This window comes from Bartonella sp. LB28NMGDW, from assembly GCF_042194435.1.
Classification (GTDB): domain Bacteria; phylum Pseudomonadota; class Alphaproteobacteria; order Rhizobiales; family Rhizobiaceae; genus Bartonella; species Bartonella grahamii.
The window spans coordinates 1-230,686 of sequence record NZ_JBHIMX010000001.1 but is presented as its reverse complement, the minus strand read 5'-3'; the positions used below and the strand labels follow the sequence as shown (position 1 = coordinate 230,686).

Sequence of the window (230,686 nt, the reverse complement as noted above, 5' to 3'; positions counted from 1 at the left end):
ACAACGTCATAAAACACAAAACTTTCCAGCAATAGATTGGAGAGAATTGCCGATTTTTTATCAGACACTTTGCGAAACAACAACCATAATACAACTAGCTTTACGTCTACTTATCCTTACAGATGTTTGCACAAATTCTTTGCATCATATTTATAAAGATCAAATTGACGATAAGATATGGACAATTAGTGGCTCGATAATATGAAAGGTTTACGTGATACTACAAAAATTTCGTGTCCTTTTATCATCAGAAGCAATAAAAATTCTAGAACGACCGCGTTTGCTATTTTGCAATATTTCTTTTTTCTGCAATCGGTTGTGGTTTTCTTACAGCAAGTTGTATGGCTCAATATGTAATGTGTAAGAAAACCATTCTGATCGATTGAATATAAGAGGGCTTGAGATGAAGGAATGTTTGAGGGCATTAAACAAGCGAAAGATGAATTATCATTATAAATTAAGAGATTATTTTTATAGTATAGATGATTAGCTTCAATTTAATAAACCAATTTCACGCATTTTCATTAAAATTGTGTGATTAATTTTACCTGTTACAGGAAGATCAAACATTTTTTGAAATTGTTTTAAGGCTTCTATCGTCTTTTGATCTTCTATTCCTGTGACAATAACCTCTTCATTCCCAAAAATATGTAAAGCTTTTTGCACTTGTATAATATCTTCGACAGAAGGCTCTGAAATAGCTTCTTTTAAGTGCGTCATATTTTTTGTTTCTATTTCGCTCTGCTTAATTAATATCGCAATTTCATCTGTTGCGGGATTAGATAGAACATTCTTTTGCATTCTCTGAGCAGCTTGTTGTTTCCATAAAGTGATGGCACGGCGTGTTTTAGGTCCTTCCAGTCCATCTAAAGGTCCATCATAAAGTCCTAATTTTGCTAGTTCTTTTTGCTTTTCCAGCATGCTTGCTGATTGAGGAGGTAAAGGTGAATTTGTATGGTGATGACTTGGAGAATGTAGAGAAGTTACACGAGAGAGTTCTTGTGATTTTGCTTCTTTTTCCAATAAAGTAGAGCTCTTTCCTATACTTTGAACGGAGGAAAATTTCATTTGAGTTAAAATATTTTGATGCGTTGTCATTTGCGAAAATAAAGCATTAAATGAAATAAATAAAAAACTAATGCTAAAAAGAAGAGATCCAACAAAAAATAAAGTATTTTTTCGTGTATAGAAATAAAGAGTTTTTGCTATCCAAAAAATAAAATGAAAAATTATAAGAAGAAGTGTTATAACAATACTACTAGAGTATTTACGGTGTTTTACAGTTTTTTTTCGGGTCGTCTTTCGTTTTTTTGTCATCATTTTTATTTTCAGTTGCGTTTATGTTTCACAAAGAAACGAATGCAAATTAGTTCTTACTTTTCGCTAGAGAGAAATGCATTTACATTATTGTTTTTTCCTTTCAAACTCCTAGAATAAGCAGCTTCATTCTATGAATGTATAAGTTGATCAATCAACAAGAGCTCTTATCAATTTTCATTAATTTCAGATTTTACAAATCTTTCAATATGTATAAAGAGAACATCGAATGATTAACGTTCAAGAGCATTTTAGTGTTTGCAAACTGCATTATCACATATAATCATCTCAATAATAATATCACGTTATTCTTCATTTTTGGCGCAGGTGTTTGCCTATCATTTAAAAACAAGTTAGAGACTATTTTTCTATAACGTTAAAAAGATAAGAGTCATTATATTCTTTACAATTTACATATATAGGGTTACTTTTCTGTAAACGGTTTGGTGAGAATACTGGTCTCTTAAGGTTATTATATTTTAGTGGAGCTACTTTTGTATCAATTAAATTGATGTTTACAATGTTATAGAAAAACTTGTCTTGAGATATTGAGATGGAGTTATAAGAGATGAAGGTATTGTTTGATCTTTTGATCGACATATTGATCATGTTGGTGATGTTCTAGTAAAAGTTTTATAGATAATATAAATATTTTATCACTACTAGAGTCAGAATAACAGAGTCTGACTCTTTTTAGCCTTTTCAACTAAGCTAAGATGATGAACTATTATTTAAAATAAGTATGTACACAATATGGAAAAGAAATTGGACTCTGTGTTTAATCCTTATCTCATTGCTACACTTTCTTGTGGAATAAAAGGTTATAAATGTGGGGGGTACATTTCTTAACTCTTATGCACGATCATGGTTATATCTCTCACTTTTTATCATGGTATGTTCATTAATATGATCAGCCTGTAAGTGTATAATTGGGATGTTAAATTTTTACTGAATAGACAATGTATCCCATTTTATACAGCGGCATTGTGCCATATTTATAAAAAAGCCAATGATATAGATCCAATAAATGAATACTCAATTTTATAAAAAACAAATTTTATAAATTGTTTATAAAGAAACAGTGTATAAAATGCTTCTTTTATTGTATTTACCACTGCGGTACATTGATTGCCCATGATACGTTTTTTAATCAAATTATCATTTTTTTTATTTTTTATTTTTGTCATTATTTCATTTTTTGTAGCAGATCCAAACAGTAACCATTCTTCTAGCCCCAAAAATAATGAGACAACAACGAGCGATGTGATTATTGCTTTTAAGAAAGCTTTAAATGACCTAGGAGCATTTTGTGACCGTAATATAGAAACCTGCAAAGTAGGAAAATCATTTTTAAGTTCACTTGGTGAACGCGCATATTACGGTGCGAGAGCTGCTTATGAATATTTAGGCAACATATTAGGGAACAACAATAATATCAGAGATTTCCCCTAATGTTTCTTGCAAAATCGCAATACAAGAGTTCTTATAAAGCCATACAATGTTATCTTGAAATAAGGATTTTTAACGTTCTTTGTGTTATTTATGTTAGGAAGAATAAATATTTATTTTTTATAAGTGTATTTAAGAATGATTATTCAAACGAAACAGGACTAAAATAATGGCGGAAACAATCGGTAATATCATAGAGAACTTTTCGCTTTTGGATAATTGGGAAGATCGTTATCGTTATGTCATTGAGCTTGGTCATGAATTGCCACCTTTTCCGGAAAGCGCTAGAAACGATGCTCACAAAGTTCCTGGTTGTGTTAGCCAAGTGTGGCTTTTATCTTCACGTAATAACTCAGAAGATCCAATATTGACGTTTCAAGGTGATTCCGATGCTCATATTGTGCGTGGACTTATTTACATACTTCTTGCTTTTTATTCAGGCAAAAAAGCTTCTGAAATTCGCAATTCTGATGCTCAAGAGCTCTTTGAAAAACTTGGTTTAAATGAAAATCTTACACCACAACGATCAAATGGTCTGAAATCAATGATTAAACGGATTCGTAACGAAAGCTATATATAATCCCCTTGGTAGAAATTATTATATATACAAAAGCTTCACACAAAACATGTATACTAAAATCAAATTTATACACAAAACCATTATTTTCGCAAAATAAGATTATTTAGTTTTTTTCCGTTTACTTTTGCGTCCAAGACCCATTTCTTTGGCCAAAGCTGATCGTGTTTTTGCATAATTAGGCGCCACCATAGGATAAGAACTATCTAACTGCCATTTTTCACGATATTCCTCTGGCAACATTCCATAATGTGTCATGAGATGACGCTTTAGAGATTTAAATTTCTTTCCATCTTCAAGGCAAATGAGATAATCAGGAAATACTGAACGCTTTGGATTAACGGCAGGCCTTTGTTTTTCAACTTCGACTTCTGTTAACTCTAGATTTCCTGCTTTACGAAAAGCAGCATGGACATCAGCAATTAAACTTGGCACTTCAGTCGGTCGAATAGAATTATTACTCACGTAGGCAGCAACAATATCAGCAACCAATGTAATAACTAAATTGCTTTCAGTCTCTAAGACTGCACGATGTTCCATTCTTGTTTCCTTTAATTTAAAATTGAGTAATTCAAAATCGAGATATAGTGCATATACTCATGATATAAAGATCTCATGCACAAGAGTTTCATATTGTACAAAAATCTTTTTTGTCAATTCAATTATTCTATAAAATTGCCAAAACACAAAAAAATCAAATAAATACCTCTTTTTTGTCATAATATAAAATAAGAAAAACGAAATTATTACATGCTAAAATATATTTTTACCCTATAACATATCATACATAATATACAATACATTACAAATATAAAAAAATATAGGATAAAATTTATTTATTTTTTTTGAGAATGTAAAAATAAAATTACTAATTATAAAAATATAATATATAAATTAGTATTTTTTATTTTGAATATTTATAATTGAGTAATTTTATTTTTAATAAATTTTAAATTTATTTTTATTATTTATACTTATTAAATTTAATAATAAATAACAATCTATATTATAAATAAGACACAGTGGAATTACTTATAATATAAAACTATTCATTAAAACGACATATAATATTTTTATGTTTTATACACAAACGAAAACACTTTAAATATACTTATTGCTTTCTATAAAGTTATAAGATTATACTGTTTCAAAAAAAATCAATTCTTTTTCTCATAGTTTAATTGTCTTACCAGTCACTTTCGTTATAAAAATGGTATTATATCCCTAGAAAACAATAGCTGTGATATGTAATGGACAGAAAGATATTAGTTTTAAAAATTATCATGGCGCTATTTTTACAAGTGAATAGAACTTATAGATTTTTACACTTGCATCAATAATTGTGATTCTAACATATAAACGAAGCTGTTAACATATTTTAATATAGGATTGTGTATGACCCGCACTTTTGCAATTCCTCCCAAAGCATCTAGAATCACTCATAAGGAAATATATCATGGTATTTTTCGTGATGATCCCTATCATTGGTTACGTGCGTCTAACTGGCAAGATGTTTTTAAAGATCCTAACTGTCTTGATCCAAATATTCGACATTATCTTGAAAAAGAAAATGCTTATCAATCAGCTCAAATGGCTGATACAAAACCATTACGAGATTTGCTTTTTACCGAAATGAAAAACAGGATCCACGAGAATGATAGTTCTGTTCCTATAAAACATGGTCCTTTTGCTTACGGATTCTCTTATGTTACCGGAGGCCAACAACCACATTATTTTCGGACACCAAGGAATGGCGGAGAAAAAAACGTGTACCTTAATGGTGATGTCTTGGCAGAAGGCAAAGAATATTTCAAATTTGGTTCAGTTCAAGAATCTCCTGACCATATACATGTGGTATGGACCTATGATGACAAAGGATCAGAATTCTATACAGCTAAAATTCGTAATTTTGAGACATTGTCTGACTGTATGGACACAATTACTGATACATCTGGTCAAATTGTATGGGATGCTAAATCTGAAGGTTTTTTCTATACTAAAATGGATAAAAATCACCGACCTTCAGAGCTCTATTATCACCGATTAAACACTGATCAATCACAAGATAAGCTTATTTTTCGCGAAGACAATCCAAGTTTTTTCTTAGATGTAAGCGGCTCTAAGCTTAACGATATTATTTATATTAATATTCATGATCATGAAACATCAGAGATCTGGTTGATTCCTGCTGAGGCGCCTTTTACTAATCCCCAATGTGTACGGAAACGACAAAAAGGTATTGAATATTCACTTACAGCAGGTGGTGATGTCTTCTATATTCTGACCAATCTAGATAATGCAAAAGATTTCAAAATTATGGTAGCGCCATATACATCCCCACAATCAGAAAATTGGTCTGAGTTTGTCCCACATCAGCTTGGGTGCCTAATCTTATCCCATGATGCTTATCAAGATTTTCTTGTCTGGATCGAACGGTTTGAGGGGCTTCCACGTATAAAGGTAATGGAACGTACCACTAAACAAGTTAATTCCATTGCGTTTACTGAAGAGGCTTATTCTTTAGGTCTACAAGGGGTTTCAGAATATAACAGTCCAACTATTCGTTTTTCCTATTCGTCTATGACAACACCTGATCAAGTGTTTGATTATGAGATGAAAAATCGTAAACGAATGCTTTTAAAAACGCAAATAATTCCCTCTGGGCATAATAAAGATGCATATGTAACACGACGTATTACAGCAATAGCAGACGATGGTGAGAAGATTCCTATTTCACTTTTTTATCACAAAAACACTCCTCTTGATGGTGGTGCGCCTTGTCTGCTTTACGGTTATGGTGCTTATGGGATCTCTATTCCTGCCAGTTTCAATAGTAATATACTTTCTCTAGTAAACAGAGGTTTTATTTACGCGATTGCTCATATTCGCGGAGGAAAAGAAAAGGGAGTAGAATGGTATGAGAAAGGAAAACATCTCTTTAAGCACAATACATTTACAGATTTTATTGCTTGTGGGCGTTACCTCGTAAACAATAAATTCACTTCTCACGACCGGCTTATTGCTCATGGTGGTTCAGCAGGGGGGATGTTGATGGGAGCCATTGCCAATATAGCTCCACAGGATTTTGCTGGAATCGTAGCGAATGTGCCTTTTGTTGATGTCTTAGCGACAATGTTAGATGCTTCATTGCCACTCACACCTCCAGAATGGGCCGAATGGGGGAATCCTCTTGAATCAGAAGAAGATTATAAGCTTATTGCTTCCTATTCGCCCTACGATAATGTCAAAGCTCAAAACTATCCCCCTATACTTGTGATGGCAGGATTAACAGATCCTCGTGTAACTTACTGGGAGCCTGCAAAATGGGTGGCAAAATTACGAGACTTAAAAACAGACGATAATGCAATTTTATTACGTATTAATATGGATTCAGGGCACGCTGGTGCAGCTGGACGTTTTTCAAAGCTAGAAGAAATTGCCTATATCTATGCATATATTCTAAAGATAACAGGGAAAGACTGTTGCTAATCCATAATATCTTTGTTTGAAAGTCCCTCATAATTTATTGGTTTATAGGGACTTTCATACACTAAAAAATTATCTAGATAGCTTAAAGTTCACATTCTTCATAAAGTTTCAAAACATAGTCCCAATTAATTAAATGGTCTACAAAGGATTCGAGGTACTTCGGTCGAGTATTGCGGTAATCAATGTAATAGGAATGTTCCCACACATCGACACCTAAAATAGGCCGAGCATTGTGAATTAAGGGATTTTCGCCATTAGGCGTTTTCATAATTTCAAGCTTGCCATCTTTAACAGCAACCCACGCCCATCCAGAACCAAATTGGGCACTAGCAGCAGCAATAAAATCAGCGCGGAATTTGTCGTAACCACCTAGATCAGCGTCAATAGCTTTTGCTAACTTTTCAGGAAGTTTTTGGCCACCACCATCTTTTTTCATCCAAAGCCAAAAGTGGTTATGATTGTAATATTGTGCTGCATTATTAAACAAACCAATATTTTTTCCAAAACTTTTTTTAACAATATCTTCAAGGCTTTCATTTTCTAAGCCTAACTCTTTCACAAAATTATTGGTGTTGTTAAGATAAGCGAGGTGATGCTTATCATGATGATATTCAAGCGTTTCGCGTGACATATAAGGTGAAAGGGCATCGTAATCATAAGGCAACGGGGGCAATTCAAAAGCCATTTAAAAATCTCCTCGATTCTAATTGTTAAGCTTATTTCATAAGCCTAATTTGCCATTTACCGAATTTAAAAGCAAATGTTGAATACCTATTTGTATGAAATTAATTTTAATGTCTCTCTTCTTGTAAAAGGAGCTTTTAGGAAATGCATGCTCATTAATCAAAAGGTCCTCGGTCTATATAAAGATTGTTTCTGAAGATTTTTTACATCTGTAAACTGATAAAAATATCATTATCTTTTGAATAAAAAGTAAATGGAAATAGCAGTTATCCCTTGTTCTTATATCTTTATTTTTTTAATGCCAGATAAAATATTTTTAATTTTTGCAAAACTCTTCTAACCTATTGGTATGTCATAGTGTTTGCAATAGAATATTAAGTGTTATTTTTGGGAGATATTTTTCAATGTGCTTGATTTCATTTTATGGCACCATCCGTGAATAATATAATGTAAAAACCGGTGGATATTACCATCTTTACGCTTAATGAAAGAGCACAGCAGCACTATCACACACTTTACCGGTTCCCAATGGTGACAGCTTTTATCTTAATGAAGCAAGATGAGATTTGAATATATCAAGAAAAGCAAATCATATGCTAATTTATTAGATACATGAGTAAACTACAAGATTTTCATTTTCTGTTCCTAGGACATCAATACAAAGAGCAAAATAATTGGTGGATAAATGGTTTCTATTTGTGTTAAAAGCACAACCGTATATCAGTTTCTGCTACGAATTTGTATTGATGCAATGCCATACAAGACTCAGGCACTTTATGATAAAAAAGTAAGGTCTTTGATTTTCAGATATTGCGTCCAATCACAGGAATCGCTATAAGGTGCAAGAGTTGCTATAAAGCATGTTTTTTTGGGGTATAGCCAAGCGGTAAGGCACCGGTTTTTGGTACCGGCATTCCCTGGTTCGAATCCAGGTACCCCAGCCAATTCTAGTGAAATTAGTTAATCAAATTTCGGCTTGAGAGTGGATCAATCCCCTTAACCGTCTGTTGCTATTCATAGCAAGTCTGGTAAGCTGAAAAATACCCATTTGTAGCGGATTAGCTCTAAATATGGAAAGGCTTTCTTTTACTATAGCTATCGCTTAAAGAGCTCTTTTAAAAGCTTCTTTTTTATAAGAGGGAGGGGAAATGGTTTATCCGCACTTGCTTTAGAAAAACTATTTGGCTGGATTTTGTGCTCTGTAGCAACACCAGCGCGCAATTTTTCGTATTTCACCATCTTCATTACGTCGAACAGCGTAGCAATAATGCTGATTAGGAAACACATACCGCTGCATGTCACGTACCATACCAGCAGCATGTCCATAGGGTGCTACACAATCAATAAACCATACGTATTTTCCATTCTGCCAATTGGCATCGGATAAAAATTCTCCCTTTTCAAGCATAGATTGATGATTTTTTTCATCTAAAAAAGCCCAAGTGATAAAGGCACAAAATTCTCCACGTTCATTTTTATAGAGTTTATATTGCCCAGTCTGTAAGGCGGGTCCTATGTTGCGTTCAATATCCCAAATTCGCCAGCGGCGGTATAAGGGAGATGTAAGCATTAAAACAATCATGGCACCCAAAGCCGTAAGAGGATCTATGAGTGATGGTGATGAATTTTCATTTACAGACATTATCTTTCCTTTAGAGATTGTTCTAAAACTTTGGTAATAGGTTCAAAGAAATAGGAAATGAGACGCCGTTTTGAGGTAATGACATCCGTTGTCACAGTCATGCCAGGGATAAATTTAAGATGTTTGTTATTCAAAGTGATGTGATCTTGGTCAATTTTGATTAAAACAGCGTAGACACCATTAATTTCTTTATTATAGCGCGCTGTAGCGCCTACATTAACGACTGTACCGTGGATAACACCGAAACGTTCAGGTGGAAAGGCAGAAAACTTGATGTAAGCACGTTGGCCCTTTTCTAAAAAACCAATATCTCGATTATCAAAAAACGTTTCAACAATGAGACCACCTGCATCAGGGACAATACGCATAAGCGTTTTACCAGCTTCTACAAAGCCGCCCAAAGTATGGATACTTAAATCATCGATACGTCCATCAACAGGCGCATAGAGTGATAAGTGGTCAAGATGGTATTGAGTGCTATCAAGCTTTGCTTTTAATCCTTGAAGATTCAGTTCTGTTTCACGCGAAAGTTGGCGATAGCGGGCGATTTCATCGGAAATGAGACTTTTCCGTTGTTGGCGGAGGGTGTTTATTTCGGCGGCATTTTCTTCCAAACGTCTTTGATTGGTTAAAATTTCATGCTCGACATTTTTAAAGTCATGTAAACGCTCTAAATAAACCGCTTGGCTAATGACTTTTGTTTCCATTAGGCTTTTTGCAGCCTTTAATTTCCCTTGGCTTAATTGACGATCATCTTCCAACCTATCTAATTGCGCATGTTGTGTTGCACCGCTGCGCTCGACGCGGTCCGCTTGTGCTTTTAGCGCTCTTAATTTATCTTGGAGAGATTGAAGGGTAGCGCTAATGAGTTTTTCCCCTTCTATTCTTGCAGTCTGATTGCCAGAAGGAGGAGCTGGCAGATAGGCAAGCCCTTTGGTCACAAAATCTTTATCCAAAGGATCACTTTCATGCAAAGCTGTTAAAATAGCTGTTGCGATTTGTGCTTGAAGGGTTTGTTGCGCGATATCTGCTTGAACACGTGCGCACTCATTGAGGGCTTCACGAGGATCTAATTGAATAAGGAGATCACCTTGATGAACAAATTGCCCTTCTTTTACAAGGATTTTCTCAATGCGTCCTGTATTTTGCGCTTGGACCAGCTGAACGTAAGCGGTGGGAATAACACTTCCTTGCCCCCGTGCAACAATCTCTGTTTTTGCGATAAAGCTGCCGATCACAATAAAGAGAAATAAAGCAATTAAAACAGCAACAACCATATGAAGCGTTGGTGACAAAGGGCGCAAATAGGGAGCTTTATCTGCCATTTTTTGCCTCCAAATCAGTAAAGTTTAAGACGGTTGCATGCTGAGGAAAGAGGTCACTTTTGTGGGTAATAACAAGAACAATACGTTCTTGCGAAAGTTTATATAAATGCTCAACAATTTGTGCACTGACAGTGTCATCCAATGCGGAAGTAGGTTCATCCAAAATAAGAAGGCTTGGGTTTATCAGAAAGAAACAAGCCAAAGCCAAGCGTTGGCGCTGACCACCTGATAAAAAACCACCTTGCTCTCCTACTTGAGTATTAAGTCCTAAAGGCAACTGAGCAATCAAATCGTGGCAAGCACTAACATATAGTGCAGCGTCGATTTCATCTTTAGTGGCATCTGGTTTAGCAAGAAGCATATTCTCAAGAATGGTTCCGGAAAAAAGGCAAGGATTTTGAGGAAAATACGCGATTGTTTCACGCACGCTACGGACATCAAAATTCTGTAAAGGTTGGGCGTTAATCAATATCTTTCCGCTTGTTGGGGGATAGAGTCCACAAAGGAGCTTCGCCAAGGTTGTTTTTCCGCACCCTGAAGGACCAAGTAACATAATTGGTTGCCCAGGTTGTAAACAGACATCAAGATGATTGATAATGGACTTATCTCCATAAGAAAAACAGAGATCGTTGGCTTCAAGATGAGGAGGAGCGCTGAGTTGAAGAGGCGGCTTTTCTTCTTCCCATTCTGAAGGGGAGTTAAGAATATCGCCCAAACGAAGACGAGAGATTTTCAAATGCTGCCATTCTTCCCATAGGGATGCAAGGCTTAAGATAGGACCAGAAACATTTCCAGCGAGGAGATGAAAGGCAATAAGTTGCCCTAGCGTAATCTGGTTTTGAAGAACTGCCTGAGCACCAAAAAAGATAATAAAAATAGTGAAAAGATCACCAAAAATATGGCTCATGGCTCCATTGAGAAGATGCAATTTACTGGTTGTAAGGCTTTGATCTAAACTACGGGCTAGAGTTTCTTGCATGCGTATCGTATGAGCAGATTCTTTTACATGCGCTTTTATGGCTTCAAGATTGGTAAAACTTTCAATGAGGCGCGATTTATGGACAGCTTGCAGAGTGAAAGCACGGCGTAATTGGCGGCGCAAGAAGGGACCGACTAGCGCTAAAGAACCCATTTGTAAAGGTAAAATGATAAGGACAATGAAGGTCAGTTTCGGACTAATGGAAAAGAGTGCAGCAATATAAATAATGGCAAACAGAACATTTAGCACAGTTGTGGCGATGGTTCCTGTTAAAAAACCGCGAATTGTATCAACTTCTCCAATACGTGAAAACAATTCTCCCACTTGCCAACGGCGTAAAGTGGGCAAGGAGAGACTTAAAAGATGGGTGTAAATGCGCCGTCCAAATTCTAGCGTAAGCCGATTGGCTAAATAGGCACCTAAGTAGCCTGATAGAGTGCTAAGAGCTGTGCTAAACAGCATGATAGCAACCATCAAGACAACGATAGCATAGAGACTTTCAATACGCTGAAAAGGGAGAATACGGTCGATAATCGCTTGAAAAATAAAAGGATTCACCAAGCCCAGCAAACGCAAAACAACAGCAACGCAACTGAGTTCGATGACATAATAGATATATTTCTTTGTTGTTCTTGTAAACCAAGAGAATGATACAGGTTTTTCTTGTGAATGGCTCATTTGAATTTATGATTTTGTTTAAGAGAAAGAGCGATGGATGTCGCATATTTAAACAGTATTGTAAATAGTATTATATTTATACAAAATATATATTTTGTGTTAATATAATATAAACATAATGTATTTATTGTTTATACAGTATTTTTATTGTTATTTATACAAATTATATTTGACATTTTCTAAAATGAACAATAATGAATTTTCAACTGTATCGTTGTGATACAGTTATTTTTAATAATAAAAGGAGGATTTAAATGGGTAGTTCAAGCTCATCAAATGATTCAAGTAGTAACTCACATCCAAAAAGTTGGCTTTTTCCAGAAGATGATTATAGTACAGACGCTTATGCCCAAGCAGCAGGTACAGGAGGCATTGTAGGAGCAATATTAGGAGGTGGTGCTGGTGCAGCTGGAGGTTCTATTGCTGGACCAGGAGGTGCAGTTGCTGGCTTACTCGGTGGAGCAGTAAGCGGCGGAATAGGAGGAGCTGGTGATTCAAGTAGTAACTCACATCCAAAAAGTTGGCTTTTTCCAGAAGAAGATGATTGTAGCGCAGGCGCTCATGCCCAAGCAGCAGGTGCAGGTGGCATCGTAGGAGAATTAATAGGAGGTATTGCTGGTGCAGTTGGAGGTCTTTTTTCTGGACCGGGAGGTGTCGTTAATAGCTTTGTCAATGGAGCAATAGGAGGTGGACTAGCAGGAGCTGGTGACGCTGTGGTAGATAAATACAATGCATGCTATACGGCACCAAGTTGTGAAACAAGCGATTATGTTGAAGCAGCTGTCATACACGGAGGCATAGGAGCAGCAAGTGGTGCAGTAATTGGTTTAGCAGCTGAAGGTGTTGGCGTTTTACCTGGAGCATTGGTAGGCGGATTAGGAGGAGCTGCTGACGGTTTTATAGATAAGTACAATGAATGCCATCCGAATCCAAGTTGTGAAGTAAGCGATTATGTCGAATCAGCAGCCATAAAGGGAGGCGCAGGAGCATTAATTGGTTTATTAGGTGGTCCGGAAACAGCAGTAGCAGGCGGATTTGGAGGAGCTATTAACGGTTTTAAAGATAAGTACAATCAATGTCATCCGTAAAGTAGAGGGAGGCTGTTTCTAATTTATTTAGAAAATAGCTAGTAAGATATTTCTGAGATCAGTGATATTGTAAACATACTTTAAAGCTATGGCTAAACTGATTTCAGGGATATTTTTGTGTGTGATAATAGATATTTTATTTTGGATTTTTTTGTTATGAATACTTTTACTCGCTCCTTAGTAACAGCAATTGGATTTGGATTTTGCATGTTTTTTTACAATAGATTTAAAGGTGAGAACTGGAGTATAAAAAGGACAATATTATCAACAATTATGTTTTTTATATTATATTATTCTGGAAATTTATTAGTTAAATATATGGGAATTTTATAAAAATTATTTATATATAGAATTATAATTATTTGAATTATACTCTATTGCTCTCTCTCTTAAATCATTCATAAAGTAGATGAAATTTCAGTCTGGATTTTTTGTTATGCATACTTTTACTGGCTCCTTATTGGCAACGTTTATATATGGATTTTTAATGTTTTCTTACAATAGATTTAAAGGTAAGAACTGTAGTATAAAAATGGAAATATTATCAACAATTAGGTTTTTTATATTATATTATGCTGCAAATTTATTAATTGAATATATGGGAATTTTAAAATAACATAAAATAAAGTTATTATCAGTATTTTATTATTTATTATAATTTATGTATTTTTACAAATTATAGTTTATTTTTTGCTAAATAGCATGCTCATCACATGATTCAATTAGTAACTCACATCCAAAAAGTTTGCTTTTTCCAGAAGAAGATGATTGTAGCGCAGGCGCTCATGCCCAAGCAGCAGGTGCAGGCGGCATCATAGGAGAAGTAATAGGAGGTATTGCTGGTGCAGTAGCTGGTCTACCTAGAGTAGTAGGAGGCGGATTATTAGGAGCTGCTATCGGTTTGATAGATAAGTACAATCAATGCTATCCGTAAAGTGGAAGAACACTGTTTCTAATTTATTTAGAAAATAACGATAAAGATATTTCTGAGATCAGTGATATTGTAAACATACTTTAAAGCTATGGTAATTGATTTCAGGAATATTTTTGTTTAAGACAATAGATATTTTATTTTGGATTTTTTTGTTATGAATAATTTTACTGGCGCCTTATTGGTAACGTTTATATATGGATTTTCAATTTTTTTTTACAATAGATCTAAAGGTAAGAACTGGAGTATAAAAAGGAAAATATTATCAACAATTACGTTTTTTATATTATATTATTTTGGAATTTTATTAGTTAAATATATAGGAATTTTAAAATAATATAGAATTACGTTATTATCATTATTTTATTATTTATTATAATTTATATATTTTTACAAATTATATTTGATTTTTTGCTAAATAGCATGCTTATCAAATGATTAAAGTAGTAACTCACATCCAAACAGTTGGCTTTTCCAGAAGAAGATGATTGTAGCGCAGGTTCTTATGCTCAACAGTAGGCACAGACGGTCTCGTGGGAGCCCCCCGTAATTAGGAGGAGGGGCTTGGGTGCAGTAGCTGGTCTACCTAGAGCAGTAGGAGGCGGATTAGGAGGAACTGCTAACGGTTTGATAGATAAGTACAATCAATGTCATCCGTAAAGTGGAGGGACACTGTTTCTAATTTATTTAGAAAATAGCTAGTAAGATATTTCTGAGATCAGGGATATTTTTGTTTATGATAATAGATATTTTATTTTGGATTCTTTGTTATGTATACTTTTATTAGTTCCTTAGTGACAGCAATTGCATTTGGATTTTTCATGTTTTTTTTCAATAGATTTAAAGGTGAGAACTGGAGTATAAAAAGAATAATATTATCAACAATTATATTTTTTATAATATATTATTCTGGAAGTTTATTAGTTAAATATATGGGAATTTTAAAATAATATAAAATCAATTTGTTATATTATTTTAAAATATAATTATAAGGTGTTATTTGTAGAGTTATTTATAAAAAATAAGTTATTATTTTTATATAATATTTATCTTTAAAAAATTTTTACTGATTACATTGGGATAGATACTTTAAATCAGTATTGTCATCAAGAGTTCTGTTTTTTATTTCCTATTTTTGAATCTTTTTAATTATTTAAAGAATGAGTTGTTTTGAGATTATTGTCTTTTGTATAAGCATTGTCAGTTTATAGTTTTTGAAAAGTGATTGTTTGCTTATGTATCATGATTTATTGAAAAATAAGCAATTTTTGTGAAATAAAGTGTCTTCTCTCTCGCTCTTGATCGTTATTCATCGTCTTGAGAAAGAGGAAGTGACGCGATTTCTGTATCAAGGGCATCCATAAAATCGATAATAAAAGCAGCATTTGTCCCCAAATCTCTTGGCAAATAACGAGAAGCAGAACGCATATCAACAAAAGTGGTATCCCCTTCATCAGTTAAGCGTATCACGATATCCGAAATAAACCCAAGGTAAAAAGTTTTTGCTCTCGTTTCAATATAAAGCGCATTTTCTTCACCTTTAAACTCTCGTTGAGCCACAACAGGCCAATCATAGTCTGCTAAAACATTAAGAACAGATTCGCGAATACGGTCAGGTGAACCATCATAACGGCGCCCCGATAGTTCTGGCCATTGTGACATCTGTAATGTTTCTTGTTCAGTCAAAACACTTTTGAGCGGTAAAGCATCGCTGGGACGTATTGTGCGAAAAAAAGCCGGCGGGCTTTGTGTATCGGTAGAAATATCGTAAAGAGCCGGTAAGGTAAACCAAAGTCCAAAAAATAACATCAGTGGTGTAGCCGTTATTACCGAATAAATGATCCCTTTTAAAGCTTTCATTCCCCCTAGGGCTCCATAGACCCATAAGCTGTAAAGTGCTTTTAAAGCAAGAAAAAGAGAAATAATCACACAGCCGGTAGAGATTCCGATCAAAATTATGAAGTCGGTTACGTTAATGACGGAAAAACGTTGTAAAATGACTGAAAATAATAAAATAAAGAACGCTAATCCACCAAATCGAGGGGACCATACTGCTGCTCTTGAAACGAACCGAACATATCTCTTCTTCATGAAGTTTTTTCCCCTCAATTGTAAACTATAAGCCAAGTTTTTTCAGAGTGCCTATCTTACAAAAAGCTTCTGCTTATAAGAGAAAAATAAAGCACTTATTTTTGAGGTCAAGGATGCATAATGTCTTATAAGTTTCCAGCGATTATTTTCGCACTTCATGGAAGGTAATCAGTATTTCTTCTATAGTTTATCATGTCATTGATGCGAACTTTATGGAAACGTTTGTAAATAAAAAGAAATAAATTCAAATAGCAAGCTTACAGTCGTTAACAGCATATTTTTCTAGAACTTTACTCTTGATTTTTCTCTTCTGATTGCGGGGAGTTTTTTCTGTCAGATAATGCGTATCAAATAGGATATGATGATGTGCAATAGAGATTTCATTCTACCTCAATAAAAAATTGAGGGATCTACAATCAGACAAACTTGAATTCGAGTATTCGATTAATAGAGAAAAAAGATAACCATTTTTATATGCTTTGTTGATTTTGTATAGAAAGTAAGGTGTTGTACAAATGAGAGGTTAGTCCGTTTTTATTCATAAAATATGCGGCAGGTCGCAGATGAAAGGAAAGCTTCACTTTCCTTTTTTGCAAGTGAAGAAGGGGCAAAAATACGTAAAATGACAAAACCTTCATTCAAATTTTTAGCAACCAAAACTGAATTAGCATTTATTTTAGGTTTTGATTTTTTGAGTTCTATTATTTGTATTGGTTTTCCAATAATAAGATCGAGTGTAGCATCAGGGGCTGTTCGGTCATTAAGGCTATAGAAAATAATTCCTTTGTGTGTGTAAGCAGCGAGTGACCAAAATTGTCGTGTTTTCAAAGCTTTTAAATGAACAGGTCCATTTTCAAGATTAAATCTGCAGACTTTAAGAAGAAAGAGTGGATCAGCAGATTGTTGAATAGGATTATCGGGAGTAAAAGCAACAAATTGATAAGGGGCGCCGGATTTTTTAAGTGCTGTCCATATATTATTTTGTGCCCAATAGGGGATGAGAAAGAGAACGCAAATATGAACGATAATAGCGCCAATGATTGCAAGAAGTGCGATATAAATGAATCTAGTCACAATTTATTTGTCCTGATGGAATTTGTTCTATTGATGGCATTGTAAGCTTTTGTAATGCCGTTGCAGAGATGATTGGGGTATCGTATAAGGTAAGAATAAGCCCGAATTCTTTTTGACTAACTGTTGCAAGCCAATTGCCGGCTTGCGGTGTAGGTGAAATATTGATGCGCAATGAGCCATCATGCTCATAAGTAATAGCGTTCGTGTGGAGTTCAAAAGGTATTTCTTTGGATGAAGTATAGGGCTTTAGGGATTTGTCAGCTGTATAAAGGGTAAAAAGACGGGTTTCAGGAATGGTGCCTTTGAGCAAATAATCACAGCGAGGGTGGAGTGGACGCCCTTGGTTATCTTGCCAAATCTGGAATTGTATACCTTCAGTACGTCCGAGTGAAACAATGCCTTGTTTAGCGGTGCGGGCGCGGGTATAGGGATCCATATTGGCGGTTCCCATTTGTGGATAAGCACTCCATTTTCCAATTCTAAAGAGTCCAAAATGATGAAAGGAATTGAGCACATAATCGACACTCAATTTTCCACATAAAATAGAAAAAGCGAAGATAAAAAAGAAAATGGTGATATTAAAAAACATCAGTGAATATCTTGAATTCAAAATGTTGAATCTCCAGTTGTTTTCATCTTCAAAGAAATTGCAGATGGTTTTTTCAGATCTTTGTTAATCAATCGCACAATATTCAATGTTTCAGGAGAAAGCGTAGAGGGTGTTGGGGGAAAAAATTCAGAATCTACATGGGAGGAAAGTATTGGGGGATGATAAGGAAGAAGAGAATCTTTAACACCATAGAGTTGTTTGAGCATAATATTTTGGTGTGCAGCAAGCATGATGCGTTGCCATATCATGGCAGGGACTCCACCCCCAAAAGCACGATTCATCGGTGAAAAGTTATCATTTCCCATCCATACCGCTCCAGTATAATTACCAGTAAAGCCAACAAACCAAGCATCACGATAGGATTGTGATGTTCCAGTTTTCCCAGCGACAAGAGTCATAGGCAGAGCAGCACGCTTACCAGACCCTCGTGTTGTGACACCCACCATCATTTGGTTCATATAAGCTGTTGATTGTTCACTCAGAACTCGGTGTAATTTTTTTCCGTTATGTTCGAGATCCCACACGACACGACCATCAATTGTTTTGATTTGTGTAAACCCATGACGATTACCAGCTATCCCGCCATTCGCAAAGACATTAAAGCCTGTAGCTTGATCCATGGGGGTCATGTTGGAAGTGCCAAGAACCATCGTTTTGTGTGATAAAATATGCGCGTTAATCCCCATATTCTTGATGAGATCTATGATGGGTTGGGTATCGCGGTGAAGATATTGATAGGTGAGATACACAGGGACTGTATTAATGGAAAAAGCTAAAGCTGTTGCTAAATCAATTTTCCCCAAATAACGACCAGAATTATTTTTTGGTGTCCACCCCCCCCAATTGATGGGAGCATCTAGAACGATTGTTGAGGGAGACAGTCCGTGTTCCAGTGCGGTTGCGTAAACATAGGGTTTGAATGAAGAACCAGTTTGCCGTCCGCCTTGTGTTGCTCTGTTAAATTGACTCTTTTTATAATCTAGTCCTCCAACAATTGCGCATACGGCACCGTTATTATCGAGTATAACAGTGGCAGCTTGTGTTACGCGATATTGTTGACCATATTGATGTAAATGATATGCAATTGATTCTTCTGCTGCTTTTTGAATATTCGGATCAAGGGTCGTTTGAATAATTAAACTATGGCTTGGAAGTTGATTACGCATTTTTTTGACTTCCTCGAATGCCCAATCAAGAAAATAATCAGCCTGATTATTTTCTATTTGGGGAAGTGCCCTAGCAGGGTGGCGATGCGCATTGATAATCTGGCTCTTCGTCATAAAGCCACTATTAACAAGATTAGAAAGGACTACATTGGCACGTGTTTGAGCCGCAAAGAGATGACTATGAGGAGCATATTTTGTTGGAGCTTTAAAGAGTCCTGCTAACATAGCAGATTCACTTAAGGATATATGACGTATGTTTTTTCCAAAATAAAATTTTGCCGCTGCGGCAATACCAAAATTATTTCCTCCCATATAGGCCCGGTCAAGATAAAGTTGTAAAATCTGTTTTTTGCTAAAATTTGCTTCTAGCCAAAGAGCAAGATAAGCTTCTTTGATTTTACGTGTTATGGTTCTCTCGTTTGTTAAGAATAAATTTTTAGCCAATTGTTGTGTGAGAGTTGAGCCACCTTGCACCACACCGTTAGCTTGCATATTTTGTGAAATTGCCCGTGTAAGTCCTTGAAAATCAATACCCCAATGATCAAAAAAACGACGGTCTTCTGTAGCAAGAACCGCTTTAATGACAGTGTCAGGCATTTCTTCAACGGGGACAGAGATCGCTGGCAATGCACCACGGTGCCCAATGGAATTTCCATAGCGATCTAGAAAAAGAATGGAAAAGTTTTTAGGAGAAGACCAATCTGTTTTGGTCAGTTCAAAAATAGAAATGCCTAAAATAGTGAAAAGAGTAAATCCCATCAACCCTAATGTCAGTATTTCATCGAGAACTTCAACGATAAAACGTTTCCATCCTTGAAGATGAAAATTTTGTGAGACGATTTTTGCCTTTTTCCAGAAAAAACTGTTAGCAGAACGAATGTGATAAAGCGCTGTGTCTAATCGTGCGTCTAATTCAATGAGAGCAGGACTGTGAAATGGCTTACGATGTTGCCTTTTCTTTTTTTTAAAAAAATCAAACATTTAAAGAGAGCCTATGGCAAAGAAATACAACCAAACAAATCTACAATAATTATATGGAGTAGAAGTATTTTTTTGCTATAGTGCTAACAGAGAAAGAGTTTATTTTAGAATTATTCATTTTTCGTAAGATAGTGTATTAAGATTTTATTATTTTATTGAATAAATTTTATTCTCATTATTAAAAATATTTTATTTTGAGTTTTTAAAAATTTGGAATAATATTAATGTGTTCTTCTGTAAGATAGAGGATAAATTATTTCCATTTGTGATTTTTAAGTCGACCCAAAAAAAACATTATTTCTTTTATTCTTTATCAAGGAAAAGAAGAGATGGGTTATTGAAATATTTATGATGAAAAAAAAATTCTTGTTTGTAATAATAGCAGCTTTTTTAGGAGCAGATTCTGTTCTAGCTTCTGGGTGTGCTGAAGTAGGTAAGAAGGTTGCCGCGCAAGAGAGCGGGGTTCTCGTCCGTTCAAAATCGGTAGTTCAGGACGGAAAGGACATGTGTGCAATTGTAGTTGTTGTACCAGCCCGTAATGGTGAAAAGTTACGTCGTGTTGAGTTTTTTGTTCCTGCTGATTAGTCTTTGGCAGATGGTGTTGTGATGCGTATCTTAATCGTTGAAGATGATCGGAATCTTCACCATCAATTAGTAGAAGCTGTAAGACGTGCAGGATATGTCTCCGATAGTGCTTTCGATGGTGAAGAGGCTTATTTTTTAGGTAGCACAGAGTCTTACGACGCGGTGATACTTGATATAGGTTTACCGTATATTGATGGTATTCGTGTTGTTGAAAAATGGCGTCAAGAAGGGCACTCCATGCCTGTTTTAATGCTAACAGCGCGAGACCGTTGGTCTGATAAGGTGCACGGTATTGATGCTGGGGCTGACGATTATGTTGTGAAGCCATTTCATTTGGAGGAAGTGATGGCGCGTTTACGGGCATTAATTCGTCGCGCTACGGGACATGCGACAAGTGCATTATGTTGCGGAAATGTTTTGTTGGATACGAAGACGTCTCGTGTTTTTGTGGATGGTCAGTTGATTAAACTAACATCTTATGAATTCAGACTACTTTCGTATCTCATGCATCATTGTGATAGGGTCATTTCAAGAACAGAGCTTACTGAACATCTTTATGATCAGGATTTTGATAAGGACTCGAATACGGTGGAAGTCTTTGTAGGTCGGTTACGGAAAAAGCTTGGAGTGGATTTGATTGAAACTATTCGAGGAATGGGGTATCGCGTGAGAACGCTAGGTGATTAATGAATACTTTCGAAGAGAATAATTGGTGTAGGAGGTTCTTTTTTGTAATTACTCGATCTCTCAGTTTACGTGTTATGGTCTTATCAACATTATGGGTTGTTATTTCTCTTTTATCGATTTCTGCAGTAAGTATTTTATTTTATAAACGTTCAACTGAACAAAGCCTAGAGCGTATTCTTTCTGCTCAACTCTACAGTCTTATTGCAACAGTGACGGTGTCATCGGAAGGTACTTTGAGAGGAGGGGCTGGGATTGATGATATTCGTTATTCTGATCCAACAACAGGATGGTATTGGGAAGTTGTTGCGATATCCCATAATTTAAAAGGAAGATTGACATCCCCCTCATTGGGAACAGGCGAGATATTTACACCAAGTGATGTTGATATACCTTTTGACAATAAGTTCTTTCGCTCTTATCGGATAAAGGGGAACAATGGTCAAAAGCTACAAGTGATTGAGAGTGATGTTGTTCTTGATAATGAAAATCATATTGCACGTTTTCGGCTTGTTGGGAATATCGATGAAGCTCATGCCCAGGTAAAGGAATTTAAGCGAACTTTGCAAATTTTTCTTTGGAGTTTTGGTATCGGGAGTGTCCTTATTAATATTGCTATTATTTTCTTTAGTTTTCAACCGTTGAAGCTTATTCGACGCGCATTGAATGATATTCGCGAAGGAAAAGTTCACTATGTGAATACGGATTTAGTAAGCGAAGTAATGCCGCTTGTACAAGAGATGAATGCTCTCATTAATAATAATCAGCGTATTATTGAGCGATTTCGCACACAGGTTGGTAATCTTGCTCATTCATTGAAAACGCCTCTATCCGTGATTATGAATGAGATAGATAAGATGCGCGGAGAAAAGGCTTGTTTGTTGAGAGAGCAAACGCAAATAATGCAAGCTCAAATCAATCATTATCTTCAGCGTGCGCGGATTGCAGCACAATGCGATAGTATTGTCTATCATACGTCTGTTCGCAGTGTGCTTGAACGTTTAGTGCGGGTTATGAAAAAGCTTAATCCTGAAAAACAAATTCAATTTATTATGGATGTTGATGATATTGTTTTTTCTGGAGAGAAGGAAGATTTAGAAGAAATTATAGGGAATTTGATTGAAAATGCTACTCAGTGGTCTCGAGCAAAGGTTTTGATCTCTTGTTGTTTAGAAGAAAATGTTGAAGAAACAGAATATTTTAGTATCTTTGTAGAAGATGATGGCCCTGGTTTAACAGAAGACAAAATGGAGGAAGCATTAAAAAGAGGGCGGCGGTTTAATGAAAGTAAACTAGGGGCAGGTTTAGGGCTAGCAATTGTTTCAGATATGGTCAGTGAATATGGTGGCAAGCTCTTTTTATCACGTTCTGATTTGGGTGGGTTGTATGCAAAAGTTTTATTACCTAAGATGGGAGAATAACATATTTTCGCCTTAAGCAAGAAATGTCTATAAAGTTTGTAAAGCAGTATTTTCAGATAATACATAAAGAGTAGGGAAACATTGTTTTTAGTTTCTTTGCTTAATTGATATATATGATAGATATTTATAATATTTTCCATGAAAAAATGAATTTTTATCAGTTCACATCATTTTTCTCATGAAGAGGGTAAAATGTAAGCGAGTCATTCTCTGTTTGTATTGGAAAAAAATGATATGCTCTTATTAATTTTTGCAGCATTTTTTCTGACTTTTCTGGCAAGTATTCTTTTTCTTTCACTACGTTTTGATGATGAGATAAAGAAAGAATGGAAAGTTCAAACCGCGGATGGTTATAGAAGTCATAAGCATACGATTGAGTTTAACAAGCTTTATATGCATTATAAAAAAAGAAATATTCTTAAGGCTTTAAGTATTTTATTTGTTCTTCTTATGACATGGAATATTTATGGTCTGACAGGCAGTCCAGAAGTGAAAAGTTATTTTTTTAGCGAATTAATGGATAAGGATCCTAAAACTCTTAGTAAGCAAGAAAAGCTTATTCGTTTACAAGTGCTTTTTTTCCGTGCACCTCATGATGGCAAGCTAGCAGATGCGTTAGCGGTAGGGTATCTCGAAGAAAGCCTTTTTCAAGAGGCTGTGAATACTTATTTAGACGCACTTCGTTTGAATGGAGAAACAGCTCCAAGGCTTGTAGGATATGGTTTAGCATTGGTTGGTTATGAAGGGGGAGTGATAACGCAAGAAGCACAAAATGCTTTTCAAAAAGCAGCAGATTTAGCGCCAACAGATTTTTATCCACGTTTGTTGTTGGCCGATGCATTGCATCAAGCAGGAAAAACTGCGCAGGCAGTGCAATTTTTACAAAGCTTTCTTGATACAATGCCTGAAAATTTTTCAGGACAATCACGTGTTAAAAAAATGATGATTCAGTTACGTGATTTATCGCGTGAGCATACAGAGAAAAGAAATCTTGCACCTATGTAGAAGATGTGCAAAGCTCTTAAGAAATAAAATATTGATACTTAATTATAACGTATTTAAACTTTTTTCGCAGAGTGTCTATGAACAGTCAATCTTTAAAGAGTTCTGCCTCATGGAAGGTTATTTTAGAGCAGCGAAAAAAAAGGCGCTTACTGATCATATTATTATGTTGTTTGGTTATGACAATTGCAGCAAGTCTCATAGTGTATGCAATGCGTCATGCGGTCAGTTTTTTTAGAATGCCCTCTGAAATTACAAGAGAAGATATTTTAACGGAGCGCCCTTTGCGTTTGGGTGGCTTTGTTGAAAAGGGAACCGTTCAATATGTTGGAGAGAGAGGCGTTATTTTTTTTGTAACGGATAACAAAAAACATGAAAAAGTAGTTTTCAACGGTGCCTTACCGGATCTTTTTCGTGAAGGTCAGGGAGTGATTGTAGAAGGGCATTTTGATAAACAGGGTTTTTTTATAGGGATGCGTATTTTAGCAAAACATGATGAAACTTATATGCCTAAAGAAACAGCTGATCGTTTGAAAAAATATTACAGTATGGAGAAATAATTCGATTGTGCTTGTCGAACTGGGTCATATTTTTTTAGCTGCAGCATTTTCAGTAAGCTTATTAGGGGCGTTCTTACCTGCTTTAGGTGTTTGGTGGAGAGAGCGTTTGTTAATGCAAACAGCTGTTCCTCTAGCATATATCACTTTTACATTACTACTTTTATCTTTTTTAGTGATAATTTATGCTTATGTCGTATCTGATTTTTCTGTTTTGAACGTTGTTGAAAATTCTCATTCAGAAAAACCGATGCTCTATAAAATTATAGGTGTTTGGAGCAACCACGAAGGCTCTATGTTGTTATGGGTTTTAAGTCTTGCTTTTTTTAGTGCATTGATGGCCTTTTTTAGCCAACATTTTCCAGAAGATTTTAAGACGCTTGTTTTAATTTGCCAAAGTTGGATTACAAGTGCTTTTCTTTTATTTATTCTTTTTGTATCCAACCCATTTTTACGTGTGAATCCACCAGCATTACAGGGAAATGGTCTCAATCCTCTTTTACAAGATATCGCATTAGCAATTCATCCACCGCTACTTTATTTAGGTTATGTCGGTTTTTCACTTTGTTTTTCTTTTGCCGTTGCGGCATTGATTGTGGGACATGTTGATAGAATTTGGGCGCGTGGGATTCGTCCATGGCTTTTACTTTCTTGGTGTTTTTTGACATTGGGTATTATGGTTGGCTCCTATTGGGCTTATTATGAGCTAGGATGGGGGGGCTATTGGTTTTGGGATCCTGTTGAAAATGTTTCGTTTATGCCTTGGCTTTCAGGAACGGCTCTTTTACATTCTGCTCTTGTTCTCGAAAAACGAGAAATATTGAAAAGTTGGACTTTGTTTTTAGCGCTGCTTACTTTTTCCCTTTCTCTGATGGGAACTTTTCTTGTGCGTTCGGGGCTTTTAGTTTCTGTTCATAGTTTTGCTGTTGATCCAGCACGGGGGCAAGCAATTCTTGCACTTTTATTGTTTTTTACAGGAGCGGCTTTTCTTCTTTTTGCTTTGCGCACCCCTATTTTAAAAACAGGAAATTTTTTTCAACCAATTTCACGTGAAGGGTTTATTGTTTTAAATAACTTGTTACTAACAACAATAACAGCAACAGTATTGATTGGTACGCTTTATCCTTATTTTATTGAGATATTAACAGGACAAAAAATTTCTGTAGGGGCTGCTTTTTTTAACCTTACCTGTGGACCGCTAATGGTTTTGCTGTTGTTGTTTGTTCCGTTTGGGACAATGATGGCATGGAAACGCGGTGATTTTCTTGCAGTTTTTGAACGGTTATGGTTTGTTTTTGTATTGGTTGGTATCGTCTGTTTTATAATATTTTATGCGACATCTGTGCGTGATATTTTTGCCGTTTTAGGGATTGGGCTTTCAGCGTTTGTTTTTTTAGGCAGTTTAGCGGATCTATGGGGAAAGAGTGGATATGGCAAGAGAGCTTTTTCAGTACGCGTTAAGAGATTTCTTGGATTGCCATGGTCTACTTTTGGTGCAGCAATAGCACATATGGGATTAGGTGTTACATTATTTGGTATTGTTTGTGTGGCAAGTTTTGGGCAAGAACGTATTTTAATCATGAACGTAGGGGATAGGGTGACGATAGCGGATAAAACGCTTCATTTTGATGCAGTGTATGATGATGTTGGTTCGAATTATTCGGCAATGGAGTTTTATTTTAAAATATATGAAAATAAAAACATTGTGGGTCATGTAACAGCCTCAAAGCGATTTTACTCGAGCCAAAATACATCAACAACAGAAGTTGGTCTGAAAAATCATGGCTTATCGCAGCTATATATTGTACCAGGACATATCGATAATCGGGGTCTTGTTGTGCATGTATGGTGGAAGCCTTATGTAATATGTATTTGGTTAGGGGCATTCATGATGGCTATGGGGGGATGTCTTTCTCTTCTGGGGTATTGGTTTCGCATTGGTATGTACAATAGGGTAATGCCTGCTTTAAATTTTTGGAAAAGACATTGAGATGAAAAAAATTCTTTGGATTGTATTTTTTTTAATTGCAACGTTTCCTTTTCAATTAGCAATAGCAGTAGAGCCGGATGAGATTTTAAAGGATAAGATTCTTGAAGCGCGAGCACGCCATATTTCATCGCATTTACGTTGTCCGGTTTGTCAAAATCAATCAATTGATGATTCAGATGCTGCTTTAGCACGTGATTTACGGCTTTTAATTCGGGAAAGGCTAAAAATGGGCTATAGTAATCAGCAAGTCACTGACTTTCTTGTTGAGCGATATGGTGAATTTATTCTCTTGAAGCCACCATTGAATAAAATAACTTGGTTTTTATGGTTTTCGCCTTTGATCATTATCATCATTGGCGCAAGTATCATATTTTTCCACTTCAAACGGAACAATCATGAGAAAATAATGAGTTATGTGAATGAAGAAGAACAGCCAAAAATGCCATTGCATTAAAAAAGATGTTATATAAAAGAAAAAAATCAGATCATCTGCAATGAGCATACAATCTTATTGTAATTATATTAGGGAATACTGAAACCTTACAAAACTTTAATAATTTAGACAGAAAATGGTAAGGTCTGGTGTTTTATAAGTGATCGAAATTGGAATAAAGGTATGATTGAATAGGAGCATAGAGTAAATGGTTAAAAAGGCTTTCTTTAAAACATTTGTCGCAGTGAGTTTTTCTGCGATATTGGAAAGTGCACTGTTTTTTAGTGGATGTACATCAAGCTTGTGGATAACAAAGGCTCATGCAAGTTCTGTATTTACTTCGTTAATACAACAACAGGGATTTGCCGATATTGTTGCTCAAGTGAAACCAGCCGTTGTAGCAGTACAAGTAAAGAGCAATAAAAAGAAAGAAGATAGGTTCTTTAGCAACTTTTTTAGTGGTCCAGGACTTGATCAATTACCAGACCAGCATCCTTTAAAAAGATTTTTTAAAGAGTTTTATGATTTTGATAAACCTAAAAATAAATTTCCCCACCAATCGCAAAGACTCCGTCCTGTTGCTTTTGGATCGGGTTTTTTTATTTCGTCTGATGGGTACATCGTGACCAATGATCATGTGATTTCTGATGGAACAAGTTATACTGTTGTTCTTGATGATGGTACAGAATTGAATGCAAAGCTCATTGGGAAAGACCCCAAAACCGACCTTGCCGTATTAAAAGTGAGTGATAAAAGAAAATTTTCCTATGTTGATTTTGGTGATGATTCAAAGCTTCGTGTTGGGGATTGGGTTGTTGCCATTGGGAACCCATTTGGCCTTGGTGGAACTGTGACAGCAGGTATTGTTTCTGCACGTGGACGTGATATTGGCACTGGTGTGTACGATGATTTTATTCAGATTGATGCTGCTGTTAATAGAGGAAACTCTGGTGGTCCAACGTTTGATCTTAATGGAAAGGTTGTTGGGGTTAATACAGCAATTTTTTCTCCTTCTGGAGGAAATGTTGGGATTGCTTTTGCTATTCCGGCAGCGACTGTAAAACAGGTTGTACAACAACTTATTGAAAAAGGTTCAGTTCAACGTGGTTGGTTAGGTGTTCAGATTCAGCCGGTAACAAAGGAGATTTCCGATTCAATAGGTTTGAAAGAAGCCAAAGGTGCTTTGGTTACTGATCCGTTAAAAGGACCGGCAGAAAAGGCTGGTATTAAAGCGGGTGATGTAATTATTTCAGTGAATAATGAAAAGGTTGCTGATACGCGTGAGCTGGCGAAACGTATTGCAAATATTAAACCAGGAGAAACGGTAACTATAGGGATTTGGAGATCAGGTAAGGAGGAGAGTATCAAGGTTAAGCTCGCTTCAATGTCTGAAGATGAAAGTAAGAAAGAGGCTTCAAAATATTCAAATGAACGGGGTGATTTAGATGAAACATTGGAAGATTATGGTCTGATTGTTATACCCTCTGATGATGGTGTAGGGGTTGTCGTAACGGAGGTCGATACCGATTCAGATGCTGCAGATAAAGGGATACGCCCTGGTGATATCATTGTGACAGTAAATAATAAACCGGTTAAACGAGTCTCTGATATTGTTAGCACAATAAAAAATGCTCAGCAGTTAGGACGAAAGGCTATACTCTTACAAGTGCGAACAAATGATCAAAATCGTTTTGTTGCTCTTCCAATTTTGAAAAAATAAGGCTTTAGTTGTAGGACAAATGTTTATTAAATATTTGTCCTACAACATAATAAAGTAATGGAGATACGTTTTATGAAGATACTCGTTATTGAAGATGATCATGAGACGGGGCATTATCTCGAAAAGGCTTTTTTGGAAGTAGGGCATTCCGTTGATGTTGCTTATGATGGGGATACGGGATACGCTTTAGCGACCACGGAAAATTATGACGTTATGGTTGTTGATCGAATGCTTTTGCATCGTGATGGTCTTTCTATTATTGCTGAATTGCGCGCTAAAGGCAATGAAACACCGGTTCTTATTCTGTCTGCTTTAGGGCAAGTCAATGATCGTGTAACGGGGTTGCGTGCAGGGGGAGATGATTATTTGACAAAGCCTTATGCTTTTTCTGAACTTCTTGCGCGTGTTGAAGTTTTACAACGGCGGAAAAATCCTAAAGAAGCAGAAACTGTTTATTGTGTAGGTAATCTTGAGCTTGATCGGCTAGCACATACGGTAAAACGGGGTGATAGAAACATCCTATTGCAACCACGAGAGTTTCGTTTACTTGAATATTTGATGCGCTATGCGGGGCAGGTTGTTACACGCACTATGCTTTTGGAAAATGTTTGGGATTACCATTTTGATCCACAAACGAATGTCATTGATGTCCATATCTCCCGTTTGAGAGCCAAAATTGAAAAAGATTTTGATGTTCCCCTTCTCCATACCGTGCGTGGAGCTGGGTATATGCTGAAAGCACCAGATAACAAAGCATGAGTCGTTTGATTAATATAATGCGCACGACGGCGCTAAGGCTTTCAGCACTTTACATTTTATTGTTTGGATTGGTGGCAACAGGGCTTTCTATTTATATGACGGCATTTTCTGCTTCATTGTTAACAGAGCAAACTGAACAGGCTTTACATGAAGAATTAAAGTATATTGAAAATGCTTATAATTATGGAGGATTATCCTTATTAATGCGCACTATTGATTATCGTTCAAGACAACCAGGAGCATTTCTTTATCTTGTCACGGATTCTATGGGGCGTATTTTAGCAGGAAATGTAGCACGTATTGAATTAGGTCTTTTGAATCAGAGTGGTTTTATTTCTACCTCTTTTTTATACTCCCGTTTTGGAGAACATGGCAAAACAAGTGAACATCGCGCTTTGGCGGTTATTGTTGATTTACCTAATGCTATGAAGATTCTTATAGGACGCGATTTGGATGAGCCAGAACGTTTTGCAGTGGTTATTCGTAAAGCTGTGGTCATTGCACTTGCTGCAATGGTTGGAGGCGCTTTACTCATATGGTTTTTTGTTGGCAGGAGAGCTTTACAAAGGATTGATCATGTAACGGCTGCATCACAGCGCTTGATGGATGGTGATTTCAGTGGGCGTTTACCTGTCTCTGGAGTAGGGGATGAGTTTGATCGATTGTCAGCTAATCTTAATGTTATGTTAGACCGCATTGAAGAGTTAAATATTGGTTTACGTCAAGTATCAGATAACATTGCTCATGATCTGAAAACGCCGTTAACGCGTCTTAGAAATCGCGCTGAAGAGGCGCTTTCAGGAAATAAGACAAAGCTTGAATATCGTCAGGTCCTTGATAGGGTTATTGCAGAATCAGATCAACTTATTTGTACGTTCAATGCGATTTTAATGATTTCACGTATTGAGGCCAGCAGTGCGATTGAGCATCTTGAAATGATGAATATGAAACTGATCCTTGAAGATGCTGTTGAGATTTACGAACCTTTTGCTGAAGAGTCAGGTGTTTTACTTCGGTTGGGGAATATATTTGATAAAGAGCTTAAGTTGAATCGTGAGCTTGTTGCACAATCAATTTTTAACCTTATAGATAATGCCATTAAATATGCGTCTAAAGGTGAAAGGAAAGCGGAGGTTTGCTTATCAATGGAATATCGTGATGAACATTTATTAGTTGTTGTGAGCGATAATGGACCAGGAATAGCAGAGGATAAACGTGAAAAAGTGACAGAACGATTTGTTCGTCTTGAAGAAAGCCGCACACAACCTGGGTTTGGGATTGGTTTAAGTATAGCAAAAGCAGTTATGAAGCTTCACGGGGGTGAGTTGTTGCTTGAAAATGCAAATCCAGGGCTTAGGGCTGTTTTGTTATTTCCTTAAAGATATTTTTCTTCACTTTTCTCTTTTCATACGTAACAACTATTTTAAAAGTATAAAGCAATAGAAAGGAAGGCAAAATGCTTTTCAAGGGAGCGCAGACGAAACAAGCTTTTTTAAAAACACAGCTTCTCCCTTTATGCCCTCTCGATAAAAGTGGTTCCCAATGGTTAAAAGACATGGAAGAACAAGCAAGGGAAGAAGGTTTAGAATCTCTTATTTCCCTTATCTTAGAGAGTGGAACGCAGATTGATTTTATCAGTTCAGTTATGACCTTATCTCCTTTTTTGCGTGAGGTTTTAATTGCCAATCCATCATATCTTAGTGCTTTATTAAATGTTGATATAGAAACAAGGCTGAGCGAAATTATAGATGATATTACGGCTATTGATAAGGATGAATCTATAAATGAAACTTCATTAATGGCTGCTTTAAGGCGCAAAAAAAGAGAAGCGCATGTTCTCATTGCTTTAGCTGATTTGAGTGGTGTTTTTACTTACGAAGTTTCATGTGCTTGGTTGACACGTTTGGGCGAAGCAGCATTAAGTGTAGCGCTGCGTTTTCTATTAAGAGAAGCGCATGATCATGGTAAGATCAATTTATTAAGCCGTGAGAATCCAGAAAAAGACTGTGGTTTAATTATTTTAGGGATGGGAAAATTAGGAGCAGGGGAACTTAATTATTCTTCTGATATTGATCTTATTGTTTTCATTGATGAAACATCACCTCATATTGGTAATCTTTCTGAAAGTGTTGACGTATTTTCTAAAATGGTACGCCGATTAATCCGTATCATTCAAGAACGCACTGCGGAAGGATATGTTTTTCGTCTTGATTTTCGGCTTCGTCCAGATCCAGGATCAACCCCTTTGGCCTTACCAGTAAGGACTGCCTTGCGGTATTACGAAGGGCGTGGACAAAATTGGGAACGAGCAGCCATGATTAAAGCACGTCCAGTTGCTGGCGATAAGAGGGCAGGTTTTAACTTTCTTAAAGAGCTTTTTCCCTATGTGTGGCGGAAATATTTAGATTACGCTGCTATTGCTGATATTCATTCGATCAAACGTCAAATTCATGCGCATAAAAATTACGGTCAAATTGCAGCTTATGGGCATAATATAAAGTTAGGTCGTGGTGGTATTCGTGAGATTGAGTTTTTTGTTCAGACACAACAGCTTATTGCCGGTGGGCGTTTTCCTCAATTACGTGGACGTCAGACAGTTGCAATGTTAGCAGAACTTCACACGCTTGGTTGGATTAGTGAGAAAACAAGAAATAGTCTTATAAAAAGTTATGCTTTTCTTCGAAATGTGGAACATCGGATTCAGATGCTTTTCGATGAACAAACACACCTTCTTCCAAATGATATTGCTCAATTCACGAGTGTTGCCTATTTAATGGGTTATCAAGACAGTAACAGTTTTATCCGTGATTTATTAAAAACACTTCAGGTTGTTGAAAAACATTATGCAGCACTGTTTGAGAATGAGCAAGAACTTGGTTTAGAAATTGGTAATTTAGTTTTTACAGGTGAAGAAGATGATCCGGAGACATTAATAACGTTAAGCCGTTTAGGCTTTGAAAGAGCAAGTGATATTTGTCGTATTATGCGCACTCTCCATTGTGGTCGTTATAAAGCAACGCAATCAGCCGAAGCACGCGAGAGATTAACGGAATTAACACCAGCTCTTTTGAAAGCTTTTGGTGGGACAAAACGAGCTGATGAGGCGATGTTGCGTTTTGATAGTTTTTTACAGGGCTTACCTTCAGGAATTCAGCTTTTTAGTCTTTTACAGTCTAATCCCTCTCTTTTGGATATGCTTGTCCTTATTATGGGTGCTGCTCCACGTCTTGCAGAAATTATTACACGCAGATCCCATGTTTTTGATGGAATGTTAGATCCGAATATTCTTTCAGAATTACCAACAAAAGCGTATTTAGAAAAACGGCTTGAATATTTTCTTGAAAATATTCTTTCTTATGAGGAAATTCTCGACCATTTAAGAATTTTTGCAGATGAACAACGTTTTTTAATTGGTATTCGAATTTTGAATGGTGCAATTACAGGAGAAAGAGCGGGTTTTGCTTTTACTGCGCTTGCTGATCTTATGATTACAAAAACATTTGCTGCCGTTCAAGAGGAATTTTCTCGTCTTCATGGTAGTATTAAAGGGGGGCGTGTTGGCATATTGGGTATGGGGAAGCTTGGAAGTCGCGAATTAACAGCAGATTCCGATGTTGACCTCGTTTTGCTTTATGAACACGATGATGATGCAGAAATATCTGATGGAGAAAAGCCTCTTTATATCTCTCAATATTATACGCGTTTAGCACAGCGCCTCATTTCTGCTTTATCCACTCTTACAAGCCAAGGTGTTCTTTATGTCGTTGATTTAAGGTTACGGCCGTTAGGCAATAAAGGACCTGTTGCTGTTTCTTTTCCATTTTTTAAAAAGTATTATCGCCAAGAAGCATGGATATGGGAATATCTTGCTTTAACAAGGGCTCGAGGCATTGCAGGAGATCCTGATTTTTTACAAAAGCTAGAAAATGAAGTGTGTGCAATTATTGCTATTTCTCGTGATAAGAAGGAAGTTGCAAAAGAAGTATGTGAAATGCGTTCCTTGATTGCAAAAGAAAAGCCGCCAAAAAATCAATGGGATTTAAAAACGATGTCTGGTGGCATTATGGATTTGGAGTTTATTGCTCAATTTTCTCTTATTACGCATGTCATTGAGTTTCAAATTGGAGCAACAACAGCTGATATTTTAGATCACTTACCAGACAGTTTTCTTAATCAGTCATGTATTGCTGATTTACATTATGCCTATCATCTTTATACAAATTTGAGTCAAATTATACGGCTTTGCTTAAATGATTCTCTTGATCCCAATGATATGCCACCTGGATTAAGTGACCTTTTGTTAAATAGTGTTGGGGAACCTGATTTGCTTCGTGTTGAAAAACTAATTGCAGAAACTGGGCAATTGGTCTGTTCAGTTTTTACAAAAATCATGAAACATTAAAATAATTTTATAAGAATAATAAAAATTATTAATTCCGTTTTTATATATTAATTTTTGTCTTTTATTTCATTACACACTTGAGAGGGTTAGAGTGAAGTTCTCTACTGGTTTCTCAAGTGTGATGAAAAAAAATTTCTGTTAGATGTGTCATTCTTTATACAAAAAGCGATGAGTGACGAGTTTAGTGAATGATATTCTTTATGAGCCTTATCTCATGTGTATGATAAAAGCATATGGGTCATTTATTAAGCAGCGGTATATCAGATACATTTATGAATTAAGGGATATTCAACACAAAAATATATGCAAGAGTGTTTTTATCGTACATATTTATATAAAAACTTATAGAGATTATGTCTCATTACACTAATAATACCAAAATATTAAAATCAATATGATAAAAATCTTTATTGATTACATATCTCATTTTTTCAAAAAATTGATATTATAATTATTTGTATAATCATGATTAATATGAAGCTATAAAAGCTAATATGTAATAATTAATGGAAATATAAAGCATATTTAAATTTTTTTATAATATTATTTATTAAAACTAATTTTATTTTTTTATAACTGTGTCATTTTTGCTATAGATTTTAAAAAAAAACTGTGAAACTATTTACTATTATTTATGTATCACATTAGCTTTTAGGGGAGCAATTATGATTACAAAGTATTTAGTCTCAACATCTATCTTTTCTTTAATTTCAATTTCTGTAGTACAGGCGGCGGATATGGTTACTCCTGAACAGCCCGTTCCTGTTATTGCAGCTCCTGCTTTTTCTTGGACAGGATTTTATCTTGGAGGACAGATTGGTAGCTTTTCAGGTAAAACAACTGCAAGTTATTTAAAAGATGAGACGGGGATATGGAATCCAATTGGAAAGGAGGATTTACCTAAACTTTCTGGTTTTATAGGGGGAGTTTATGCAGGTTCCAATATTGATATCGATAATGGTTTTATTATAGGTATTGATACGGATATTATGTGGTCTGATAAAAAGGGTACAAAAGATATTAATCGACCCAAAAAAAGTCAAACTGAAGAAGATTCTTCAGAAGAAGCAAATCTAACAAGAGATTCTCATGAGGAGGATTCGACAATACCTATTGAAGCTGTACGTCATACTTTAAAACAAAAATGGGCTGGTGCTACGCGGGTGAGAGTTGGTTTTGCGATTGAGCGTGTAATGCCTTATGTTTCTGGAGGGATTGCTTATACGCAACTTCAGAATATTTTTGGGTTAGTTGCTGACAGCAACAACAGAGCAGTTAATTTTTCTGATTGGTTGCATGATGAAAAAAAGACCATGATTGGTTATACCCTCGGAGGTGGTGTTGATTTTGCAATGGCTGATAATGTTATTGTGCGTGCAGAATACCGTTATTCAGATTTTGGTAAGAAGAAGTTCGTGCATGATAAATTTGAAATGGGCTACAAGACAAACGATTTCCGCGTGGGTGTAGCTTATAAATTTTAGTTTTTGCCGAATTAAAAATTCAAAAGTCTCATTTTAGAATGAGGCTTTTATTTTTTAGATATGTGCAGTGAAATATCCTTCACTCAAAAGAGTTACTATTTTATTCGAACAATACGTTTATTTATAAATATAATTTACTTTTTCATGTTGAGTGAGAGACCCAAGTATCATAAGATTTTCTCATTTTAAACCTATACCATGTTGAACCAGTGAAAACCATGTCTTTTGCACGTCAAAAGGAGGGAGAGCCGTGAGATAAAAAACATGAAAGAAAGAATAAAAATACTCCTTATGAACCTTCTCAAGTGCCAAAGGCTGTCGCTGCATTGGGACTTGGCAAAGTGTGAGATTTTGATACTAGCTGGCTTTTTCATAAACGTAAAGATGGTGCTGCTAAATGGACTTATCATTACATTATTCATAGGTGCTGTGGGAAATGGATTTGGGTGCTTTAAAAGATGCTTTTTTAAAACAAACACATGAATTGGCAACTTAATTGCGTTTTGTTTTATTTGAAATACCTCTCATACAATCGACGTTTCTGTTTTTCATTGTCGTAAGATATTTATTTAATAACAAAAAATCGTTAAAGCACGTAAAACTACATCCGCAATAAAACTTAATAATAATAATTTATATTAATAAAATATCTATAAAGATTATTATAAAGTGATTTATAGGAAAAAATAGATAGCAAATTATGAATTTATCGAGACATAAAAAACATTATTAACTATGCCTATTATAGAAATAGAATCTATTATTTTTATAAATCTTTTAAATGTACGATAATAAATGTCGAATGAAATAGTAGGGGATTATTTCAAATATATTTACGATAAATCTGTATTGACGATAAATCAATCAACATCATTTGTTCATGAACTACAAGTATGTTTGGTTATTGAAATTATATACTTTAGTTATTGATTTTCAGGTATAGAATCTGAATGAGGTTCTCTATTATTCTATAGAAGATACATCACTGTAGTGGTATAAGGATTTTGCGCATTAGATGCTTTTGGAGGAGTGTATGATAAAATTCAAGGCATGATTTGTGTGTAGAACTTTGTGAAGTCAATCACATGCACAATTAGCAGGTGGAATCTGTGCGACAAGAATCTGGATTATTTATAGATCAGGTGTGGTAGAAGTTTTCGTCCTTTAGGACGGGAAGGAAATAGACCGATGAGCTTGTAAAGCCAGTCATATAAGAGGGGTAGCAGATAGAATTCTCTGAGAGAAATTAATTTATCGACAGAGAAAGTGAAACTTTGTCTTTTAAGGAGAAAAAGGGAAATAAGAATTATGATTTCCAAAGGGATATGAAATAAAAATATTTTCGTTTTTGGTTGTTTTGGCAACTATGAAGGTGTTTAAAGATTAATTGTTTCAATACATGCAATCTCGTTTTGAGGGTTGATAATGCTATAACGTTGCAATTGGCAGTACCATTGATTTTGTAAGTGTTCAATGGAAAATAAATTAAAGCCTGCGGGTGGTTTTTTATCACCAAAAGCTTGTGATGCGGAAGGAACACCAACAATAGGAATTTTTTTAATTGGTCCTTCAATGTAATTCAATGTGGGTAAATGAGTATGTCCGTGAAGAATAAGTTCGCAACCGTGATATTTGATAACGTCTAGAAAACGTTTTATATCTCGTAGTTTTTTATGCCAAGATGTTGCCTTGGGAAAGGGGGGATGGTGAATCATGACGACACGAAAAAGGTTACGCTGTGCTGCTTCCTTTAAAAAGAGCGGTAAAGTTTGCGCTTGCATTTTACCAAAATAACCAGAAGCTTGAAAAGGTGGTGTCGCGATGGCTGAAGAAGTTGCTATGATGGCGACATTTTTGCGAATGCGCATATAAGGAAAAAGAAAGGCGCTTTTTTGAGGGACATCACCTGTGATCCAAGGTTTAAAAAGAGTACATGCTTTTTGGAAAGCACCGCGGACATAGGCGTCATGATTTCCAAATGTCAAGGAAATATCTTGAGGTTGTCCTAAGTTAAGTAGCCAACGATGTGCTTGTTCAAATTCCTTATCTAGAGCAAGATTAACAAGATCACCAGAGATCACAAGATGATCAGGTTTTTTTTTGTTCAAGACATCTATTAAAGTTTCTAGGACATTTGTTACCATTTGACTCTTACGTTTTCTTTGCCAATTCAGATAACCGGTAAGACGCTTTCCAGAAAGTTCAAAAAGGGAAGGTTGCGGGAGAGGGGAAAGATGTACATCCGATATATGGGCAAGATAAAACATAAAAGCTCGTAGAGTATTAAAAATGATTTAGATAATAAGCATAAGATAAGTTGATACTTAAAGGCAAGAAGGATTGTAAAATGAAAAATAGCTTGTTGAAAATATGAGAAAATTCTTTTAAGAATTAACGCTGTATTGTATTTTTTATGAAAAGAACAACATAATACAACATATCATTCTTGGTAGCCGATATGTTTTTTCTATGATGGGATAGACTTTAAAATGATGGTCATAAAGTTTTAAGACTTTTAAACAGCTTTCATACGACCACACATTATCATAAAAAATCTAATTATTCAGTATAAAATGCAAAAGAATGTATTGTATTTATCAGGAATTTTTACGGTTTTTGGCTGCCATGTATTGCTTTTAACGGGAGATTTTTTCACGCAAAACAGAACGATTCAAGAAGAAGATCCCAAATAAAATATCATTGTGTTGTACATTCATATATTTGTTTTGAAGAGATATTTCCCAGTGCGCTTGATCGCATTTCACGAAAGTTCTCAATTCTATGAAAAGTCTCGTTTATAAGGCTTATTATGCGCCACCATTTTACATTTATACAAGGTGCAAAGTAAAACCATCATACTATTCCCTCCCAATTTTGTGAAAATCCTTGCTTTAAGAGGATTCATAAGAGGTACTTTACTCTTTTCTTCAATGGTGTTTATTCATACAGATCTCTTTTAATGATGTGCAAGCGAGTGATTTTAATTAATTTAATATAGAAAGTATTACAAAAAAGAAAAACCCTACAGGGAATAATAACTCAATATGACAATAATGATAAATTATCATTATAGATCAATGTTTTTATCTAATTGTAAAAGACAAGAAAATACACAAAAAAATAAGCTGAATTTTAAGACTATTATATGAAATTTCAGATTTTTCAACGGCTTTCACGATACCACATGCTGCTCAACAGTAAAAGGCAAGCAAGCAGCGCCAAGAAACCAGAAAATATCGAAAAATAAAAGGTATTAATTAAACGGGTTTCTGTCGCTTCTTTCAGAACAATTGAATGTGCTGGGGAAGAAGACGGGTTTATTTTTGATTGAATCAGCTTGAATGGAGGAAGATGAATGTTTTCTTTTCCCTCAGGGTGTAACCGTCCGATGTAACCACCGGTGTGCTTAATAATGGGAGCTAGTTTTTCTTGTGTTGAAATTAAGTCAAACAATTCAAGATTATCGAGTATCCCTACAGAAGAAAGTATTGTTAAATCGCCATTTTTAATGGTAAAAATTCCTGTTTCATCAGTGGTCCCGGTTGCGCTGAAGAGACCTTCTTGCTCTTTGGTGAGAGTGATATTTTCTTTTTTTCCAGAAGGAAAGGTTATTTCAGCGGGTTCTGGATGGTCTTTTAGAGTTTGGCGGCGAATTGTTAAATGATGATGGCTGCTAGTTGCACTTAATTTTTCTTCCTCAAGCTCTGGTTCTTTCATGAGCCAATGGGCAATACGACGATAAAGAGCTGCATAAGGACCGCCGCCTTCGAAACCTCGTGCCCAAAGCCAACTTTCATCGGAGAGCAACATGCCTACACGTCCTTTATCAACATGCGCGAGAAGTAAAAGTGGTTGTTCATCGGCTCCTTTCATGAGGGCGATTCCGTTATTTATGTTTTGAATAGCAATTTGTCGCAACCATTGCCCCCATTGAGAAGCTGGAAGGTTAAGTGTTGCAAGTCCCCTTGTGACAGGATGGCGCTCACCTTCTTTGGTTAATGTGGGGCGAAAAGGCTTTTCAATAATAGTTCCATTGGGCAATGCCGGTAGAATGCTTATTAAAGGTGTTTTCGCAAGTGAGTTGTTTTTTGTAAATTCAGGTCCTGTTACCATCAGCAATGCACCCCCCTTTTGTACATATTGGGCGATATAATCATAATAGATTAAGGGTAGAGCAGCAGAGTGCTGGTAGCCATCAAGGATGATGAGATCAAAGTTATTAATCTCTTCAACAAAGAGTTTTCTTGTCGGAAAGACCACCAAGGATAATTGGCTTAAGGGCGTATTATCTGCTTTGGTGGGAGGACGTAAAATAGTAAAGTGAACAAGATCAATATTGGAGTCACCTTTCAAAAGGTCTCGCCATGTCCGTTCTCCATTATAAGGAGCACCTGAAATAAGAAGAACGCGTAAATTTTCTCTGATTCCTTCAATGATTGTTATGGCGCGGTTGTTTTCAAAGCTTAGTTCACCTTTGTGTGGATCGGTTATCACTTGGATAATATTTTTTTCAGCATGAGGAAGGGTAATTTCAGTTTGAAAAATCACGCCAGGAGTTACAGAATAATGGCCAATGTCTTGCCCATTGACGCTTAATGTAATATTTGCTTTCTGTGGTATTGTTTTTTGGGCTGGCCCTTTATCTTCTACCAAAATGGAGAGCGTTTGTGGTTTGTTGACAAGGGCAAAGCGTGGAGGAGAAATAAACTTGATTTGGCGATCAAATTCATCTGAGTGCCCTGTAATCAGGGCATTGAGAGGGGCTTCATGATGAAGGTCTGATAGGTCAGGAATGTCATGCACTTGTCCATCGGTGATAAAAATGGTTCCTGCATAACGAGAGGGCGGTACATCAGATACTGCTTGTTTTAAAGCCTCAAACAAATTCGTTGAGGGCGCATACTGATTATCAGCAAGTTTTCCAGCTTCAATAAAGCGTGGTTCAAATTGTGGATAATGCGCTAATGCTTGCGTTAATTGCGCGCGCGCTTCATCACTGTCGTTTGTACGTGTTCCAAATGTTTGGCTTTTGCTGCGGTCAATAACAATACCTACGGTGCTTTTCAGTGGTTCGCGCTGTTCTTTTATGATCATTGGATTGAGCAAAGCAAGGATGAGGGCGCTTAATGCCATCAGACGAAATAAAGAACCTTGACGTTGCGTAACAAGACCAACAACGACAAAAAGCATTGATATTCCACTTAAGAACAGAATCCAAATGAGTGGTAAAAAAGGCTGAAAAGTGAAAAATGATATCATTGCCTTCTTTCTCTTTTAAAGCGTTCCAAGAGTGCTGGAACATGAACTTGGTCCGCTTTATAGTTTCCTGTAAGAACATAAAGGACAATATTTAAACCTGCACGAAATGCCCATAGACGTTGCATTGGATCATTGGGAACAAGGGGATATTTCCATGTCCCTTTTTCATCGAGTGCCCAAGCCCCGGCAAAGTTATTGGCGGTGATGAGAAGAGAACTTACATTATCACCGCTAGCAAGAGAATTTTTATTTTTTTTGTTTGTTGATGAGGATTCAATCCATAAAGGTGAACCACGGTAGAGACCAGGAAAATCTGGCATAATATAAAAAGAACGTGCAACAACATGATCCGTTGATGCTGGCTCAATGGATGGAATATTTAACTCTTTTAAGATATCTCGTAATCGTTGCGTTTCTGGAGTGGCATCTCCTTCAAGATTAAGATTACTCTTTATCTGATCGCGTGTGTCAAATAAAATTGTTCCCCCATGTTTCATAAAGTTATTTATTTTTTCAAGACTTTTGGGGGTAGGTATAGGACTCTTAACATCAATTGGCCAGTAAATAAGAGGATAAAAAGAGAGTTCATCTTTATCGAGATCAAGTGCTGTAACAGAGCCTGGGGTAAGCATTGTACGTTCTGCGATAAATTGACTTAACGCTTCTAGACCACTTTTACTCGTTGTATCAATTTCATGATTATTGGTTATAACATAGGCAAGATGTGTTGCACCAGCAGCTTGTACACTATCATGATGATTTTCTTTCGTTTGTGCATGAAGTGTTGGATCATATGAAAATAAGGCAATAAGACTTATAAAAGGGAGGAGAAATATATTACGCCGTTTCATGAAAGAAAAAATATCTCCCATCCATAAAATGAGAAAATTGTCAAAGGCGAATAATAAGATGGCTAATCCTAAAAGTGGACCGATAAGATTTTTTTCTTTTGTATCGTAAGATAAAGGGCTTTTATTAAGAGAAGTTGGCAATGATGATTGTTTCATCAAGTGCGACGAATGAGTTAAGAGATTGAGTGCATAAAAATCGCTTTTGACACCATAAAGTCCTGGGGGAGTATTATAGGAAGGATGGGGTGGATTTTGAGAGTCAAAGACCAGTGGAACAACATGAGAGGGCGGTACTTGTAATTGTCCGTCAGCGGCTATGGTTCGCCACGGGTTTTGTACCATTGTTCTTTTTTCTCTATGTGTTAGGTTGGTGTTTTCGTGAGACCCTAATGTGATTAGTTTTTGCAACATTTGTGCAAAAAAGCCAGAAAGAGGAAGATTAGACCATGTTGGGTCAGGAGCAACATGAATGAGAATGAGGGTTCCTTTACCACGTTTTGCTGCGGTAATAAGAGGGGTTCCATCCGCAAGGCTAAGCCACGTTTTTTCAAAAAGATCTGGGGCTGGTTCTGCGAGGATTTGGCGCGAGACAGAGACATCTTCTGGAAAAGGGAGATCAAAGAAAAAACTATTTTTTGCAAAAGGAGCAAGCTTTTGTGGTTTCGTCCAAGACATAATACTTCCAAGGAAACGTTGACCCTGACGCAGCGGTATCGGAAGGAGACTATCATAATGTTCTGCACTACTGAGTTTTTCTCCTGCAAAGCGGATGAGTGTTCCCCCTTTATTCACAAAATCAGAAAGTTTTTTTTCTGCTTTTTCAGGCATGTTAACCATGTCGCTCATAATGAAAACAGATGGATTTTGTTTAAGCAAATAATCAATATCCGTTGAAAGCTCTCTTCCACCGGCGGTTATAAGCTGTGTATATTCCTGTAATGCTTTGATAATGTAATAAAATGGAGAAAGTAAAGGCTGTGCCATTTCATTGGTATCGGGTGATAGAAGAGCAACACGGCTTATCCTATTATGGCTGTCTACCAAGAAAGTTGCAGCAGCATGGTTTTGATTATTCATTTTTATCCAAGCGATGTCATTGCGTAGTTCAAGTGGTACATCAAAAGGGACAAGAGCTGTTGTTTCTCCTTCAGAAAAATTTTTCGTAAATTGACCGAGAAGTTGATTGTTTGAATCGTAGAGGTTGAGTGTAGCGGAAGTTTTGCCGTGTGTTGTTGAGCGGATAATACGCGCGACCATACTTCCATCATTATTTTCTACGGATGTTATACCGATTAAATCGGAAATATCCGCCAAATACCATAAGAATTTTTCAGGTTTTAATTCTTCAAGCAAAGCAAAAGTTTGCTCATCTTCATTTGTTTGTAATCCATCACTTAAATAAGCAATATCAAGAGGTTTTCCTTTGGTTATTTTTCTGAGTTTTTTTAAGACATGCACACGGTTGACAGACCAAGGACGCGGTTGCAAATGCATTAAATGCTGTTTTATAATCTTAGCTGGTTGGGGCTCTATATTGGAGATATCATTTTCAGCCGTTGCAACAAGGTAAATATTTTTTTGCTGTTTTTCTGCCTGTGTAAGGAGCATTTCAGCGATAGAGATGCGCTTTTTCCATTCTTTTACAGAAGCCCAACCATTATCAATAATGAGTGCAAGGGGTTGAGATCCCGAAAAGCTGATTGGTTTTTGATTCCACGTGGGGCGTGCTAAAGCTATGATAACAAGTGCCGCTATGGTTAAACGCAACAAGAGCAACCACCAAGGTGTATGTTTTGCTGTTTCTTGCTGATGAGTCGGTTTGGGTAAGAAGCGTAACGGAGGGAAAAGCTCTTTACGCGGAGATGGAGGAGTTATCCGCAACAGCCACCAAATGACCGGTAGGAATAAAAGCCCTAGTAACAGAAAGGGAGCAGAAAAACTCAAAGCGCCCCCCTTTTTTGCAATGGAGAGCCGCCCATTGTATTTGCAAGATAAAAAATGGTCTCTGTTAAAGGTTGATCCGTTGTACTAACATGATAAGACCATCCTTGGCGTGCGCAAAAATTTGCCAATTCTTGTCGCCTTGCGTGATATAGTTTACAATAGTTCTTACGAAGATCTTCTGCTTTTGTGGAAACATGTTTCTCTTTCGTTTCAGGATCAAAAAATTCTGTGTGGCCTGTGTAGGGAAAGCTTTCTTCTGCGGGATCAGAAATTTCAATTAAATGAGCTGTCACCTGTTTTGTAGTTAAAACAGTTAAATGTTGGATGATTTTTTCAGGATAGTCGAGAAAATCACTCATTATAACGACATGTGAAAAGCGTGTAATCGTTGAAAAATCCGGAAATGAATTTTCATCTGAATGATTTTCTAAAGCAAAGGCTATTCGCTCTACGACATTTGATGTCATTGTGGGGGACATTAAGTTTGGAATAGCAATATGTTCGCCACTGCGAGCAAGAAGTGATGCTAGGGTAAGGGTAAGAATAATGGCATGATTACCTTTAGAGATTTTAGAAAAGCGCGAACAGTAATGCATTGATGCGCTCTGATCGAGACAGAGCCAAACGATTTGTGTCATTTGCCATTCGTGTTCGCGGAGATACGTATTTTCATCACGCGCTGAGCGACGCCAATCAATGCGGGTAATGGATTCTCCTTCCATATAGGGACGAAATTGCCAAAAGTTTTCCCCATTACCGCGTTTACGTTGTCCATGCCATCCGGTTATCAGTGTATTAGCGATATGACGCGCTTGTAAAAGGAAATATGGCATTTTGCCAATATCCTTATGGAGTTCATTTGCCAGCGACAATGGAGGCTTTTGTAAAACTTTTTTGCCAATAGCCATTCAAAGAGCATCTTTCACAAGATTATTGATAATATCTTTTACGGTTATATCTTCAGCACGGGCAGAAAAATTAAGAGCCATGCGGTGTTGTAATACGGGATAGGCCAATGCTTCAACATCATCAAGTGAGGGGGCTAAGCGTCCATAATAAAGAGCACGGGCGCGAACACAAAGTGAAAGGGCTTGTGATGCCCGTGGACCAGGTCCCCAAGAAACATAAGTATTAGCAAGGCTATTGTCTTTATGAGGGCGAGTTGAGCGGACAATTTTTAAAATAGCTTCGATCACATTTTCTGAAAGAGGCATTTTGCGAACGATATTTTGAATTTTTTGCAATTTTTTGGCAGATAAAATTGGTTTTGCATTTGATTTCTTTTCTTTTGTTGTTTCTAAAATGATCCGTCGCTCTGTTGTGAGGTCAGGATAGTCAATATCGATTTGCATCAAAAAGCGATCTAGTTGCGCTTCAGGAAGTGGATAGGTTCCTTCTTGTTCGAGAGGATTTTGCGTTGCAAGAACATGAAAAGGTTGTGGCAAATCATAACGGTTACCTGCAACAGTAACATGATATTCTTGCATAGCTTGTAAAAGGGCTGACTGTGTCCGTGGAGAAGCACGATTGATTTCATCGGCCATGAGAAGTTGCGTGAAAATAGGACCTTGAATGTATCGAAAAGAACGTTTACCGTCTTTATCGGAATCCATAATTTCAGAACCAATAATATCCGATGGCATTAAGTCAGGAGTAAATTGGATGCGTTTTTCGTCAAGCCCTAAGACTGTTCCCAATGTTTCAACAAGACGTGTTTTTGCAAGTCCTGGAGCACCGACAAGAAGGGCGTGACCACCAGCAAAAATAGCGATTAAAGCATATTCGATTACCTGATTTTGCCCAAAAATAACTTTGTCAATTTCTTGTTGTAAAATATCCAATTCTTTGTGTGCCGTATCAATATCATCAATAATGACTTGAGCATCATGATTGATATTGACCTTTTTTACAGAATTGGATGATGGATCATGTTGACTCATATTTCTTCCTTAAGGCGTTTGTCGCAAAAATGGTAATTTTCTCTGCATGATAATGGATATCTTATTGTTTGTAACAGAAAATGAGAAGAAATGAAGTATCATATGCCATTTTTTCATATTCGTATACAAGAAGAGAAAAGTTTTTTTGGAAGGAATAGACGTGTTTTATAAGGGATGTCTTAAAAATTTTGTTGTATGAAGAGAGTTCTTTAAAGCAATGAAGACAACTTTTTTGAAAGGTTAAAGGGTGAACATAAGACAGGACTTCAAACAGGTTGCGTGGTTACAACAAAGGGATATCCAAACACTTCTTCGTGTTTTATCTGAGGAGGGAGAAGAGGCGCGTATTGTAGGGGGAGCAGTGCGCAATCAACTGCTAGGGCAGCCTATTAGTGATATTGATATTGCAACAACCTGTTTGCCGCAACAGGTTATTGCACGTGTAGAAGAAGCAGGATTTAAAGCTATTCCTACAGGGATTACTTTTGGTACAATAACAGTAGTTGCTCATTCATGTTCCTATGAGGTTACAACGCTTCGCTGCGATATTGAAACAGATGGTCGTCATGCAAAAGTGGCATTTGGTCGTGATTGGAAAAAAGATGCTGAACGGCGGGATTTTACGATAAATGCGCTTTATTGTGATGCTGCTGGCAATCTTTATGATGATGTGGGAGGTTTGAGTGATATTGCTAGCCGAACAGTTCGTTTTATTGGGATTGCAGAAGATCGTATTTGCGAAGATTATTTGCGTATTTTACGTTTTTTTCGCTTTTTTGCATGGTATGGAGCAGGGCGACCTGATGTACAAGGATTGAAGGCATGTGTTCGTTTAAAAGACGGTTTAAAAAAACTTTCTTCTGAACGTATTTGGGCAGAAATGAAAAAGCTTCTTACGGCGTTTGATCCAACGCGTGCTCTGTTATGGATGCGACAAAGCAGAATTTTGGCACTCATTTTTCCTGAAACAGAACGATGGGGTATTGATGCAATTCACGCATTGGTGAAGACAGAACACGCTCTTGGTTGGAAAGTTGATCCATTGTTACGGCTAGAAAGCCTTCTTCCTCCTGACCCCATACGTCTTCATGAAATGGCACAGCGCTTGCATTTTTCCCATAAAGAAAGAACGCGATTAAAAGAATGGGCAGAGTTAGAAATAATAAACCAAAACAGTTCTGATCATTTTGTGCAAAAACTGATTTATTTTCATGGACGACAGCCAGTTTTAGATCAATTATCGTTGTCTGTCGCTGCATCACATCTCGATAATCTGGAAAAAAGTGATGCTTTGCAAAAAGCAGAGGATTATGTCAAGCTTCATCAACTTGCCAAAAAATGGCAGATTCCAACTTTTCCCATTAATGGTAACGATTTAATAAAGAAAGGTTTTGCTAAAGGTGTGCTTTTAGGAAAAAAGCTTAAAGAGTTAGAAATGATATGGGTTGAAAGCGGATTTTTAATGGATCGTCATGTATTATTAGAAAAAATTGATTTATAATAATAATTCATTATTCGTCATGTGAAACAAGAGCTCTGAATATTGTAAGGTTATTTCAAACCTGTTCTTATTACATCAATCAAAATTATAGCCTTACACATTACAAGTGGGGAAATCCGTGTGAGGAAAAATGATTACAGAGAGAAAAAAAGTCTCGTATGAACCATTTCAAAGATAAGGATTTTGAAAGTGAAAACGGATAAAAAGAATAATGATAGCGGTTTGCACTTTGTATGAGCATAAAGAGGGGGATGTCCAATGGATTTTTACTATGAGGAGTATTTAATCATTCATAGGTGGTGATATGAAATGGATGTGATGAGCACTAAGAAATATTTATTTTATCAGCACTTGATTGTTGGAAAATGATAAGCGTTATACGCTCTAACTGTTCTTTATATGTTGTATATTGTTTTCGTGATAATTTATGGGTTTTTATAGGCATTCTGTAAGTTATTCCAAAAGTATTATTGAACTTTATGCGCTTTTAATTACTCATTATATTCTACTAAAGATTTTAATGGAATTGTTGTGTTTTTATAGATTACAGTTTCTTTCATGATAACCAATTTGTCGTAATGCTTCTCCCGTTGTTATGGCTACGCACATGGCGAGATTTAGAGAGCGTGCCTGTGGTTGCATGGGAATTTTCAATGTGTAATCGGCAGCTTCATGAACATAATCGGGAACCCCAGCTGTTTCACGACCAAAAAGTAAAACATCATTTTTTTGATAGCATATCTGCGTATAGCATGTTTTTGCTTTTGTACTTAAAAGCAACAGACGGCGGTTAAAGTGTTTCATGGAGCTTATAAAATGTTGCCAATCGATGTGTCGTTTTAAGGAAGCATATTCGAGATAATCCAATCCTGCGCGTTTGAGATTACGATCCGACAGATTAAAGCCTGCGGGTTCAATAATGTGCACATGTAAACCAAAACAAGCGCTGAGACGTAAAATCGTTCCAGTATTACCAGCGATATCAGGTTGGAAAAGAGCTATATGAAGTGTCATGTTCTCTGTAATATGATTTTTCTTTCGACTTTGTAAAGAAGCGCCACAATTTATTCGAAAAATATGCTTTGAGAAATACATGTTTTTTTACGTTTAATTTTTATTCACTTTAAATTTCAGGGAAAAAGTTATGTACACAGGTTTGTTTGGGATAAGAGAGAATCTCCCTATTAGGGACTTCCTTTATATTGAGCGATACATGAAATGGATTGGCTCATTATGTTGAAAAGTGGGATATTTAATAAGGTTAGATCATCCATTTTAATGAAAATCAACAAAATATGCTTTTTATGCAAAAGCAGAAGCGGAAAAAATACTCATTCAACCAGTTGGAATTGAGGGAGGGAGAGGTGCTGTAAATGTGTTAAAGAAATAATCGATAAGCTCAACTTATTTACTGAGACCTGGTCATAACAAGACTATGTTTCTTTCTTTAGGAGTGTTTATTTACACGCTATCTCCATTTTTCACAGGCGGGGGAGTAATTTTGATTGATTAATATGAATAGGTTTGAAATGAAAGAAGTTTACGGTGTTTCAGTATTTCATTCACTCTGTAAAACGATGAATTATCATTATAAAGCAGTTTTTTGTATAGACCATACAAATGGCAGAAGTTTTTTACAGGCATGTTGTTATGGTTGAGGCAACTCAGTGATCAAGCATTGTACAATGGGAGAGGGTATGGTAGAAGAATGTTTTAGCAAATAGTCTCTTTAAGTTAAGGCCATGGTTGAGCAAACGAGGCGGGATTTTCTGTTTTTGGTAACAGCTGTTGCAGGAGCAGTTGGAATGGGAGCGGTTGCGTGGCCTTTTATCCGTCAGTTGCGTCCAGATGAAGCTATTTTGGCATCTTCCTCTGTTGAGGTTGATCTTTCTGGTATTGAAGAGGGGATGTCGGTGACGGTAAAGTGGCGAGGACAGCCTGTTGTTATTCGAAATCGTACGACAAAAGAAATTGCTGATGCGCGCGCTACTAAATTAAGTCTTCTAAAAGACCGTCAAGCGCGAAATCCTAATCTTGAAGGTGAAAAAGAAGCAACAGATTTTGCGCGTTCAGCAGGTAAAGGACGTGAAAATTGGCTTATTGTTATTAATCTTTGTACGCATCTAGGCTGTGTAACACTTGGGCAATCGGGTAAATTTGGAGGATGGTTGTGTCCTTGTCATGGGTCTGTTTATGATACTGCTGGAAGAGTGCGGTCAGGTCCAGCTAACTATAATTTGGCTATTCCACCTTACCAATTTCTTTCTGATACTTTGCTCAAAATAGGATAAGGTTATGACAAGCTTTCCTCCTTATTGTCCTAAAAATGCTCTTGCTCGTTGGTTTGATAAGCGTTTTCCTCTTCCTCGTTTTTTTTATAATACATTTATAATTTTTCCTGTTCCGCGTAATCTTAATTACTTTTACACATTTGGCGGTATTTTGACCATTATGCTTTTATCACAGCTCTTGACTGGTATTGTCTTGGCTATGCATTATGTTCCAGATATTCATTTGGCTTTTGAAACTAGTGAACGATTTCGGCGTGAAGGGCAGTTTGGTTGGCTTTTTCGTCCATGGCATTCTGTAGGATCTTCGTTTTTTTTTATTGCTGTTTATATCCATTTGGCACGTGGACTTTATTATGGTTCTTATAAAAATATGCGAGAAATGGTGTGGGTTACAGGTATTTTTATTTATATCATCATGATGGCAATAGCATTTTTTGGTTATGTGCTTGTTTGGGGGATGATGTCTATTTCAGCGGCTTCAGTGATTGCAGGGCTTTTAAAAACGATACCTTTGGTGGGGACATGGTTGCATGAGACACTTCTGGGTGGTTATGGCGTAGGACAACCAACGTTGAATCGTTTTTATGTTTTCCATTATGTTTTATCATTTGTTTTGCTTCTTTTTGTGGGGCTGCATATTTGGGCAATCCATTGTGTTGGGCAAGGCAATCCAACGGGTCTTGCTATACAATCAGATAAGGAAACGGTTCCATTTTCACCTTATGCGCTTATCAAAGATATTTTTGCTATTACTGTTTTTCTGATCTTCTTTGCCTGGTTTTTGTTTTATATGCCCGATTATATGGGGCAGGCTGAAAATTATAATGTGGCAGATCCTTTAAAAGCACCTCTTCGTGTGGTTCCAGAATGGTATTTTTTGCCTTTTTATGCGATACTTCGTGCTATAACTTTTGATATTGGTATTTTCCCTTCCACTTTTGTGGGCTTTGTTTTATTCGTCAGTTCGATTTGCATTTTAATTTTTGTGCCATGGTTAGACCGCTCTAAAATATGTTCAGCAAGATATCGACCTGTTTATAAAATTTTCTTTTGGGCGTTGGTTATTGATGTCGTTTTCCTTGGTTGGTTGGGGTCAAAAGAAATAAATGACAAAATCCTTTTATGGACGCAATTGGCTACGGTTTATTATTTTATATTCTTTTTGGTTATTTTGCCTACTTTGCCAGCCTTTGAAAAAAATTGTTCTCTTCCTTCTTCAATTATGCAAGATTTAAAACAGAAAAAAAAGAGACTATGGTAAATGTTTTTGTCGGACTGATTGTTATCGTTGCTATGAGCTTTTCTGCTCAGAGTTTAGCGAGAGATGCCTCTGATCAGGAGGAGGAATTTATTTCTTTTCCTTTAAGGATTCCTAAAAAACAAGAATGGAGTTTTTCAGGTCCATTTGGGCTTTATGATAAGGCGCAATTGAGGCGTGGGTTAAAGGTTTATAAACAAGTTTGTTCCAGCTGCCATGGGCTAAAATATGTGGCTTTTCGCAATTTAAAAGCTCTTGGGTATGATCAAGAACAGATTAAAGCTTTGGCGGGGCAATATGAAGTGCGCGATGGTCCTAATCGAGAAGGAAAATTTTTTAAACGTGCTGGGGTTGCAACGGATTATTTCCCTTCTCCCTTTGCGCATGAAGAAGAAGCAAGATTTATTTTGAATAGTGCTTATCCTCCAGATTTGTCATTGATGGTACGTGCACGTAGTGTATCTTTGCCTTTTCCTGCTTTAATTACTGATGCATTGACTCATTATGATACAGCTGGTCCAGATTATATTACAGCTCTTTTAACAGGATATCAGAAGGCACCGAAGGAGATAAAAGTTGCGGATGGTTATTGGTATAATCCTTATTTTATTGGCGGGAATTCTTTAACTATGGCTCCTCCTTTGAGTGATGGTATGGTTGCTTATGAAGATGGAACTCCAGAAATCATTGAACATTACGCGCGCGATGTTTCTGCTTTTTTGATGTGGGCTGCCGATCCTCATATGGAAATTCGTAAAAAAACCGGTTTTCGTGTTATTTTATTTTTAATCATTTTTGCAGGGCTTGTTTATATTTTAAAAAATCGTATTTGGTGTGGTTTAGAAGAAGAGTTAGAGAAAGAAACAAAAGACGAAATAAAGAGAAAATGATAAAGCGACAAGGCTTGAAAGAGTATAGAGTATAAAGAGCATAAGGAACAAATCTGTTTATGATGCATTGAGATTTTATAAAGTAAAAGCAAAGTAAAAACGGAGATGTTAAAATGAAAAAAATTGCATGTACTACTCTTATGTCAATTTTGATGGTTTCTAGTACTTACGCCCAGTCTTTTGAAGTGCCTTCAAAACCTGAAATGATCTCTTCTACGGGTATTGTACAGGTGGGGGTAGATAAGTCTGTGCGTTATGTGACACCTTTAGCAACGGATTTTGTTGCTTCCAGCCTTATAGGCGCCAATGTCTATAATATAGAAGATGAAAATATTGGTGAAGTAAAAGATATTATTTTGCGTGAAAATAATATTGCAGGGTTTGTTGTTGCTGTTGGTGGTTTTCTTGGCATAGGCGAGAGTTATGTAGTCGTTTCTCCAGAAACAATCCAGATGACAAATGATTATGGTAAATGGAAACTCATTACAAATGCGACAAAGGATTCTTTAAAGGACGCTCCAACATTTAAATACGAAGGGCGTTGGGCGCGCTAATTTTATATGTCCATTCTTTAATGGATAAAACTGTTGCTATCATAATAATATGCTAGCAACATTTTTTTGTTCAAAAAATTCTTGGCAGCTTTTGCTACAAGATTCCAAGGACCTATTACAAAGTTTTCAAGATAAACTATTAAGACAGAGTGAAGATTTAAGTATTATGTTTAAATAACATGACATCGCCATCTTGTACAATGTATTCTTTTCCTTCATCGCGGGCTTTTCCTGCTTCTTTTGCACCACTTTCTCCACCCAGAGCAATATAGTCATTGTAACTGATGGTTTGGGCACGAATGAAACCGCGCTCAAAATCTGAGTGAATAACGCCAGCTGCTTGGGGAGCTTTTGTACCACGCGTAATTGTCCATGCTCGTGTTTCCTTAGGCCCACAGGTGAAGTAAGTGATGAGATCAAGCAAAGAGTAGCCAGCACGAATAAGGCGATTTAAACTTGGTTCGAAGAGTCCTAGAGCATTGAGATATTCTGATGCTTCAGCATCACTCAGTTGTGTGATTTCCGCTTCGATAGAAGCAGAAATGATAATGCTTTGCGCATTTTGCTCTGTTGCCATTTTTTCAACTGTTTGGGTAAAGCTATTTCCATGAGCGGCGTCATTTTCGCTTACGTTACAAACATAAAGTACAGGCTTGGAGGTTAAAAGATTCAAACTCTTAAGAATGGGGTGTTCATCGGAAGAGATATCTTTGAGTAATAACCGGACAGGGTTTCCCTGTTGCAGTATGTTTAATGCTTTTTCCATAAGGGGTAAAATTGTGAGAGCTTCTTTATCTTTTCCGGTTGCTCGTTTACGAATTTGTATGATTCGTCTCTCAAGACTTTCAAGATCCGCAAGCATGAGTTCGGTTTCAACGGTTGTGGCATCACTAACAGGATCAATACGCCCTTCTACATGGGTAATATCTTCATTTTGAAAACATCGTAAAACGTGGACAATGGCATCGACTTCGCGAATATTGGCTAAAAATTTGTTTCCTAAACCTTCGCCTTTTGAAGCTCCTCGTACAAGCCCCGCAATATCGACGAAGTTAATGCGTGTAGGAATTATTTCTTTTGAACCAGCGATTGATGCAATTTTTTCCATTCGTAAATCTGGAACGGCAACTTCACCGGTATTGGGTTCAATGGTACAAAAAGGATAATTGGCAGCCTGTGCAGTGGCTGTTTTTGTTAATGCATTAAAAAGAGTTGATTTCCCAACATTAGGTAATCCGACAATACCGCATTTAAAGCCCATGAGAGTCTTTCTTTTCTTTTGATTTTATAGTCAAGATAGCTTCTTTTTTATAGCATATTTTCAGAAGAGTTATAGTCTTTGTGTTGCGATAAGTGAGAAAAAAGTCTAAAGTAACAGATAATCTGCTTTTTTACCTTAGTTCTTCTTATCTTAATGCTCTCCTTAGTCTCAAGGATAAGAAAACTTCGAATTAATGTTAATAATGTGCTAAGTTTTTCATGATATGCAAATCTGCATAAATAATTAATCGGAGAAAATAGAAGAGTGTTATCTCGTTGTGCCTTTTTAATTGCAGCACTTTTAGCTTTGGCTGGATGTGCTACACATCAGTCAGATATGTCATCGGTTCCTTTTCAACAAGTTCGATACATTCCACCAGAAATACAGGCTTTGTACGGTCCTGTAACGAATGAGACCTATTTGTTACCTGCTGTTGATCTTGCGACAATTGATCCAAAGTTTTGGCGACAAGAAGTGATTTATTATACATCTTATCCACCTGGAACATTGGTTATCGATACGCAAGAGTGTTTTCTTTACCTTATTGGTGAAAATGGAAAGGCTTTGCGTTATGGGATTGGGGTCGGTAAGGAAGGTTTAGCATTTGATGGTGAAGGGGTTGTACAGCGCAAGCGTCGGTGGCCAAATTGGGCTCCTACTGCAGCTATGATGGCTCGAGAACCAGAACGTTATGGTCATCTTGGGAAAGGAATGCCACCAGGACCCGATAATCCATTAGGTGCGCGGGCACTTTATTTGTTCAAAAATGGGAAAGATACACTTTTCCGTATTCATGGCTCACACGAATCGTGGTCAATTGGGCGTGCTATTTCAAGTGGGTGTATTCGTTTGCTTAATCAAGATATTATTGATCTTTATGATCGTGTTCCCGTTGGTTCGCGTGTTGTGGTCTTACAAAACAATAGGAGTATTCCTACAGTTTATAGTCAACAATCAAATGGCTATGATCCGCTACAGTCGACCATTCAGCCAAATGAATTTTTTTAATTTGGGGGAGAAGATTGGAGAGAACCGTTTGAGTATTTTGGTTTGCTGTTCAATCTTCTCTTTCTCTCAAAAGAGAATATAAACCTTTCTTTTTCAAAAGTGTATACAAGATTGTATTCTTATTTTTTTTATAGCTTCTCAGGTTGCCAACAGATTTTGCCTTTTAGAAAGTGTATAAGAGGCATTTTTTTCTTTTTTCAAGAGTTCTTATCCATATGCTTCACGCGACTGTGATACGCAAGTCAATGGCTTTGATTGTTTTTTATCGTTTGTGAAATTTCATTCATAAAGAGGGATTTATCATCTTTTATAAGGAGAGCGATATTTTTTGCGATTGTCTCTAAGAGAGGGGATAACCATTCTTGATCAGATTTGGCAAAATTTCCCAGAACATGTTGATGAACAAGTTCTTTACTTCCAGGATGACCAATTCCTATGCGTATACGACAATAGTTAGTACCACAATGGGCATCAATAGACTTAATACCATTATGCCCATTATTTCCTCCACCAATTTTTATACGAACTTTTCCTGGTGACAGGTCTAACTCATCATAAATGATGATCAAATTCTTCAGATCTAATTTATAAAATCGCAAAGCTTCACCGATAGCTTGACCAGAGAGATTCATGAAAGTTTGCGGTTTTATAAGAAAAATTTTCTCATTATTTATGAAACCATTAGAGATTTCTGCTTGAAACTTCTTCGACCATGGAGAAAAAGAGAAGGACTGATAGATGGCATCAACAGCCATAAAACCGATATTATGGCGGTTATTTTGATATTGTAAACCAGGATTGCCAAGACCAGCAATAAGCCACATGTGTATCTTCAGTCAAAGTATGAGTAAGGGTAGTGTCTCATAAATTAAGGCGGAAAAAATTCCCGCCTTTTGAGTTTTATGAAGTTTGCGTGTCTTCTTCATCATCTTCTTGTTCAGAAGTTTCATCACTGACATCCATGCCAGCAGGAGCTGAAATGGTTGCAATGGTAAAATCTCGATCTTGGATGATGGGAGTCACATCTTTTGGCAGTTGCACTGCTGAAATGTGAATAGAATCACCAATAGAGTAGCTGGCGAGATCAATTTCAATAGCTTCAGGAATAGCACTTGCTGGAGCAGTACATTCAATTTCGTGCCGAACAATATTGAGGACACCACCCTTTTTAAGTCCAGGTGCTGTATCTTCATTGAGGAAGTGGACAGGAATATTCACTTCTACAACGGATTTTGCTGAAATGCGTAAGAAATCTACATGGAGGGGAAAGTCACGCACGGGATCTAATTGATAATCTTTTGGCAAAACCATAATTTTTTGCTTGTCAAGAATAATCGTTGCAATGGTGGTACGAAAACCACCGGCATGAATTTTGTAGAAAATTTCTTTATAGGGAACTGTTATTGCCAAAGGGGGTTGTTTTTCACCATAAATGACAGCAGGAATAAGACCGTTGCGGCGAAGTTCACGGGAGGACCCCTTACCAACCCGCTCGCGTTTTTCGGCCTTAAGAGTGTAGCTTTTGCTCATAATTTAAGTCCTTTTTACATGATTGGAGATCCTTCAAAAACAATAATAGTTTTTGCATGGATATGAAGATATGCGCTAACCAACAGCGATCGCTCCATTCTGCGTTGCCTCCAAGGGTGTCTACGCAGAAGCTTGTTCTATAATTCAAACTATTCATAGATGCAAGAGTTGTGGGAAAAATCGATGATTTCTACCGTTAAAAAGGAGGAAATGTTACAAATTACGGTGTGGATGGAGAATCAACCAATATGCGCTGGCACTGATATGTTCAAAATCAAACACTGGAGATGTTATGAAGGTTGAGATTGCCTTGGGTGAGATGTCAGAGAGTCGTGCTTTGCATAAATCGATGCCAGCACTTCTTGATCTGGAAGAATTATTGGCGACACGTCTTCTTGTACAAGGTAATTCCGGTTCAGGGAAATCACATCTTTTACGCCGTCTTTTGGAGCAAAGTGCTAAGTGGGTGCAGCATTGTGTAATTGATCCAGAAGGCGATTTTGTAACTTTGGCAGATAAATTCGGTCATGTTATTGTAGAGGCTCAACGTAGTGAATTAGAATTGACTCGTATTGCTCATCGCATTCGCCAACATCGGGTTTCAGTGGTATTTAATCTTGAAGGTTTGGATACTGAACAACAGATGCGTGCTGTAGGGGCTTTTCTTGGGGCACTGTTTGATGTGGAACGTGATTATTGGTATCCTATGCTTGTCGTTGTCGATGAAGCACAATTGTTTGCTCCAACTGCGGCAGGAGAAGTTTCTGATGAAGCACGTAAGATTTCTCTTAGTGCTATGACCAATCTTATGTGTCGAGGGCGTAAACGTGGTCTTGCTGGTGTTATTGCGACACAACGTTTGGCTAAGTTGGCCAAAAATGTTGCTGCTGAAGCTTCAAACTTTTTAATAGGGCGGACTTTTTTAGATATTGATATGGTGCGCGCTGCTGATCTTTTGGGAATGGAGCGCCGCCAAGCGGAAATGTTTAGAGATCTTGAGCGGGGGAATTTTATAGCTTTAGGTCCCGCTTTATCACGACGTCCCTTACCAATCATTATCGGTTCTGTTGAAACTTTGGCACGCTCTTCTAGCCCTAAATTAATGCCACTTCCAACAGAGCGGGATGATGTGCAAGAGCTCGTTTTTACTGCTTCACCAGAGGAAATTTTAAAGCCATTTAAACAAATACGAGAGCCGATGAGGGAAAAATCAATGCACGAGATGTTAGAGGAGGTAGTGCATAAAAAACAAGAGTTGTTGGAAGAAACCCCGAGTTTATTTCCTGAACTTTCTGATGTTGAGCGTGACGGCCAAGCAGAACATATTATTCGGGAAATTCTTGAAGATTCTGAGGCTTTTTATCGTTCAACAGCGGTGCTTTATCAAGATTTTTCAGTTCGTTGTCGTATCCATGGTATGTCAAAGGTTCCTTTTAATCTTTCACAGTTTCGGCGTAAATTGGCTATTGCTCAGGCTTTTGTTGATGAACAAACGGCTGTCAGTGAACATTGGAAACATATTTTGCAGATATCAGAAAGTTTAGAAGAAGATGTCCAAGGAGTGTTCTTGAATGTAGCACAGGCCGCATTAGGGGGAAAGCCATGTCCATCGGATGCATTTTTAGCACGTCTTTATGGAACTCATTCTTTAAGCCGTGCACGCCGACTTTTAACCTACTTTGAAGAGCGTGGACTTATTGTTATTCACACGCATTTTAGTGGTCAACGTATTGTTGCATTTCCTGATCTTGGTGTTGAAACAGCACCCGGAGACCCCAAGGAACCACTTTAACCAAATAAGCTGGAAACCGATTGTTCTGCTGCTGTCCTTGCTATTGCTTCCCCAATAAGGTCGGCAATGGGCAAAACACGAATATTATGGGCGTTCTCAATAGCTTGTGTTGGCATAATTGAATCTGTAATAACCAATTCTTTCATCTCTGAATTGCTAATTCGTTCGATTGCATTACCAGAAAGAACACCGTGCGTGATATAAGCCGTGACACTATTGGCACCATGTTTAAGCAGAGCACTTGCTGCATTGCATAAAGTTCCACCTGAATCAACAATATCATCAAGCAAAAGGCAATCTTTTCCCGATACATCTCCAATGATATTCATAACCTCTGATTCACCGGGACGTTCACGACGTTTATCTACAATAGCAAGCAAACTGTTCAAACGCTTGGCGAGCGAGCGTGCGCGTACAACACCACCCACATCAGGTGAAACAACAATAACATTTTCAAGAGAATAATGCACTTTGACATCGCGAGAAATGACAGGAACAGCATAAAGATTATCCGTAGGGATATCAAAAAAACCTTGAATTTGTCCTGCATGAAGGTCTAATGTTAAAACACGATGGGCCCCTGCTTCAGTAATCAGGTTGGCAACAAGTTTTGCGGAAATGGGAGTACGCGGACCAGGTTTACGGTCTTGGCGTGCATAGCCAAAATAAGGGATAACAGCTGTGATGCGACGTGCCGAAGAGCGGCGAAGCGCATCAATCATGATGAGCAATTCCATCAAATGATCATTGGCAGGATAGGATGTAGATTGCAAAACAAACACGTCCTGTCCACGTACATTTTCATGCAGTTCTACAAAAATTTCTTGATCAGCAAAGCGCTTTACAGTTGCTTTGCCTAAGGGGATGTTCAAATAATTTGCAACATCTTCAGCTAGGCGTGGATTAGAATTTCCGCAGAAAAGTTTCATAGTAGAACCTCTAAATCATCATGGTGGGAATGCGACACGGTTTTTAATTTCTTTTTATTAAATTGCAAGAGAACGATTACAAAAGCCTTACAATTTTATCGATTATTGTTAAAGAGCTATGCGGTATGTTTTCTCTTTTTCCAAAAGTTTGTTGCTTTTAGAGCAAAGTTTTTTCTCCATGCGACAAAGAAATACGTATTGATTAAGCTTTTTGGTTATTACTTTATAAAAAAATGCTTTCAATATGGGGAATGTTTCATATTTAAGATGAATGAAGGGGAGTAAATAACAAAGAAGTATAATCTTGCTTTCAATCATTATAACTAAACATTGAAAATGATTCAGAGCAAATGCTATCATATTTTATGGGCTGGTAAATGATTTTGTAAAAAAAGCAAAGCAAAGTACAATAGGATTTATTTTTACATTTGGGTAAAAAGTTTAGTTTTGCAGTTTTGGTATTGTTTTAAAAAATAAAAGGGGATCATCTTTTATTTTTTAGCATAATAGTAGAAATTTGCCGTCCGTAATCAGGTTCACTACGGTGTATTGCACGGCGATAGGAGAAAAAACGCTGTTCATCTTTGTAGGTGCAAAGCTCTACACAAGAAGCATTAACGCCTGCTTCTATGAGTTGATGCATAATGAATGCCCACAGATTAAAGTAAAAGTGATTTATTTTGTCTTTTTTTATAAAATATTTTTGGTATTTACTGTGGCAATCAATAAATTGGTCGTAAAATTCGCTTGTTACTTCATAGTGGCAAGGACCAATACAAGGTCCAAGGACTGCTGTTATTGATTGTCTTTCGGCTCCTTGTTTTTCCATAACAGCAATTGTTTTCTCGATAATTCCATTTAAGCTTCCGCGCCAGCCAGCATGAGTTGCAGCGATGACACCTGCTTGTGGATCAGCAAACAGAATGGGTCCGCAATCTGCTGTAAGAATGCCGATTACGAGTTCTTGTGTGGTGGTAACGAGAGCATCGGCTTTAGGAGGGGAGCCGATAAAAGCTTTATCAACGACAACGACTTCACAAGAGTGTATTTGATTGACAGTGACTAAATTTTGTATCTCAACATCAAAATAATGAGCGACCAAAGTGCGGTTTTGTATAATATGTTCAGGGTGATCATTTGAGCTTTGGCCAACATTAAGGCTTTGGTAAAGGCTTTTTGAAACACCACCTTGACGAGTAAAAAAACCATGTTCTATCCCATGGGTTTGTAAAGTAGAAAGATTTTTTGCAAGAATGGGATGAGGGATAGATTTCATAAAAGTTCCTTATGGAGATTATTGGAAGCGAGGGTGGAGATGTTTATTTTAGTCAATGAATATTTCAGATACTGATGTGCTTATTGACAAAAGCGCCGGTTATCAAAATTGGGGAGGTATGGAGATGTTTTTATCACAAACATGTAAAACTTTAAATAATTTTCCCATTTGATCTTGACCAGCGAGCCGTTCGATGTCCTGGCGGATTTTGTCTTGCAAAGGAGCACTTTTGCCAACTCCAAGCTGTTTTGCGCGCTCCAGTAGCCCCATTTTTAAAAGAAAATCTCCTTGCTCGAAGATTTCAGCAAAACAACCTTGTTCAAGGGCTGTGTTTTTTAAAAAAGAAAAATCAACATGGGATGTTAAATCATGTTCACCAGGGGCATCAAAAATATCACGAAATCTATGTTTTGACAGTGCTTGCAGTGTATCACCAAATGCAAGATCAGCAGCACCATAGTCGATAAGTAAAGCAGAACCTGTCACTTGTACTAAATGGTGGCTGATTTGTTGCATGAATTGATGCCGTAAGGGGGAATATTCAAAAATTGTTCCGTCAGGCATTTTAGAACAATAGGTTTGTAGATAAGAAGAGGGAAGTTTATGTGGGGCAGCAATAAAGATGAAATCTCCATCTTGATTGACTGTGATGCAGCGTTCTCTCCATTCTCCATTGACTTTAATATATTGGTTGATAGGGAGTGTATCGAAGAATTCATTAGCTATGAGGAAGAGAGGTTTTGAAGGAATTTGATTAAAATTTTCAATGCTATGGATTTGTTTTTGATAAGGGCAAAGGCGCTTTTTTTGTTCTTTTGCGAGTTTTTCACTTATTTCAAGGAGAAAAACCTCAGCTGCATTAAATGCTGTCGTAGATAATTTTTGAATGGTACGCAAAACATCATCCATGAGAGTTCCACGTCCTGGACCTATTTCAGCGAGGATAAAAGGGTGAGGACAACCATGAGCGTTCCAGCTTGCGAGAGTCCAAATCCCAATCATCTCTCCAAATAATTGGCTTATTTCGGGTGCTGTAATGAAATCACCAGCACGTCCAAAAGGTGTTTGTGTTTGATAATAACCAAATTGAGGATCGGTAAGTGCCAACGTCATATATTGGCTAACAGTGATTGGTCCATTAAGGGCAATAATTTCTTTAATTTTTTCTTTTAGATTGGTCATTTTCTGTCGATTTATATTTAAAGGCGTGGAGAAGAAGATAAAACCCTAAAAGAAGCATGGGAAGAGATAAAGCCATGCCATAGGTAAAACCAGTAGAATGGAAAAGAGTCGAAAACCATTCTGGATCTTCTTGAGGCGCACGGTAAACTTCAGAAATGCTGCGTGCTACTGCGTAGCCTATAATAAATGTTCCTGCAACAGCTCCAGGGCGCTTTAATGCCTTGAAGGCAAAAATGATAAGGCATAAGATGATGAAGAGAAGAAATCCTTCCATGAAAGCTTCGTAAAGTTGGCTTGGATGGCGCGGTAGATAGTGAGGATCGAGAGGAAAACAAACAGCCCAAGGACGTGTAGTAATATTGCCCCATAACTCTTGGTTAATGAAGTTGCAAATTCTTACAATGCCGATACCAATAGGAGCACCTGCAGCAATGATATCAAACATGGCTCGTATGTTAATATGATTTTTGCGGGCAAACCAGACCATAGCAATGATAATACCAATAAGTCCGCCATGAAAGGACATTCCCCCATCCCATACGGCAATGATAGCACTTGGATGGTTAAAATAGTAAATGGGATCCCATACAAGAACTTGTCCTAAACGCCCTCCGACAACAACACTTATGGCAGACCAGACAACAAAATCTCCGATCTTTTCTTTATCCATAGGAGGGTGGTCTCTATACCATAGAGATGTTTTTTTTAATAATTTTTGCGCATACCACCAAGCAAAAAGAATCCCCACCACGTAACCAAGTCCATACCAATGAAGTGCTATGGGACCTAGCTGGATAATGACAGGATCAAGAAAAGACGGAAAAGCAATGGCTGGACAAGAAAGATTGTTCATGAATTAAGCATCTTACATTATACGAGATGAATATAAAGTGACTCTGATGGTCAGAAATGACAGATGAATGCGCAATGGTCAAGTCAGTAGGGAGGCTAGTCAGAAAGGGGAATAGATTTCCACTGGTTTATCGCGGTAAAAAAATATGGTGATAAAAGAAATATTAAAAAATCTTAAAAAAATCGTCATGAAAAATCTGCACAGTATGTAAAATATAGGGTAAAAGGAACAAATTACAGTATCTAAATGTTATGAGAATACGCTATAATGCGTGCGTCAATAATTAAAATTTAAGGAAAAATGTTATGCGTAATGGATCAAATCGTATTCTTGATGAATTAGCAAAATTAGCAACAGATGCTGCTGACGTCGCGCAAGGCATACGACGTGAAGCTGGAACAGCTTTTCGTGTGCAGGCTGAAAAGATAGCAAACAAACTTGGTCTTGTTTCTCGCGAAGAGTTTGAGACTTTTAAGGAGATGATGCTGAAAATCCATGCTGATAATGCTGATTTGAAAAGGCGCCTTGATGATTTAGAAAAAGATGATTGAAAAAGAACGCAGACACAAAAAAGTACAATAGGTTCTTAAAAAAAGAATCTTCAAAAAATATCCCCAGTTTTTCAATATGATGCGTGAAACTAAAAAATGCTTAATCTTGAGTCTGTTAGAGCGGAGCATTTATTTATTTTTGATTTTTTTTTGGGGTGAAATACATTTTTTTGAATCAGGGGGGCTGGCGCTATGAAATTGTATCAATACACTGAAAAGACTTGATGATTCGTTTTATGACTATCAGGTTGCCCTAAACAGCGCGATTGTGTTCTGGGTGTTTGTGTACTGTCGATGTTTTTATGTGTATTTGTTTGGTGTAAAGGTTCTGATTGTAGCAAAATATTGTTGCAGTTTAGGCGGTTTATATTCTGTTGACAATGTTTTTAAGATGATTGAGGATTGTGATGAGGCTTGCATTTTGCGCCACAGAGAGAAAAGAGCACCCTGTTGACTTTATCGAACAGATTGCCTGTGAATATGATTGGTCGTTTGAGCGGGATGCGCAAGATGAAATTAGCGTTTGTGTGGAAGGAAAGCGCGCAAATTATCGTCTTGCTTTTTCATGGATGGAAGAGCATGAAGCACTTCATTTGGCTTGTTCGTTTGATCTTTTTATTAAAAATGCTCGAACAGCTGAAATACAGCGCTTATTGCTAGCAATTAATGAAAAGTTGTTGTTGGGACATTTTGATTACTGGCAAAGGAATAATTCAGTTATTTATCGGCAAGGTCTTCTTTTGGCTGGTGGGATGCATCCATCTCATATACAGGTTGAAACATTGTTGATACATGCACTTAAAGTCTGTGAAAGCCATTATGTTGCATTTCAGATGGTTGCTTTGTCGGGAGAAAGTGCTTACAAGGCACTGCAGTACACTTTGTTTGAAACTGTAGGGAATGCCTAAAATACACAGTCTGTTATTTTTACAGATGGTTTGCTGAAATATTGCTCATAGGGGGATATCAAGAATAGCGCGTAATCCTCCGAGTGGGCTCTCATCTAATTGTATATTGCCACCATGGCTGCGTGCTATGTCTTGAGCAATAGAAAGACCAAGTCCTGTTCCACTTGCATCTTGATTTCGCGCTTTATCAAGTCGAAAGAATGGCTTAAAAACTTCTGTGCGCATATTTTCATGAATTCCAGGTCCATTATCATCGATTATTAATATAAAAGATTCTTGTTGAGAGTTAGCTGTTAGTGTAACGGTTGTGCCATAACAAAATGCATTTGATACAAGATTGCTGACCAAGCGTATGAAAGCACGGGGACGTACTTGTATTTCTGTAGGACCTTCAATGGTGTAAGAAAATTGACGTTTGTGAAGATGAGCATCGGCGGAGAATTTTTGCATAAGAGCATTTAAATCAAAAGTCTTGACACTTTCACTTCCTTCACCACGAGCAAAAGCAAGATAATCTTCTAACATATTTTGCATGTCACTTACATCTTGCTCAAGCGGTTTAATATCAAAGTCAGTATTTACTAATGCTAGCTGAAGTTTAAAGCGTGTAAGAATGGTTCTTAAATCATGACTTACTCCTGAGAGCATCATGGTGCGTTGTTCGATTTGGCGTTCAATACGTTCTCGCATACGTAAAAAAGCAATGCCAGCACGACGGACTTCATCAGCTCCTTGTGGTTGAAATCCTTTTGGTAAAGGACGACCGCGTCCAAAGCTTTCTGCTGCTTCAGCCAATTGTTGAATGGGTTTGATTTGGTTGCGCAAAAAGTAAATTGCTATCAGCAATAAAACAAGCGCTGTTCCTACCATCCAGCTTAAAAAAATAGCAGTATTGGAAGCGTAGGCTTGGCTGCGTGGAGCAAAGACGCGTAAGATGTTGTGACCAAGGTGGATACGGATTTCAACAAGATTAGAATCGCCTACTGTATCAATCCAGAAGGAGCGGTTAATTTGGCGGGTGATTTCTTCACTCAGAAAATAATCAAGAATTGCGAAAAATGGTTTAGGTCCTGGAGGGGGAAGAGGGGAAGGGGGCAGGATAGAAATATTTAATCCCATGCGTTGTTGTGCAATACGCTTGATATCTTCATAGTTATCTTGTTGCGGATATGTTTCAATGATATCGATAATAGCTGAAATGTCATGCACGACAGCTATTGAAAGACGCTCGGTTACCATTTGCCAATGGCGTTCCATAAAAACGTAAGCAATGACTGTTTGCAGAAGCACCATAGGAGCGATAATAATGATCAAAGAGCGGGCATAAAGCCGTTTAGGCATTTTTTTCGTTAACCATCGAAGAAAAAATCTTAAAGGTTTGATCATTCTTGTGCCTATTCAATAGAGAGTTTATACCCTATTCCTCGCACGGTTTGGAGCCATATAGGCAGTGGTGGGTTTTTTTCGATTTTACGACGAAGGCGGTTGATTTGTACATCAATGGTACGTTCACTTATATTGCTGTCATCGGTCGCGAATTTATGGCGCGGAATTGTATTGCCTGCATTTTCGGCAAAAATGACCATCATTTCTTGTTCTTTATCTGTTAATTTAATAATTTCTCCCCCTTTTTTGAGTTCGCGCCGTGAAATTGAAAATATATAAGGTCCAAAAACGATCTGCTCAATTTTGGGTTGGTGAGGGGGAAAACCACGCCGTAAAATGGCATTGATACGAAGAAGAAGTTCACGAGGGTCAAAAGGCTTAGCAAGATAATCATCTGCACCCGCTTCTAAGCCATGGATACGATTGTCTATTTCTGATAAAGCTGTTAGCATGAAGATAGGAACATCCTTTGTTTGCCGGAGTGAATGAGTAAGATCAATACCGTTTTCACCAGGCATCATGACATCAACAATAAGAAGATCAAAATCTAAACTTGCCAACAGTCGTCTTGCTTCATTAGCATTGGCTGAAACTGAAACACGAAATCCATTTTTAATGAGAAACTGAAATAAAAGATTGCGGATACGAGTGTCGTCATCAATCACAAGAAGGTGAGGTGCGTCATCACACAAAACTTGAACATGATCGGACATTCTTAAAAACCTTGATAAAAATTTAGTTTACACAAAATGCAAGTTTACATAAGTTGTATAAAGCTGTCGAGCAGCACCTTTACCTTAAAGGAGAGAAAGTTTTATTTATAAATTTAAAAAAGTTATTTTTGAAAAGGATATTATGGGTAGTCTTAATATACATATTATTCCAGTTACGACATTCCAACAAAATTGCACTTTGCTTTTTGATAGTGAATGTAAAACGGGGGTTCTCGTTGATCCCGGTGGTGATTGGCCGCGGATTCAAGACGTAATCGAAAAGAATGGCGTTATCGTTGAGGCTATTTGGATAACACATGGTCATTTTGATCATGTGGGAGCAGCAATGCAAGCGAAAGAGGCGCTTAATGTAAAAATTATCGGTTCACATTGCGATGATAAGCCTGTGATGGATGCCGTGAGCGAAAGCGCAAAAAATTACGGCATCACTGATGCATGCATCTGTATTCCTGACCAATGGTTAGAAGATGGTGAGTGCGTTCATTTTGCTGGACATGTGTTTAAGGTTTTTCACACCCCAGGACATTCTCCTGGTCATGTTATTTATTTCAATGAAAAAGAACGCTTAGCTCTCTTGGGTGATGTGCTCTTTCGTGGTTCTATTGGACGCACTGATTTCCCCTTCTGTTCTCATGAAAAATTGATGCACTCTCTTCGAGAAAAAGTTTTACCCTTAGGCGATGATGTTTGTTTTATCTGTGGGCATGGTCCTAAAAGTAGCATAGGCTATGAGCGCCAAAATAATCCTTTTCTTCAAGATTTTAATATATGAACAAACAAAAAAACGCTTTGAAGCGTTTTTTTGTGCCATTTAAGACTTTTTTAGTAGAACAGAAGTTAATTTATTGGGGCATAACAAATGTGTTCCAAACCATTACGGTCTCGAAAAGTCCCTGTTTTAGGGTTGAAGGAACGGTATTTTTTCTTGCAATAGTTAAGCCAATCAGATTCTAATGATTTCTGGAGTGGCTCATATTCCACCGTTTGCTGCACTTGATAAACTCTTTGATTTTGCGGAACTTTTTGATAAATCACCTGATTTTTTGGTACTATTTGATAAACCACTTGTGGCTGTTCTGGTTTTTTTAAAATTGTACCAAGAATACCCACTGCTAAAGCATCTCCTGAGTTGTCTATATGAATATTACTGTGTTTTGTCTTTTTGCGCTCAATGTGATGATATGTTTTGTTTTCAACATGATGATAATGATGATAATGATGATGATGTTGTTGTTGTTCTGTCCTATTATGTTTGGCTTCAAATCTTCTAGAGTTTTCTTCAGAACGCTTGCGGAAATCATCAACAAACTTTTGGAAATCATCAGAATGACAGACATTTTTGCTATCAGAACAACGGGAGCTAGAAAAACTGGAACGCCACATATCAATTTCCTTATCCATTTCCCTTGTCGCATCATCTCTTTCTTTACGCATCTTCCTCATCATATCATCTATTTCTCTCGTGATAGAGTGAGTAACATCCCATGCCATATCCGCAAGCGTTGTATTTAGCGGCATGAAAACGGTTGCAGTTGACATTGCTGATAATACCGCTAGCTTGATCACCTTTTTCATAATGATGCTCCTTGTGTAAATTCGTATTTTTCACATCTTACACATTTCAAACTGAATAGAGCCTGAACAATTTTGGACTTTATTGTGACAAAACAAAAGAAAATTCATTTAGTTAAACCCATTGCAGGTACAGTAAAATAAAATCATGAAAGAATTTTGATTTCAATTAATGTACTCTACTTGAGGCTAATTAATAAGTTTTTATTGACCCCACCCGATTTTTTACTATGGAATATAAACTCTTTATTTAGGGATAATTTTTGTATCATTTGATACAATATAAATTTAATAATAGGTGTATAAATAAAAGTTATCATTTTTTATCATATGCTTATGGTGCTATGATAAAGTCTTATTTTAATTTATTTGTATTATAGAACAGCGTCCTATTTTAATATTATCTTGTGAGGATAAATAATATTTTAGTTCGATATCAGAGTATAAATGTATAAATATAATATATTTTAGGAATTTATATATATAAGATATTTTCTTTAAATTTGTCTGCTTTTTTAGAGTTTAGAAGTTTTTTACTTTTTTAGGGATTTTTTTATAACGCGGTTTAACAAGAAAAATTGCTTAATCGGCCATACGCTTTGTGAGAACTGTCACCAATGTGCTGTAGCCTTTTTGAATTGTTTTACGAATTTCATTCACAACATCATCGACTTGATTGCTGGCTGGACGAACCTCTGTTGGTGGATCAATGAGCCCTGTTGGACAAATAATTTGTTCTGCAAAAGTGCCATGAGATTGTTCTATTTCTCAGCGTCCTGGTGTTGCAGAGACGGCAATAGTTTGTGGGGGCGCATGGCATCCCATTCTGCTTCCATGAAAAATTGATGCAATCCCTTCGAGAAAAAGTTTTTCCCTTAGGCGATGATGTTTGTTTTATCTGTGGGCATGGTCCCAAAAGTAGCATAGGCTATGAGCGCCAAAAATAATCCTTTTCTTCAAGAGATTTAAGGGGGAGGGCATCAAAAACCCGCTTTAGAGCGGGCTTTTCTCAATGTTAATTCAATTTACTGGAGCATAGCAGACATGATTTAAGCCATCACGGCCTCGAAAAGTACCTGTTTTAGGGTTGAAGGAACGGTATTTTTTCTTGCAATATTGAAGCCAATCAGATTCTGATGATTGTTGTACTGGCTCATATTCCACCGTTTGCTGCACTTGATAAATCACCTGATTTTGTGGTACGTCTTGATAGACAATTTGTGGCTGTTCTGGTTTTTTAAAAACTTTACTAAGAACTGCACCTGCTGCAAGAGCAAGAATGCCCAATGCTAAAGCATCTCCTTGAATATTACTGTGTTTTGTCTTTTTACGTTCGACATAATGATATGTTTTGCTTTCAACATGATGATGTTGTTGTTCTCTCCATGTCTGGCTGAAATAATGACGCTTGTGGGGATCATCAAAAGAGTGATGTTTACTATGAAAAGAATGGGAGCTAAAATTGCGAGACGGTAAACCAGACTCCCTCTTCATTTCACTCATTTGATACCATGCCATATCCGCAAGCGTTGTATTTAGCGGCATGAAAACGGTTGCAGTTGACATTGCTGATAATACCGCTAACCTGATCATCTTTTTCATAATGATGCTCCTTGTGTAAATTCGTATTTTTCACATCCTACATGTTTCAAACTGAATAGAGCCTGAATAATTTTGGACTTTATTGTGGCAAAACAAATGAAAATTCATTTAGTTAAACCCATCTCAGATACAGTAAAATAAAATAATGACAGAATTTTGATTTCAATTAATGTACTATGCTTGAGGTTAATTAATAAGTTTGTAGTAAGAGTACCCGATTTTTTACTATGGAATATAAACTCTTTATTTAGGGATATTTTTTGCATCACTTGATACAATATAAATTGAATAATAGGAGTATGAATAAAAGTTATCATTTTTTATCATGAGTTTATGGTTCTACGATAAAGTCTTGTTTTACTTTATTTGTGTTATAGTACAGTGTAATATTTGAATATTCTCTTGTGAGTCTAAATAATATTTGAGTTCGATATCAGAGTATAACTGTATAAAGATAATATATTGTAAGTAATTTTTTGATATATATAAAACATTCTCTTTAAATTTGTCTGCTTTTTTAGAGTTTAGAAGTTTTTTACATTTTTAGGGATTTTTTATAACGCGGTTTAACAAGAAAAATTACTTAAAAAGTTAATAAAGTTTAGGCATTTTTTGTAAAAAGTTCTCTCTCATGGTGTTTTAGATAAATTGGAGCTCCCTTGATGTTTGAGGTTGTCTGTTTTGCGGATAATGCTGTTTGCTTTTGAGCTTTAGTTGTTTTTTTAGAAGAGCTGAAGATTATTTTAGGCGGTTTGAAATTTCTTACTCCTTTGTTGGTTGCGTTTTTTTTCGTTTTATTGTTGCTTGATTAGGGGGGGGGTTACCAGATTTTCCTTTTCGATTTTCCAAAATACCAGTATCCATGGTTGGTCCCATGTGTGCAAGGTCTGGTTTGGAGAAAAGACTTGGTTGTAATACGGGCTCAAGGGTAGATTGTTCGCTATGATGAGTTAAGGGGTTCTCAGCGATTTCTAGTTCTATCTTTTGTAATTGTTTGATTTCATCGCGAAGGCGTGCTGCTTCTTCAAAGTTAAGATCAGCAGCTGCTTCATGCATTAATTTTTCAAGGTGTTTAATATGAGATGCTAAATTGTTGCCAACCATATTTTTTTTCTCGATGACATCAGGGGTAATTGTGCGAATATGGTCGTTTTCATAGCCTGAATTGAGAATATCTCCGATATTTTTTTTGATACTTTTGGGTGTGATATGGTGTTCTTCATTATAGGCTATTTGTTTTTGTCGACGTCTTTGTGTCTCCTGTAAGGCTCGTTCTATGGAGCCTGTGATTGTATCTGCATAGAGGATAACGTGGCCATCTACGTTACGTGCAGCACGTCCGATTGTTTGTATGAGGGAAGTTTCAGAGCGCAAAAAGCCCTCCTTATCAGCATCTAGAATGGCAACAAAACCACATTCTGGAATATCTAAGCCTTCTCGGAGCAAGTTGATACCGATGAGGACATCAAAGGTGCCAAGCCGCAGATCGCGTAGAATTTCAATGCGTTCTAATGTATCAATGTCAGAATGCATATAGCGTACACGAATATCTTGTTCGTGGAGATATTCAGTTAAGTCCTCGGCCATACGCTTTGTGAGAACTGTCACCAATGTACGGTAGCCTTTTTGAATTGTTTTACGAATTTCATTTACAACATCATCGACTTGATTGCTGGCTGGACGAACCTCTGTTGGCGGATCAATGAGCCCTGTTGGACGAATAATTTGTTCTGCAAAAGTGCCATGAGATTGTTCTATTTCCCAGCGTCCTGGTGTTGCAGAGACGGCAATAGTTTGTGGGCGCATGGCATCCCATTCTTCAAAGCGTAAAGGGCGATTGTCCATACAGGAAGGTAGGCGAAACCCATATTCTGCTAGGGTTGCTTTTCTTCGAAAATCACCTCGGTACATGCCTCCAATTTGGGGAATGGTTACGTGACTTTCATCGATAAAAACAAGAGCATTGTTTGGAATGTATTCAAACAAGGTTGGTGGTGGTTCTCCGGGTTTTCGTCCTGTTAAATAGCGTGAATAATTTTCGATTCCAGAGCATGAGCCGGTGGTTTCCAACATTTCCAAATCAAAAATTGTACGTTGTTCTAAACGTTGTGCTTCTAAAAGACGTCCAGCTGCGTTCAACTCATCAAGGCGTTGAGCGAGTTCCATTTTGATCGATTTCATCGCTTGATTGAGTGTTGGGCGTGGTGTTACGTAGTGTGAGTTGGCATAAATTTTAATCGATTGAAGATCGCCTGTTTTTTGTCCCGTTAGAGGATCAAATTCCGTAATTGTTTCCACTTCATCGCCAAAGAGCGAAATACGCCAAGCACGATCTTCGAGGTGGGCAGGGAAAATTTCGATTGTATCCCCTCGAACACGAAAGGAACCACGAATGAAATTGATATCTTGTCGATAATACTGTTGAGAGACTAAATCAGCCAAGAGTTTTCGTTGATTGAGTTTATCACCTTTTTCTATTTTGAAGGTCATAGCAGTATAAGTTTCTACTGAACCAATCCCGTAAATACACGATACAGACGCGACAATAATGACGTCATCACGTTCAAGGACAGCACGTGTTGCAGCATGGCGCATACGGTCGATTTGTTCATTAATTGAGGATTCTTTTTCAATATAGGTATCAGAGCGTGCAACGTAGGCTTCTGGCTGATAATAGTCATAATAGGAAACAAAATATTCGACGGCATTGTGGGGAAAAAAACTTTTAAACTCTCCGTAAAGCTGCGCTGCTAGAGTTTTATTTGGTGCTAAGATTAAAGCTGGACGCTGTATTTCTTCAATGATTTTGGCCATTGTATAGGTTTTTCCTGAGCCGGTAACACCCAAAAGCACTTGTGTACGTTCATCTTTTTGAATTCCCTCAACCAGAGTTTTAATTGCTTGAGGTTGATCTCCTGCAGGTTCAAAGGGTGTTTCGAGTTGAAATGGAATGCCACCTTCAGATTTTTCAGGACGAATAGGGCGGTGAGGTGTCCATAATACGCCATTCTTAAAAAGAGGATTGCCTGAGGCAATCAGAGCAGAAAGAGCCTCAACTGTTGCTGTAACACCATTTTTCATTGTTGTATCCTTTAATAGAAAAGTGCTGGTGATTTTAAAAAAAATACTAATTTTTACAATTTCATTACGATAACAGCAAAACGTTATTGAACAGATTTATTTTGGTTTATTGGAGCTTTCATTAGGATATTGATCAAGTTTTTTCTATGAGACGAATTCTTCGAAGTGGTTCTTTGGAGGGGGCATATTGTGGTTGTTCGTGGACACTATTGCATTTTTGCCATGATAATATTTAAGATGGCATAAATTATTATGGCTGTTATGGAGAATAATCGGTACGTTTGGGCACTAAAGACATCGTGTATGTGTGATAAAGATCATTTCCATCTTTAAATGAAAGATAACGAGATGACACCCAACCTATTTGAGTGTTATATCGGATATGGCACCAATTGCCTTCACAGTTTTTAACAAAAACCAATTCTCCAGCAGAGATTAAGCCGCAAAGTGCATACTGAGTGCTGGGACCTGTTCTAAAATTAAGATTTCTCGTAACAAAAGCATCCGCAGCTTCAGATACTGTTGTGGCGAAAAAGAAAGAGCCAAACATAAAAAAAATGACGATTTTTTTCATTCTTCTGTAAAGAATTTCTTTAGAGATTTTCTATCCTTCTCTCTTTGTATCCCATATGATTTCTTTTGCTAGATTATGATAAAACAGAAAAAAATACAATTCTTTCTTCTTTAGGAGATTTTAAAGAGAAGAGTGAAGTTTAACGTTTTAAACACCAAAATGAGATGTTTTAATCACTATTTGTGCATGTTTTGTTTCCTTTATTTATTTTTGTATGGAAAATAGCGATACTGTACTATATAATAAAAAAGATCGTAGTTTTCGGATTCCAAAAGTAATTTTGGAAGCCGTTTTTTGTATTTTTATTAAACCTTCCGTGTAATAGAAAGGGACGGATTATGGAAAAAGTTCCGATGACTACAGCTGGTTTTGAGAGTCTTAAAGAAGAGTTGCGTTGGCGTCAACAACAGGAGCGTCCGCGAATTATTGAAGCAATTTCTGAGGCGCGTGCACATGGTGATTTATCAGAAAATGCTGAGTATCATGCAGCTAAAGAAGCACAAAGCCATAATGAGGGGCGTATAAATGAGCTTGAAGATTATATTGCGCGAGCAGAAGTTATAGATGTTTCGCGTCTTTCAGGCGACAAAATAAAATTTGGAGCAACCATTAAACTCTTGGATGAGGATACAGAAGAAAAAAAAGTGTATCAGATCGTAGGAGATCAAGAAGCTGATGTAAAGGTTGGTAAAATCTCTATTTCTTCGCCTATTGCACGTGCACTCATTGGAAAGCAAGAAGGTGATGTGATTGAGGTGAATGCACCAGGTGGTGCGCATAATTACGAGATCATTAAGGTTCAGTATATCTAAATAACATATGGATTATTATGCGTGTATCTTTGGACGAAACTGAAATTATTGCGCCTCACTTTAAAAGGCGTTTATCGGGAGTAACATCTACGATTATTCAGCTTATTCCACTGCAACGCGAACAGGGTGTGCGTATATCCACTTTAGGGTTTGGTTTACCACAAACTTTGCCGACTCTTGCCTTTAAGGACCTTTTCGGACTTTGGAAAAGTCCGAAAGGGAAGCCATTTCGTATTTGGCATGCACGACGCAATATTGAGATGCTGTGCGGGGTGTTTTTACGCGATGTTTTGCGAATGAAGCTTAAACTCATCTTTACTTCGGCATCTCGACGCGAACACAAGCCTTTTACCAAATGGTTGCTTCGTCGTATGGATAAAGTTATCGCTACTAGTGTATGTACGGGAACCTATCTAGAAGTGCCTCATAAGGTTATTATGCATGGAGTGGATATTAGGCGTTTTTCACCCCCCAAAATTCCTGATGATTACTTTCCAGCAACTGGGGTGCCAGGAAAATATGCGGTAGGATGTTTTGGGCGCGTGCGCTATTTAAAGGGTACTGATTTGTTTGTGGACGCGATGATAGCATTATTGCCTGACTATCCCGAATGGACAGCACTTATCGCTGGTCGGACTACAGAACAGCATTATGGTTTTGAAAAGAAATTACGACAGAAGATTGCTGAAGCTGGTTTAAACGACCGCATTATTTTTCTTGGTGAAAGGCTTGATATACCTGTGTGGTATCGCCGTTTATCACTTTATGTGACTCCTTCTCGTTTGGAAGGTTTTGGTCTGACACCATTGGAGGCAATGGCATCACAGACGGCTGTAGTGGCGAGTGATGTAGGAATTTTTAAAGAATTGGTGGTCAAGGGAACAGGAACAGTTGTAAAAGCAGGAGATGGAGCGGCTTTAAAAGCAGCAATTGAACCTTATTTTGCTGATGTAGAAAAAACATTGGCAGCCGGAAAGAAAGCTTTAACCCATGTTCGTACGCACTTTCCTTTGGAAAAAGAGGCAACCGAGATTGAGCATGTTTACAAAGAACTGTTTGCGGAAAAAACACTTTGATTATTATATCAAAAATCTTTTTGAGGAGTGATAAAAAGTTTTTTCCTTAAAGATTTTTCATAGTCATCAAGAAAACAGCTCAATGATATAAATGTTATTTTACAAAATTTATATTTTCTTTAGTAGAACGCTATAAGAAGTTCTCAAAATTTTGGATAAAATATTAAAAATGTATACGCTTGAGAGCAACATGTGCTTTATGATAAAGCATATTAGGAGAGAGGAAAGCTATTTTTATTCAGTGATATTTTAGAATAAGAAAATAATGCTTTAACTCAAGTCTAGATATACGGTGTCGTACTGATATTGTTCGTTTTGGAAGACTTAAATAGATGGAAAAAACGTTTTCTTGTCTTAAAAAAGATATTTATGGTGTCTCCATGGGTAAAATAGTCGTACATATTTTCAATAAATTCATAATAAGATGGATCTAAGATCAATATATACAATATATATATATGATTTCTATAGATAATTTACCTTTTTAATTTGAATAAGAGCTATCCTCTTGCACATCACAATTGGAAGAAAGCATGTGGTGGATAAAAACTATTGAAGACAGGGTGTAAAGAGATTTCTTATAAATTGTCTGAACTGCAGGTTGTTACGGCATTAACAGAAAGAAAATAATATGGTGGTACTAATTTATATCTTATTTTGTGGTACCGACTTGCACCTTATTATTATTTAAGTAAAAATGATGGTGCCCATTTTATATCTTTCATGAGAACTGTCGTGAAATGGGGTTGATGAGTATTGTGAGATTTTTTTTACAAACAAGCTTGTGAATCCATAATATAATAGCATTTTTTCTATAAGGATGTAACTCTATTAAAGAGAAAAAGCACTTTTATCAGCAAATATTCATATTTTTTGCATGAGAGATTATTCGTAAAAAAAGGATGTTCTATGTGCCCACTTTATTTGATAAAGAAGATCAATAAAGTGAAGTTTTATATGTTCTCGATTTGAAGGCTCTTGGTATTTGATTGTTCTTGTCGAATTATTTTTATATCAACATTTATATCGTTGATATGATGACTTGTATGAAATTTTAGGAAATCTTCAGTGGATTGAGTAAGGGGTGAATATTATGACTCATACTGTTCACGCCTTTTTATATTGTAAATTTTTTATCATAGTAGAATAAAATGCTCTATGCATTAGAATTGTTCACGCCAGAAAGCGGGAATAAAAAGGACGAATATTGTTATGATTTCAAGGCGTCCAGCTAACATTAGAAAACTTAAAATCCATAAAGCATTATCGTTGATTGTAGAGAAATTACCAGTGGGGCCAATAATATCTCCAAAGCCTGGACCAACATTTGAAAGTGCGGTTAAGACTCCCGTAAAGGCAGAGGTAAAGTCAAGACCGGTTGTAAGCAAAAGTGCAGTGCCGATAACGAGGCAAAACATATAAAGACAAACAAAAAACAAAACGGCTTGAGCAACATCGTTTGATATATTTGAGTGATCGTAGCGGGCCTTTACAACGACATTAGGAGAAAGAAGTTTTTCTATATTTGTTTGTGTAATACGCCAAAGAATAATGAGGCGATTGATTTTCATGCCACCAGAAGTAGAACCAGCACATCCGCCTGTAAAAGAAACAATGAAGAAAATTCCAAGCGCAAACGGTCCCCAAAGTTGATAATCTTCAGCGCTGTAACCTGTGGTGCTAATAATGGATGAAAGGTGAAAAATGACATCAAGGAAAATCAAGTGGAACGCGCGATGATCATAAAACCGTAGCCATGCCGCTAAAGCAAAGCTGAAAAGGAGAACGATATGGAGAAAAACAATCACTTGTGGGTCAAGGAAGCGTTTGGAGTGTCCAGGAAGGACTAATTTAACATAAAGTACGAAGGGCAAAGCAGAAAGCAACATGAAGATTGTTGAAATAATTAAGATGGCTGGTGTATCAGAAAAATAACCAAAAGAAGCATCATGCGTTGAAAAACCAGCTGTTGCGACTGTACTCATTGCATGGTTAATGGCATCAAATAAATTCATGCCTGCAGCAAAATAAGAAAGCATACAAGCCAATGTTAACCCAACATAAGCGATGATAATTCCGTTAGCAATTTGGTTGATGCGAGGCAATATTTTTTCAGATTTATCAGATGATTCCATATGAAAAAGTCGTACGCCACCCACACGCAGTGAAGGCAAAAGTAAGAGGGCTAAACCGATAAAACCAATACCCCCAATCCAGCATATAAGAGAACGCCATAACAAAATACTTCGCGATAAATTATCAAGATCAGAAAGGACTGTGGAGCCTGTTGTTGTAATTCCAGAAACAGATTCAAAAATCGCTCCTGCTAGAGAAATGGGAAGAGGAGAAAGATAAAGAGGTAAGGCACCTACGATACTTCCTGTTAGCCAAAGGCAAACAGTGAGCATAAAGCCAAGCCGTGCTGAAAAACGACAAGTAGCTCCCTTAGTTGCTAAAAGAATCAGCGTTGCTAACATGGTGGTTATGGCACAAGAATAGAGAAAGGTTATCCAATTACGATTGTTGTCGTGCAGATCCACAAAAATTGGCAAAAGCATTGCTCCTGCCATGATTAACGCAAACCGTGCACAAACATTGATAATAAACTGAAAAATGACCGTTCCCTATCTTTGTATCTCTTTTTATTATGGTTTTGTGCTCATAAGAATTTACGTTTTTCTCTTCATAGGATAAAGATTAATTCTTAACATTAGCATGCCTTGATGAAATTTGTAATCAGACCTTTTCATAAAACTTGAAAATGAAGTATGTATAACATAATTGGAGTTCTTGAAAAATATTTTTTTAAAAGGCTGCATTCCGTTATCATTTATAGAATAATTAAGTTATAATAAAGTGAAGGGGATTTAATGGTACAATCACATATTCGTCTGCTGATTATTGGCTCAGGTCCGGCTGGTTATACAGCGGCGATCTATGCAGCAAGAGCAATGCTTAAGCCGGTTTTGGTGACGGGCTTGCAGCAGGGTGGACAATTGACAATTACAACTGATGTTGAGAATTATCCAGGTTTTGCAGATCCCATTCAAGGACCGTGGTTGATGGAACAAATGGCGAAACAAGCTGAGAATATGGGGACAAAAATTTTCTATGATACAATTATAAAGGCTGATTTGTTGAAGTATCCTTTTGTTTTATATGGGGATTCAGGAACACAATATTCTTGTGATTCCCTGATTATTGCAACAGGAGCTCAAGCGCGCTGGCTTGGTTTAGAAAGTGAACAGACCTTTATGGGCGGTGGTGTGTCCGCTTGTGCTACATGTGATGGCTTTTTTTACCGTGATAAGGACGTTATTGTCGTGGGAGGAGGAAATACCGCTGTTGAAGAAGCACTTTATTTATCGCATTTGGCTAAAAGTGTAAGCGTGGTTCACAGGCGGGGGCAGTTTCGGGCAGAAAAAATTTTACAAGATAGGTTGCTTGCTTGCAAGAACGTACGTATCATTTGGGATCATGTGGTGGAAGAAATTGTGGGGCTGCCTGCACAGGGGGCAGTGGGCGCTGTTGTAACAGGGGCACGTCTAAAAAATGTTAAGACAGGTCACGAGATGACAGTGAATGCAGAGGGAATATTTATTGCTATTGGGCATGATCCTGCTGTTTCTCTGTTTGAAGGACAGCTGAAACAAAAACGAGGCGGCTATTTATGGACAGCACCGGACTCAACAGCAACAAGCATTGCTGGTGTTTTTGCTGCTGGGGATGTAACAGATGAAATATTCCGCCAAGCTGTAACAGCTGCAGGAAGAGGATGTATGGCAGCGTTGGAAGCAGAACGGTTTTTGGATATACCTAAGCGTTAGTAATTCATTGAGAACATAAAGAATCTAGAGGTAGAATTAATTGTGGCGCCACCGTTGGATTGGGATAAGTTAAGGGTTTTTCACGCTGCAGCAGAAGCGGGATCTTTTACGCATGCTGCTCAAAAACTTCATTTATCTCAATCAGCAGTTTCACGACAGGTTTCGGCTTTAGAACAAGAGGTTGGGGTATCCTTATTTCAACGTCATGCGCGTGGTTTGATTCTTACAGAACAGGGAGAAACTCTTTATCGTACAGCTCATGATGTTTTGATGAAGCTTGAAAGTGTACGTTTGCAATTAAGTGAAAGCTATGCAAAACCAACGGGGCACTTGCGTGTGACCTCGACCTTTGGAATGGGGGCAGGGTGGATTGCAGAGCGTATGCCAGAATTTCTTAGTCTTTATCCTGATATGCAGGTTCAGCTTTTGCTTTCCGATGAAGAGCTTGATTTGACAATGTGTCATGCGGATTGTGCTGTTCGCTTACATCAACCCCAACAACCTGATCTTATACAAAGAAAACTCTTTACAATTCATATGCATGTTTATGCTTCGGAAAAGTATATTGCAAATTATGGAAAGCCGGAAAAATTGTCTGATCTCGATGAGCATCGTATTATTTCGTTCGGTGAACCTGTCCCACCTTATTTGTCTGGTTTAAATTGGTTGGAAAAGGCTGGTAGAAGTGATGGATCATTGCGCGTTTCAGTTCTACAAATCAACAATATTATCTCAATAAAGAATGCGCTTATGCGTGATCTTGGGATTGCTGTGCTGCCTGATTATATCGTCAATAATGATGAGCATTTGGTGCGTCTTTTTCCTGATATGGTTGATATTCCTTCGTTTGATACTTTTTTTTGTTATCCTTATAATTTAAAGAATTTGGCAAGATTAAATGCTTTTCGAGATTATATTTTTTTAAAAGCCCGTCAGTGGTCTTTTTAATGTTAATGCCTTAATTTATAAGGAATAATTAACTGTTCTATAACTTGAGACTCCCTAATATTCTTTCGTTTCAAATTTGCCTATATTGAATCAATTAAAACTATTCGTTGCATATTAAAAGTGGGGGGAGTCCGTGTGGAGAAATACTTTTGGAAAAAGGGATAAATGTTTTTTATGAATACTAGCGAATGTGAGAGTTATTATATATTGAAAACTGGACAATCGTGTGATGGTGTAGCTTACATTTTTATATTTAATTAAAAAGAATGGTACATGATGGAGACAAATTTAAAGCTATGTGTTTATTGCATAGCAGATACGCTTAAGTCTTTATTGTACTTTTTCTTATAAGATGACATAGAATACTATCTCTTGATTATGTTGCCTCCCAGTGCATTTTCTTGAGTGTTCCCTTACGAAGATCTATCAGATTGATTTTATCTCTGAGGATTTTCCAAATTTGCCGGACAGATGTCCGGCTTTTTTTTATTTTTGAAAGAGCTCCTAGAAATTGCAATATATGGGAGGATGATAAGGAAAAAATTTCGAAATTTGTAGATATCCAACATTTTTTTAAGAATACTACAATTCAATAAGGAGTTTGAGAGAGATTTATCATGTTGTAGCATAAAAGTCTGTCTTTTAGGGACGTGATATAAAATATTTAAAACTTTATACATGAAGTGCTTTTTATTAGAGTGTGAGGTGAATATTTAAGGCAGGTTTTGTTCATAAAGCCTATGAAGTAAATCAAGTCGTTATTAGATAGAACTTAAAGGAAACTGGATTGTTTACATAACGACGGGAGGTGGCTTCTTCTTCATTTTAGGACCAAGAAGAAGCCGAGAAATAAAAAAGATTTGATTGTAAGGGCTCTTGATTATAAGGGCAATTGTATTTAAAAGTTCTCGATCTTTTTTAGAGTTATAAATTGAATGGAGAAAGCAGAAAAGGTTTTTCATCTTTCATGATAATAAACCGATTCATTTATTTGATCGCTAGATTTTTTTGATCTTTATCTACATGTGTTTATTCATGGATATTTTTACTGAATCGATTGATTCAGGTCATGATACAGTTTCCGATATTTTCTCGCCTATACTGACATTCGGCAAAAAAACGATCACAAGAGATGGTATTAAAAATTTTAAATTAAACTGTTGCAAAAGCGCTGTATACGTATACAAGCTTCTTCAAGTAATTCTTCTGATGTTGCATAAGAAATACGAAAAGCTGATCCAAGTCCAAAAGCAGATCCTTGGACGACAGCAACAGCTTCTGTTTCTAGAAGCGCTATGGCAAAGTCTTCATCATTCGTAATACATTGACCGTTGGGTGTTTTCTTTCCAATAAGTCCTGTGCAAGAAGGATAAACATAAAAAGCACCTTCGGGCGTTGGACAGTGAATGCCAGGAGCTTGGTTGAGCATGGAAACAACGAGATCACGGCGTTCTTGAAAAATACTTTTATTTTTAGCGATAAAGTCTTGTGGTCCATTGAGAGCTTCAACAGCAGCCCATTGTGAAATGACACTTGTTCCAGATGTCTGCTGTCCTTGAATGGTATCCATAGCTTTAATTAATTCTTGTGGTCCGCCTGCATAGCCGATTCTCCATCCCGTCATCGCATAGGCTTTGGAAACACCATTCATTGTGAGTGTACGCTCATAAAGTGCTGGTTCTACTTGAGCTGGAGTAACAAAGGTAAAACCCTCATATGTGAGATGTTCATATATATCATCGGAAAGGATGTAAACATGAGGATATTTTGCTAAAACATTTGTGAGTTTTTTCAATTCATTATGTGTATAAGCGGCACCTGATGGATTTGAAGGAGAGTTAAAGATGAACCATTTGGTTTTGGGGGTAATAGCAGCTTCTAGCTCTTGTGGTTGGAGTTTATAAGAAAATTCGGCTTTTGTTTCTAAAAAGACGGGCGTACCATCGTTGAGTGCGACCATTTCTGGATAACTTACCCAATAAGGAGATGGAATGATGACTTCATCCCCTTTATTTAAAGTTGCCATCAATGCATTAAAGAGAATCTGTTTACCACCGGTTCCAACAATAATTTGCTCTGGTTCATAATTGAGATTATTTTCTCTTTTAAACTTTGCAGAAATTGCTTGGCGCAATTCTGGAATTCCAGATATGGGAGGGTATTTTGTTTCTCCTCTTCGAATAGCTTCAATAGCCGCATTTTTAATGTTATCTGGGGTATCAAAGTCTGGTTCTCCAGCACTTAAAGCAATAACATCGCGCCCTAATGTTCTTAAATGACGGGCCTTTTGAGAAGCAGCAATTGTTGCAGAAGGTTTGATACGAGACAGCTTGTCGGCAATAAAAGCCATAATTTTAAATCCTTATATTATATCAACAAATGGTTATTGCTTTAAGGATATTCTATAAGAGATTATATTGTATGCAATAAAAAATTTCCCAAATACTCTTACACGGGCTTTACATTCTTCTTTTTTGAGATTTTTACAAGATAAACTCTTCTTAGATTTTATGAAAGTTTTTGAGGAAGTATAAGGGAGGTTTTATAAATTGTGCAAAGGAGATAAGCAGTCTTTATATTTTTACAAGGTAAAATGATGCTTCATACAAAATAAAAAAAATCTTCGTCGTTACAGACGAAGATTTTTAAATAAAATATTGCAGAATTTAAACTTTAAAGGGCTGCAAGATTGCCAGCGGCAAATTTTCCTGAACGACGATCTTGAAGAACATCATAGGAAATTTTTTGCCCTTCATTAAGACTGTTTAGACCAGAACGCTCGACGGCAGAAATGTGTACAAATACATCTGCACTACCATCACTAGGCTGAATAAATCCGAAACCTTTTGTTGTATTAAACCACTTAACTGTTCCTGTAGACATAGGAAACTCCTTAGAATATATAATTATATTGAGTATTGAAGCTTTCATTCCTTCAATACGGTTGTAGATCGAAATTAGGTGGGAGAAGTTTCGTCAAAAGTGCAGATCGCACAGGAAAGAAAGTCACGTAACCGAAAATTCGATGAAACCTCTATAAAAGTCTTTAGAACAAAAAGCAAGTCTTAATCAAATTTTATATAAAGAAAAAATAAGAAAACAGTGTACATTTTGCTGAGTAGAGAAAATTCAACTGAAATAACTTTGTAGTGAACGTACTTCAAGGCGCCTTTTTTTGAGTGCTTTGATCGCTTCTGCGACGGTTTCGGCTCCAGCTATTGTTGTATAATAGGGAACATTTTGCATAAGTGCTGCATAACGTAATGATTTTGAGTCTGAGATGGCACTGGCAGTGCTAGTTGTATTAAAAATCAATTGAATTTGGCGATTACGAATAGCATCTTCAATATGAGGATGCCCCTCTAGAACTTTGTTGATTTTTTTTGCTTCAACGTGGTGTTCGGTGAGAAATTTTTGTGTTCCACTTGTGGCGACAACAGAAAAGCCAAGCTCAGTTAAACGTTTTACAGGATTTAAGATGCGTTTTTTATCTTCATCTCTTACAGAAACGAACAAAGTTCCCTCTTTAGGGAGTTTTACACCAGCTCCAAGTTGGGCTTTAGCAAAAGCAAGCGAAAATTCATAGTCAAGTCCCATAACTTCACCGGTTGAGCGCATTTCTGGACCAAGAAGTGTATCAACACCTGAAAAACGAGCAAAAGGAAACACTGCTTCTTTGACGGCTATATGTTGTTTTTCCTGTAAAGAAGGTAATCCACCATAAGCTTGAAGAGCATCATGAAGCGTTTCTCCTGCCATAATACGTGCAGCCATTTTAGCAATAGGGCGACCAATCGTTTTTGCAACAAATGGGACAGTACGTGAAGCACGGGGATTGACTTCTAAGACATAAATGGTGTCATCTTTTATGGCATATTGTACATTCATTAAACCGCGAACATGAAGTGCTTGTGCTAATGCTTTGGTTTGGCGCTCTAATTCAGTAACTATTTTATTTGAGAGTGTATGGACTGGTAAAGAACATGCTGAATCACCAGAGTGGATACCAGCTTCTTCAATGTGTTCCATAATACCAACGATCAGTGTTTCTTTGCCATCACATAGACAATCAACGTCTACTTCAATTGCTTCTGTTAAATAGGTATCAAAGAGAAGCGGATTTTTACCAAGCAATATATTGATTTGTCCTGTTGTGTCGTTAGGATAACGGACTTTGATATCTTCTGAAATTAATTCAGGGACACTCTCAAGTAAATAATTTTGTAAACTACGTTCATCACGGATAATTTGCATAGCACGTCCTCCTAAAACATAAGAGGGACGTACAACCAATGGGAATCCTAGTTCGTGGGCAATGAGGCGTGCTTGTTCGATGGAGTGGGCAATACCATTTTGAGGTTGTGTTAAGTTAAGTTTAAATAACAGTTTTTGAAAGCGATCTCTATCTTCTGCTAAGTCGATAGCGTCAGGTGAAGTACCTAGGATGGGGATGTTGTGTTTTTCTAGAGCGCTTGCCAATTTCAAGGGTGTTTGTCCGCCAAATTGGACGATGACTCCAACCAAAACTCCTTTTTCCTGTTCTGCTTCTAAAATAGCGATAACATCTTCTGTTGTTAAAGATTCAAAGTAAAGGCGATCAGAGGTATCATAGTCAGTTGAAACTGTTTCAGGATTACAGTTAATCATAATCGCTTCAAAGCCTGCATCACGCAGTGCAAAAGCAGCGTGACAGCAACAGTAATCAAATTCAATACCTTGCCCAATGCGGTTTGGTCCACCGCCTAAAATAGCAATTTTTTTGCGTTCAGAAACGTGTGCTTCCGAGTGCTCTACACCTGCAAAGGGAACTTCATATGTTGAATACATATAGGCTGTAGGAGAAGAAAATTCAGCGGCACAAGTATCAATCCGTTTGAAGACGTGTTTAACATTCAGTGATTTGCGTAAAGCTGCGATATAATCGGGTTCTTTCCCTGTAAGGGAGGCTAATCGCGCATCTGAAAAGCCCATAGCTTTTAACATACGTAAGTTATCTGAGTCTTGGGGTAATCCATGAATGCGGATACGCTGCTCCATTTCAATGATGGAGGCTATTTGTTCTAAAAACCACGGATCAATTTTGCTAATTTGGTGTATCTCATTTAAGGGTAAGCCTGAGCGCATGGCTTGAGCAACATAGCGTAGACGATCAGGGCTTGGTATGGCAATGGCTGAACGTATAGAACTTTTTTCATCACCTTCAGCATGCTCTGGAATCACAATTTCATCAAGACCTGTAAGCCCTGTTTCAAGTCCACGGAGTGCTTTTTGTAACGATTCTTGAAAAGTGCGTCCAATTGCCATGACTTCTCCTACAGATTTCATCGCAGTTGTGAGGACAGGTGATGAACCGGGAAACTTTTCGAAAGCAAAACGAGGAATTTTTGTCACAATATAGTCAATAGAAGGTTCAAATGATGCTGGTGTTGCGCCACCCGTTATATCATTTTTTAATTCATCAAGTGTATAACCAACAGCCAGTTTAGCCGCTACTTTGGCAATGGGAAATCCTGTTGCTTTTGAGGCAAGTGCTGAAGAGCGAGAAACACGCGGATTCATTTCAATAACAATGAGGCGCCCATTTTCAGGATTGACAGCAAACTGTACATTGGATCCCCCTGTTTCAACACCAATTTCACGCAAAACAGCAATCGAAGCATTACGCATACATTGATATTCTTTATCGGTTAAGGTGAGAGCAGGTGCTACAGTGATCGAATCACCGGTATGAATCCCCATTGGATCAATGTTTTCAATAGAACAAACGATGATACAGTTGTCGTTTTTATCACGAACAACTTCCATTTCATATTCTTTCCATCCTAAAACACTTTCTTCAATTAATACTTCTGTTGTAGGCGAAGCTTCAAGACCACGTTCGATAATTTCGTAGAATTCAGAGCGGTTATAAGCGATACCACCACCAGTTCCACCAAGGGTGAATGAAGGACGAATAATAGCTGGAAGTCCAACAACATCAAGGGCTCGAACTGCTTTTGCTGTTGCATGAGCGATATAATGTTGTTTGCGATCAGCTTCGGTATGTCGCCAGTTGCGCTCAAGTTCTTCGAGTGCTTTGTCAAGCGCAGCACCAGAAAGCTTTGCTTTAAGTTCAGCACATGTTTTTGCGTGTTGTTGGCGATTTTCTTCTTTCAGTTCTGTTGCATTCGCTAACATAGAGCGTGGCGTTTCCAAACCGATTTTTGCCATCGCTTGGCGGAATAAAGCACGATCTTCAGCTTTATCAATAGCATCAGCATTGGCTCCTATCATTTCAACATGATAGCGGTCTAAAATACCCATACGCTTTAATGATAAAGCAGTATTGAGGGCTGTTTGTCCTCCCATAGTGGGCAAAAGGGCATCGGGACGCTCGTGGGCAATAATTTGGGCAACTATTTCAGGAGTAATGGGCTCTATATAAGTTGCATCAGCTAAATCTGGATCTGTCATAATCGTGGCAGGATTAGAATTTACCAAAATAATTCGATAACCTTCTTCTTTTAATGCTTTACAGGCTTGAGTGCCTGAATAATCAAATTCACATGCCTGACCAATGATAATAGGTCCTGCTCCGATGATAAGAATAGATTTTATATCTGTGCGTTTGGGCATGACTTTTTCCTATGACAAATATCTGTGTGCGATTGTTGCGGGCAAAATATTTCAGTTCTGAGGCTACAGTCATTTTATAAGTTAAGTGACAAAGAAAGTAAGCATTAAAATATCTTTTCCATGCTTTTTTTCATAAAATTGAAGATAATTTTTTTTGAGTTGAGTCATCTCGTCGGTCTATCAAAAGTATGATCTTTGATAAAAAAACAATAATAGTGCTCCAACAAATTAGAATATTCAAGCATACTGTGGAGCATAAAAAGCCGGAACATCTTTCCAGTCCATTGCTGGCATGTTTTGTGTTTTATGACATTTTTTGCTTAAGAGAGCACGCGCTTTTTCTGTTGCTTGTAAAACATAAGCCATTATTTATGGTTCGATGGGATTTCGTAAAATGAAATGGGAATCTTATCGTGTTGTTCCGTAAAATACTACCGTTTAGAGCTCTAATATAAGGTATGAAAATTTACCACATTAAGGTGTTTTTTGTTAGAGTATATGATAGAATTCAGGGCAGGATTTGTTTGTAGAGAGCTTGTGAAATAAACCATATGAAATGGTCTCAGTTGGAATCTGTTAGATAAAAAGCAAGATTGTTGATAGATCTTTTCTGGTTGAAGTTTCCGTTTTAGGGTAGGAAGGAAGTCAATCGATGTATGTTTCCATTTCATAAAAGGGCGAGAGTGTATTTTAATACAATGGCTAAGGAGATAATTTCAGAATGATTTTGTTTGTTGTTAAAAGATAGTGAATACTCTCTCTTTACTTTATGGATGATGTTCAAAACTTTTTAAAATATTTAAAAATATAAAGAAGGCTAAAATGCTGAACATTTCCCAAACGAGAATATTCTGTTTAAAAGATGTATCAATAGGAAAGCTTTTGGTGGCTAGGTCTCAAAAAGGGATTTGTTATATAGCGTTAGGAGACACTATAGAGCAATTATTACAGGGGTTTACGATACGCTTTGGTGATGCACAACAAGTTGTAGGTGACAATACATTTAAGAGAGAAGTTGCCCATATTATAGCCATGATAGAAACACCTAAGTTGGTCAAAAAATATAATTTTCCCTTAGATATAAATGGTACAGTTTTTCAACGACAAGTATGGGCAGTATTATGTGATATACCATGTGGTGAAACAATTTCATATGAAGTCTTAGCGTGCCGTATTGGTATACCGAACGCTTTTCGTGCCGTTGCTAATGCGTGTGCACGTAACGAATTGGCTGTTATCATTCCTTGTCATCGTGTTGTGCGTAAAAATGGTTTTATTTCAGGGTATCGTTGGGGATCCAAACGGAAACAGATTTTGCTACAACGAGAACAAAATGGAGGAATTTAATTTTGTGTGATGGGCATTATAATCGTTACAGTTGTCCCTTTCATTTCTTTTGAGGTAATTTCAAGTTTTCCTTTGTGGAGTTCTAGCAAGGAGCGTGAAATGGCTAAGCCAAGACCTGAGCCCGTGTGAGATTTAGTAAGCTGATTTTCAACTTGTTCAAAAGGTTGCCCAAGTTTTTTAATTGCTGATTGGGGAATACCAACACCTGTATCTGTAATTTTAAAAATAAGGCTGTTTTTTTTCTTGAAAGCGCAAACATCAATATTTCCGCCAGAAGGCGTAAATTTAACGGCATTAGAGATGAGATTAAGGAAAATCTGTTTCATAGCACGACCATCAACTTCAGCATGAAGTTCTGGCGTAATGTTTGTTGTAACAACAATATTTTTTTCTTGAGCTTGAGGCGTTAATGTCCGTACTGCTTCACTAATGATGGGCTCAAGATCGGTATTTTTACAATCAAGCGTAAATCTTCCAGCTTCAATTTTTGACATATCAAGGATGTCATTGATAAGGGTTAGAAGATGGGTTCCTGAATTGTAAATATCATGCATATATTCCTTATAGCGTTGTGAACCAAGAGGGCCAAAAGTCGATTGTAACATGATATCTGAAAAGCCTAGAATAGCGTTAAGTGGAGTGCGCAATTCATGGGACATATTAGCCAAAAACTCTGATTTAGCTTTGTTAGCACTTTCAGCACGCTCTTTTTCTGCCTTGAGACTTTTATTAAGTTTTTCAACTTCTGAGGCACGTTGTTGAGCACTTCCTCGAGCACGTTTGAGTTCTTGAATGAAAGAAAAAAGACGCCTTTCACTGTCTTCAAATTTTTCCTGTTGTTGTTTAAGCTCAGAAATGTCAGTACCAATACAAACCAATCCTCCGTCTTGGGTTCGCCGTTCGTTAATTTTGAGCCAACAACCATCTGCCGTTTGGCGAATACTGGTTAAGTTACCAGTACCATCATCTTTAAGGGGATATTCACTGAGTGCAGGGCGTGCCATGGCTTCGACGGTTGCACGTTGGATACCTGATTGTAGAATTTGTTTAGGAATAGCGGCATATTCGCAAAATTTGCTGTTGGACATGACTAAACGTCCTTCAGCATCCCACAAGACGAAAGATTCTGAAATATTTTCAATCGCATCACGGATACGAAGGTCGGCTTGCGCTGTTTGTTCAGCCAATTGTTGCTGTTCACTAATATCGAAGGAAATACCAACCAAATGGGGTTCTTCTTCTTCAGTAACTTCAGCACGAATACGCATCCAGACATAATGGCCATCGGCATGACGCATGGGAACGTTAATATCGATATGCTTTTTTTTACCACTCATTAATTCCTGAGCAAGATCAAAAAAATTCGCATCATTTGGATTGATAATGGCGCTAATTTGGGAAATTGAGAGCAATGCATCCTGAGGGATATAGCCGAGCATTTCGTACATTGCTCGTGACCAGTAGACGCGTCCACTTGCCATATTCCAATCCCATAGTCCACAGCGTCCACGCATCATTGCCATATCAATACGGTTTTGAATTTTTTCTGAAACAAGATCCGTTTTGCGTGCTCGTACAATTTGGTTGTAATAAGCATAAAGAAGAGCGAGGATAACGCCACTAGTTCCAATGAACAGAGTTATATTTAACGAGAGAATTTTCCGCCATTCCATGGCGCTATCTTGCATCTTTTCGCTAATGAATACGCCATATTGCCCATTTTCTGTTTGGTGAAATGAAGCAAGAGCAGGGGCATCTTTTCCTATTGTGATTTTCATAATTCCAATGTGCTGACCAAGAGATTGTAAAGCAATGCTGTCAGAGATAAAATCTTGCAAAGGTTTACCTAAAGCAATCTCTGAACTAGATGAAGCTAAGACATTTCCCTTTTGATCAATAATGGCGATCAGAGTGCTAGGATTAATAAGCTCTTGATTACGAAAAGTGGTGAGGATATTTTGTAAATGACTATGAGAAAGGGTAGAGACTTTTCCTTTCTGAGAAACAGCCAGTAAGTCATGATTAATTGTATTGGTAATATGAGAAGCTAAGAGAGTGATGGTAGAACGCGTGTTTTTATCAATAGTGTTACGCCAATCATAGAGTGATACAAAACGAATTGATGCAAGTACAATAAGAAATGCTACAATGACAAATGGAAGTGAGCGACGCAACCAAGGCTCAATAAAGAGAAGCTTTTGATAGGCAGAGCCAGAAAGCAGATGAATACGTTTTTTCTGCGCTTTATGACTTGGAGCGCTCGATTTTGAATCAGCATACACCTCCGTTGGCGCATGATATGCGTCCAATTTAGCCATTTCCAGTTCCTTTAATTATGGAATAATGTGATTTAAAAACTGCTTCGATATTCATAGTAACCCCATCGAGTGCAATGAATCAAAACAGGAGTCTTCTGTCCAGTCTTTTTTTTAAAAAAAATAATTTTACTTCTATGAATTTGGAATATGAAAAGGAAAAGGCACTTTAAACATGATCTATAAACAGGCTTAGATTGCCTGTTTATAGATTTAATGATGATCGAATAGTCTGTAGAATTTATTTAAAAAATATTATAGAATATTGATTTAAAATAATTTTTTCGTTTCAAGTGAGCAGACGGTTGATGATATCAGCGACATCACTTGATAACTTTGGTGCAGCAGCAATCATTTTTAATTCAGTTTCAAGTTTTTGTTGTCGAATGGGTTCTAATTGTCGCCAAGAGCGCATCGTTGTTAATAATCGTGAAGCGAGCTGTGGATTTTTTTTGTCAATTTCCAAAATAATTTGGCAAAGAAAATGATAAGACGCTCCATCCATCCTGTTAAAGCCCGTGAGATTGTTAGAGGCAAAGACACCGATTAGGGAACGCACACGATTGGGATTATCTTTTGAAAAGAGCGGGTGTTGCATGAGCTTTTGAACATTCTCGAGCGTTGATGCCCCTGCAACCATTGCTTGAATGGAGAACCATTTATCCATGACCAAAGGATCATGGTGATAGCGGTTTTCAAAATCATTTAAGGCATTTTGCGCCTGCTCACTTTCATTAAAACGCTTCACGAGAACAGCGATACTAGCCATACGGTCAGTCATATTATCAGCTGTTGCATATTGTGTGGCAGCACGATTTGGATTGGCCTCAGTAATGGAAAGATAATCCAGTATTATATTCTTTAATGCTCGCTTTCCAGCTTGTACAGTGTTTGGTGAATAGGGCTCTTTAGTTTGCATTTGCCCATAAAATTTTGTGAAGAGCCCTTGATGTGTATGCGCGAGCGAAGCTAAAAACTGATTGCGCACATGATGAATACGCTCTGGATCAATATTTTTACCAAGTGTGTGGGCAAGTTCAACTTCGCTCGGTAAACTTAAACAAAATGCACGAAACTCAGGTTCAAGACTTTCATCTGTAACGATAGCTTCAATCAATTTTATCAAAGCAGAGGGCATACCCTCTTTTGCTTTTGTTTCATCTTGAATGCTTTGAATCAAAGCTTGCGTCATTAAATGATTAAGAGATTGCCAGCGATTGATGTGATTGTCATCATGTTGTGCAAGAAAAATAAGTTCGCTTTCATTGAATGGAGTTTGTAGATTGATTGGTGCAGAGAAGTCTCTAAGCAGTGATAAAACAGGTTTTTCACGCAGACCCTTTAATGTAAACGTTTGGTTTTCCTTGGATAAAAGCATAACGTTTGATTGAATATCTGTATCCGCTTCATAGGTGAGGTTTTCTCCATTAGGTCCTAACAAGCCAAATAATATAGGGATAAGCATGGGCTTTTTTGTATTTTGTTGTGGGGTTGCCGGAATATGTTGCTTTGCATGAATTGTTAAAACACCATCGCTATAATGACTATCGATTTCTACATTTGGTGTTCCAGCTTGTTCATACCACAACATGAATTGGGAAAAGTCTTGACCAGATACTTCAGCAAAACAGGCGATAAAATCTTCAATTGTACAAGCTTGTCCATCATGACGTTGAAAATAAAGATCAGTACCTTTACGAAATAGAGAGGGTCCTAAAATAGTCCGTATCATGCGAACAACTTCGGCACCTTTTTCATAAACAGTTGTGGTGTAAAAATTATTAATTTGGCTATATTGACGAGGACGTACAGGATGCGCAAGAGGTCCTGCATCTTCTGCAAATTGCGTCGCTTTTAATGCTTTTACATTTTCAATTCGTTGTAGGCTGCGTACATTTTGATCTGATGAAAATTCCTGATCACGATAAACAGTGAATCCTTCTTTTAAACAGAGTTGAAACCAATCGCGACAGGTAATACGATTACCGCTCCAATTATGGAAATATTCATGTGCAATGACACGTTCAACATTTCTATAATCCTGATCGGTTGCTGTTTCAGGATCTGCCAGAACATATTTATCATTAAAAACGTTAAGTCCCTTGTTTTCCATTGCTCCCATGTTAAAGTCGGACACTGCAACAATATTGAAAATATCAAGATCATATTCGCGCCCAAAACATTGTTCATCCCAACGCATGGAACGTTTAAGAGCATCCATTGCATAGGTTGCGCGTTTGGTTTTTCCTTTTTCCACATAGATACCAAGCTCGATACGTCGTCCAGATACAGTTGTAAAATGATCTTCTAACTTATCAAGATCTCCACCTACTAAAGCAAAGAGATAGGATGGTTTGGGATAAGGATCTTCCCAAATGGCAAAATGGCGATTATTCTCTAAAGTTCCTGTTTCCACCAGATTACCATTTGAAAGCAAGATTGGGATTGTTTGGGAATCTGCCTCAATTTTCACTCTATAGGTAGAAAGAACATCTGGGCGGTCGTAAAAATAAGTAATACGACGAAAACCTTCCGATTCGCATTGTGTGCAATAAACACCATTTGAAAGATAAAGGCCCATAAGTTGGCGGTTGCTTTCAGGATTCAGTTCCGTAACCAATTTCAATGTAAAAGGAGCTGCTGGTGGCGTTGTAATTTCTAAACGTGAAGGCGTCACTTTATAAGTGTTTGGGGCTAATGTCTCATCATTAATAGAAACGGAAATTAAAGTAAGATCATCACCAGAAAGAACAAGAGGTGTTAATTCTTTTGTATTGTGACGGGACTCAATAGACAATATGGCTGTAACATAGGTTTTTGTTGGTGCCAATTGGAAGGAAAGTTGTGTTTTAGGAATAACGTAAGGGGTTGGCTGGTAGTCTTCCAAACGATAAATAGGTGTTGTTGGCTGTTCCATAGTTTTTCCCATTCATATTTTAAGAGTTAAAGAAGGTTTTTAATTTTAGAGTCAAAGAAGATTAAAGAATTACAAAAGGCTATCGAGGCGATTTTTTACTTCTAAGAAGTCTATCCATGTAAGTTTTTTTTGACTAGGGGTTCGGAGAAGGTAGGCAGGGTGGAAAGTTGGCATAACAGGTATTTTTATATTATCCTCACTTTCATAAATATGCCATTTCCCTCGTGTTCGGATAATCCCATTTTGAGATCCCGTAAGAAGCTGTGCAGCAATGCCTCCCAGTGCTATAAGTACACGAGGACGCGCTAGATAAATGTGCCGTTCAATAAAAGGGCGGCACAAGGCGACTTCTCTTGGTGTTGGTGTACGATTTCCTGGTGGACGCCAAGGAATAGTGTTGGCAATGTAAACATTATTCCTTGTTAAGCCAATTGATGCGAGGATTTTATTAAGCAACATTCCTGCTTTTCCCACAAAAGGAATTCCTTGTATATCCTCTTCTCGTCCTGGTGCTTCGCCTATAAGCATCAGGGGGCTTCCTGCTGTTCCATCTGAAAAGCAGGTATTTTTTGCTGTCAATTTTAGTGAACAGCCATTAAATGCAAGGAGAGCAGATTTTAATTCATCAAGTGTTTTTGCATTGTTTGCACTCTCTATAGCTGTGGGTTCATTTTGTATAGCCCCCCTAGAGTTATGCAGCGGACGATGATCTGATTTTACGGTGGGAGATGTTTTGGGAGATGTTTGTTGATTATGAGAAATGTTCACGACAGATATTAATTTGCTCTCTGAACAAGCAGACTGCTTAAAACGATTAATAGGGAAATCTGTCAGAACAGCATCCGCACCACTTTCTTTATAAAAGTTTAAGAGTTCTTCATAGGAAATTGAGCACGGCGTTTGATTTAACATTTTATTTTTTCTAATGATCTAGCAACTATAGATCAAACAAAATTATCCTTCAAGTTTTATAAATGTATTCGCTAGCCATTAATGTACAAGAACGCTGATAGGATTCTCTCTTTTCACAAAAAAGGCAAATCGTAAAATGCGAGTGTTCGCGATTATATACATCTTTAAATGTACAATTTGTTTAAATTACGCTATTTTAAATTTTTAAACAGACTAAGTTCTTTATAATAAAAGAATTCTCTACTGAATGCAAGTGGTATGATAACATTTTTGATCATTATATTCTATATTTAATAATTAATGAAAGTTACTTTTATAGTATTTTATTTATAAAATTAAGTATATTTTTTTATTATTATATTATTTTTAATAATTTTTATTAAAAAATATTAAATATATTAATGAGATATATAAATATTACTTTTATATGAAAAAATACTAAGACTTTACAAACTGTTTTTACAATGGTTTAAAAGTAATGTGTGGGTATATGCTTTTGCTTTTTTTACCGCTTCAGTCATAGATTCATTTAACGCCAAATGCGCAGCAATAGCGCTGGAAAGGGTACAACCTGTTCCTCGCATTGTTCCTTTTAAGCGTGGCGCGGAAATATGTAGAATTTCAGTTTTATTAATAAAGCTATCTGTTGCTAGATGTCCCTCTGCATGTCCCCCTTTTACTAAAATAGATTGAGCTCCCAATGACAAAAGTTTTTTTGCTTGTTGTATTGCTTGCTCATCATGAGATGCCAATGGACTTTGGCTAAGAAGAGCAAGTTCTTCTCTATTCGGTGTTAAAAGAGTAACATGAGAAAGCAGTTTATCGATCATCGTGTCGATGATTGTTTCCGTTGTTAGTTTTCCTCCTGATGAAGCGACAAGTACGGGGTCCAAAATAACTGGGATATGGGGATAGTCTTTGAGTACGTTACAGATTGCTTCTATAATTGCTTTTGTCCCCATCATACCGATTTTTATTGCGCTTATTGGATTTGCTTCTAGGGCAGCACGCATTTGCGCAGCGACGAGGTCTTCACGCATTGGAATGATTTCGGCAACGCGATTATCATCTTGTACGTTAACACAAGTGATTGCTAAATTTGCTTTTATTTGAAAATGTGCAGCGGTTTCTATATCACGAACAATACCGGCACCTCCTGTTGGATCTGTGCCTGCAACAATAAGAATGGAAGGTATCAACGCCATATTTGTGTCACTTTTATCCACTGTTGGACACGCTCTTCAGGTTTTTTATGGAGGATAATATCAGTCACAACAGCAGCACTATTTGCTCCCGCTTTTAAAACACCAACTGCGCGTTCTGGTGTTAAACCACCAATGCCCACCAAAGGTAAAGCACCAATCCGCTTTCTCCATTGTTTGATTTTTTCTAGTCCTTGCGGCATCCATTTCATTTTTTTTAAGATTGTCGGATAAATAGGACCAAGTGCAATATATTCAGGATTAACAGAGAGTGCGATATCCAATTCATGTTCATCGTGTGTACTAAGACCAACTTTTATACCACTTTTACGAATTGCGTGAAGATCAGCATTGCTTAGATCTTCTTGTCCCAGATGAATAAAATTGCACTTTTCATCAATTGCTATTTCCCAATGATCATTAATAATTAATTGTGCTCCCAATTTATTGCATATGTTTTTTGCGCGCTTGATATGTTGACGGATTATTTGTTGATTTTCATGTTTCATACGCAATTGTACGAGCTTGATGCCAAGAGGGAGCAAACGTTCAACCCAATCAGCGTTATCAACGATGAGGTAAAATGGATCCAGTTTCATGAAAATACTGCTTTTCCAATGACTGGCGTTGAAGGGACTGCCACATTGCGTGCTTCGATCATGCCAGCTTTATATCCCATACGTCCTGCTTGAACAGCTTTAGAAAATGCTTCAGCCATTAAGACAGGATCACCTGCTTTAGCAACTGCGGTATTAAGCAGTACTGCATCGTAACCGAGTTCCATCGCAATGGCGGCATGTGATGGGCGTCCAATGCCGGCATCAATAACAAGAGTAGCATCCGGAAGGTAAGCACGGATAGAACGCAATCCATCAGTATTATGAGGTCCTTTGGCAGAACCAATAGGAGCACACCAAGGCATAATAACACGGCAACCAATGTCAAAAAGTTTTTCAGCAACAATGAGATCATCCGTTGTGTAAGCAAAAATTTTGAAACCTTCATTGTTTAAAATTTGAGCTGCTTCGATTAAGGAAAAAATATTTGGCTGTAAGGTATCTGAATTACCGATAATTTCGAGTTTAATCCAAGCTGTTTTAAAAAGATCTCTTGCTAATTGGGCTGTGGTTACGGCCTCTTTAACAGTATAACAACCAGCAGTATTAGGAAGCACTTTTACCCCAAGTCCTTGAAGAAATTGCCAAAATTGTCCACCTTGTTTTCCACCTGCAGTTTCACGGCGCAAGGAAACAGTTACAATTTCCGTATTCGATTTATGAATAGCATCACGAAGGATTGCTGGTGAAGGATATTGCGCTGTACCTAATAGAAGACGGGAAGAGAATTGTCGTCCATAAAGATTCAGCATAATTTTAGCCTCCTTGCATTGGGCTTAAAATTTCAATTTTATCTCCTTCATGCAAGACAAATTGGCTTCGTGCATCTATGGGAACAACTTCAGCGTTAACAGCAGTTGCAAGCCAATTTCCTTCATACCCCAATTCTTCAAGCAAGAGACCGAGAGTCATAACTTCTGTTTGGACTGTTTCACCATTAACAAATATTTGCATGCTTTATTCCAATGCCAATTCCATTGCTCGTTTTGCCATTTCTGGAGACAACAGAAAACCATGTCTATAAAATCCATTAATAGAAATAAAGTTACCATCTTTATGCACAGAAGGGAAGTTATTAGGATAACATGGACGAACACCAACGCCAGATTCAATAATTTCTGCTTCAGCAAAAGCAGGATGTAAAGTATAAGCCGCGTTGAGCAGTTCCATCATTGATCTCACTGAGATTGCACCATCAAAGTCACTTTCAATCATCGTTGCACCAATCATAAAAATATTATCTTGTCGAGGTACAATGTAGAGAGGAAACCGTGGATGAAGAAGACGAATTGGACGCGAAATTTTAATATCGGTGCAGCGCACGAGAAGCATTTCGCCGCGTACGCCCCGTATATTTTTATCTTTTCCTAAACGTGCTATTCCTGTCGCATCAATAACAATATCAAAATTTGTTTCAGCCGTCTCTACATCAACAAAACACGCTCCATTGTTGAGAAGCTTTTCTTTTAAAGCCATAAGTGCTTTGCGAGGATCAATATGGGCTTCATTTTCATAAAAGAGTGCACAGTTAAAACGTTCCGCAAGATCTGGTTCAAGATGAGCTATCTCTATATTATCTATGGTTTTGTGATTATGCGTGCGTCCAGAAAACCGTTCAAGCTCTCCTCTATCTCGTGTAGGTGCAACCACTAAAGTGCCTTTTTGTATGACAAGGTTGGGAAGCGTTTTACGCCACCACTGTATAGCTTGTATACCAAGATCTTCAACAATCTGTTCCGCATTTTCTCTCTCACAGTAAGGTGCGAGCATTCCTCCTGCATACCAACTAGCACTTCCTATAGGAGAATGAGGGGGAGCCGATATAGTAACAGAAACACCTTTTTGCTGTAATATAAAGGCAACGGTTAAGCCGCCTACACCTGCACCTTTGATAAGAATGTTCTTCAACTGTTTACTTTCTTTTTTTGAGGAGAAATGATTTCCATATAAAGATCACCATTTTTTCGATATTTTTCGGCCATGGCGATCATACCTTCCCCTTTTGTTTTTCTTATTGCTGCTGCCTCACGAATATCATGAGAAATACGCATAGAACAGAATTTTGGTCCACACATGGAACAAAAATGTACCAATTTATGGGCTTCTTTAGGCATTGTTTCATCATGAAAGGCACAGGCTGTTTCCGGATCAAGAGAAAGGTTGAATTGATCATGCCATCTAAAATCAAATCGTGCACGCGAAAGAGCATTATCGCGCAATTGTGCTCTAGGCAAACCTTTGGCAAGGTCAGCGGCATGAGCAGCAATTTTATAAGTGATCACACCAGTTTTTACGTCATTTCTATCGGGGAGTCCTAGGTGTTCTTTAGGTGTTACATAACACAACATAGCTGTTCCAAACCATCCAATCATAGCGGCACCAATTGCTGATGTAATATGATCATAACCAGGAGCAATGTCGGTTGTAAGAGGTCCCAAAGTATAAAAAGGCGCCTCATGACAGAGATCTAATTGTTGCTCCATATTTTCTTTAATTTTGTGCATTGGGACATGCCCAGGACCTTCAATCATAACCTGTACATCTTTTTTCCAAGCAATTTTTGTCAATTCTCCCAAAGTTTTAAGCTCTGCAAATTGGGCTTCATCATTGGCATCGGCAATAGAGCCAGGGCGCAATCCATCCCCCAAGGAAAGAGAGATGTCATACGTGCGTGCAATATCACAAATTTCATCAAAATGTTCATAAAGAAAACTTTCTTTGTGATGCTGCAAGCACCATTTTGCCATAATAGAACCACCTCGTGAAACAATACCTGTTACCCGATCAACGGTCAAAGGGATAAAAGGTAATCTTAATCCCGCATGAATGGTAAAATAATCAACACCTTGCTCTGCTTGCTCAATAAGAGTATCACGGAAAATATCCCATGTTAGGTTTTCGGCAATACCCTGTACTTTTTCGAGTGCTTGATAAAGTGGAACAGTTCCAATAGGAACAGGGGCATTTCGAATAATCCACTCACGAATATTATGAATATTTCGACCTGTTGAGAGATCCATAACTGTATCTGCTCCCCAGCGAATGGCCCAAACCATTTTATCAACTTCTTCTTCCATAGATGAAGTCACTGCTGAATTGCCAATATTAGCATTAATTTTAACACGAAAATTACGCCCAATAATCATGGGTTCGCACTCTGGATGATTAATGTTTTGTGGAATAATGGCGCGTCCACAAGCAATTTCATTGCGAACAAATTCGGCAGTATAAATTTCTGGTATTGATCCAGCAAATGTTTCATTTGATGGTACATTTTGCTGTTCTTTTACTGCTAATCCTTCATTTTCTCGTATAGCCACATATTCCATTTCTTCGGTAATAATGCCTGCGCGCGCGTAAGCCATTTGTGTAATTGCTTTGCCATTTTTTGCTCGTAAAATGGGACGTTTTTGTTGAAAGGTTGGTGTAAGGTTTTTATCAGAAGCCAATCCATTATCTTCAGGTTTAACTAATCGTGCAGGATAAGTTTCAGTATCATCCCGCTTAGAGAGCCAAGGCAAGCTAATTGCTGGCAAGCCTTTTGTAATATCAATGATCATATCTTTATCTGTGTAGGGGCCAGAAGTATCGTAAACTTTTAAAGGTTTCTCACCACTGCCATCAGTCAGTGAAATTTCACGCAATGGTACGCGCACATCAGAAAAGATAGGACTTTGTTGATAAATTTTGCGTGAAGCGGGAAAGGGGTTACAACTGATTGATGGAGTATTTTTCTGCACAAACTTTTTCCTTATAGATACAGAGTTCAAAAATAGGTTGCGATGTTAATGGAGATATATTCAAATTATCAATTACGAGCATTCGGATGAATAGAAATAGTATTTGCTTTATAGCAAAGCAAACCGAATAAAGCTCAAGAAAATTTATTTTGAAAAATTGATACAATATCTATTCTAATATTTGCATGCCTCCTCCCATTTAAAGTATTTTTTTAATACGAATATGGTTGGCTTAAATATCTATATTGTCAATCATAAAAATATATTTAAATGATTTTGGTGTGTTTTTTAAGAGTGAAAATAGATATTATGAAGTGATAAACTATGATACTGAAGCTTTTATAAACAAGAATAAAGTTAAAAACGGATTATCAAGGAAAAATTAGATAGTTTATAGCTCTGATCGAGATTTTTTTCATATTAAAATAATAACTCAGAATACCATAAGATTCTTTCATCATACATCTTTTCATATAAAATCACTTCTTGCACGTCATCAGTGGGAGCATATGGGGCAAAATACTTGAAGAAAGGAAGCGAAAAGTCATACATGAACATTCTCAGATGCGAGGATGATCGCAATGTGGCGACCAACAAAATTGTATAATGGGTTCCAGCTTGTATCTTCAAAAGCTTAAAGATGACGATCTGTAATGGCTTTCTATTGTATCATTGACGTGTGCTATCGTAAAATGAACAGAGTATATTTTGAGCAATATTTCTTTAAAAAGTGCGTGATATGCAATATCATTATATTTTGTGTGGGGCATTCTATTTTTCATGAGGAGATATTCCCATTAAGAATGCGATAAACAAAAATGTGAAACAATACTTAATCTTTATTATTAAAAAATGATGATGAAAATGAACAAAGGCTTTTCATCTTGAAATTTCATCAACACTTTTAAAGAGTTGGAAGAGAGAAAGCAAAAGGATGTATCTCAGCATAAAGTACTACTTAAATTCATTTTCTGAGACATAAAGCTCTTTGTTTTCAAGGTAAAGGTACTCAAGAGTCATGTGATATCGTGCAGTAATATTACAGATAAGAAATCACTCATTATATACAAAAAGATATACAAAAAGCTTTCTAATTATAATGAAGTGCTCTTATTTATTATAATACAACAAGAGAAAAATTGAGTAAATTCGCCTCAAAAAAATTTTTAAACACTAAAATAGGGAATAAATAAAACAAACGCAAACAAAGAATTATTATAATAATGATTATCAAAGCCAAAAACCAATTTTGGAATAGGTAAGGAATTATGAGGAAGAGTAACCAAATTCCCACTAATATTGCTATTATTAGCAATGTTACAATTGGTAGCCATATAAAATCTGCAGCTATACAGGAAAAGATGATTGGTATACCCCAGAGATAGACAAATGTGTTAACAAGAGACTCATAGATAAATTCGTTAGTGAATTCTTTATCTAAACTATCATAGCATTCTATAATTGCTTTGCATTGTTCCACTAATATCATAAAACTCGTTATGAACACTATGAAAGATATAAAAAATAGCTTATCTTTTAGATCTTGTTAAAAAAATCATTTTTAAGTAGTTCAATTATACTAAATAATGAGGTAAACGCTGGAAAGAATAGAGAAGAGCACCAATAATTGCAAGATGTTGTTGAGAATGATTTATTATTCTTGCAAAAAAAATATACATATAATAACATATATAGAAATATGCTAAATGCGGGAGGGGAGAATTTGGTTACGGGGCATTAAAAAAACAAGGGTATTGTTCATAAAAATTGGGGGAGGGTGCTAGGTTATGTTTTTTAATGTTTTCCGGATCGGATACAACCTTCAGATGTGGTGAAGGTGTGTGGTATTTCATTTCCAGTTCAATGAAAGTGTGAGGAAATGGCCATATTGAGTATATTCTCTATGGTGCATTTAGATTGAACAAAAGCCTGTTCAAAAAAACATTGGTGCTGACCTTGTAACACAATTTCAGGAATAAATTGAATAAAATAGAACAAAGCATTTGCATGTGAATAAAAACATAATGAAGCATGCAAAGAATTTAAAGCTAACTTTAAAATTTTAATACAAGTGATAGCCAAAAGATAGAGTTTCCTTGTTTTAAAATATCAACGAGATAGATTTAAACTATTGAAAAAAATAAAAAAGATAATGCTTAAGTCAGAAACTTTCTATGTGGATGATAAGTTATTACATTCGATAATGGTTATATGAAATCCATAATAAGGAAAATTTTGAACAGTATTTATAAATTTTGCAACAAGATGCAAGATTTGAGAAATATTTATATAACAACAGCAAAGCAACAAAACAAGATATTAAGTAACATCAGATGAGGTGGTTACATCACACATTAGAAGAGAAAACATTAATACTAATGTTATGAAAAGCATCTGGTGAATTTAGGTTATTAAATTATAAGGAGTGAAGAGAGGTAAAATGCGTAAATACGGATGGTGCAGTGATTATGATGTACCAATCAACAGTGGCAGCACATTTTAGTGCACAGAACGAGAATTTGTTAGAAAAACTATGAAAATAATGGGGGATTTATAATGTCTAATATTTACAATTGGTCTCTAAAGGCTGATGAAAATGCTTATTCAGATAGTATCATTAATTGGGCAGAAGGTCAGCCGCCTAGTTCTGTTAATGATAGTGCACGGGCGATGATGCAGCGCGTGCGTGAATATCTTGCAGATAATGGTGGATCTATTAATTCAAGCTTTACAGTAAATGTGGAAGATAAAACAACATTAATTACCTTAAAGACAGTTTCGCCTATAAAAAAATACAACAATGATATCATCATACGTTTTAAAGCTTGTGGTGTAAATATTGGCTCGACAAAAATAACTGTTAATAATATAGGAGAAAAGCTTATCTATAAAGCAACTGATGCGGGGGTTATACCATTAGAAGGTGGAGAATTTCAAACAGATGGCATTTATGAAATGGTATACAATAATGGTGTTTTAATAAAAGAGCATGAGGGGTGGTATTTATTAAATCCTACACCACCAAAGATAGAAAGTTTTCCCTCTGGATTTATTGCAACATTTGCTATGCAAAATATGCCAAATGGTTGGCTTTTGTGTGATGGTAAGGCCTATAAGCGTGAAGATTATCCGCAGTTATTCAACGCAATAGGTGATAAATGGGGAAAAGACAGCAATAAAACTTTTAAAGTTCCTGATTTTAGAGGCATGTTTTTACGCGGCTTTGATAATGGTCGGGGGTTAGATGGTGGTAGAAAATTTGCAGATGAACAACAAGATAGCATAAAGTCGCATACGCATATTGGGAGTATTGAAAATGCAGGCGAGCATGCGCATAATTTTGAGTATAAAGGAGTTGGATGGCCAGTTGGTGATATTGGGAGACTACCGAACCATTATACCTATAATGCGACCCTGAAGGGGAGAACAGGTTCTGCTGGCGCACATACACACAAGGTAACTCTTTCCCATACGGGTGAGGCAGAAACGCGTCCTGTTAATGCAACCGTTGTCTATGCTATAAAATCATGAGTATGTTTGAGTAATAATAATCTATACACCCTGATAATTTTTGTTAACGCGGAGCAATTCCGCGTTATTTTCATATGCATATGAAGAGGAAGTCTATACTGTTAATAGGATACTTGAGAGAATCAAAAAAACAATTTAAAAATGATTGAAAGAAAGAGTTAAGGATATAATTTATTATAAGAAAAAGAAAATCATAACTTTTTTATAATTGTATGATAACATAGGGAAAATGTATTAAATCATTTAAACTGTGCCATGAAGAGATCTGGAGATATATTTGTTCATAAGGTGTTTTGATAGGGGATAAGGTGATAAAATTATTCAACCTGAGGCATAAAAAGTACAATATTTTTAACGTTTTTTGTGTAAAAATAGCATACCCCTGTATGAGTTAATTTATCTCATAAAGATATCTCTCATCTTGTTGTCCATTTCATTTCTTTGCATTGCTATGGTGTAGGCTTTATCTGTAAATGATAGTATTCCTTGAGTGGAATCATCGTTATGCTTGTGAAGCAGCAGACAAATGCTATCTCTCTCCTCATTCCTATATTCCGCATTGTTTTTGTATTAGGGGGCTTACAAGAAGCGTTATTGATTTTATTTTAAAGTTTTTATTCAATAGTTTAATTCTTTGTGATATGCCAATAAACGATTTTTTAAATAGAGAGAGAAAAGTAAAAAATATCATTATAAATCAATATTTATTTATACAAAAAGCTAAAGTATATGTGTTATAAAGAAAATATTACCATTAAAGCTACAAATAAATTTTTATAGATGGGAGAAAGGTACTTGATTTCTACATAGTCCTTAGAAGATATAAATAATACACCCCATTATTATAACAAAGGCATTTGTACGCATTTCTTGAAACATTTTTATAAAGATAAAAGTGATAGAAAGAGTGGAAAAACGCATATTTATGTTGTATAAATTCGTATTATCTAACAGCTTGATAGCAAAACAAAATTTCGCATGTTTTTAGTTATGTAAAATCTTGAAAGATTTTAAACTAGTGGTTTTTTCTCAAAATATTTTTAGGGTGTTTGGTTTTCTTTTTTAAAATGACAGATGACAAAAAGAAGTTCATATAAAAATAAAAAAGATTCTTAAATATTTGCATGTTTTATTTTTCTATGGACTTTAGTTTTTAGATTGAAACCGATAGCTTAGAGATCTAATTTCATAGGAGGATGCCGTTTGAGGGAGTATAAATGGGATATCTTCTTTAGGTAATTCAGAAACGTTTAAAGAACAATGATAAACATCGCGGAGATTTTGTGTTGTCAAAACGTTAGTTGCATTTCCTTTGCAATAAATCTCTCCTTCCTTGAGCAAGATCATGTTATCTGCATAATGTGCTGCGAGATTGAGGTCATGAAGAACAGCAAGAACGCCGCCACCAGAATGGGCAAATTGTTTAGCAATATCCATAACGATGATTTGATGTTGAATATCGAGGCTAGCAATAGGTTCATCTAATATCATCCAGCGAGGAATCCCATTATGAACAGGTTTCCAGATTTGGCAAAGGACACGGGCAAGTTGTACTCTAGCTTGTTCTCCACCTGATAATTGGTGATAATACAGGTTGCCATAATCAGAAAGGTCAACGCACTCTAAAGCTTTTTGGATAAGATTTTGCATTTCGGCTTTGGTAATGGTAAATTGGTTTACAGAAAGGCCAAGCCCTACAACTTCATGGACTAAGAATGGAAATACGAGCGTTGTTGATTGTGGTAGCACAGCGCGCATTTTTGCCATTTCATGAGTTTTTGTTTGGCATACATTATAACCATTTAAGGTTATTTTTCCACTGTAAGGAATTTCACCACTCAGAGCTTTGATAAAAGTACTTTTCCCTGATCCATTAGGACCAATAATAATGGTAAAAGCACCACTTTTAGCTTGAAGATTAATGTGTTTAAGAATCTGCTTCTTTCCGCGCTGAACACAAATATTTGTCGCTTTAATCATGAAAAGTCTGTTCCTCGTTTGCATATAAGGATCCATAGAAAGAAAGGAGCACCAAAAAGCGCTGTTACAATCCCAATCGGCAATTCTGCGGGGGCAACAATTAAGCGTGCAAACGTATCAGCAAAAATAAGTAATGCTGCTCCCAAGAGAGCAGAGCAAGGAATGAGATAGCGATGATCAGGACCAATGAGTTGACGTAAAATATGAGGAACAATAATACCAATAAAACCAATACCACCACTGACAGCAACAGCACTACCACACATAAGGGCAACAAGGGGAATAGCAATATTTTTAACGCGTTGAATATGGAAACCAATATGGCCAGCAACAGCTTCTCCAAGAGCAAGGGCATTAAGTGCTCCTGATAAAAAGGGAGAGAAAAGAAGACCAATAACGATGAAAGGGAGAACGAGCCATACTTTCAACCATGTAGCGCCTGCAAGAGAGCCAAGACTCCAAAAAGTGATATCACGGAGTTGTTGGTCATTTGCGATAAAAATCAATGTTCCAACAACTGCACTGCTTAATGCACCAAGAGCAATACCAGCAAGCAGCATGGTTGCAATAGAGGTAAAGCTATTATGCGTTGCTATTATGTAGAGAATAATCGTTGATAAAAGTCCACCAAAAAAAGCACCTATGATAACTTTGTAAGGCTCTAGAAAAGGTGCAAATGAAACAGGAAAAGCAATACCGACAACAATTGCTAAGACTGCTCCAAGTCCAGCACCTGCTGATACACCTATAATTCCAGGATCTGCAAGAGGATTACGGAAAAGCCCTTGCATAAGAACACCGGAGACAGCTAAAGCTGCTCCAATTAACAATCCAAAGATAACACGGGGAAGCCTTATGTCGATAAGCACGAGGTAATCACGCGTTTTACTACTTACTGAAAAATCTTGTGTAAGCATCACATGGAGGAGATCAAGGAAAGAAACCTTTGCGGCACCATTCAAGAGCCCACCAAAAATACTGAAGGTAAGGAATATTATTAAGCTTAATAATAAAACCTTCCCCTGCTTTGAACGGTTTATTTTTTTACCTTCTTTTGTTTCAGGTAAATGCATCATGGATGTACCGTCTACCATTTTTATCAGCTCTTACCGTTTTGATTTGCACCATAAAGTATCTCAATAAGCTCTCTTGATGCGTCTGCAGTGCGTGGACCAAATCCTAAAAAATACATAGCATCCATCTGTTTTATGGCATGATTTTTTGCTGCTGTTGTTGCTTGAACTGCCGGTATGGCTAAAATCTTATCAATGCTAGTTGATCTTGCACCATGTTTTACAAGTAAGATAACATCAGGATCTGATTTCAATAACGCTTCGCCGTTGAGAAGTTTATATCCTTTATAATCGGTGATAGCATTGATAGCACCTGAAAGTTTTATCATACTATCAGCTGCAGTACCTGTTCCAGATGCCATGACGCGTCCATTTTGCACAGAGAAAACAAAAAGAACACGCTTTGGTGTTGTTACTTTCGCCAAAAGCGTATCGTTTTCTAAAAAATTACGCTTCAATTTTTCAATTAACGCAGCGGCTTGAACTTCCCGATGAATGGCTTGACCAACGAGGCGAATCTTTTCTATCACATTTTCACGGGAGTAGTCTTCTGGTATGATCACCAGAGGGATTGATGTTTTTTTGAGAATATCAATTGTTGAAGCGGGACCGCTTCCTTCAACAAGCAATATGCCCTCTGGGGCAAGTGATAAAACACCCTCCGGTGAAAGAGCACGCATATATCCAAGCACAGGAAGCTTGAGCGCTTCTTGCGGGTAGACGCTTGTACTATCACGGGCGACAAGCTGATCTTGGGCACCCAATGCATAGACAATTTCTGTAAGTGCTCCGCCGATAGAAACAATTCGAGCATTTTCAGGAAAACGGGTTGTGGGTTCAGCAATCACTTGTTTAGAAAAACAGGTAAGAGAGAGCAGTAAACATATAAGGAAAAGGTTTGATAACCTATGCAAAAGAGATATGAACATGTCTGACCTTACCTTATCTTAGTTACTGCTGTTTTCTTGGCACGATGGTAAACCATTCAATAAAGAGCGCCAATCTTCACGTTCTTTTTGGCCCTCCTTGCGTACGCCAAAGAATTGAATAATCATCTCATCATCTTTATCGAAAACTTCAAGTGAGTTGACATATCCATCAATTGTAGGTTTGCGAACACGCCATACCTTCTTGATTCCAGAAACGAGTAAATGGAGGTGAAACTTCTGATCGAGAACATTAAGCCAAGGTCCCATTTGCTTAATATTCTTTACTTGCCCAGTGAAAATTTGGATACATCCTTTATTTCCAACAAAACACATAATTGGTAACTCTTCTTGTGCAACTTGTTTGAGCATCATCTCAACAGCTTCTATTTTTAACTCATCGGCAAATTCATTTCCGGCATGTTTTACGGCATTATGTCGATTAATTTTCAGTTCAGAAATAATTCCATGAAGTTGATGCACATCAGTCATCTGTCGCCAACGATCTCGGAACTTTTCAACATCTAGCTTTGCCGTATCACATTGTACTGGAGTAGGAGCGGGAGAAATATCAAGTGCGGATGATTGATCGTCATGAAGCAACTTTTCAACAAGTGCAGCCCATTCTTCCATATTTGTTGCGTCTTGAGAATAGAGTTTGAAAATAGCAATGCCATATTGATCAAAAAATTGCAGACTTTTCATAGGTGTTCCGAGAATAGTCACGTCATGCTCGAAACCAAACTTCCACTGTTTTGAAAAAATACGCAAGTCAATTTCACCGAGTGTTATCGGAATATGCTGACTTTGAACAATCTTCTCAAAACATCCTGTTATTTCATGGACAGCATTTTCATTCCGTGTTAATGCCATGACTATTCCAAGTTTAGGAGCATTTTCCAAGAGAGTAGCGACATCAGCGCGTAGTTTTTTTGCTTTTCCAATTGTACAATAAGCCGCAATGAGTTCTGCTTCGGATATACCAATAGAGTCCGCGAAATCGCGGTTACGCATTTCTTTTTTTTCTTCACGCAAGTGAATAATCATTTCGGCTGTGTATGACATGGGCTTATCCTTATGTTACCTGTTTAAAGGTTAATTGTTTAATTTTAAAACTCAAAAACAGTGAGTTGAACCACTATCAACTAATGGTTCAACTCACCACCAAAAAAGCCCTTATTTTATCAACAATAGAACAATAAAAACCAATAAATTACAAAGAGTTAAAGCGCAAACCTCAAAATTCGTTGTTCAAAGAACAATGAGAACAGAAACGCAATAATTTATTTTTTATCGATATAACCTTTTTAATTGATCTAATGATTAACAAAAGTGACTAAAATTTTTGCACGAACGAAACTTTAAAGTTGCGACCAGGCTGACTATAATAATCCTTCGGTGTTGAGCCGTCATCGGAAGGAAGATCTGATACATTCCAATATTTTTGATTGAACAGATTATAAACACCAGCCCTTATAACAGGACCCTTTTCACCAAATGGCTTCAACCAACCTGACACATCAATAATATTATAACCTGGAATTTTTTGATAGTCCGATTCCTTAGCAACTTTATCACGTTTGGCAGATGAGGTAAGAACAACGTCTGCTCCCCAGATTTCTTTTGCATATCCGATCCCAACAATCGTTTTTAAAGCTGGAATTGAGTTAAGATATTCATCTTTATCAATATCTTTTCCTTGCGAATAGGCAAGAGCAAAATTGCTATGGAATCCACCATTAAGAGCCAAATGTATTTTTGCTTCAGCACCATAAATACGCACATTTGCACGATTTATATAATGGCGACGTGCTAATGGGAATTCCTCTGATGGACCTTTATCCATAGTATCTATGAAGTCCTTGTATTGATTGAAAAAGGCACTGACTGAACCACCCAAATTTCTATTTCCATACCTTATACCAACATCATACCCATTGCTCGTTTCTGCTTTAAGATCAGGGTTGCCCTTCGAGTAATAAGCAGAGGGTTTTATATAAGAGACGTAAAGTTCTGCAATACGCGGTGCACGAAAAGCCTGTGCCCATTGGGCATAAAGCGTTACTTGATCACGAACATCCCACTCCACACGTAATTTGGGAGAAAAACGTGAACCATTTCTTTCTGGAGGAAATTTGTCAGAAAGTAGAGCTTTCTCATAAGAAGACGTTTTCTGAGGGACATACTTATACCAATCATAACGAATTCCAGGTGTGATACGGAAATGGTTATCGGCAAGGCCAATTTCATCTTCGAAAACAAAACCCAAATTATAGCCATTTGTATCTGGTGAATCTGACCGATTAGCGGGCACAAAGAGGCATCCCCGTGCATTTTCCGGCAAGTGACAATTATCTTTCCCGAACAAATAATGATGAAACTTAGATGACAAGACATTAGCGGCAAGCTTTAACGTATGGTCTACAGTGCCAATATGAACCTTCTTGAGAGCATCAGCATTGAAACCATAATTGGTATTACGCAAAAAATTATCTCTCAAAAAATCCCCTTTGGGTGCCCGAACACGAAATGAAGTCATAATATCATGACTTGACTGTCTTTGCCAATAAATCTGTCCACGAAACGCATCAAAAAGTGCATCTTCATTGCCGTTATAGTCATAAGAAAGAGAAAGGCGTTCACGGAGTTTGTCGTCCTTGTCATAAACGGAACCACGGGCATAATATCTTTCAGAAGCATTCAATGAATGTGTATCAACATTGTGACCAAAACGTTCTGCTGTAAAACCAAGTCGGTGATTGTCATCAAGGTATTGGTGAATTTTAAAGAGCAAATTATTTTGGTCAAAATGAGCCGGGTTTTTACGTGTGCGCTCTCCATAACCTTCTAGGGTTCCCATATTTTTGCGCTCATGACCTTCCGCATAAGAACCTTGGAAAAGCAAAAACGTTTGTTGAGCACGCATTGCAACAGCTTGATCTACGTGCCAACTATTATCAACAGAATGATAACCACTTCTTATAAGACCACCCCAATTTTTTCCTTCTGTGATAAGATCTTCAGGATCAAGGGTACGCAACGCAACAACTCCTCCCAGTGCACCAGATCCATAAAGACTAGAATCCGGTCCCTGAATAACATCAAGTGTGGAAAGCGCACTAAAGTCAAACATTGTGTTACCACTGTTATTACGCAATATATCATTGAACCACGGAAGAACAATACCATCCACTGTTGTGAGAACACGGTTTGCTTCTAAACCACGAATGACAAAACTGTTATTACTTGGGCTATACCCCACGGTTGGATAAAGACGACTAATATCATAGGCATCAGTTATTTGTTTCTCACGAATATCCTTCGCGGTTTTCCGATCTGTCAGAATAGTGACCGAATCCAAGGCCGTCCCTATTTTTTTCTCTTCAATAACAATTGGTTTGAGTTCAGTGACAGCGCCTCCATCTTTATTTCGTGCAAAAACAAATGAAGGTATACAGACCGATAATGCACTTAAAATCACACAGCTTTTATAGATATTTTTTCGTCTTATTTGCATAACACATCACAACCTTTTTAAACATCCCCTCTCTGTTTTGAAATTTTATTTACATACAAAAAGGCTGGACCCGCTGATTAAAACTTGCCAGCCAAGCAGAAGTGATTTTGCCAACAAGACAAAACCACTAGAAAACCATATTAAACATGATAAAATCAGTCAAGAAAAAAGTTGCAATTTCAAAATAGCCTGTTTTAATGAGATTTACACCAATATTAAGCTTAAAATAGCGGCAGAAGAAACGATGAATTTTGAAAATACGACGCAATTATTAACTCTTTGGATTGGTGCATTTGTTGGAGCTTTATTTTTGCATGTATTATTGGGAGCGCAGTTTTATTTTCAAAGTACGGGTGTAAGTAATAGCTTGCTCTCGTCGGAGATTATGCTGACTTTTGTGCAAGAAACTATCTATCCGGATGTTGATACAGATTTGTCAGATATTCATACAGAGTCGGATATTAATTCGGATATTAATACAGAGCCAAAAGTATTACAGTCTGATCTTTTAGAGAAGGAGTCAGAGGAATTAGAATCCGTGGATGAAGTTCAATCGGAAGAGCCTCAGCATATGGTAGAACAAGATGACTTAAAGTCTTTGGAAGAACCCCTTCCTCAAAAAGTGGAGCATAAAGCGTTTATCAAAAAAACAATACCGATGCCAAAAGCTGTAGTAAAGCGCTCCAATGCAAAGGCGGTACGTTCTTCTTCCACCAACAAGGGCGTCAGTACAGCAGGGCTTGAAGATATGTTGTTAATGGAGTGGTTAGCAAAGGTACAGTCACAATTAGAAAGGCAAAAAAATTATATTGTGGGACAGCGTACCAGTCGTGCAAAAGGAACGGTGAAGTTAGAATTTATGGTGCATAAGCAGGGGAGTATTTTTTCTAGTCGTGTAGCAGTCTCTGCTGGTAATCCGGAACTTGATCGATTAGCGATGGCGGCACTTCAACGCGTTGGTTCTTTTCCACCCCCCCCCCCATCAAAAGTGAATAAAATAATCAGAGTATCCTTGATATTTAGCTGATTTTTTATATGGGGCGCTTTTCTTATAATATATTGATTTAGAATGATAATTCATCATTTTGTATTTGAAATAAAAGATCCTAATAGCATAGGGTTTTCTCATTTTGAATTTATTGATACTGAATCAATTAAAATTACTTGCGTATACATCATAAGCAGGTTGGTATGTGGGTGCTATTTAAAAAGGAATAAAAACACGTCTTATGAACGCTTTCAAAGTACTATTTGGGAAGTTAAGGCATATTATTTCCGTCGACCAGAAAGCAGGTCGGTTTTTATATCTATTTTCCCAGTGAGTCTTGCTTTGTAGACACCATAATTTTCCATGACACGCATCACGTAATTACGTGTTTCTGTATAAGGAATACGCTCAATCCAATCAATGACGTTATCGAGAGATTGTCCTCGAGGATCGCCATAACGTTTTATCCATTCATTGACACGACGGGGACCCGCATTATAGCCAATAAGAGTTAGTATATAGGATCCATTAAAACGTTCCAATTGTTCATTAAGAAAATGGGCACCTAATGTTGCATTATAATGAGCATCACTGCTAAATTTTTTAGGAGACCATGCAATTGAGTGTTTTTTTGCCAATGCTTTTGCTGTTGTAGGAAGCAATTGGAGTATACCTTGTGCACCTGCTTTTGATATGGCTGTTGGATTAAATTCGCTTTCTTGGCGTGCAATGGCATAGATAAGCGATTTTTCTTCTACAGAAATATTAGTAGAAGCTGGTATAGCTCCCAGAGGATGAGAGAGTGCACCGACATTTTTTCCCTGAAAAACAGCCATTTTTCCAATTTTGAGACTGGTATAATAGTCTCCGTTTTTTTCTGCCATAACAGCCAGAAGGGCTAATTCGCCGGGACTTTCTATTTTTTTTCCGAGCTCTCTATAAAAAATTTTAGCAAAATCAGCATAGCCGGCTGCTTCAAGACGTTGAATTGCTTTGATCGCTTTTCGTGCACTAAAATGTTGTCGCTCAGCGGTTGTTGGTTTGGGAAAGGAAACTTTAAGCTTTTTTTGGTTGAGTCGTGCAGCGGCTAATTGACCATAGTAAGTTGCACCAAAATGAGCTGCGCGATGAAAGTATTGCTGGGCATTTTTATGTTCTTCTAGCGTTTCTGCTGTTCGTCCCATCCAGTAATATCCACGTGATGCAGAAAAAGGTAAAGAAGAGAGTTGAGGAATACGTGAAAAATGCTGCATTGCCAATTTAGGGTTATGAAGAAACCGTAGTGCGTACCATCCTGCATGAAACTCAGCATCGATAGCTAATGCAGATGTTATACCAGTGTGCATTGCAACGAGTTGATAAGCAATTTTTGGTTTGTTTAAATCGAGCATTTCACGAGAAAGGGCGCGTTGTTCTTTCCATAATGAATGAGGGTTCATAAGGTGGAATGCATCTTTTGATGTTTTCATCATGAGTGCTGCAGCTGCATTATATTGCTCTGTTCGTCGAAGATGGCGTATTCGAGCAAACTGAAAAAGAGGATCTTTTTGCCATGATCTTTCTACAGCTTTTAATTTTTGTGTAGCTCTAGGATCATTTTTTTCAACGGCCACAAAAGCATCAAAAAGAGATTGAGCATGGGCTAATTTTGCAACGCGTGCTGCTGAATCAAAACGATATGCATACAGCATAAACTGCATGCGTTTCAGATGATCAATAGGTTTTAATGCAGCGCTTGCATTTTTAAGAACAAATATTTCTTCTTTTGCATTAAGCTGTGTTTTATGCCACCATGGCGCAATAACGTGTCGAGCACGAGTGGTTTGTCCCGTTGCAATAAGTGCTTTAGCGAAGAGAGCCATTCCTTGCGCTGTTTGGGGCGGGTGATGAGAAAATTTTTGGATGATTGCGCGTGTGAGGTTGGTTTCGTTAAGAAAAGCACGTTCAGCATTGCGTTGCATCGTTTCTATACCGGGCCATCCTTTTAGCATGTTGATTGCATTAAATATTTCAGAACTTGGTATATCAGCTTGGTTTGATATCCCCAGCGCCCATGTCAAAATATGACGATCAAGGCTATGTTTTTCCATTGAATTACGAAGATTTATTGTTTTTGCAATATTGTTGTTTGCTAGTGCATCTAGCCCAGCTTTCAGTTTCTGAAGTGTAGCAGTATTGTGTAATGTCGTGTGTATCTGTTGAAGAGGCTCTAGAGCTTCTTTTTCGGTAAAGGGAGTAGGGCGCACCAAAGGGATTGGCGCTTTCCCGTGCAAAAGGGGTGTTTGCGCGGATGCACTTGAAAATAAAATTCTTATTGCCAGTATAAGTGCAGTAAAGGTTGATACGAAAAGAGAGGTGGAAAATACACGCATAGAGAAAAGACCTTGAGACCTTGCTTTTTGTAAAAACTTAAGGATTTATAGAACACAAGCATGAAAAACGCGTTAATATAGACGGCTTATTTTAAAAAAATGTGCAACATTTAAGGAGGAATATTTTTATCTTAAGAGGGCTTTTTTTGAAATTCATCTTGCTTCAATGATAGAGCAAGATTATGCTCTATTTAAAATTTATAAAAGGCGATTATTAAAAAAATAAAAGCGAACATTATAGGGAGTTTATCATGCTCAAGGGAGCTATAACTGCGCTTATTACACCGTTTGATAATAAGGGCGCAATTGATGAGAAGGCGTTTTGTGATTTTATTGAATGGCAGATCACACAAGGGATTAACGGTGTAAGCCCAGTTGGGACAACCGGTGAATCAGCAACGTTAAGTCATGAAGAACATAAGCGGATTATAGAATTGTGTGTTGAGCAGGTCGCAAAGCGTGTTCCTGTTGTTGCTGGAGCGGGATCAAATAGCACAAGTGAGGCTGTAGAGCTTGCACAATACGCGCAAAAAGCTGGTGCAGATGCAGTTTTGGTTGTCACTCCCTATTATAATAGACCAAATCAATCTGGTTTATACAAACATTTTTCTTCCATTGCCAAAGCTGTTTCTATTCCGATTATAATTTATAATATTCCTGGTCGTTCTGTTATCGATATGGCTGTGGAAACGATGAAAGACCTTTATCAAGATTTTAAAAATATCATTGGTGTAAAAGATGCAACGAGCAGAATTGAACGCGTTAGTGAACAACGTGAAAAGTGTGGGAAGGATTTTGTACAGCTTTCCGGTGATGATTGTACAGCGTTAGGTTTTAATGCACATGGAGGTATGGGGTGTATTTCAGTTTCCTCCAATGTTGCTCCAAAGCTGTGTGCAGAGCTTCAAGATGCTTGTTTTCGTGGTGATTATAAAACAGCACGAGAATTAAATGATCGCTTGATGCCTCTTAATCGTGCTGTGTTTATTGAGCCTAGTCCAGCGGGTATTAAATATGCTGCTGCAAAATTAGGATTTTGTGGTGATACTGTGCGTTCTCCGATTGTTCCGTTAACAGAAAGAACAAAGAAGATTATTGATGCAGCCCTCAGTCATGCTGGTATTTTAAAAGCATAAAATGATATTGACAAAGCCATGAATAAAAAAAAGAACGCGCCCGTACGGAAAATAATTGCTGACAATCGTAAAGCACGTTTTAATTTTGAAATCCTTAATAATCTCGAGGCCGGTCTTGTCCTTCAGGGAGCGGAAGTAAAGTCCTTACGTTCTAATCATGCCAATATTGCTGAAAGCTATGCGAGTTTTGAGAATGGGGAATTATGGTTAGTAAACAGCTATATTCCTGAATATACGCAGGCTAATCGTTTTAATCATGAACCGCGACGTTTGCGCAAGTTATTGCTTTCAAAACGTGAGATGGCACGTTTTTTTAATGCAACGTCTCGTGAAGGAATGACACTTGTTCCTCTTAAACTTTATTTTAATGAACGTGGGCGCGTTAAGTTGGAGATTGCTCTAGCGCGGGGGAAAAAACTTCATGATAAGCGAGAAACAGAAAAAAAACGCGATTGGGGACGTGAAAAAGCAAGACTTTTAAAAAGATATGGATGACGAATGCGATCTAGGTATCCTTTATTTATAGCGCTGGTTTAAAACAGTTTTAGCATTGATCTAAGTATGTTTTTGCTGCTTGAAAAATTTGGTGAAACATGGCGTCTGTCAAGCGTCCAGTATTTGTATTATAACGAGAACAGTGATAGCTTGAAAAGATGCGTAATCTGCCGATGTTATTGATTTCGCCGTGTCCAAAAGGGTGAGCTAAAACTTTTGCATTAAGGGCACGTATCGTTGAATGGTGTGCAATGGTTCCTAAGGTAATAACGGCTTTAAGTTTGGGAAGATTTGTTAAAAGAGGTGAGAAGAAATAGCGGCACGTGTTAATTTCTGCACCGGTGGGTTTATTTTCTGGTGGAACACAACGAACAGAGTTAACGATTGCTGCATCAATCAGTTCAAGAGTATCATCTGCTCTTTCTTCGAAGGTTCCTTGGGCAAAACCAAATTTTTTTAAAGTTGAATAAAGTAAGTGCCCAGCATAATCACCAGTGAACGGACGTCCAGTTCGATTTGCTCCACGTAATCCAGGAGCAAGTCCAACAATAAGAAGGCGCGTTGTGTCTGCTCCTTTATAAGGAAAGAAGGGGCGCACCGGTGCGTTATACCAACTTGGTTCTTTTACACGCCAGTCAGCGATAAACTGATGGAGCCTAGGACATAAATTGCAATTTTTGGGTGGTTCTGGGAAAAGTGATGTTAATTGGTTATTCATGGTGTTAGGCATCAATCGTTTTTTCTATTTTTTTGAGTCTTTTATAGCGTATATGACGGGTTATGTTTTGAGAAACAATCTATAATGAATATAAATAAAATTTAATATAAACTTATTGCTAATTATTGTGTAAAGAGAGGTAATCTTTCAGTAATTCATTCGATGAATAAGAGCGTAATACACATGATGTTCAAAGAAAAAATCTCTCTCTTTAAGATAAAATATTATCATAAAAAGTATGTATAAGGCTGCTGTTATTGCAAAGGATTTTCAACAGCTGGTATTCCTTTTAAAAGGACGAAGACCCCAGACAAGTATTTTGTCAAGAAAGACCGTCCTTTGTTTGAAGTCAATTTATTGGAATGCTTTTAAGAGAAGCTTTGATAATGAGCGTAAATAGGTTATACATTTTATAAATTTTCCAAGAATTTTCTTAAATAAGTTCTTTAATCAAAAAATATAAAAGTTTGAGTTGTTTTTCTTGTGTTTTATTTTGATTATTGTATATACTTCTCTATCCGCTATTAAATTTTTTTATTTGAGAAAGAGGCATAAATGGCCCGCGTAACGGTAGAAGATTGTATTGATAAAGTTGATAACCGCTTTGAATTGGTACTTTTAGCAGGTCATCGGGCGCGTCAGATTTCACAAGGAGCGCAGATTACGGTTGATCGTGATAATGATAAAAATCCAGTTGTTGCTTTGCGTGAAATAGCAGAAGAAACATTGTCGCCTGCTGATTTAAAGGAAGACCTTATTCATTCGCTGCAAAAGCATGTGGAAGTAGATGAGCCAGAAATGGCAAGTGAATTTATTACCCATTCAGGTGAAGCTGAAAGTGCTTTTAATACGTCGTCGCAAGAAGAAGGTACTTCATTTGATCATATGTCAGAAGAAGAGCTTTTAGCGGGTATTGAAGGTTTGGTTGTTCCAGAAAAAAGTGACGATTATTAATTGCAGCAATTTATGTTACAGGAGTAAAGATACCTTGTCATGTGAGGAGCAATTATTTTTCTTGTCTTTTATTGATAGGACGTGTTCAATAAAGATTAGGGGTGTGAAAAGATAAAGGATATGCTCGTATGATGCGTCAGTGTGAGCTTGTTGGACGTGTTCAACGTTACAAGTCTGACGTAGATGAGGCTCTTTTAAACAGGGCCTATGATTATGCAATGAGAAAGCATGCACATCAAAAGCGTGCGTCAGGTGATCTTTATTTTTCTCATCCTTTAGAAGTTGCTGCTATTTTGACGGATATGCGGTTGGACGAGGCAACGATTGCTGTTGCTCTTTTGCATGATACAATTGAAGATACAAGCGCTACACGAGCAGAAATTGATCAGCTTTTTGGTTCTGAAATTGGGAAGTTGGTTGAAGGACTTACAAAGCTTAATAAGCTTGATCTTGTATCAAAGAAAGCTGTACAGGCAGAAAATCTTCGTAAACTTCTTATTGCTATTTCTGATGATGTTCGCGTTCTTTTAGTCAAACTCGCTGACCGCCTTCATAATATGCGTACCCTTGGTGTTATGCGTGATGATAAACGTCGGCGAATTGCTGAGGAGACGATGGATATTTATGCGCCACTTGCAGGTCGTATGGGTATGCAGGATATGCGCGAGGAATTAGAGGATCTCTCTTTCTTTTATTTAAATCCAGAAGGTTATCGTACGATTACTAATCGACTTTCTGAATTATTGAAACACAACCGTGATTTGCTTTCCACAATTGAAAATGAATTGACAAAGCTTTTTTTCGAGCACGGCATTAAAGCAGATGTTAAAAGCCGTCAGAAAAAATCTTATTCAGTCTTTCGCAAAATGGAAAGTAAAGCATTATCTTTTGAACAGTTATCGGATATTTTTGGTTTTCGTGTGATTGTTGAGTCCGTGAATGATTGTTATCGTGCTCTTGGTGTCATTCATACGACATGGCCAATGGTTCCTGGTCGTTTTAAAGATTATATCTCTATACCAAAGCAAAATGATTATCGTTCCATTCATACAACGATTGTGGGACCATCGCGACAACGTGTTGAATTGCAGATTAGAACTGCTGCTATGGATGAAATTGCTGAATATGGCGTTGCGGCACATTCCATTTATAAAGAGCAAGGTTCTAATTATTCGGCTTCGAGGTTATCAAATGAAACAAATGCGTATGCATGGTTGCGTCAAACGATTCAATCTTTGTCAGATGGAGATAATCCGGAAGAATTTTTAGAACACACAAAGCTTGAGCTTTTTCAAGATCAAGTTTTTTGTTTTACGCCGAAAGGTCGATTAATTGCTTTTCCTAAAGGAGCTACTCCTATTGATTTTGCTTATGCCGTCCATACCGATATTGGTGATTCTTGTGTGGGTGTGAAAATCAATGGTCGTATTATGCCTTTAATGACCAAATTAAAAAATGGTGATGAGGTTGATATTATTCGTTCACATGCTCAAATTCCGCCGGCTGCATGGGAATTTCTTGTTGTCACAGGTAAAGCACGTTCAGCTATTCGACGAGCAAGTCGTGCTGCGGTACGTAAACAATATTCGGGTTTAGGATATCGTATTCTCGAGCGTTCATTTGAATATATGGGAAAACAATTTTCAAAAGACGTTTTGAAGAAAGTTTTGCCACGTTTAGCACGTAAAGATGTAGAGGATGTATTGGCTGCTGTTGGGCGTGGGGAGCTGTTTTCCGCTGATGTGATTAAAGCGGTTTATCCTGATTATCAAGATCACCGTGTAGTACAAAAGTCATCTTTTAAGCCTGGGGAAGAAGGTTGGTTTAATATTGAGAATGCTCAAGGTATGATTTTTAAAGTTCCAGAAAATGAAAAGAATGAAATGTTCGAGAATCATCAATCTAAAGCATTGCCTATTAGAGGAACCCGTGGAGATATACCCGTACGTTTTTCACCGGAAGGAGCAGTGCCTGGAGATCGGATTGTTGGTATTATGCAGCCTGGGGCTGGGATCATTATTTATCCAATACAGTCTTCAGCTTTGATGGCATATGATGATCAGCCAGAACGATGGATTGATGTCCGCTGGGATATTGATGCCCAAATGAATGAACGTTTTCCTGCACGGATAAACATTTTGGTTGTAAATAGTCCTGGTTCTTTGGCTGAAATTACACAAATAATTTCTGCTAACGATGCCAATATCCAAAATTTATCTTTTATCCGTACAGCACCAGATTTTACAGAAATTATGATTGATTTGGAAGTGTGGGATTTAAAACATTTGAATCGTATTTTTTCTCAGTTAAAAGAGGCGGGTTCAGTAAGTACAGTACGGCGGGTTCATGGATAAAAAGAAAGATTTTGCAATGAATACACAAGATGTCATTGATATTTTTAAACAAGCAGATGCTATTCTAGAAGGGCATTTTATTTTAACATCGGGACGCCATAGTGCGACTTATATGCAAAAAGCGAAAGTATTCATGCATGCTGACTTGACGGAAAAGTTGTGTCGTGGATTAGCTGAAAAAATCAAAAAATCTATCGAGGGAAAAATTGATTATGTTGTTGGTCCCGCAATTGGCGGCCTTATTCCTTCCTATGAAACTTCACGGCACCTTGGTGTTCCTTCTCTTTGGGTAGAGCGTGTAAATGGCATCTTTGAATTGCGTCGTTTTGAAATCAAGAAGGGGGCACGGGTTGTTATCGTTGAAGATATTGTGACAACGGGTCTTTCCATTCGTGAGACTATTGAGGCGCTCGTTGCAGCAGGAGCAGAGGTATTAGCCAGTGCATGTATCCTTGATCGTTCTGGTGGTAAAGTCAATGTTGGAGTTCCATTGATTGCACTTGCTGAATACGAGATAACCTCTTATGCTAGTGATGCACTTCCTGCAGAGCTTTCTGTTCTTCCAGCGATTAAACCAGGTAGTCGAAATATTTAATTGTCTTTCTATTTTTTTTTGTGCAAAAGCTTAAAAAGATTAATTTGGATGATATAGATTATTTCATCATCAAAAGATGTATATTGAGAGTCATATGCTTTTTCGTAGTCGAGAACCAATAGATTTTGTAACGCGTATTCGACTTTGGTTATGGCCACGTCGTTCATTTTCTCGCTCATTTTGCTACATACATAAACGTATTTTGCGTATATCAGCAACACCGCATGAAGTAGCATTAGGGGTTGCTGTTGGCATTTTTTTAGCTTGTTCCCCTTTCTTTGGGTTGCATATTATTTTGGCAATATTTTTATCTTGGCTTTTGCGTGCAAACTTTGCTGCCGCAATCATTGGGACGATTTTTTCTAATCCACTCACATTTTTATTGATTGTCATGGCTGATTATAAAGTAGGGTATTTTTGTTTATCACTTTTTAGCGATGTCAAAGAGATTTCTCTTTCGCAAATTCGTGCTCTATTTAATGGTTTGACATTGTCAAATCTCTCTCTCCTCTTTAAAGGCGCATGGGACACAATTATGAGTCCTATGATTTTAGGTGGAACTCTTTTAGGTATTGTTTTTGGTGGTTTATCTTATATAGGTGTTTACAGAGCAACGGTTCGTTTTAAACAAAAGCGATATCAAAAGATTATAAAAAAAGGCGTTTAAAGAAGCGTTCATCGTAAGAAAGATCGGGTAATATCGTATGATTGTTGGTCTTGGAAATGATCTGGTTGATATACGACGTATTGAGAAAATGTTGGTTCGTTATGGTGAGCGTTTTACCCAACGTATTTTTACGGATATTGAAAGGAATAGATCGGAAAATCTCAAAAAAAGCTCTTCTTCCTATGCAAAAAGATTTGCTGCTAAAGAAGCATGTGCTAAAGCCTTAGGAACGGGAATCGCTTGTGGGATTAATTGGAAAGACATGGGGGTTATTAATTTGCCATCTGGTAAACCAATAATGCAATTAACAAATCGTGCGCAAGTACAACTTCAAAAGTTATTACCTCCTCATCATGATGCAGTTATTCATCTTAGCGTAACAGATGATTTTCCTTGGGCACAGGCATTTATTATTATCGAAGCACTTCCACGTGGATAGATGGTGTGAGAGATTGTGCTTTTGTTATTTGAATATTATGATGAAAAAAATTATATCTGTGATGAGAAGGCAGTTGGTGATGATCCAAAAAGATAAAGTGCATAAAAAAGAAAAAAAAGGTGGGGTTCGTGAATTTATTTCTGTTTTAATACAGGCTCTGCTTTTAGCAGCGGTTATTCGGACACTTTTTTTCCAGCCTTTTAGTATTCCTTCCGGTTCAATGCGTCCTACTTTGTTGGTGGGAGATTATCTGTTTGTTTCTAAGTATGCATATGGGTATTCTCATTTTTCCATCCCATTTTCTCCTCCTCTTTTTTCTGGACGGATTTGGGCATCTCAGCCTCAACGTGGAGATGTGGTCGTTTTTCGCTTACCAAGTAATCCAAAGATTGATTATATAAAACGCGTTGTTGGGCTACCAGGTGATCGTATACAAGTCCGTCAAAGTGTTCTTTATATTAATGATGAGGCTGTTTCCCGTCACTTTATGGGGGAAATTGATAATTCTGATATAACAGAGGTTAACTATCCTGTTGAGGTTTATCGCGAGACAATGCCTAACGGTGTCAGTTATGATACACTTGATTTAGCTTTCATCCCGAAAGTCGATGATACAAAAGTCTTTGAAGTTCCTCAAGGACATTACTTTATGATGGGAGATAACCGCGACAATTCAGATGATAGTCGTTTAGATGTAGGCTATGTTCCAGAAGAAAATCTTATTGGTCGCGCGAGCGTGATTTTCTTTTCCATCAGTAACGGTTCAAGTGCTTGGCAGGTTTGGCGCTGGCCATTTGATGTGCGTTGGAAGCGTTTGTTTTCTTTCATAAATACGGTTCATGATTTGCCGCTTATCAATCAAGGAAACAACGATGAAACGTCTAATGATTGATCAGCTTTTCAAGCTGACGGGGCATCGTTTTAAAGATGAAGAGAGGTTAAAGAAGGCATTAACACACTCGAGTGTGCAAGATTCGGAACAGGGGAATTATGAACGACTAGAGTTTCTAGGGGATCGGGTTTTAGGGCTTTTGATTGCAGAAATGCTGTATCAACTTTTTCCTCAGGCAAGTGAAGGTGAATTATCAGTCCGTTTGAATCATCTGGTCAACGCGCAGACATGTGCTGATATTGCGCGTGAAATGAGGCTGCCTGATATGATCCGTGTTGGTTTTGAGATGAAAAATTTCGAGGGGCGTCGACTCATCAATATGCATGCAGATGTCGTGGAAGCTTTGATTGCCGTGATATATCTCGATGGAGGCTTGGAAAGCGTTCGCCCTTTTATTCAAAAATATTGGCATAGTCGGGCAAAGAAAATGAATGCTGGTCGGCGTGATGCCAAGACCGAATTACAGGAATGGGCGCATATCCAAGGCAATGCACAACCACATTATCAGGTTATAAAACGTTCAGGTCCAGATCACGATCCTGTTTTTATGGTAGAGGTAAGTATTTCTGGGTTTGCTTCAGAGATTGGGCAGGGAAGCTCCAAAAGATATGCCGAAAGAATGGCAGCTGAAAAAATTTTGCGACGAGAGGGTGTATGGAAAACAGTGGGAAAAAATGATCATGAGTGACGTTATGAAAACGCGTTCTGGGTTTGTTGTGCTTATTGGGATGCCTAATGCCGGTAAATCGACATTGGTTAATCAATTGGTTGGAACAAAGGTTTCAATTGTAACGCATAAGGTACAAACAACACGAACTTTAATCCGCGGTATTGTCATTCATGATGATGTGCAAATTGTGTTGGTCGATACACCAGGTGTTTTTCGTCCCCATAAGCGCTTAGAACGTGCCATGGTCTCTGCTGCTTGGGGAGGGGCTAAGAGCGCGGATGTTCTGCTCGTTTTAATTGATGCTCAAAGTGGTCTTTCGGATGAAGTTGATATGATGTTAGATATTGTAAACAACATGAAACAAGAAAAAGTTCTTGTTCTTAATAAGGTTGATACAGTTGTTAAATCATCTCTTCTAGCGTTAACCACTAAAATAAATGAACGTGTAAAGTTTGCGCAAACATTTATGATTTCTGCTCTAAACGGTTCTGGTTGCAAGGATTTACTTCATGCGTTGAGTAATATGATGCAGGAGGGACCATGGTATTATCCGGAAGATCAAATTTCCGATATGCCCATGCGTCATCTTGCTGCTGAAATTACGCGTGAAAAACTTTTTCTTCGTCTTCATGATGAACTTCCTTATTCCTCAACGGTTGAAACAGAAAACTGGGAAGAGCGTTCAGATGGTTCCGTTAAAATTAATCAAGTTATTTATGTTGAGCGTGAGAGTCAGAAAAAAATTGTCTTAGGAGCAAAAGGCGATACAATAAAAGCGATTGGTCAAGCAGCACGTAAAGAACTCATGAAAATTATGGATCAAAAGGTTCATCTTTTTCTCTTTGTGAAAGTGCGCGATAATTGGGATACCGATCCAGAACGTTATCGCGAAATGGGATTGGATTTTTAAAAATAATTAAAGTAAAATGAAGTGGAAAGAACAAGCCGTTATTCTTGGTACACGCCAATATGGTGAAACAAGTGTTATTCTTGAGGTTATGACACGTGAACATGGTCGTTATATGGGAGTGGTAAAAGGGGGGCGGTCGCGTCGTATGGCAGCTCTTCTTCAACCTGGAAATTTTGTGGAGGCTGAATGGTGGGCTCGTTTAGAAGAACATTTGGGAATTTTTCGACTTGAAGCTCTTGATTTACACGCGGCGCGATTAATCTGTCTACCAGAAGCACTTTATGCTTTGCAATTGATAGCTTTTCATTTGCGGCTTCTTCCCGAACGTGATCCACACCCCGTTTTATATGATATTTTACACCTTTTTATGCAGAATTTTGATGAACCATTTGTAACTGCAGAATTGCTTGTACGTTTTGAAATGCGGCTTCTTGAAGAACTTGGTTTTGGTCTTGATTTATCTTGTTGTGCTGCAACAGGCGGTCAGGAAAGGCTGCATTACGTATCACCAAAATCTGGACGGGCTGTCTGTGAAGAAGCAGGGGAACCTTGGAAAAAAAAGCTTCTCATTCTACCACAGTTTCTTGTGCAAAGAACAACTCGTCCTACTGATTCTAGTGACATAATAAATGGTTTTATACTGACGGGTTTTTTTCTTATGCGTCATGTCTGGGCGCCACGAGATATAAAGCAGCCGTCAGTGCGCATGAATTTGATACAATTGTTTGAGCGCCAATTTGGTATACGAGCATTAATTTGTTGATCTGATGATAATTGAATGGAAAAATGAAAGTTTTAAAGACAATTGCTGAAGTCCGCCAATATACTTCAGAGGAACGACGTTTAGGTTTTTCGATTGGTTTTGTTCCAACAATGGGGGCATTGCATGATGGTCATCTTGCATTAGTACAGTATGCAAGAGCAATGTGTGATCGCGTATTGGTTTCTATTTTTGTCAATCCAAAGCAATTTGGACCTCATGAAGATTTTTCTCAATATCCAAGAGATTTGAAGGGCGATTGTGCTTTGTTAAAAGAAGCAGGTGTTGAATGTGTTTTTGCCCCTTCTGTAGATGAAATGTGGCCACTGGGAAATGATACAATTGTGCAAGTGAAAAAATTATCACGTATTTTGATGGGAAAATTGCGTCCAGGGCACTTTTGTGGTGTAACAAGCGTTGTTGCTAAATTTTTTAACATTGTTCAACCAGATAAGGCTTTTTTTGGGGAAAAGGATTTTCAACAAATTTTAATTATTCGGCGTATGGTTGAAGATTTGGCTTTTCCTATTGAAATTGTTGGAGTTCCTATTCTACGGGAGTCAGATGGTGTCGCTTGTTCTTCACGCAATCAGTTTTTAACATTAGAAGATCGTAAAGCTGCCAAAATTATTCCTGAAAGTGGGAAAGCTGCTAAAAAGCTTTACCATGAAGGTGAACGGTCGGTTGATAAATTATGCAAAACTGTTCGTGATATTTTACAACAAGAAACGCGTGCAATCATTGAAGCAATAGATTTGCGGGATATGGAAACTTTATGCGTGGTTAAAGGAACATTGAATAAACCAGCAGTTTTACTTCTTACTGTTCGCTTTGGAGAGGTAAGGCTGATTGATCAATATATATTGCAAGAGAAGGGCGGAAAATGAGTGTACATAAAACCGTAAAGCGTATAACATCTTCCGAAATACGTACAAGAAAGGGACAACAGCCAATTGTTTCTTTAACAGCTTATCAAGCTTATACTGCGCGGATTGCTGATCCATATTGCGATATCCTTTTGGTTGGTGATAGCGTTGGTATGGTTGTGTATGGGTTTGAGACAACGCTTCCTGTTAATTTAGATATGATGATTTTACACGGACAAGCCGTGGTGCGTGGATCTCAAAAAGCTCTTGTGGTTATTGATATGCCTTTTGGCTCTTATGAGGAAAGTCCAGAGCAAGCTTTTTTTAATGCATCGCGTATTCTTGCTCAAACGGGGTGTGGTGCAGTTAAGCTTGAAGGTGGTGTTTATATAGCGGAAACAATTGATTTTTTGTGTAAACGTGGCATTCCAGTGATGGGGCACATCGGTCTTACACCCCAGGCGGTGAATCGTTTTGGTGGTTTCAAAACACAAGGACGAAAACAGAGTGATTGGCAAAGAATTGAAGCCGATGGGGCTGCAATTGAGGAGGCCGGTGCTTTTGCTATTGTTTTAGAAGGGATTGTCGAACCTTTAGCAGTAAAACTGACAGAAAAGCTTTCTATCCCTACGATCGGTATTGGTGCATCCAATCAATGCGATGGACAAGTATTGGTTATGGAAGATATGTTGGGCTATGGTGTTCATGTGCCAAAATTTGTACGCCGTTATGGAGACCTTGAACAAGCCATGGAAACTGCAATAAAGAATTATGCAGAGGATGTCACATCTCGTGCTTTCCCAGCGGATAATGAAGTTTATAAATTAAAATAAACTTCAGTTTAAGATGAAAAGTTTAACAAGGGAACATTTGTTATTTTGATAATGAAAGTGTATTATTTCATATATTTTGTATGCAATTTGAGCTGTGATTTTTTCCATTTCTTTAATGGAGTCACTCCTCTCATGCAAAACAGAACGCCATTGGGTTGCTAAGTCATGTGCTTTTTTTAAGAAAGCTTTCTTGGGGACTCAATCCTATTTCGCGACGGCGCTTGTGAATGGTATAGCGGTAAAGCCCCTGTGAAGTGTACAATTTATAGAGCGCCCCCATCTTTACGCTTCATAAGAGACATTTCAAATTCTTTCTTTAAAAGTTTTTACCCATATGCCGGTCCCACTTATGACGTACAAGAGAATGGTTTTGATTGATTCAATATAAACAGATTTGAAATGAGTGAATCTTACGATATTAGTGGCTCTCATTCAACATGAAAAAACAATGAATTATTATTATAAATCAGTGTGATGAGTCTTTAATGATAGGGAAGGAACAATGCGAAGAGTCTATAATCTTTGGGCATCCAAGGCATTGAAGCGAGTTAAAAATGCGTTTTCAATTTGTTGGGTAGAGTAGGGGTATAAATTAAGATCATCGGGTAAAATATTATTGGGAGAGCCAAAATAGCGAAGGGCTTCTTCTCTACTAAATCCAGCAAGCGTAATCGCTTCATAATATGCAGCGATACGGTCGGCTTGTTTGATTTTTTTTAAAAGTTTTTGAGAAAGATCAACGGGAAGAGAAAAGCGCATGTGGATAGCATCTTGGATGCCCTTTTCAATGCGTTCATATTGTTTTCCTATGACAGCTTTAAAGGGGGAAATCATATCGCCGATGACATATTCTGGAGCATCATGAAGAAGAGCATAAAGACATTCGTTGCTTCCCGATTGTGGAAAAAGTTTTTGAAATATTTGTTCAACCAAAAGTGAATGTTGTGCAACAGAATAGGCATGCTCCCCTCGTGTTTGACCGTTCCAACGTGCCACGCGAGAAAGTCCATGGGCAATATCTTCAATTTCAACATCAAAAGGAGAAGGGTTGAGAAGATCAAGTCTGCGTCCAGAGAGCATTCTTTGCCAAGCGCGTGCTTCTCCATTTTTTAATAATTCAGCTTTAGCCATGCGTATTTTCTATAGTATTTTCAGGAAAGGTAAAATTCATATTTTCAGCAATGCTTATAGTGACAGGAATGTTTTTTACAGTAAAGGGGATGTTATGATCCATAGCATCTTTGACGTGGTCAATACGCATTAAAGCGAGAGCCTCATTTTCTACACACGTTCCCAAGTAGCCAAGCACTTTTGTTCCTGCTTCAATGCTAGATTGAGGGGTTAATTCACACTGGCCTTTTACAATAAAAATACGGCGACGTGCTGCACGGCGATGGTGCATTCGTGAAACAATTTCTTGTCCAATATAACATCCTTTATTGAATGAGAGTCCATTGATTTGATCGTAATTAATATCATGAGGAAAGACTTTACCAATTTCATAGTCTTGATCACTTTCCGCAATTGCATAACGGATACGCAATTGATTCCATGTGTCATGATATTCTGAAGTCAAAAAAGGTTTTTTGCCATAGATTCGTATTATTTTTTCTTGTTGTGGGAAGCGTTTATCAACAAAACTTGAATCAAAATTTAAAGAATCTGATTCATTATTCAAAGAAACCGTAACAAGCTTTTGTAATGGTTGTGTAATTTCTACTTTTTTACGCAGCTTATAGAGCAACAGACGTTGGTGAAGCGTATCAGCTAAAGGCATTCTGATATCAATCAGGTAACCATTTTCTTTTTTTCCGATAAGAAAATCAGCAAGAACCTTTCCTTGTGGGGATAAAAGGGCTCCAGGGAAAAGTTCCTGTGGGCTGATTTTTTTTACATCTGTCGTGATCAGGGATTGTAGAAAATCTGTTGCTTCTTCGCCTGTAATTTGAATAAGCCCGCGGTTTTTTAAGCAAATGGCATTTTGTTTTTCAATCATGGTTCTTGCCTTTCTGCTCAAAGTTACATAATCGATAAGTGAGCAATATGTAAGGAGCGTGGCTATGTTTAAAACATTTGATACAATTTTTAAAGGTGCAACACTTGTGAATCATGATGGAAGAAGCAAGCGTGATATTGGTATTACAAATGGTCGTATTGCTGAAATAGGCGACCTTACATGTGCATCGGCTAGTGAGGTCATTGATTGTACGGGGCTTCATATTTTACCAGGAATTATTGATAGCCAAGTGCATTTTCGGGAGCCAGGAAATGAATATAAGGAGGATTTGGAAAGTGGCTCGTATTCTGCTGTGTTAGGGGGTGTTACGGCAGTTTTTGAAATGCCTAATACCAATCCGTTGACAACATCAGAAGAAACATTAAGCGATAAGGTTCAACGCGGATTTCATCGAATGCATTGTGATTTTGCATTTTGGGTTGGAGGAACGCGTGAAAATGCCCATGAACTCTCTGAGTTAGAAAGACTTCCTGGTGCGGCTGGAATTAAAGTCTTTATGGGGTCATCTACCGGTGATCTTTTGGTTGATGATGATGAAAGTGTACGCCTTATTTTGAAGAATACACGCCGTCGTGCAGCTTTTCATTCTGAAGATGAGGCGAGGCTTCAAGAGCGTAAAATATTGCGTATTGAAGGGGATGCATCGTCACATCCGATTTGGCGTGATGAAATTGCGGCATTAAAATGTACGCAGCGTTTGGTAAAAATTGCCCATGAGACGAAAGCACGGATTCATGTGTTACATCTTTCGACAGAAGAAGAAATTGATTTTCTAAAAAAACATAAGGATGTTGCAACAATTGAAGTGACACAACATCATTTGACTCTCACGGCTGATGATTATAAGAAGTTTGGTACATTAATTCAGATGAATCCGCCTATTCGTGAATTGCGCCACCGTGAAGCTCTTTGGTATGGTGTTCAACAAGGAATTATTGATGTTTTAGGCTCAGATCATGCGCCTCATACCCTTGAAGAAAAACTTCAACCTTATCCCTCTTCACCTTCAGGAATGACAGGGGTGCAAACAACAGCAGCAATTATGTTGACACATGTGAATGAAGGAAAAATATCTCTTGAACGTTTTGTTGATCTCACTTCACATGGCCCTAGTCGTATTTTTGGTATAAGCTGTAAAGGGCGCATTGCTGTTGGGTATGATGCTGATTTAACCATTGTTGATCTTAAGAGAGAAGAAATTATTACGAATGGCTTAATTGGTTCGCGTGCCGGTTGGACACCTTATGATGGTCAAAAAGTTAAAGGTTGGCCTGTTGGGACTATTATCCGTGGTATGCGCGTTATGTGGGAAGGTGAAATTGTCACACCTTCACAAGGAGAGCCTGTTAAATTTATGGAAAATTTGGTGTAAACAGATTAAAAAGTGTGTCGTAAAATATCATCTTTTAGAGTGATGATATAGGGTATGTCAGCCTCTTTGGCACATAAGTATTTTTTTATGCGTGGTGAATATTCTTAGGCTTATTTGTAGAAACTATGAAGCAAATTACATGAGTGGGAAGCCAAGAGGAATCTTGTTCAACAAGAACCTAGATTATTTACAGAAAAAATTTAGTTAACAATCTTCATCCTTTGAGGTGTGGGGAGGAAGCCAAAGAACGATTTTGTATGGGAAGAAGGCGCTCATACGAATAAAAGCGTATCGAGACATTATTTTTTAAAAGTCTCTCTATTTTCAGAGCTGGTTTATTGCTCTCCGCATTTGTGAGAGGAATATCATTGATATCGCTAAAATTGAGAGAGATACTTTTTGTATAGATTAATTATTTATAATGCATGAGGAGGTTTTCAGATAAAATTCTTCCTTCCTCAATGTATCTTTGATTGGCTTCAATGGCTGCTTGTGTACAATGATGATAATTTTCTGAGAAAGCACGATACGCTTCATTAAACGCTTCATAAAAATAAGCACGTCTTTGTGGAATGGGGTGTTCTGCTTCAATCAGTGCATTCATATAATCATACCATTGGTTTGTTGAAGGATCGCAAAGATTTTGGAGAGAATGCAATGATCCTAAAATTTCTGCTAGTCGGAGTAATTTTCTTTCATAAGGTGGAGATTGTTGCGCAAAGGTTGGCATTGAAATGACAAGAAATATTAAAATAATGATGTTCATCAATCTATTACGCATTATTTTTATTGCTTTCTTTGAATAAAACTCTGTACAGATGAAATAATTTTGTCATGAGAACTGTGTAAAAAAATAGAGTTAATTGCTACATTATTCTCAATTATTGATTATAAAATATAGGGCGTAAGAGGCAGTAAGGAACCCATTGTGGAATATTGAAAATACTGACGAAGCTTTGTGTGGTTAAAAATTTAAGATTTGCTTCCTGAAAGCTATCTATTTTTCACATAGATTTATATTGTATTGCCTATAGAACTTTTTCTAAGCTCGTTTTCTTTAAGGAGGAAAAGCATCTCTAATGATAGAATGCTTTTGTTCAATCAAATAAAATAGATTGTTTTTATGATAAATGATGAATACAGCCGTGAATACTAGTGGGAAAATGGTAAGAAGAATTTACTATAAGATAAAAGTTTTGAGCCTAAACCGCGTAATACGATAAGTTGAGATAAGATACATCTAAAAGGAGCGGTGCATAGTATCGTCCATGGAGTCAATAATGAGAGAGTTGCGATTTTATAATACGCTGACACGTAAAAAAGAAAATTTTACACCAATAGATCCGACAAGAGTACGTCTTTATGTTTGTGGTCCGACAGTTTATGATTATGCGCATATAGGAAATGCACGCCCTGTCATTGTTTTTGATATTTTATTTCGTTTATTGCGTCATGTTTATGGCAATGAGCATGTTCTATATGCGCGTAATATTACAGATGTTGATGATAAAATTAATGCACGAGCAGCTTTTGAATATCCAAACTTGTCATTGAATGACGCCATTCGTCAATTAACAGAACGTACATATTTCCAGTTTCAACAAGATACAATAGCACTTGGTTGTCTATTACCAACCAGTCAGCCGCGCGCAACCGAGCATTTAGAGGAAATGCGCTCTTTAATTGAAAGATTGCTTGAAAAGGGGCACGCTTATAAAGCGGAAAATCATATATTATTTTCTGTAAGTAGCATAAAAAATCCTCCCCACTATGGGGCATTTGCAAATCGTTCTTTAGATGAAATGAGGGCGGGGGCGCGTATTGATGTTGCTGCTTATAAAAGGGAAGAGATGGATTTTGTTTTATGGAAACCTTCTGTGGAAGGGGAGCCAGGTTGGGAATCGCCGGCCGGAATTCCTGTTTTAGGTCGTCCAGGTTGGCATATTGAATGTTCTGCGATGTCAATGGCAAAGTTATTAGCGCCCTATGGCGGTGGTTTAACTTGTGATGATCCAACCGCGAATGTTTTTGATATCCATGGTGGTGGACTTGATTTAATTTTTCCTCATCATGAAAACGAGATTGCACAAAGTTGTTCAGCTTTTGGGACGGAGCGAATGGCAAATTTTTGGATGCATAATGGTTTTTTACAAGTTGAAGGCAAAAAGATGTCGAAAAGCTTTGGCAATTTCATAACTATTCGTTCTGTTTTAGAGAATAACTTTTGGGAGTTTAATGGTATTTTAACCGATGAAATGAAGAAAAATTGGGCTGGTTTGTCTGCGCGTTTTTCGATGTTGCAAACGCATTATCGTGAACCATTAAATTGGACAGCACAGCGTTTAATACAATCGAGCAGCGAACTGTATCGTTGGTATGAATTGCTTCGCAGCAAAAAAAGTGAGATGGAAAACAATGAAGCAATTAATGATACTTTGATAGATGCACTCAGTGATGATCTTAATACTCCAAAAGCACTGACTCTTTTGCGAAAGTTTTATAAAGAAGGGAATGCGTTGGCTCTTGCTAATGGGATGAATTTATTAGGACTGTTACGACAAGAATGGATTAAAGAAATAGACTGCCCATTATTTATAAAAAAAATTTTTCTTGATTCAAAATTTATTGATCAACGTATTGCTGAAAGACTACGACTTATCCATAATAAAGAGTGGGAAGCAGCGGATACAATTCGTGATGAGCTTGCAGCTGAGGGGATTCTTTTAAAAGACAGTAAGGATCCGCAGAGTGGTGAGCGCATAACTGTGTGGGAAATAAAACGATTTTAATTTTCCTATTCCAGCAGCTTACATAAATAAAGGGAGGAAAGTTTGATGGAATTTTTATATCATTATGGATATATCGCGCTTAAGCTGGCTGTAGGTCTTGTTGCCTTCTTGTTTATTTTAAGAACAACAGGACGGGGGAGTCTTAGTCAGATGACACCAGTTGATTTGGTCAGTAATTTTGTTATGGGAGGTATTATTGGCGGAGTTATTTATAATCAGAATATTAGTAGCATTCAATTATTGCTTGTTTTACTCATCTGGCAAACCTTGATTACATCTTTTAATTTTTTTGCACGCTATTCAGTTTTTTTTCGTCGTCTTATCGCGGGGCGGAATATTACATTAGTTTTAGATGGGGTTTTCCAAATAGATAAGATTAAGAACTTAGGGATCAATGTTAATGATCTCATTACGATGTTACGTCTTAAAGGGTGTCACTTACATGAAGCCGCTTTTGTTCGTTTGGAAACCAATGGTGATTTCACTGTCATTAAAAAGGAAGAGGGGAAGAAATCGACGATTTTAATAGAAAATGGTGAAGTTATTGATGATGGACTTAAAGAGATTGGTAAAACAAAAAAGTGGCTTCATGCAGAATTGAAAAAAAAACATGTAAAAGTTGAAAATTTATTTGCAGCAGAGTGGTATGAAAATACAGATCAAAATAATAAATTGTATAGTGGATTATTTCTTGTTCCTTTTTCAAAAACAGTCTAACTTCAAACAACGAGTAGGTATAGCTTATTGGAAGCGTAATGAAGAGATAAATCTATAAACAACCACGGGGGGTATTTTGCCTTTTTCGTGTGGATGATAGAGAAGTAAGGACTTTATGAAACGCAATGAAATGACAAAAACTGTATCATCAGATACAGGGAGAACTCTGCACACACTTTACAATTTATGGCCCTATATGTGGCCAGTAGGTCGGCGTGATCTAAAAATACGTGTGCTATGGGCAATATTTTATCTTGTTTTGGCTAAGCTCGTTCTCATATCTGTACCGTATTTCTTTAAATATTCTACGAATGTGCTTGATTCAAGCTTTCAGCTACCTGAATGGTTCCCATCCAGTTTGATTATTCCCATCATGCTCGTTTTGGCATATAATGTCGCACGTATTATGCAGGCTGGATTAAATCAATTACGCGATTCTCTTTTTGCCACTGTTGGTCAATATGCTGTTCGTCAATTGGCTTATAAAACCTTTGTACATATGCATGAGTTATCCTTGCGATTTCATTTGGAACGCCGAACTGGTGGGCTTTCTCGTGTGATTGAGCGTGGTACAAAAGGAATTGAAGCGATCGTAAGATTTTCAATTCTGAACACAGTACCGACAGTTCTAGAGTTTATATTAACGGCACTTGTATTTTACATAAGTTATGGGTGGCATTATCTTCTCATCGTTGTTGCAACGGTTGGATTATATATCTTTTTTACCATTAAGGCGAGTGATTGGCGCATTCGTATTCGGCAACAAATGAATACAGCAGATACTGAGGCCAATACGCGTGCTGTTGATTCTCTTTTGAATTTTGAAACGGTGAAATATTTTGGCAATGAAACTCTAGAAGCCGATCGATTTGATGCTTCTATGGTAGGTTATGAAAAAGCCGCAACAAAGATTTGGACATCGTTAAGCTGGCTTAATTTTGGTCAGGCTCTTATCTTTGGTATTGGAATGACGATCATGATGCTGATGTCAGCTTATGAAGTTTTTTATAAAACACAAACTTTGGGTGATTTTGTTTTTATTAATGCACTTTTAATGCAACTTTCCATTCCACTGAATTTTATTGGTTCAATTTATCGTGATATTCGACAAGGTTTAACGGATATTGAAGCAATGTTTGATCTTTTAGATGTTCAGAAGGAGATCGTTGATAAATCGGATGCTAAACCGTTAGAGATAAGCGATGGGACCATTCGTTTTCATCAGGTAAAGTTTTCCTATGATTCGACACGTCAGATTCTCAGAGATATTGATTTTGAAGTTCCTGGAGGAAAAACAGTCGCCATTGTCGGTCCATCTGGTGCAGGTAAATCAACTATTTCTCGGTTGCTTTTTCGGTTTTATGATGTTGACGCGGGTTCTATCACAATTGACGGGCAGGATATTCGTGACGTAACACAAAAGAGTTTGCGTGAAGCGATAGGCATGGTCCCACAAGATACAGTGTTATTTAATGATACAATTGCCTATAATATTTGCTATGGGCGTCCAAGTGCTACAGATGAAGAAATGCGCAAAGCTGCTGAAATGGCACAAATATCAAAATTTATTGAAATTTTACCGGAAGGTTTTCAGTCTATGGTAGGAGAGCGAGGTCTCAAATTATCAGGTGGTGAAAAACAACGTGTGGCTATTGCACGGACACTTTTAAAAGCCCCCCCACTTCTTATCCTAGATGAAGCAACATCGGCTCTTGATACGGCAACGGAACAGGAAATTCAACAAGCATTGGATATTGTAAGCCGTGGACGTACAACATTGATTATTGCTCACCGTCTTTCTACTGTTATCAATGCTGATGAAATTTTGGTTCTTAAAAGTGGTCGTATTATTGAAAATGGGGCGCATACAGAGCTTTTACGCAAGAAAGGTTTATATGCTTCAATGTGGAATAAGCAGCTTGAAGCATCGAAAGCTGAAGAAAAATTACGTAAAATACGTGAAGAAGATGAGACGAGTGTTGTTAATCGTAAAAAATAAATAGGGCAAAATGTAATCTATATCTTTATATGGAGTGATTGATTAAATACATAAAAAGATACAAGAGGAACAAAAAGATTTGTTGCTTGTTTAAGTTTACGATGAATAGGAAATTATATGAGTATTCTGCAATCTTTCCATAATAGCTTTGTACCGGTTCATAAAGAGGGTTATCCTTTTATTGTAGCGTTTTTTGTTATTTCGCTCATTCTTGGTTGGATATGGAGTCCGTTGTTTTGGTTTGGTCTCGTTCTCACGGTGTGGTGTATATACTTTTTCCGTGATCCAGATCGTGTGATCCCTTTGAATTCAAATTGGGTTATGTCGCCTGCCGATGGGCGTATTTCATTTGTGGAATCATGTGTTCCACCTGAAGAATTAGGATTAGGGAAAGATGAAATGATCCGTATTTCCATTTTTATGGATATTTTTTCATGCCATATTAATCGTATTCCTATCAGTGGTACAGTAGAGTCTATCGTTTATCATCCAGGTCGATTTACCAATGCTGAGTTTGATAAAGCTAGCCAGTTTAATGAGCGTAATGGGATGGTAATTGATAGCAAACATGGTAAAATCGGTATCGTACAAATAGCGGGAATGGTTGCACGCCGGATTGTTTGTTGGTCAAAAGAAAACGATGCCGTTATGATTGGTGAGCGATTTGGATTGATTCGTTTTGGTTCTCGCCTTGATATTTATATACCAACTGAAATGAAATTGCGTGTTGCAGTTGGACAGACAGCAATTGCTGGAGAAACAGTTTTGGGTTCTTTTGATGATAAGAGTGCCACAACGGACTTCAGATACGATTAGGACTCACAATGAAAAATTTTTCGCCATTTTCTTCATTCAATCCTGAGGGGCAGCATGATGATGTTGCAAGTCGGCGGCGTTCACCTACATCAATGCGGTATGTCATTCCCAATATCATTACTATTTTAGCAATTTGTGCAGGGATGAGCAGCATTCGTTTGGCTTTTGAACATCGCTATGAAGCTGCTATTTTAATGGTGCTTTTGGCCGCAGTTTTAGATGGTGCTGATGGTCGCATTGCCCGTTTAATAGATGGTAGTTCATCTTTTGGGGCACAGATGGATTCTCTTGCTGATGTTATAAATTTTGGTGTTACCCCTGCACTTATTGTTTATTCCTTTATCTTGAATCAAGCAAATCACATTGGTTGGGTTGCAGCCCTTGTTTATTGTGTTGCTTGTTGTTTGCGATTAGCACGTTTTAATGTGATGTTGGATAACACCAATATACCTAAGTGGCAGAAAAGTTATTTTGTTGGTGTTCCAGCACCAGCAGGAGCATTACTCCTTTTATTGCCTACCTATTTAGGCGCTCTTGGTTTGGTCCCCAATTGGGGGTGGGCATTATTTTTTAGTCTTTATACTGTAATTATTGCTTTTCTTTTGATTAGTCGTTTACCAGTATGGAATGCAAAAACAATTGATCAAAATTTAAGGCGCGATATCGTTATACCATGCATGTTGGTTATTGTTATTTATGTCGGTTTTCTTGCGACTTACACATGGAAAACTTTATTGATTACAGCTGTTAGCTATATGATTTTTCTCCCCTGTAGTTTTATCGCTTATAATAAACGTGCTACTTTAGAAGAGAAAAAGGCTGATGCTAAAGCTATCCAAGAATCATAAAGTGTTTCATTCTTCTGTTGAGAAGCACAGGAAAAAGAGAGAATCAAACGATTTACTTCTCCGATGATGATCAGTCAGGTACATGATAATCTACAAACCGATTTTTATGGACATTAAAGAGTTTTCCAGTTTCTTTTAAATCAGGTGATAACAAATGTACTATCTTTTTTGCAACCTCTTGTGGTGAAGGGAGAGTTTGTGGATCTTCACCGGGCATAGCTTCAGCGCGCATGGCAGTGCGTGTGGCACCAGGGTTGACACAATTAATCTTAATAGGGGTTTGTTTGAGTTCTTCTGCCCAACAGCGGGCAATCATCTCTAAAGCCGCTTTAGAGGCTGCATAAGCTCCCCAGAAAGGGCGCGCAGCATGCGCAACGCTTGAGGATAACAGAATGGCTCGTCCAGCATCAGATTCTCGTAATAAAGGCTCAACAGCTTTCATTAAGCGCCATTGGCTGAAAAGATTTATTTGAAAAACATCTTCAAATACCGTGTTTTCTATATGCGCTATTGGTGAGAGTGTTCCAAGGATTCCTGCGTTTGCAACGATAATATCAAGTTTTTTCCAGCGTTTGGCAATTGAGATAGCAAGAGTATCGATGTTTTCCATATGATGCAAGTCAAGGGGAACAAGGGTTGCATGAGCCCCTTTTTCTTGGATCTGATTATCTAATTCAGTAAGTCCACTGACTGTTCGTGCAAGAGCAATAATATGAGCGCCGCGTGTAGCAAGCTCGAGTGCCAAATAATAACCAATTCCTCTTGATGCGCCAGTAACAAGTGCAACACGCCCATGGAGACTAAATTTTGTCATCATTAATCTCTTGTTCTAAGAACAGATGATTGATGAGTTTTGGAGAGGTTTTCTTGATCAACCAGCTGCGTAGGATAATATCCAGTAAAATAATGGTCAGTAAATTGTGGATCGGCATTATTCCGTTTTTCTCCTGCTACAGCAAGATATAATCCATCCGTTGAAAGAAATTCTAATGAATCCGCTCCAATAAAATCACACATAGATTTTAAATCTGGATATTGATTTGCTAAAAGGCTTTCAACTTTAGGTGTATCAATACCATAAAAGTCGGGATAGAAAATCATAGGGCTAGAAATGCGCATATGAACTTCTTTTGCTCCTGCATCACGGAGCATTCGCACAATTTTAAGAGATGTTGTTCCACGTACAATAGAGTCATCAACAAGAATAACACGTTTTCTTTCAATCACAGGACGGTTTGCAGAATGTTTTAATTTGACACCAAAAGCACGAATTTGTTGTGTTGGTTCGATAAAAGTGCGACCAACATAGTGATTACGAATAATACCAAGCTCGAAGGGAATTCCAATTTCTTGTGCATAGCCAATTGCAGCAGGAGTTCCTCCATCAGGAACAGGAACCACAACATCACCCTCACAAGGGGCTTCCTGTGCTAAACGTATTCCCATATTTTTGCGTGTTGCATAGACACTACGCCCTCCAACGATTGAGTCCGGACGGGCAAAGTAAACATATTCAAACAAGCAAAGTTTTTCTGGTTTTTCATTTTTTGGTTTTATAATTTTTTTAGTAATTTCCCCATTTTTTTGTATTTCACATATGATGATCTCCCCATTTTTAACATCACGGACATACTTTGCTCCAATAATATCAAGAGCACAAGTTTCAGAACAAAAAATAGGCTTACCATCAAGTTCCCCCATCACGAGGGGTCTAATCCCTGTTGGATCGCGTGCAGCAATAAGCTTTGTACGCGTGAGCGCTAACATAGCATATCCACCCTCTACTTGCCGAATTGCATCAACAAAACGATCAGAGGACGATTCATAACGTGAGCGGGCAATAAGATGGAGAAAAACTTCTGAATCTGACGTTGATTGACAGATAGCACCAGAAGCGATGAGTTCACGGCGTAATGTGAGACCATTGGTAAGATTACCATTATGAGCAATAGCAATGCCTCCAGCTTTCAACTCAGCAAAAAGGGGTTGAACATTGCGTAATGCTACTTCTCCAGTTGTTGAATAACGGGTATGTCCAATAGCGCGATTTCCTGGTAAGCGTGCAAGTGTTGTAGGATTGGTATAGTGATCACCAACAAGACCTAAATGCTTTTCTTGATGAAACATTTTATTATGGTAGGAAACAATACCAGCCGCTTCTTGCCCACGATGCTGAAGTGCGTGGAGTCCAAGAGCTGTTAATGTTGCTGCATCTTCATGCCCAAGAATACCAAAAACGCCACATTCTTCATGAAGGGTATCATCATCTAATGAAAATTCTTGACAGAAAACATCACTCTTTATCATCATATTCTTTCAGTTGTGATACGAAGGAATCATTAATATCACATTCTACATCATTTAGTTCTCTTTCCTCATGAAAAACTATTCTCTATTTTTTGAAAATTATCTTTTCATGAGAGTGTTGCCCATACGTATGTTTATTGCTGTCTTTAAACAAATTTTCCGCCTTTTCGAGAACCGATCCAATATCTTTTGGGAGTATTTCCCAAACTTTTTGTCCTAGTGAATCTAAAATAGGCCTTGTTTTTGCATTTTTTAACCAATTCGCTTGAAGCTCGGGTTTAATCAGTGCATTAATCAGCAACATACCGATGACCATGATAAGTAAACCGCGAAGTGCTCCAAAAATAAAACCAATAGCACGGTCAAGAATACCAATTCGACTATCAATAATAAAATCAGAGATCTTCATTGTAATAATTGAAGTAATAATGAGAACAATAATAAAAATCGTGACCAATGTTGTGATCAATGCAATCATTTTATTAGAGAGATAGTGTTCAAAGAAAGGTAAGACAGGCTTGAATAAAAACAGTGTCGTAATAGCTGCAACTGCCCAAGAAATCAACGATAACACTTCACGTGAAAACCCTCGAAGCATAGCAAGAAAAGCGGACAACAGGATGATTACTACGACAATTCCATCAAGGATTGTTATGATCATTTGTTTGTTCCTTATACATAAAGTTGTGTTCTTCTAAGTCTATGTGCAAATATATTTTTTGTTCTTATAGCAAGGATCTTTTGTATTTTATAGAGTTTTTTCTATATTATCATATCTATGGTGCAGATCATTTTTTACTTACGGTAAGAGTAGCAACGAGTTCCGGAAGGTCGGAGAAAGTTTTTTGTTGAAAATTGAGCGACTTCATCATTTCGGTTGTTGTTGTGGGATGAAATGCTCCTTGAAAGCCGAGTTTTTTTGCTTCATTGATGCGCTGTGCTGAATGTGAAACAGCGCGGGTAGCTCCTGAAAGACTGACTTCACCAAAATATACATAATCCGTTGGCAATGCGATATTGGCAAGAGAGGATACCAAAGCAGCGGCTACAGCTAAATCAGCAGCGGGTTCTGATATGCGATATCCACCTGCCACGTTCAGATAGACATCATGCTGTCCAAAACGAATGCCGCAATGGGCTTCTAAAACGGCAAGAATCATAGAAAGACGATTTCCATCCCATCCGACAACCGCACGTCTTGGTGTCCCAAGGGAAGAAGGAGCAACAAGCGCTTGAATTTCTACGAGTATCGGGCGTGTCCCTTCCATTCCCGCAAAAACAGCAGCACCTGGAGCTTTTTCATTACGTTCTCCTAAAAACAATTCGGATGGATTTATCACTTCGCGTAATCCTTTATCAGACATTTCAAAGACACCAATTTCATCTGTTGGTCCGAAGCGATTTTTTACAGTTCTAAGAATGCGATAATGATGTCCTCCTTCACCCTCAAAATAGAGAACGGCATCAACCATATGTTCAACAACTCGAGGACCAGCAATTTGCCCATCTTTTGTAACATGACCAACAAGAACAACGGCGGTTCCCGTTTTTTTGGCAAAGCGGATCATTGCTTGAGCACCGATACGTACTTGTGTGACAGTGCCGGGTGATGAATCTGCTGTATCTGACCATAGGGTTTGAATTGAATCGATAATCACCATATCAAGGTTTTTATGTTCGCTTAAGGTTGCCAGAATATCTTCAACATTGGTTTCAGCAGCAAGTTTCACCTCTGTATTGTTAGCTTCAAGCCTTTGCGCGCGCAGACAAATTTGCGCAATAGCCTCTTCACCTGAAACATAGATAACATTATATCCTTTGCGTGATAAAGCAGCAGCTGTTTGTGTCAGCAATGTTGATTTACCAATACCCGGATCACCTCCAACAAGGAGTGCTGATCCACGGACAAAGCCCCCACCGGTAACACGATCAAGTTCAGCAATACCAGAATGAATACGTGGAGTATCTTCGATATTTCCAGAAAGAGATGTGAGTGTGACAATGCGTCCTTTACGAGCATTCTGTTTAGGACCACTTCCTATGCCGCCATTTATAGTTTCTTCGATAAGGGAATTCCATTCTCCACAAGCACTACATTTTCCCGCCCAACGAGAATGGACAGTTCCACAATTTTGACAGATAAATTGAATACGATTACGCGCCATGTTAATTTAACCGATTTGCTCTGGAAGATAATTGCTATCGGCCAGATCACTGAATCGTGTGAAATCAGATTGAAAGGCAAGTGGCACGATTCCTGTCGGCCCATGGCGCTGTTTTGCAATAATAACATCAGCTTTTCCAAAAGCTTTGTCCATTATTTCTTGCCATTTTGTATGTTCTAAGCTACCTAATTTTGGTTCTTCATTTTTGAGATAATATTCTTCGCGGTAGACAAACAGAACAATGTCGGCATCTTGCTCAATTGAACCAGATTCACGTAAATCTGAGAGTTGGGGACGTTTATCTGTTCTATTTTCTACTTGACGTGAAAGTTGAGAGAGAGCGATAATAGGAATATTCAATTCTTTCGCTAACGCTTTTAATCCTGTGGTAATTTCTGTGATCTCTTGAACACGATTTTCTGATGAACGCTTTGAACTGCTTGTCATGAGTTGGATATAGTCAATAAACAAGATATCTAAACCATGTTGTCGCTTGAGACGCCGCGCACGAGCAGCTAATTGCGTAATTGATATTCCCCCAGTTTGATCAATATAAAGCGGTGCCTTTTGTAGTTGGTTCACCGCACGAATAATTTTTGAAAATTGTTCATCTGAGATATTACCACGCCGAATATCAGAAGAAGAGACTTCTGTTTGTTCAGAAATAATACGGGTTGCAAGCTGTTCGGATGACATCTCAAGTGAGAAGAAACCTACAATACCCCCTTCATTTTCTTGGATATTGGCATTACGATTATAAGCATTAGCAATATTAAAGGCAATATTGGTAGCCAGTGAGGTTTTTCCCATACCAGGGCGTCCTGCAAGGATAATTAAGTCAGATGCTTGTAATCCTCCCATTTTTTCATCAAGTGTTTTAATATGGGTGGCTATCCCTGATAATTGTGAAGAGCGCTTTTTCGCAGCACTTGCCATATCGATAGCTTTTTTGATAGCCTCATTAAAATTTTCAAATCCACCTCCATATTTCCCTTTTTCTGCTAGCTCAAATAACTGATTTTCAACAGTTTCAATTTGTTGGGTAGGCGTGAGCTCTACAGGAGCATCAAAGGCTGTATTGACAACTTGAGTTCCAAGGTTAATCAAAGACCGTCGGATAAAAAGATCGTAAATGACGCGTCCATAATCTTCAGCGTTAATAATAGTGACTGCCTCTGTGGCTAAGCGAACAACATACTGGTATACAGTAATATCTCCAATTTTTTCTTCCATTTGGATATAGGGCTTGATTGTAACTGGATCTACACGTTTTCCTGTTTTAATAAGGTGAGATAAAACATGATAAATTTTTTGATGCAATGGTTCAAAAAAATGTTCTGGTTTTAGAAAATCTGAAACGCGGTCAAGAGAATCATTGTTGATAAAGATGGCACCAAGCAATGCCTGTTCAGCTTCAATATTATACGGAAGCTGCCGAAAAGAAGGAGAATCTTCCTTCTTTGAAGAGCTGACATTAACAACGTTAGTTTCTTCCATAATATTTTTCCACTAAAATTCTAAGTCTAGCTACTTTAGGCGATAAATTGAAAATCGTATAATTAAAAGAATAGAGCTACAAATCTTCATTTTAAGTTAAAATTATATAATTTTTCAAAACCCTCTTTTCGTTGCTCATCTATCATTTGTGTATTATTTATATAACATTGATCTATTTTATTTTATAATACGTGATTTTAAAGTGGAAGTTTTGCTATTCTAAATTTAAGTGTTTTGAAGTTATGTGACCTTAAAATTCCAATATCTGTGTAAGTAGAATTACTTTTTTATAACTGAAATTATTTCAGATCATGTGTTGATATAATCAACTTACCGCTCATACAAACCTTACCCTTAAGGGTAGAACTTTAAATTATTTTTGCTTTAGATGCTAGACAACAAAAGAAAATTTCCTCTTAGTGATATTATCATTCTCGGCATGTAATGCCTTTAAATAATATATTCCTAATTCTTTCATAAAAATTAGGTTCTTTATGTATGATAGCCATAAAATACCCAATTTTAAAGTGTGAGTATTTTATGAGCAATATTTAAAATAGAATAAAAAATATAAAACAGAAAGCAAAAATAGCAATTAAGCTTCTTGATGAGAACTGTTTATATCGTTGTCATTAATTTCTTCTACCAATAATTCTTCCTGATTTTCTTCTAATAATTCTTCTTGAATATTATATATTTCTTTAGCAGAAGTGAGAGTTTCACCTTCTGCTTGGCGTTGTGCTTCACTGGTAGAACGCGCAACATTAATAATCACAGAAATTTGAACCTCAGGATGTAAGCTAAGAGTGATTGTGTGAAGACCGATCATTTTTATTGGATGGTTAAGTTCGACTTGATTTCTCCCAATAGAAAAGCCTTCATCTGTTATAATTTCAGCAATATCACGTGTTGATACAGAACCATAAAGTTGTCCTGTTTCACCAGCAGAACGAACAACAATGAATGATTGTCCATCAAGTTTTTCAGCAACTTTTTGCGCTTCGCTTTTGCGTTCAAGATTACGGGCTTCAAGTTGTGCACGTTGTATCTCAAAATGTTTTTTATTGGCTTCATTTGCGCGTAAAGCTTTACCTTGAGGCAAGAGAAAATTACGCGCATAACCATCTTTAACTGAGACAATATCACCCATCTGACCAAGACGAGGAATGCGCTCAAGTAAAATAATATCCATAGTTTTTCCTTTCGAACAAATAAATTTAGTGGAGTTTTTTGCGTGATTGAAAATTATATTGAATAGCAGCCCAAATTCCCATCAAAAGCATCATGAAAACAATAGGTGGAGTAAAAACGACTGTTAAAATAGCAATATAAACAAGAGAAAGTATAATAATCCGACCGTTTACCCCTTTTGTAATATTGTGAAGATATGCTAGACCACTAATTAATATGATGACAGTGTATGCAGTACTAAAGACACGGGTACTCAAGTTAAGAGAAGCGCTCAACTCAACCATCGATGCTATGCAAACAATAATGAAAATAACAATTCCAGAAATTGGAAGGCGGAGAGTTTGGCTCCAATCATCACGGGGTCTTTTCAGCCATTTCATGTGTTGTGCTGCTATCATGGAAAAGTAAAGGTTACCAATGAGAAAAACCAAACTATAAAGAGTCAAAGAAACAGCAGTAAAAGTTGCTGGATGCGTCATTAAAAGCTCACTAAAAGCGCGTATATCGGCTTCTTTTATTGACTGTGATTGTTGCAGAGTTTGTGCTATGTTTTCGGTGATTTTTTTTGCAATGACGGGTGTGGAAGGACGGGTTTGAACATAGAGCCCAATGAAAGTTGCTATAAGAGCGATAAAATTAGTTAAATGAAAAATAACCGATGATAATGGATACCATATCAGTTCGTTTTCTTTTTGCGCTGGTCGTGCAAGCCCAAGAAGCCAAGAAGCATAGACAGCAGGAAGGAAAAATAAGAACATCAAGCCAAGAGCAATATAGGTATTAGTGGTTATGATAAGAACAACAGTGGCACTTATGAGGGCGATGAGACTGGCTAATGTTCCTTGACCGAACGCAACAATAAAAATTGGCAATGAAAGAAAGCAGCCAAGAAGAAGAGAAAAAAAGGGCGCGATATTTGCAACACTGATGATTGCCATTCCTATTACAACAGCAAATAATCCTGCTAAAATACCGATTAATATCTCATAGGTACGATTTTTTTTCATTTATTGCTGTCCTGCTTTCTGCAGTTAGGGGCGCGTCAATACCCCAACTTTGACATGTAATAGCTTAACATAGGATGCAACAAGCTATTTTTTAAAACCATATAAGAAAAGCAACTGGATAAACTCTCCAGTTGCATAGCGTATTGATCGTTTACTTTATAATGTACGGAAGTAAGCCTAAAAAGCGAGCACGTTTGATAGCATTAGCTAATTCACGCTGTTTTTTTTGACTAACAGCAGTAATCCGTGAAGGAACAATTTTCCCACGTTCGGAAATATAACGTTGTAACAACTTGATGTCTTTATAATCAATTTTGGGAGCATTAGTCCCTGAAAAAGGACATGTTTTACGACGACGATGAAAGGGGCGACGTGCAGAGTTTTGATTGGTATCAGTCATCATTCTACCCCTTCTATAGCATTTTCACGTTGACGACGCGGAAAACGAGGACGCTCTTCATCGTGTCCAATGTGATGGCTATTGCGATCAAGGTGTGAGAGCATAGCAGATTTTTCTTTTTCGTGTTTTTCTACGCGAATGGTCATATAACGCAAAATATCCTCATTGATGCGCATCTGACGTTCCACTTCAGCAATTGCTGAAGCTGGTGCATCAATATTGACCAAAGTATAATAAGCTTTACGGTTTTTACGAATACGGTAAGCAAGAGGACGAAGTCCCCAATTTTCTACACGCCCAACTTTTCCACCATGTGCTTCAATGACACCTTTGTAGAGACTCAAAAGTTCATCAACTTGCTGCGGTGTAATGTCTTGTCGGGCAAGGAACATATGTTCATAAAGAGCCATTGTTTTGCCTTTCTTCAATTAAATCTCACCGGTTTTAGCGCAAAGCCTCTGCGACTTGTCTTTTTTGGAAATCCAAAGAAGAAAGGACGCGTTTACGATTCGAGACATCCGAGAGCGGAGACACGGGAGGCCGGAAACATTGTATTTCCTACTGATATTTTACAGCCCTCCGTTCAACCTCCAGCTAAAGTGCCGGCAACGAATATTTCATATCTACAGGTTATCTTTTAAAATAGCAAGTTTATGCACATAAAAAAATTGATTTGTTAAATCTTGATATATTTCCCTCTTCTACAAAAAGATAGTACTGTAACATAAAGGAGAGAAAAATGGACTTTTTAAACCAGATTGATGTTACACTCTTTGAAATGTTTGTCGGCAATCATCAAGCTTGGTCGATTGTAGTTTTGTTTAGTATTTTTTGTGCAAAGTTTTTAATTTACATTATTCCTCTCCATCTTTGTGCGTTGTGGTTTTGTGGTGGGGAGAGGGAACGATGTGTCGTACTAAGCATTTGCATGAGTATTTGTGCGGCTCTTTTCGTAGGTTATCTCATTTCTCTTTTTTATTTTCATCCTCGCCCATTCGTGGTAGGGTTAGCGACACCGCTTATTCAACATCGTGCAACAGCTTCTTTTCCTAGTAATCATGCCTTGACCATTGCATCTTATGCAGCTAACTTTTATTTTTACCGATACAAAGTTGCTTTTAAATTTGCCACGGTGTTTTTGTGCTTGATCTGTTGGGCGCGCATCTTTGTGGGTGTACATTATCCCTTTGATATTTTAGCAGGTGCAATTTTAGGAAGTCTCATAAGTTTGGGTGTTATTCAGTTTATAGCTCCCTACTTTCCTAAGTTTTTATATCAAATTCCGCCTTTAAAATATAATTTTAAGAGTGGTATTCGTTTTAAATAAAGGGCTTTATCTTGATTTGTGCGGATGAATAAGGTCAAAAGAAAATAATTTAATTGTACAATTTTAGGAGTTGGTAAATGGGTGCAGCTTTTATTTTTCCAGGGCAGGGAAGTCAACTTGTTGGTATGGGGAAGGCGCTTACAGAGCAATTTATTGCCGCACGGATGGTTTTCGAGGAAGTTGATGATGCTCTGGGTGAGAAATTATCAAAGATCATTTTTGAAGGACCAGCAGATGTTTTAACGTTAACAGCAAATGCACAACCGGCATTAATGGCTGTATCCATGGCTGTCATTCGTGTGATGAAACAATTAGGGTTTTGTATAGAAGAAAAGGTAAAGTTTGTTGCTGGTCATTCTTTAGGCGAATACTCGGCTCTTTGTGCTGCTGGTACATTTGCTCTCACAGATACGGCAAGACTTTTGCGTATTCGTGGCAATGCTATGCAGGCTGCTGTCGCAGTTGGTGAAGGTTCTATGGCAGCACTGATTGGTTTGGAAGAGCACGTTGTGGAAGAAATTTGCGAAACTGTTTCTGGAGAAGGACTATGTCAGATTGCTAATGATAATGGTGGTGGACAATATGTTATTTCAGGTAAAGCAAAAGCAGTTGAGACAGCGGTAGAGATTGCATCAACAAAAGGTGCAAAACGTGCACTTCTTCTTCCAGTTTCTGCACCTTTTCATTCATCTTTAATGCAACCTGCTGCTGATGCCATGAAGAAAGCACTTTTGACTGTTAACAAAATGCCTCCTATTGTTCCTTTGATTGCCAATGTTTCTGTTGCACCTGAGAGCAATCCAGAGCGTATTACTGCTCTTCTTGTTGAACAAGTGACTGGGAGGGTGCGATGGCGTGAAACGATAGAATGGATCGCTGCTAATGGGGTTGATACGCTTTTTGAAGTTGGTTCTGGAAAAGTATTAACAGGTTTAACGCGTCGTATTAACAAAGATATAAAGGGGGTAACAATTGGAACAGTTGATGAAATAGAATCAGCGCTAGGCATGCTTGGCGTTTAATCTATAAGGAGTAAAAAAATGTTTAGATTAACAGGACGTAAAGCTCTTGTAACGGGGGCTTCGGGAGGAATTGGTGAGGCAATTGCACGCTGCTTTCATGCACAAGGAGCCATTGTTGGACTTCATGGAACACGTGAAGAAAAGCTTAGAGAAGTGGCGGCAGAATTAGGGCAGAATGTTTTTGTATTTCCCGCTAATCTTTCTGAACGCCAATCGATTAAACAATTGGCTGAAGTTGCAGAAAGAGAAATGGATGGCGTCGATATTTTGGTTAACAATGCGGGAATCACTAGGGATGGTCTTTTTGTGCGTATGCAAGATAAAGACTGGGATGATGTTTTAGAAGTTAACCTAACAGCTGCTTCTCTTTTGACGCGTGAATTAATACATTTTATGATGCGCCGCCGTTATGGAAGGATTATTAACATTACATCTGTTGTTGGTGTTGTGGGAAATCCTGGACAAACGAATTATTGTGCTGCAAAAGCAGGTTTGATAGGTTTTTCTAAAGCATTGGCACAAGAAATTGCTTCGCGAAACATCACTGTCAATTGTATTGCTCCAGGATTTATTAAATCTGCAATGACAGACAAGCTTAATGAAAAGCAAAAAGAAGCCATTATGGCGGCGATTCCAATGAAGCGTATGGGAAGTGGGCAAGAAATAGCCGCTGCGGCTGTTTATTTAGCAAGCGATGAAGCAGCCTATACGACAGGTCAAACACTTCATATCAATGGTGGAATGGCAATGATTTGAGTATTTATTTTATTCCACATTGATTTATGAGTTGTATTATTTTAGATAGTAACGATTGAAATAGAAAGATGCATCTATTTCTTTAACATGGCCGTTGATCAATTGATGTCGGAATGTCAGATTGGTTCATTTTGTAGGGGATATCCACAGGATGTTTTAAATCATTGCTAAAATCTTTTAAAGTGATGCATCTATTGCTTGATTAGATGAGCCGATATAGTTAACCAAATTATAGGAAAATATAAATTCGAGGATTTCAACATGAGTGATACAGTAGAGCGCGTTAAGAAAATTATTGTGGAACATCTTGGGGTTAATGCTGATAAAGTTGTAGAAAATGCAAGCTTTATCGATGATCTAGGGGCTGATAGCCTTGATACAGTTGAACTCGTTATGGCTTTTGAAGAAGAGTTTGGGGTAGAAATTCCAGATGAGGCTGCTGAAACGATTTTCACAGTTGGTGATGCAGTCAAGTTCATTGATAAAGCTTCTGCATGATTACTAAAGGGCAAAGGCATAAATTGCTTTTGCCTATATTCTTCGGAGCTCTTTTGAAAAGAGAGCTTTGAGAGGTGAAGTTTAGTTCAAGGTTAGAAGTTATGAGACGTGTTGTTGTTACTGGTTTAGGATTGGTATCTCCATTAGCTGGTAATATTGAATATAGTTGGAAACGACTTCTTGAAGGAAGAAGTGGTGTCCGACGTATTACTGAGTTTGATGTGTCAGATTTGCCATGCCAGATTGCTGCGCGTATCCCTTTAGGGGATGGAACAGAGGGGACCTATAATGCTGATTTGTATATGGAACCTAAAGAGCAACGTAAAGTTGATGCATTTATTGTTTATGCAATGGCTGCTGCTAACCAAGCGCTTGCAGATGCAGAATGGTTTCCTAAGAATGATGAAGATCAGATTTGTACAGGTGTGTTAATTGGTTCAGGAATTGGGGGAATTGAGGGCATTGTTGAATCTGGTTATACGCTTCGTGATAAGGGACCTCGTCGTGTTTCTCCTTTTTTTATTCCAGGTCGTTTGATTAATCTTGCTTCTGGTTATGTGTCTATTCAATATGGTTTACGAGGGCCTAATCATTCTGTTGTAACGGCTTGTTCGACAGGAGCGCATGCGATTGGTGATGCGGCACGTTTGATTATGTTTGGTGATGCCGATGTCATGGTGGCAGGGGGGGCCGAATCTCCGATAAATCGGATATCTCTTGCAGGTTTTGCAGCTTGTAGAGCTCTTTCTACTTGTCGCAATGATGATCCTGAACGGGCGTCACGTCCTTATGATGCTGATCGTGATGGTTTTGTGATGGGGGAAGGAGCGGCAGTTGTTGTTTTAGAAGAGCTGGAACATGCCAAAAAACGAGGAGCGCGTATTTATGCTGAGGTTATTGGCTATGGTTTATCTGGTGATGCTTACCACATTACAGCGCCTTCAGAAAGTGGTGAAGGGGCTCAGCGTAGTATGATGGCTGCTCTTAAGCGTGCACAAGTGAATGTGAGTGAACTTGATTACATTAATGCTCATGGTACATCAACGATGGCTGATTCTATAGAGCTAGCAGCTGTTGAACGTGTTTTAGGGAATTATGCACCACAAGTATCCATGTCATCAACGAAATCATCTATCGGGCATTTACTTGGTGCCGCCGGTGCTGCTGAGGCTATTTTTTCTGTTCTAGCTATACGGGATAATATAGCTCCAGCGACACTTAATCTTGACAATCCGTCGATTGAAACGAAAATCGATCTTGTACCACACAAACCGCGTGAACGAAAGATTGATACAATTCTTTCTAATTCTTTCGGATTTGGTGGGACAAATGCATCGTTGGTGATGCGACGTTTTAGTGGATAGTAAGTATTTTTATTTAATTTCTGCTTTTGAGTTTTCTACTTTGTTATAAGGTGAATGAGAAATTATAATATTGTCCTTAATCGCTATTGAGGGGTTATGTCCGGTGTGAAAAAAGGAAAATCATTAAAGGACGTAAGTGATTCCTCTTCGAATCATTTAGCATATAGTTATGACATGTTAGTACATAAAAAACGAAAGAAATCATCGATCGTCCGTAATCCGTTGGTTATTCTCGGTCATTTTTTTCTTATGCTGATTGTGGTTATTCTTTTCGCCATAAGTATTCCTCTTTATATTGGAAAAAGTATTTTTGAAGAAAAGGGGAAAATTGAGGAAGAACAAATTGTTCTTATCCATCCTGGCACAGGAATTCGTGAAATTGCTTCATTGCTAGAAAAACGTGGTTTCATTCGATCATCAGATATTTTTGTTTATGGGGTTGGTTATCACCAAAAAACAACGCATCTGAAGGCTGGTGAATATTTAATTCCAGCACATGCTTCGATGCAGGATATTATGGATATTCTTGTGAAAGGAAAATCTATTGAGTATACATTTACAGTACCTGAAGGTTTAACGGTTCAGCAAGTTTTCGATCGATTAGCTGCGAATGAAATTTTGATTGGAGATCTTCCAAAAATTTTGCCTCCAGAGGGCTGTTTAATGACGGATACTGTTCGTTTTATTCGGGGGACAACGCGTAAAGAGATTGTAAACAGATTGCGTGAAGAACAGACAAAATTAATTCATGCTATATGGGCTACGCGTTCGCCTGATTTACCCATTAAATCGATTGATGAATTTGTTATATTAGCCTCAATTGTTGAGAAAGAAACGGGAATTGCAGCAGAAAGACCAATGGTTGCTGCGGTATTTTATAACCGCCTTACAAAGCATATGCGTCTTCAATCGGATCCAACAGTTATTTATGGTCTCTTTGGAGGAAAAGGAAAGCCATCAGGTCGTGCAATTTATCGTTCAGATCTTGAGAAGGAAACACCATATAATACTTATAAAATTAATGGTTTGCCTCCAACAGCTATTGCAAATCCAGGTCGAGATTCTTTGAAAGCGGTGGCACATCCACCAAGCAGTGACGCACTTTATTTTGTTGCTGATGGTTCAGGAGGGCATGTTTTTTCTCGAACTTTAGAAGAACATAATGTGAATGTTCGCAAGTGGCGAGAATTAAAGGCAAGACATTGAATTTATAACGATAACACATCTTTTTGCATCGTAAATGAGAATGCAAAATATAGTAAAATTTTTCTCTTTAAACTTTTTATGAGAATGATAAAAAAATCATTTTTTTGTCTGTCACAAGTAGGATTAGCGTATGGATAAAAATATTTAAGAAAGCAGTGAATACACTGCTAATAACGTATCTCAAAAAAGAGCAGAATAACATTGAAAACTGCTAAGAAAACACATTGATTAGGGGAAAGGTTGAGATAATGTATAATTCAAATTTTGGAGAAACATTTATGAACAAAGTAGAGTGATGTAATGACAGTCTTCGAAAGTAAATTGAGTGCTATAAAAATAAATCAACGCCGCGGTTTTTTATTTATTCTCTCTTCACCTTCAGGTGCTGGTAAATCAACAATTTCTCGATTACTTCTAAAAGATGGACAATTAGAGCTTTCCGTAAGTGTGACCACAAGGAAAAGGCGTCCTAGTGAAGTAGATGGACTGCATTATCACTTTATTTCAAAGGAAGAGTTTGAATATAAGCGTGATAGAGATGAATTTATTGAATGGGCAGAAGTTCACGGAAATTATTATGGCACTTTACGTGAAACTGTTGAAAACGCATTGAGTATTGGCCGTGATATGTTATTTGATATTGATTATCAAGGTACCGAGCAGCTGCAAAAAAAGATGCTGGGAGACACTGTATCTGTTTTTATCCTTCCACCATCAATGAAAGAGCTTGTTTCGCGGTTACATCGTCGAGCAGAAGATAGTCAAGATATCATCAATTTACGATTGGAAAATGCACGAACGGAGTTAAAGCATTGGCGTTCTTATGATTATGTTGTGATTAACGAAGATTTAGATCAGTCTTTATCTTTTATTAAATCAATTTATTTAGCTGAAACCGCAAAACGCGAGCGCTGTTCTTATCTTGACTCTTTTGTTGATGGGCTTATTGCTGAAAAGATCGATAAATGTCTTGATTAAAAAAGATTGTATAACAAAAATTGCAATTTTTTAGAGAACTAGATGCGCTAAAGTTACAAATTCGGAAACCGAGAGCGTTTCAGCACGGCGCGTTCCATCAATTCCAGCTTTTTCTAACAGCACTTCACCTCCAAGTATTTTGAGATTTTGACGAAGCATTTTTCGCCTTTGTCCAAAGGCGGTTTTTGTGACGAGGCTTAGTTTTTGTGCAGAGCAGGCAAGAGGTTGTGTTCGCGGAATAATATGAACAACGGAAGAAGTTACTTTAGGTATTGGTATGAAGGCTTGAGGGGGCACATCAAAAGCAATTTTAGCAGTGGTACGCCAGCCAGTTAAGACACTAAGACGTCCATAATGAGTAGATTGAGGTTTAGCTGTAATCCGTTTGGCAACTTCACGTTGAAACATCAATGTCATTGATTCATAAAAAGGAGGCCATGGTTCAGTCAAAAGCCAATTTAATAAGAGTTGTGTTCCAATATTATAGGGAAGATTTGCAATAATGCGAGGTTTTTCTGGGCTTGTTTCAAAGAGTTTTGAGAAGTCTTGCTTCAGTGCATCATTACAAATAATTTTTAATTTTTTAGGATAGTGTTTTTCTATTTCTAAGAGAGCTGGTATGCAGCGTTCATCGCGTTCTATTGCTGTTACAATGGCGCCCTTTGCTAGCAAGGCTCGTGTGAGACCTCCAGGACCAGGACCAATTTCAAGAACAGGTTTTCCTTCTATATTACCTGCATGATGAGCAATTTTAGATGTTAAATTAAGATCAAAAAGAAAATTTTGCCCCAAAGATTTATGCGCTTGTAATCCATATATATCAATGACCTCACGTAGAGGAGGGAGATTATCTATTGGCATGGTATTAAACTATTTTCGGCAAGTTGATTTGCAAGTTTAAGAGCAGCAATAAAGCTTTCGGGAGAGGCTATCCCTTTATCAGCAATGTCAAAAGCAGTTCCGTGATCTGGGGACGTGCGAATAAAAGGGAGACCTAACGTGACATTAACAGTGCTATCAAAGTCTAATGTTTTAACAGGGATAAGGGCTTGATCATGATACATACAAATGGCAACGTCATATGCCTTTCTTGCGCATTCATGGAACATTGTGTCGGCAGGCAGCGGGCCTGCAATATTGAGTCCTTTTTTTTTAAGATATTCAATAGCAGGAGTGATAACTTCAATATCTTCTTTTCCCATTGCACCTTCTTCTCCAGCATGAGGATTAAGACCAGCAACAGCTAGTCGGGGTGACGTTATTTTAAACCGTGTTTTTAAGTCACATTCAGTAATAAGTACCGTTTGAATAATTAAATCACGGGTAAGCTGTGAAGGAACATTTTTAAATGGAATATGAACAGTTATTGGTACTGTTTTTAATCGAGGTCCTGCTAACATCATAACTGGATGATAACATTTATGAAAAGCTTTATGGGCTAAATCGGCTAAAAATTCTGTATGACCTGGAAATTGAAAACCGGCATCATAAAGATTCTTTTTTGCAATAGGACAAGTGATAAGTGCACATGCATGGCCATTTTGAATCAATTGAACACAGCGTTCAATTGCTTCAATGATTCCAGCGGCATTATTCGATGAAGGTATACCTAATTGATCACTTTGTTTGTTTTTTAATGGTATGATAGGAAGAGCGTTTTGAAAATTTTTTGCGGAATTATTGATTAAAACAGATTGCACTTCAACATCAATCTGTAAAAAACGAGCGCGCGAACGAATAACATCTGGATCAGCAAGAAGCACAAAAGGTGGAATTTGGCGCGTAACACGCAAATTCCACGCTTTTAGGACTATTTCAGGACCAATTCCGGCAGGATCACCACCGCTAACAATAAGAGCAGCCATTATGAATTTTGAATGCGCGCCACTCGCCGCAGTTCTCCTAAATATTTGTCGCTTAATTCTTCAAGTTTTTGCGGGCTTCTTTTTTTACTATCTTGAAGAGAAAATATTAGTCGAGCGACATAATCATCAGAAACTCTTTTTATTTTGCAGACAGCAATTGCTTCTATTCCATCAGATGTTTCTTGTAATTTTGTCATTTTTCCAGCAGGCGTTGCAAGAATAGCTTGTTCCCATGCATTGGGAAGTTGGGGTTCCAGAAACTTTCCTAAGTGGCGGATAGTAACGTCTAAAATACCTCTTGCTTGATTGTGAGCATTGGCACATCCACGGAAATGTGCGCGAAAATTGCTTGCTTCTCTTTGACGTCTTTCAAAAATTTCTGAACGACGATGTGCAGGAATAACAAAAACAATTCGCTGTAATGTATATTCATTGGTTGAAGGTTTTACACCACCATTTTTTAATATCCTGCGTACAGCTTCTTGTTCGCTAATCATACCTGTTTCAGCTTGATAGCGTGCACTAACAAGACGCCCCCATCCTATTTGTCCACGGATGTAATCTTTAAAGTGTTGCACAGTGATCTCAGTTTGGATCAGAATCTGGTTGAGCTGATCAATCGTCATATTATTTTGTGTCGCAAAATTCTCAAAAGCTTTATCAACTTCATCATTGCTTACTTCAATATTACGACGTTTTATTTCAATATTTTTTAGCTTTTCATCGATAAGCTCTTTTTTAGCCTGTGCCACCAAATTGCCTTGCTTTTGTTGTAATCTGAGAAAAGCAAGGCGCCTTTGTATATCATAATTTGTGATGGGGTTGCCATTAACTGTAACAACAATAGAAGTCTGCGCAAAGACTGTCGGAATCAAAAATTCATTTATTAGAAGGCTACTTACGCTCAAAGACGCAATATAAAATAAAGCAAGAACACGCTTTTTCAATTTATTCATGTGAATAGGCTTTCGCATTGTTTATTAATTCTCATCAACAACTTAAAATATACTCTTTCTTTCATAAAAACAATGATAAGTTAAATGACTGATACATTCTCTTTATAAATTAATCTATCTTTTTTCCGATATCTGCAATCGTACGCAATGAAAGAGAGAAATTAAAGTTTTGCAAGGGTGTTTTCCTGCCTGGATTCGTTACCTGTTGATAACCGAATGTTAACCCGAAACATTCATCTGTATAATTCAAGCTAATTCCTCGCTTTACAAACGTACCAGATACTAAATCATAACCGGCGTTGCTATTAATAGACCAATAATCTGCCAGTTTAAGTCCTGTTTGAAAAGAAATTTCTTGGCGCTCTTGAGGATATTCATAATCTGGTTGCTTTGCGATATAGGCATATTGTAGAGCCGCCCAAAAATTTTGCCATTTTTGTGATGCTTCGATTTCACTACGGCGGATTTTTCCTGTTTTTTTGTCAAAGCGTCCACGCGTTTCTAAGGAAAAACCACTTTTATGGGTCGCACCAAACATTGCAACATAGTCTGAACGTTTTGCCTCTAAGCTAGAATGAATACCGACATTGACAAAGTCCTTTTCTGCAAAAGAATTCTTTCCTGCTAGATGAAAGGATTGTCCAACAAGAGCATAAAGAGACCAATTGTCATTAAAGCTTCCAGAATATCTTAGACCTATATTGGCTCGTGTGCCACCTTCTACACGATCATAACCAGAAAATTTGTCTCGTTTAAAGAGAGTGGTTGCATCAAAGACAAAGCTTTGAGCATCTTCATTAGGAATTTGTCCAATATATTGTTCATTATTGCGTATAAAAATTTGTGCGGTTGGTTCTATAATATGTGTAGAATGATCAGCTGTAATGAGGAAGGGATAGCGTAGTTCCAAGCCTGCTGTTGCCATGCCACGAATTGTTGAACCATGAATTGCGGATAAGGCATTGTTTTCTGTAGAATCTGTATAATTTTCGCTTGCATTGGTTGTAATAATATCAGCTCGTAGAGAGAGAAGAGGGGTTAATATGAGGCCATTGTGCGTGTTGAAGCGCTTTTTCCACTGAAGCTCGTTTGTTAAACGCAAACTATTTCCAGCCATACCAGAAAGTCTTACTATGTTGAGAGGGTTTCCCTTCTGGTCGTGTGAACTGAAGTCAGCATGACGACGATAAATTGATTGTATATTACTATGGAAGGTAAGCTCCCCATTATAAATGGGTTCATCTGGTGTGAAAAAATAATCGATGCGCGGTAGGACCCAAGCTTGCCGAGAGTGACGTTCATAATGAGGATCATTCAATAATGAATCTTGAACTTTAAAATGATAAAAATGCATATCAAAATAATTTTTTCCTGCAAGACCATTCAGATAGATCTGAGAAAGTTGTGTAGGATTGCTATAGTTTTCAAGTTTATAGGCACGACTAAAATGCCGATCTGATTGTGCAAGAATATCCCATCCATAAGTCCAGTGTGAATTAATACGAAAGTCCCCTTTTGTTGCCAGCATATAACGGTTTTTATGCTGTGCATCAATCGTATCATTATCAAATCTATGCTGTTTCATTTGGTATATATGAGCAAAGCGAATATTATAACTGCCCATTTTTAAACGTTGACGCCATTCCCCTTCGGTTAAAAGCCCTTGTTGGGTATAAACGGTAGAAGAAAGGGTAAAATCATAGTGAGGGGCGAGATTCCAAAAATAAGAATTCTTTATCCCCATACCGAGATAATCAGTATAAAAAAAATGAGGAGTAAGCAGACCGCTAGCACGCCTGACAGTTGGATCATAGATCTCAAAATTTGGAAATTTTATAATCGGGACACCAAAAACTTCAAAACTGCTATTTTCAAACCGAATTTTTTTGATACTATTATTCCATATGATCTTTCTTGCTTTAATTTTCCATAGGACGTCTCTATCTGGTTTATAAGAGCAAGGTTCACAGGCTGTATAGGTTGCATTTTCAAAGACTGTTATGTGATTGTTTTTGCGTGTAGCATTTTGGGCTGAAAAGTGAACATTGTTGGCTGTATCAATACGTAAGGCGTTTACAAAACCCTCGCCAAGATCTTTGGTCATATCAATTTGGTTGGAATAAATTTTATTACCATCCTTTTGAGTAATTTCAACGTTCCCTTGTGCTATAAGCCGTCCTGTTTTTTGATTGTAAATAATTTTTTGAGCGACAACTTTATTGCCATCATATTCGATTTGGACATTACCTTGTGCAGAAACAGTGTTTTCATCACGATTGTAGATGAGTTCATCCGCAGAGAGCAAAAGAGGACGTTCCGGATTTTGAATGCGACTTTGAGAAGGAGACATAAGGCTTTGAGCGTGCGCACAATAAGACAAAGCGCCTCCTAAAATAACCCCCATAACACTTTTAAAAGCGAGAGCACTTAATTTTGTTAAAATAATTTTTTTAAGCGTTAATGCTTTCACTTAGCCATCCTCTTTATGCAGTAAAAAAGAGATTCCTAAGAATAACGCAATAACAACGGGTGTCCAAGCTGCAATAATTGGTGGAATATATCCAGCATTACCAAATGCTTGAACGAGTACGGAAATAACATAAAGCATAAACCCGGCTATTACGCCACCAAGAATCAACTTTCTAGATTGCCCAAAACGTGTAAAATTTAAAGATACAGTTGCTGCAATGAGGGTCATTGCCACAAGCAATGCCGGTAATGCAATCAAAGATTGGAAATACATATCAAAATTATTAGCAGAATAGCCAAATGAACGTGCAATCATAATTTTTTTTGGCAGTTGATAAAATGGAATAGTCGCGGGATTCACTAAACGTTCCGTTAAAAATTCAGGTTTTAGATTAGTTTTTATTTGCAACACGGCAAATTTTTCAGGAGGATGCCCTATTTTATAGATTGTTCCATTTGTTAATAGCCAAGATCCATTAGTCAAGGTTGCTTTTGGGGTATTAATCCAATTTTTGACGGTTGCGTTGTCCTTGTATTGTACAAAGGTTGCATCGAGAAGAGAAAGTCCTTGGTCAGTGATAAATTTAGCACCAATGGTTGTTCTGCCTAAATTTGTACGTTGTGTTAACCAGTGGATATCTGTATTATGAAGAGGTGTTAGTACATTGTTATTGCGCCATTCAGTCATCTTTTTTTCTGCTTGAGAAAATCCCCATGCAGCAAGTGGATTAATGAGAAGAATTGAAAATAATCCCAAAAGAAAAGCTCCCAAACAGGCTGGCATAAGAAATTGCCATGCCGAAACACCGATTGAACGAGTCACCACAAGTTCAAGTTTTTTGTTGAGCGAGATAAGTGTTGCCATTGCAGAAAAGAGTGCAATGAAAGGGATGAGTTGTTGCATGATAAAAGGGATGCGTAAAACAGAGAGGAAAAATGCATCTTTTGCTGTATGATGCGGAATGGAGGATAGCCTGCCGGAGTTCTCTGTGAAATCGATTAAAAGAGCAAGAACAAAAATGCTTCCCCAGAAATAACAAGTTATTTTAAGATAACGTATAAAAAAGTATCGTCCAAGTGTCCACCCAATCATGATATTTCATCCGAGGAATCTTGAGATTTTCGATGTTCAAATTTGTTCATTACTTTTTGAAAAGCGATTTGAATAATCTCATTAACTTTTGTAGGGAGCCCAATTTTATGATTCGTTAAAAGCATAAAAAAGACAAATGCGCTTGTCCCTATGGGCATAATATAAAGGAGAGGAACGTATGCAAGATCGTTCTTTGCTTTTTCTGCGAAAAAATATCCTATCCAATACACCAGAAAAGAAAGGGCAATTGCCGAGAAATTTGCGGAATGACGAGCTTGTCGATGGGAGCATACATCCCCTGCCGCTGCTAATGCAATAAGTGAAAAAACAATAGGGTAGAGCCATTGTGTTAATCTGCGGTGAAATTCAGCTTTATATTGGAGTGGTTTTCGTTGATAGTAGGGATCTTTTGGATCAGGGTTTTGTAAATAAGAAAGAGACCGATCTTTTGGATAAAGAGTAGGTGTTTTATCACTGGGGATAAACTCCCCTAGGCTAAAAGTATATGAGTTAAATTGAACGATTGAAACACTGTTATTTTGATGGTTGACTCTTTCTATTTCACCGTTATTGAGAACCAGAAAACTGCCGTTTTTATTGCTCACAATGGATGCGTCTGTTGCATAATAAAAAAGATCAGTCTTAGGATCACGCTGGTCGGCAATGAAAAGGCGTTCAAGTGTTCCATTTGGATTTCGTTCGCCAATTTCTATGTAAAGGTTATTGGCGAGTTTTTGGAAGCTTCCTTCACTAATGAATAGATTAATAAGATCAAAATGAGCGCTTGCTAGCATTTGTCGCATATGAAGACGCGCTTGAGGAACAACAAAATTAGCTATAGAAAAGGAGATACAGGATGTAACAATAGCAAGAAGAAGAATAGGTTTCCAAACAGTACTTTTAGGAAAACCAGAGGCATTGATGACAGCAAGTTCTGAGTCTTGATGCATTGCTGAAAGAATGGTTGTAACTGCGATTACTAATGCAAATGGAATGACAAGAAAAATAACAGAAGGAACCAATGAGAGTGAAAATTGTAAGACTGTGAGGAGTGTTTGTTTGCTTGTTGTGAGAAAGTTTATCCGTGCGAGAATTTGTACTGTCCAACTAACGCCCACTGCTGCAATCATGACAGAACTAAACAAAACGAGGACACGTTTCAGGATGTAGAACTCAATAATACGCATAAATTGGGGAAAATCCTCAGCCTTTAATTCGATAGCAAATATTTTTACTGCTTTCGGTTAAAATGTAATAAAGTTTGAAAAAATATCCTTCCATGAATTGGATATTTTAACTAAATAAATAATATAAAATTGCCTATGAGTTCCTCTTTAAATTTTCCGTACATTATATTTTATTTTCAACTATAGTCTACAAAGAATCTAGAAAATAACTTAAAAAACTTTTTTATTAACGTTGAAAATAAAAATTTTTGTCTTTTAAAGACATGTGCAAAAAGATAATGATCTCAATCAAAAAAGAGGGTTTATATCTTGAATCGTTTCCTTTTATATTGGGGGTATGGAAGTTTCTCTAAAAAAGATGTTAGCTTTTTATAAAGAGTGATGAGGGCTTAAGAGGTTGGATATTTTATTCTATCATTTGACGCAGTCAACGCTGAAAGATATTTTGCCAACGCTTGTAGAGCGTGCATTGGCTCGTTTTGGTAAGGTAACAATACAATGTGTAAGTGAAGAACAACGCGATTCTATGGATATGCATTTATGGGTTTATGCGGATGAATCATTTATTGGACATGGAACTGAGTGTGATCAATATTCAAACTTTCAGCCTGTATTTCTGACGACAGGACAAGAAAATCCGAATGATTCAAAGATTCGTTTTCTCATAGAGGGAGCCGTATGTTCGAATATTGATACTTATCAACGGCTTGTTGTGATATTTGATGGTAGAAATGATGAGCAGTTGAGTCTTGTTCGTGCACAGTGGAAAAAATATAAAATGGAAAATCATAATTTAACGTATTGGCAACAGACTGAAGATCGTTGTTGGGAAAAACAGGTTTAATGCGTCTCATCTCTGTTGTTCTGATTTTTATAGGATTGGTAGGAATAGTAAATCCAGCGCTTTTTATTGCGAAAGGATCAGGGGGAGGGCGTTGGGTTTTTATTGTGATTTTTCTTTTAGGCATATTAAAGATATGGTCTACAATTAAAAAAATGAAACGGCATCATGATAATTGATCGAATTTTGCTTGTTTTATGGGCTGTGATATTGGCTTTTTTTTGCGTTTCGTGGTTGGGAACAACACATATCCTATCAGGAATGTTTGCTGTTGCTTATATAAGCAATATTGCAGATTTTTTATTTTTCTTTTTAAGCGCTTTGTTCGCGGGAATATTGTGGTGGAAAATACCGCAACCCATGTCTTTAAAAATGAAACTGGCAGCATTTTTGCTGCCAGTACTTATTTTATTCTTCTTTATTATATTTTAGTTGGATATTTCATCATCTGTAAATCCGACGAAGCAAATCAGTGAAATAAAAGAAGCGAGAAGCAAATAATAGCCGATATAAGATGTATCAAAATGCTGTACCAGATATTCTGCAATATAAGGCGCAAGAGAGGCTCCTACGATACCCGATAAGTTGAAAGTAATAGAAGAACCAGTATATCGAATTTCTGTTGGGTATGGTGAAGCCAAAACAGCACCAAGAGGACTGTATATCATCCCCATGATAGACAAACCAATAACAGACATTGCAAGGACTCCTACAACTCCAGAATTTAAGAAATAAGGAATTGCAAAAGAATAGATACCGGTGATGATTGTAACCCAAATCATCAAAGTTCTACGTCTAATACGATCAGCGAGTCTTCCAGTGATGACAGTAAAAATTCCACAGAAAATAGCACCAATAATTTCGACTTGAAGAGCTTGATAAAATGGCAATTGCAGATGGTTTGTTGAGTAGCTTAACAAATAAGCAGTGACCAAGTAAAACAAAACAAATGTTGCCATACCAGAAAATATTCCAAGAAATAAGATTCGTGGACATTTTAAAAAGACATCGATGATAGGAACTTTGACTCGTTCCTTACTTTCAAGAGTTTTTTTGAATTGAACAGTTTCATTGATTGAAAGACGGACCCACAATCCTATAATCATAAAAACAACTGAAGCAATAAAAGGAATGCGCCATCCCCAAGCTAAAAGTTCTTCATGATCAAGGAAATGCAACAGACCTAAATAAACGGCAATAGATAAAAATAAACCGATTGGAACACCCAATTGGGGGAACATCGCGTACCAGCCGCGCTTTTCTGGAGGGGCATTTTCTGTTGCGAGCAAAACAGCTCCTCCCCATTCTCCTCCTAATCCCATTCCCTGTCCAATACGGCACAAGGTCAAGAGGAAAGGGGCAAACCATCCAGCGGTTTCATAAGTAGGAAGAAAACCAATAATGACTGTTGAAAGACCCATCGTGAGAAGAGAAGCAATAAGTGTTGCTTTTCTTCCAACTTTATCTCCAAAATGTCCAAAAACAATTGATCCAAAGGGGCGGGCAAAAAAGGCTGCTCCAAAGATCAGGAAAGATTGTAAAATGGCAATCTGATCATTTTGTGTTGGAAAAAACACATGAGGAAATATGAGAGCTGCGGCAGTGGCAAAGACATAGAAATCAAAGAATTCAATTGTTGGGCCAATAAGGCTTGCAAACAAAATGCGACGAGGGGAATTTCTGTTGCTTTTACCTTGCATTTCTAAGTTTATAGACATGAATAGAATGTCCCTTTCAGTATATGACAAATCAAATGATGAGTTAACTGACTATAATTATAAAAATTTCAAATCACTGTCGAGTCGATATTATGATGTTTCTTATATATTAGAACAATGGTTATGGCTTGATGAGCATGAATAAGTGTTCTTTAGATTATCCAAGTTAAATAGAATAAAGACACTGTTTTAAATGCTGTAGAGGATGAAATATGTGGATATAAAGGCTGCTCTCATTAATATTACTGTTTCCTTTAATGTTTAATGCCATTTTTATCTATTGAGGGATCAATCTTATTTATAGATCAGCCATTGGTATCTCAAAAATATTTTTCATAGATGTAATTATAACACTTTTTAAGCGTATCTGAAAGAAATTAAATCTTTTAGTTGTGCATGTATTTTAAAACACAGGATGTATATTTGATCTGTCAGAGTTTAGTCCATCGAATGCTTTATCATCTTAAAAGACATGAGGTTGAGCAATTGCATTGAGTTGTTTTGGTCTATGCACTTTTTTCTAAATAGGGAAACTTAAATTTGAAATTATGGAGTGTGAATAATGCAACGCAAATTTAAATTAAGTTTTTATGCATTAATGACCAGCAGTTTTTTTGTCAAGATTGCGAGTGCAGATGGAGTAGCGACACCAAAAGAAAAGTTATTAACACCAGTAAGTATCAGTGAACATCTAGAAGAGACAAAAAAAATGTTATCGGAAGTGAGGGGATTAAAAGAAAAAAAAGGGGGATCAAAAAGGATAGAGAATAAACAGATAGTAGAAGGAAGTAAGTCTTCAGAAGAGGAAAGGAAGAGATTAGAAAGCCTATTCTTTGAAGTACTCACAAATTCAATAATAAGTGATGGTGCTATTGTCTATATTACTAATCGTGACTCTGAAGATTCTGAAATAAATAGCTTTAAATATGAAGATGCAGGCTATTCCATCAATAATACGATTCAAGGAGGTGGAAAACTCTACATTGATGCAGCAAGTGTTAGCAGGGATACGACAATTGAGAGTGGTGGTATTGAATTCGTCCAAAATCTGAGCAGTTCAGAATATGCCACTGTTAAAAAAGGTGGTAAACAAATTGTTGAGAGTGGTGCAAATGCTGAGGGGGCTAAAATCTATGGCGGTGAGCAGATTATTTTTGGTAAAGGGGTCCTTGGAACTGGTTTGTCGCGTAAAGATAAGGAAAGTAGTGCTTATAACACCGAAATTTATGCTGAAGATGGAATCCTAGGACTACAAAGTGTCTATAGTGGGGGGATGGTTGTTGATACAAAGGTTATGAAAGGAGGTGTCCAGAATCTTGATGGTAAAGAGAATTTTAATAACGGATTCTCAGAAGATACTGATACAGCTGATACAGAAAATGAGGATTTTACAATTAATGAGGGGGCTTTTGCACTTAGTACCGAGCTTTTTAAAAATGGTGCGCAGAATATCTTAGCAGGAGGGAATGCGAGCGAAGTTACTTTATATGATAGAGCTACTCAGAAGATATATGATTCTGGATACGCGGATAATCTAACAATTAACCACCAAGCACAATCATGGGTTTTTGCTGGTGCAATATTAGATAAGGATACAAATGTTAATGATTTTGGCAACCTCTATCTTTATGCTGGGAATGGTGAAGCTGTTACGGAAGTAGAAAATCTTATTTTAAATGGAGAAGATGCCAAGCTATACATTATTGCTGTTGAAGATAATGGCAAAAAATCTCAGGTTAATATCCAGAATGTAACTGGAAGTGGCAGGGTTATTTTTACGTCTTCTGGGGCTGATAAGCATTACTCTAAGCTTAATATTGATAATCTATCAGGTTCTTTACATTTTGAGTTGAATGTCAACTTTGCCAAGCATCTTAGTGATTATCTTGTTATTAAAGAAAGTGGTTCAGGTTATCATACAATAAGTATTACTGATTCTGGAGGTGAGGTTACAACCCCTTCCCACAAAAAGCTTAAATTAATTTCTGATCATAGTGGAAACGCTCATTTTACTCTGACAAACAGTTTTGGTGAAAAAATCAGAGCTATTGATGCCGGAACATACATGTACAGTTTGAAACATAGAAAAAATGAGAGCAGTGGTAAAATTTGGTATTTAGACGCGAATTATGCTCTTGATGAGGAAAATACCTCTTTATTTTCTGATTTTAACTTGCAACCATCTGCGATGGCTTCATTATCGAATGATCTCACAGAACGCACAATTGAAAAGGGAATGATTATTACGATTGCTGATCCTAGCTTTGATAGTAACAGTGAGAAAGTTGATAGCAATGGAGAAACTTCAATTAGTAATATAGTTAAAGATGCTGGAAAGCTTTCCGTTTATAACGGTGGTTTTAGCCTGTATACGATAATTCAAAGAGGCGGTACTGAACTTATTAGAACACAGGGTCTTTCACAGGATAGTACAGTTAAGAGAGGGGGAAAACAAAAGGTTGAAGATGGGGGAAAAGCTGAAGGGGCTAAAATTTACGGTGGTGAGCAGTTTGTTTCAGGAAAGTCTAATATCAAAGGTGGGATGGTAAGGAGTAGCGCCTATGACACTGTCGTTTCTGGTAAAAGTGGAGTGCTAGGATACCAGAATGTGTATGATGATGGAGAGGTTTTTAGCACAAAGATCATGGAAGGAGGGGTACAAAATCTTTTTGTGGAAGAAGATCTAGACCATTATAGCAGTTTTGCATTTGATACGAAGATCTTTTCTGGTGGAGAACAACACGTTTTAGCGGGAGGAATCGCGATTGGTGTTCTCTTACAAGGGAATGCTTTTCAAGCAATAGATTTAGGAGGCTATGTAAAAGATTTAACGATTAAGGATCAAGCACAGTCGTGGTTACATTCTGGTGCAACACTAGAAGGAAACACCATGATTCATGATTCTGGACGGATTTATCTTTATGCTGGTGCTGAGCAATCTCATACTGAAGTAGAAAAAATTGTTTTAAATGGCAAAGATACCACATTATACTCTATTGCTTCCAAGATGGATGGTGAAAGCTCTTTGATTGAGGATCTAAGCGGGGATGGACGCGTTGTTTTTACTTCTACCGTGTTTAATCCACATTACTCTAAACTTGAGGTCGGTAATCTTTCAGGTAATTTACATTTTAGGTTTAATACTAATTTTGCAGAACAGCGCGGTGATTATCTTCTTATAAAAAAAGGAGCAGGTCATCACACCATCAGCGTTATCGATTCTGGTGTTGAAATGACCAATTCTCTTCTACAAAATCAGAACTTAGTTTTGGAGCTTGATTTAATTCATGATCAAAGCGGAAATGCGCATTTTACTCTGATAGATTTTTTGGGTGAGGAGATAGCTACTGTTGATAATGGAGTCTACATGTACGCTCTCAAGAAAAGAGATCATAACGGTGGAAAGATTTGGTCTTTATCGACACCATCTACATCGGAAAAAATTTCTACTCCTATCTTTCCTCCATCTCATACGGAGTTGCCTATAGATAACTCTTTTGAGCAAGACAATACTGTTTCTCCTTCGGAAGATTCTAGAGCCAATTCTTATACAGGTGATTTCAATTTTTATGCAGAGGATTTCATTACTGGTCTAGGTAAAAAATTTTTACAAAACTCCATACTCGGTGACAATAGCATAGTTTATATTGTTGGTGATGGAGAAACGGATGATTTTAAATTATCCATTAATAATACAGTTCCAGAAACTGCAACACTCTATGTTAAGAATGGTGGTTTTAGTAAGAATACAACAATTGAAAATGGTGGTTCAGAGATTGTAGGGGAACAGGGTATCTCAGAATTTACGATTATTTACGAGGGTGGAAAACAAAGAGTGGAGGGAGGAGGATCCGCATTGAGAGCTGAAATTTATGGTGGTGAGCAGCTTGTTTTCGGAGATAGTTATGTAAATGGTGAAATTGTGGGAAGTAGCACTTATAACACGACACTTTATGGTCAAGGTGACACGCCGGGACAGCAGAATGTATATGATGATGGGATGGCGGTGGGAACAAAAGTGATGAGTGGAGGAATACAAACTCTTGCTAAATGGTTTGCAGATGATGATAATTTTGTACAAAAAAGTGGTGGCTTAGCCGTGAATACTGAGGTTTTCGCGGGTGGGGTACAGCGGCTGTTAGCAGGGGGAGAGGCGGACATTGTGACTTTACACCGCCATGCTGCTCAAGAAGTTCATGCTGGTAGCATTGTAAAAAATCTAACAATTAAAGAAGGAGCCAATTCATGGGTTTTTGCTGGTGCGATGTTGGAAGAAAAAATAAAGATTCATGATTTTGGACAAGTTCATATTTATGCTGGAAATAATAGCTTTTATACTGAATATAAAAATTCTCAGACAACAGTAGATGATATTAATTTAGAGGGAGAAAACGCTAAATTATACTCTATTTCTACTGGATATGGAAACACAGAAATCTATATTAAGAAGCTAAGCGGTGTGGGAAATATTATTTTTACTTCTACAGAATCCGATTTACATTACTCTAAACTTTATATTGATAATCTTTTTGGGAGTCTACATTTCGATTTTAATGTTAGCCTTGCAGAAGGAGAGGGTGATTATCTCTTTATCAAGAATGGTCGTGGTTCTCACACAATAAGTATTGTAGATTCCGGTATTGAAATTGTTGATCCTTCTTCAACAGAACTTGATTTAATAGTTGATCAAAGTGGAGGAGCACATTTTACTCTGAGAAGCTTTTCTGGTGCAAATGTTAAAACTATTGATGGCGGAATCTATATGTATGGTTTAAAACAGAGAATTGATGAGGATGGGGGTGAAAAAGTTTGGTATTTATCTGCGGTATTTATTGATAATGTTTCATTTCTCAACAGTTTGCCACGTAGTAGGAGTAGATCTGCGTGGCATTTAAATCAAAATCAATCAGTTTCTTCTCTTTCAACTATTACAGTTACAAAAGAGCATGCTATTAAGTTGCTACATCGAAGAGAAAACCGCCAAAACTTAAGGCAAAAATCTCCAGATTCTGTATCTCTAACTGTTTCAACTCTTGGAAGTCAAATTATTGAAGGGGCATATCCAGCAAGTCCTCTTCATTTTTCTGATGGAAAGCAACCTGCTGTTGTTTCAGAATCTTCACAATCTTTAGCTGATCAAATGATTTTGCGTCCAGTTCATAAAGAACAACCTTCTCCACAATTGAGAGAGACGCTTTCAGTTTCTCACTTTTTAACCACTCCCTCTACAGATGCCGTATTGTCTATGTCTGTGGCTCCAGCGATGGTTTTTCACAATGAAATGCAAACCGTGCGTGCGGGAAGAGGAATTCTAGATAAAAGTAAAAAGAATGCAGCTTTATGGACCTATGCGATCAAGTCTAAAGAGAGTATTGCTACAGAGCATATAGATTTTAAGTTGGATCAGACAGGTATTGTTTTAGGGATCAATAGTTTAAGCGAGTGGGAAAATGGAGAATTTTATATAGGTGGTTTTGGCAGTTATGACCGCGCGCGCATTGCGCATGCACGGGGTGGTATAAGCGGTATTAATACTTATGGCATTGGCGCTTATGTTACTTATTTGGATCATAGTGGTTGGTATCTCGATGGTATTTTAAAATACAATCATTATCAGAATACTCTAAAGGCCGTTTCGACGAATGGTTTAGGGATTGAAGGAAGTTATAGGCAATGGGCGGTGGGTACTTCCTTTGAAGCAGGTTATCGACTTAAGACGTCAAAGAGCAGTTGGTTGCAGCCTTATGGACAATTTACATGGTTGCAAGTTGAAGGTAAAGAAATCCAGTTATCAAATGACATGATAGGTGACATGCGTCCATTCACTTCATTACGCAGTGAGGTTGGCATATCTTTAGGATATGAATTTGGTTCTCGTATGGATTCCTCATCACTTGCGTATATTACAGCAGCATGGTTGCGTGAGCATAAAGATGACAACCATACATTGATTAATCAACGGCATTCATTTACCACTGACTTATCGGGTAATGCAGGTAAGTTAGGAATCGGTTTGAGCAGTTTAGTGAGTGAGAAGTTAAAGTTATATGGTGAGGCACATTATGTTAAAGGACGTAAAACAAAACAGTCCCTTCAGGGTATTTTAGGTGTACGCTATAGTTTCTAATTATATGGTTATTTTTTAGTTATCTTTAAATGTATGATTGTTTTTAAAGGTCTTTAATTGAAGGTTCAGAGAACAATTTTTCAGAGCATGCAGCTTCGCTTTTCATGATAAACTGTATACCCTTATATACTTTATTATGCATTACTTTTTCTTTGATAAGAAAACTCCGAGGAAATGCTAAAGAAGCACTATAAAAACGCCCTTATATTCTTGATCAAAAAAGTATTTAAAAAACTGTAGAGAACAGTTTTTTATGGGATAAAGAGGATTTTTAAGAAGGATTGTTTGCAATCTAAGGTTGAAAATATGTTTTGTAGAGCTAATTACGTTTAGTGTCTATGCAGGCGTGAAGGGGGGAGGATATGGCTCTACAATATAAATGGAAACAACATTGTTGGATACTCATGTTGAGCAGCTGTTTTGTGCAAGCTGCTGCTGCAAATGAGGAGGGGGCAGCACTTTTTTGTCAATCTTCAAGTTATGAAAATGATAAAGTATTTCAAGATCAATACAATGAGGATATGAAAACAGGCAGATGCATACTTGGAGCATCTAATGATGTTATTATAAGGATGCGCAATGAATTAGACTTTTTAAAAAAGCCTAGCGATTTTATCATGGATAAGGGCGCTAGAGTGTTTGCGAGTCAACAGGAGCTTGACAGCAGTCATCGTGACAATGCTGGATATAATGCACAAGAACAAAATACTGCGTTTCTTAAAAAGCCTGAACTTATCTCCATTAAAGATGGGGCAATGTTAGAAAATTATATCCTTGATAATGAAGGTAAAGCATACATTTCAAATGATGGTGAGATTAATAGTCCAGGGCGATCCATTAATAACACTGTAAGGAATGGTGCAGAGCTTTATGTGTATGCAGGAGGACTCAGTGAGAATAGTAAAATTGAACATGGTGGAATTGAAAATGTCGAGGCTTTAAAGGGGAAACAAGGCTTTTCGAAAAATGCTGTCGTTAAAGAAGGTGGACAACAAAGTGTTGGAAATGGAGGAAAAGTAGAGGGGACTAAAATTTATGGTGGTGAGCAACTTGTTTTCGGGGAGGGGGATGTTGGAGGAGAGGTTAAAGGGAGTAGTGCTTCTCATACTGTCATTTATGGTCAAGATGAAATACTAGGCCAACAAAAAGTATATGATGGCGGAAAAGTTTGGGATACGAAAGTTATGCGAGGGGGCGTACAAGAGGTTGGAAAAAAATCTCAAAGTGCTAAAAATGGTGGTTTTGCATTTGACACAGAAGTTTTTGGCGGTGGTAAACAGCGTATCTTAAAAGGCGGTAAGGCTATTGGAGTTACTTTAAATGAGAGCGCTATTCAGGAAATATATTCTGATGGATCTGTAAAAAATCTAACAATGAATGATGAAACAAAATCATGGGTGCATGCTGGGGCAACATTAGAAGGCAAGACACAGGTAAATCATTCTGGGCAGATTCATCTTTATGCTGGGAATGATCAACATCGTACCATAGTAGAAGATATTATTTTAAATGGAAAAGATACAAAACTGTATTCTATTACTGATGAGTTTGATGGAAAAAGTTCTTTGATACAAAAATTAAGTGGTGAAGGGAGTGTTATTTTTTCGTTTACAGGTTCTGATCCATATTATTCTCAGCTTCATGTGAATAATCTTTCAGGAAATTTACATTTCGCGTTCAATACGACGATTGCTCATAACCGTGGTGATTATCTCTTGGTTGAGAAAGGCGCTGGGAAACATACAATAAGTGTTGCTGATTCTGGAGTTGAAATCACGGATCCTTTTTCAAATAAGCGTGATTTAATTAGGGATCAAAGTGGTGGCGCACATTTTACGTTGACAGATCTTAAGGGTGACAAAATTAACGCCATTGATGGTGGAACGTATATGTATGATTTGAAAGAAAGAAAGGATGAAAATGGAAAAGTTTGGTTTTTATCGGCAGACCGCCTCAGTGGACCAGAGCCTTCTATGCCAAATCCGACAGATCCTTTTTTTCCTGGTGAAACATCAACAACCCCCTCTACAGATGCAGTGTTAACGTTGTCCGTAGTTCCTGGACTTATTTTTAATAATGAGTTGCAAGTTGTACGGAATGGTAGAAAAATTTGGGACAGAAATAAGAAAGATATCGAACTATGGACTTATGGGATTAAGAGTAGAGAACGTGTTGCGACAGGCCATACACACTTTAAGCTTGGGCAGACAGGTTTAGTCTTTGGTGCTGATCAGTTGAGTGAATTAAGGCATGGAGAGTTGTATGTTGGTGGTTTCGGTAGTTATGATCAAGCACGTGTTTCTCATGCACGAGGTGGTGACAGCGATTTGAGCTCTTATAGCATTGGAACTTACGCAACTTATTTTGATCATCGTGGATGGTATATGGATGGTGTTTTGAAATATAATTATTACCGAGATAATTTAAAAGCCATCTCAACGAATAATTTAGCTATTCAAAGTCATTACAATCAGTGGGCGATAGGTGGATCATTTGAGATTGGCTGTTATTTTACACCGGCACAGAATACTTGGATGCAGCCTTATATCAAGCTAACAGGTTTGCAGGTTGAAGGTAAAAAAATAAAACTTTCCAATGGAATGATAGGTGATCTAAGTCCATTAACTTCATTCCGCAGTGAAGTTGGATTAACTGCAGGACATGAATTTTTTGTGAATTCAGAAACTTCATTAACAGCTTACATTATGGCAGCTTGGTTGCGTGAGAATATAAATAATAATTATACGACAATTAATAACCAGTACAAATTTATTACAGATTTATCAGGCAGTGCAGGTAAATTGGGAATTGGTTTAAACGGCTCGGTCAATGATAAACTGACACTTTATGCGGAAGCACATTATCTGAAAGGACATAAGATTAAGAATGCTCTTCAAGGTATTTTAGGATTACGCTATAGTTTCTAAATATGTGTGTACACGGCTGATTAACTTTATGAATGTAATTGCTTTGCATGCTTAAACAGATAACGCTCGATTTTGTCTTCTCGAGAGTGTAGAGATCTTCTTAAACAGTAAGGATATTTTTATACTCTCCTTTGAAGGCACGAGCGTTTTTTTCATCTATAACCTCAAATATTGAAAATTGTTCCTTGAACTCAAGTAAACAATTTGAATTTTATTCAGATTTTCTGCCTTAAGTTAGAACTTTCTAGCTGCTTATAGATACACAACTTAAAGTTGTTTATATTAAAAAATACACTTTAAAAGTGTTTTTAAACATAAATAAAACACATTACGATACAATCTAAAGCGAGTTACCTACGTAGCCGTGGGATATTTTTCTAAATAATTGAGAGTGGAGTGTCGATAATGCAGTATAAACATAAATTAAGTTTTTCAGTATTGATGATCAGTAGTTGTCTTGTACAAGTTGCAAATGCAGTTGAAAACAGAAATGGAGAGCTAACAATAGTAGAACATGTAGGAAATGGAGCAGAGATACCAAAAGGTTCAGCACTGATTACAAATAATTTTCCCAGTAGTAAGAGCAAAATTGGAGATGGCAGTGTTGAGATTGTTGAAAATGGAGCAACTTCTATAGATTCTACTATTAAAAAAGGAGGGATGCAAATAGTTACACGCGGAGGAACTGCGATAGGCACCAAAATCCTTGGTGGTAAGCAGTTTATTCATGAAGAAAAAGGTCTTGATCTTACAAGCGTGGAGAGAAAAAGTAGTGCATATAATTCCACAGTTTCAGGTGATGGTGGAGTAGTGGGACAGCAGAACGTGTATGATGGAGCGTGGGTTTGGCATACGAAAGTGGGAGATAACGGAGAACAAAATCTTTATGCGGGACAAAGAAAAGAGGGGGGAAGAGCAATATCTACTGAGGTCTCTGGGAATGGGAGACAGCATGTCTTAGCGCATGCAGGATCTTATGCTACTACTTTGAAGGGACAGGCTATTCAAGTTGTATATCCTCAAGGGGTTGTGAATACTTTAACAATTATGGATTCTGCTAGGTCATGGTTTCACTCTGGTGTTCAAAAAATCGTTGGAGAAGTAAGGGTCAATGATCACGGAGAACTTTATTTATTTGCTGGTGATAGGACAAACCATATCACTAAGAAAAAGATTCCTATAGAGGCAAGAGTTGATGAAACAATATTTGAGGTTGGTGAGCGGAATATAGGAGAAAAACCTCAGATTGAAATTGAAGATTTAGGGGGGCACGGAGGAACTGTTATTTTTACTTCTATCCCGTATGATCCACGACATATTTTACTTCATGTTGAGAAACTTTCAGGGGATTTACATTTTCGATTCAATATTAGTGCTACGGGAGATTTGAATGATTACTTATCAATTGGTAAGGGCGCAGGTAATCACAAAATAAGCGTTGCAGATTCTGGTCGTGAAATTACAGGTTCTCTCTCAAAAAGGAATAGTCTGGTTACTGAACTTCCGTTAATTACTGATAGAAGCCAAGATGGAGGAGCTAATTTTACTCTGGCAGATTTTTTGGGCAAGGACATTACAGCTGTCGATGGTGGAACCTATCAGTATCAATTGCTGAAGAGAGAAAGATGTGCTAGTTCTAGTGGTAGTGCTACAATTTGGTATTTAAGTAGACTTTCTGAAAATGCAGAACATTCTAATACTGAAACACAGTGTGTAAACAAAAAAACGAAGGTCCCTGTTGCATTATCTGATCAAAGTTCTCCTTCTGGAGGAAAAAATACCGGTCCTCGTAAACCTACTAAAAAAGAGCAATCCAAGCCACGTCCTCCACGTCATTTAACAGAAAGACAGAATGTCTCTAGTGTTTCGGTATCTCCCTCTCAAGAAAATCGCACTCATGTGAAGTCTCCTCCAACAAGTTCTCTTCATTTTTCTGATGGAAAGCAACCTGCTGTTGTTTCAGAATCTTCACAATCTTTAGCTGATCAAATGATTTTGCGTCCAGTTCATAAAGAACAACCTTCTCCACAATTGAGAGAGACGCTTTCAGTTTCTCACTTTTTAACCACTCCCTCTACAGATGCCGTATTGTCTATGTCTGTGGCTCCAGCGATGGTTTTTCACAATGAAATGCAAACCGTGCGTGCGGGAAGAGGAATTCTAGATAAAAGTAACAAGAATGCAGCTTTATGGACCTATGCGATTAAATCTAAAGAGAGTATTGCGACAGAGCATATAGATTTTAAGTTAGATCAGACAGGTATTGTTTTAGGGATCAATGGTTTAAGCGAGTGGGAAAATGGAGAATTTTATATAGGTGGTTTTGGCAGTTATGATCGTGTCCGTGTTGCGCATGCACGGGGGGGTATCAGTGGTATCAATACTTATGGTATTGGCGCTTATGTCACTTATTTGGATCATAGTGGATGGTATCTCGATGGTATTTTAAAATACAATCATTATCAAAATAGTTTAAAAGCAGTTTCAACGAATGGTTTAGGGATTGAAGGAAGTTATAGGCAATGGGCGGTGGGCGCCTCCTTTGAAGCAGGTTATCGACTTCAGACGTCAAAGAACAGTTGGTTGCAGCCTTATGGACAATTTACATGGTTGCAAGTTGAGGGTAAAGAAATCAAGTTATCGAATGACATGACAGGTGACATGCGTCCATTCACTTCATTACGCAGTGAGGTTGGCATATCTTTAGGATATGAATTTGGTTCTCGTATGGATTCCTCATCACTTGCGTATATTACAGCAGCATGGTTGCGTGAGCATAAAGATGACAACCATACATTGATTAATCAACGGCATTCATTTACCACTGACTTATCGGGTAATGCAGGTAAGTTAGGAATCGGTTTGAGCAGTTTAGTGAGTGAGAAGTTAAAGTTATATGGTGAGGCACATTATGTTAAAGGACGTAAAACAAAACAGTCCCTTCAGGGTATTTTAGGTGTACGCTATAGTTTCTAATTATATGGTTATTTTTTGATTGATCTCAATGTGTGTAGAAGGATTTTCAAACCTAGATCGAAGTATCTAGGTTCATCCTCTTTAAAGAAGAAGGCTTTCAAAAAGGTATATTTTTTGCATGTTTGGCTTTTCTTATGACTTCAATGATAAATTTGATGAGAGGCATTTAAGATTATACAAGAAGGTTCAATGTTTATTGAGAGTCGGTAGCGCATCTTTATGATGGGATGAGAAATTACAGGTATTTCTATCAAAGTTTTCTTTATAATTCATTCTATATTTTTGAGAATTTGTGTAGATTTTTGCAGAGTCACTTGGCAAATCGCTTCTTGCTCGCTATAGAAATGGCGAGAGAATATTATAAATGAAATAAAGGTGGTTAAATGGCTTTAGAGCGTACTTTTTCGATGATTAAACCAGATGCAACCCGTCGTAATTTGACTGGCGCAATTACTAAAATGCTTGAGGATGCGGGCTTGTGTGTTATTGCGTCTAAACGTGTCTGGATGAGCAAACGTGAGGCTGAAAATTTTTATGCTGTTCATAAAGAACGCCCTTTTTTTAGTGAATTGGTTGAATTCATGTCTTCTGGTCCAACTGTTGTACAAGTTTTGGAAGGCGAAAATGCAATAGCTAAAAACCGTGAAGTAATGGGGGCTACGAATCCTAGTGATGCAGAAGAAGGGACAATTCGTAAGGTTCATGCTTTATCGATTGGCGAAAATTCTGTCCATGGATCCGATAGCGCTGAAACGGCAAAAACAGAAATCGCCTTTTGGTTTTCTGAGGTAGAAATTGTTGGTTAATCAAGAGTTTATAATAATAAAGCGTTTATAAGAAGCAAAAATCCGAAACACTATATTTCGGTTTTTTGCTTATGAGATTGTAGACTTTTTTGAAAGCATATGGAGCATTAATTGTTTTTTTAGCTTTTAATATTACAGCTGCTTTTACGAAAATATAAAGCCTATTTACTCTTTTTTGAAGAGCTTTTATCTATATACTACCCTTACTTGTAATGTGCAAAAAAGTGCTTGATTGATTTATCATTAATAAAAATAAATCAATCTTATGCTATTCTTATCTCTTATTTAAGTACAAAAAGATAAATTATCATTATAAATCTCCATACTCTTCATAGGATAACGTGTTTTAAACCTGCACGAAAATAATCCCACCCTGTCCACAATGTAAGGAGGGCAGAAATCCACAGCATAGTAATGCCGAACTCTATTGTGTAAGGGAAAATTTTATTACCGGCTGGTCCAGCTAAAAGAAATACAATAGCGATCATCTGTACAAAAGTTTTCCATTTTGCAAGACGAGAGACAGGAACACTAACTTTTAACTCAGCCAAATATTCACGTAATCCTGATACAAGAATTTCTCTGCAAAGAATGATAATAGCTGCCCATAGTGTCCACCCAGCGATGGTACTGTCTGCGGCAAGCAAGAGCAAACAAGCAGAGACGAGAAGTTTATCAGCAATTGGATCTAACATGCGACCAATATTGGATGTTTGTTCCCAAATACGAGCAAGGTAACCGTCAAGAAAGTCAGTAATGGATGCAACGATAAAAATGGACACAGCAATCCAGCGAGTGATATCACTTGATTGTAATCGCCCTTCTAAAAAAAAGCATGCAACAACCATTGGGACTGCGACAATTCGTGCATAAGTTAAAATATTTGGAAAAGAAAAAGTATGATTTTTCATGGAGCCATTTTTAATTCTTGTGAAAGAGAATATATTTCCTAAACGTAACAAGGCAAAGGTTATGAAACAAGCCTATTTTTCATGAAAATGGTTATGAATTTTTTGTGCAATTGTCATAGAAATTCCCGTAACTTTTTTTAAATCTTCAAGTGAGGCACTAGCAATAGCCTTGGCACTTCCAAAATGATGAAGCAACGCACGCTTTCTTGTCGGACCGATATTTTCGATTTCATCAAGTGGGTTTTTGAATGTTTCTTTTTTTCGTTTTATCCTATGAGCTCCAATCGCAAAACGGTGTGCTTCATCACGCAGACGTTGCAAAAAATAGAGGATAGGATCACGTGGAGGAAGTGTAAAGGGGGGGATACCTTTTATAAAAAATCGTTCACGTCCCGCATGGCGGTCAACACCTTTGGCGATTCCAACAACTGTGAAGAGGTCATTTAATTGTAATTCAGCAAGTATTGCATGTACGCTGTTGATTTGTCCTTCACCACCATCGATTAAGATAAGATCAGGCCAAATGGGAAAAAGATCATTATCTTTTATGTCATGACTTCTATTTGACTGATCATGCTCTTTTATAAGGCGTGAAAATCTTCGTTTAATCACTTCTTTCATCATGCCAAAATCATCGCCAGGCGTGATATCTATTGAGCGAATGTTGAATTTGCGATATTGATTTTTAACAAATCCCATTTGACCAGCAACAATCATAGCACCTACAGCATTTGTTCCCATGATATGAGAATTATCATAGACTTCTATCCGGCGTGGAGGAAAAGGTAGTTGGAATGTTTTGGCAAGACCTTGAAGCAATTTTGTATGAGTGGCTGTTTCAGAAAGCTTATGTTCAAGTGCTTCATGAGCATTGAGATAGGCATGATTAACAAGAGTTTTCCGTTCACCTTGTTTGGGTAAAGAGAGAGACACTTTGTGATTTGCTTTGAGACTCAATGCTTCTGTAAGAAGTGTCTTTTCTTCAATTTCTTCAGATAAAAGGATGCTTTTGGGAAGTGGTTTATCATCGTAAAATTGAGCAAGAAAACTCGCTAAAATTTCAGTACAGGAAAAAGAGGGATCTGCTTTAGGAAAATAGGCACGGTTTCCCCAATTTTGCCCCATGCGAAAAAAGAACACTTGAATACAGGTCATTCCTTCTTTTTGCGCAATTGCAAATACATCCGCTTCTTTTATCGTTTGAGGATTAATACCTTGATGGCTTTGTATATGAGAAAGGGCTGATAAGCGGTCACGATAGGAAGCTGCTTGTTCAAAATCAAGATTTTCTGCGGCTTTATGCATAGCTTGAACCATATTACTTTTAACAGATTGATCTTTTCCCGAAAGGAACGCTTTTGCTCCCCTCAGCAGTTCTTTATAATCATTGTCACTAATTTCATGGGTACAAGGTGCAGAACATCGCTTAATTTGATAAAGCAAACAGGGGCGTGTACGGTTTTCAAAAACTGAATCAGTACAGGTTCGTAATAAGAAGGCGCGTTGTAAAACATGAACTGTTTGTGTCACTGCACCAGCAGAAGCAAAAGGACCAAAATAGTGAGCTTTTCGTGTTCGGGCACCACGATGTTTGTAAAGTCCAGGCACTCGATGATCATCTGTAATCATAATATAAGGGAAACTTTTATCATCACGTAGTAATACATTAAAATGTGGATGCAATCTTTTTATGAGATTGGCTTCTAAAAGGAGTGCTTCTGTTTCTGTATGGGTGACGATAAATTCCATATGATATGTTGCGCGAATCATGCGGGTAATACGATTATTGTGTCCTTGTTCACGTGTATAGTTTGAAACACGTTTTTTGAGATTACGAGCTTTGCCAATATAGAGAACATCACCATTTTTACCAATCATCCGGTAAACCCCTGGCTTATGCGGGAGGTGTCTAACAAACTCTTGTATGAATTTGACACCTTGGAATTGATTTTTCTCATTATTTTGATTGGCATTATTCCATGTAATGTTAGAGAGAAAAGAAAGCTTTTCCCCTTCATTTTGCGGACAATTTGTATTATTTTTCAGGACCATTCCGTTTATTAAGAATATGCTTGTTGTTTAATATATGAAATATTCTTTTTTATTAAATAATGATTATTTATATCTTTATAATTTTTTCTATCAATAAAATCTTATAGCATAAGAGTATGATTTTAGAGAGCCGATCTTTTATAAAAAATATAAGAGTTGTTATTCTAAAATAGTTTTATGAATTTGCTCAATTTATCCATTAAAATGATTGGAATAGGAAATCTATAATGATTAAGAGGATAGACTTTCTAAAAGGGAAAAAATTAATTCACGCTGATCGTTGTTAGCATATCATTATAACATGTTGATATTATTCAAAAAATCAAAGAACTTTATCATTTAATGCGTTTGTATCTTACAACATGATATTTGATTTAGAAAAAATATAGAGAAAGATTTAACATAATAGATGTTCTTTTTGAAGCCACTTATGCGTTATTTGGGCATTTTCATCTTGTCCCAGACGGTTGATAAGAAAGGGGCTGAGTTTTTTCATTTCTTCTTCCAAAAGATAAGGAGGGTTAATAATAATCATACCACTTCCATTCATTGTCGGTGGACTTGAGCTTTTTCGGATACGCATTTCAAGCTGTAGAATCTTAGGAATTCTAGTTTGATAAAGCGCGTGAAGAAAACTTTCAATTTCTTTATCATATTTAACAGGATACCATAAAGCGTAGATCCCTCCAGAAAAGCGACGATAGGCTTTCATTAATCCCTCAATAAGGCGGGAAAATTCTCCAGTTTTTTCAAAGGGAGGGTCAACAAGGATAAAGCCACGTTTTTCTTTTGGTGGTACATGAGCGTTTAAGGAAAGCCAACCATCTAAATGCAGAACTTTTGTCTGATAATCTCCGGCAAAGTTTTTTGCTAAAATATGATAATCTTCGTTGTGCAATTCTATTGCGGTGAGGCGATCTTGTTTCCGTAATAATTGACGAATAAGAACAGGAGATCCAGGATAAAATACAATTTCTTTTTCCCCTTTATTAAGGGCATCAATGATATCACACCATGGACAAAGGAGTGCTCTTAAATCTTCTGGGATAGGAGTTGAAAAAAGCCGTTGGACACCTTCGCGCCACTCTCCTGTTTTATGTGCTTCTAAAGAAGAAAGGTCATAAATACCGATTCCAGCATGCGTATCTATAACGCGAAAAGCTTTTTCTTTGCGTTTGAGATATTCTACAATGCGAGTGACAATAATGTGTTTAAAAACATCAGCAAAATTGCCAGCATGATAAATATGCCGATAATTCATGGAATAAACTCTATCATATGTATAACTGTACCGGATTATTAGCATAGAATATTAGAATTGATATCCATAAAAATACTCTTATAGAAATCAAATAATACCCTCACTCCCAAATAATACCCTACAGAAAAATATTAATGTCATAGGAGCATTTATTCACTGGGCTATTTTCATATTATGAGATTCATCATTAAGATCTTAAATTTTTTTATATGAAAAATAGATAGGGAGAGGGCAAACATTTCAATAGAGATAGTTATGTTGTAAGAGAAGTTTCTTATGATCGCGGACTCTTTCAGGAAAACTATAAAAGACAAGCAATTAACGAGAATATTAGTGAAGTTTGTTAAAAAATTTAAGGTTATCTTTCAAATTCATTCATAAATTTACTTGTTTAAAGATTAAAGAATTTAAAATGCTTGATAAAAACATTGTTACATTTATCAGTTTTTTTAGCGAGCGTAAAATTATGGATAGAGCAATAAAGTGCTGGTATTATAGTGATAGATTTTTATAAAAGTGTGGATGAATCTCATTGGTTTAAGCGAAACCCAAGCTTTATATTATACATGCTAAATGGCTAGATTATTGTGTATGGTGCTAAAACAAAACTTTTAAAAAGTGATATGTTCTCTGCAAGCGATCTCAATAAAATGAGGGGTTTTTAACTAAAGTAAATAGGTGTATCTATCTCTAACACTGTATTATCTAGCGGCTTTATGAGATAATCTTATAAAAAGACTAGGATAAGAAATTCTTTTACATGGATTGTGCTTCGATTCCATGCTTTTGATTGGATGTAATTTTCTATTAATGCCCATTCTGTTTTCAATACTGAGATAAGTTAAGCACATGATATTATGAGAACGCATGCCCAGAATCCGGAGACTTGTAATAGTTAGGGCATGCAGCGGTTCAAAGAGCTGGTTATATGGAGGTATTTTACTGAATAAAGGCGCAAGCTGGTACCATTTTTATTTTTTAGTATTGGCCATACCTCTTGGCACTTGACCTGATTCATAAAGTGCATTTTTACTCTTTCCGCGAATAGTTTTTATCCACACGTCAGATATTTAATTGAATGCGATGATGGCTTATATTTCGTATTGTATATGGAATAATGGATGATAAAATTCCCACCAACGCAAAGAATAAATCTTATGCGTAAGATGATAGTTTTTAAAGAGACTGATGATGTGTCAAGAAAGTTTTTTAGAGATTTTTCTTTCTGAATTTTTTAATTGAATACGTAAATTTTTTTACAGCATGGTATGTTTTTTATCAGTAATGGATAATTTGGAGGAAATATTTGTAATGATACGTACAACATTGTTTAAAAGGAAAGAGATGAGCTATAGTATTTACAGGAAGATGAGTAACTAAGAGATCAGATGAAGTTATTTTAGAAAAGTTTTTAAGCTTTTTTAATTTTATATGAAGCGGTTTATCATTTTTGAATGGTTTGTGTTATAATACGCTAAGAAGGGATGAGATGATAAAAAGTTCTTTTGCAATAAAAGCGTGTGATTGTTTTTAAGTTAAGAAGAAAATATATAATTAAGATATTATATTTGATACATTCTTCAGAGGAAGCATGAATAAATGAAATCAAATTTAAAAGCATAAAGTTAGAGAGAGTAATGGGTAATATTTTTTCACCAACGCATTTAATTATAATTTTACTGATTATCTTTGTGCTTTTCGGTCGCGGTAAGATTTCTGAATTAATGGGCGATGTTGCTAAGGGAATTAAAGCCTTCAAAAAAAATATGAAGGAAGAAGATGATGGCATTGAGGATAAAGTTGAAATGGCTACTACTTCCCAAATAATTGATGTAGAATCTCAACAATCTCAGCCATTATCGGTAAAACATGTAACAGCGCGCAGAAAGGCTTCTTCTGCTTCTAAAAGAAGCAAAACATCTGTTGCTAAAAAACAGCGTGTCAAATAACAAAAACGTAATCATCATTGTGCGTTATTTTTTGATGAGGAAGTCGAATTAAGAGATGTTTGGGATTGATGGACCAGAGTTTGTCGTAATCTTACTTGTTCTCATCATTGTTGTTGGACCGAAAGATTTACCTAAAATATTAAAGACAATAGCAAAGGTAAGAGCTCATATGTGTTTAATGGCAAAAGAGCTGCGTCATCAGTTTGATGATGCAATAAGACAAATCGAGCTCGATGATTTGCAAAAAACATATTCGGATATTAGCGATTCAAGCAAGAAGTTGACAGAGACTTTTGATCCCATTCAAAATACATTAGAAGATATCCACGATAATTTGGATGTTAAGGCAACACACCATAAATCAGAAAAAGGTAAAGATTTTTTGGAATGCGATCACAACGTAACCAATAAAGATATGACAGGATCTATAGCTTCTAAAGATAAAGAAGATGTGTCATGAATGTTAAGAAAGATGAAGTTGATGCCCATATGGCACCACTTTTAGAACATTTAATCGAACTTCGTCAGCGAATTATTGCTGCCCTAGTTGCATTTATGATCGCTTTTATGATGTGTTTTCTTGTTAAAGATTATATCTTAAATTTTTTACTATGGCCGTATCAGTGGGCAATGAAAATAGCAGGGGGTAATCCTGAGGATATTCGTTTGCAATCAACGCAAGTATGGGAAACTTTTTTAACGAAGATGAAGCTTTCTGCTTTTGGGGGAATTATTTTATCTTTTCCCTATACGGCTTTTCAGTTTTATAGTTTTATTGCACCAGGGCTTTATAAAAATGAGCGTATGGCTTTTTTACCATTTCTCATTGGGGGGCCTATTTTATTTTGTATTGGGGGAGCGTTTGTTTATGGTCTATTAGCGCCAATAATACTATGGTTTAGCCTTTCTCAACAATTTCTTCCAGATGTTCATTTAAAAATAGAGTTTATAGTGCGTATTTCTGATTATTTGGGCTTTATGACATCATTTATCCTAATTTTTGGTTTGATTTTTCAATTACCTCTTGTCATCAGTCTTTTAACAAAAGTTGGATTTTTAACGTCTCATGATTTGGCGTCTAAACGAAAATGGGCTATTTTACTTTCTTTTATCATTGCGGCAATCATAACGCCGTCGGATTTTTTTACGATGTTTGCAGTGGCTTTACCAACGATAGCACTTTACGAGATTTCAATTTTAATTGCTTACAGTATAGAAAAGAGAAGAAAATCCGCTTAAGAAAAGTGTATAATCTTATGCGATAAGAAATTAATAAAAAAATATAAATGAGGAATTTTTATGCTTGATATTAAGTGGATTCGTGACAATCCTGAGAAATTAGATAAAGCACTCGTAAGTAGAGGTCTTGAGCCGCAAGCTGAGAGGTTAATACAACTTGATCTTGCACGTCGGTCGCATATTGCTAAGGTACAATTGGCGCAGGAACGTCGCAATGCGGTTTCAAAGGAAATAGGACAGGCTTTAGCGGTATCTGATCAGCAAAAGGCTGAAAGCTTTAGAGCTGAAGGTGAAGAGATTAAAATCTTTCTTTCCTCTGCAACAGCGGAAGAAAAACAGCTGACGGAGAGTCTTGAAAAAATTCTTTCAGCACTTCCAAATATTCCATTAGATGATGTTCCAGAAGGTAAAGATGAAAGTGATAATGTCGTCATTCGACATTTTGGTACACCTCCAACATTTAATTTTACACCAAAGGAACATTTTGATCTTGGTCAAGATCTCAAGCAGATGAATTTTGAACGAGCTAGTCGTTTGTCTGGAACACGTTTTACAATACTTTCAGGGGCGTTAGCACGGCTAGAACGGGCATTAGGTCAATTTATGCTTGATGTGCATGTCAATGAGCATGGTTATACAGAAGTCTCAATACCTTTTCTTGTTCGTGATGAGATTGTTTACGGAGCAGCACAATTGCCGAAATTTGCTGAAGACCTTTTTCGTACAACAGATGGTCGATGGCTTATTTCTACGGCAGAAGTGCCATTAACCAATTTGGTCAACAATGAAATTCTTGAAATATCAGATTTACCACTGCGATTTTCTTCTTTATCTCCCTGTTTTCGTTCAGAGGCGGGAGCAGCCGGTCGTGATACGCGCGGTATGTTGCGTCAGCATCAATTTTGGAAAGTTGAAATGGTCTCAATTACCAGTGAAGAGCAGTCTTTAATTGAATTAGAACGTATGACAGAATGTGCAGAAGATATATTAAAACGACTTGGTTTGCCTTTTCGCACAGTGGTTCTTTCTACGGGTGATATGGGGTTTGCAGCACGTAAAACCTATGACATCGAGGTTTGGCTTCCTGGTCAAGAATGTTATCGTGAAATTTCTAGCTGTTCAGTTTGTGGAGATTTTCAAGGTCGTCGTATGAATGCACGTTATCGTACAGAAGGCGATAAAAAATTGCATTTTGTTCATAGCCTTAATGGTTCTGGTACAGCTGTTGGACGTTGTCTTATTGCCGTGCTTGAAAATTATCAACAGGCTGATGGATCAATTGTTATTCCAGATGTTTTACAACCTTATATGGGAGGCATGCGTTGTATTACTGCTTAATTTTACGAAAGGAGAGACAATATGCGTTTATTGCCAAGAGGTGATAATATGCAAACGCAAGTTTTTGCCATTTTAAAAGAAGCAGTTTGTCAGTATAATAAAAGTGCACCTCCATTGGAGATTGAATGATACTATGGGGCAAAAGGGTATTTTACAATTTCGTGAGGAGTTAGCCGCTCTTGTACTGAAAATGCGTAGCAAAGGCATTGATGACGTGCGATTTTTTTCGGCATTAGAGAAAATTCCGCGTCAACAGTTTGTTTCTGCTCCTTGGTTTAATAGTGCTTATGATAATAAAGTTATTCCCCTTGAGTGTGGTGAATATATGGAACGTTTGGAAGAACAACTCTTAATTCTTTCGGCATTATCGTTGAAAAAAAGGCATCGCGTCTTAGAAATCGGTACAGGATCTGGTTTTTGTACTGCGCTTATGGCATGTCTGAGTGACCGTGTGACAACGATTGATCGTTATAAAACGCTTGTTGATTTGGCGCGCCAAAAATTTCAAACTTTAGGAATTGAAAATATTATTATACGGCAGATTGATGGAAGTCATAGTGTGACAGGCTTGGGATCATTTGATCGCATTCTTATTTGGCCATCACGTTTTGATGAACCCAAGGAATTTTTAGAACTTTTAGCTGAAAACGGAATTCTCATTCAGGCGATAGGACCTGACGAAGGGGTACAAACGGTGACGCGCTATACAAAAATTGGTAGTCGATTTGAGTGTTTAGAACTGTTCCAAGTGCGTTACCAACCTTTTATTAAAGGCATTGCGGAGATACTTTAATTTTTAAAAGCTAAGAAATTTCTGCAAATTGTCTATGTTAAATTCATTTTGATCTTATATAAAGATATTTATGAATAAAACATCTCATTTTAACTCTTCGGTAATTTAAAAAAGCTTTAATAGAGTGAGTTGATTATTGATGAGTGAGCAAAACGATGTGTCTAAAAGCTTTGGATAATATTTTCCAGCATAATTTTCAGAGAATAACTTTTTTAGCGGTGGTAACTATTGTTGCTGGTTGTAGTTCTGGTACACAGCGTTTTTCTAATATGTTCTCTCATCGTACGGTATCATCTCAATCAAATATATCGAGCACAATGTCTATAGATCCGCGAATGCTATCATACGGTAGTGGTATGATACAAAGCACTGAATTGCCGCCTGTGGAATCAAGCGATGATTCGTGGGGAGATGACAATTCTCCCTATAATTTTCCACATCAAGGTAGGATAACTTCTTCTGATGGTCGCGTTATGGGCTCCCCTCCACGTAATCTTGGAACTCTTTCTCGTTCACAAATGGATAAGTCTCCTATTTTTCGGCGGAATTCTTATATTGTCCAGAGTGGAGATACACTACTCAGTATTGCACGACAAATAGGGGTTAGTGTTGAGGCATTAAAATTAGCAAATGGTATAAACAGCAATTCCATTTATATCGGTCAGGTACTTGTTGTTCCAAGCAGGCGTACATTAGCAGCTTCAAATGCACACAATAATAACGATTGGACAGTGTCAAAAACAGAATCTGCAGCCCAATCTCAATTGATGTCCTCTATAAAAAACAAGAAGTCCTCTCCTATATATAAAGCTCCTGTAACAACGCCACCCCCTGCAAAGATGAACAAATCAAGTTCTGAGAAAAATTTTTCTAAACAGATGACGCAATTGAATCATGAGACTGGTTTGTCAAATACTGTTACGAATACAGATAATATGACGACTCCGCAAGCCACAGGAATTTCTAAGATGCGTTGGCCAGTACGAGGGCGTTTGTTAAGCCAGTTCGGTCAAAAAAAGGGAACAGTAATGAATCGAGGAATAGATATTGCAGTGCCGGAAGGATCTTCGGTAAAGTCGGCAGAAAATGGTGTTGTTATTTACGCGGGAGATGGATTAAAAGAGCTTGGTAATGTTGTGATGATTCGACATGAAAATAATATTATCACTATTTATGGATGTAACAGTAAACTTGTTGTTAACAAAGGACAAAGGATAAGACGCGGTGATGAGATTGCTAAATCTGGTGTTTCAGGAAATGTTAAAACGCCACGTGTCTATTTTGAGATGCGTAAGAATTCATTACCTGTTGATCCCCTTAAATATTTAGAAAACTAATTGATTGATGACTTTAAAATTTGAATAGCCTTACAGTTTATAGAAACTTCATGAAAAACAATTGATTTTCTTAAATCAATAACATTGCAGCAAAAAATCATTGGTTTAATCAGAGTATTTCGTTGGGGCGTTAGATATTACCATCTTTGTGTTTATGAAAGTGTAAGGCAATAGCATCATACTATTTGTCAGCTTTCAGTGTTCCAACTGCTCTTGCATTTGAGAGAAGCATGAAAAGAGATATTTCACGCTTTTCTTAAAAAGTTTTTATCTACAGGCTCATTTCATATGTGAGACGTGCAAGAAAATCGTTTTGATTAATTCAGAGGGTTTGAAATGAGAGTATTTTACTGTACTTAGATCTGTCATTCGATATCAAAAACGATGAATTATCTATATAAATTAAAGTTTTTTCATGAGAAAAATTATCTTGTATAATTTATTGAGTTAGTGAAAAATTCTATATTTTAGGATATATAATAGGGGAAAGTGAATCTATTTTAAAGATTTTTCTCATTGTATTTTGGTATTCTATCTCTTAAGGATTTATTGTATTTTTGTAAAGCTGTGATTAGATTATGTAGTTATTGCTTTTTATGATAAATTCTTTAGGAATTTTTTCTGTATCGGAATTTCATTTTAATAGAGTGGGAAATACCTGAGGTTTAACTATAGGAGATGAAAATGTTTATTACGAACGCTTATGCTCAAGTTGCAGGCGATGTTTCCGGTGGAATTTCATTTGCTAGCGCTGTCCCTCTCATTTTAATTTTTGCAATTATGTATTTTTTTATGATTCGTCCACAGCGTGCTCAAATGAAAAAACGTCAAGAAATGCTTAATGCAGTACGTCGTGGTGATACAGTTATAACGGGTGGTGGTATCATCGGCAAAGTTACGAAGGTTCACGACGAGAGTGGTGAATTAGAGGTTGAAATTGGTGAGAGTATGAATATTCGTGTTATTCGCTCAACATTAGCTGATGTGCGCGTTAAAGGTGAGCCGATTGCAGAAAAAAAATCAAAGCTTAATGCTAGAACAAAAACACCACAAAAGTCTAAATCTAAAACGACAACGAAAGAAAATATGAGTGTCTCTAAAGAGAAAAAAGCTATATCAAAGGAAAATGCATCTTAAGGTGTAGTGGCAGTTTTAAGCATTTTTATAAAAAGCTTGGCAAGATCAGGACAATTTCATTGGAAAAATAGCTTTTATAGTGGCTACAGAAAATGGAGTTTTTGTTTCCTTGAGATTATTAAAATAGTTGCTTTATTTATAGAATATTACGCAATTTTTTTCTGTTTTTTAAACAAGATCATTGTTTCTATAAAAAGAAACTTGCGAGTAAATAAGCTGAGAAAACTTTTTAAAAGATAGATTTATTTAAGCAGGTATAGCTTTTGATTGCGGTTTATTATCAAATTTTCATATACTCGTTGTATGAGAAGATTAGGGTTTTATATAAAATTTCCACTTCAATACTAGGCTATGGTTAAGATATCAATGTTTGTATCAGCCTTCCTTTAATTTTATGGTGAGAAGTAGCAAAGACAATTGGATTATTCAAAAATAAAGGGTGCTTGTTCATGTTCGATGCAATTCAAATTCGTGAAGCGCATTTTCCAAGTCGCGCACCTATTGATGCTTATGGAAATGGTGGATTTCGTTTTGCTGATATGTCTCATAGAGGTTCTATTATTTGTGTACCATCAGGTATTTATGGCATTGATATGGCAGGACCTATTCCCACTCAAGAGGATATATCTCGTATTTTAGAAGAAGCTTCTGAAATCGAAGTTTTATTAATAGGTACTGGCATTGAATTATTGCGATTACCTGAAGAGTTACGGGTTCTTTTATGGGAAAAACGTATTTCATCAGATACAATGAGTACGGGAGCGGCGGTGCGTACATTTAATGTTTTATTGGCTGAAGATCGCGCTGTTGCGGCATTATTATTTGCGGTAGAATAGAGTATTGTTTAATAAAAAAATTCTCTCATCTAGTATGAAAGAATTGTGTGATTACTTTACTGCGCCGTAAAATACCGTCGTTTAAAGTGGTGATATAAGGGGAATAAAATATACATAACTTAACACATTAAGTGTTTTTAAATACAGCAGCAAGTATTCAGGGCAGAGCTTGTTCGTAGTTCAATGAATCACATGAGTGATCAACTCTTGGCACTTGAGGCAGTTCATAAGAGACATTTTTAATTCTTTCTTATACAGTTTTTACCTACAAGCCAGCCCTGCTTGTGACGTGCAAGGGAATAGTTTTGATTGAGTCAACATGGAATTGGTTTGAAATGAAAGCATTCTACGATATTTGGGATTCTAATTTAACATATAAAACAATAAATTATCATTATAAATAAATATGTTGATAGTAATAGAAACTCACCGAGAGCAATTGGATTTTTTACAAATTGGTATTGGTAAGAATCTTTGTCCTTTAGAATGGGGAGGAGGTCAATGATTTGATGAAGTTTTTATGATCAGTGCATTTTTATAAATAACATTGTCATCTATTCGGTGAAAAAGTGTTTTGCGTTGTTTGTTATTCTAATTTTCACTATGCATGTTACGATTAGTTTTTAACTTTTTTTACTGCAAATGAAAATTTGAAGTCTGATAAGATAAGTTTTATCAGAAAAGTTATTTATTTAATTTTTTTCTTTCTAAAACGAAAAGTGACTAGAAAAGAAATTTTAATTCATAATACAGTTAAGAGACACATTTAAAAATCTTATTTTCTGAGCTGTATTTGCTTACCCCTCATTTTTTAATATGAATAAAAAGAGGATATTAATTTCATTGCTAAAAAAGGGACGTTAATAGGTTCGAATGATAGGCTCTCTTCCTTATTGTCTTGATATTTTACGTACCATAGATCGTGATCGCTATATATCGGTTTTATTTGCGCCTAAAAAAAAGCGCCAAGCATTGGCTGCTCTTTACGTATTTAATGCTGAAGTTTCTCGTATTCGCGAAAGTGTACATGATCCACTCATAGGAGAAATACGGTTACGTTGGTGGTATGATTCTATTGCTCATGGTGAAATACAAACGAGTGGAAATAATCCGATTTTGAGTGATTTATTGAAAGCAATGACTCTTTTTAATTTACCTAAGACAGCTTTTTTACGTTATTGTAATGCACAAATTTTAGATCTTTATCACAATCCAATAGAAACGCTTCATGATCTAGAGCATTATTGTGGTGAGACAGCAAGCATAATTTTACAGCTTTCTTGTCAGATATTAGATCCTGATACTGCACAAGAGTTTACAGATATCTATGAACATGGAGGGATATCTCAAGGATTAAGTGGTGTATTGCGTCTTTTATCATTCATGCAATCACGATATCAATATTATTTACCTACTGATATATTAAAGGCTGTAGGAGTGAATAGGGAAGATTTGGAATCTCATCGTCTCAGTGATCAACAAAAGGGTCGTATTGTTGAAGCTATGGTAGCATTATCGCGCGATCATTATACCCAATTTCACGAGTATTCTTGTGCTTTACCTAGAGTTCTTAAGCCAGCTTTTCTTCCATTGGTCATTGTACCGGCTTCTCTTCAAAAAGCTATACAGCTGGGGGCTGAAATTTTTCAAGAGAATGCAACGTTGCCATTGATATATCGCTATTGGTTGATAACAAGGGCAGCAATAAGCGGCAATTTTCCAAAGATATTGTAAAAGAATATTACTATGTCGGAATGCGTAACATATAGACTGATTTTCTCATATGAAGATAAAAGGAACTATGGTGTTTCCAAACCATTTTTTGTTATAAAAAATGTTGATGTTTTGGTTGTTATGAGCGCAAAAGAATAAGAAATTTTATGATCTTGAAAATACGATGTATTTCTTTATCGGTAATATGTTTTATTCAGTGTATTGGAAGGGTGAGATGCAGAGAAAGAAAAATATGAGATAAAGCTCAATACATTGGTTTGTTTGATGAAAAACTTTTAAGTATGTTGATTGTATCTCATTTGCAAATGAAATAAAATTTCTATTTTATGAGAGAAGTTGTCTTGGCAGTCTATAAGTCTATAAAAAACTCTTATTTTTGAGAAATTATAAAATCATAATTGATGACTGTTATGATTTATGAATATATTGATTTATAATGATAATTCGTTTTTTCTCATATTGAATGAGAGTCTTGAATAGAAAAAGATTTCTTCATTTTTATAATGAATTTTAAAAATAGTTTTTTTGTATATTATAAGTTGGGTGTGTAAATGAAATCATTTAAAGAAAAAGCAATACGCTCCTTATGAATGAGTATTAAGAGTAGCAATATGATAAGCTATAAATGAATGACGATAGGGATGACATTTATAGCTTAATGGGTATAGCTTAGTGTGCGGCAACTTTTACAACCTTTGGATGGATAATATTTTTTAATGCGTTGCAAAAACGACTCTACATTCCGTTGACTATTTTCTCGCAAATCCATACATGCACTGATTTGCGAGAGAATTAATCATTATACAAATACTGATCCTAAGATATGGAAACAAGAGACCTATCTTACCTCTTCAACTATAGACGAAGAGTTGATGGAAACTTTATCGAATAAGTTCTTTAAATTATGCACAATCTTTTTATTGGAGAGCGTTAAAGATCTGATTATAATTTGTGCTATTAATTTCCAAAGGGTGTTCTTTATTGGCAACTTGTAGCATTTCTAGCTTGAGATCTTCTCTTATCATCATATCTATATTGGTGCGAACCTCAGTTGAAAGAGTATGAGGCGTGATATCTTGAGGCATGGTTACAGTCTTTATTTGATAAATGATACGGTTTGTTGAAACTGGACCTTTTATGATGCCATAATGACCTTTGGGAGCAGAAAATAATGCTTTAATCCCTTCAACGCCAAGGGGGGCAAATGAGTCTTGACGCCGGAGGGCTGGTGTTGTTTGTTTTGTAACAGCAAGGGTATGAGCAAGAGCAACAAGACTTTTTCCTTCCGTGAGCTGCTTGAGAGCATTTTGGGCTTTTTCATCAAGAAGACGTTGAATTTCCTCACTTTTCCATTGAGAAAGAACATCTAGCTTAGCCTCTTCAAGTGTCTTATCGCGGGCAGGAATAATTTTATCGACCTTATACCAGAGATAACCACCATTTTGAAAAGAGAGAGGATCAAGATCGACTCCTTCGTTTGATTGATAGATGGCATTCAGTAAAATATCTTTTTGAGGTAAATCCGTGAGTATTGCACCTTCAAGCGTTTTTCCCGTTTTATCAATGGTAATTGTGCGCAAAGATAACTTGTATTGATCAGCTAGCTCTTTGAGAGAAGCACCCTCAAAACGAGCATTTTCAATGGCTACATAATTGTTACGAATATCATCAGTAGCACGATTTTTGGCAAGTGTTTGGCGAATATTTTCTTCGACACTTTCAAAAGGAAGAGAGCTTGAGGGTTCAATATGTGTGACGCGAATGATAACAGGACCCTGTAAGTCATTTATCACAGGACTGACTTGGCCTTGTTGAAGTTCAAAAACTTCAGATGCTAGATGATTAGGAAGTTCATTTTCTGCGAAAGGCCCTTTTTTTATGTCATTAAGAGTCTTTTTTTCAGCTTTTACCAGTTCATCAAAACTCAATCCATCAGCTATTTTTTTTGCTGCATTATCGGCTTCTTCGCGTGAGGGAAATCGCAGTTCTTCGAATGTACGCTTTTCAGGCGTTACAAAACGTGAAGCATTTTGTGTATAATAGGCTTTTGCCTCATCTGTTGAGATATCTTTAGGTTTTACAAAATTATTAAGTTCCATAGATAACAAAGAGACAGTGCGGTATTCTGAAGCACGAAATTGACTTTGATGTGTTTTAAACCATTTTTGTAGTGTTTCGTCATCAGGATCAGCAATTGTTTCCTTTTCTTTTAGATCAATAACGAGATAATCAGCAATACGCATTTCTCCTTGATAAAGAGCAAGTGCTTTATAAAAGAGATTTGGTGCTTTCATATCAGAGAGTAAAGCTGAAATAAGTTGGTTACGCTTTTCTTGTTTGGAGTAATAATTAAGAAAAGCACTTTCACTAATACGTAAATGCTGAAGATAGTTATAAAATAAATTTTTATCAAAAGTGCCATTTACTTGGAACATCTTATCAGAACCAATCGTATGAGCTATTGTATCTTTTGAAAGACTTATTTTCATTTTACGTACTTGTTCATCAAGCAATACATTTTGTTGTAATTGATTAAACACAAAAGCAGGAATTTGGTATTGCTGCATTTCATTTGCTGTAAACATACGTCCAAGATGAGCCGCTTGGGCTAAACGTGCACTTTGATCGGCAAGTGCGAGACGATAATCATCGACAGTTACTGTGGATTTTCCAGAAGTAATAAGATCTCTTTCACTTTTTTTGTGTAAATGCGGTACCCCCCATAAAAGAATGAAGCATAAGAGTAAAATAGCAAGGAAAATTCTGAAAATCCAAGAATTTGTAGCACTTCTTATGACGTCAAGCATTGTTCAATCCTATTTTTAACATAAATTATTACAAAAGCAGTAATAGAATTTGCAATAAAGAGACAAAAGATGCAAGCTTTAAAGACTTGCTTTCATGTTATAATTTGGTAACTACAGATAAACAATGTATTGTAAGAGCTCTTGAGGTGAAAATATGTCTCCAAATACTCGGCCTTTTCTTGCTGGAAATTGGAAAATGAATGGAACGGGTGAAACACTTGGAGAGTTGCGTGCTATTGCTACAGGCGTTAGATCTGATCTCAGTCATCTTTTTGAGGCGCTTATTTGTGTCCCAGCAACGCTTTTATCCCGTGCTTCTGATATGCTGGATGGCAAAAATCTCCTTTTGGGAGGACAAAATTGTCATTTTGATGATCATGGTCCCTATACTGGAGATATTTCAGCTTTTATGCTTAAAGAAGCAGGAGCAAGTCATGTCATCATTGGGCATTCAGAACGTCGTACAATGTACCAAGAAAATAATGCGATTGTTTGTGCCAAAGTGCAAGCTGCGTGGCGAGCAGGTCTTGTGGCTCTTGTATGTATTGGTGAAACATTGGAGGAGCGTAATAATAATAAAGTACTGGATATTCTCACGCAGCAGCTTGAAGAATCTTTACCAGATGATGCAACAGCAGAAAATACCATTATCGCTTATGAACCTGTTTGGGCGATAGGCACCGGCAATACAGCGACTCCAGAAGATATTGCAAAAGTACATCATTTCATTCGTGATAAGGTGCGCTCTCGTTTTAGTGATGAAGGCGATAAGATACGTCTGCTTTATGGTGGGTCCGTAAAGCCATCCAATGCATTTGAGCTTTTAAGCATTCCTCATGTTAATGGTGCTTTAATAGGTGGAGCAAGCTTAAAAGCGATTGATTTTTTAACTATTTGCGATGTTTGTCGTAAACTATAGTAGAGAAATTTTAGTTTCTCCTTGGATTGTGTGTTATTTATGTGTAAATAGCTATGAAAGAGTTATTTGAAGAGCAGGGTTTATGCAAACAGTACTTATAGTTATTCATTTGTTGATTGTGATTACTCTGGTTGGTGTTATATTAATCCAACCTTCAGAAGGTGGTGGGCTAGGTGTGAGTAATAGCTCAGGGTTGATGAAAACTCGTGGATCTCGAAATCCTTTAACACGTTTGACTGCTATTTTAGCCTGTTGTTTTTTTGTTGTGTCTATTGGGCTTACCGTGGTGGGTAATATATCAAATTCTAGTTCTGATATTTTAAAGCGTATACCGGTTAATTCAGAACAGAATTCTACCAATAAAGGATCAGAATCAGTCCCATCATCAGATGGTGAGTCTTCTTCCCCTTCTATTCTTGAACAGCTAGGAGGCAATTCGAATTCTCCGCAGGAACAGAAACAGTCCGCAAATCCTGAAGCAGAAAGTCCAGTTCCACCGGTTCTTGAAAATACAGTTCCGGATAACAGTACGAAATAGTTTTTTAAGAAAATATAGACTTTTTAAAAAGGTGATTTTTTCACCTTTTTTATTTTAGAAGAAAAATTGTTTCTTTTTGCATTTTTTGCTGGAAAAATCATTATAAATTGCTTATCACCATAAGCCCATGGCACGTTATGTTTTTATTACTGGTGGTGTGGTTTCTTCCCTTGGAAAAGGCATCGCAGCGGCGGCGTTAGCAGCGTTATTACAGGCTCGTGGTTATCGTGTACGTCTTCGCAAACTTGATCCTTATTTAAATGTTGATCCAGGTACGATGTCACCTTATCAACATGGTGAAGTATTTGTGACCGATGATGGTGCAGAAACGGATCTTGATCTTGGTCATTATGAGCGTTTTACTGGGCGTTCTGCAAATAGCCAAGATAATATCACAACAGGGCGTATTTATCGCAATATCATTGAACGAGAGCGGCGTGGTGATTATTTGGGGGCAACAGTCCAAGTTATCCCTCATGTTACGGATGAAATTAAGAGATTCATTACGATGGGAAATGAAGAATTTGATTTTGTTTTGTGTGAGATAGGCGGAACGGTTGGTGATATTGAAGCAATGCCTTTTCTAGAAGCGATTCGTCAGCTTCGCAATGAGCTACCAAGACAAAGTGTCGTTTATGTCCATCTCACATTAATGCCTTATATACCTTCGGCAGGTGAATTAAAAACGAAACCAACACAACATTCTGTCAAAGAATTGCAAGCAGTTGGTATTTCTCCTGATATTTTGCTTGTACGTGCAGATCGATCTATTCCAGAAACAGAACGGTGCAAATTATCACTTTTTTGTAATGTTCGCTCCAATGCAGTCATTCAGGCATTAGATATGCCAACAATTTATGATGTTCCTATGGCATATCATAAGGAGGGTTTGGATTCTGAAGTTCTTTGTGCTTTTGGAATCGATTCGGCACCTTCCCCTCAGATGGATCGTTGGGAAGATATTACGCATCGTATTCACCATCCTGAAGGAGAAGTTACGATTGCTGTTGTAGGAAAATATACGGGTTTAAAGGATGCTTATAAATCTCTTATTGAAGCGATTGCACATGGTGGTTTAGCGAATAAAGTAAAAGTTAATATTGAGTGGATTGATTCGGAACTTTTTGAAAAAGAAGATTCTGTTTCAGCTTTACAAAAAGCCCATGGAATTTTGGTTCCAGGTGCTTTTGGGGCACGAGGGGCAGAAGGAAAGATTCGAGCAATTCAATTTGCACGAGAGCGTAAAGTCCCATTTTTAGGGATTTGTTTTGGGATGCAATTAGCTTGTATAGAAGCTGCGCGCAATATTGCACAGATTAAGAATGCTTCGTCAAGTGAGTTTTGCGAAACAGAAAATCCAATTGTAGGTTTAATGACAGAATGGCTTAAAGGAGACGTTCTTGAAAAACGTACAAGAAATGGTGATCTCGGCGGATCAATGCGTCTTGGTGCTTTTGCTGCTGAATTAAAAGAAGAGAGTCATATTGCTCAAATTTATGGGATAACCAAGATTGTCGAGCGACATCGTCATCGTTATGAGGTCAATATTGATTATAAGGATAAGTTAGAACAGTGTGGTTTGATTTTTTCTGGGATGTCTCCTGATGGTATTTTACCAGAAACGATAGAATATGCAGATCATCCATGGTTTATTGGTGTTCAATATCATCCAGAATTAAAATCTCGTCCTTTTGATCCTCACCCGCTTTTTTCTTCTTTTATTGAAGCCGCTGTAGAACAAAGTCGATTAGTTTAATGCATAAATTGGGTTACTTTGCTTTTGAGGGATAAAATGACTAAACCAAATGCCCGTGTGAAAGTTGGAAATATTATTTTTTCAAATGAAATGCCTCTTTCATTAATTGCAGGGCCGTGTCAGATGGAAAGTCGCGATCATGCTTTTGAAATGGCTGGTCGTATTAAAACAATTACCGATCAGCTTGGTATCGGGTTTGTTTATAAATCGAGTTACGATAAAGCTAACCGAACTTCTTTGGGTGCGGCACGTGGTATTGGTCTTGAAAAGGCAATGGCTGTTTTTTCTGATTTAAAAAAAGAGTTTAATTGCCCTGTACTAACTGATGTGCATACAGAAGAGCAATGTACAATTGTTTCTTCTACGGTTGATATTTTACAAATACCGGCTTTTTTATGTCGTCAAACAGATCTTTTGGTAGCAGCCGCCAAAACAGACTGTGTTATTAACATTAAAAAAGGTCAGTTTTTAGCGCCGTGGGACATGGAGAATGTTTTAAAAAAGGTTGTTTACAGTGGTAATCCGAATGTTATGCTTTGTGAGCGAGGCACGTCATTTGGTTACAACCGACTTATTTCTGATATGCGTTCATTGCCTATTTTACGTTCATTTGGTGCTCCTGTTATTTTTGATGCAACGCATTCTGTTCAAGAACCTGGGGGGCAGGGTGCTTCATCTGGTGGACAGCGTCAATTTGTTGAAATTTTAGCGCGTGCAGCTGTTTCTGTTGGGGTAGCTGGTATTTTTTTAGAAACACATCAAGATCCAGATAATGCACCTTCTGATGGACCCAATATGGTTAAACTTGATAATTTACAAAGATTGCTTGAGACTTTAATGGAGTTTGATTATCTGTCAAAGAAGTTGAATTGAGAAGAGAAAAACACTTCATTAATAGGACATTAGAAATGAATCAAGACTTTTATTGGATAAGGAAACACATATGACTATAATTGTCGATATCATTGGACGTGAAGTTCTTGATAGCCGTGGTAATCCAACGGTAGAAGTTGATGTTCGTTTGGAGAATGGAGCTTTTGGTCGCGCTCTGGTTCCATCGGGAGCTTCAACAGGAGCACACGAGGCTATAGAGCTTCGTGATGGTGGTTTGCGCTATCAAGGGAAAGGTGTTGAAAAAGCGGTTGCTGCAGTTAATGGCGAAATTCTTGAAGAACTTGGTGGGCGGGATGCAACAAATCAAATTGCTATTGATCAAGCAATGATTGCTTTGGATGGAACGCCAAACAAAGCCCGTCTTGGTGCCAATGCACTTCTTGGTGTTTCATTAGCTGTTGCAAAAGCAGCTGCGGATTCATTAAATTTACCTTTGTATCGTTATATTGGTGGTACACAAGCGCATATTCTTCCAACCCCCATGATGAATATTATTAATGGTGGCGTTCATGCTGATAATTTGATTGATTTTCAAGAGTTTATGATTATTCCTATAGGAGCTCCTACTGTAAGAGAAGCTATCCGTTATGGCGCTGAGATTTTCCATGCATTGAAAACGCGTTTAAAAGATGCGGGTTATAATACCAATGTTGGTGATGAAGGTGGTTTTGCACCTCAATTTAAAAGTGCTGATCAAGCTATTGATTTTATTATGGAATCTATCATGATATGTGGCTATAAACCAGGTGAACAAATTGCCATTGGTTTAGACTGTGCTTCAACCGAATTTTATAAAAATGGTTCGTATTTTTATAAAGGTGAGGGCAAATGCCGTGACATCCAAGAGCAGGTAGATTATTTAGCGCAGCTTGTGAAAAATTATCCTATTATTACAATTGAAGATGGAATGGCAGAGGATGATTGGGAAGGTTGGAAGTTACTCACTGACACAATTGGAGAAAAATGTCAGCTTGTTGGCGATGATTTGTTTGTAACGAATTCAGCACGTTTGCGTGATGGTATTAAAATGGGGGTAGGCAATTCTATTCTCATAAAAGTTAATCAAATTGGTACATTGAGTGAAACACTTGATGCTGTAGAAGTAGCACATAAAGCAGGTTATCGTGCCATTATATCTCATCGTTCAGGCGAAACAGAGGATTCTTTCATTGCAGATCTTGCGGTTGCAACGAATTGTGGACAAATTAAAACAGGTTCTCTTGCGCGTTCGGATAGATTAGCAAAATACAATCAACTTATTCGTATTGAAGAAATGCTAGGAGCCCAAGCGCGTTATGCTGGTGATTTATATCGTGTATAGTTGCGAGCAAAGAGTGTGAGAGTATGATATTATTTAGACTATGAAATTGAGATTTTTTATCAAAGGCATATACGCAATAATTTTTAAGTGTTTAAATTTATAGGGATTAATATGAGAGGTATAATTATTAGTCAAGACCAAGGAAATTATCTCGTTTCGGGTGATGATGGTAAACGTTATCAGTTTGCGACTTGGGATTGGTTGGGAAAGAATCCACCAAGGATTGGTAATGCTGTTGATTTTGTCTGTGAAGGAGGTGTTGTCAGTTCTGTTTTCCCATTGTTGAGACCAGGTACAGAGAACACAAAGATAATGTTCGCACTGCTTTGTTGGGTTGCAGGTATCTTTGGTGTTCATCGCTTTATGGTTGGTAAAGTTCGGACTGGTGCTTTAATGCTGGTTCTATCTTTATCATTGTTTGGATTGATAATTACCGGTATTTGGGCAATTGTTGATTTTATAGTCATTGTTGCTGGAAGATTTACGGATAAAGATGGGAATCAGATTACAGATTTGTAAAAATTTTATAATAAAAAGAAAATAATTAAGTTTACTTTTTATTTCGACCAATATATTGAGTTGCATAATGCAAGATTATTGTACTCTATTTCTTTAATGTGAGATATTAAGAGGAATATGCACAGTTGAATAAAAGTATTGAAAAAGACTGTGCTATTTTATGTAGGTAAAACAACGACGTAAATCCACTAAGGTGTGTTTTGTATTGCTGCTTATAGCAGCAGAAACATTAGATCATTGGGGGGATCAGAGCTATTTTAATTTCACGTTTATCACGGCTGCTACAAATTTTATTTACGCCGTGAGGTTAATCGATATATCATCAAATTAGAAATAATCTCTTTATGAATAACACATGAGGAGAAGCTTTATAGGTGGGCAAGGATGAAAGGTAGGATTATTGGTCAGGATCAAGGAGATTACTTCGTTTCAGGGGCTGATGGTAAGCGTTATCAATTTACGAGTTGGGATTGGTTAGGAAAAAAACCACCAAAGGTAGGGGATACCGTTGATTTTGTATATGAAGATAATGTTGTTAAATCTGTTCTCCCTCTTTTGAGTAAATCGCAGTCAGAAAAATCAAGATTGGCGATAGCACTTGTTTGTTGGTTTTTTGGATGGTTGGGAATTCATCGCTTTATGGCTGGTAAAGTCGGAACGGGCATTGCAATGCTTCTTATAACGATAACAGGTATAGGGCTGTTCGTTACTATACCGTGGTCGTTTATCGATTTTATAGTTATTTTATCCGGATATTTTAGGGATGAAAATGGGGATAAAATTATAAATTGGTAGAAATTTTAGAATAATATAAAATGTAAAGAGTGAGGCACTTTCTTTACTTTTAATGTTGTCAATATATTAATTTAATAATGTAAATTATTTTAATATATGTCTTTAAATGTGAAATATTAAAGAAAATTATGAATATTTAAATAAAACTATTGAAAAAGACTGTACTATTTCATATGAAAAAAGCAAAGGTGCAAATCGAACAGCGTGCTTTGTATTACCACTTGTAATTGCGGGAATTTTAAGTTGTTGGGGAATTTTTAGCTTTTTAAATTGTCATATATCACGGTGAATACAGACTGTATTCATGCAGTGATGTTTATTCAACATATTATCATATTAGAAGAAAAGCTTCTTTATGAATAACAATTTTATAGGTGGTGAAGATGAAAGGTAAGATTATTGGTCATGATCAAGGAGATTATTTCATTTCAGGGGCTGATGGTAAGCGCTATCAGTTTGCGAATTGGGATTGGTCAGGAAAAACGCCGCCGAAAGTTGGTGACGTCGTTGATTTTGTGTGTGAAGGGGATACCATTAAATCTATTTTCCCTATCTTGACTGAAGGTCAGTCACAGCAATCAAAAGTGACGTTAGCGGTCGTTTGTTTTTTTCTAGGTGGACTAGGACTTCATCGTTTTATGGTTGGTAAAGTTGGAACGGGCATTGCAATGCTTCTTATAAATATAATAAGTGTAATACTTATAATAAGTGTAATACTTATGCCGGTAGGGCTTATAGGAATTTTTTTGATAATTACACCTTGGGTATTGATTGATTTTATAGTCATTTTAACAGGAAATTTTAAAGACAAAGATGGGTGTAAAATCACAAGTTAGTGGGATATCCAATATTTGTAATACAAAAAGTGGGGCATTCAGCTTACTTTGATTGTATTTAAGGGGGGGATAAATTGGCGATAACAAATTGTTTGAGTGTATAGATTTGGTAATGAGGTATTAATCAAAATCGTGCATAGTTGGGCAAAATATTAAAAAATTTGTGCTGTAAAGACTGTGCTATTTTATGTGGACAAAGCAGAAACGTCGATCAATCAAAGTGCGCTTTGTACTACCTCTTATGACGGTGGGAGTCTTAAGCTATTTCAGTTATCACATTTATCATGGTGAGTATGGATTGTATTCACGCAGTGAAGTTAATCAGCATATTAGCGAATTAGAAAAGGAGCTTCATAAAATAGAAGCTGAGCGGATATTCATGGAAAAGCGTATTTCTCTTTTACGCAATGGACATATAGAAAAAGATATGCTGGATGAGTATGTCCGAAAGAATTTGAACTTTTCTAAGCCAAATGAACTGACAATCTTAATACCTTGAAATGATACCAAAGGTAAATGAAAAATCGCTTACTTTAAACAACAATCAGCAATGATATTGTTTAAGCCGATTGATAAGGCTTGTAACTTTTGTTCGTAAAGGTTATTCCTAAATAATCATAAAAGGGAGTTTAATATGGCAGAACGACTTAAAAAAAATTCTGCGTCGGTGGCGCGCACTGCATTATCAAGCACCACAAAGAAAGCACCAATAGCAGACTTTACAAAAGAAGAAGAAATTGATGCTTATCGTGAAATGCTTTTAATTCGCCGTTTTGAAGAAAAAGCAGGACAACTTTATGGTATGGGGCTTATTGGGGGATTTTGTCACCTTTATATTGGTCAGGAAGCCGTTGTTATAGGAACATTGAAAGCGGCAAAAGAAGGTGATCAGGTTATTACGTCTTACCGTGATCATGGTCATATGTTAGCCGTTGGGATGAGCCCACGTGGTGTCATGGCAGAATTAACGGGACGTCAAGGTGGCTTTTCCAAAGGGAAAGGTGGCTCGATGCATATGTTCTCTAAAGAAAAGAACTTTTATGGAGGACATGGTATTGTTGGTGCGCAGGTTCCAATTGGTTCAGGTTTGGCATTTTCGAATCAGTACCTTGGTAAAGATAATGTGACATTGGTTTATTTTGGTGATGGTGCCGCAAATCAGGGGCAGGTTTACGAAAGTTTTAATATGGCTTCACTTTGGAAGCTTCCTGTTGTTTATATTATTGAAAATAATCAGTATGCTATGGGAACGTCAGTTTCACGTGCATCTGCAGAAACTGATTTTTCCCGACGTGGTCTTTCTTTTGAAATTCCAGGTATTGTTGTTGACGGTATGGATGTTCGATCAGTAAAAGGAGCTGCTGATGAAGCGATTTCTTGGGCACGCTCAGGTAAAGGACCGATCATTCTTGATATGCAGACCTATCGCTATCGTGGTCATTCCATGTCTGATCCAGCAAAATATCGTTCAAAGGAAGAAGTCCAAAAAATAAAAGAGGAGCACGATCCGATTGATCAAGTAAAAAGTCGGATTCTTAAAAAAAATTGGGCGAACGAAGATGATTTAAAATCTATTGAGAAAGAGGTCCGTGCAATTGTTGCTGATGCGGTAGATTTTGCACAAAGTGATCAAGAGCCAGATGCTTCTGAGCTCTATACTGATATTTTAGTTTGATGCGAGGGAAGCAAGTATGTCTATTGATATTTTGATGCCGGCGCTTTCACCAACTATGGAAGAAGGTAAACTGTCTAAATGGCTCAAGAGAGAAGGTGATAAGGTTAGCTCTGGCGATGTTATTGCTGAAATTGAGACGGATAAGGCTACAATGGAAGTAGAGGCCGTTGATGAAGGTACTCTTGGTAAAATTTTTGTGCCTGAAGGTTCTGAAGGCGTAAAGGTTAATACTGTTATTGCGATTTTGTTAGAAGAAGGTGAGCGTGCTGAGGATATTTCGCAACCTACTGATACAGCAAAAAAAACTAAGGAATCTCCTCTTTCTCTGGCATCGTCAGTTCCGCAGTCTGCTTCTACTTTTGATACATCTCCTAATTTTGATATTCCAGCGGGAACACAAATGGTTACAATGACAGTTCGTGAAGCGCTTAATCAGGCTTTGGCTGAAGAAATGCGGCGTGATGAAAAAGTTTTTCTCATGGGGGAAGAGGTCGCGCAATATCAAGGTGCCTATAAGGTTAGTCAAGGTTTGTTGGAAGAATTCGGAGAACGCCGAGTTATTGATACCCCAATTACAGAGCACGGCTTTGCTGGGCTGGCTGTCGGGGCTGCTTTTGGAGGGTTACGTCCTATTGTCGAGTTTATGACATTTAATTTTGCGATGCAGGCGATGGACCAAATTATTAACTCAGCAGCCAAAACACGTTATATGTCTGGTGGACAAATGACCGCTCCTATGGTTTTTAGGGGTCCCAATGGCGCGGCTGCCCGTGTTGGTGCTCAACATTCTCAATGCTATGCTGCATGGTATAGTCATGTACCAGGTCTGAAAGTTGTCATGCCTTATAGTGCTGCAGATGCAAAAGGTTTGCTGAAAGCTGCTATTCGTGATGATAATCCTATTATTTTTCTTGAAAATGAGATTTTGTATGGGCATCAATTTGATGTCCCTCAATTGGATGATTTTGTTTTGCCTATTGGTAAGGCGCGTATTCATAAGTCTGGACAAGATGTGACGATTGTCGCGTGTGGAATTGGAATGCATTATGCCGTTCAAGCGTTGCCGGAAATTGAACAATTTGGTATCGATGTTGAATTGATTGATTTACGAACCATTCGCCCGATGGATCTTCCAACAATTCTTTCTTCAGTTAAAAAAACAGGTCGTTTGGTAACGATTGAAGAGGGATTTCCTCAGTCATCCGTGGGAACTGAAATAGCAACGCGTGTTATGCAGCAGGCTTTTGATTATCTTGATGCGCCAATTGCTACGATTTCTGGTAAAGATGTTCCGATGCCTTATGCTGCTAATCTTGAGAAGTTGGCTTTGCCTAATACTGCTGAGATTATTGAGGCCGTTAAGGCTGTGACATACAGAGCATAACGGAGGAAAGCATAATGCCCATTAAAATTACAATGCCAGCGCTTTCCCCTACGATGGAAGAGGGAAATTTAACAAAATGGAATATTAAGGAGGGAGATAAGGTTTCCTCTGGTGATGTTATTGCTGAGATTGAGACGGATAAAGCGACAATGGAAGTCGAAGCCGTTGATGAAGGTAGGGTTGCCAAAATTGTTGTTCCTGCTGGAACACAAGGCGTTAAAGTAAATGCTTTAATTGTTGTTTTAGCAGAAGAAGGTGAAGATTTAGCTGAAGCGGCAAAAGTTTCAGAAGAAATCTCTTCTTCTACAAAACAAGAACCAGAGCGCGTAAAACAGACAGATTCTCTGAAACAGACGGACTCAAAGGGTACAAAAATGTCTCATGAATCATCAGCTCAGCAATTAATACAGCAAGATAAAAAGGTAGCGCGTCTTTTTGCCTCTCCCTTAGCGCGGCGATTAGCATCTCAGGAAGGCCTTGATTTATCCCTTATTTCTGGAAGTGGTCCGCATGGGCGTATTATCAAGCGCGATGTAGAAAAAGCTGTGAGTAGTGATATTTCTAAAGTGTCTTATTCATCACAAATAGGGGAGCTAGTAGCTACAGGTGCTTCTGACAAACAGATACTGAAACTCTTTAAAGAGGATGAATATACCTTCGCACCCCATAATAATATGCGTAAAACAATCGCAACACGTTTGATGGAATCAAAACAGAGAGTTCCACATTTCTATGTAACGGTAGATTGTGAACTTGATGCGCTGTTAGCACTGCGTACACAACTGAATGCTGCTGCACCAATGATTAAGGGGCAGGAAGAAACTCAGCCTACTTATAAGCTTTCTGTTAATGATATGGTGATCAAAGCTGTCGCACTTTCTTTGAAAGCTGTTCCTGATGCGAATGTCTCTTGGCTTGAAGGCGGAATGCTTCATCATAAACATTGTGATGTTGGGGTTGCTGTTTCTATTCCCAATGGATTAATTACGCCGATTATTCGCCATGCAGAGGAAAAGCCGTTATCACTTATTTCCAAAGAGATGAAGGATTTTGCAAAGCGTGCGCGTGAGGGCAAGTTAAAAATGGAAGAATATCAGGGTGGAACAACAGCTGTATCAAATATGGGGATGTATGGTATAAAAAGTTTTTCGGCTATCCTTAATCCACCGCATGCGACGATTTTTGCGATTGGTGCAGGGGAAGAACGCGCCGTTGTTAAAAATGGTGCATTAGTTGTTGCGACAGTTATGTCAGTTACAATTTCTGCGGATCATCGTGCTGTCGATGGTGCTTTAGCCGCAGAGCTCGCGCGGGCTTTTAAGAAGATGATTGAAAATCCATTAGCAATGTTGGTTTGAACTGTTTAACAGTTCTTCACGTAAATTGTGAGAGAGTGTGTTAAGAGAATAAAAACAAATTTAAGAGTTTGAAGAGCAATGTTATTGCTATTTCTAGTTTGGGTAAAGCATTTACGTGAAGCTTAAAGAAAAAGACATAAGATAATTCTGTGATGTTGTTTTGCAGTTTTAAGTTCAAAAAATGCATATCCGTTTTATATATATCCATGGAGGAATTACTGTGGCAAATCTTTATGATGTAATTGTGATTGGATCAGGTCCAGGCGGATATGTAACCGCAATTCGTGCAGCACAATGTGGTTTTAAGACTGCGATTGTTGAACGTGAACATTTGGGAGGGATCTGTTTAAATTGGGGGTGTATTCCAACAAAGGCCCTTCTACGTTCAGCGGAAATGAAACATTTTGCTGAACATGCAAAAAATTATGGACTAAAAATTAATGGTTCAATTGAGGCAAACATCAAAGATGTTGTGGCACGTTCACGCGGTGTTTCAGCACGTTTAAATGCTGGTGTTGATTTTTTAATGAAAAAAAACAAAATTGATATTATCTGGGGTGAAGCAAAGCTTACTAAAGAAGCGAAGAGAAGCCATCCTGCGGAAATTATGGTTTCTTCATCCTCCAAACCGATTATGCAACCGCAAAATCCAGTCCCTAAAGGGACGTTAGGGGAGGGAACATATCAAGCAAAGCATATCATTATTGCAACGGGTGCACGTCCTCGTGTCCTTCCTGGTATTGAGCCAGATGGAAAACTCATTTGGACTTATTTTGAAGCTATGATACCGCCAGCAATGCCAAAATCGCTTTTGGTTATAGGGTCTGGGGCTATTGGCATTGAATTTGCCTCTTTTTATTGTGATATGGGGGCGACAGTAACTGTTGTTGAAATGATGCCCCACATCATGCCTGCTGAAGATATTGAAATTTCAACGTTTGCTTGTAAACAGTTAGAGAAAAAAGGTTTACGCATTCTTCGTCAAGCAAAAGTAACAAAGGTTGAAAAATCTTCTGATTCTGTGACTGTACATATTGATGTTCAAGGTAAAATAGAGTCAATGACTGTTGACCGGTTGATTTCGGCTGTTGGGGTGCAAGGTAATATTGAGAATCTTGGTTTAGAAGCTTTGGGAATAAAAACCGATCGCGGGTGCATTGTAACCGATGAATGGAGTTGGACGGGGGTGGAAGGCATTTATGCTATTGGTGATGTAGCAGGTCCTCCTATGTTGGCACATAAAGCAGAAGAAGAAGGTGTGATATGTATTGAGCATCTTGCAGGTTTAAAGAATGCTCATCCGCTTGATAAAAGAAAAATTCCAGGGTGTACATATTGTACACCACAGGTTGCCTCTGTAGGGCTTTCAGAAGCTACAGCAAAAGAAGCAGGTTATGATATACGTATTGGTCGTTATTCTTTTGCTGCGAATGGCAAGGCGATTGCTTTGGGTGAAGATCAGGGGTTAGTAAAAACAATTTTTGATAAAAAAACAGGACAGCTTCTTGGGGCCCATATGGTAGGGGCTGAGGTAACAGAATTGATACAGGGTTTTGTTATTGCTATGAATCTTGAAACAACAGAAGAAGAATTAATGCATACTGTCTTTCCACATCCGACTTTATCGGAAATGATGAAAGAAAGTGTATTGGATGCTTATGGTCAAGTTTTAAACGCTTGATGACTGGATTGTATGAAAGATTTTATATTTTTGATTGTTACTTCGTATTTATAAGGCAAAGGCTTAAATGGTTACGGTTGTTGATAGAGTTACAAATAGACGTTTGCGTCATCCTGAAAAGGCACATCGTCCTGATACAAGCGTTCAAAAAAAGCCAGATTGGATTCGTGTAAAAGCGCCAACATCGCCAATTTATAAGGAAACACATGGTATTGTACGTACGCATAAGTTAGTGACTGTATGTGAAGAAGCTGGTTGCCCTAATATTGGCGAATGTTGGAGCCAGCGGCATGCTAGCTTTATGATTTTAGGTGAAATATGTACGCGTGCTTGTGCTTTTTGTAACGTTGCAACAGGTATTCCACTTGCCGTTGATGATAATGAGCCAGAACGTGTAGCCGATGCTGTTGCACGGATGGAATTAAAACATGTTGTCATTACATCTGTTGATCGTGATGATCTTGCTGATGGTGGTGCTGAGCATTTTGCAAAAGTTATTTATGCGATTCGTCAAAAAACTCCTAAAACAACAATTGAAGTTCTGACACCTGATTTTCGTCATAAGGATGGCGCTTTAGAAGTTGTTGTTGCTGCTAAGCCTGATGTTTTTAATCATAACTTAGAAACAGTTCCTTCTAAATATTTGAAGGTTCGTCCAGGGGCACGTTATTTTCATTCAATTCGTTTATTACAACGCGTTAAAGAACTTGATCCAACAATTTTTACAAAATCGGGAATTATGGTTGGTCTTGGGGAGGAGCGAAATGAAATTTTGCAATTGATGGATGATTTGCGCTCTGCTGATGTTGACTTTATGACGATTGGACAATATTTGCAGCCTACACGAAAACATCATCCAGTTGTTCGTTTTGTGCCTCCTGAAGAATTTGAGTCTTTTGCCAAGATTGGTAAAGTAAAAGGATTTTTACATATGGCCTCCAATCCTCTGACACGTTCATCTCATCATGCTGGAGATGATTTTGCTATTTTGCAAAAAGCGCGTGATGAAAAATTTTCCTTACAGAGATAATTATGCCGATTTTTACAATACATCGGCAGATCACCCATAGTGCCAGTGAAATGTTTGAGCTGGTTTCAGATATTGAGCGTTATCCTGAATTTTTACCAATGTGTGAGTCTTTAATAGTACGTTCTCGAAAAGAGTATGGGAAAAAAATGTTGCTTCTTGCGGATATGACCGTTGGCTATAAGATTATCCGTGAAACTTTTACGACTCAAGTATTTCTTCAGCCGGAAAAAAATCTTATAGAAGTTAAATATATTGATGGTCCATTCAAATATCTTGAAAATCGTTGGTCCTTTCATGATATTGAAAATACCAATGCATGTAATGTAGAGTTTTTTATTGATTATGAATTTAAAAGTAAAACGCTTGGATTAGTGATGGGCTCAATGTTTGATATTGCGTTTCGTAAATTCACCGACGCTTTTGAGAAGCGTGCGCATCAGATTTATGGCTCTACGATAACATAGTCTATTCTGTTATTTTTTAACAATACGTATTGCTTATAACGGCGTGAAGGTGAAAACTGGTTTCCATCTTTACTATTTGTTTTAATTCATCTTTTTCAGCTTTGAAAAGCATATTAAAGGAATATCATTTTAAATGATGAAGATGATGCACAGCTTCACGCTTTTGTTTCTCTTTTTTAATAGAGGCATATCCAAACAAAACGCCCAAATAGGACATGCTTGCGTCATACCCATTTCATAATAAATAGTATAGATACTCGTAAAAGTATATAAATCAACATCTTTACACTTATGAAGAAGTCAGCCTGCACCATTTATTTGCCATCTCTCGAGATGTTGCGCGAGCTCTTAGCATTTGAGAGAGGTACAAGTATCCTTTTCTTTAATCATTTTATTTATACAGTTTTTTTCTTGTGGCGTGCAAGTGAATAAATTTGATTAATTCAACTGAAAGTTGTGGTGCAATAAATCATTTTTTCAAGATGTTGACGATTATAGACTCAATGTGGAATAGAGAGCTTTGAAATTAGTATGGGGAATTCAGTGAAGCAATTCCAGAATCATTTTAAAAACATTTTCAACAGTTGCATGGCGGATAGCATTGCGGTTAAGATGACCAAAGTGCATTTCTTTGTGCAGAGTTTTATGATTTTTGTAAGCAACTGCGCAATGCACAAGTCCTACAGGTTTATCAAGACTTTCTCCTCCTGGACCAGCAATTCCTGTTACAGAGACTGCAATGTCAGCTTGTGAATGTTTTAATCCACCCTCAGCCATTGCAAGAGCAACTTCTTTTGAAACGGCGCCATAGGTTTTTATAAGTTCAGCACAAACGCCAACAAGGCGTGTTTTAGATTCATTTGAATAAACAACAAATCCACAATCGAGAACATCTGACGAGCCTGCAATATTTGTGAGGCTTGCAGCAATGAGTCCTCCTGTACAAGACTCTACAGTTGTTAACAGCAAACCTTTTTGGCGAAAGATATTAAGGACTTCATGTGCTTGTTTTTCACAAAGATATGTCATTGGGGAAGTTCTCCTGAATAAAGAACGCTCGCTGTTGCAAGAGCAGCAATTCCTTCACCACGACCAATAAATCCAAGCCTTTCATTTGTTGTTGCTTTGATAGAGATTCGATCAGGTGTCATTGAAAGTATTGTCATAAGATTTTCTGTCATGGCATGACGATAGGGACCAATTTTAGGATTTTCAGCGATAATTGTGATATCAACATTGGCGATACGACCACCTGCTTGTTTTAGAATATCAAGAGCATGACGGAGAAAAATTTCTGATGATGCATTTTTCCATTGGGGATCAGAGGGAGGGAAATGTGTGCCAATATCTCCAGCACCTCGCGTAGCGAGCAGGGCATCTGTTAGCGCGTGAAGAGCAACATCTGCATCGGAGTGTCCATTTAATTTTTTATGAAAAGGGATTTTTATACCACATAAAATAAGAAAGTCACCTTCCTCGAAAGAGTGAACATCATAACCATTGCCGGTGCGGATATCAGGAAACATTTGCATTTTCTTTTGGAGATATAAATGTGCGGTATTAAAATCTTCATGCCATGTAATTTTTATGTTGTTAGGATCCCCAGGAACGATACGCATAGGAATTCCAAACCATTCGGCAATCGCAGAATCGTCAGTGAATTCTTTTTTGCAAGCTTGTTTTGCTTGCTTATGGGCCGCTAAGATATGTTCAAAGGGAAAACACTGTGGAGTTTGTGCACTATAAAGATGGGTACGGGGAATTGTTTCTAAAACATGCTGATTATTTACACGTTTAAGGGTATCAGAGATGGGAAGAACAGGAAGAACACCTTCTTGAGGGGTGATTGTATTGTGAATGTTATCAAGAAGCTTGTTTTCGATAAAGGGGCGTGCACCATCATGAATATGCACATATTGGAGATTGAATTTTTTGAGTGCCTGAAGTCCATTTAAGGTAGAGATTTGACGTGTATTGCCTCCTTCAACGATAATAAGGCGCTCTTTAAAATCACCAATAGCTTGTTCACAGATTTGACGATCTTCTGGATGAATAACAAGGATAATTGTTGTGATAGATGGATGCTGCAAAAAACAATGCACGGTATGATAAATAATCGGCTTTTGTCCTAGAAGCCGATATTGTTTTGGAATTTCATGGGGAGATCCTGCTCTTTCACCACGTCCAGCGGCTAATATTATTGCTGCAATAGAAATACCTAATCTCCTTGTATTATAATCTTAGTTTGCCTTTTTGTCATTAATTTTAAAATGATTTTGAAAGGATGGTTGTTGTAGATCAGCAAGGGATATCACGGATAACACCTCAAAAAAAGCATTTAATGCTTTTTGAAGTGCGGTATTTAAACCACAAAAATCGATCAAGGGGCAAGTTGGTTCTGCAGTATCGAAACATTCTGCTAGGGAAAAGTTATCTTCTGTTACTTTCACAACATCAGCGACTGAAATCTCTGCTGCGGGTTTCGCCAATCTAACTCCACCATTGCGTCCACGCACTGTTTGTATAAAACCTGCTTGAACAAGCAGCTGAAGGATTTTAAATAAAAAAAGTTCTGAAACGGCATATGCTTTAGCAATTTCTGGAACACGACTGAGAGTTCCCTGATTATCTGCACAATACATGAGCATTCGAAGAGCATAATTTGTTTGTTTTGTTAATCGCATCTCATTTCCTTCGTAAAGTATCGTCGAACACAGTTTATTTTAAAGATATTTTGCAAAATGTAGAAGTTCTTTCTCGTTGACTATATTTGCTCTATTTTAAATGTAGTATTAGTATTGTCAATTTTTGCTACAAAAGGTTATATGAGAATAATGGGATAAGGGTATGTAAGCTCATGACGAATATAACATCTGTGACGAATCTTCAAGACATAGATAAAAATACTTATAACGATGAGTTGTATCGTTTAAGTAAGGTATATATTTTTTTAGGGATTACAATTATTGTATTGGCTTTACTTACGGCCTCTGTTTCATTTATTATTCTTATTGGATTAACCCCTGTTGTTCCCAGTAGAACAGTAACTCTTATTCTTATAGGGATTAATAGTTTTTGGGTTTTAGGGCTTATTGTCATCGTTTTTTATGAGATGATTCCGATCATTCGTGCTTGGCGTTCAAGGCGTGCAGGGTCGCGTCTTCATGTGCGCCTTATTTCATTGTTTGCACTTGTTGCAACAATGCCAGCTGTTGCTGTAGCTCTTGTATCGGGTCCAGCACTAAATTTGGGACTTGATCGATGGTTTGATACAACAACGCGGCAAATTGTGGGCTCTTCTATTGATTTAGCAAATGCTTATGCAGATGAAATGCTTCAAAATTTAAAAAATTTATCCTACGCGATGGCATTTGCACTTGATAACAAAAAACTCTTAGAACGTAATCCAGCTGAATATAGGATGCAATTGACGCGCCATGCTATAGGACGCAATTTGCGTGGCGCATTTTTGTTAAGTTCTAGCGGAGCTATTTTTATATCGAGTGCTCTTGGTGATGAAGATAAACTGCCAATTCCTCCTTCCAATCTTATTGAACGTGCAACCAGTGCGAGGCCTTTTTCTTTTCAACCAGGCGTGCATGATTATTTTGGTATTATTTTAAAATTTACCAACATTCCAAACACATTTCTATATTTGGTGCGTGACGTTGATAAAGGTGTTTTATCTGCTTTGCGTTTGACAGAAGTCAATACAGATCGTTATCGTGATTTAAATGAAAATCGCCTGCTGACGCAAATTGCATTTGGTATGCTTTATTTATGTCTTTTTTTTAGTTTATTCTTATCAGCTATTTGGGCCGCTATTGCTGTCGCTGATCGCTTAGTACGTCCTATTCGTCTTCTCATTAGTGCAGCTGATGATGTTGCTACTGGAAATATGGAAATTTTTGTGCCAGTACGAGCAAAAGATGGGGATATTGGGCAATTATCCAAAACTTTTAATTACATGGTTAGTGAATTGAAAAGTCGGCGCAATGAGTTGATTGCAGTGCGTGATCAAATTGATGAGAGAAGGCGTTTTTCTGAAGCAGTGTTATCGGGTGTAACAGCAGGAGTAGCTGGTATAGATGATAATGGTGATATTACAATTATTAATCGATCTATTGAAGCGATGTTTGATATTCGCTCTGAACACGTTGTTGGACAAAGTCTTTTATCTTTAAGTGCTGAAATTTGGCAGGTTTTTCAGTTTGCACGTTCATTGGATCGTAAAAATCATCGTGAGCAGGTTACTTTAAACGTTGCAGGAAAAGAGCGTGTCTGTAATGTCCAAGTTACGATGGAAGAGGATGATGGACAGGGGCAATCTTGGGTTCTAACAATTGATGATATTACAGACCTTGTTGCAGCGCAACGTACAGCGGCATGGGCGGATATTGCACGGCGTATTGCACACGAAATAAAAAATCCCCTCACACCTATTCAGTTATCCGCTGAACGCATTCGTAAACGTTATAACAAAGTTATTACACAAGATAGAGAGGTCTTTGAGCGGTGTATTGAGACAATTATTCGACAGGTTGGAGATATTGGGCGTATGGTTGATGAGTTTTCCTCTTTTGCACGTATGCCCAAACCACAAATGCATATTTTAGATATACGAGAATTGTTGCGCGAAGCATGTTTCTTGATAGAAGTGACACGACATGATATTCATTTTGAGCAAGATTTAGGAAGTCTACCACTTATGGGTGCATTTGATAACCGTCTCATTGTACAAGCTTTTTGCAATGTTATCAAAAACGCGAGCGAATCCATAGATTCAGTTGTGCGAGAGGAAAATATCCACGGTCATATTCTTGTCCGTTCTTATCGTCAAGAGGAATGGGTGGTTGTGGATGTTGTTGATAATGGGAAAGGACTTCCTAAAGAGCAAAGACAAAAGTTATTAGAGCCCTATATAACAACGCGGGAAAAAGGAACAGGGCTCGGGTTAGCCATTGTGCGCAAAGTTATTGAAGATCACGGTGGTTCCATGGAGCTTCATGATGCACCGGAGAGTTTTTATGAAGGTCGTGGTGCGATGATCCGTTTGATATTTCCGGCGGATGGGGGTAAGCAGGGTAGTATTATACAAGCCATAAATCATAAGATAGGGGAATAGTATGGTATCAGATATCTTGATTGTTGATGATGAAGCAGATATTCGTGAGCTTGTTGCTGGTATTTTAGATGATGAAGGTTATGAAACGCGTGTTGCTTGTAACTCTGATGAAGCATTGGCTCAAATTAGTGAGCGTATTCCAAAGCTCATTTTTTTGGATATTTGGCTACAGGGTAGTCGTCTTGATGGTTTAGCATTGCTTGATGAAATTAAAACGCAATATCCGGCTCTTCCGGTCGTTATGATCTCTGGTCATGGTAATATTGAGACGGCTGTTTCCGCTATAAAGCGAGGGGCATATGATTTCATTGAAAAACCTTTTAAAGCTGATAGACTTGTATTGGTTGCAGAGAGAACACTTGAAAACTCAAATTTAAAACGTGAGCTTTTAGAATTGCGAAAGCGTTCGAACGAGACATTAGAGTTGCTCGGAAAATCGACAGTTGTAAAAAATTTGCGTCAAATCATAGAAAAAGTAGCACCAACCAATAGTCGCGTCATGATAACAGGTCCTTCAGGGGCAGGAAAAGAAACTGTTGCACGAACTATTCATGCGCTCTCAACGCGTTCGAATGGGCCATTTGTTACAATAAATGCTGCAACGATTACTCCGGAAAGAATGGAAATAGAGCTGTTTGGCAGTGAAATGGAAGGAAGAGAGCGCAAGATCGGTGCCTTAGAGGAAGCTCATGGCGGTATATTATATCTTGATGAAATTGCTGACATGCCACGTGAGACTCAAGGTAAGATTCTTCGGGTGTTAACGGGGCAGACATTTGAAAGAGTTGGCGGCACAAAACGTGTTAAAGTGGATGTGCGTATTATTTCTTCGACAGCGCAAAATCTTGAAAACCTCATTTCTGATGGGCGCTTTAGAGAAGATCTTTTCCACCGTCTTTCGGTTGTTCCTATTGCTGTTCCGCCCCTTTCAGCGCGTCGTGAAGACATTCCAGAACTTGTACATCATTTTGTAAAAACAATATCACAGCAGGTTGGGATTAAACCGCGTGCAATCAGTGATGATGTGATTGCTATTTTGCAAACGCATGCTTGGCCGGGTAATGTGCGGCAATTACGCAATAATATTGAGCGTCTTCTTATTCTTGTGCGGGATGGTGATGGTCCTATAACAGCGGACTTTCTTCCCAGTGAAGTAAGTGATTCTTTGCCACGTCTTCAAATGGATTCAGATGAAAGTATAATGGATTTGCCGTTACGTGAAGCACGAGAATTGTTTGAAAAGAGATATTTAGTGGCACAGATTGGGCGTTTGGGTGGAAATATATCACGTACTGCTGAATTTATAGGCATGGAGCGTTCAGCTTTGCACCGTAAACTTAAAGCGCTTGGAGTTTCTTAAAGCGATGCGTGTTATTATTTGCGGAGCAGGACAGGTTGGGTATGGGATAGCAGAGCGTCTTGCTGCTGAAAATCACGATGTTACTGTTATTGATATTGAAACGAGATTAATTGAAAAGATTCGCGATACATTGGATGTGAGAGGTTTTGTTGGTCACGGTTCACGTCCTGAAGTTCTTTTGGCTGCAGATGCAGACAAAGCTGATATGTTGATTGCTGTCACTTTGTTTGATGAAGTCAATATGGTAGCTTGTCAAGTAGCACATTCATTATTTAATGTGCCCACAAAAATTGCTCGTATTCGTTCACAATCTTATTTAGAACCACGTTATAAGACGCTTTTTTCCAGAGAGAATATTCCCATTGATGTGGTTATTTCGCCAGAAGTTGAAGTTGGGGAAATGGTTTTGCGCCGTATTGCTTTACCTGGTGCAATAGATGTTCTTTATTTTTGTAATGATGATGTTGTTGCGCTAGCCTTGGAATGCATGGAAGATTGTCCAGTTATTAATACACCTTTGCGTCAATTAACAGAGCTTTTTCCAGATCTTCATACGACGGTTACCGCTATTAAACGTGGCGCGGAATTATTGGTTGCACATTCAGAAACGCAATTACGCGTTGGTGATATAACCTATCTTGTTGTTGCTCGTGATCAAATGCGCCGTGCTGTTGGGCTTTTTGGTCATAAAGAACAAGATGCCCACCGCATGATTATTGCAGGAGGCGGTCACATTGGCCTTTATGTTGCACAGGCTATTGAAAAGCGTTTCCATAAATTAAAATTGAAGATTATAGAATCGCATAGAGAAAGAGCTCTCACGATTGCTGATCAGCTTGAAAAAACAACAGTTTTATACGGTAACGTGTTAGATCCAGTGATTCTTCAAGATGCGGGAATTGATCAGTCCGATTTAATGATTACATTGACCAATCAAGATCAGGTTAATCTCTTAAGCGCTATTATTGCTAAAAGATTGGGCTGCAAAGCCAATATGGTATTGATTAATAATGTTGCCTATCAAGAATTTAGTCGTGCTGTTGGTGTGGATGCATATCTTAATCCCCATAGCGTTACAATATCGAGAATTTTGCAACAAATGCGCCGTGGACGTATTCGTTCTGTTCATTCAGTTTTTAATGGCCGAGCAGAAATTATTGAAGCTGAAGTGATGCAAACATCTTCATTGGTTGGTAAGTCATTATCAGAGCTCAATTTATCAGATGGTTTGAGAATTGGTGCAATTTATCGCAATAAGACAATAATACAACTTTCGGCAGATACGCGCATTTTGTCTGGTGATAGAATAGTGATTTTTGCTCTTGCTGATAGGGTTCGTGATGTTGAACAACTCTTTCGCGTAAGTTTAGAATATTTTTGATATATTATCTATGGATATTTGTACTTTTTGGTATAGTGGACAATTAAGATTGGTGGATAGGCTTTGTTTGTCCTCAATGGTTAAAACTGGACAGCGCGTTAAGCTTTTTAGTTATGATAAAAAAATAGATAATCTTCCTGCCGGTGTTGAGTTGCATGAAGCCGAATCAATTTTACCACGCTCAGCAATTTATCGCCTTGACCCCGATTTTTCTGATAATAAACCAGGGTATACAATTGTTCAGTTTTCGGATTTTTTTCGTGTTATGCTGATGAAATATCAACAAGGTGTTTGGTTAGATACAGATGTTTACCTTGTTAAACAATTTCATCCAGATGCGGATAAGGTTTGGTTGGCAAGAGAAAATAATACAAGAGTAGGCGTTTCTGCACTTTATTTTCCACCCAATAACCCTATTATAAAAATATTTGAAGATTATTGGGCAGGCACAGAAATTATTCCTCATTGGCTTGGATTTAAGCGTCGTATTTGGAGACCATTCTGGTTAAAGAGAAAAAAATGCCGATTTTACCGGGAAGTCTTGGTGTTACGATATTTGGCAATGATGGTATTTCACGATTAGCAAAACGATATGGTTTTTTTCATGAAGCAAAGGAAAAGGAAACTTTTTATTATTGGACTGGGCGAAAAACTGAACGTATTTTTGAACCAGCTTTTGGCATAAAGCCGCTTACAGATTCACGCTTGATAGGCTTTCATATTCACAGAAAGACAAAGACCACGAAAAGACCTCAGGAAGGAAGTTTTTACCATTGGGCGGTATCTCGCATCCCTGATGTTCATCATTTGTTTAGATAGAGTTATTATTGCTATTTTAACTATTGAGATTTTAATCTACCTTAAATAGCTCTTGATTGTAGCTTGCGCAAGAGAGTAATGTTAACATATGGATAAAAACATTGAATGTGTAAAGAGCGGTTGTTATATGAACGGAAAGTAAAAATATGAGTGATCCAATGAAAACAGCATTAAGCCTTGTTCCTATGGTTATTGAACAAACCAATCGTGGTGAACGGGCCTATGATATTTTTTCCCGTCTTTTAAAGGAGCGGATTATTTTTATTAATGGTCCTGTCGAAGATGGTATGGCAATGCTTGTTTGTGCACAATTGCTTTTCTTGGAAGCGGAAAATCCTAAAAAAGAAATTAGTCTTTATATTAATTCTCCAGGTGGTGTCGTAACATCTGGTATGGCTATTTATGATACTATGCAGTTTATTCGCCCTCCTGTTTCTACGCTTTGCATGGGGCAGGCGGCATCTATGGGGTCTTTATTGTTAACAGCTGGAGCAAAAGGTCATCGTTTTACATTGCCAAATGCACGTATTATGGTGCATCAACCATCTGGTGGTTTTCAAGGTCAAGCTTCAGATATTGAGCGACATGCGCAAGACATTATAAAGATGAAACGGCGTTTAAATGAAATTTATGTTCAACATACAGGTCAAGATTATGAGATTATTGAGAGAACTCTCGATCGCGATCATTTTATGACAGCAGAAGAAGCCAAAGCGTTTGGCTTAGTTGATGATGTTATACAATATCGTGCAGAAACTGAAAAAGAAGAAAAAGATTAAGAGTTTTTATAGAAAAAACAGCTACTTTAAATCACAGAGTTTTATAAAAAATATCGCAAAATAAGACAAACACCTAAAAAGATTGAGACATGCATGGTTTTCTATATGTCTTTTAGTTTTCATGATGAAAAGCTTCCTTTGAAAAGGCAAAGTATTCATATATCGTGGTGAAAGGAAAGAAAAATGAGCAAAATTAGCAATAGCGGGAACGAATCAAAAAATACTCTCTATTGCTCGTTCTGCGGCAAGAGTCAGCATGAGGTGCGTAAGCTCATTGCGGGGCCTACTGTATTTATCTGTGATGAATGTGTAGAGCTTTGCATGGATATTATTCGGGAAGAAAATAAGTCTTCTGGGGTTAAGGTGCGTGATGGTGTCCCTACGCCACAGGAGATTATAACAGTTCTTGATGATTATGTTATTGGTCAGCAGCATGCAAAGCGTGTTCTTTCTGTTGCTGTTCATAATCATTATAAACGGTTGGCGCATCAGTCTAAAAGCAATGATATTGAGTTGGCTAAATCAAATATTCTTCTTGTTGGTCCAACGGGCTGTGGTAAAACTTATCTTGCACAAACATTAGCACGTATTATTGATGTGCCTTTTACGATGGCGGATGCGACCACCTTGACTGAAGCGGGTTATGTGGGTGAAGATGTTGAAAATATTATTTTGAAGCTTCTTCAAGCAGCAGATTATAATGTTGAACGTGCGCAGCGTGGTATTGTTTATATTGATGAGGTTGATAAGATTTCTCGTAAGGCTGACAATCCTTCTATTACAAGAGATGTTTCGGGGGAAGGGGTTCAGCAAGCGTTATTAAAAATTATGGAAGGAACGATTGCTTCTGTTCCTCCTCAAGGTGGACGTAAGCATCCGCAACAAGAGTTTCTTCAGGTTGATACCACAAACATCTTATTCATTTGTGGGGGAGCTTTTGCAGGTTTAGAACGGATTATTTCAGGACGTGGTGAAAAAACTTCTATTGGTTTTTCTGCGACCGTTAAGGCTCCTGATGAGCGTTGTGTCGGTGAAATTTTTCGTGATTTAGAGCCTGAAGATCTTATAAAATTTGGTCTAATACCAGAATTTATTGGGCGCCTTCCTATAGTCGCTACCTTAGAGGATTTGGATGTTAACGCCCTCATGCAAATTTTATCACAACCTAAAAATGCGTTAGTAAAGCAATATCAGCGTCTTTTTGAAATGGAGAATGTCGAGTTAGCATTTCATGAAGATGCTTTACGTGTTATTGCGAAGAAAGCAATTGAACGTAAAACTGGTGCTCGTGGTTTACGTTCAATTATGGAGAAGATCCTTCTTGAGACGATGTTTGAGCTACCGGCTCTTGAAGGCGTTCAAAAAGTGGTTATTTCGAGTGATGTCGTTGATGGGAAAGCGCGTCCTCTTTATATTTACTCAGAACGTGCAGAAGATAAAGAAAATGTATCAGCATGATATTGTGCGATGCACAATATAAAAGGTGATAATGAACGGTATTTGATGGGTGTTTATAATAATATCATTATAATGCTTGATTTATGTATGAGTAATTACCACTTCATGTACTGTGAAGAGCTGGGTTTTCTAAAGGTGGGCTGGTTGTTGTAGATAGCTCATAGGCTCCAGAAAGGAGAGTTATGCAATATATTGATGAAAAGACAGATGAAGTAAGAGATGGGGTTTATGCTGTTTTACCTCTTCGTGATATTGTTGTCTTCCCCCATATGATTGTTCCACTTTTTGTGGGGCGCGAAAAATCAATTCGTGCTCTTGAAGAAACGATGGCGGTTGACAAGCAAATACTCTTGGTGACACAAAAAAACGCTTCTGATGACGATCCAAAATCAGAGGATATTTATCATATTGGTACATTTGCCAATATTCTTCAACTTTTAAAGCTGCCTGATGGTACTGTAAAGGTTTTGGTTGAAGGAACTGCACGTGCAAAAATTAGTCAATTTGCTTTAAGTGAAGGTTATCATCAGGCTTTTGCAACTGTTACAGAAGAACCTAGAGAGAGTGATGTTGAGATTGAAGCTCTTTCAAGGTCAGTGATTGCTTATTTTGAAAACTATGTAAAGCTTAATAAAAAAATCTCTCCTGAAGTTGTCAATGCGATTGGCCAGATTGATAATCCTTCTAAGCTTGCCGATACGATTGCTTCTCATTTGATGATTAAACTTGCAGAAAAACAGGAAATATTAGAGCTCTTACCTGTACGGGCCCGTCTTGAACGAGTTCTGTCCTTCATGGAAGGAGAAATTTCTGTTTTGCAGGTTGAAAAACGTATTCGTTCGCATGTTAAACGGCAAATGGAAAAAAACCAACGAGAATATTATCTCAATGAGCAGATGAAGGCTATTCAAAAAGAGTTAGGCGCAGGTGATGATAGCCGAGATGAACTCTCTGAATTAGAAGAACGCATCAAGAATACAAAACTATCCAAGGAAGCGCAGGAAAAAGCTGGGGCAGAATTGAGAAAATTACGGAATATGTCTCCTATGTCTGCAGAAGCGACTGTTGTACGTAACTATCTTGATTGGTTATTAGCAATGCCTTGGGGTAAAAAATCTAAAATTAAAAACAATTTAGATTTTGCTGAAAAGGTCATGAATAATGAACATTTCGGTCTTGAAAAAGTTAAGGAGCGAATTATTGAATATTTGGCCGTCCAAAGTCGAGCATCAAAGATAAAAGGTCCCATTATTTGTTTGTTAGGTCCTCCTGGTGTAGGGAAAACATCATTAGCGCGCTCTATTGCAAAGGCGACGGGGCGTGAGTATGTTCGTATCTCATTGGGAGGCGTGCGGGATGAAGCAGAAATTCGCGGACATCGCCGAACATATATTGGTTCGATGCCTGGAAAAATTATCCAGTCTATGAAAAAAGCAAAAAAATCTAATCCGCTTTTCTTGCTTGATGAAATTGATAAAATGGGACAAGATTTTCGTGGAGATCCTTCATCCGCTTTATTAGAAGTTCTTGATCCTGAACAAAACAGTACATTCATTGATCACTATTTGGAAGTTGAATATGATCTTTCTGATGTCATGTTTATCACAACTGCCAATACGCTTAATATTCCAGGTCCGTTAATGGACCGTATGGAAATTATTCGTATTGCTGGTTATACTGAATGTGAGAAAATGGAAATTGTTAAACAGCATCTTTTACCAAAGGCACTAAAAGATCACTGTTTGTCTAAAAAAGAACTTAGTATTTCTGATGGAGCACTAAGGTCAATTATTCAGTTTTATACACGTGAGGCAGGCGTTCGTAACCTTGAGCGTGAACTCATGAAAATTTCCCGCAAATCTGTTACAAAAATTCTCAAAACGCATCAAAAATCTGTAAAAGTTACAGAAAATAATATTCATGATTTCTTGGGTGTTAAACGTTATCATTACAATCAGATTGAAGGAGAAAATCAAATTGGTGTTGTGACAGGCCTTGCGTGGACAGAAGTTGGTGGAGAGTTATTGACCATTGAAGGAGTTATGATGCCCGGCAAAGGTAAGATGACTGTAACTGGAAATTTACGTGATATTATGAAAGAGTCCATTTCAGCGGCAGCATCTTATGTACGTTCTCGTGCTGTTGATTTTGGTATTGAACCTCCACTTTTTGAAAAACGCGATATCCATGTTCATGTTCCAGAGGGTGCGACGCCAAAAGATGGCCCATCTGCTGGGATTGCAATGGTGACAGCAATTGTTTCGGTTCTTACAGGAGTAGCTGTGCATAAAGATATTGCAATGACTGGTGAAATTACTTTACGTGGACGCGTTTTACCAATTGGTGGATTAAAAGAAAAACTCCTAGCAGCTCTTCGAGGAGGGATAAAAAAAGTACTTATTCCTGAAGAAAACGCAAAAGATTTGGTTGATATTCCTGACGATGTCAAAAATAATATGGAAATTATTCCGGTAAATCATGTGAGTGAAGTTTTGAAACATGCTTTGGTTCGTTTTCCAGACACTATTGAATGGAAAGAACCCTCTACGGTGGCTGTCCCAATCCGGTCAGAGAGCAGTGATAGTGAAGGAATACAGATTGCACACTGATTCACTTATCTCATTTATAACGACATTTTTTAGGTGGCAGAAGGCGTTGTTGAGGTTATTATTCTGTTTTTTGTTGGAAAAAGTAAAAAATTCCGTGAATAACTGTGATTATTGCTAAAAAAACAATGTTTTGGATAAAAATAAGACTTCTGTTTGTTGTACTTTTCAATAAACTGACCAATAACATGATTAAGTCATGTTGTCAGGTAATATAGGGAAAGGAAATATTTTATGAATAAAAGTGAATTGGTTAGCTCCGTTGCTGAAAAGGCAGGTGTTTCGAAAGCGCAAGCTGGTGCTGTTGTTGATGCTTTTATGGCTTCTGTAACAGAAGCTTTGGCTTCAGGAGGAGATGTTCGTCTTCCTGGTTTTGGCTCTTTTGAAGTTTCTCATCGTGCTGCAACAAAGGGGCGTAATCCTTCAACTGGTGCTGAAATCGATATTCCAGCACGTTCTGTACCCAAATTTTCTGCAGGAAAAAGCCTTAAAGAAGCAGTTAATAAAAAATAATTTAAGCGACATTAAAAAACCCGATTTATTTATAAGCGGGTTTTTTTTACACATGTATTATGCGTGTTTTTTATATAATATTTTGAGATCTTTGCGGTATTTTTTATTTTCATTTATTGCTGGTATTTTTGAAAATGATTTTAAGTGTTGTATAAAGTACTGTCAGCTTAAAATATATTGTTTTTAGACATTTCAATAAAATATTGCACTGTATTAGTGAAGTACTGGTATGGGTTATAAAATGTAATGTTAACTTTTATTACGCTGAAGTGTTACGGTGTTTATTTCAAAAATAAGACCCGTAAATAGTATGAGGCAAAAAACTCTGTGAAGTGTATAAAAGTTATTATATACCACCATTTATGCTTAATAAAAGCGCATATTGGTGCCATTGTACTATTTTTCTCAGTTCCTATAATGTTGCGACTAGCCCTCAATATCTGAGACGAGTGCATAAGGGGTAATTTTATTCTTTTACTTATACGCCAAGCTTGCTTGTGACGCACCAAGAGGATAATTTTTATCGATTTATTATAAGAGAATCTGAAATGAAAGAATCTTATGATAATCAGATTTCACTTTCAATATTATGTTTTTTCTTGGCATTTAAGAGGGAAGAGACAGATCAAGCTCTATCCTACAAATATTTTTTCCATATCTTTATTTCACTTGTGATATGCAAGCGAGCGTTTTTCTTCTATAAACTAATTACATTACATAATATAAAAACTATCAATCAATAGAGATAGTACAGTATTGCTTGTGTATTTTCCATCTATTTTATTTTTAGTTATTAAATCATATAAATTGTTGGTAGCGGTAAAGGTTTTTTATAGCCAAAAGTTATTTTACAAGCACCTACATAATTGAATAAATGATGAAACGTAGGTAGTATTTATTGATTGGGAGAGACAGCCATTAAAAGGCTTTAGAATGATTTTTTCACGAGAGTCATATCAGTAGATGAGAAGCGAATCGTGTGTTTTTTATAAACAGAAACTCTTTGATTCTTTATCTGCTAACCACTGAGTACAATCATTGAGAGCTCTCGCTGTTATGGCTTGTTTTTTTACTAATTTTTTTTCTTTACTTGCTAGGCGTTTTCCTGAATGTTTAATAGAAGCAATAGGGGGAAAGAGTCCGAAATTGATATTCATTGGCTGAAAGGACTGTGTTTCTGCTTTTTCATCTATGATGTGTCCCCCCGTAATATGATTCAAAAGGGCTCCGAATGCTGTAGTTTGTGGGGGTAGGCAAGGGGAAATATGATGATATTCGGCAGCAGCAAAACGTCCAGCAAGAAGCCCTATTGCCGCTGATTCTACATAACCTTCACATCCGGTAATTTGTCCTGCAAAGCGTAGTTGTTTTTTTTGTTTTAAACGAAGGGTTTGATCAAGAATAATTGGCGAGTTGAGGTAGGTATTGCGGTGAAGACCACCAAGACGCGCAAACTCTGCTTTTTCAAGACCGGGAATCATTCTAAAAATGCGAATTTGTTCACCATATTTCAGTTTTGTTTGAAAGCCGACCATATTGTAAAGCGTTCCAAGTTTATTATCTTGGCGTAATTGAACGACAGCATAAGGTTTAACTGTAGGGTTATGGGCATTGGTTAAGCCCATAGGTTTCATAGGACCGTGTCTTAACGTTTCAAGTCCGCGCTCAGCCATAATTTCAATGGGGAGGCATCCATCAAAATAGGGCGTTTTTTCAAAGTCACGAAACTCTGTTTTTTCAGCATTTTTTAATGCTTCAACGAATGTTTTATATTGTTCTTTGTTGAGGGGACAATTAAGATAATCTTTTCCTGTTCCCTCAGGACCAATTTTATCATAGCGAGACTGATACCAACAAATGTTGATATCAATACTATCGGTATGGATAATAGGTGCAATCGCATCAAAAAAAGAAAGAGCTTTTATACCGGTTATTGCTTGTAATTCTTGAGCAAGTGCAGGCGATGTAAGGGGACCCGTTGCAATGACAACATGTTTCCAAGCTTTAGGAATTTCTTGAACTTCTTCACGTTTGATTGTTATAAGAGGATGGTTTTCGAGTGCTGTCGTAACAGTTTTTGAAAATCCATCACGGTCAACAGCAAGGGCACTACCTGCGGGAACTTTGTTGGCATCAGCAGCTTTCATAATTAACGATTTCGCTAATCGCATTTCAGCATGTAAAAGCCCTACGGCATTTGTTAATGAATCATCGCAACGAAATGAATTTGAACAAACCAGTTCTGCCAAATTATCGGTTTTATGGGCATCTGATTTTTTTTCGGGTCGCATTTCATGCAAAACAACAGAAATTCCTGACTGAGCGATTTGCCAACTTGCTTCACACCCCGCAAGACCGCCACCGATGATATGAATTGGGATATCAAATGTCTTTAACATAATTGACTTTTAGCGTAAGCAGTTATGTATGAAAAGCATAGATTTTGTTTTTTTTAATATATTTGTTTGCTTTTTTTCTGTAATTAATGGTATAGAAACGCCGCTTGTATAAGGTTATTAGCTTGTAAGTTTGAGCGGATGTGGCGAAATTGGTAGACGCACCAGATTTAGGTTCTGGCGGGAGACCGTGGGGGTTCGAGTCCCTCCATCCGCACCAAAGCAATCCCTTAAGTGCTACGGATTTCTACGTGTCTGAAATTCCGCTTCATGGTAAATGTAACACTCGAAGTGTTAGAATGTAATGATTATTAGAGTGGGTTTATCCCTCTCCTTAGGAAAATGAAGGTGTTTAATGCAGGTTACCGAGACGCTTAATGAAGGACTGAAGCGCGAAATTAAGATCGTGGTTCCAGCGAAAGATTTAGAAGAAAAGTTGAATGAAAGATTGGATGATACCAAGGGAAAAATCAAGCTTAATGGTTTTCGTCCCGGTAAAGTGCCTAGTGGGCATTTGCGAAAAATGTATGGTAAATCCTTTATGGCGGAGATTCTCAATGAGATACTCAGTGATGCGCCTCGGTCTATTTTAGCAGATCGCAATGAACGTGCAGCGATGCAGCCGAAAATTGATATAGATGAAGATGAAAAAATTCTAGATGGCAAAGCTGATTTTACTTTTAGTTTAAAGTATGAAGTTTTACCAAAAATTGAAATTAAAGATTTTGAACATATTAAGGTTATCCGTGAAATTGCAACTATTCCTGAACAGGATATTGATGATCAAATCAATCGCGTCCTTTCTTCTACGCGTAATTATTCCCTAAAAGAGGGGGCTTCTGAAGAAGGTGATCGTATTACCATAGATTATCAAGGTAAGCTTGAAGGCGCTCCATTTGAAGGTGGGGCAGATAGTGATGCACAACTGATTCTTGGGTCAAAACAATTTATTCCTGGTTTTGAAGAGCAATTGGTTGGTGTGAAAGCTGGGGATGCAAAAACGATTTTTGTTAAATTTCCTGATAATTACAGTGCAGCACATTTGGCCGGACGGGAAGCAGAGTTTGACATTACTGTCAAAGCTGTCTTTAAACCAGATGAATTAAAAATTGATGATGAAGCAGCACAAAAAGTTGGTTTAGAGTCTCTGGATCGCTTACGTGAGGTCGTTCGTGGACAGATTGAGAGCCAATATGGTTCAGTGACACGTCAAAAAGTTAAGCGTCAAATTCTTGATGCTTTAGATGCTGATTATAATTTTGAGATTCCTGAAGAACTTTTAGAGATTGAGTTTAACAATATATGGGCTCAGGTTAATGATGATTTGAAAAAGGCTGGGCGCAGTTTTGAAGATGAAGGTATTACAGAAGAAAAGGCACGGGAGGAATATCGTATCCTTGCGCAACGTCGTGTTCGTCTTGGTTTGGTGCTTTCTGAAATTGGAATGAAGGTTGGTGTTAAAGTTAGTGAGGATGAGCTAAAAGCAGCCGTTTTTGATCAGGTTCGTCAGTATCCTGGACAAGAGAAAGAGATTATGGATTTTTTCCGCAGGACTCCGGAAGCTGTTGAAAATCTACGTGCTCCAATTTTTGAAGAAAAGGTCATTGATCATTTATTAGCACAGATAAAAGTCACAGATAAAGAAGTGACGGTTGAAGAGTTGATGAAAGAATATGACGAATCAGATGTCCCTGAAGAAAAGCCGGCAAAGAAAAAATCTGCAGTGAAAGAAACCTCTACAGAGAAAACATCAGTTAAGAAAAAGGCTCCTAAAAAAGCTTAATATTTATGCAAACAGAAAAAGCCCGATAGAATCGGGCTTTTTGTAAGATTTATATCCTATGATTGCACTGAGAGAATGGTTTTAGATAAGCCATGAGTGTATTTTAAAATATTGGTAGTGGATTGACAATGAGCATCATTGATACGCGTACTCCTGATTCTAAGCGTTTTATTTCTGGAGTTACAGGTGATTGGGAAGTCATCATTGGCATGGAAGTTCATGCGCAAATCATATCAAATTCGAAACTTTTTTCAGGAGCGTCAACCAAATTTGGTGCAGAGCCGAACAATCATGTATCACTCATTGATGCAGCCATGCCAGGTATGTTGCCTGTTCTTAATCAAGAATGTGTCCGTCAAGCGGTTCGAACGGGGTTAGGATTAAAGGCGCATATTAATTTAAAATCTGTTTTTGATCGCAAAAATTATTTTTATCCAGATTTACCGCAGGGGTATCAAATTTCTCAATTTCGCTATCCCATTGTGGGAGAGGGAAAGATTATCATATCTGTTGGTCCAGATTCGAATGGCCAATTTGAAGATATTGAAGTGGGAATTGAGAGGTTGCATCTTGAACAGGATGCTGGAAAATCGATGCACGATCAACATCCAACGATGTCTTTTGTAGATCTTAATCGTTCTGGTGTTGCTCTTATGGAAATTGTTTCCAAACCTGATATGCGTTCATCAGATGAAGCCAAAGCCTATATGACAAAATTGCGTACGATTGTTCGTTATTTGGGCACTTGCGATGGCAATATGGATGAAGGTTCTATGCGTGCAGATGTCAATGTATCTGTTCGTCGTCCTGGTGAAAATTTTGGAACGCGCTGTGAAATTAAAAACGTTAATTCTATTCGCTTTATTGGTCAAGCAATTGAGTATGAAGCGCGTCGTCAGATCGCAATTTTAGAAGAGGGAGGAGTCATAGATCAAGAGACTCGGCTTTTTGATGCGGCTAAAGGTGAAACGCGCTCTATGCGTTCAAAAGAAGAAGCACATGACTATCGTTATTTTCCTGATCCTGATCTTTTACCATTAGAATTTGATCAGGCATTTGTGGATGCTTTGGCAGAAGACTTACCAGAATTGCCTGACGCTATAAAAGCACGTTTTGTTAAGGAAATGGGATTGACAGTGTATGATGCTTCCATTCTTGTGACGGAAAAGGCTATTGCTGATTATTTTGAAGAAGTAGCGCGTGGGCGTGATGGAAAAATGGTTGCCAATTGGGTGATTAATGACCTTTTAGGGGCTTTAAATAAAGATAATCGTGAGATTGAAGAGTCACCAGTATCGCCAAATCAATTGGGAAGCATTATTGATCTCATAAAAGAAGGAGTTATTTCTGGAAAAATTGCCAAAGATCTTTTTGAGATTATTTGGAATGAGGGGGGAGATGCACGCCAAATTGTAGAAGAGCGAAATATGAAGCAGGTGACGGATACAAAGGCAATTGAGAGAGCCGTTGATGAAATCATTGCTAATAATTCTGATAAAGTTGCGCAAGCAAAACAGAAACCCGCTCTAGCTGGTTGGTTTGTTGGACAGGTAATGAAAGCAACAGGTGGTAAGGCAAATCCTCAAGTTGTTAATGAATTGGTTAAGATGAAACTTGGCATAGATTAAATTTTATGGGGTGGAGAAGAAGCCATACATATGATATCTTCTTGAAATTAAGGGATAGCACGTTATCCTATCAATTGGAATTGTAGCTGAATTTCCTAGTAACTTTTTCGGTAATTTCAATCGTTAACAGTTTTATTCCAACGATTAATTTCATGAGCGCACTAAATGAATGGAATAGCAGATGGCTCGTTTTTTTAAGCAAATCTTCACATGGTGGAATGGCAATACCATTGGTACGCGTTTTTTCACATGGCGCAAAGGTAAGCGGATAGGGGAAGATCAATTTGGAAATATATATTATGAAGGGGGACTTCATAAGGATGGTTATCCGCACCGTTGGGTTATCTATAAAGACTATTCTGAGGCCTCTACTATTCCACCAGGTTGGCACGGCTGGATTCATCATCGCTGTGATTCTCCACCAACACAGGAGGATTATCATCCTTATGAATGGGAAAAGCCCCATGTTGCAAATATGACAGGAACAAGTGAGAGCTATCGACCAAAGGGGGCTATCACCTCCAGTGGAGAGCGTTCTTGTGTGCATGAAGATTATGATGCGTGGTCACCTAAAAAATAAAATGTTTTAATGCGCTCGTATATTTTTGTCTTATTTGAATCTATGTTATGAAAAGAATTATTTTTTAAGGTGCGATTAATTTTGATATGATGAGATTTTTTTTATTGTTAGGGGTGAGGCATTTTATATATATTTTTTTAATGGGAATTTTAGTGTTTTTATCCTTAAATAATGGGGTGCGTGCTGAACGTATTAGCAATGGAATTGCTGTTTTTGCAGGTCTTGACAAAATCACGGGGCGGACCACACGTTTTGAAGTTACTCTTGGTAAAATTTATCAGTACGGTGCATTACAGGTAACACCACGTGCGTGTTATACGAGCTCTAAAGATGAACCAACGCGTACAACTGGTTTTGTTGAAGTCAATGAAGTGACATTAGATAAAAAAATACGGCGTATTTTTACAGGATGGATGTTTGCAGATAGTCCTGGTTTGAATGCTGTTGAGCATCCTATTTATGATGTGTGGTTAAAGGATTGCAAGCAGAATTCTCAAGATCTTCCTCTTCAATGATGAGTGTGTTATCTATTTATAATACATTGATTTATAATGGTCATTTATCATTTTACAACTTAATAGGAGGTTCAAATTCCTATGATTTTCTCATTTAAAATTTTTCTATATTGAATTAATCCAAATTATTCTCTTGCGCATTACAAGTGGCGGATGTGCAGATAAGATTCTCTAAGATAAGGAATAAAAATTTCCTTCATGAACTGTTTAAATTCAAAGATGCATCATTAGAACCAACGTATTTTTTCAGTGTTTCATAGGAGACAGTTCTTGAATTATATCTGTTAGAGGTTGAAATGAAAGGCTTGTTTATATTTGTTAAAGAGATGGACTGACGCTTTTGCATTTATGAGGGAAAAAGGCTATCAAGAGAGTAATTCATCATGAAACACCAATGAGTATATCTAGAGAAAGCTGTGTTGGTAGTTTTTTCTCATAGAGATGTCGTTTTTCATTCAAAGAGTAGAAGCAATGCAAGCTATATTAATGGAAAAATTGAGATTTAAGATTATTTAAAGTTTATCAATCGAAGTATAGCTTAGTTAAAAAATGCAATGATCAATATATTTCTAGTAAGAAAACAATGTTTATATATTTTGATTATACACCACCTCATAAGTGAGTTTATCTATTCGTAAGTTCTTGTGTATTGTATGATAACTTCACATTTAAGTAAGCAGGATACCACTAAGTTTGTAAATCATATTCTTGGTATCCATGCTTTTTAAAATCTTTTGTATAAAATACACGTGTTTTCATGTAGAGCTATTGAAAAAGGGGCTCCGAAGAGGCGTTGAAAAGATTCTGTATCACTGGGAGTGGTATATTTATTTTGTATAAAGAATAACCCATTTTCTGAAAAATACGAGATTTTATACAATGAAAGTTTTTAGTCACCAACATAATGATGTTTCCCGATTGCCGAAACAACCTAAAGAACCCTTGTTGAATGTTCCATTTATTATAGTTGTTTTGATAGCATTTTGTTTTTGTCTTTATTGCATTTCTCAGTATTTTTTCTCTCATCAGGTTTATACTGAAAGTCTTGAGTTTTTTTCATTTATACCAGCATTGTTTAAGAGGGATCCTGTAGCACTCTGTTATACCATGGTGAGTTATTCATTTATGCATAGTAGTTTTAAACATGTTGCTCTTAATATGGTTTGGCTTTTGGTTTTTGGCTCTCCTTTAGCAAGGCATTTTGGTGTTTTACGTTTTTTAATTTTTTGGGTGTTAACGGCAGTTATTTCTGTTTTGACTTATTTTACATTTCATCAAGAAAGTACCATATCACTTATTGGGGCGTCAGGTGCCGTATCTGGAATGATGGGTGCTATTGCACGTTACGGTTTTCCTAGTGGTAATCTAGCTGTCAATGCGCAGAACGAAAAACTTTTGGGACCTTTATTGTCCATTAAAAAAGCTCTGTGTTCTAAGGGGGTGCTCGTTTATATGGGTGTATGGCTGATGGCTGATTTTATCATAGGTATTTCTTCTATTTTGTTTGAAGAAAATGGCATCTCAATAGCATGGGAAGCTCATATTGGCGGGTTTCTTGCGGGTTTTTTGTTGGTTGGTTTTTTTGATGTTTCACAAAAAAAATAAAAACTAGAATCTAAGATATTTATGTGCCACATAAAGCGCTATTGTTGCTGCATTTGAAACATTTAATGATTTAATATTTCCAGGCATATCAAGGCGTGTTAAAGCGCAAACGGTTTCACGTGTTTTTTTACGTAAACCTTTACCTTCTGCTCCTAAAACAAGAGCAATTTTATTCCCTGTTAATGCTGTTTCTAGAGGTTTGTGCCCTTCTGAATCAAGACCAAAGCTTGTAAAACCTTTTTGATGAAGTTCTTGAAGAGCTTCAGCGAGGTTTCGTACGGTAATATAATGAATCATTTCCAGAGCTCCAGATGCCGCTTTTGCAAGAACACCGTTTTCGTGGGGAGAGTGACGGCAAGTTGTAATAAGCGCTTTAGCTTTCAATGCAACTGCAGAGCGCATAATAGCGCCAACATTATGCGGATCAGTAATTTGATCCATGACAATGACCAGATCAGTATTGGTTAGTTCCGACAGTTTGCATGGTTTGAGGGGGAGAGTTTCCAAAACAATACCTTGATGAACAGCCTCACTTCCAACAAGCGAATCAAGATATTTGGGGGTGCATAATGTAACAGAGCAAGGATAATCTGATTCGGATATATTTAATCGTTTTAAGGCATTTTGTGTAACGTAAAGACATTTTAAAATTCTTTTTGGGTTTTCTAAAGCTGCCTGAACAGAATGAATGCCATAAAGATGGATTATCCCTTGGTGTAAAGAAGCAGCTTTCTTCTTTAGGTGTGTAAAAGATCGAGAAGAAGAGCTTTTTGTATCGCGATATCGGCGACGTAAACGAGCATAATGAGAATTTTGTGATGTTTTTTCTTTCATAGCTTCTTTATAGCGTGTTAATAAGAAAAATAGAGAGAAAAAATTTATGATTTAAAGTTATGAGCAGGAAATTTGTACAGAATTGTATTTATTCTGTTGACAGATACAATAGTAATCGTCATAACCACTTCGCAATCAGATTGAATTGAATGGGTATTCAAGATGGTTGTCGTAATGTCTCATTGCGCGACTTTACCGGTGTAATGGAGGGGTGCCCGAGTGGTTAAAGGGGGCGGACTGTAAATCCGTTGCGTATGCTACGTTGGTTCGAATCCAACCCCCTCCACCATTCATCGAAGGAGAGTTAGTATGTGGGTCATGCGGGTATAGCTCAATGGTAGAGCAGCAGCCTTCCAAGCTGAATATGCGGGTTCGATTCCCGCTACCCGCTCCAAATGGTTGTTGGTGATTGGGCAAATAGGTATGATGGAGGATATTCCATTTATAGATTGGGTGGGGTTTTACGTCTAAGAGTTGTGGTGATTGGGCTGGTTACAGTCTGGTCAGACTGAGTTTTGCAGGACTGTCCCTAGATGCTAACAAAGATAGGGAATAAAACAAGAGATTAATAGCGATGGCGAAGAGCAAGTTTGAACGAACAAAACCGCATGTTAATATTGGTACGATTGGTCACGTTGATCATGGGAAGA

Annotated in this window: 181 protein-coding genes, 4 tRNA genes and 4 pseudogenes; 110 read left to right on the top strand and 79 right to left on the bottom strand. The window is 37.3% G+C overall.

Annotated elements, in window-relative coordinates; translation table 11 throughout:
• Window positions 1-492: 492 nt before the first annotated feature.
• Window positions 493-1,317 carry a peptidoglycan-binding protein gene (locus ACFIKG_RS00945; protein WP_375625190.1) on the bottom strand — a complete coding sequence of 275 codons (825 nt, stop codon included), beginning with the start codon at window positions 1,315-1,317 and terminating at the stop codon, window positions 493-495.
• A 1,134-nt stretch (window positions 1,318-2,451) separates the two neighbouring features.
• On the opposite strand from ACFIKG_RS00945, the gene ACFIKG_RS00940 reads away from it, so the two are divergent.
• The gene (locus ACFIKG_RS00940; RefSeq protein WP_375625729.1) at window positions 2,452-2,769 is read left to right on the top strand and encodes a DUF5330 domain-containing protein; all 318 of its coding nucleotides are present in this window, start codon (window positions 2,452-2,454) and stop codon (window positions 2,767-2,769) included.
• A 166-nt stretch (window positions 2,770-2,935) separates the two neighbouring features.
• Window positions 2,936-3,346, top strand: coding sequence for a SufE family protein (locus ACFIKG_RS00935; protein WP_273724544.1), 411 nt, complete (start codon window positions 2,936-2,938; stop codon window positions 3,344-3,346).
• A 99-nt stretch (window positions 3,347-3,445) separates the two neighbouring features.
• Here ACFIKG_RS00935 and ACFIKG_RS00930 read toward each other — a convergent pair whose 3' ends face one another.
• Window positions 3,446-3,883 carry a MucR family transcriptional regulator gene (locus tag ACFIKG_RS00930; RefSeq protein WP_012754848.1) on the bottom strand — a complete coding sequence of 146 codons (438 nt, stop codon included), beginning with the start codon at window positions 3,881-3,883 and terminating at the stop codon, window positions 3,446-3,448.
• An 855-nt stretch (window positions 3,884-4,738) separates the two neighbouring features.
• On the opposite strand from ACFIKG_RS00930, the gene ACFIKG_RS00925 reads away from it, so the two are divergent.
• Window positions 4,739-6,832, top strand: a complete 2,094-nt coding sequence (locus tag ACFIKG_RS00925; protein ID WP_375651579.1) for a S9 family peptidase — start codon at window positions 4,739-4,741, stop codon at window positions 6,830-6,832.
• A gap of 82 nt (window positions 6,833-6,914) precedes the next feature.
• Here the strand turns inward: ACFIKG_RS00925 and ACFIKG_RS00920 are convergent, their stop codons facing one another.
• A complete protein-coding gene (locus tag ACFIKG_RS00920; protein WP_375625105.1) occupies window positions 6,915-7,517 on the bottom strand; it encodes a superoxide dismutase in 603 nt (200 codons plus the stop codon).
• A gap of 868 nt (window positions 7,518-8,385) precedes the next feature.
• Here ACFIKG_RS00920 and ACFIKG_RS00915 point away from each other — a divergent pair.
• Window positions 8,386-8,460, top strand: a tRNA-Gln gene (locus tag ACFIKG_RS00915).
• Between the two features lie 233 nt (window positions 8,461-8,693).
• Here ACFIKG_RS00915 and ACFIKG_RS00910 read toward each other — a convergent pair.
• From ACFIKG_RS00910 to ACFIKG_RS00900, 3 genes are read right to left on the bottom strand one after another with little or no spacing between them, the layout of a single operon-like run.
• Window positions 8,694-9,158 (bottom strand): toxin-activating lysine-acyltransferase, encoded by a 465-nt coding sequence (locus ACFIKG_RS00910; RefSeq protein WP_375648832.1) that lies wholly within the window; start codon window positions 9,156-9,158, stop codon window positions 8,694-8,696.
• Entirely contained in the window at window positions 9,158-10,483 is a 1,326-nt protein-coding gene (locus ACFIKG_RS00905) for an HlyD family type I secretion periplasmic adaptor subunit (protein WP_375651578.1), read from the bottom strand. The genes ACFIKG_RS00910 and ACFIKG_RS00905 overlap by 1 nt, the downstream gene beginning before the upstream one ends.
• A complete protein-coding gene (locus ACFIKG_RS00900) occupies window positions 10,473-12,140 on the bottom strand; it encodes a peptidase domain-containing ABC transporter (RefSeq protein WP_375637416.1) in 1,668 nt (555 codons plus the stop codon). The genes ACFIKG_RS00905 and ACFIKG_RS00900 overlap by 11 nt, the downstream gene beginning before the upstream one ends.
• Window positions 12,141-12,394: 254 nt before the next feature.
• Between ACFIKG_RS00900 and ACFIKG_RS00895 the strand changes: the two genes are divergently transcribed.
• Entirely contained in the window at window positions 12,395-13,228 is an 834-nt protein-coding gene (locus tag ACFIKG_RS00895) for a hypothetical protein (protein ID WP_375651577.1), read from the top strand.
• A 745-nt stretch (window positions 13,229-13,973) separates the two neighbouring features.
• The gene (locus ACFIKG_RS00890; protein WP_375651576.1) at window positions 13,974-14,162 is read left to right on the top strand and encodes a hypothetical protein; all 189 of its coding nucleotides are present in this window, start codon (window positions 13,974-13,976) and stop codon (window positions 14,160-14,162) included.
• Between the two features lie 1,302 nt (window positions 14,163-15,464).
• On the opposite strand, the gene ACFIKG_RS00885 is transcribed toward ACFIKG_RS00890, so the two are convergent.
• The 4 genes from ACFIKG_RS00885 to ACFIKG_RS00870 all read right to left on the bottom strand — a co-directional run bounded on the left by ACFIKG_RS00885 (window position 15,465) and on the right by ACFIKG_RS00870 (window position 20,081).
• Window positions 15,465-16,250 (bottom strand): DUF1499 domain-containing protein, encoded by a 786-nt coding sequence (locus tag ACFIKG_RS00885; protein ID WP_375651575.1) that lies wholly within the window; start codon window positions 16,248-16,250, stop codon window positions 15,465-15,467.
• A 534-nt stretch (window positions 16,251-16,784) separates the two neighbouring features.
• Window positions 16,785-17,324, bottom strand: coding sequence for a hypothetical protein (locus ACFIKG_RS00880; protein ID WP_375625103.1), 540 nt, complete (start codon window positions 17,322-17,324; stop codon window positions 16,785-16,787).
• Window positions 17,317-17,913, bottom strand: a complete 597-nt coding sequence (locus ACFIKG_RS00875) for a DUF1214 domain-containing protein (RefSeq protein WP_375651574.1) — start codon at window positions 17,911-17,913, stop codon at window positions 17,317-17,319. The genes ACFIKG_RS00880 and ACFIKG_RS00875 overlap by 8 nt, the downstream gene beginning before the upstream one ends.
• A gap of 17 nt (window positions 17,914-17,930) precedes the next feature.
• Entirely contained in the window at window positions 17,931-20,081 is a 2,151-nt protein-coding gene (locus tag ACFIKG_RS00870) for a transglycosylase domain-containing protein (protein ID WP_375625746.1), read from the bottom strand.
• A 348-nt stretch (window positions 20,082-20,429) separates the two neighbouring features.
• On the opposite strand from ACFIKG_RS00870, the gene ACFIKG_RS00865 reads away from it, so the two are divergent.
• The 12 genes from ACFIKG_RS00865 to ACFIKG_RS00810 all read left to right on the top strand — a co-directional run bounded on the left by ACFIKG_RS00865 (window position 20,430) and on the right by ACFIKG_RS00810 (window position 35,118).
• Window positions 20,430-20,666, top strand: a complete 237-nt coding sequence (locus tag ACFIKG_RS00865; RefSeq protein ID WP_375625100.1) for a hypothetical protein — start codon at window positions 20,430-20,432, stop codon at window positions 20,664-20,666.
• A 21-nt stretch (window positions 20,667-20,687) separates the two neighbouring features.
• Window positions 20,688-21,353, top strand: coding sequence for a response regulator transcription factor (locus ACFIKG_RS00860; protein ID WP_375625188.1), 666 nt, complete (start codon window positions 20,688-20,690; stop codon window positions 21,351-21,353).
• On the top strand, window positions 21,353-22,771 hold the full coding sequence (locus ACFIKG_RS00855) for an ATP-binding protein (RefSeq protein WP_375619337.1): 1,419 nt from the start codon (window positions 21,353-21,355) through the stop codon (window positions 22,769-22,771). Before ACFIKG_RS00860 ends, ACFIKG_RS00855 begins: the two co-directional genes overlap by 1 nt.
• A 234-nt stretch (window positions 22,772-23,005) precedes the next feature.
• Window positions 23,006-23,776 (top strand): tetratricopeptide repeat protein, encoded by a 771-nt coding sequence (locus ACFIKG_RS00850; RefSeq protein WP_375648477.1) that lies wholly within the window; start codon window positions 23,006-23,008, stop codon window positions 23,774-23,776.
• Between the two features lie 77 nt (window positions 23,777-23,853).
• The gene (ccmE, locus tag ACFIKG_RS00845; protein WP_375625097.1) at window positions 23,854-24,333 is read left to right on the top strand and encodes a cytochrome c maturation protein CcmE; all 480 of its coding nucleotides are present in this window, start codon (window positions 23,854-23,856) and stop codon (window positions 24,331-24,333) included.
• A 7-nt stretch (window positions 24,334-24,340) separates the two neighbouring features.
• Window positions 24,341-26,320 carry a heme lyase CcmF/NrfE family subunit gene (locus ACFIKG_RS00840; RefSeq protein WP_375651573.1) on the top strand — a complete coding sequence of 660 codons (1,980 nt, stop codon included), beginning with the start codon at window positions 24,341-24,343 and terminating at the stop codon, window positions 26,318-26,320.
• A gap of 1 nt (window position 26,321) precedes the next feature.
• Window positions 26,322-26,774, top strand: coding sequence for a cytochrome c-type biogenesis protein CcmH (locus ACFIKG_RS00835; protein WP_375625753.1), 453 nt, complete (start codon window positions 26,322-26,324; stop codon window positions 26,772-26,774).
• 187 nt (window positions 26,775-26,961) lie between these two features.
• Entirely contained in the window at window positions 26,962-28,473 is a 1,512-nt protein-coding gene (locus tag ACFIKG_RS00830) for a Do family serine endopeptidase (RefSeq protein ID WP_375625755.1), read from the top strand.
• Between the two features lie 72 nt (window positions 28,474-28,545).
• Window positions 28,546-29,232 carry a response regulator transcription factor gene (locus ACFIKG_RS00825; RefSeq protein ID WP_012754868.1) on the top strand — a complete coding sequence of 229 codons (687 nt, stop codon included), beginning with the start codon at window positions 28,546-28,548 and terminating at the stop codon, window positions 29,230-29,232.
• A complete protein-coding gene (locus ACFIKG_RS00820) occupies window positions 29,229-30,611 on the top strand; it encodes an ATP-binding protein (protein WP_375651572.1) in 1,383 nt (460 codons plus the stop codon). Before ACFIKG_RS00825 ends, ACFIKG_RS00820 begins: the two co-directional genes overlap by 4 nt.
• Before the next feature lie 77 nt (window positions 30,612-30,688).
• Window positions 30,689-33,634 (top strand): bifunctional [glutamine synthetase] adenylyltransferase/[glutamine synthetase]-adenylyl-L-tyrosine phosphorylase, encoded by a 2,946-nt coding sequence (locus ACFIKG_RS00815; RefSeq protein WP_375625091.1) that lies wholly within the window; start codon window positions 30,689-30,691, stop codon window positions 33,632-33,634.
• 665 nt (window positions 33,635-34,299) lie between these two features.
• Complete coding sequence (locus ACFIKG_RS00810; RefSeq protein ID WP_375625090.1) at window positions 34,300-35,118, top strand: outer membrane protein; 819 nt, start codon at window positions 34,300-34,302, stop codon at window positions 35,116-35,118.
• A gap of 1,376 nt (window positions 35,119-36,494) precedes the next feature.
• Here ACFIKG_RS00810 and ACFIKG_RS00805 read toward each other — a convergent pair.
• The 5 genes from ACFIKG_RS00805 to ACFIKG_RS00785 form a co-directional block, all read right to left on the bottom strand.
• Window positions 36,495-37,385 (bottom strand): metallophosphoesterase family protein, encoded by an 891-nt coding sequence (locus ACFIKG_RS00805; RefSeq protein WP_375651571.1) that lies wholly within the window; start codon window positions 37,383-37,385, stop codon window positions 36,495-36,497.
• A gap of 895 nt (window positions 37,386-38,280) precedes the next feature.
• A complete protein-coding gene (locus ACFIKG_RS00800) occupies window positions 38,281-40,377 on the bottom strand; it encodes a glutamine amidotransferase (RefSeq protein ID WP_375625762.1) in 2,097 nt (698 codons plus the stop codon).
• A complete protein-coding gene (locus ACFIKG_RS00795) occupies window positions 40,374-43,172 on the bottom strand; it encodes a DUF4159 domain-containing protein (RefSeq protein ID WP_375625764.1) in 2,799 nt (932 codons plus the stop codon). Before ACFIKG_RS00795 ends, ACFIKG_RS00800 begins: the two co-directional genes overlap by 4 nt.
• Entirely contained in the window at window positions 43,169-44,080 is a 912-nt protein-coding gene (locus ACFIKG_RS00790) for a DUF58 domain-containing protein (RefSeq protein ID WP_375625766.1), read from the bottom strand. The genes ACFIKG_RS00795 and ACFIKG_RS00790 overlap by 4 nt, the downstream gene beginning before the upstream one ends.
• Window positions 44,081-45,112, bottom strand: coding sequence for an AAA family ATPase (locus ACFIKG_RS00785; RefSeq protein WP_375651570.1), 1,032 nt, complete (start codon window positions 45,110-45,112; stop codon window positions 44,081-44,083). It abuts the gene before it with no gap.
• 247 nt (window positions 45,113-45,359) lie between these two features.
• Between ACFIKG_RS00785 and ACFIKG_RS00780 the strand changes: the two genes are divergently transcribed.
• A complete protein-coding gene (locus ACFIKG_RS00780) occupies window positions 45,360-46,613 on the top strand; it encodes a CCA tRNA nucleotidyltransferase (RefSeq protein WP_375651569.1) in 1,254 nt (417 codons plus the stop codon).
• Window positions 46,614-47,150: 537 nt separating this feature from the next.
• Here ACFIKG_RS00780 and ACFIKG_RS00775 read toward each other — a convergent pair.
• A complete protein-coding gene (locus ACFIKG_RS00775) occupies window positions 47,151-47,627 on the bottom strand; it encodes a tRNA (cytidine(34)-2'-O)-methyltransferase (protein ID WP_375651568.1) in 477 nt (158 codons plus the stop codon).
• Window positions 47,628-48,355: 728 nt separating this feature from the next.
• On the opposite strand from ACFIKG_RS00775, the gene petA reads away from it, so the two are divergent.
• The 4 genes from petA (at window position 48,356) to ACFIKG_RS00755 (ending at window position 51,606) form a co-directional block, all read left to right on the top strand.
• On the top strand, window positions 48,356-48,904 hold the full coding sequence (gene petA, locus ACFIKG_RS00770) for a ubiquinol-cytochrome c reductase iron-sulfur subunit (protein WP_375625083.1): 549 nt from the start codon (window positions 48,356-48,358) through the stop codon (window positions 48,902-48,904).
• 4 nt (window positions 48,905-48,908) lie between these two features.
• On the top strand, window positions 48,909-50,165 hold the full coding sequence (locus ACFIKG_RS00765) for a cytochrome bc complex cytochrome b subunit (RefSeq protein ID WP_375651567.1): 1,257 nt from the start codon (window positions 48,909-48,911) through the stop codon (window positions 50,163-50,165).
• Window positions 50,159-51,052, top strand: a complete 894-nt coding sequence (locus ACFIKG_RS00760) for a cytochrome c1 (protein WP_375651566.1) — start codon at window positions 50,159-50,161, stop codon at window positions 51,050-51,052. The genes ACFIKG_RS00765 and ACFIKG_RS00760 overlap by 7 nt, the downstream gene beginning before the upstream one ends.
• Before the next feature lie 113 nt (window positions 51,053-51,165).
• Window positions 51,166-51,606 carry a PRC-barrel domain-containing protein gene (locus ACFIKG_RS00755; RefSeq protein ID WP_375625080.1) on the top strand — a complete coding sequence of 147 codons (441 nt, stop codon included), beginning with the start codon at window positions 51,166-51,168 and terminating at the stop codon, window positions 51,604-51,606.
• Between the two features lie 157 nt (window positions 51,607-51,763).
• On the opposite strand, the gene ychF is transcribed toward ACFIKG_RS00755, so the two are convergent.
• A complete protein-coding gene (gene ychF, locus ACFIKG_RS00750) occupies window positions 51,764-52,867 on the bottom strand; it encodes a redox-regulated ATPase YchF (RefSeq protein WP_375625777.1) in 1,104 nt (367 codons plus the stop codon).
• Window positions 52,868-53,131: 264 nt separating this feature from the next.
• Between ychF and ACFIKG_RS00745 the strand changes: the two genes are divergently transcribed.
• Window positions 53,132-53,875: a L,D-transpeptidase gene (locus tag ACFIKG_RS00745; protein ID WP_375648323.1), complete on the top strand. Its 744-nt coding sequence runs from the start codon at window positions 53,132-53,134 to the stop codon at window positions 53,873-53,875.
• Between the two features lie 242 nt (window positions 53,876-54,117).
• On the opposite strand, the gene pth is transcribed toward ACFIKG_RS00745, so the two are convergent.
• Window positions 54,118-54,699: an aminoacyl-tRNA hydrolase gene (gene pth, locus ACFIKG_RS00740; protein WP_375651565.1), complete on the bottom strand. Its 582-nt coding sequence runs from the start codon at window positions 54,697-54,699 to the stop codon at window positions 54,118-54,120.
• Window positions 54,700-54,775: 76 nt separating this feature from the next.
• Entirely contained in the window at window positions 54,776-55,405 is a 630-nt protein-coding gene (locus tag ACFIKG_RS00735) for a 50S ribosomal protein L25/general stress protein Ctc (RefSeq protein ID WP_375625077.1), read from the bottom strand.
• 292 nt (window positions 55,406-55,697) lie between these two features.
• On the opposite strand from ACFIKG_RS00735, the gene ACFIKG_RS00730 reads away from it, so the two are divergent.
• Window positions 55,698-57,197, top strand: coding sequence for a helicase HerA domain-containing protein (locus tag ACFIKG_RS00730; RefSeq protein ID WP_375625076.1), 1,500 nt, complete (start codon window positions 55,698-55,700; stop codon window positions 57,195-57,197).
• Here ACFIKG_RS00730 and ACFIKG_RS00725 read toward each other — a convergent pair.
• The 4 genes from ACFIKG_RS00725 to lgt all read right to left on the bottom strand — a co-directional run bounded on the left by ACFIKG_RS00725 (window position 57,194) and on the right by lgt (window position 61,437).
• Entirely contained in the window at window positions 57,194-58,126 is a 933-nt protein-coding gene (locus ACFIKG_RS00725) for a ribose-phosphate pyrophosphokinase (RefSeq protein WP_375625782.1), read from the bottom strand. The genes ACFIKG_RS00730 and ACFIKG_RS00725 overlap by 4 nt on opposite strands.
• 484 nt (window positions 58,127-58,610) lie before the next feature.
• Window positions 58,611-59,402: a peptidoglycan editing factor PgeF gene (gene pgeF, locus ACFIKG_RS00720; RefSeq protein WP_375651564.1), complete on the bottom strand. Its 792-nt coding sequence runs from the start codon at window positions 59,400-59,402 to the stop codon at window positions 58,611-58,613.
• Window positions 59,403-59,504: 102 nt separating this feature from the next.
• Complete coding sequence (locus ACFIKG_RS00715; RefSeq protein WP_375651563.1) at window positions 59,505-60,584, bottom strand: class I SAM-dependent methyltransferase; 1,080 nt, start codon at window positions 60,582-60,584, stop codon at window positions 59,505-59,507.
• Window positions 60,559-61,437, bottom strand: coding sequence for a prolipoprotein diacylglyceryl transferase (gene lgt / locus ACFIKG_RS00710; protein WP_375625788.1), 879 nt, complete (start codon window positions 61,435-61,437; stop codon window positions 60,559-60,561). Before lgt ends, ACFIKG_RS00715 begins: the two co-directional genes overlap by 26 nt.
• A gap of 305 nt (window positions 61,438-61,742) precedes the next feature.
• On the opposite strand from lgt, the gene ACFIKG_RS00705 reads away from it, so the two are divergent.
• Complete coding sequence (locus ACFIKG_RS00705) at window positions 61,743-61,988, top strand: accessory factor UbiK family protein (protein ID WP_375651562.1); 246 nt, start codon at window positions 61,743-61,745, stop codon at window positions 61,986-61,988.
• A 407-nt stretch (window positions 61,989-62,395) separates the two neighbouring features.
• Entirely contained in the window at window positions 62,396-62,896 is a 501-nt protein-coding gene (locus ACFIKG_RS00700) for a YbjN domain-containing protein (RefSeq protein ID WP_375648329.1), read from the top strand.
• Between the two features lie 45 nt (window positions 62,897-62,941).
• Here the strand turns inward: ACFIKG_RS00700 and ACFIKG_RS00695 are convergent, their stop codons facing one another.
• Both ACFIKG_RS00695 and ACFIKG_RS00690 read right to left on the bottom strand, forming a co-directional pair.
• Window positions 62,942-64,282, bottom strand: a complete 1,341-nt coding sequence (locus tag ACFIKG_RS00695) for an ATP-binding protein (RefSeq protein ID WP_375625794.1) — start codon at window positions 64,280-64,282, stop codon at window positions 62,942-62,944.
• 8 nt (window positions 64,283-64,290) lie between these two features.
• Window positions 64,291-64,995: a response regulator gene (locus tag ACFIKG_RS00690; protein WP_375625796.1), complete on the bottom strand. Its 705-nt coding sequence runs from the start codon at window positions 64,993-64,995 to the stop codon at window positions 64,291-64,293.
• Window positions 64,996-65,137: 142 nt separating this feature from the next.
• Here ACFIKG_RS00690 and ACFIKG_RS00685 point away from each other — a divergent pair, with 142 nt between their 5' ends.
• The gene (locus ACFIKG_RS00685) at window positions 65,138-65,788 is read left to right on the top strand and encodes an MBL fold metallo-hydrolase (RefSeq protein WP_375625798.1); all 651 of its coding nucleotides are present in this window, start codon (window positions 65,138-65,140) and stop codon (window positions 65,786-65,788) included.
• A gap of 65 nt (window positions 65,789-65,853) precedes the next feature.
• Here the strand turns inward: ACFIKG_RS00685 and ACFIKG_RS00680 are convergent, their stop codons facing one another.
• Together ACFIKG_RS00680 and ACFIKG_RS00675 are read right to left on the bottom strand one after the other, a co-directional pair.
• The gene (locus ACFIKG_RS00680; protein ID WP_375651561.1) at window positions 65,854-66,591 is read right to left on the bottom strand and encodes a BA14K family protein; all 738 of its coding nucleotides are present in this window, start codon (window positions 66,589-66,591) and stop codon (window positions 65,854-65,856) included.
• A gap of 582 nt (window positions 66,592-67,173) precedes the next feature.
• Window positions 67,174-67,415, bottom strand: a pseudogene (locus ACFIKG_RS00675) (excinuclease ABC subunit UvrB); the annotation flags it as partial.
• Between ACFIKG_RS00675 and ACFIKG_RS00670 the strand changes: the two are divergent.
• Window positions 67,404-67,557: pseudogene (locus ACFIKG_RS00670) on the top strand (MBL fold metallo-hydrolase); the annotation flags it as partial. The pseudogenes ACFIKG_RS00675 and ACFIKG_RS00670 overlap by 12 nt on opposite strands.
• Window positions 67,558-67,608: 51 nt before the next feature.
• On the opposite strand, the gene ACFIKG_RS00665 reads toward ACFIKG_RS00670, so the two are convergent.
• The 3 genes from ACFIKG_RS00665 to ACFIKG_RS00655 form a co-directional block, all read right to left on the bottom strand.
• Window positions 67,609-68,190, bottom strand: a complete 582-nt coding sequence (locus ACFIKG_RS00665; protein WP_375625802.1) for a BA14K family protein — start codon at window positions 68,188-68,190, stop codon at window positions 67,609-67,611.
• A 762-nt stretch (window positions 68,191-68,952) separates the two neighbouring features.
• A complete protein-coding gene (uvrB, locus tag ACFIKG_RS00660; RefSeq protein ID WP_375651560.1) occupies window positions 68,953-71,271 on the bottom strand; it encodes an excinuclease ABC subunit UvrB in 2,319 nt (772 codons plus the stop codon).
• 259 nt (window positions 71,272-71,530) lie between these two features.
• Complete coding sequence (locus tag ACFIKG_RS00655) at window positions 71,531-71,845, bottom strand: SH3 domain-containing protein (protein ID WP_273788409.1); 315 nt, start codon at window positions 71,843-71,845, stop codon at window positions 71,531-71,533.
• 338 nt (window positions 71,846-72,183) lie between these two features.
• On the opposite strand from ACFIKG_RS00655, the gene greA reads away from it, so the two are divergent.
• Together greA and ACFIKG_RS00645 are read left to right on the top strand one after the other, a co-directional pair.
• Window positions 72,184-72,657, top strand: coding sequence for a transcription elongation factor GreA (greA, locus tag ACFIKG_RS00650; protein WP_007347010.1), 474 nt, complete (start codon window positions 72,184-72,186; stop codon window positions 72,655-72,657).
• A 17-nt stretch (window positions 72,658-72,674) separates the two neighbouring features.
• Window positions 72,675-73,733: a glycosyltransferase family 4 protein gene (locus tag ACFIKG_RS00645; RefSeq protein WP_375651559.1), complete on the top strand. Its 1,059-nt coding sequence runs from the start codon at window positions 72,675-72,677 to the stop codon at window positions 73,731-73,733.
• A 1,163-nt stretch (window positions 73,734-74,896) separates the two neighbouring features.
• Here the strand turns inward: ACFIKG_RS00645 and ACFIKG_RS00640 are convergent.
• Entirely contained in the window at window positions 74,897-76,291 is a 1,395-nt protein-coding gene (locus ACFIKG_RS00640; RefSeq protein ID WP_375625807.1) for a TrkH family potassium uptake protein, read from the bottom strand.
• 312 nt (window positions 76,292-76,603) lie between these two features.
• Here ACFIKG_RS00640 and trxB point away from each other — a divergent pair, with 312 nt between their 5' ends.
• Window positions 76,604-77,560: a thioredoxin-disulfide reductase gene (trxB, locus tag ACFIKG_RS00635; RefSeq protein ID WP_375625809.1), complete on the top strand. Its 957-nt coding sequence runs from the start codon at window positions 76,604-76,606 to the stop codon at window positions 77,558-77,560.
• Between the two features lie 42 nt (window positions 77,561-77,602).
• Window positions 77,603-78,508 (top strand): LysR family transcriptional regulator, encoded by a 906-nt coding sequence (locus ACFIKG_RS00630; RefSeq protein WP_012754906.1) that lies wholly within the window; start codon window positions 77,603-77,605, stop codon window positions 78,506-78,508.
• A gap of 1,147 nt (window positions 78,509-79,655) precedes the next feature.
• Here the strand turns inward: ACFIKG_RS00630 and ACFIKG_RS00625 are convergent.
• The 4 genes from ACFIKG_RS00625 to ACFIKG_RS00610 all read right to left on the bottom strand — a co-directional run bounded on the left by ACFIKG_RS00625 (window position 79,656) and on the right by ACFIKG_RS00610 (window position 85,489).
• The gene (locus ACFIKG_RS00625) at window positions 79,656-80,858 is read right to left on the bottom strand and encodes a pyridoxal phosphate-dependent aminotransferase (protein ID WP_375651558.1); all 1,203 of its coding nucleotides are present in this window, start codon (window positions 80,856-80,858) and stop codon (window positions 79,656-79,658) included.
• 323 nt (window positions 80,859-81,181) lie between these two features.
• Window positions 81,182-81,391, bottom strand: coding sequence for a cold-shock protein (locus ACFIKG_RS00620; protein ID WP_012754908.1), 210 nt, complete (start codon window positions 81,389-81,391; stop codon window positions 81,182-81,184).
• 246 nt (window positions 81,392-81,637) lie between these two features.
• Window positions 81,638-85,123, bottom strand: coding sequence for a carbamoyl-phosphate synthase large subunit (gene carB, locus ACFIKG_RS00615; protein WP_375651557.1), 3,486 nt, complete (start codon window positions 85,121-85,123; stop codon window positions 81,638-81,640).
• A 237-nt stretch (window positions 85,124-85,360) separates the two neighbouring features.
• Window positions 85,361-85,489 carry a hypothetical protein gene (locus tag ACFIKG_RS00610; protein ID WP_375651619.1) on the bottom strand — a complete coding sequence of 43 codons (129 nt, stop codon included), beginning with the start codon at window positions 85,487-85,489 and terminating at the stop codon, window positions 85,361-85,363.
• Between the two features lie 456 nt (window positions 85,490-85,945).
• Here ACFIKG_RS00610 and ACFIKG_RS00605 point away from each other — a divergent pair, with 456 nt between their 5' ends.
• Window positions 85,946-86,470: a methylated-DNA--[protein]-cysteine S-methyltransferase gene (locus tag ACFIKG_RS00605; protein ID WP_375625817.1), complete on the top strand. Its 525-nt coding sequence runs from the start codon at window positions 85,946-85,948 to the stop codon at window positions 86,468-86,470.
• On the opposite strand, the gene ACFIKG_RS00600 is transcribed toward ACFIKG_RS00605, so the two are convergent.
• The 9 genes from ACFIKG_RS00600 to thiC form a co-directional block, all read right to left on the bottom strand.
• On the bottom strand, window positions 86,467-88,788 hold the full coding sequence (locus ACFIKG_RS00600; protein ID WP_375625819.1) for an ATP-binding protein: 2,322 nt from the start codon (window positions 88,786-88,788) through the stop codon (window positions 86,467-86,469). The two genes, ACFIKG_RS00605 and ACFIKG_RS00600, sit on opposite strands and share 4 nt — an antisense overlap.
• A gap of 286 nt (window positions 88,789-89,074) precedes the next feature.
• Window positions 89,075-91,702, bottom strand: coding sequence for an aminopeptidase N (gene pepN / locus ACFIKG_RS00595; RefSeq protein ID WP_375625056.1), 2,628 nt, complete (start codon window positions 91,700-91,702; stop codon window positions 89,075-89,077).
• A 69-nt stretch (window positions 91,703-91,771) separates the two neighbouring features.
• Entirely contained in the window at window positions 91,772-92,614 is an 843-nt protein-coding gene (locus ACFIKG_RS00590; RefSeq protein ID WP_273788417.1) for a uracil-DNA glycosylase family protein, read from the bottom strand.
• A gap of 446 nt (window positions 92,615-93,060) precedes the next feature.
• Window positions 93,061-93,819 carry a hydroxymethylpyrimidine/phosphomethylpyrimidine kinase gene (locus ACFIKG_RS00585; protein WP_375651617.1) on the bottom strand — a complete coding sequence of 253 codons (759 nt, stop codon included), beginning with the start codon at window positions 93,817-93,819 and terminating at the stop codon, window positions 93,061-93,063.
• Window positions 93,810-94,415: a thiamine phosphate synthase gene (locus tag ACFIKG_RS00580; protein ID WP_375625055.1), complete on the bottom strand. Its 606-nt coding sequence runs from the start codon at window positions 94,413-94,415 to the stop codon at window positions 93,810-93,812. Before ACFIKG_RS00580 ends, ACFIKG_RS00585 begins: the two co-directional genes overlap by 10 nt.
• Window positions 94,412-95,185 carry a thiazole synthase gene (locus tag ACFIKG_RS00575; RefSeq protein ID WP_375625054.1) on the bottom strand — a complete coding sequence of 258 codons (774 nt, stop codon included), beginning with the start codon at window positions 95,183-95,185 and terminating at the stop codon, window positions 94,412-94,414. The genes ACFIKG_RS00580 and ACFIKG_RS00575 overlap by 4 nt, the downstream gene beginning before the upstream one ends.
• 4 nt (window positions 95,186-95,189) lie before the next feature.
• Window positions 95,190-95,387 carry a sulfur carrier protein ThiS gene (gene thiS, locus ACFIKG_RS00570; RefSeq protein WP_273791115.1) on the bottom strand — a complete coding sequence of 66 codons (198 nt, stop codon included), beginning with the start codon at window positions 95,385-95,387 and terminating at the stop codon, window positions 95,190-95,192.
• A gap of 3 nt (window positions 95,388-95,390) precedes the next feature.
• Window positions 95,391-96,341, bottom strand: coding sequence for an FAD-dependent oxidoreductase (locus ACFIKG_RS00565; protein WP_375625826.1), 951 nt, complete (start codon window positions 96,339-96,341; stop codon window positions 95,391-95,393).
• Window positions 96,338-98,173 (bottom strand): phosphomethylpyrimidine synthase ThiC, encoded by a 1,836-nt coding sequence (gene thiC, locus ACFIKG_RS00560; RefSeq protein ID WP_375651556.1) that lies wholly within the window; start codon window positions 98,171-98,173, stop codon window positions 96,338-96,340. Before thiC ends, ACFIKG_RS00565 begins: the two co-directional genes overlap by 4 nt.
• Before the next feature lie 2,556 nt (window positions 98,174-100,729).
• Between thiC and ACFIKG_RS00555 the strand changes: the two genes are divergently transcribed.
• Window positions 100,730-101,704, top strand: a complete 975-nt coding sequence (locus ACFIKG_RS00555) for a phage tail protein (protein ID WP_375651555.1) — start codon at window positions 100,730-100,732, stop codon at window positions 101,702-101,704.
• 1,146 nt (window positions 101,705-102,850) lie between these two features.
• On the opposite strand, the gene ACFIKG_RS00550 is transcribed toward ACFIKG_RS00555, so the two are convergent.
• From ACFIKG_RS00550 to ACFIKG_RS00530, 5 genes are all read right to left on the bottom strand, one after another.
• The gene (locus tag ACFIKG_RS00550) at window positions 102,851-103,684 is read right to left on the bottom strand and encodes a heme ABC transporter ATP-binding protein (RefSeq protein WP_375625832.1); all 834 of its coding nucleotides are present in this window, start codon (window positions 103,682-103,684) and stop codon (window positions 102,851-102,853) included.
• Complete coding sequence (locus ACFIKG_RS00545; RefSeq protein ID WP_375651554.1) at window positions 103,681-104,778, bottom strand: FecCD family ABC transporter permease; 1,098 nt, start codon at window positions 104,776-104,778, stop codon at window positions 103,681-103,683. Before ACFIKG_RS00545 ends, ACFIKG_RS00550 begins: the two co-directional genes overlap by 4 nt.
• A 5-nt stretch (window positions 104,779-104,783) precedes the next feature.
• Window positions 104,784-105,686 (bottom strand): hemin ABC transporter substrate-binding protein, encoded by a 903-nt coding sequence (locus ACFIKG_RS00540; protein ID WP_375625048.1) that lies wholly within the window; start codon window positions 105,684-105,686, stop codon window positions 104,784-104,786.
• Window positions 105,687-105,704: 18 nt separating this feature from the next.
• Window positions 105,705-106,748, bottom strand: coding sequence for a hemin-degrading factor (locus ACFIKG_RS00535; RefSeq protein ID WP_375651553.1), 1,044 nt, complete (start codon window positions 106,746-106,748; stop codon window positions 105,705-105,707).
• A gap of 271 nt (window positions 106,749-107,019) precedes the next feature.
• Window positions 107,020-109,200 carry a TonB-dependent hemoglobin/transferrin/lactoferrin family receptor gene (locus ACFIKG_RS00530; RefSeq protein WP_375651552.1) on the bottom strand — a complete coding sequence of 727 codons (2,181 nt, stop codon included), beginning with the start codon at window positions 109,198-109,200 and terminating at the stop codon, window positions 107,020-107,022.
• 244 nt (window positions 109,201-109,444) lie between these two features.
• On the opposite strand from ACFIKG_RS00530, the gene ACFIKG_RS00525 reads away from it, so the two are divergent.
• On the top strand, window positions 109,445-110,227 hold the full coding sequence (locus tag ACFIKG_RS00525) for a cell envelope integrity protein TolA (protein WP_375625186.1): 783 nt from the start codon (window positions 109,445-109,447) through the stop codon (window positions 110,225-110,227).
• A gap of 242 nt (window positions 110,228-110,469) precedes the next feature.
• Here ACFIKG_RS00525 and ACFIKG_RS00520 read toward each other — a convergent pair whose 3' ends face one another.
• Window positions 110,470-112,560 (bottom strand): lytic transglycosylase domain-containing protein, encoded by a 2,091-nt coding sequence (locus ACFIKG_RS00520; RefSeq protein WP_375625840.1) that lies wholly within the window; start codon window positions 112,558-112,560, stop codon window positions 110,470-110,472.
• A gap of 251 nt (window positions 112,561-112,811) precedes the next feature.
• Here ACFIKG_RS00520 and dapA point away from each other — a divergent pair, with 251 nt between their 5' ends.
• A complete protein-coding gene (gene dapA, locus ACFIKG_RS00515; protein WP_375625842.1) occupies window positions 112,812-113,696 on the top strand; it encodes a 4-hydroxy-tetrahydrodipicolinate synthase in 885 nt (294 codons plus the stop codon).
• Window positions 113,697-113,714: 18 nt separating this feature from the next.
• Window positions 113,715-114,191 (top strand): SsrA-binding protein SmpB, encoded by a 477-nt coding sequence (smpB, locus tag ACFIKG_RS00510; RefSeq protein ID WP_012231306.1) that lies wholly within the window; start codon window positions 113,715-113,717, stop codon window positions 114,189-114,191.
• 49 nt (window positions 114,192-114,240) lie between these two features.
• On the opposite strand, the gene ACFIKG_RS00505 is transcribed toward smpB, so the two are convergent.
• Window positions 114,241-114,909, bottom strand: coding sequence for a uracil-DNA glycosylase (locus ACFIKG_RS00505; RefSeq protein WP_375625043.1), 669 nt, complete (start codon window positions 114,907-114,909; stop codon window positions 114,241-114,243).
• Between the two features lie 555 nt (window positions 114,910-115,464).
• Between ACFIKG_RS00505 and rpoZ the strand changes: the two genes are divergently transcribed.
• From rpoZ to panB, 11 genes are all read left to right on the top strand, one after another.
• Window positions 115,465-115,863, top strand: coding sequence for a DNA-directed RNA polymerase subunit omega (gene rpoZ / locus ACFIKG_RS00500; RefSeq protein WP_375625042.1), 399 nt, complete (start codon window positions 115,465-115,467; stop codon window positions 115,861-115,863).
• A gap of 128 nt (window positions 115,864-115,991) precedes the next feature.
• Window positions 115,992-118,217: a RelA/SpoT family protein gene (locus ACFIKG_RS00495; protein ID WP_375625041.1), complete on the top strand. Its 2,226-nt coding sequence runs from the start codon at window positions 115,992-115,994 to the stop codon at window positions 118,215-118,217.
• A gap of 16 nt (window positions 118,218-118,233) precedes the next feature.
• Window positions 118,234-118,812 carry an orotate phosphoribosyltransferase gene (pyrE, locus tag ACFIKG_RS00490; RefSeq protein WP_375625185.1) on the top strand — a complete coding sequence of 193 codons (579 nt, stop codon included), beginning with the start codon at window positions 118,234-118,236 and terminating at the stop codon, window positions 118,810-118,812.
• A 94-nt stretch (window positions 118,813-118,906) separates the two neighbouring features.
• Window positions 118,907-119,479: a DUF2062 domain-containing protein gene (locus ACFIKG_RS00485; RefSeq protein ID WP_375625847.1), complete on the top strand. Its 573-nt coding sequence runs from the start codon at window positions 118,907-118,909 to the stop codon at window positions 119,477-119,479.
• Between the two features lie 37 nt (window positions 119,480-119,516).
• The gene (gene acpS / locus ACFIKG_RS00480; RefSeq protein ID WP_375651551.1) at window positions 119,517-119,918 is read left to right on the top strand and encodes a holo-ACP synthase; all 402 of its coding nucleotides are present in this window, start codon (window positions 119,517-119,519) and stop codon (window positions 119,916-119,918) included.
• Between the two features lie 79 nt (window positions 119,919-119,997).
• The gene (lepB, locus tag ACFIKG_RS00475) at window positions 119,998-120,810 is read left to right on the top strand and encodes a signal peptidase I (RefSeq protein ID WP_375625849.1); all 813 of its coding nucleotides are present in this window, start codon (window positions 119,998-120,000) and stop codon (window positions 120,808-120,810) included.
• Window positions 120,791-121,498, top strand: a complete 708-nt coding sequence (gene rnc, locus ACFIKG_RS00470; protein WP_375625037.1) for a ribonuclease III — start codon at window positions 120,791-120,793, stop codon at window positions 121,496-121,498. The genes lepB and rnc overlap by 20 nt, the downstream gene beginning before the upstream one ends.
• Window positions 121,491-122,390 (top strand): GTPase Era, encoded by a 900-nt coding sequence (gene era, locus ACFIKG_RS00465; RefSeq protein WP_375625036.1) that lies wholly within the window; start codon window positions 121,491-121,493, stop codon window positions 122,388-122,390. The genes rnc and era overlap by 8 nt, the downstream gene beginning before the upstream one ends.
• A gap of 16 nt (window positions 122,391-122,406) precedes the next feature.
• Window positions 122,407-123,153: a DNA repair protein RecO gene (recO, locus tag ACFIKG_RS00460; RefSeq protein WP_375651550.1), complete on the top strand. Its 747-nt coding sequence runs from the start codon at window positions 122,407-122,409 to the stop codon at window positions 123,151-123,153.
• Window positions 123,154-123,176: 23 nt separating this feature from the next.
• Entirely contained in the window at window positions 123,177-124,037 is an 861-nt protein-coding gene (gene panC, locus ACFIKG_RS00455) for a pantoate--beta-alanine ligase (protein WP_375625855.1), read from the top strand.
• Window positions 124,034-124,849, top strand: a complete 816-nt coding sequence (gene panB / locus ACFIKG_RS00450; RefSeq protein WP_375625857.1) for a 3-methyl-2-oxobutanoate hydroxymethyltransferase — start codon at window positions 124,034-124,036, stop codon at window positions 124,847-124,849. Before panC ends, panB begins: the two co-directional genes overlap by 4 nt.
• 513 nt (window positions 124,850-125,362) lie before the next feature.
• On the opposite strand, the gene ACFIKG_RS00445 is transcribed toward panB, so the two are convergent.
• Both ACFIKG_RS00445 and ACFIKG_RS00440 read right to left on the bottom strand, forming a co-directional pair.
• Window positions 125,363-125,980, bottom strand: a complete 618-nt coding sequence (locus tag ACFIKG_RS00445; protein WP_375625859.1) for a YfbR-like 5'-deoxynucleotidase — start codon at window positions 125,978-125,980, stop codon at window positions 125,363-125,365.
• Window positions 125,973-126,845, bottom strand: coding sequence for a YgfZ/GcvT domain-containing protein (locus ACFIKG_RS00440; protein ID WP_375651549.1), 873 nt, complete (start codon window positions 126,843-126,845; stop codon window positions 125,973-125,975). The genes ACFIKG_RS00445 and ACFIKG_RS00440 overlap by 8 nt, the downstream gene beginning before the upstream one ends.
• Window positions 126,846-126,909: 64 nt before the next feature.
• Between ACFIKG_RS00440 and ACFIKG_RS00435 the strand changes: the two genes are divergently transcribed.
• Window positions 126,910-128,238: a dihydroorotase gene (locus ACFIKG_RS00435; RefSeq protein WP_375651548.1), complete on the top strand. Its 1,329-nt coding sequence runs from the start codon at window positions 126,910-126,912 to the stop codon at window positions 128,236-128,238.
• A gap of 412 nt (window positions 128,239-128,650) precedes the next feature.
• Here ACFIKG_RS00435 and ACFIKG_RS00430 read toward each other — a convergent pair whose 3' ends face one another.
• Entirely contained in the window at window positions 128,651-129,019 is a 369-nt protein-coding gene (locus ACFIKG_RS00430; protein WP_375651547.1) for a TIGR02301 family protein, read from the bottom strand.
• 499 nt (window positions 129,020-129,518) lie between these two features.
• On the opposite strand from ACFIKG_RS00430, the gene cysS reads away from it, so the two are divergent.
• The 5 genes from cysS to pssA all read left to right on the top strand — a co-directional run bounded on the left by cysS (window position 129,519) and on the right by pssA (window position 135,407).
• Window positions 129,519-131,027, top strand: a complete 1,509-nt coding sequence (gene cysS / locus ACFIKG_RS00425) for a cysteine--tRNA ligase (protein WP_375625867.1) — start codon at window positions 129,519-129,521, stop codon at window positions 131,025-131,027.
• Window positions 131,028-131,072: 45 nt separating this feature from the next.
• Complete coding sequence (locus ACFIKG_RS00420; protein ID WP_375625027.1) at window positions 131,073-131,744, top strand: DUF421 domain-containing protein; 672 nt, start codon at window positions 131,073-131,075, stop codon at window positions 131,742-131,744.
• A gap of 115 nt (window positions 131,745-131,859) precedes the next feature.
• Complete coding sequence (locus ACFIKG_RS00415; protein WP_375625026.1) at window positions 131,860-133,743, top strand: ABCB family ABC transporter ATP-binding protein/permease; 1,884 nt, start codon at window positions 131,860-131,862, stop codon at window positions 133,741-133,743.
• A 117-nt stretch (window positions 133,744-133,860) separates the two neighbouring features.
• Window positions 133,861-134,559, top strand: a complete 699-nt coding sequence (locus ACFIKG_RS00410) for a phosphatidylserine decarboxylase (protein WP_375625025.1) — start codon at window positions 133,861-133,863, stop codon at window positions 134,557-134,559.
• A gap of 8 nt (window positions 134,560-134,567) precedes the next feature.
• The gene (gene pssA, locus ACFIKG_RS00405) at window positions 134,568-135,407 is read left to right on the top strand and encodes a CDP-diacylglycerol--serine O-phosphatidyltransferase (RefSeq protein ID WP_012754949.1); all 840 of its coding nucleotides are present in this window, start codon (window positions 134,568-134,570) and stop codon (window positions 135,405-135,407) included.
• Window positions 135,408-135,477: 70 nt separating this feature from the next.
• On the opposite strand, the gene ACFIKG_RS00400 is transcribed toward pssA, so the two are convergent.
• The 9 genes from ACFIKG_RS00400 to rpsF form a co-directional block, all read right to left on the bottom strand.
• Window positions 135,478-136,221, bottom strand: a complete 744-nt coding sequence (locus tag ACFIKG_RS00400; protein ID WP_375625024.1) for an SDR family NAD(P)-dependent oxidoreductase — start codon at window positions 136,219-136,221, stop codon at window positions 135,478-135,480.
• Between the two features lie 2 nt (window positions 136,222-136,223).
• Window positions 136,224-137,717 carry an amidophosphoribosyltransferase gene (gene purF, locus ACFIKG_RS00395; protein ID WP_375625023.1) on the bottom strand — a complete coding sequence of 498 codons (1,494 nt, stop codon included), beginning with the start codon at window positions 137,715-137,717 and terminating at the stop codon, window positions 136,224-136,226.
• An 82-nt stretch (window positions 137,718-137,799) separates the two neighbouring features.
• Window positions 137,800-138,375, bottom strand: coding sequence for a CvpA family protein (locus ACFIKG_RS00390; RefSeq protein WP_375625022.1), 576 nt, complete (start codon window positions 138,373-138,375; stop codon window positions 137,800-137,802).
• Between the two features lie 127 nt (window positions 138,376-138,502).
• Window positions 138,503-139,879: a DNA repair protein RadA gene (gene radA, locus ACFIKG_RS00385; protein ID WP_375648249.1), complete on the bottom strand. Its 1,377-nt coding sequence runs from the start codon at window positions 139,877-139,879 to the stop codon at window positions 138,503-138,505.
• A 6-nt stretch (window positions 139,880-139,885) separates the two neighbouring features.
• Entirely contained in the window at window positions 139,886-141,376 is a 1,491-nt protein-coding gene (locus tag ACFIKG_RS00380; protein ID WP_375619412.1) for a replicative DNA helicase, read from the bottom strand.
• Window positions 141,377-141,971: 595 nt separating this feature from the next.
• The gene (gene rplI, locus ACFIKG_RS00375) at window positions 141,972-142,568 is read right to left on the bottom strand and encodes a 50S ribosomal protein L9 (RefSeq protein ID WP_375625876.1); all 597 of its coding nucleotides are present in this window, start codon (window positions 142,566-142,568) and stop codon (window positions 141,972-141,974) included.
• Window positions 142,569-142,593: 25 nt separating this feature from the next.
• Complete coding sequence (locus ACFIKG_RS00370) at window positions 142,594-143,574, bottom strand: hypothetical protein (protein ID WP_375625878.1); 981 nt, start codon at window positions 143,572-143,574, stop codon at window positions 142,594-142,596.
• Between the two features lie 151 nt (window positions 143,575-143,725).
• Window positions 143,726-143,974 (bottom strand): 30S ribosomal protein S18, encoded by a 249-nt coding sequence (rpsR, locus tag ACFIKG_RS00365; RefSeq protein ID WP_375625880.1) that lies wholly within the window; start codon window positions 143,972-143,974, stop codon window positions 143,726-143,728.
• On the bottom strand, window positions 143,974-144,384 hold the full coding sequence (gene rpsF, locus ACFIKG_RS00360) for a 30S ribosomal protein S6 (RefSeq protein WP_375625882.1): 411 nt from the start codon (window positions 144,382-144,384) through the stop codon (window positions 143,974-143,976). Before rpsF ends, rpsR begins: the two co-directional genes overlap by 1 nt.
• Before the next feature lie 329 nt (window positions 144,385-144,713).
• Between rpsF and ACFIKG_RS00355 the strand changes: the two genes are divergently transcribed.
• From ACFIKG_RS00355 to gmk, 7 genes are all read left to right on the top strand, one after another.
• The gene (locus ACFIKG_RS00355; protein ID WP_375625884.1) at window positions 144,714-145,301 is read left to right on the top strand and encodes an undecaprenyl-diphosphatase; all 588 of its coding nucleotides are present in this window, start codon (window positions 144,714-144,716) and stop codon (window positions 145,299-145,301) included.
• 77 nt (window positions 145,302-145,378) lie between these two features.
• A complete protein-coding gene (fabD, locus tag ACFIKG_RS00350; protein WP_375625886.1) occupies window positions 145,379-146,323 on the top strand; it encodes an ACP S-malonyltransferase in 945 nt (314 codons plus the stop codon).
• 18 nt (window positions 146,324-146,341) lie between these two features.
• A complete protein-coding gene (gene fabG / locus ACFIKG_RS00345) occupies window positions 146,342-147,079 on the top strand; it encodes a 3-oxoacyl-[acyl-carrier-protein] reductase (protein WP_375625888.1) in 738 nt (245 codons plus the stop codon).
• A 261-nt stretch (window positions 147,080-147,340) separates the two neighbouring features.
• Window positions 147,341-147,577, top strand: coding sequence for an acyl carrier protein (locus ACFIKG_RS00340; RefSeq protein ID WP_004860281.1), 237 nt, complete (start codon window positions 147,341-147,343; stop codon window positions 147,575-147,577).
• 101 nt (window positions 147,578-147,678) lie between these two features.
• Window positions 147,679-148,941 (top strand): beta-ketoacyl-ACP synthase II, encoded by a 1,263-nt coding sequence (gene fabF, locus ACFIKG_RS00335; RefSeq protein WP_375625890.1) that lies wholly within the window; start codon window positions 147,679-147,681, stop codon window positions 148,939-148,941.
• A 96-nt stretch (window positions 148,942-149,037) separates the two neighbouring features.
• Window positions 149,038-150,147 (top strand): endolytic transglycosylase MltG, encoded by a 1,110-nt coding sequence (gene mltG, locus ACFIKG_RS00330; protein WP_375625016.1) that lies wholly within the window; start codon window positions 149,038-149,040, stop codon window positions 150,145-150,147.
• Window positions 150,148-150,447: 300 nt separating this feature from the next.
• On the top strand, window positions 150,448-151,125 hold the full coding sequence (gene gmk, locus ACFIKG_RS00325; RefSeq protein WP_375625015.1) for a guanylate kinase: 678 nt from the start codon (window positions 150,448-150,450) through the stop codon (window positions 151,123-151,125).
• A 30-nt stretch (window positions 151,126-151,155) separates the two neighbouring features.
• Here gmk and rsmA read toward each other — a convergent pair whose 3' ends face one another.
• From rsmA to lptF, 6 genes are all read right to left on the bottom strand, one after another.
• On the bottom strand, window positions 151,156-151,986 hold the full coding sequence (rsmA, locus tag ACFIKG_RS00320) for a 16S rRNA (adenine(1518)-N(6)/adenine(1519)-N(6))-dimethyltransferase RsmA (protein ID WP_375625014.1): 831 nt from the start codon (window positions 151,984-151,986) through the stop codon (window positions 151,156-151,158).
• Window positions 151,977-152,990, bottom strand: a complete 1,014-nt coding sequence (pdxA, locus tag ACFIKG_RS00315; RefSeq protein WP_375625893.1) for a 4-hydroxythreonine-4-phosphate dehydrogenase PdxA — start codon at window positions 152,988-152,990, stop codon at window positions 151,977-151,979. Before pdxA ends, rsmA begins: the two co-directional genes overlap by 10 nt.
• Window positions 152,990-153,946 carry a SurA N-terminal domain-containing protein gene (locus ACFIKG_RS00310; RefSeq protein ID WP_375625012.1) on the bottom strand — a complete coding sequence of 319 codons (957 nt, stop codon included), beginning with the start codon at window positions 153,944-153,946 and terminating at the stop codon, window positions 152,990-152,992. Before ACFIKG_RS00310 ends, pdxA begins: the two co-directional genes overlap by 1 nt.
• 109 nt (window positions 153,947-154,055) lie before the next feature.
• A complete protein-coding gene (locus tag ACFIKG_RS00305; RefSeq protein WP_375625896.1) occupies window positions 154,056-156,416 on the bottom strand; it encodes an LPS-assembly protein LptD in 2,361 nt (786 codons plus the stop codon).
• Complete coding sequence (gene lptG, locus ACFIKG_RS00300; protein WP_375625898.1) at window positions 156,417-157,508, bottom strand: LPS export ABC transporter permease LptG; 1,092 nt, start codon at window positions 157,506-157,508, stop codon at window positions 156,417-156,419.
• On the bottom strand, window positions 157,505-158,695 hold the full coding sequence (gene lptF / locus ACFIKG_RS00295) for an LPS export ABC transporter permease LptF (RefSeq protein WP_375625900.1): 1,191 nt from the start codon (window positions 158,693-158,695) through the stop codon (window positions 157,505-157,507). Before lptF ends, lptG begins: the two co-directional genes overlap by 4 nt.
• A 397-nt stretch (window positions 158,696-159,092) precedes the next feature.
• On the opposite strand from lptF, the gene ACFIKG_RS00290 reads away from it, so the two are divergent.
• The 3 genes from ACFIKG_RS00290 to ACFIKG_RS00280 are packed head-to-tail and all read left to right on the top strand — an operon-like array spanning window position 159,093 to window position 159,968.
• Complete coding sequence (locus ACFIKG_RS00290; RefSeq protein ID WP_330167384.1) at window positions 159,093-159,539, top strand: DNA polymerase III subunit chi; 447 nt, start codon at window positions 159,093-159,095, stop codon at window positions 159,537-159,539.
• Window positions 159,539-159,715 carry a hypothetical protein gene (locus ACFIKG_RS00285; protein ID WP_375619424.1) on the top strand — a complete coding sequence of 59 codons (177 nt, stop codon included), beginning with the start codon at window positions 159,539-159,541 and terminating at the stop codon, window positions 159,713-159,715. The genes ACFIKG_RS00290 and ACFIKG_RS00285 overlap by 1 nt, the downstream gene beginning before the upstream one ends.
• On the top strand, window positions 159,705-159,968 hold the full coding sequence (locus ACFIKG_RS00280; protein WP_375648257.1) for a hypothetical protein: 264 nt from the start codon (window positions 159,705-159,707) through the stop codon (window positions 159,966-159,968). The genes ACFIKG_RS00285 and ACFIKG_RS00280 overlap by 11 nt, the downstream gene beginning before the upstream one ends.
• On the opposite strand, the gene ACFIKG_RS00275 is transcribed toward ACFIKG_RS00280, so the two are convergent.
• Entirely contained in the window at window positions 159,965-161,254 is a 1,290-nt protein-coding gene (locus ACFIKG_RS00275; RefSeq protein WP_375651546.1) for an MFS transporter, read from the bottom strand. The genes ACFIKG_RS00280 and ACFIKG_RS00275 overlap by 4 nt on opposite strands.
• A 562-nt stretch (window positions 161,255-161,816) precedes the next feature.
• Here ACFIKG_RS00275 and bafA (ACFIKG_RS00270) point away from each other — a divergent pair.
• From bafA (ACFIKG_RS00270) to ndk, 4 genes are all read left to right on the top strand, one after another.
• Window positions 161,817-167,381: a BafA family autotransporter gene (gene bafA / locus ACFIKG_RS00270; RefSeq protein ID WP_375651545.1), complete on the top strand. Its 5,565-nt coding sequence runs from the start codon at window positions 161,817-161,819 to the stop codon at window positions 167,379-167,381.
• 362 nt (window positions 167,382-167,743) lie between these two features.
• A complete protein-coding gene (gene bafA / locus ACFIKG_RS00265) occupies window positions 167,744-170,308 on the top strand; it encodes a BafA family autotransporter (RefSeq protein WP_375651544.1) in 2,565 nt (854 codons plus the stop codon).
• 405 nt (window positions 170,309-170,713) lie between these two features.
• Window positions 170,714-173,284, top strand: a complete 2,571-nt coding sequence (gene bafA / locus ACFIKG_RS00260) for a BafA family autotransporter (RefSeq protein WP_375651543.1) — start codon at window positions 170,714-170,716, stop codon at window positions 173,282-173,284.
• Window positions 173,285-173,667: 383 nt separating this feature from the next.
• Window positions 173,668-174,090 carry a nucleoside-diphosphate kinase gene (gene ndk / locus ACFIKG_RS00255; protein WP_375625004.1) on the top strand — a complete coding sequence of 141 codons (423 nt, stop codon included), beginning with the start codon at window positions 173,668-173,670 and terminating at the stop codon, window positions 174,088-174,090.
• Between the two features lie 329 nt (window positions 174,091-174,419).
• On the opposite strand, the gene pgsA is transcribed toward ndk, so the two are convergent.
• The 3 genes from pgsA to ACFIKG_RS00240 all read right to left on the bottom strand — a co-directional run bounded on the left by pgsA (window position 174,420) and on the right by ACFIKG_RS00240 (window position 178,314).
• Window positions 174,420-175,001: a CDP-diacylglycerol--glycerol-3-phosphate 3-phosphatidyltransferase gene (gene pgsA, locus ACFIKG_RS00250; RefSeq protein ID WP_375625003.1), complete on the bottom strand. Its 582-nt coding sequence runs from the start codon at window positions 174,999-175,001 to the stop codon at window positions 174,420-174,422.
• A gap of 72 nt (window positions 175,002-175,073) precedes the next feature.
• Complete coding sequence (gene uvrC, locus ACFIKG_RS00245; RefSeq protein WP_375651542.1) at window positions 175,074-177,053, bottom strand: excinuclease ABC subunit UvrC; 1,980 nt, start codon at window positions 177,051-177,053, stop codon at window positions 175,074-175,076.
• 397 nt (window positions 177,054-177,450) lie between these two features.
• A complete protein-coding gene (locus ACFIKG_RS00240) occupies window positions 177,451-178,314 on the bottom strand; it encodes a 23S rRNA (adenine(2030)-N(6))-methyltransferase RlmJ (RefSeq protein WP_375648430.1) in 864 nt (287 codons plus the stop codon).
• A 1,637-nt stretch (window positions 178,315-179,951) separates the two neighbouring features.
• Here ACFIKG_RS00240 and tatA point away from each other — a divergent pair.
• The 9 genes from tatA (at window position 179,952) to ACFIKG_RS00195 (ending at window position 188,677) form a co-directional block, all read left to right on the top strand.
• Window positions 179,952-180,263 (top strand): twin-arginine translocase TatA/TatE family subunit, encoded by a 312-nt coding sequence (gene tatA / locus ACFIKG_RS00235; protein ID WP_273788360.1) that lies wholly within the window; start codon window positions 179,952-179,954, stop codon window positions 180,261-180,263.
• A 55-nt stretch (window positions 180,264-180,318) separates the two neighbouring features.
• Window positions 180,319-180,723 (top strand): twin-arginine translocase subunit TatB, encoded by a 405-nt coding sequence (locus ACFIKG_RS00230; RefSeq protein WP_375625916.1) that lies wholly within the window; start codon window positions 180,319-180,321, stop codon window positions 180,721-180,723.
• Window positions 180,720-181,502: a twin-arginine translocase subunit TatC gene (gene tatC / locus ACFIKG_RS00225; protein ID WP_375624998.1), complete on the top strand. Its 783-nt coding sequence runs from the start codon at window positions 180,720-180,722 to the stop codon at window positions 181,500-181,502. Before ACFIKG_RS00230 ends, tatC begins: the two co-directional genes overlap by 4 nt.
• 60 nt (window positions 181,503-181,562) lie before the next feature.
• Complete coding sequence (gene serS / locus ACFIKG_RS00220; protein ID WP_375625918.1) at window positions 181,563-182,840, top strand: serine--tRNA ligase; 1,278 nt, start codon at window positions 181,563-181,565, stop codon at window positions 182,838-182,840.
• Between the two features lie 133 nt (window positions 182,841-182,973).
• Window positions 182,974-183,633 carry a protein-L-isoaspartate(D-aspartate) O-methyltransferase gene (locus tag ACFIKG_RS00215; protein WP_012754986.1) on the top strand — a complete coding sequence of 220 codons (660 nt, stop codon included), beginning with the start codon at window positions 182,974-182,976 and terminating at the stop codon, window positions 183,631-183,633.
• A 155-nt stretch (window positions 183,634-183,788) separates the two neighbouring features.
• On the top strand, window positions 183,789-184,970 hold the full coding sequence (locus tag ACFIKG_RS00210; protein ID WP_375625921.1) for a peptidoglycan DD-metalloendopeptidase family protein: 1,182 nt from the start codon (window positions 183,789-183,791) through the stop codon (window positions 184,968-184,970).
• A gap of 684 nt (window positions 184,971-185,654) precedes the next feature.
• Window positions 185,655-186,107, top strand: a complete 453-nt coding sequence (gene yajC / locus ACFIKG_RS00205; protein WP_375651541.1) for a preprotein translocase subunit YajC — start codon at window positions 185,655-185,657, stop codon at window positions 186,105-186,107.
• A gap of 449 nt (window positions 186,108-186,556) precedes the next feature.
• Window positions 186,557-186,943: an Mth938-like domain-containing protein gene (locus ACFIKG_RS00200; RefSeq protein ID WP_273723333.1), complete on the top strand. Its 387-nt coding sequence runs from the start codon at window positions 186,557-186,559 to the stop codon at window positions 186,941-186,943.
• Between the two features lie 873 nt (window positions 186,944-187,816).
• A complete protein-coding gene (locus ACFIKG_RS00195) occupies window positions 187,817-188,677 on the top strand; it encodes a phytoene/squalene synthase family protein (RefSeq protein ID WP_375625925.1) in 861 nt (286 codons plus the stop codon).
• Between the two features lie 917 nt (window positions 188,678-189,594).
• Here ACFIKG_RS00195 and ACFIKG_RS00190 read toward each other — a convergent pair.
• On the bottom strand, window positions 189,595-191,484 hold the full coding sequence (locus tag ACFIKG_RS00190) for a peptidyl-prolyl cis-trans isomerase (RefSeq protein WP_375651540.1): 1,890 nt from the start codon (window positions 191,482-191,484) through the stop codon (window positions 189,595-189,597).
• Window positions 191,485-191,638: 154 nt separating this feature from the next.
• Here ACFIKG_RS00190 and tpiA point away from each other — a divergent pair, with 154 nt between their 5' ends.
• The 15 genes from tpiA (at window position 191,639) to ACFIKG_RS00115 (ending at window position 206,654) form a co-directional block, all read left to right on the top strand.
• Window positions 191,639-192,403: a triose-phosphate isomerase gene (gene tpiA, locus ACFIKG_RS00185; protein ID WP_375624990.1), complete on the top strand. Its 765-nt coding sequence runs from the start codon at window positions 191,639-191,641 to the stop codon at window positions 192,401-192,403.
• A gap of 82 nt (window positions 192,404-192,485) precedes the next feature.
• A complete protein-coding gene (gene secG / locus ACFIKG_RS00180; RefSeq protein WP_375625929.1) occupies window positions 192,486-192,941 on the top strand; it encodes a preprotein translocase subunit SecG in 456 nt (151 codons plus the stop codon).
• Between the two features lie 127 nt (window positions 192,942-193,068).
• Window positions 193,069-194,697, top strand: a complete 1,629-nt coding sequence (locus ACFIKG_RS00175) for a CTP synthase (protein ID WP_375624988.1) — start codon at window positions 193,069-193,071, stop codon at window positions 194,695-194,697.
• A 36-nt stretch (window positions 194,698-194,733) separates the two neighbouring features.
• Window positions 194,734-195,570, top strand: coding sequence for a 3-deoxy-8-phosphooctulonate synthase (gene kdsA / locus ACFIKG_RS00170; RefSeq protein WP_375625933.1), 837 nt, complete (start codon window positions 194,734-194,736; stop codon window positions 195,568-195,570).
• Window positions 195,571-195,640: 70 nt separating this feature from the next.
• Window positions 195,641-196,912, top strand: a complete 1,272-nt coding sequence (gene eno, locus ACFIKG_RS00165) for a phosphopyruvate hydratase (protein ID WP_375625935.1) — start codon at window positions 195,641-195,643, stop codon at window positions 196,910-196,912.
• Window positions 196,913-197,023: 111 nt separating this feature from the next.
• Window positions 197,024-197,431, top strand: coding sequence for a TM2 domain-containing protein (locus ACFIKG_RS00160; protein ID WP_375625937.1), 408 nt, complete (start codon window positions 197,024-197,026; stop codon window positions 197,429-197,431).
• Window positions 197,432-197,815: 384 nt separating this feature from the next.
• A complete protein-coding gene (locus ACFIKG_RS00155; protein WP_375651539.1) occupies window positions 197,816-198,226 on the top strand; it encodes an NINE protein in 411 nt (136 codons plus the stop codon).
• 383 nt (window positions 198,227-198,609) lie between these two features.
• Entirely contained in the window at window positions 198,610-199,062 is a 453-nt protein-coding gene (locus ACFIKG_RS00150) for a TM2 domain-containing protein (RefSeq protein ID WP_375651616.1), read from the top strand.
• Between the two features lie 187 nt (window positions 199,063-199,249).
• Window positions 199,250-199,561 (top strand): septum formation initiator family protein, encoded by a 312-nt coding sequence (locus ACFIKG_RS00145; protein WP_012754998.1) that lies wholly within the window; start codon window positions 199,250-199,252, stop codon window positions 199,559-199,561.
• 135 nt (window positions 199,562-199,696) lie between these two features.
• Window positions 199,697-200,737 (top strand): pyruvate dehydrogenase (acetyl-transferring) E1 component subunit alpha, encoded by a 1,041-nt coding sequence (pdhA, locus tag ACFIKG_RS00140; protein ID WP_375651538.1) that lies wholly within the window; start codon window positions 199,697-199,699, stop codon window positions 200,735-200,737.
• Between the two features lie 16 nt (window positions 200,738-200,753).
• On the top strand, window positions 200,754-202,121 hold the full coding sequence (locus ACFIKG_RS00135) for a pyruvate dehydrogenase complex E1 component subunit beta (protein WP_375651537.1): 1,368 nt from the start codon (window positions 200,754-200,756) through the stop codon (window positions 202,119-202,121).
• A 14-nt stretch (window positions 202,122-202,135) separates the two neighbouring features.
• Entirely contained in the window at window positions 202,136-203,479 is a 1,344-nt protein-coding gene (locus ACFIKG_RS00130) for a pyruvate dehydrogenase complex dihydrolipoamide acetyltransferase (RefSeq protein ID WP_375651536.1), read from the top strand.
• Window positions 203,480-203,699: 220 nt separating this feature from the next.
• Window positions 203,700-205,160, top strand: a complete 1,461-nt coding sequence (gene lpdA, locus ACFIKG_RS00125; RefSeq protein ID WP_375625945.1) for a dihydrolipoyl dehydrogenase — start codon at window positions 203,700-203,702, stop codon at window positions 205,158-205,160.
• 67 nt (window positions 205,161-205,227) lie between these two features.
• Complete coding sequence (gene lipA / locus ACFIKG_RS00120; protein WP_273723360.1) at window positions 205,228-206,190, top strand: lipoyl synthase; 963 nt, start codon at window positions 205,228-205,230, stop codon at window positions 206,188-206,190.
• A gap of 2 nt (window positions 206,191-206,192) precedes the next feature.
• On the top strand, window positions 206,193-206,654 hold the full coding sequence (locus ACFIKG_RS00115; RefSeq protein ID WP_273788342.1) for a type II toxin-antitoxin system RatA family toxin: 462 nt from the start codon (window positions 206,193-206,195) through the stop codon (window positions 206,652-206,654).
• Between the two features lie 540 nt (window positions 206,655-207,194).
• Here ACFIKG_RS00115 and ACFIKG_RS00110 read toward each other — a convergent pair.
• The 3 genes from ACFIKG_RS00110 to rirA are packed head-to-tail and all read right to left on the bottom strand — an operon-like array spanning window position 207,195 to window position 209,338.
• Entirely contained in the window at window positions 207,195-207,683 is a 489-nt protein-coding gene (locus tag ACFIKG_RS00110; RefSeq protein WP_375624974.1) for a CinA family protein, read from the bottom strand.
• Window positions 207,680-208,870, bottom strand: a complete 1,191-nt coding sequence (locus ACFIKG_RS00105) for a bifunctional 2-C-methyl-D-erythritol 4-phosphate cytidylyltransferase/2-C-methyl-D-erythritol 2,4-cyclodiphosphate synthase (RefSeq protein WP_375651615.1) — start codon at window positions 208,868-208,870, stop codon at window positions 207,680-207,682. The genes ACFIKG_RS00110 and ACFIKG_RS00105 overlap by 4 nt, the downstream gene beginning before the upstream one ends.
• A gap of 24 nt (window positions 208,871-208,894) precedes the next feature.
• On the bottom strand, window positions 208,895-209,338 hold the full coding sequence (gene rirA / locus ACFIKG_RS00100) for an iron-responsive transcriptional regulator RirA (protein ID WP_273788340.1): 444 nt from the start codon (window positions 209,336-209,338) through the stop codon (window positions 208,895-208,897).
• A gap of 173 nt (window positions 209,339-209,511) precedes the next feature.
• Here rirA and ACFIKG_RS00095 point away from each other — a divergent pair, with 173 nt between their 5' ends.
• The 8 genes and pseudogenes from ACFIKG_RS00095 (at window position 209,512) to ACFIKG_RS00060 (ending at window position 220,695) form a co-directional block, all read left to right on the top strand.
• The gene (locus tag ACFIKG_RS00095) at window positions 209,512-211,779 is read left to right on the top strand and encodes an ATP-binding protein (protein WP_375625950.1); all 2,268 of its coding nucleotides are present in this window, start codon (window positions 209,512-209,514) and stop codon (window positions 211,777-211,779) included.
• A 1-nt stretch (window position 211,780) separates the two neighbouring features.
• Window positions 211,781-213,139: a sigma-54 dependent transcriptional regulator gene (locus ACFIKG_RS00090; protein ID WP_012755009.1), complete on the top strand. Its 1,359-nt coding sequence runs from the start codon at window positions 211,781-211,783 to the stop codon at window positions 213,137-213,139.
• A 4-nt stretch (window positions 213,140-213,143) separates the two neighbouring features.
• On the top strand, window positions 213,144-214,520 hold the full coding sequence (gene trkA / locus ACFIKG_RS00085) for a Trk system potassium transporter TrkA (protein WP_012755010.1): 1,377 nt from the start codon (window positions 213,144-213,146) through the stop codon (window positions 214,518-214,520).
• 10 nt (window positions 214,521-214,530) lie between these two features.
• Window positions 214,531-215,339 (top strand): annotated as a pseudogene (locus ACFIKG_RS00080) (hypothetical protein).
• A 146-nt stretch (window positions 215,340-215,485) separates the two neighbouring features.
• Window positions 215,486-216,118 (top strand): ATP-dependent Clp endopeptidase proteolytic subunit ClpP, encoded by a 633-nt coding sequence (clpP, locus tag ACFIKG_RS00075; RefSeq protein ID WP_012755012.1) that lies wholly within the window; start codon window positions 215,486-215,488, stop codon window positions 216,116-216,118.
• Between the two features lie 183 nt (window positions 216,119-216,301).
• On the top strand, window positions 216,302-217,576 hold the full coding sequence (gene clpX / locus ACFIKG_RS00070; RefSeq protein WP_273723371.1) for an ATP-dependent Clp protease ATP-binding subunit ClpX: 1,275 nt from the start codon (window positions 216,302-216,304) through the stop codon (window positions 217,574-217,576).
• 182 nt (window positions 217,577-217,758) lie between these two features.
• Window positions 217,759-220,185, top strand: coding sequence for an endopeptidase La (gene lon / locus ACFIKG_RS00065; RefSeq protein WP_375651535.1), 2,427 nt, complete (start codon window positions 217,759-217,761; stop codon window positions 220,183-220,185).
• 231 nt (window positions 220,186-220,416) lie between these two features.
• Window positions 220,417-220,695 carry an HU family DNA-binding protein gene (locus tag ACFIKG_RS00060; protein WP_012231443.1) on the top strand — a complete coding sequence of 93 codons (279 nt, stop codon included), beginning with the start codon at window positions 220,417-220,419 and terminating at the stop codon, window positions 220,693-220,695.
• 986 nt (window positions 220,696-221,681) lie between these two features.
• On the opposite strand, the gene trmFO is transcribed toward ACFIKG_RS00060, so the two are convergent.
• Window positions 221,682-223,094 carry a methylenetetrahydrofolate--tRNA-(uracil(54)-C(5))-methyltransferase (FADH(2)-oxidizing) TrmFO gene (trmFO, locus tag ACFIKG_RS00055; protein ID WP_375625958.1) on the bottom strand — a complete coding sequence of 471 codons (1,413 nt, stop codon included), beginning with the start codon at window positions 223,092-223,094 and terminating at the stop codon, window positions 221,682-221,684.
• Window positions 223,095-223,228: 134 nt separating this feature from the next.
• On the opposite strand from trmFO, the gene ACFIKG_RS00050 reads away from it, so the two are divergent.
• From ACFIKG_RS00050 to ACFIKG_RS00025, 6 genes are all read left to right on the top strand, one after another.
• Window positions 223,229-223,311 (top strand) — tRNA-Leu (locus tag ACFIKG_RS00050).
• Between the two features lie 135 nt (window positions 223,312-223,446).
• Window positions 223,447-224,874: a trigger factor gene (gene tig, locus ACFIKG_RS00045; protein WP_375625960.1), complete on the top strand. Its 1,428-nt coding sequence runs from the start codon at window positions 223,447-223,449 to the stop codon at window positions 224,872-224,874.
• 128 nt (window positions 224,875-225,002) lie between these two features.
• Window positions 225,003-226,502: an Asp-tRNA(Asn)/Glu-tRNA(Gln) amidotransferase subunit GatB gene (gene gatB / locus ACFIKG_RS00040; RefSeq protein WP_375624963.1), complete on the top strand. Its 1,500-nt coding sequence runs from the start codon at window positions 225,003-225,005 to the stop codon at window positions 226,500-226,502.
• 181 nt (window positions 226,503-226,683) lie between these two features.
• Window positions 226,684-227,082 carry an NADH:ubiquinone oxidoreductase subunit NDUFA12 gene (locus ACFIKG_RS00035; protein WP_375624962.1) on the top strand — a complete coding sequence of 133 codons (399 nt, stop codon included), beginning with the start codon at window positions 226,684-226,686 and terminating at the stop codon, window positions 227,080-227,082.
• Window positions 227,083-227,171: 89 nt separating this feature from the next.
• Entirely contained in the window at window positions 227,172-227,597 is a 426-nt protein-coding gene (locus ACFIKG_RS00030; protein WP_375625183.1) for a DUF2155 domain-containing protein, read from the top strand.
• 879 nt (window positions 227,598-228,476) lie between these two features.
• Window positions 228,477-229,202: a rhomboid family intramembrane serine protease gene (locus ACFIKG_RS00025; RefSeq protein WP_375651534.1), complete on the top strand. Its 726-nt coding sequence runs from the start codon at window positions 228,477-228,479 to the stop codon at window positions 229,200-229,202.
• A gap of 3 nt (window positions 229,203-229,205) precedes the next feature.
• Here ACFIKG_RS00025 and ACFIKG_RS00020 read toward each other — a convergent pair whose 3' ends face one another.
• Window positions 229,206-230,036 carry a TrmH family RNA methyltransferase gene (locus ACFIKG_RS00020; protein ID WP_375651533.1) on the bottom strand — a complete coding sequence of 277 codons (831 nt, stop codon included), beginning with the start codon at window positions 230,034-230,036 and terminating at the stop codon, window positions 229,206-229,208.
• Between the two features lie 205 nt (window positions 230,037-230,241).
• Between ACFIKG_RS00020 and ACFIKG_RS00015 the strand changes: the two genes are divergently transcribed.
• The 3 genes and pseudogenes from ACFIKG_RS00015 to ACFIKG_RS00005 form a co-directional block, all read left to right on the top strand.
• Window positions 230,242-230,325, top strand: a tRNA-Tyr gene (locus ACFIKG_RS00015).
• Window positions 230,326-230,356: 31 nt separating this feature from the next.
• Window positions 230,357-230,430 (top strand) — tRNA-Gly (locus ACFIKG_RS00010).
• Window positions 230,431-230,610: 180 nt separating this feature from the next.
• Window positions 230,611-230,686, top strand: a pseudogene (locus tag ACFIKG_RS00005) (elongation factor Tu); the annotation flags it as partial.

Excerpts from the sequence above, each read along its gene's own strand:
- ACFIKG_RS00945 (WP_375625190.1), bottom strand. The coding sequence starts at position 1,317 with ATGACAAAAAAACGAAAGACGACCCGAAAAAAAACTGTAAAACACCGT.
- ACFIKG_RS00940 (WP_375625729.1), top strand. The coding sequence starts at position 2,452 with ATGATACGTTTTTTAATCAAATTATCATTTTTTTTATTTTTTATTTTT.
- ACFIKG_RS00935 (WP_273724544.1), top strand. The coding sequence starts at position 2,936 with ATGGCGGAAACAATCGGTAATATCATAGAGAACTTTTCGCTTTTGGAT.
- ACFIKG_RS00930 (WP_012754848.1), bottom strand. The coding sequence starts at position 3,883 with ATGGAACATCGTGCAGTCTTAGAGACTGAAAGCAATTTAGTTATTACA.
- ACFIKG_RS00925 (WP_375651579.1), top strand. The coding sequence starts at position 4,739 with ATGACCCGCACTTTTGCAATTCCTCCCAAAGCATCTAGAATCACTCAT.
- ACFIKG_RS00920 (WP_375625105.1), bottom strand. The coding sequence starts at position 7,517 with ATGGCTTTTGAATTGCCCCCGTTGCCTTATGATTACGATGCCCTTTCA.
- ACFIKG_RS00910 (WP_375648832.1), bottom strand. The coding sequence starts at position 9,158 with ATGTCTGTAAATGAAAATTCATCACCATCACTCATAGATCCTCTTACG.
- ACFIKG_RS00905 (WP_375651578.1), bottom strand. The coding sequence starts at position 10,483 with ATGGCAGATAAAGCTCCCTATTTGCGCCCTTTGTCACCAACGCTTCAT.
- ACFIKG_RS00900 (WP_375637416.1), bottom strand. The coding sequence starts at position 12,140 with ATGAGCCATTCACAAGAAAAACCTGTATCATTCTCTTGGTTTACAAGA.
- ACFIKG_RS00895 (WP_375651577.1), top strand. The coding sequence starts at position 12,395 with ATGGGTAGTTCAAGCTCATCAAATGATTCAAGTAGTAACTCACATCCA.
- ACFIKG_RS00885 (WP_375651575.1), bottom strand. The coding sequence starts at position 16,250 with ATGAAGAAGAGATATGTTCGGTTCGTTTCAAGAGCAGCAGTATGGTCC.
- ACFIKG_RS00875 (WP_375651574.1), bottom strand. The coding sequence starts at position 17,913 with ATGTTTTTTAATATCACCATTTTCTTTTTTATCTTCGCTTTTTCTATT.
- ACFIKG_RS00870 (WP_375625746.1), bottom strand. The coding sequence starts at position 20,081 with ATGTTTGATTTTTTTAAAAAAAAGAAAAGGCAACATCGTAAGCCATTT.
- ACFIKG_RS00865 (WP_375625100.1), top strand. The coding sequence starts at position 20,430 with ATGATGAAAAAAAAATTCTTGTTTGTAATAATAGCAGCTTTTTTAGGA.
- ACFIKG_RS00860 (WP_375625188.1), top strand. The coding sequence starts at position 20,688 with ATGCGTATCTTAATCGTTGAAGATGATCGGAATCTTCACCATCAATTA.
- ACFIKG_RS00855 (WP_375619337.1), top strand. The coding sequence starts at position 21,353 with ATGAATACTTTCGAAGAGAATAATTGGTGTAGGAGGTTCTTTTTTGTA.
- ACFIKG_RS00850 (WP_375648477.1), top strand. The coding sequence starts at position 23,006 with ATGCTCTTATTAATTTTTGCAGCATTTTTTCTGACTTTTCTGGCAAGT.
- ccmE (WP_375625097.1), top strand. The coding sequence starts at position 23,854 with ATGAACAGTCAATCTTTAAAGAGTTCTGCCTCATGGAAGGTTATTTTA.
- ACFIKG_RS00835 (WP_375625753.1), top strand. The coding sequence starts at position 26,322 with ATGAAAAAAATTCTTTGGATTGTATTTTTTTTAATTGCAACGTTTCCT.
- ACFIKG_RS00830 (WP_375625755.1), top strand. The coding sequence starts at position 26,962 with ATGGTTAAAAAGGCTTTCTTTAAAACATTTGTCGCAGTGAGTTTTTCT.
- ACFIKG_RS00825 (WP_012754868.1), top strand. The coding sequence starts at position 28,546 with ATGAAGATACTCGTTATTGAAGATGATCATGAGACGGGGCATTATCTC.
- ACFIKG_RS00820 (WP_375651572.1), top strand. The coding sequence starts at position 29,229 with ATGAGTCGTTTGATTAATATAATGCGCACGACGGCGCTAAGGCTTTCA.
- ACFIKG_RS00815 (WP_375625091.1), top strand. The coding sequence starts at position 30,689 with ATGCTTTTCAAGGGAGCGCAGACGAAACAAGCTTTTTTAAAAACACAG.
- ACFIKG_RS00810 (WP_375625090.1), top strand. The coding sequence starts at position 34,300 with ATGATTACAAAGTATTTAGTCTCAACATCTATCTTTTCTTTAATTTCA.
- ACFIKG_RS00805 (WP_375651571.1), bottom strand. The coding sequence starts at position 37,385 with ATGTTTTATCTTGCCCATATATCGGATGTACATCTTTCCCCTCTCCCG.
- ACFIKG_RS00800 (WP_375625762.1), bottom strand. The coding sequence starts at position 40,377 with ATGATATCATTTTTCACTTTTCAGCCTTTTTTACCACTCATTTGGATT.
- ACFIKG_RS00790 (WP_375625766.1), bottom strand. The coding sequence starts at position 44,080 with ATGGCTATTGGCAAAAAAGTTTTACAAAAGCCTCCATTGTCGCTGGCA.
- ACFIKG_RS00785 (WP_375651570.1), bottom strand. The coding sequence starts at position 45,112 with ATGAGTCAACATGATCCATCATCCAATTCTGTAAAAAAGGTCAATATC.
- ACFIKG_RS00775 (WP_375651568.1), bottom strand. The coding sequence starts at position 47,627 with ATGACACTTCATATAGCTCTTTTCCAACCTGATATCGCTGGTAATACT.
- petA (WP_375625083.1), top strand. The coding sequence starts at position 48,356 with ATGGTTGAGCAAACGAGGCGGGATTTTCTGTTTTTGGTAACAGCTGTT.
- ACFIKG_RS00765 (WP_375651567.1), top strand. The coding sequence starts at position 48,909 with ATGACAAGCTTTCCTCCTTATTGTCCTAAAAATGCTCTTGCTCGTTGG.
- ACFIKG_RS00760 (WP_375651566.1), top strand. The coding sequence starts at position 50,159 with ATGGTAAATGTTTTTGTCGGACTGATTGTTATCGTTGCTATGAGCTTT.
- ACFIKG_RS00755 (WP_375625080.1), top strand. The coding sequence starts at position 51,166 with ATGAAAAAAATTGCATGTACTACTCTTATGTCAATTTTGATGGTTTCT.
- ychF (WP_375625777.1), bottom strand. The coding sequence starts at position 52,867 with ATGGGCTTTAAATGCGGTATTGTCGGATTACCTAATGTTGGGAAATCA.
- pth (WP_375651565.1), bottom strand. The coding sequence starts at position 54,699 with ATGTGGCTTATTGCTGGTCTTGGCAATCCTGGTTTACAATATCAAAAT.
- ACFIKG_RS00735 (WP_375625077.1), bottom strand. The coding sequence starts at position 55,405 with ATGAGCAAAAGCTACACTCTTAAGGCCGAAAAACGCGAGCGGGTTGGT.
- ACFIKG_RS00730 (WP_375625076.1), top strand. The coding sequence starts at position 55,698 with ATGAAGGTTGAGATTGCCTTGGGTGAGATGTCAGAGAGTCGTGCTTTG.
- ACFIKG_RS00725 (WP_375625782.1), bottom strand. The coding sequence starts at position 58,126 with ATGAAACTTTTCTGCGGAAATTCTAATCCACGCCTAGCTGAAGATGTT.
- pgeF (WP_375651564.1), bottom strand. The coding sequence starts at position 59,402 with ATGAAATCTATCCCTCATCCCATTCTTGCAAAAAATCTTTCTACTTTA.
- ACFIKG_RS00715 (WP_375651563.1), bottom strand. The coding sequence starts at position 60,584 with ATGACCAATCTAAAAGAAAAAATTAAAGAAATTATTGCCCTTAATGGA.
- lgt (WP_375625788.1), bottom strand. The coding sequence starts at position 61,437 with ATGAACAATCTTTCTTGTCCAGCCATTGCTTTTCCGTCTTTTCTTGAT.
- ACFIKG_RS00705 (WP_375651562.1), top strand. The coding sequence starts at position 61,743 with ATGCGTAATGGATCAAATCGTATTCTTGATGAATTAGCAAAATTAGCA.
- ACFIKG_RS00700 (WP_375648329.1), top strand. The coding sequence starts at position 62,396 with ATGAGGCTTGCATTTTGCGCCACAGAGAGAAAAGAGCACCCTGTTGAC.
- ACFIKG_RS00695 (WP_375625794.1), bottom strand. The coding sequence starts at position 64,282 with ATGATCAAACCTTTAAGATTTTTTCTTCGATGGTTAACGAAAAAAATG.
- ACFIKG_RS00690 (WP_375625796.1), bottom strand. The coding sequence starts at position 64,995 with ATGTCCGATCATGTTCAAGTTTTGTGTGATGACGCACCTCACCTTCTT.
- ACFIKG_RS00685 (WP_375625798.1), top strand. The coding sequence starts at position 65,138 with ATGGGTAGTCTTAATATACATATTATTCCAGTTACGACATTCCAACAA.
- ACFIKG_RS00680 (WP_375651561.1), bottom strand. The coding sequence starts at position 66,591 with ATGAAAAAGGTGATCAAGCTAGCGGTATTATCAGCAATGTCAACTGCA.
- ACFIKG_RS00665 (WP_375625802.1), bottom strand. The coding sequence starts at position 68,190 with ATGAAAAAGATGATCAGGTTAGCGGTATTATCAGCAATGTCAACTGCA.
- uvrB (WP_375651560.1), bottom strand. The coding sequence starts at position 71,271 with ATGAAAAATGGTGTTACAGCAACAGTTGAGGCTCTTTCTGCTCTGATT.
- ACFIKG_RS00655 (WP_273788409.1), bottom strand. The coding sequence starts at position 71,845 with ATGAAAAAAATCGTCATTTTTTTTATGTTTGGCTCTTTCTTTTTCGCC.
- greA (WP_007347010.1), top strand. The coding sequence starts at position 72,184 with ATGGAAAAAGTTCCGATGACTACAGCTGGTTTTGAGAGTCTTAAAGAA.
- ACFIKG_RS00645 (WP_375651559.1), top strand. The coding sequence starts at position 72,675 with ATGCGTGTATCTTTGGACGAAACTGAAATTATTGCGCCTCACTTTAAA.
- ACFIKG_RS00640 (WP_375625807.1), bottom strand. The coding sequence starts at position 76,291 with ATGCTTTTGCCAATTTTTGTGGATCTGCACGACAACAATCGTAATTGG.
- trxB (WP_375625809.1), top strand. The coding sequence starts at position 76,604 with ATGGTACAATCACATATTCGTCTGCTGATTATTGGCTCAGGTCCGGCT.
- ACFIKG_RS00625 (WP_375651558.1), bottom strand. The coding sequence starts at position 80,858 with ATGGCTTTTATTGCCGACAAGCTGTCTCGTATCAAACCTTCTGCAACA.
- ACFIKG_RS00620 (WP_012754908.1), bottom strand. The coding sequence starts at position 81,391 with ATGTCTACAGGAACAGTTAAGTGGTTTAATACAACAAAAGGTTTCGGA.
- carB (WP_375651557.1), bottom strand. The coding sequence starts at position 85,123 with ATGCCCAAACGCACAGATATAAAATCTATTCTTATCATCGGAGCAGGA.
- ACFIKG_RS00610 (WP_375651619.1), bottom strand. The coding sequence starts at position 85,489 with ATGGCTTATGTTTTACAAGCAACAGAAAAAGCGCGTGCTCTCTTAAGC.
- ACFIKG_RS00605 (WP_375625817.1), top strand. The coding sequence starts at position 85,946 with ATGCTGAACATTTCCCAAACGAGAATATTCTGTTTAAAAGATGTATCA.
- ACFIKG_RS00600 (WP_375625819.1), bottom strand. The coding sequence starts at position 88,788 with ATGGCTAAATTGGACGCATATCATGCGCCAACGGAGGTGTATGCTGAT.
- pepN (WP_375625056.1), bottom strand. The coding sequence starts at position 91,702 with ATGGAACAGCCAACAACACCTATTTATCGTTTGGAAGACTACCAGCCA.
- ACFIKG_RS00590 (WP_273788417.1), bottom strand. The coding sequence starts at position 92,614 with ATGTTAAATCAAACGCCGTGCTCAATTTCCTATGAAGAACTCTTAAAC.
- ACFIKG_RS00585 (WP_375651617.1), bottom strand. The coding sequence starts at position 93,819 with ATGGCGTTGATACCTTCCATTCTTATTGTTGCAGGCACAGATCCAACA.
- ACFIKG_RS00580 (WP_375625055.1), bottom strand. The coding sequence starts at position 94,415 with ATGAAACTGGATCCATTTTACCTCATCGTTGATAACGCTGATTGGGTT.
- ACFIKG_RS00575 (WP_375625054.1), bottom strand. The coding sequence starts at position 95,185 with ATGCTGAATCTTTATGGACGACAATTCTCTTCCCGTCTTCTATTAGGT.
- thiS (WP_273791115.1), bottom strand. The coding sequence starts at position 95,387 with ATGCAAATATTTGTTAATGGTGAAACAGTCCAAACAGAAGTTATGACT.
- ACFIKG_RS00555 (WP_375651555.1), top strand. The coding sequence starts at position 100,730 with ATGTCTAATATTTACAATTGGTCTCTAAAGGCTGATGAAAATGCTTAT.
- ACFIKG_RS00550 (WP_375625832.1), bottom strand. The coding sequence starts at position 103,684 with ATGATTAAAGCGACAAATATTTGTGTTCAGCGCGGAAAGAAGCAGATT.
- ACFIKG_RS00545 (WP_375651554.1), bottom strand. The coding sequence starts at position 104,778 with ATGGTAGACGGTACATCCATGATGCATTTACCTGAAACAAAAGAAGGT.
- ACFIKG_RS00540 (WP_375625048.1), bottom strand. The coding sequence starts at position 105,686 with ATGTTCATATCTCTTTTGCATAGGTTATCAAACCTTTTCCTTATATGT.
- ACFIKG_RS00535 (WP_375651553.1), bottom strand. The coding sequence starts at position 106,748 with ATGTCATACACAGCCGAAATGATTATTCACTTGCGTGAAGAAAAAAAA.
- ACFIKG_RS00530 (WP_375651552.1), bottom strand. The coding sequence starts at position 109,200 with ATGCAAATAAGACGAAAAAATATCTATAAAAGCTGTGTGATTTTAAGT.
- ACFIKG_RS00525 (WP_375625186.1), top strand. The coding sequence starts at position 109,445 with ATGAATTTTGAAAATACGACGCAATTATTAACTCTTTGGATTGGTGCA.
- ACFIKG_RS00520 (WP_375625840.1), bottom strand. The coding sequence starts at position 112,560 with ATGCGTGTATTTTCCACCTCTCTTTTCGTATCAACCTTTACTGCACTT.
- dapA (WP_375625842.1), top strand. The coding sequence starts at position 112,812 with ATGCTCAAGGGAGCTATAACTGCGCTTATTACACCGTTTGATAATAAG.
- smpB (WP_012231306.1), top strand. The coding sequence starts at position 113,715 with ATGAATAAAAAAAAGAACGCGCCCGTACGGAAAATAATTGCTGACAAT.
- ACFIKG_RS00505 (WP_375625043.1), bottom strand. The coding sequence starts at position 114,909 with ATGAATAACCAATTAACATCACTTTTCCCAGAACCACCCAAAAATTGC.
- rpoZ (WP_375625042.1), top strand. The coding sequence starts at position 115,465 with ATGGCCCGCGTAACGGTAGAAGATTGTATTGATAAAGTTGATAACCGC.
- ACFIKG_RS00495 (WP_375625041.1), top strand. The coding sequence starts at position 115,992 with ATGATGCGTCAGTGTGAGCTTGTTGGACGTGTTCAACGTTACAAGTCT.
- pyrE (WP_375625185.1), top strand. The coding sequence starts at position 118,234 with ATGAATACACAAGATGTCATTGATATTTTTAAACAAGCAGATGCTATT.
- ACFIKG_RS00485 (WP_375625847.1), top strand. The coding sequence starts at position 118,907 with ATGCTTTTTCGTAGTCGAGAACCAATAGATTTTGTAACGCGTATTCGA.
- acpS (WP_375651551.1), top strand. The coding sequence starts at position 119,517 with ATGATTGTTGGTCTTGGAAATGATCTGGTTGATATACGACGTATTGAG.
- lepB (WP_375625849.1), top strand. The coding sequence starts at position 119,998 with ATGATCCAAAAAGATAAAGTGCATAAAAAAGAAAAAAAAGGTGGGGTT.
- rnc (WP_375625037.1), top strand. The coding sequence starts at position 120,791 with ATGAAACGTCTAATGATTGATCAGCTTTTCAAGCTGACGGGGCATCGT.
- era (WP_375625036.1), top strand. The coding sequence starts at position 121,491 with ATGAGTGACGTTATGAAAACGCGTTCTGGGTTTGTTGTGCTTATTGGG.
- recO (WP_375651550.1), top strand. The coding sequence starts at position 122,407 with ATGAAGTGGAAAGAACAAGCCGTTATTCTTGGTACACGCCAATATGGT.
- panC (WP_375625855.1), top strand. The coding sequence starts at position 123,177 with ATGAAAGTTTTAAAGACAATTGCTGAAGTCCGCCAATATACTTCAGAG.
- panB (WP_375625857.1), top strand. The coding sequence starts at position 124,034 with ATGAGTGTACATAAAACCGTAAAGCGTATAACATCTTCCGAAATACGT.
- ACFIKG_RS00445 (WP_375625859.1), bottom strand. The coding sequence starts at position 125,980 with ATGGCTAAAGCTGAATTATTAAAAAATGGAGAAGCACGCGCTTGGCAA.
- ACFIKG_RS00440 (WP_375651549.1), bottom strand. The coding sequence starts at position 126,845 with ATGATTGAAAAACAAAATGCCATTTGCTTAAAAAACCGCGGGCTTATT.
- ACFIKG_RS00435 (WP_375651548.1), top strand. The coding sequence starts at position 126,910 with ATGTTTAAAACATTTGATACAATTTTTAAAGGTGCAACACTTGTGAAT.
- ACFIKG_RS00430 (WP_375651547.1), bottom strand. The coding sequence starts at position 129,019 with ATGCGTAATAGATTGATGAACATCATTATTTTAATATTTCTTGTCATT.
- cysS (WP_375625867.1), top strand. The coding sequence starts at position 129,519 with ATGAGAGAGTTGCGATTTTATAATACGCTGACACGTAAAAAAGAAAAT.
- ACFIKG_RS00420 (WP_375625027.1), top strand. The coding sequence starts at position 131,073 with ATGGAATTTTTATATCATTATGGATATATCGCGCTTAAGCTGGCTGTA.
- ACFIKG_RS00415 (WP_375625026.1), top strand. The coding sequence starts at position 131,860 with ATGAAACGCAATGAAATGACAAAAACTGTATCATCAGATACAGGGAGA.
- ACFIKG_RS00410 (WP_375625025.1), top strand. The coding sequence starts at position 133,861 with ATGAGTATTCTGCAATCTTTCCATAATAGCTTTGTACCGGTTCATAAA.
- pssA (WP_012754949.1), top strand. The coding sequence starts at position 134,568 with ATGAAAAATTTTTCGCCATTTTCTTCATTCAATCCTGAGGGGCAGCAT.
- ACFIKG_RS00400 (WP_375625024.1), bottom strand. The coding sequence starts at position 136,221 with ATGACAAAATTTAGTCTCCATGGGCGTGTTGCACTTGTTACTGGCGCA.
- purF (WP_375625023.1), bottom strand. The coding sequence starts at position 137,717 with ATGATGATAAAGAGTGATGTTTTCTGTCAAGAATTTTCATTAGATGAT.
- ACFIKG_RS00390 (WP_375625022.1), bottom strand. The coding sequence starts at position 138,375 with ATGATCATAACAATCCTTGATGGAATTGTCGTAGTAATCATCCTGTTG.
- radA (WP_375648249.1), bottom strand. The coding sequence starts at position 139,879 with ATGGCGCGTAATCGTATTCAATTTATCTGTCAAAATTGTGGAACTGTC.
- ACFIKG_RS00380 (WP_375619412.1), bottom strand. The coding sequence starts at position 141,376 with ATGGAAGAAACTAACGTTGTTAATGTCAGCTCTTCAAAGAAGGAAGAT.
- rplI (WP_375625876.1), bottom strand. The coding sequence starts at position 142,568 with ATGGATATTATTTTACTTGAGCGCATTCCTCGTCTTGGTCAGATGGGT.
- ACFIKG_RS00370 (WP_375625878.1), bottom strand. The coding sequence starts at position 143,574 with ATGAAAAAAAATCGTACCTATGAGATATTAATCGGTATTTTAGCAGGA.
- rpsR (WP_375625880.1), bottom strand. The coding sequence starts at position 143,974 with ATGACTGATACCAATCAAAACTCTGCACGTCGCCCCTTTCATCGTCGT.
- rpsF (WP_375625882.1), bottom strand. The coding sequence starts at position 144,384 with ATGGCTCTTTATGAACATATGTTCCTTGCCCGACAAGACATTACACCG.
- ACFIKG_RS00355 (WP_375625884.1), top strand. The coding sequence starts at position 144,714 with ATGGACTTTTTAAACCAGATTGATGTTACACTCTTTGAAATGTTTGTC.
- fabD (WP_375625886.1), top strand. The coding sequence starts at position 145,379 with ATGGGTGCAGCTTTTATTTTTCCAGGGCAGGGAAGTCAACTTGTTGGT.
- fabG (WP_375625888.1), top strand. The coding sequence starts at position 146,342 with ATGTTTAGATTAACAGGACGTAAAGCTCTTGTAACGGGGGCTTCGGGA.
- ACFIKG_RS00340 (WP_004860281.1), top strand. The coding sequence starts at position 147,341 with ATGAGTGATACAGTAGAGCGCGTTAAGAAAATTATTGTGGAACATCTT.
- fabF (WP_375625890.1), top strand. The coding sequence starts at position 147,679 with ATGAGACGTGTTGTTGTTACTGGTTTAGGATTGGTATCTCCATTAGCT.
- mltG (WP_375625016.1), top strand. The coding sequence starts at position 149,038 with ATGTCCGGTGTGAAAAAAGGAAAATCATTAAAGGACGTAAGTGATTCC.
- gmk (WP_375625015.1), top strand. The coding sequence starts at position 150,448 with ATGACAGTCTTCGAAAGTAAATTGAGTGCTATAAAAATAAATCAACGC.
- rsmA (WP_375625014.1), bottom strand. The coding sequence starts at position 151,986 with ATGCCAATAGATAATCTCCCTCCTCTACGTGAGGTCATTGATATATAT.
- pdxA (WP_375625893.1), bottom strand. The coding sequence starts at position 152,990 with ATGGCTGCTCTTATTGTTAGCGGTGGTGATCCTGCCGGAATTGGTCCT.
- ACFIKG_RS00310 (WP_375625012.1), bottom strand. The coding sequence starts at position 153,946 with ATGAATAAATTGAAAAAGCGTGTTCTTGCTTTATTTTATATTGCGTCT.
- lptG (WP_375625898.1), bottom strand. The coding sequence starts at position 157,508 with ATGATTGGGTGGACACTTGGACGATACTTTTTTATACGTTATCTTAAA.
- lptF (WP_375625900.1), bottom strand. The coding sequence starts at position 158,695 with ATGCGTATTATTGAGTTCTACATCCTGAAACGTGTCCTCGTTTTGTTT.
- ACFIKG_RS00285 (WP_375619424.1), top strand. The coding sequence starts at position 159,539 with ATGCGTCTCATCTCTGTTGTTCTGATTTTTATAGGATTGGTAGGAATA.
- ACFIKG_RS00280 (WP_375648257.1), top strand. The coding sequence starts at position 159,705 with ATGATAATTGATCGAATTTTGCTTGTTTTATGGGCTGTGATATTGGCT.
- ACFIKG_RS00275 (WP_375651546.1), bottom strand. The coding sequence starts at position 161,254 with ATGTCTATAAACTTAGAAATGCAAGGTAAAAGCAACAGAAATTCCCCT.
- bafA (WP_375651545.1), top strand. The coding sequence starts at position 161,817 with ATGCAACGCAAATTTAAATTAAGTTTTTATGCATTAATGACCAGCAGT.
- bafA (WP_375651544.1), top strand. The coding sequence starts at position 167,744 with ATGGCTCTACAATATAAATGGAAACAACATTGTTGGATACTCATGTTG.
- bafA (WP_375651543.1), top strand. The coding sequence starts at position 170,714 with ATGCAGTATAAACATAAATTAAGTTTTTCAGTATTGATGATCAGTAGT.
- ndk (WP_375625004.1), top strand. The coding sequence starts at position 173,668 with ATGGCTTTAGAGCGTACTTTTTCGATGATTAAACCAGATGCAACCCGT.
- pgsA (WP_375625003.1), bottom strand. The coding sequence starts at position 175,001 with ATGAAAAATCATACTTTTTCTTTTCCAAATATTTTAACTTATGCACGA.
- uvrC (WP_375651542.1), bottom strand. The coding sequence starts at position 177,053 with ATGGTCCTGAAAAATAATACAAATTGTCCGCAAAATGAAGGGGAAAAG.
- ACFIKG_RS00240 (WP_375648430.1), bottom strand. The coding sequence starts at position 178,314 with ATGAATTATCGGCATATTTATCATGCTGGCAATTTTGCTGATGTTTTT.
- tatA (WP_273788360.1), top strand. The coding sequence starts at position 179,952 with ATGGGTAATATTTTTTCACCAACGCATTTAATTATAATTTTACTGATT.
- ACFIKG_RS00230 (WP_375625916.1), top strand. The coding sequence starts at position 180,319 with ATGTTTGGGATTGATGGACCAGAGTTTGTCGTAATCTTACTTGTTCTC.
- tatC (WP_375624998.1), top strand. The coding sequence starts at position 180,720 with ATGAATGTTAAGAAAGATGAAGTTGATGCCCATATGGCACCACTTTTA.
- serS (WP_375625918.1), top strand. The coding sequence starts at position 181,563 with ATGCTTGATATTAAGTGGATTCGTGACAATCCTGAGAAATTAGATAAA.
- ACFIKG_RS00215 (WP_012754986.1), top strand. The coding sequence starts at position 182,974 with ATGGGGCAAAAGGGTATTTTACAATTTCGTGAGGAGTTAGCCGCTCTT.
- ACFIKG_RS00210 (WP_375625921.1), top strand. The coding sequence starts at position 183,789 with ATGTGTCTAAAAGCTTTGGATAATATTTTCCAGCATAATTTTCAGAGA.
- yajC (WP_375651541.1), top strand. The coding sequence starts at position 185,655 with ATGTTTATTACGAACGCTTATGCTCAAGTTGCAGGCGATGTTTCCGGT.
- ACFIKG_RS00200 (WP_273723333.1), top strand. The coding sequence starts at position 186,557 with ATGTTCGATGCAATTCAAATTCGTGAAGCGCATTTTCCAAGTCGCGCA.
- ACFIKG_RS00195 (WP_375625925.1), top strand. The coding sequence starts at position 187,817 with ATGATAGGCTCTCTTCCTTATTGTCTTGATATTTTACGTACCATAGAT.
- ACFIKG_RS00190 (WP_375651540.1), bottom strand. The coding sequence starts at position 191,484 with ATGCTTGACGTCATAAGAAGTGCTACAAATTCTTGGATTTTCAGAATT.
- tpiA (WP_375624990.1), top strand. The coding sequence starts at position 191,639 with ATGTCTCCAAATACTCGGCCTTTTCTTGCTGGAAATTGGAAAATGAAT.
- secG (WP_375625929.1), top strand. The coding sequence starts at position 192,486 with ATGCAAACAGTACTTATAGTTATTCATTTGTTGATTGTGATTACTCTG.
- ACFIKG_RS00175 (WP_375624988.1), top strand. The coding sequence starts at position 193,069 with ATGGCACGTTATGTTTTTATTACTGGTGGTGTGGTTTCTTCCCTTGGA.
- kdsA (WP_375625933.1), top strand. The coding sequence starts at position 194,734 with ATGACTAAACCAAATGCCCGTGTGAAAGTTGGAAATATTATTTTTTCA.
- eno (WP_375625935.1), top strand. The coding sequence starts at position 195,641 with ATGACTATAATTGTCGATATCATTGGACGTGAAGTTCTTGATAGCCGT.
- ACFIKG_RS00160 (WP_375625937.1), top strand. The coding sequence starts at position 197,024 with ATGAGAGGTATAATTATTAGTCAAGACCAAGGAAATTATCTCGTTTCG.
- ACFIKG_RS00155 (WP_375651539.1), top strand. The coding sequence starts at position 197,816 with ATGAAAGGTAGGATTATTGGTCAGGATCAAGGAGATTACTTCGTTTCA.
- ACFIKG_RS00150 (WP_375651616.1), top strand. The coding sequence starts at position 198,610 with ATGAAAGGTAAGATTATTGGTCATGATCAAGGAGATTATTTCATTTCA.
- ACFIKG_RS00145 (WP_012754998.1), top strand. The coding sequence starts at position 199,250 with ATGTGGACAAAGCAGAAACGTCGATCAATCAAAGTGCGCTTTGTACTA.
- pdhA (WP_375651538.1), top strand. The coding sequence starts at position 199,697 with ATGGCAGAACGACTTAAAAAAAATTCTGCGTCGGTGGCGCGCACTGCA.
- ACFIKG_RS00135 (WP_375651537.1), top strand. The coding sequence starts at position 200,754 with ATGTCTATTGATATTTTGATGCCGGCGCTTTCACCAACTATGGAAGAA.
- ACFIKG_RS00130 (WP_375651536.1), top strand. The coding sequence starts at position 202,136 with ATGCCCATTAAAATTACAATGCCAGCGCTTTCCCCTACGATGGAAGAG.
- lipA (WP_273723360.1), top strand. The coding sequence starts at position 205,228 with ATGGTTACGGTTGTTGATAGAGTTACAAATAGACGTTTGCGTCATCCT.
- ACFIKG_RS00115 (WP_273788342.1), top strand. The coding sequence starts at position 206,193 with ATGCCGATTTTTACAATACATCGGCAGATCACCCATAGTGCCAGTGAA.
- ACFIKG_RS00110 (WP_375624974.1), bottom strand. The coding sequence starts at position 207,683 with ATGACATATCTTTGTGAAAAACAAGCACATGAAGTCCTTAATATCTTT.
- rirA (WP_273788340.1), bottom strand. The coding sequence starts at position 209,338 with ATGCGATTAACAAAACAAACAAATTATGCTCTTCGAATGCTCATGTAT.
- ACFIKG_RS00095 (WP_375625950.1), top strand. The coding sequence starts at position 209,512 with ATGACGAATATAACATCTGTGACGAATCTTCAAGACATAGATAAAAAT.
- ACFIKG_RS00090 (WP_012755009.1), top strand. The coding sequence starts at position 211,781 with ATGGTATCAGATATCTTGATTGTTGATGATGAAGCAGATATTCGTGAG.
- trkA (WP_012755010.1), top strand. The coding sequence starts at position 213,144 with ATGCGTGTTATTATTTGCGGAGCAGGACAGGTTGGGTATGGGATAGCA.
- clpP (WP_012755012.1), top strand. The coding sequence starts at position 215,486 with ATGAGTGATCCAATGAAAACAGCATTAAGCCTTGTTCCTATGGTTATT.
- clpX (WP_273723371.1), top strand. The coding sequence starts at position 216,302 with ATGAGCAAAATTAGCAATAGCGGGAACGAATCAAAAAATACTCTCTAT.
- lon (WP_375651535.1), top strand. The coding sequence starts at position 217,759 with ATGCAATATATTGATGAAAAGACAGATGAAGTAAGAGATGGGGTTTAT.
- ACFIKG_RS00060 (WP_012231443.1), top strand. The coding sequence starts at position 220,417 with ATGAATAAAAGTGAATTGGTTAGCTCCGTTGCTGAAAAGGCAGGTGTT.
- trmFO (WP_375625958.1), bottom strand. The coding sequence starts at position 223,094 with ATGTTAAAGACATTTGATATCCCAATTCATATCATCGGTGGCGGTCTT.
- tig (WP_375625960.1), top strand. The coding sequence starts at position 223,447 with ATGCAGGTTACCGAGACGCTTAATGAAGGACTGAAGCGCGAAATTAAG.
- gatB (WP_375624963.1), top strand. The coding sequence starts at position 225,003 with ATGAGCATCATTGATACGCGTACTCCTGATTCTAAGCGTTTTATTTCT.
- ACFIKG_RS00035 (WP_375624962.1), top strand. The coding sequence starts at position 226,684 with ATGGCTCGTTTTTTTAAGCAAATCTTCACATGGTGGAATGGCAATACC.
- ACFIKG_RS00030 (WP_375625183.1), top strand. The coding sequence starts at position 227,172 with ATGAGATTTTTTTTATTGTTAGGGGTGAGGCATTTTATATATATTTTT.
- ACFIKG_RS00025 (WP_375651534.1), top strand. The coding sequence starts at position 228,477 with ATGAAAGTTTTTAGTCACCAACATAATGATGTTTCCCGATTGCCGAAA.
- ACFIKG_RS00020 (WP_375651533.1), bottom strand. The coding sequence starts at position 230,036 with ATGAAAGAAAAAACATCACAAAATTCTCATTATGCTCGTTTACGTCGC.